The following is a 227,281-nucleotide window of genomic DNA, read 5'->3' on the forward strand; positions in this document are numbered from 1 at the left end:
GTCCGGGGGGGCTCCCGCCCCGTTGTCCCCCCCGGGCCGGCCCCCGCCCAACCCCGCCCCCCCCCGCGCCCCCGGGGGGGGGGGGGGGGGGGGGGGGGGCCCCCCCCCCCCCCCCCGCCGTCGCCGCGCCGGTCCGTCGGGCCGCTCAGGTCGCGGTGTTCATCGCCCGTTCACCCCGTCGCGATCGCCGGGTCGCTGACGCCGGGCAGCCCGTTCTCCACGTGCCCGGCGAAGCCGCGCAGGAACGCCGGGTCGGTGTCGCAGGTGACGGTCAGGTCGTACCAGCGCTTGCTCGCGGTGAGGTCGAAGGTCTTCCGCACGGTGGCGCCCGAGCGCACGTCGATCGTGACGGCGCCGCCGCCGTAACCGTCGACGACCTTCAGCCGCAGCGTGCCGGAAGCCTTGTTGGTGAAGGTGAGTTCCACGCGCTCGCCGGCGTACCGGGCGGTGACCTCGGGTCCCGCGACCTTGTTGCGGCCCTTGAAAAGGCGCAGGAAGCCGTTCGGGCCGTGCACGGCCAGGTCATAGGAGCCGCCCGAGTAGGCCGAGTTCCAGGTGTCGGTCAGGCTCTTGCCGGCCTCGGTGGTGTAGGTCCAGGGGCCGTCGGTGCGGTTGTTCGAGGTGACGAGGAAGACCGCGCCCGCCCGCGCGCCGGAGGCGAAGCCGAGCGTGAACTTCCCGGCCGCGGTGTCCGCCGAACCGTCCACGACGGGGGCGTACTTCAGCGGGCGGGTGGGCCGGCTGCCGCGTTCCTGCTTGGGCAGGGACGGACTGGCGGGCGGGGTGGGCACGTAATCGGGGTGCCGGTCGTGGTCCGGCGGCTGGTAGCCGGACGTGGACGGCAGCGGGACCGGGGCGCCGTCCTTGCGGGAGAAGTCGAACGCCGAGGTCAGATCGCCGCAGACCGCGCGCCGCCAGGGCGAGATGTTCGGCTCCCGGACACCGAAGCGTCCCTCGATGAACCGGATGATCGAGGTGTGGTCGAGGGTCTCGGAGCAGACGTACCCGCCCTTGCTCCAGGGGGAGACGACCAGCATCGGCACCCGCTGGCCGAGCCCGTAGGGACCGGCGGTGTGGCCGGCGTCGCCCTTGAACAGGTCCAACGCCGGGTCAACGGTCGAGCGGCCCTGGGCGGCGGAGGCCGGCGGGTAGGGCGGGATGACGTGGTCGAAGAAGCCGTCGTTCTCGTCGTAGGTGACGAACAGCGCGGTCCTGCCCCACACCTCGGGGTCGGAGGTGAGCGCGTCCAGGACCTGGGAGACGTACCAGGCCCCGTAGTTGGCGGGCCAGTTGGGGTGCTCGGTGAAGGCCTCGGGGGCGACGATCCAGGACACCTGGGGCAGGTTGCCGGACTTCACGTCGGCCTTCAGCTGGTCGAAGTAGCCCTGGCCCTTCCTGGCGTCGGTGCCGGTGCGGGCCTTGTCGTACAGCGGGTCGCCGGGTCGGGCGTTGCGGTACTGATCGAAGTAGAGCAGGGAGTTGTCGCCGTAGTTGCCCCGGTAGGCGTCACCGATCCAGCCCCAGGAGCCGTTCGCGTCGAGGCCGTCGCCGACGTCCTGATAGATCTTCCAGGAGACGCCGGCCTGCTCCAGGCGTTCGGGGTACGTCGTCCAGCCGTAGCCCGCCTCGTCGTTGCCGAGGACCGGACCGCCGCCCTTGCCGTCGTTGCCGGTGTACCCCGTCCACATGTAGTAGCGGTTGGGGTCGGTGGAGCCTATGAGCGAGCAGTGGTAGGCGTCGCAGACGGTGAAGGCGTCGGCGAGGGCGTAGTGGAACGGGATGTCGTTCCGGGTCAGGTACGCCATCGTCGTCGACGACTTGGCGGGCACCCACTTGTCGTACCTGCCTTGGTTGAAGGCGGTGTGGCCGTCGTTCCAGCCGTGCGGCAGGTCCTGGATGAAGGCCATGCCCAGGTCGTCGGCGTCCGGGTGGAAGGGCAGGATGTCCTTCGTGCCGTCCGACTGCTTCCAGACGGACCTTCCGTTCTGGGTGACGGAACGCGGGTCGCCGAAGCCCCGGACTCCTCGGAGCGAGCCGAAGTAGTGATCGAAGGAACGGTTCTCCTGCATCAGCACGACGATGTGCTCGACGTCGGCCACCGACCCGGTGCGGTAGTGGGCGGGCAGGGCTGCCGCGCGCTGGATACTGCCGGACAGCGCCGTGAAGGCGGTGGTGGCGCCGGCGAGTTGCAGGAAACGCCGCCGATTGACTTCGGACATGAGTGAGGATTCTCCCATCCTGACGTGCGTGACGCCGTCAGTTGACGGAATCTGCGCGGAGCGAGTGTTCCAAGAGCAGCAAACGTCAGGGAAGGGTCGGATGGCGCCGATGTGAAACTCGGCGGTCCGTGCGGTGTCCTCGGTCGGCGCGATGTCGTCGGTCCGCGCGGCGGCGTGCGCCCATGCCCTGTGCCAATGCCACGACCTGAGCCGATGCCAACGCCTGCGCCGGCCACGGTCGGTGCGGACCGTGGCCGGCGGAGGTGGTGCGGCCGGTGGGCGAGCAGCTCGCCCCGGCAGTCGGCGTCCCGTCAGGCACGCACGTTGCCGTCGCGGCCCGGCCACTGCGCGTTGCAGCCGCTGACGGCGTGGACGGAGGCGGGGAGGGCGATACCGAGGGCCGCGAGGCCCACGGGTCCGACAGGCCACCGCCTCGCCGAGCCGTGCCGCGGGCCGGCCCGTGTTGGCGCCGACGCTCAGCCCGAGACAGCGCGGGGGATGTGTGCGGACAGCCGTGCGTGGTCTCCTCAGGCGCTCAGCCAGACCGCCGTGTCCTCGGGCAGTCGGCCCGTGTCGTCCAGCGGGCCACTGCCGAGCAGGAGCCGGGAGTGCGCGGGGAGGTCGGCGGGTGTGGGCGCGAGGTTGACCACGCACAGCGCGCCCGGGGCGCGGAAGAAGGCGAGGACGCCGTCGGGCGCGGGCAGCCAGGTCAGGGGGGCGTCACCGAAGACCGGGCGGGCGGCGATGGCCTGGCGGTAGAGGGAGAGCATGGAGCGTGGGTCGTCCCGCTGCCGGTCGACCGCGTACGACGGCCAGTCGGCGGGCTGCGGCAGCCAGGGCCGCTCATGGGAGCCGAAGCCCGCGTGGGGCAGGCCGGCGGCCCACGGCAGCGGCACCCGGCAGCCGTCGCGGCCCGGGTCGGTCCCCCCCGACCGGAAGTACATGGGGTCCTGGATGCGGTCGAGCGGGATCTCGGCCTCCGGCAGCCCCAGTTCCTCGCCCTGATAGAGGTAGACGGAGCCGGGCAGTGCCAGCGACAGCAGGGCGGCGGCGCGGGCCCTGCGGGTGCCGAGGGCGAGGTCCGTCGGGGTACCGAAGGCCTTGGTGGCGAAGTCGAAGCCGGTGTCCGCGCGACCGTACCGGGTGACCGTGCGGGTGACGTCGTGGTTGCACAGCACCCAGGTGGCCGGGGCGCCGACCGGGGCGTGCTCGGCGAGGGTGGTGTCGATGGAGTCGCGCAGCCGCTCGGCGTCCCAGGGGCAGGACAGGAAGGAGAAGTTGAAGGCGGTGTGGAGTTCGTCCGGGCGCAGGTAGCGGGCGAAGCGCTCGGCGTCCGGGAGCCAGACCTCGCCGACGAACACACCGCCGTAGGCGTCGGCGACCGACCGCCAGGAGCGGTAGATGTCGTGGAGTTCGTCGCGGTCGACGAACGGGTGCGGTCTCGGCCGCGAGGCGAGGTCGGGCAGGTCGGGATCCTTGGCGAGCAGGGCGGCGGAGTCGATGCGGACTCCGGCGACGCCCCGCTCGAACCAGAACCGCAGGATGTCCTCGTGTTCCTGGCGGACCACGGGGTGCGCCCAGTTGAGGTCCGGCTGCTCGGGGGTGAACAGGTGCAGGTACCACTCCCCGTCGGGCAGCCGGGTCCACACCGGCTCGGTGGAGCCGACGAACTGCGACGGCCAGTCGTTGGGCGGGAGTTCGCCGTCGGCGCCGCGCCCGGGGCGGAAGTGGAACAGCTCGCGTTCCGGGCTGCCGGGACCGGCGGCGACCGCGGCCCTGAACCAGGAGTGCTGGTCGGAGACGTGGTTGGGCACGATATCGACGATGGTACGGATGCCCAGCTCGCCGGCCTCGGCGATGAGTTTCTCCGCCTCGGCGAGGGTGCCGAAGGCCGGGTCGATGGCCCGGTAGTCGGCGACGTCGTATCCGCCGTCCTTCAGCGGCGAGAGATACCAGGGGGTGAACCACAGTGCGTCCACGCCGAGTTCGGCGAGGTACGGCAGCCGGGCGCGGACGCCCGCGAGGTCGCCGGTGCCGTCGCCGTCGCCGTCCGCGAAGCTGCGTACGTACACCTGGTAGATGACGGCGGAGCGCCACCAGTGCTGTTGCGGGCGGGAGTTGCGGGCGGGGGTGGGCTGTCCCACGGTGCGTCCCTTTCTGTCGACGGCGGGGTTCCGGGCGGCTCAGCCCTTGGTGCTGCCCGCGCTGATCCCGGCGATGATGTGCCGCTGGAAGACGAGGAACAGGGCCACCATCGGGATGCTGGCGATGACCATCGCGGCGATGAGCACGGTGAGCTGGATGTTCTGCGACAGCTGGACGAGCGCGACGCTGATCGGTTGCTTCCCGGTGTCGGAGAAGACCATCAGCGGCCACAGGAAGTCCTGCCAGACGGCGACCAGGGCGAAGATGGACACCACGCCGAGGACCGGCCGGGACATGGGCAGTACGACCGACCACAGGGTGCGCAGTCTGCCGGCGCCGTCGATCTCGGCGGCTTCCAGCACGTCGCGCGGCAGCTGGTCGAAGAACCGCTTGAGCAGATACAGGTTGAAGGCGTTGGCGACGGCCGGCAGCCAGATGGCGAGGGGGTCGTTCAGCAGGCTGGTGTGCAGGATCGGCAGATCGGCGACGGTGAGGTACTTGGGGACGACGAGGGCCTGTGCCGGGACCATGAGGGTGGCGAGGATGCCGCCCAGGATCACCTTGCCGAAGGCCGGTCTCAGCTTGGACAGGGCGTAGGCGGCGGCCGTGCAGAACACCAGCTGGAACAGCCAGGCCCCGGCGGCCTGCACGACGGTGTTCCACAGGTGCTGCGGCAGCTGCATCAGGTCCCAGGCGTCCGTGTAACCGCCGGTGTGCCAGTGCTTCGGTATCAGCGTGGGCGGGGTCCGCGCCACCTCGTCCGGGGACTTCATCGCCCCGGTCACCATCCAGTAGACCGGGAAGAGGAAGGCGAGCGTGAAGAGCAGGACGACGCCGGTGAACACCGTCCAGTAGATCGCTCTGCCGCGGGGGCGGGCGAGGGTGGCCGGGGAGATCAGGGTGCGGACGGCGCTCATGCGTCCCCCTCGGTCCGGGTGAGCCGCAGATAGACGGCGGAGAAGGCGCCGAGCAGCACGAGAAGCAGCACGCTCAGCGCGCAGGCGCCGCCGAAGTCGTTGTAGAGGAAGGCGTACTTGTAGATGAGGTAGAGGACGGTGACCGTGGCGTTCTCCGGTCCGCCGCCGGTGATGACGAAGGGCTCGGTGAACACCTGCATCGTCGCGATGATCTGGAGCAGCATCAGCATGAGGATGACGAAGCGGGTCTGCGGGATCGTCACGTGCCGGATGCGCTGGAGCAGGTTCGCGCCGTCCAGCTCGGCGGCCTCGTACAGCTCGCCGGGGATGGACTGGAGGGCGGCCAGGTAGATCAGGACGGTGCCGCCCAGGTTGGCCCAGGTGGCGACGATCACCAGGGAGACCAGTGCCGTGTCGGTGCCGTTGGACCAGTTGGAGGTGGGCAGATGCGCGAAGCGCAGCGCCTCGTTGGCGAGGCCGGCTCCGGGGTCGTAGAACCACTTCCACAGCAGGGCGCTGACCACCGGCGGGATCATCACCGGGAGATAGACGACGACGCGGAAGAAGGCTTTGGCGTGCCGCAGTTCGTTCAGCACCAGGGCGAGCGCGAAGGGGACGGCGAAGCCGATCAGCAGGGCCAGCAGGGTGAAGGTGAAGGTGTTGCGCCAGGCCGCCGCGAACTCCGGGTCGTGCCATACGCGGGTGAAGTTGGCGGTGCCGACCCACTCGGGCGGGGAGCCGGGTGTGTACTTCTGGAAGGCGATGACGACCGCGCGGATCGCCGGATACCAGGAGAACAGGGCGAAGCAGAGGAGGCCGCCTAGGAGGAAGCCGTAGGCGCGGGCCTGGTCGACGAGGCGGCGCCGCCTGCGGTCCCCTGCCGGGGGCGGCGCCGGGACCGGGTGGGCGGCTGCCTTCGACGCCGGCCGTCGCTCGGCCGTCTTCGTCATGGCGGTCAGCTCCGGGCCAGGATGCCGTCGATCTTGCCGGACGCGTCCTCGAGGAGCTGGTCGATGTCCGCGTCCTTCTTGGTGAGGACGGCGGAGACCACGCTGTCGAGGACGGAGTAGATCTGCTGGGCGTCCGGCGGCTCGATCTTCATCCGCAGCCGCTGGTTGCCGTCCAGGAAGGCCTGGTAGTTCTCCACCGGCACATTGGCGTTGGCCTTTTTGACCCGCTGGTCCTCGGCGTCGGCGGCGCCGGTGAACAGGCGGGGCTCGGGCAGGCCGACGGGCGCGTTGTTCCTCTTGGCGCGGGCGTAGTCGCCGAGGAAGCCCGATCCGGGGGTGAGGAACATGTGGTCGAGCCACTTCAGGCCGGCGCGGATCTGGGCCGGGGTGTCCTTCTTGTTGAACATGTAGCCGTCGCCGCCGATGAGGGTGCCCTGGCCGCCGGGCATGGGGGCGAGGGCGAGGTCCTTGTAGTCGCCGCCCTTCTCCTTGACCAGGATCGGGATGTTGTCGGGGGCGCTGAGGTACATGCCGAGCTTGCCCGAACCCATCATCTGCTGCACGTCGTTGATGATGAGGAGCTGCTTGCTGCCCATGGAGTCGTCCGTCCACCGCATGTCGTGGAGGTTTCGCAGCACGGCGTGGCCCTGGGGCGTGTCGACCGTGGCCTTCTTGCCGTCGGCGCTGACGACGTCGCCGCCCTGGGAGTACAGCTCGGCGGTGAAGTGCCAGCCGCCCTGGTTCTGGGCGCTGTAGTCGGCGTATCCGACGGTTCCGCCGCCGAGGGCCGCGATCCTCTTGGCGTCGGCGCGGACTTCTTCCCAGGTCGTGGGGGGCTTGTCGGGGTCGAGTCCGGCCTTCGTGAAGAGTGCGCGGTTGTAGATCAGTCCCATGGAGTAGCCGGTGCGCGGGATGCCGTAGACCTTTCCGTCCACGGTGTAGATGTCCCGCAGCTGCTGCTGGAGGGTGTCGTAGCTCTTGAGTTCCTTGAGGTACGGCGTGAGGTCGGCGGCCTGGTTGATGTCGACGACGTGCCTGGCGTCGGTGAAGTACGTGTAGAAGACGTCCTCCATCTGGCCGCCGGCGAGCTTGGCGTCGAAGGTCTTGGGGTCTTGGCAGGGGAAGGCGTCGTGGGCGACGACGTCGATGTCCGGGTTCTTCTTCTCGAAGGCGGCGACGTCCGCGTCGAAGAACTTCCGGTCGACCTTGGCGCTCTTCGGCGGCTCGCAGTTGACGGTGATGCGCGTCTTGCCGTTCGCCGCGTCGTCGCCACCCGACCCGCAGGCGGTCGCGGCCAGCGCGAGCGAGGAACAGACGCCGATCGTGGCGAAGGTGCGGCGGAACCCGGTGCGTCTCATCGGTGGACCCCTCAAGGCAGGAGCGGTGGGCGCCGCACACTCAAGCACCGACGACATCGGTTCGCAAGATGTCGCGCAGAATCTGTAATTATTCGACAGCCGGATGGAAGGAGTCCGGCGGACCGCGAGGCCGCTTTCGCGGCTCAGTCGCGCGGCGCCTGCGCGGTCGACCCGCGCACCACCAGCTCGGGCTCGAAGAGCAGTTCCTCCGCGGGTACGGCGGTGCCGCCGATCTGCGCGTTCAGCAGCTCGACGGCCGCACGGCCCATGGCCTCGATGGGCTGGCGGACGGTGGTCAGCGGGGGCTCGGTGCAGTTCATGAAGGCGGAGTCGTCGTAACCGACGACGGAGATCCGGCCGGGCACGTCGTACCCCTTGCGGCGGGCCGCCCGCACGGCACCGAGCGCCAGGGGGTCGCTGGCGCAGATGATGCCGGTGACGCCGCGGTCGATGAGCCGGGAGGCGGCGGCGTGTCCGCCCTCGATGGAGAAGATGGCCCGCGCCGTGAATTCCTCCGGCAGGTCGCCCGCGATGGCCCGCGCGGCGGCCAGCTTGCGCGCCGAGGGCACGTGGTCGCCGGGGCCGAGGACCAGGCCGATGCGCTCGTGGCCGAGGGAGGCCAGGTGGCGCCAGGCCTGTTCCACGGCGACGGCGTCGTCACAGGACACGCGCGGGAAGCCGAGATCCTCTATGGCCGCGTTGACCAGGACGACGGGGATGTTGCGGTCGGCGAGCAGCCGGTAGTGGTCGTGGGGCGCGTCGGCCTGGGCGTACAGCCCGCCGGCGAAGACGACTCCGGACACCTGCTGCTGGAGCAGCAGTTCGACGTAGTCCGCCTCCGAGACGCCGCCCTTGGTCTGGGTGCACAGCACCGGGGTGAGGCCGAGCTGGGCCAGCGCGCCGCCGATGACCTCGGCGAACGCCGGGAAGATGGGGTTCTGCAGCTCCGGCAGGACCAGGCCGACGAGGCGGGCTCGTTCGCCGCGCAGCTGGGTGGGGCGCTCGTAGCCGAGGACGTCGAGGGCGGACAGCACCGCCTGCCGGGTGGCTTGGGAGACTCCGGGTTTGCCGTTGAGCACCCGGCTGACCGTGGCCTCGCTGACCCCGACCTTCTTCGCCACTTCCGCAAGTCGTCGCGTCATGGACGCAAGAGTAGCGCAACTTACGCAAGCGGCTTGCGTAAAGGTTGGCCGGTTTCGCGAGGACGCGCGTGAGGGTCGGCTCGCGGCGGGCCGCCGAGCACTCGGTGGCGTGATGTCCCCGTTGGGTCCGTGCCGTGGACCCGGCGCCGCCGATGACCTGAACACCGGCGGTGCCGGGTCAGTCCCCGGGGGCCGGGACGACCGCCAGATGGGCGGCCGCGGCTCGGGCCCGGCGCGCCCGGCGCACCGGTGCGGGCGCCCGCCGGGGATCGCGTAGGACCATCGTCAGACGGCGGTAGCCGAGAGCGCGCAGGGTCTGCGGGGTCTCCTCGACGACGCGGCACTCGACGGTCCCGCGGCGCGGGTCGGGGTGGAGCAGCAGGCGTACGGCCCCGTCCAGCCGTGTCGCGGCCTCGCCGACGGCCCGGATCCAGTGCGGCAGGCCCTGCCGGTAGGCGGCCTCCATCAGCGGGTCCCGGGCGATGTCCCGGCGTGTGGCCTGGAGTTCGGGGTCGTGGCCGCAGGTCTCCAGCGCGGCGCGCAGCTGGGCCAGCATCGGCAGGCACCAGCTCGCCTCGTGTTCGCCGAGGACCTCGCCGGCGTCGGGGTGGAACAGGACGAACCGCAGGAAGTTGTCGCCGGGCATGTCCGTGGGGTGCGGGCGCACACCGCGGAAGAGCGCCTCGAACGCCCCGTTGGCCATGACCACGTTCCAGCGGTGGTCGACCACCAGGGACGGAAAGGGCAGGGATTCCAGCAGGGTGGCGTAGTCCTGTAGGTAGGTCTGGGTCTCGCAGGTCTCGGGGACGGGCCGCGGTGCCGGTCGCTGCCCTCCTGCCTGATGTGCCATCGGGAGGTCACCCCTCATTGCCTCTGCGGCCTTCACGCGGCGATGCGATCCTGCTGCCCCGTCACGATCGGTGTCAACTATCGTGGCATTTCCTGCCGGTTGACGGCTGAAATTCGCCACAGTTGTGGCGAGACCTGGATGTGAGTTCGACCCACGGGCTAATCTCCGGGAAGTTCACGGCGACCGCTTGCGAGAAGCAAACCCACGTCTGCAACCCTCGAGAAACGTAGGAGTTCTGTCGGTGACGGATGGCTACGAGGATCCGGGCGCCGTGGCGACCGCCCAGCTGCCGGCCGTCGTCGCCCGCGTCACACACCTCGCCGACCGGCTCGGTGTGCCGCATGCCGAGGTCTTCTGCATCGGGCGGCTCTCCGTCGCCTGTGGCGTGCCCGAGCCGGTGGTCAAGGCCCTGCTCAGCGGACGCCCGGCGGGCGAACCGGACGTCCAGGCGCGCTTCCTGCAGCGCCTGGACCTGTTGCGCCGCACCCGGCTGAAGCCCAACTCCCGCAAATACACACAGCAGGAGATCGCGGACGGGGCCGGCATGTCCCGGCAGCAGGCCGGCGCCCTCATCAACGGCGACCGGCGGCCCACGATGGAGCACTGCGACGCGCTCCAGCGCTTCTTCCGGGTGCACGCCGGATTCCTCACCGCGGAGGACCCCGAGGCGCTGGCGGGCGCGTTGCAGCGCACCGAGCAGGAACTGCTGCAGAAGCTCGCCGACCGGGAACGGGCCGCGGCTCAGGTCGGCGAGGACCCGCTGGAGCGGCTGCTTCAGGACCACGGCGTGCGCGGTATCGCCTGGCGGGCCGCCCAGTTGCCGACCGACCAGCACCGGGACAAGGTCGCGGAGTGGCTCGACATGCTCCTGGAAAGCGTCAAACGGCCCGAGTCCTGAAGCCGGGCCCGGCGAGCGGGCGTGACCGGATCCCGCCGGCCGTGCTCACCGTCGCCGGCCGCCCTCGCCGTCACGGGGCGGCGCGTCGTCGCCGGTGACGCGGCGTCCGGCTGCGCTGAGCGGGCGAACCGGGGCGGAGCGGGGCGGCGTTGTCAGTGGTGGGCGGCAAGCTGGAACCGTGCGCCGTAGAACCGGGCGCACGGCGCCGCAGGGCGCGTGACCGTGACGCCTGACCGGGGAGAGCCGACCGATGCCCACCGCCGTACTGACCGACCGTGAGCGCACCGCCGTACAGGCCTATCTGCGGCTGCTGCACACCGTACGCGCCGCCTTCGACGGGCCGGCGGGCGGCGAGCGGCCCGTCGTCGTCCCGCCCGTCGTGCTCGCCGAGGCGGAGGCGGCCCTCGCCCGGGCGGGACTCGCGGGCAACGAGGAGCGGCTCTTCCGGCTGCTGCGCGCATGGTGTCCGACCGCTTGACCGGCCCGCCGCCGTACGCGCGCGGTGCGGGAGCGGCGCCCCGTCAGGCGTGCGGCACGACGACGGTGGTGACGACCACTCCGGCGCGTACGGCCCAGCGACCGTCGAAGGAGCTCAGCGTGCGCTCGCCGACCCGGGGCCCCGGGACGAGCAGTTCGGCTCGCAGGGCGCCGGTCGGCGTGCCGTCGGGATCCGGGCGCAGGGTGATGTCGGCCTCGGAGAAGTCCAGCCACTTGTGGGTGAGGGGGTACCAGGCCTTGTAGACGGACTCCTTGGCGCTGAACAGGATCCGGTCCCAGTGCACGTCGGGCCGCTCACCGGCGAGGCCGGCGAGCCGTTGGGCCTCCGCGGGCAGGAAGACGGTCGCGCCCACGCCGTCCGGGAGTGCCCCGTGCGGTTCGGCGTCGATCCCGAGGGAGGCCAGCTCGGTGGCGCGGACCAGGGCGGCGGCGCAGTAGCCGTCGCAGTGGGTCATGCTGCCGATCAGGCCGGCCGGCCAGCGCGGTGCGCCCCGCTCGCCGCTGAGCACGGCCTGCGCGGGCACGCCGAGCTTCTCCATGGCACGCCGGGCGCAGCCGCGCACGGCCGCGTACTCACGGCGGCGCTTGGCCACCGCCCGCGCGACGAACCCCTCCTCCTCCGGATGGAGCGGGGCCTCCCACAGCGGGTCGTCACGCAGTGCCTCCACGGCCACGACCGACTCCGGGAGCAGCTCCTCGATCACCGGCTTCGACCTCCATCGGCAGGATGCGGCGCAGTGTTCCCGGACGCCCGGAGCGCTTGCGCCATTCGCGGGGGTAGCCCACGGAGACCTCTTCGAAGCGGACTCCGTCGTGCCAGGTGGTACGGGGGATGTGCAGATGGCCGTAGACCATCGTGGCGACCCGGAACCGCTGGTGCCAGTCGGCGGTCAGCTCGGTTCCGCACCACATGGCGAACTCGGGGTGCCACAGGACCTCCATGGGGTGGCGGTCCAGCGGATAGTGGTTGGCGAGCACGGTCGGCAGGTCCGCGGGCAGCTCGGCGAGCCGGCGCTCCGTCTCGGCCACCCGGGCCCGGCACCAGTCCTCGCGGGTCGGGTAGGGGTCGGGGTGCAGCACGAACTCGTCGTTGCAGACGATGCCCGTGCTCTCCGCGTAGGCCAGGCCCTCGGCCTTGGTGGCACAGCCGGCCGGCAGGAACGAGTAGTCGTACAGCAGGAACAGCGGGGCGACGGCGACCGGACCGCCGGCGCCGCGCCAGACGGGGTAGGGGTCCTCGGGGGTGACCACGCCCAGCTCCCGGCACACCTCGACCAGGTGCTCGTAGCGGGCGACACCGCGCAGGGTGACGGGGTCCTTGGGGTGGGTCCACAGCTCGTGGTTGCCGGGCGCCCACAGCACCTTGCGGAAGCGGCCCGCGAGCGTGGCGAGGGCCCAGCGGATGTCGGCGACGGTCTCCGCGACGTCACCGGCGACGATCAGCCAGTCGTCCTCGCTTTCGGGCCGCATCCGCTCGACCAGGGCGCGGTTCTCCGGGTAGCCGATGTGCAGGTCGCTGATGGCCAGCAGCTGTCCGTCCCCGGCCGTCGACTCCACCGCACACCCCTTTCGATCACCGCTCGCGGACACCACCAGAACACATTCCCGGACGACGGACAAGAGGTACCCGATCACGCGCCGGACCACGTGCCGGATCATGTCCGGATCCTGTCCGATGACGTGCCGGATCACGCCTGGATCACACCTGGATCCTGGCTGGATCCGGTCTGGATCCCGTCTGGATCCGGTCTGGATCCCGTCCCGCTGACGTGTCGGCTCCTGTCCGGATCATGTGCCGGGGTCATGGCCGGATCGCATGCCCTCCCCCGGCCGGTGGCGGCCGGGGAATCCGTAACCCACGCGTTGCATCCGGAGCCTGGGAAAGCCGTATGATCGCGCCAACGCCAGCGCCCTTCACGCCCTTCGCACAGGGCCGTTCGGTGTCCCTTCCTCTCTCCTGCCCGGGCACGGGCCGCGCAGCCCTGCCCGCACACCCCGAACGGCGGACTGCATGCTCTCTCGCGTACGCGTCTGGCTCAACCGCACGTACGCGGAGAACGTGTTCTTCATGGATCAGCTGCGGAGGAATCCCGGTGACCGCGCGGTGGAGATCCACGCCACGCACACCGACCCCGACTCCCCGGTGCTGGCCGGCGCCGACACCGCCGAGCTGGAGCCGGAGGGCCTGTCCCCGGCCGGCTACGTCGAGTACGCCCTCGACCAGTGCGCCCGGCGCGGCATCGATGTCTTCGTGCCCCGGTTGCACCAGGCGGCGATCGTGGCGCAGCGCGCCGAGTTCGCGGCGGTGGGCACCGCGCTGCTGGCGCCGACACCCGAGGCGGTGGCCGTGTTCGAGGACAAGGCGGTCGCGTACGAGGCGGTCGGCTCCGTCGGCGTCCCGGTGCCGCCCTGGTGGCGCGTGCGTACGGCCGACGAACTCGCGGCGGCGGTGGAGGAGTTGGAGTCGGCCGGACACAGCGCCTGTTTCAAGCCGGCCGTCGGCGCCGGCGGAGTCGGCTTCCGGATGATCACACGCGCCCCCTTCTCACTGTCCCAGCTGGCGGGCTTCCCCGGCCCGTACGTCCATCTGGACCTGGTGCTCGAGGCGCTGGCGCGGGCCGGGGAGCCGGTGGACTGGCTGGTGATGCCACGGCTGGAACAGCCCGAGGTGTCCGTCGACTGTCTCACCGGACGGGACAACCGGGTGCGGCTCGCCGTGGGCCGCACGAAGAACGGCCGCCGCCGGGGCTTCACCCTGGACGAGCGGTGGCTGGAGCCCGCGCGGCTGATAGCCGGGGGGTTCGGGCTGCACCACCTGTCCAACATCCAGTTCCGTATGCTCGGCGACCGCCCGGTGCTGCTCGACGTCAACACCCGCCCCGCCGGGGGCCTGCACCAGCTCTCGCTCTGCGGGGTGAACGCCCCCTGGGCGGCGGTGCGGCTGGCGTTGGGCGAGGACCCGGGGTTCATCGAGCCGCCGTTCCTCGGACAGGACTACACCGTGGTCTCGGGGGCGCGCCCGCTCCTGCCCTCGGTGCCGGCTCCGCAACGGGCCGAACCGGCCGGAGTGTTGCTGTCCGCGGTGCCGGCTCCGGTACGTCCGGGCGCGGCGGCCGCCGCGGTGCTGCCGCGGTAGAGACGTGCCCGTGGGGCCTCCGGCCGGGGCGTTACCGCCGGTCTCGGGGCAGGGCGTTCCCGCCGGTCTCGGGGCAGGGGTGACCGCCTGCCTCCGCTACTTCAGGTACCGCAGGCCCGGGTGGACCCCGGCGTAGCCCTCGACCAGTCTGCGGGCCACGTTCACCGAGTCGACCAGGGGATGCAGCGCGAAGGCCTTCACGGCCGTCGTACGGGAGCCGGACTCGGCGGCGGCGAGCACCTCGCGCTCGACCGCCTTGACCGAGCAGACGAGTCCGGTGGCGTGTCCGGGCAGGGGGCCGGCGGCCAGGGGGTGGGCACCGCCCGCGTCGACCAGGCAGGGGACCTCGATGACCGCGTCGGTGTCGAGGACGGACAGCGTGGAGGCGTTGCGGACGTTGAGGATCAGGGTGGTGCGCTCGTCGCGGGCGATGGCCCGCATCAGCGCCAGCGCGACCTTCTCGTAGCCGCCGGAGAGGTCGTCGGCCTCGCGTTCGCCCGCTCCGGCGCTCTCCCGGTTCTCGGCCATGTACGTCGCCTCGCGCTCGGCCCGGGTGCGGTTCCAGGCGTCCAGCGCGCGGACGCCGGGGTCGGCCGCCTCGGCGTAGAACCGGGCCTGCTGGTCGCGCAGGAAGGCGCCGCGGGTCTGCTCCGACTCCTGGTAGGCGCGGACGGTCTCCCGGTTGAAGTAGTAGTAGTGCAGGTACTCGTTGGGGATCGCGCCGAGCGACCGCAGCCAGTCGGTGCCGAAGAGCCTGCCCTCCTCGAACGACCCGAGCAGCTCCGGGTCCGCGAGCAGCCGCGGCAACTGGTCGCGTCCGGCGACGCGCAGGCCGCGTACCCAGCCGAGGTGGTTGAGGCCGACGTAGTCGACGAAGGCCTCGTTCGGGTCGGCGCCCAGCACGCGCGCGATGCGGCGGCCGAGTCCGACCGGTGAGTCGCAGATGCCGATGACGCGGTCGCCGAGGTGGCGGGACATGGCCTCGGTGACCAGGCCGGCCGGGTTGGTGAAGTTGATGACCCAGGCGTCGGGGGCGAGACGGGCCACCCGCCGGGCGATGTCGACGGCGACGGGCACGGTGCGCAGACCGTAGGCGATCCCGCCCGCGCCGACGGTCTCCTGGCCGAGGACGCCCTCGGCGAGGGCCACCCGCTCGTCGTCCGCCCGTCCTTCGAGGCCGCCGACACGGATCGCCGAGAAGACGAAGTCGGCGCCGCGCAGGGCCTCGTCGAGATCGGTGGTGGCGTGCACCGGGGGGGCGTCCGGGACGTCCGCGCCCTGTTCGGCCAGTACCCGGGTCACCGCGCGCAGCCGGCGGTCGTCCAGGTCGTGCAGGACGACCTCGGTGACCCGCCCCTCGGCGTGGTCGCCCAGCAGCGCCCCGTACACCAGCGGCACCCGGAATCCGCCACCGCCCAGAATCGTCAGCTTCACGCCCGCACCTTTCCGAGACCGCCGCCATGACCTGCCCGGCATCCTTCCACCCTCCCGCCGGTGGCCTCCGCCCCGCCCGGCCGGGAGGGGCCCCGGTGTCAGCGGGCGCCCACCAGGCCGGGGCGGGCCGCGGCGAGGCCGACCAGGAGTTCCGGGACGCCGAGCGCGATCAGGAGCAGAAGGGGGGCGTGCCAGGTGCCGGTGAGGGTGTGCAGGACGCCGATGGCCACCGGGCCGCAGCCGGCGAGAAGGTAGCCGCCGGTCTGGGCCATGGCGGACAGGCGTGCGGCGGCGCGCGGGTCGGCCGAGCGCAGACCGAGCAGGGTCATGGCGAGGGGGAAGGCGGCGCCGATGGCGACACCGAGCACGCCCGTCCACGCCCACGCGTACCCGGGGGCGAGGAGAATCCCGCCGAGACCGGCCGCCTTGAGGAGGACCACCGCGGTGACGAGCGGCCGCTGGTCGGCGAGGCGGGCGGCGGCGACGGGGACGGCGAGGCCCAGCGGGATGCCGAGGGTGAGCATGACGGAGGTCATCACGCCCGCCTCGGCCGCGGGGTAGCCCTGGTCGCGCAGGATCTGGGGCGTCCACGCCACCAGGACGTAGAAGACCAGCGAGACGATGCCGAGGAGGGCGGCGACGGCCCAGGCGAGCGGGGAGCGCAGGACGGACGGGGCCTGGGCCGGGGGAACCGGCGCCGGAACGTGCGCGGGAGGGGTGGCCCGGCGAGCGGTGAGGGTGCCGGGCCAGTCGCCTCGGCCGCGCCGGTGGCGGCGGGTGGCGAGAAGGGTCCAGACGGTGGCGGCGGCCAGCGCCGGTACCGCCCAGACGGCGAGGGCCATCCGCCACCCGGCGGCGTGCGTGAGGGGGACGGCGAGCCCCGCGGCGAGCGCGCCGCCGGCCGCCATCAGGGTCATCGCGAGGCCGGTCATGGCGCCGATGCGGTCGGGGAAGTCCCGTTTGACGACGGCGGGCATCAGCACGTTGCCGACGGCGATCCCGGCGCCGGCGAGGACGGTGCCGGTGAACAGCGCGGCCGGGCCGGGGAGGGTACGGGCGAGGGCACCGGCGAGCGTGAGGGTGAGGGCGGCGGCGAGGGCGGCCTCGGTGCCGGTGCGGCGCACCAGCAGGGGCGTGAGGGGAGCGAAGACGCCGAGGCACAGGACCGGCAGGGTGGTGAGCACGCTGACCTGCGTGCCGGTCAGATGGAACGCGCCGCGGAGGGTGTCGAGGACGGGCGGTACGCCGGTGATCGCCGCGCGCAGGTTCAGGGCCAGGAGGACGAGGCCGAGGAGCGTCAGGGCGCCGGCGGGACGATCGGTGCGCGGCGCGGGGCCGGTGCCGGGGCGGATGCGGGTTCGGGTGGGCCGGGTGATGGACGGCAAGGGGTGTTCCCTGGGGTGCGGGTCGGGCGTGGGCATGGGAACGGCTCCCTCCGGGGCGCCGGTCGCGGGGTGTCGGGTTCCGCGTCGGTGTCCGGAGGGAGCCGTGGTGGGACGGGGCCGTGGGGTCAGGCGCTGATCCGGTCGGCCTTGCGGGCCTGGTGCCAGGGGCAGGCGTCCTTGCCGGCGGCAGTGGCGCCGGCGATGCCGGTGTAGGCGGCCGGGTCGGCCGTGCCGTTGGTGCCGAGCTGGTTGAGGATCTCTTCGGAGAGGAGGTCCTGGCGCCCCTTGAGAGCGGTGGCGATCTCGGCGTCGGCGGCGAAGACCATCTCGGCGGCGACGTTGTCCTGCACGATGCGGGCGAGGTTGTCGCGGGCGACGGCGATGGGGTCGCTGAGGATCTCGGCGGTGGGGACGTCGATCAGGTGGGAGTCGACCTTGGCCTGGTTCATGCACCGCTTGATGATGATCGAGGCCTGGTTGAGCACGGACGTCGTCCAGATGGAGAACACGACCACGTAGAGGTCGTTCCACGCGGCGTCGCCGAGCTTGGTGCGCCACTTCTGCAACTGGCCCTCGATACCGCTGATCTGCGCCTGCGAGGCGAACACCATGTTGGTGCGGATCCTCGGGTAGACCCTGCTCGAGAAGACGTCGAAGGACGCGATGTCGAACGCCTGGTCGTGCAGGGTGGCGTCGATGTAGTGGACCGCCTCGTCCAGGATGAACTTGCAGGAGTCCTGGAGGTCCTTGGGGAGGTTCGCGGCGGTCAGCTTGTTGCGTGCCGTGGTGAGCGTCGTCTGGAAGTTGGTGAGCGGCGTGGTCCAGGAGTGGTCGGCCTGCCCCTTGGCGGCGACCATCTCCAGGTCGTGGGCGTCGATCCGGGCCGCGTTGGGGACGTTGGGCACCTTGTTGGCGAGGTACTGGGCGAGGATCGAGTAGATGCCCAGCGGGACGTGGGCGATCGACTTGGCCAGTTCGAAGTATTCGGGGACCGGCTGAACGGTCTCGAGCGTGCCGTTGTGCACGAGGGTGAACTGACCGCCGGTGGCCGTGTTCGTGACGACGATCATCGGGGAGAGCCGCTGGGCCAAGTCGGCCTTGAGCGCGGCGTAGTTGCCGCGCATGTCGGCGTTGACCTTGCGTATCGCGTCGCGCGCGTCCTTCTGGGCGGCGGACGAGGTCGCGGGAGTGCCCGTACCGGTCGTTGTGCCGGTGCCGGTGCCGGTGCCGTCGGCCGCCGCGGCCCGGGGTGCCGCGCCGAGGAGGGTCGCTGCGCTGACGGCGGTGGCACCGGCGAGCACGGTTCTTCGCTTGGTCACGTGGTGTTCCTTCTGTTCCAGGAGGCACAGACCGGTCTGCGCCCTGACACCAAGTGACCGTATTTGTGTGAGAGTTGACGAGGGAACTAGTGGATCACACCGTAGTTTTGGCCTCAGGCTGTGCGATCAACGGCCATTCTCCATGAACGGAAGTTCCGCTTACGTTACCGGCAAACGGAACATTAAGTACCGGTGACCTCCAGGGCTTCTGTTCAGCCGAGGGTGAGCAGCTCCTCGTGGAAGCCGCCGAAGCCCCGTTCGAGGTCGACGAGGTGGATCTCGAGGATCCAGTGGCAGCGGCGGCCGGCCTTGTCGGTGCGACGCAGCGGGGTGTCGTTGGCGGGCAGGATGTACGACTCGGTGTCCGCGCCGTCGATCTTCTCGTGCGGGAACTCGCCGACCAGGTGACCGGCGTGCCAGCCGCCCAGTGTCCAGCCGGCCTCGGCGGCCAGCCGCTCCACCTCCGCGTACAGCCGCTCGCCGGTGATGTCGGGGGTGTCGGTGAAGTAACGCTTGCCGGCGGCAAAGATCCTGGGCAGGTCGTCGCGCAGCCGCAGTTTGACCGGGTCGTCGCCCAGGACGAAGGTCCGGCCGAAGTCGGCCTCGTACTCCTCGAAGATCGGCCCGAAGTCGGCGAACACGATGTCGTCCGCGCCGATCACCCGGTCCGGCGGGTTCTCCCGGCACGGCGCGAGCGTGTTCGGACCGGAGCGCACGATCCGCTTGTGCCAGTGCCGGGTCGTGCCGAACAGCTCGTTGGCGAGGTCCCGGATCCGGTCGCTGACCGCCCGCTCCCCCTCCCCCGGGGCCACCAGCCCCCGCGTCTCGATCGCGGCGAACAGCCGTTCCGCCTTGAGCTGGGCGTCCAACAGGCTCGCGGCACGCGTGGATTCGTCATCTGCCATGGAGGCGAACGTACGGTCGCCCGCCCTGCCCACGCAAACCCGTTCGGCCCGGCGGGGGGCCAGGTTCACGAGCCACGGAGCCGGGCGGACCGGGAGGCCGCGGGAGTGGCCGCGGGCACCGGAGGTGTTCACCGGCCCGCTCGGAGTACGGCCACTGCGCCCACCCGCGCCCGACGCCGTCGAGGCCGCCGGACACGCCAGGCCGCACCTCGGTGCCCGCGCCGAGGTACGACCCGTACGCTCGTGTGCATGGTTGAGCATCGGATGGTCGACACGAACGGGGTACGGCTGCACATCGCGGAGGAGGGCGAGGGCCCCCTGGTGGTGCTTCTGCACGGCTTCCCCGAGTCATGGCACTCCTGGCACCACCAGTTCGCCCCGCTGGCCGCCGCGGGCTTCCGGGTCGTCGCCCCCGACCAGCGGGGATACGGAAGCAGCGACCACCCCGACGACGTCGACGCGTACAGCATCCTCCACCTGGTCGGCGATGTCGTCGGCCTGATCCACGCGCTGGGCGAGGAGAAGGCCTATGTCGTCGGGCACGACTGGGGGGCGCCGGTCGCCTGGCACACCGCCCTGCTGCGACCGGACATGGTGCGGGGTGTGGCCGGCCTGAGCGTGCCGCCTCCCTTCCGGGGCGCGGAGCCCCCGCTGGCCGCCATGGACAAGAGGTTCGGTGGCCGCTTCTACTGGAACTACTTCGCCCGCCCCGGTGTCGCCGACGCCGAGTTCGCCGCGGATCCGCGGACCACGCTGCGCAAGTTCTTCCACTCGGCCTCCGGGGACGCCGCCGTCGGCGCCTCGGGCGCGGTGTCGCAGCCGCTGGTCGACCCCGAGCGGGGCTGGCTGGCGGACATGCCGGACCCCGAGGTGCTGCCGGAGTGGTTCACCGAGGAGGATCTGGACGCGCTCACCGAGAGCTTCTCCCGGGGCTTCACCGGGGCGCTGAACTGGTACCGCAACCTGGACCGCAACTGGGAGCTGACCGCCCCGTGGCAGGGCGCCGTCGTCACGCCGCCCGCCTTGTACATCTACGGCGACCGCGACCTCGTCCCCGCCTTCCCCGGCACGCCCGAACTCATCCAGAAGCTCCCGGCCCTGATGCCCAATCTGTGGCGCGAGCCCATCGAGCTGGCGGGCTGCGGGCACTGGACCCAGCAGGAACGCCCGGCCGAGGTGAACGCGGCGCTCGTCGACTTCCTCACGAACTGCTCCTGAGCCGAGCGCGCGGGTCGGCGCCCGGGGGGGGGTCAGAACACCCGGATCGGGATCTCCGCCGGATCGGTGAGCAGTTCGGAGATCTCGTCGTCCAGCCGGACCAGGGTCACGGAGGCGCCGGCCATGTCGAGCGAGGTGCAGTACTCGCCGACATAGCTGCGCCCGACGTCGATGCCGCGCTCGGCCAGCTGCTTGTGGGCCAGCCCGTAGACCAGGTACAGCTCACCGATCGGTGTGCCGCCGAGGCCGTTGACCATCAGGGCGACGCGGTCACCGGAGGTGAACGGCAGGTCGTCCACGACCGCGGCGACGAGTTCGCGCACCATCGCGTCCGCCGACCGCAGCTGTTCCCGCTTGCGGCCCGGCTCACCGTGGATGCCCACGCCCATCTCCACGGCGTCGTCGGGCAGTTCGAACAGCGGTGAGCCCTTCGCCGGCGGGGTGCAGGCGGTGAGCGCCATGCCCATGGTGCGGGTGACGGAGTTGACCTTCTCCCCGATCCGGTACACCTCGTCCAGGTCGGCGCCGCGTTCGGCGGCAGCGCCGACGGCCTTCATCACGAAGAAGTTGCCGGCCACCCCGCGCCTGCCGACGGTGTACGTCGAGTCCTGTACGGCCACGTCGTCGTCGATGAAGAGGGTCCGGACGCTCACCCCGTCGGCCTGGGACAGCTCCTCGGCCATCTCGAACGCCATCCGGTCCCCGGTGTAGTTGTTGACCAGGAGCAGCACGCCCTTGGGGGAGGTGACCAGTTTGACCGTCTCGTAGACGAAGTCGGCGGGTGGTGCGGCGAACACGTCGCCGGGGCAGGCGGCGTCGAGCATGCCCTTGCCGACGGTCATCACGTGTGCCGGCTCGTGCCCGGAACCGGAGCCCTGCACGATGGAGACCTTGTCCTGGCGCGGGGCGTCGGCGCGCATGATCAGGTTGTACTCGGGCACGTACCTCAGCGTGTCGGGGTTGGCCAGGGCGAGTCCCTCCAGCATTTCCGCGACGTAGTCCTTGGGGTCGTTGACGAACTTCTTCATGAGGTGACTCCTCCTGCTCTGCCGGTCCCGGGGCGGTCCGGGGGCGGCCCGGCGCGGTGACGGCCGTCAGCCGCGCGCCTCCCACTCGGCGGCGACGCGTTCCGCCATGACCGCCACCGCCACCGCGCCCGGATCCGGCGAGCCGATGCTGCGCTCCCCGGTGTAGCTCTGGCGGCCGCGCCTGGCCTGCATCGGGGTCGTCGCGTCGGCGGCGGCCCGGGCGGTCGTGGCGGCCAGGTCGGCCAGCTCGGCGCCACCGGCCGCCTCTTCCCCGTCGGCAAGCCGGCGTTCCAGCGCGTCGGTCATCGGTACCAGCGCGTCCAGCAGCGTCTTGTCGCCGACGTCGGACTTGCCGCGCGCCTTGATGCCCTCCGCGGCGGCCCGCAGCATGGCCACCGCGTCCGCGGCGGTCAGGTCGGACCGGTCCTTCACGGCTGCGGCGGCCCGCAGGAAGGCGGTCCCCCAGAGCGGCCCCGAGGTGCCACCGACCCGCTTGGAGATCACCATCGCGATCTTCTTGAGGAAGTCGGCGGGCGTGTCCGAGGCGAGGTTGTCCCAGTCGGCGAGCACGATCTCGAAACCGCGGGCGAGCGAGTACCCGAAGTCCCCGTCCCCGGCGACCGCGTCGAGGTCGCTGAACGTCCGCTCGTTGTCGACCGCGGTCCGGGCGATGGTCCGGACGACGAAGGCGAGGTCCTCGGGGGGCGTCGATGACATGGCTCTCCTGACTGCCGCGACGTCAGTGCGGCCGGGGATCGGGGCCGCGTGTGCCCTCCGCGGCCGGGTCGGATGCGGCGCCCCCCGAGTCGCGGTCGCCTTGTGGGCGCTGGGCAGCCCCGCCGCGGGCACCCCCGCCGTCCGCATCCGCCGCATCCGCATCGGCTTCGACCCCATCCGATTCGGCCGCGTCGACGGCGTCGGCGGCGAGGAGGGCCGCCAGGTCCGCCGGCACCACATACGGCCCCGGTCGCACACCGAACGGATCGCTCAGCACCCGGGCGATGACCTCCCGGGGTGGCGGATCGCCGAGCGAGGTGACCACCAGGCCCGCCCCGGTGAAGTCCTCCTCACCGGTGTAGGCGCTGGTCGTGATCGCGCAGACCAGTCCGGCGCCGAGCGCGGACAGCATCCCGTTGCGGCTGTCCTCGATCGCGACGGCGTCGGCGGGGTCCACGCCGAGCCGGTCGACGGCGTACGCGTAGATGTCCGGGGCCGGCTTCTTGCGCGGGACCACGTCACCGGCGAAGACGCTGAAGTGGGCGGCCAGTTCGGGGCCCATGGCGAGTTCGAGCACGCTGCGGACGGAGGCCTCCGCGGAGGTGGAGGCGACCGCGAGCACCCAGCCGTCCTCGTGCGCCGCCGCCGCGACCCGCCGCACACCGGGCCGGGGCGGGATGCTGCCGCCGCGGATGATCCCGGTGTAGATCTCGGTCTTGCGGCGGTGCCAGGCGGCGACCCGCTCGGCGAGAGCGTCCGGGTCCGAGGGCAGGCCCGCGGCCGCGATGAAGTCCGGGGTCAGCAGGGTCCGCATCCGTTCCTTGCCGCCGCCGACCTTGATCTTCTGCGCGTACTCCTCGTCGCTCCACCGCACCGGCAGACCGAACTCCTCGAACGTCGCGTTGAACGCGGGCAGATGGCCGTCGCGTTCGGTGTCGGCGAGGACGCCGTCGCAGTCGAAGACGAGCGCGGGCACGGCTAGCCCGCCCGCCCGGCGCTGCCGAAGAGCCTCATCAGCGAACCGGCCAGCTCGACGACGTCCTGGCGGACGGCCCGGAAGAGCGACGGCGGATCCCACTTCTGCCGTTCGGCCGCCGCCCGGAGGAAGTCCAGGTTCGACTTCATGTACGTCTCCTTGAGCGCCGTCGAGATGTTGACCTTCGCGCAGCCCCGGGAGATCAGATCGCGGAACTGCTCCTCCGACAGGCCGCTGCCTCCGTGCAGCGCGATCGGCACCGGGTACTGCGCGACGATGTCGGAGACGCGCTGGGCGTCGAGCACCGGCGCCTGCCGGTACGACCCGTGGGCGTTGCCGATGGCCGGCGCGAAGACGTCGACCCGTGTCGTGCGCAGGAAGTCCAGCGCGACCGCGAGGTCCTGCCGCTCGGCGGCGGTGTCGCTGCCGACCCCGTCCTCCACCCCGGTGATGGACTCGATCTCGCCCTCGACCGCGGCACCGAAGGAACGGGCCTCCGCGACGACCTCGACCGTCTGCCGCTTGTTCTCCTCGACCGGCATCGTGGAGGCGTCGAAGAGCACCGAGTTCCAGCCCCGCCGCAGGCATTCGGTGATGACCTCGCGCTCCGGGCAGTGGTCCAGATGCAGGGTGACCGGCACCTCGATGCCGGCGGTCATCGACGTCCACATGGCATAGAGCACGTCGCTGCCGATGGACCTGACCGTCTTCACCGACGTCTGCACGATCAGTGGTGAGGAGTTCTCCACCGCGGCGGCCAGCACGGCCTCCAGCGTGAGGTCGTTGAACACGTTGATGGCCGGTACGGCGTAACGCTCCTCGAAAGGCTTCGCGAGGATCTCGGTCAGCGGTGTCACACCCACGACGCCTCCACGTCTTCGCCCCCGCCCTTCCATTCCACGCCCGCGGCCCACACGCCGCCACTTGTGACCCGGCCGGCGGCACACGACCCGCGTCGCCACCGCCGCGACCTCGTGTCCCACCCTGACGACCGTGCCCTCACCCGTCGCGGACCGGGCCGCCGAAGAAGACCCGCACCTCCCGGATGAGGCCGTCCCGCACGGTGATCGCCTCGACGTTGCGGTACCGTCCGCCGGTGGTCGGCTCGTACTCGTAGTGGACGAGGACGACCTCCGCGTCCGCGGCGACGAGGTGCAGGATCCGCTGCTCGGTGAACCGGTCGGCGGTGGGGAAGCAGCGCTCGAAGAAGGCCGCCTTGTCGATGTGGTCGTCCTGGGGGCTGGTGAAGGTGAAGTCGTCGGCGTAGAGGGGAAGGGCCGCCGCCCGGTCCTGTGACCGGTAGTGACGAAACGCCGCCTCGACGACGCCGGCCGGAGAGCCGTTCATACGCTGTCCTCGGTCGGAGGGGGCCGTACCCCGTCACGATAGCCAAGATGTCCACGCCGGGGCGCGCGCAGCGGCTTCGGCCGGTGAACTCGTCTGAGCCCAGGGGACTTTGTTCGCTTCAAGGGTTGACGACCCAGGGGCCGGGGAGCACATTGTCCGCACTGTGAGAGCGCTCTCAAAAATCCATGGGAGCGCTTCCACGGCGTTGTGTCCCGCACCCCCTCCGATCCGAAAGGCTCCCCCCATGAGCGCATCCTCCGGTAGGGCCAGACCCCGGCCGCTACGGCGCGCGCTGGTCGCCGTCGCCGCCGCGGTGGGCCTGGCCGCCGCCCTCGCCACGGCCGCCACGGCGCCCGCCGACGCCTCCGCGCCCACGCCTGACTCCGGCTGGACACAGGTCTTCGCCGACGACTTCGACGGCGCCGCCGGCACCGGCGTCAACACCGCCGACTGGCGCTACGACACCGGGACTTCGTATCCGGGAGGCGCCGGCGGCTGGGGTACCGGCGAGGTCGAGACGATGACGTCGAGCACCGACAACGTGGCACTGGACGGCCACGGGAACCTGCTGATCACCCCGCGCCGTGACGCCTCCGGCAACTGGACCTCCGGCCGGATCGAGACCAACCGCACCGACTTCCAGCCCCCCGCCGGCGGCAGACTGCGCGTCCAGGCCCGGATCCAGATGCCCAACGTCACCGGGGACGCGGCCAAGGGCTACTGGCCGGCGTTCTGGATGCTCGGAGCGCCGTTCCGCGGCAACTACTGGAACTGGCCGGGCGTCGGCGAGCTGGACATCATGGAGAACGTCCAGGGCCTGAACACCGACTGGGCCACGATGCACTGCGGCACCAACCCCGGCGGCCCCTGCAACGAGACCTCGGGCATCGGCAACACCACCTCCTGCACCGGCACCACCTGCCAGGCCGGCTTCCACACCTACGCGATGGAGTGGGACCGCTCGACCAGTCCCGAGGAGATCCGCTTCTCCCTCGACGGCGTCGTCTTCCACACCGTGCGGGCGAACCAGGTCGACGCGACCACCTGGGCCGACGCCACGAACCACGGCTACTTCCTCATCCTCAACGTGGCGATGGGCGGCGGCTTCCCGGGTGCGTTCGGCGGCGGCCCGGACAGCGGCACCGAGCCGAACCACCCGATGGCCGTGGACTATGTGCAGGTGCTCCAGTCCTCCGGCGGTGGCGGCACCACTCCCCCGCCCTCCGGTGGCCGCGACGCCTACAGCGCCGTCCAAGCGGAGTCCTACGACGGCCAGTCCGGCGTGATCCCGGAGACCACCACGGACACCGGCGGCGGCCAGGACATCGGCTCGCTGGCGAACGGGGACTGGGCGCTCTACAAGGGCGTCGCCTTCGGCTCCACGCCGGCCACCCAGTTCCACGCGCGGGTGGCGAGCGGCGCGGCGTCCGGGGTGAGCGGCCTGGTCGAGGTACGCCTCGACAGCCGCGGCAACGCCCCGATCGGCAGCTTCGCCCTGGCGAGCACGGGTGGTTGGCAGAGCTGGCGGACGGTCCCGGCCAACATCGGCCCGGTGACCGGCACCCATGACGTGTACCTCACCTTCACCAGCGGCCAGCCGGCCGACTTCGTGAACGTCAACTGGTTCGACTTCGGCCACTGACACGGGCGGCCCCGGCGCCCCCGCCCCGGCGGGGGCGCCGGGCGTCAACGGGTGCGGCCGGTGTGGTGCGCGCCCTGGATCGTGGAGGCGACGCCCAGCCACGACCTTCCCGGGCCTCGTGAAGGCGGGAGGAAGGAACGGACGGCTGCCGCCGGGAAAGGCCGCCGCTGCCCGGCGGATCGCACGCCCATGATCGGGCCCCTTGGCCCGCCGTCCGCCCCTCCACCACCCGCTGTCACCCGTCGGATCGTTCCGTCTGCACGCCGTCCGGGTCACCCGTCCGGGCGGCATGGTCAGCGCAGTTCGGCGCGGAACGTCGCCGGTGTGCGACCGGTGTGGAGGTGGAAGAACTTGGAGAAGTTCGCCGCGTCCGCGAAGCCGACGGCCGCCCCGACGCGGCTGATCGGGAGGTCGGTGTGGGCGAGGAGGCGTTTGGCCTCCAGGACGACGCGTTTGTCGATGAAGCCCTTGGGCGTCTCGCCGGTGGCCGCGCGGACGGCGCGGACGAGGGTGCGGCGGGAGTAACCGAGCGCGTCGGCATAGCCGCTGACGCCGTGCTGGGTGGGGAAGTCCCGCTCGACGGCGTCCCGGAAGCGGGTGAAGGTGTCGCCCAGGGTGCTGTCGGCGCGCTGCCGGGAGGCCTCGGCGGAGCCGGCGGCGAGGTGGGCGAGGCGCAGCAGGAACGCGGTCAGGGTGTGCCGCAGGACGGCCGTGTGCAGGCTGAGCGGGAGGGTCGCGGTGTCCTCGTACTCGCGGCGCAGCTGGTCGAGGGCCGCCTGGAGCGCGGTGAGTTGCGCCGGGCCGGGGCGCAGCAGCGGCGGAAGGTCGTAGCGGTAGAGACCGGTTGCCTCGACCGTGGCGCGCGGCAGGAAGCCGGGCTGCATGGTCAGGACGGTTCCGCGGTACCCGGACTTCCGGGAGAACCGGTGGACCTGCCCCGGGCGGATCCACAGCAGTTCGCCCGGGTGGGCCTCGTACTCGGTGAAGTCGATCATGTGCCGGACGGGCCCGCCGGTGAAGAGCATGACCACGTGGAAGTCGATGCGGTGGACGCGATGCAGGGGGGCGTCGGTGTGCCAGGTGCGATCGCCGCCCATGGGGCCGATCTGTATGCCGACGCCGCCGACCGCCAGGTCGGCCGGAAAGGGGAAGGTCCTGATCCCGCCGCCGTCCACGCCGTGCGTGCCGCCCGCGCCCGCCCCGTCACCGGCGGATTGGCCTGTTCTGTCAGCCATGTCCTGTTCGTGCCGTCCCTGTCGCATGATCGCTGTCCCAGATTCACCACAGGCTGACACACCCCGCCCTATCCGCGAAAAAGTCAGACTTTTAAGTTTGAACGCGTCCGGCAAGCGAACCGCACTGAACGAGGACTTCTTGAAGATGACTGATCAGACTTCCGACAGCTTCGAGTGGACCGAGCTCGACCGGCGTGCCGTGGACACGGCCCGGCTGCTGGCGGCCGACGCGGTGCAGAAGGTAGGCAACGGCCACCCCGGGACGGCGATGAGCCTGGCGCCTGCCGCGTACACGATCTTTCAGAAGGTGATGCGTCACGACCCCGCCGATCCCGAGTGGGCCGGCCGTGACCGCTTCGTGCTGTCCCCGGGGCACACGTCGCTGACCCTGTACACCCAGCTGTTCCTCGCCGGGTACGAGGTGGAGCTGGACGATCTCAAGGCGTTCCGCACCCACGGTTCGAAGACCCCCGGCCATCCGGAGTACGGGCACACCGCCGGAGTGGAGACCACCACCGGCCCGCTCGGCCAGGGCGCCGCGAACGCCGTGGGCATGGCGATGGCCGCCCGCTACGAGCGCGGACTGTTCGACCCGGAGGCCCCCGAGGGCACCTCCCCCTTCGACCACACCATCTGGACGATCGTCTCCGACGGCGACCTGGAGGAGGGCGTCTCCGCCGAGGCCTCCTCCTTCGCCGGTCACCAGAAGCTCGGCAACCTGGTCTTCCTCTACGACGACAACCACATCTCCATCGAGGGCGACACCGCGACCGCCTTCTCCGAGGACGTGCTCAAGCGGTACGAGGCCTACGGCTGGCACACCCAGCGCGTCGAGCCCACCGCCGACGGCGACATCGACGTGCCCGCCCTGTACGCGGCGCTCAAGGCCGCCCAGGCGGAGACCGGGCGGCCCTCGATCATCTCGATGCGCACGATCATCGCCTGGCCCGCCCCCAACGCCCGGGACACCGAGGCCTCGCACGGCTCGGCGCTCGGCGAGGAGGAGATCGCCGCCACCAAGCGCCTCCTCGGCTTCGATCCGGACCGCGCCTTCGAGGTCGCCGACGAGGTTCTGGCCCACACCCGCCGGGCCCTGGACCGGGGCGCCGAGGCGCACGCGGCCTGGGACAAGCGGATCGCCGAGTGGCGCACCGCCGACCCGGAGCGGGCCGGCCTCCTCGACCGTGTCGCCAAGGGCGCCCTGCCCGACGGCTGGCAGGGCGCCGTGCCCGTGTTCGAGGAGGGCAAGCCGGTCGCGACCCGGGCCGCCTCCGGCAAGGTGCTGCAGGCGCTCGGCGCGGTCATCCCCGAGCTGTGGGGCGGCTCCGCCGACCTCGCCGGGTCCAACAACACCACCATCGACAAGACCAGCTCCTTCCTGCCGAAGGGCAACCCGCTGCCCGAGGCCGACCCGTACGGCCGAACCGTGCACTTCGGGATCCGCGAGTTCTCGATGGCGGCGCTGATGAACGGGATCGCCCTGCACGGCAACACCCGGATCTACGGCGGCACCTTCCTGGTGTTCTCCGACTACATGCGCAACGCCGTACGCATGTCGGCGCTGATGCAGCTGCCGGTGACATACGTGTGGACGCACGACTCCATCGGTCTCGGCGAGGACGGCCCCACCCACCAGCCGGTCGAGCACCTCGCCTCGCTGCGCGCCATCCCCGGCCTCAACGTCGTCCGCCCGGCGGACGCCAACGAGACCGCGATCGCCTGGACCGAGATCCTGAAGAGGCACGCCACCGACCCCGCCCCGCACGGGCTCGCGCTCACCCGCCAGGGCGTGCCGACGTACGCGCCGGACGAGGACGCGGCCAAGGGCGGTTACGTACTGCGCGAGTCCTCGACGCAGGTCCCGGAGGTGATCATCATCGCGACGGGCTCCGAGGTGCAGTTGGCCGTGTCCGCCCGGGAGCGGCTGGAGGCCGAGGGCATCGGTACCCGGGTGGTCTCGATGCCGTGCGTGGAGTGGTTCGAGGAGCAGCCGCGCGCCTACCGCGAGCGGGTGCTGCCCCCGGCCGTGAGGGCCCGGGTCGCCGTCGAGGCCGGCATCGGTCTGACCTGGTACCGGTTCGTGGGCGACGCGGGACGGATCGTCTCGCTGGAGCACTTCGGTGCCTCGGCGGACGCCGGGACCCTGTTCGCCGAGTTCGGCTTCACCCCTGAGAACGTCGCCGCCGCGGTTCGCGAGTCGCTCGCCGCCGCGCGCGCCTGATACCGACGCAACGAGAAAGATGAGCATTGTGACCGAAGCAATCGCGACCCCCGGAGCCCTCAAGCGCCTCGCCGACGAGGGGGTGTCGATCTGGCTGGACGACCTGTCGCGCGAGCGGATCACCTCGGGCAGCCTGGCCGAGCTGGTGGCGGGCGGCATCGCCGTCGGTGTCACGACGAATCCGTCGATCTTCCAGGCCGCCATAGGCAGCGGCAAGGGCTATGAGGAGCAGCTCGCCGATCTCGCCGTACGGGGTGTCACGGTCGACGAGGCCGTACGGATGATGACGACCGCCGACGTGCGCGCCGCGGCCGACATCCTGCGCCCCGTGTACGACGCCTCGGGCGGCCGGGACGGCCGGGTCTCCATCGAGGTCGACCCCCGGCTCGCCCACGACACCGCGGCCACCGTCGCCGAGGCCGGGCAGCTGGCCTGGCTGGTCGACCGGCCCAACGTGATGATCAAGATTCCGGCGACGAAGGCGGGTCTCCCGGCGATCACCGAGGTCGTCGGCGCGGGTATCAGCGTCAACGTGACGCTGATCTTCTCGCTGGAGCGCTACCGCGAGGTCATGGCCGCCTACCTGGCCGGTCTGGAGAAGGCCCGGGAGCGCGGCGCCGACCTGTCGACGATCCACTCGGTGGCGTCCTTCTTCGTCTCGCGCGTGGACAGCGAGATCGACAAGCGCCTGACCGCCCTCGGCACCGAGGAGGCCCTCGGGCTCAAGGGCCGCGCGGCCCTCGCCAACGCCCGCCTCGCCTACGAGGCCTACGAGGACGTCTTCGCCTCCGACCGCTGGTCGGCGCTGGCCGGGGGCGGGGCGAACAAGCAGCGTCCGCTGTGGGCGTCCACCGGGGTGAAGGATCCCGCGTACAAGGACACCCTGTACGTGGACGAGCTGGTCGCGCCCGACACCGTGAACACCATGCCGGAGGCCACCTTGAACGCCGTCGCCGACCACGGCGAGATCACCGGCGACACGGTCACCGGCGGGTACGCGCGGGCCCGTGCCGACCTGGCCGCCCTGGAGCGGCTCGGCATCTCCTACGACGAGGTCGTCCAGCAGCTGGAGGACGAGGGCGTCGCCAAGTTCGAGGCGGCCTGGCAGGACCTGCTGGACGCCGTCGCCACGTCCCTCGACAGCAAGGGAGTTGACGCGTAATGACGAACCAGTCCCCCGAGGCCCCGGCCGGGCAGGCAGAGGTGCGCGTGCCGGTGTCCCCGGCCGCCGACTGGGTGAACCCGCTCCGGGACCCCCGCGACCGCCGGCTCCCCCGCGTCGCGGGCCCTTCCGGCCTGGTCATCTTCGGCGTGACCGGCGACCTGTCCCGCAAGAAGCTGATGCCGGCCGTGTACGACCTGGCCAACCGCGGCCTGCTGCCGCCGGGCTTCTCCCTCGTCGGGTTCGCCCGGCGCGACTGGGCGGACCAGGACTTCGCCGAGGTCGTGCACGACGCCGTCCGCGAGCACTCCCGCACGCCCTTCCGCGAGGAGGTGTGGCAGCAGCTCGCCGAGGGCATGCGGTTCATCCCCGGCGACTTCGACGACGACACCGCGTTCAAGCAGCTCAAGGACGCCGTCGACGAGCTGGACGCCTCCCGCGGCACCGGCGGCAACTTCGCGTTCTACCTCTCGGTGCCGCCCAAGTTCTTCCCGAAGGTCGTCCAGCAGCTGAAGAAGGTCGGCCTGGCGACCCCGCCCCAGGGCGCCTGGCGCCGCGCGGTCATCGAGAAGCCGTTCGGCCACGACCTGAAGTCGGCCCAGGAGCTGAACAAGGTCGTGCACGACGTGTTCGATCCGGAGCAGGTGTTCCGGATCGACCACTACCTCGGCAAGGAGACGGTCCAGAACATCCTGGCGCTGCGCTTCGCCAACCAGATGTACGAACCGATCTGGAACCGCAGTTACGTCGACCACGTGCAGATCACCATGGCCGAGGACATCGGCATCGGCGGCCGGGCCGGCTACTACGACGGCATCGGCTCGGCCCGTGACGTCATCCAGAACCACCTGTTGCAGCTGATGGCGCTGACCGCCATGGAGGAGCCGATCGCGTTCGACGCGGAGGTGCTGCTCACCGAGAAGCTGAAGGTGCTGAAGTCGGTGCGGCTGCCCGACGAGCTGGGCCTGCACACCGTGCGCGGCCAGTACGCGGCCGGTTGGCAGGGCGGCGAGAAGGTCGTGGGCTATCTGGAGGAGGAGGGTATCGACCCCGGGTCGAAGACCGACACCTTCGCCGCGGTGAAGCTGGGCATCGACAACCGCCGCTGGGCGGGCGTGCCCTTCTATCTGCGCACGGGCAAGCGGCTGGGCCGCCGGGTCACCGAGATCGCGGTGGTCTTCACACGGGCGCCGCACTCCCCGTTCGACTCCACCGCCACCGAGGAGCTGGGCTCCAACGCCATCGTCATCCGCGTCCAGCCGGACGAGGGCATGACCGTGCGGTTCGGATCGAAGGTGCCGGGCACCTCGATGGAGATCCGGGACGTCTCGATGGACTTCGCCTACGGCGAGTCGTTCACCGAGTCGAGCCCGGAGGCGTACGAGCGGCTCATCCTGGACGTGCTGCTCGGCGACGCCAACCTGTTCCCCCGTCACCAGGAAGTGGAAGAGTCCTGGAAGATCCTCGACCCGATCGAGGAGTACTGGGCGGCGCACGGCAGGCCGGCCCAGTACCCGGCGGGGACCTGGGGTCCGCAGGAAGCACACGAGATGCTCGCACGAGACGGACGGAGCTGGCGCAGGCCATGAAGATCGACCTGACCGACACCACGGCAAGCAAGATCAACAAGGCGCTGGTGCAGGGCCGCCGCGCCATCGGCACACCGGCTGTGGGCATGGTCCTGACGATGGTCATCGTCACGGACGAGGAGAACGCCTACGACTCGCTCAAGGCGGCCGAGGAGGCCTCGCACGAGCACCCCTCGCGCACCCTGGTCGTCATCAAGCGGCACGCCCGCACCCTGCGCGACCGCACCGCCTCCCGGCTCGACGCCGAGGTCCGGGTCGGCTCGGAGGCCGGCACCGGCGAGACGGTCGTGCTGCGCACCTACGGCGAGGTGTCCGACCACGCCGACTCCGTCGTCCTGCCGCTGCTGCTGCCGGACGCCCCGGTGGTCGTGTGGTGGCCGGTGGAGGCGCCGGACGCCCCGGCGAAGGACCCGCTGGGCGCGCTGGCCCAGCGCCGGATCACCGACCTGTACGCGATGGAGCGGCCGATGGAGGTCCTGGAGACCCGCGGCCGCAACTACGCGCCCGGCGACACCGACCTCGCCTGGACCCGGCTCACACTGTGGCGGTCCATGCTGGCGGCCGCCCTGGACCAGGCCCGGACGAAGGTGACGTCGGCGACGGTCGAGGCGGAGCAGGACAACCCCAGCGCCGAACTCCTCTCGCGCTGGCTGGAGGCCCGCCTCGGCGTCCGGGTGGACCGGGTGGTCAGCGCCGGGCCGGTGGTCACGGCCGTACGTCTGGGCACCGCCGCCGGCGAGATCGTCATCGACCGCCCCGAGGGCCCGCTGGCGACCCTGACCCTGCCGGGCCAGCCGCCGCGCACGCTCGCCCTGAAGGTCCGTCCCACCTCCGAACTCATCGCCGAGGAGCTGCGCCGCCTCGACGCCGACGAGATGTACGCCATCGCCCTCAAGGGCGAGGCCGGCAAGGAGAACGCCTGATATGTCCGAGGCCCCATCAGACACCCCCGAACTCACCCGCAGGCCCGAGTGGACGGCGCTGGCCGACCACCGCGCCCAGGGGCAGCCGCGGCTGCGCGAGCTGTTCGACACCGACCCCGGCCGGGCCGAGCGGTACGTCGTCGAGGTCGGCGACCTGCGCATCGACTACAGCAAGCACCTGATCACCGACGAGACCCTGACCCTGCTGCGCGAACTGGCGGCCGCGACCGGTGTGTTCGAGCTGCGGGACGCCATGTTCCGCGGTGAGAGGATCAACGTCACCGAGGACCGGGCGGTGCTGCACACCGCGCTGCGCGCCCCACGGGACGCGGTGATCGAGGTCGACGGCGAGAACGTCGTGCCGAAGGTGCACGCGGTCCTGGACAAGATGTCCTCCTTCGCCGAGCGGGTCCGCTCCGGCGAGTGGACCGGGCACACCGGCAAGCGGATCCGGAACGTCGTCAACATCGGCATCGGCGGCTCCGACCTCGGCCCCGCCATGGCCTACGAGGCGCTGCGCCCCTACACGGCACGGGAGTTGACCTTCCGGTTCGTGTCGAACGTGGACGGCGCCGACCTGCACGAGGCGACCCGCGACCTGGACCCGGCGGAGACGCTGTTCATCGTCGCGTCCAAGACCTTCACCACGATCGAGACGATCACCAACGCCACCTCGGCCCGTTCCTGGCTCCTTGGGGCCTTCGACGGCGACGACAAGGCCGTCGCCCGGCACTTCGTGGCCCTGTCCACGAACGCGGAGAAGGTCACCGGATTCGGTATCGACCCGGACAACATGTTCGAGTTCTGGGACTGGGTCGGCGGCCGGTACTCCTTCGACTCCGCGATCGGCCTCTCCCTGATGATCGCGATCGGGCCGGACCGGTTCCGGGAGATGCTGGCCGGGTTCCGTCTGGTCGACGAGCACTTCCGCACCGCTCCCGCCGAGGACAACGCGCCGCTGCTGCTGGGCCTGCTGGGCATCTGGTACGACAACTTCCACGACGCCCAGTCGCACGCCGTCCTGCCCTACAGCCACTACCTGTCCAAGTTCACCGCCTACCTCCAGCAGCTGGACATGGAGTCCAACGGCAAGTCGGTGCAGCGCGACGGCCGGCCGGTCGACTGGCAGACCGGACCCGTCGTGTGGGGCACGCCCGGCACCAACGGGCAGCACGCCTACTACCAGCTGATCCACCAGGGCACCAAGCTGATCCCGGCGGACTTCATCGGCTTCGCCCGGCCCGTGGCCGAGCTGAGCGGTGAACTCAAGGCGCAGCACGACCTGTTGATGGCGAACTTCTTCGCCCAGACGCAGGCCCTCGCCTTCGGCAAGACCGCCGAGGAGGTCCGCGCGGAGGGCGTGCCCGAGGAGCAGGTCGCGCACCGCACCTTCCAGGGCGACCACCCCACCACGACGATCCTCGCCGCCGAGCTGACCCCGTCCGTGCTCGGCCAGCTGATCGCCCTGTACGAGCACAAGGTGTTCACGCAGGGCGCGGTGTGGAACATCGACTCCTTCGACCAGTGGGGAGTGGAGCTCGGCAAGGTCCTCGCCAAGCGGGTCGAGCCCGCCCTCACCGAGGGAGCCGACGTGCCCGGTCTCGATCCGTCCACCAGGGCCCTCGTCGCCGCCTACCGCACTCTCAAGAACGCCTAGGAAGTGAAGTGACATGCAGCTTGGTCTGATCGGTCTCGGCAAGATGGGCGGCAACATGCGCGAGCGGATCCGCCGCGCCGGCCACACCGTCATCGGCTACGACCGCAACCCCGAGGTCTCCGACGTCAAGAGCCTCGCCGAACTGGTGGAGAAGCTGGACGCGCCCCGCCAGGTGTGGGTGATGGTCCCGGCGGGCACCGCCACGCAGACCGTCGTCGACGAGCTGGGCGACCTGCTGGAGGCCGGCGACACGGTCATCGACGGCGGCAACTCCCGCTGGACGGACGACGAGAAGCACGCCGCGGCGCTGGGCATCAAGGGCATCGGCTTCGTCGACGCCGGTGTCTCCGGCGGCGTGTGGGGCCTGAAGAACGGCTACGCGCTCATGGTCGGCGGCGACAAGGAGCACGTGGACCGGCTGCAGCCGATCTTCGACGCCCTCAAGCCGGAGGGCCCGTACGGCTATGTGCACGCGGGCCGGGTCGGCGCCGGGCACTTCTCGAAGATGGTCCACAACGGCATCGAGTACGCCATGATGCAGGCCTACGCCGAGGGCTGGGAGCTGCTGGAGAAGGTGCACTCGGTGGAGAACGTCCGCGAGGTGTTCCGCTCCTGGCAGGAAGGCACCGTCATCCGCTCCTGGCTGCTGGACCTCGCGGTCAACGCCCTGGACGAGGACGAGCACCTGCAGCAGCTGCGCGGCTACGCGGAGGACTCCGGCGAGGGCCGCTGGACCGTCGAGGCGGCCATCGACAACGCGGTGCCGCTGCCGGCGATCACCGCCTCCCTGTTCGCCCGGTTCGCCTCCCGGCAGGACGACTCGCCGCAGATGAAGATGGTCGCGGCGCTGCGCAACCAGTTCGGCGGCCACGCGGTCGAGAAGCGGGACTGAGCCGCCGTGGGGGACCTTTTGCTGGTCCGCCACGGTGAGACGGAGTGGAGCCGGTCGGGCCAGCACACCAGCTGGACCGACCTGCCCCTGACCGAGCACGGCGAGGAACAGGCCAAGTCCCTCGCCCCGCTCCTCACCGGCCGGACCTACGCGCACGTGCTGGCCAGCCCGCTGGGACGCGCGATACGCACCGCCGAACTCGCGGGCCTCGCCGGGGTCGTAACGGACCCCGACCTGCACGAATGGGACTACGGCGGCTACGAGGGCATCACCACCGCCGAGATCCACGGCACCCGGCCCGACTGGGACCTGTGGACCGACGGCGTACCGCCCGGCCCGGTGGACCGCTCCGGCGAGCGACACCCGGGCGAGTCGCCCGAGGAGGTGGGCGCCCGCGCCGACCGGGTCCTGGCCCGCGTCGGTGCCGCCCTCGACGCGGACGCCGGTGACGTCGTACTCGTCGCGCACGCCCACTTCCTGCGGGTGCTCACCGCCCGCCGGCTGGGGCTGCCGCCGGCCGAGGGCCGCCTCTTCCAACTGGCCACGGGCACGGTCGGCCGGCTCTCCACGGAGCACGGGCGACCCGTGATCGCGGAGTGGAACCGACGCCCCTGACCGCCACACCGACGGCCCGGGTCACCGCGTGTGACCCGGGCCGCGCCCGTACCCGCCCCTTCGCGCCGGACCCGGCCGGCACACGCTGCTTCTACAATCACGGCACGCGAACGCGCGTGACCCAGGCGTGACACGGCCCGAAGGAAACCGATGACGAGCGTCGAAGAACCGCCGCGCCCGGGGAGTCCGGCGCGCGACGCGGCCCGCACCCGGGCCGAGATACTCGACGTGGCTACGCGGGAGTTCGCGCGGGCCGGTTACGACGGCGCCCGGGTCGACGAGATCGCGGCCCTGACCCGCACCACCAAGCGGATGATCTACTACTACTTCGGCGGCAAGGAACAGCTGTTCACGGCCGTGCTGGAACGGGCGTACGGGGTGGTCCGGGAGGTCGGCCGGCAGCTGGACGTGGAGCATCTGCATCCGACCGCGGCGATCCGGCGGCTGGCGGAGCTGGCCTTCGACCAGTACGAGCGCCACCCCGACCTCGTGCGCCTGGTCAGCATCGAGAACATCCACGGCGCCGAGCACATCGCGGCCTCCCGGAAACTCGGCGGGACCGCCTCCCCGGCGCTGGAGGTGATCGGCCGGATCCTCGCCGCAGGGAGGGCCGAGGGAGTGTTCACGGCCGACGTGGACGCGGTCGACCTGCACGCCGTGATCAGCTCGTTCTGCTTCTTCCGGGTCGCCAACCGGCAGACCTTCCGCACCCTGTTCGGCCGGGACCTGGTGGCCCCGGCGCGCCGGGAGCACTACCGGACCATGCTGGGCGACCTGGTGATCGCGTACCTGACGGCGGAGGCTCCCACCGGCTGACCCGCACGCGTCCGCCTCCGCGCCGGGCGCCACCCGAGCGCGCTCAGGCGGAGTGGTCCACCGCCGCGTCGAGCAGCGGCCCGAGTTCCCGTACGACGGTGGTCAGGGGCCGTACGTCCTGTTCGGCGCGGGCCATCAGAATCGCCCCCTCCAGTGCGCCGATCATCAGCGTGGCGAGGGAGTCGGCGCGGACGGTGGGGACGCCCATGCCGGTCAGGGCCTCGGCGACCGGGCCGCGCCAGGCCGCGAACGCGGCGGCCGCCGCCTCCCGCCCGGCGGTGCCGGACGCGGCGCGGTCCACGGTCGCCGCGGCGACCGGACAGCCCGCGGCGAACCCGTGCGTGTCGTACTCGTCCGTCCACTGGGCGGCCATCGCCGCGAACAGCCCGCTCGGCGTCGGCTCGTCCAGGGCGGCGAGGAAGCGGGCGACCCGCTTGCCCGCGTACCGGCCGGCCCAGGCCACCGCCTCGCCGACCAGCTGCTCCTTGCCGCCCGGGAAGTAGTGCTGGAGGGACCCGCGTGGCGCCCCGGCGTGCGCGGCGACCTCCCGCATCCCGGTCGCCGCGACTCCCTCGCGGCGGATGAGCTGGGCGGCGCTGAACACCATCCGCTCACGCGGCCCGTACCGCGACTCGGCCATGAACGACCTCCGATCACCCGGCTCCACTCTATGACCGGCGTCATAACGGCCGCTACTATGACCACTGTCATAGTCGCTCGGAGCGGAGGCCCTCATGCGCGTCGGATTCATCGGTCTCGGGGTGATGGGCCGGCCCATGGCACTGCGCCTGGCCTCCGCCGGCGTGCCCCTGGTGGTGTGGAACCGGACCCCGGAACGCGCCGAACCGCTGCGGGCGGCCGGGGCGGACGTGGCCGCCGGTGCCGAGGAGGTGTTCGCGCGGGCGGAGACGGTGCTGCTGATGCTCGCCGACGAGGCCGCCGTCGACGCGGTCCTCGGCCGGGGCACCCCCCGGCTGGCCGCCCGGGTGGCGGGGCGGACCGTCGTCCACATGGGCACGACCTCGCCCGAGTACTCCGACGCCCTGCGGAGCGACATCCGGGCCGCCGGCGGCCGGTACGTCGAGGCACCCGTCTCCGGATCGCGGGTCCCGGCGGAGCAGGGGCAGCTGGTGGCCATGCTCGCCGGCGAGGAGGCGGACGTCGAGGCCGTACGGCCGCTGCTCGCCCCGATGTGCCGGGAGACGTTCGCGTGCGGTGCGGTGCCCGGCGCCCTGCTGATGAAGCTGTCGGTGAACCTCTTCCTGATCACCCTGGTGACCGGACTGTCGGAGGCGTTCCACTTCGCCGAGCGGCAGGGACTGGACCGGGGGCTGCTCCTCCGGGTGCTGGACGCGGGCCCCATGGCCAGCGCGGTCTCCCGGATGAAGGCACCGAAGCTGCTGGAGCGGGACTTCGCGGTGCAGGCGGCCGCCCTGGACGTACTGAAGAACAACCGGCTCATCGCGGAGGCCGCCCGCAAGGCCCGCCTCGCCTCGCCGGTACTCGACGTGTGCCACACGCTGTTCGAGGAGACCGTGGAGCGGGGGCACGGCGACGAGGACATGGTCGCCGTGGTGCGCGCGATCGAGGCGCGGACCGCCGGGGCGTCGTGGACGGCCGAGGCGGGTCAGCGCTTCGGGGCGCCGTAGACCCGGTCGACGCGCAGCCGCACCACGAGGCGTCGGTCGCGGACCATCGCGGCCCGGTACTCGTCCCAGTCCGGGTGTTCGCCGAGCACGTCCCGGTAGAGGCGGATCAGTTCCTCGACGGTCTCGTCGTGCGGGTCCCGGGCGACCGGGGACAGCTCGGCCGTGCCCTCCGCGACGGCGTACGCCCAGCGGTCGGCGCTGGTCACGTGGTACGAGGCGCGCGGGTCGCGGCGCAGATTGCGGGTCTTGGCCCGGTCGTCGGTGACCGAGATCCGGATGGTCCGCTCGTCCGGGTCGTAGGCGTGGCTGACGTTGGACAGCTGCGGACGGCCGTCGCGCTTGAGGGTGACGAGCACCCCGCCATGACCGTCGGAGAACAGTTCGAGCAGCGCGTCCCGCGTCGAGTCCGGTGTCGCTTGCGGAGTCGAGTCCTGTGCCGAGTCCTGAGTCATGACGGGGACAACCCCGCGCGGCCGGTCCGGCATTCCCGCGCCTCGGCGTCCGAGTTCCCGTCCGGGACCACCGGCCGTCCGGGGCCTGAGGGAGCCACGCCCCGCTCTCCCGGTCCGCCCTCAGACGGGTCCCCCCACGGCGCTTCCTGGGCGACGATGAGGCACGGGCGCCTTCCGGCGGAACACGGTCGGGACGCGCCGGGTCCGAGGCGAGCCAAAGGAGAACGATGGGACAGCTGCGGCAGGAGACCGACCCGGGCGAGGCCGGGCTGGACACGGCGGCGCTGCACCGCCTGGACCCGGCTTCCTGCTGTCCGTGGCCCGCGGCGGCCGGGTCGCGCATCTCGCCGCGTACGGTCTGCGCGACATCGCGGCCGGGTTGCCGGTCGAGCCGGACACGCTGTGGCGGATCTACTCGATGACCAAGCCGGTGACCGCGGTCGCCGTCCTGATGCTGGTGGAGGAGGGCGGGCTGGCCCTGGACGACCCGCTGGAGCGGCATCTGCCCGCGTTCGCCGCACCCCGGGTGTACGAGAGCGGTTCGGGCGCCGACGTCCGCACCCGGCCCGCCGCCGGACCGATCCTGATCCGGCACCTGCTCAGCCACACCGCGGGCCTGACCTTCGGCTTCTACCACCGGCACCCGGTCGACGCCCTGTACCGCGAGGCCGGCCTCGAGTACTCGGTGCCACCGGGCGCCGCTCTGGCCGAGACCGTCGACCTGTACGCCCGGATGCCGCTGCAGTTCGACCCGGGCACCCGGTGGAACTACTCGGTCGCCTCCAACGTGCTGGGCCGCATCGTGGAGGTGGTCTCCGGCCGGCCACTGGACGCGTTCTTCGCCACCCGGATCCTCGGCCCGCTCGGCATGACCGACACCGGATTCCACATCGGGCCCGAACAGGCGCCCAGGCTGGCCGAGTTGTACGGCGAGAGGGAGGACGGCGGGGTGGAGCCGGTGCCGGGGCTGCCGGTGCACGGCCGCCCGCGGTTCCTGTCCGGCAGCGGCGGCCTGGTCTCCTCGGCGTTCGACTTCCACCGGTTCATGGAACTGCTGCGCCGGGGCGGCGAACTGGACGGCACCCGCCTGCTGTCCCCCGGCACGGTCGCCGAGATGACCCGCAACCAGCTGCCCGGCTCCGCGATCCTGCGGGACTTCGGCACCGCCGTCCACCAGGAGCCCGGCAACGACGGCCTCGGCTTCGGCTACAACGTGTCCGTGGTGGTGGACCCGTCCCGCACCGCGGCCCCCTCCAGCCAGGGCACCTACGGCTGGACCGGCGCGGCCACGACGGCGTTCTGGGTCGATCCGCGCCACGACCTCACCGTGCAGTTCATGAGCCAGGTCCGCCCCAGGACCCTGAAGGTCTTCCCGGAGCTACGACGCCTGGTGCACGCGGCCCTGCGGGCCTGACGTTGCCGTCCCGCCGGGCCTGATGCCCGGCGGGAGCGTGGCGGCGACGGCCGGTGTCAGGAGCCGTGGCCGACGGCGTCCAGGTGGGGCAGATGGTGGTCCATCCGCTCCCGCTTGGTGCGCAGATAGGTGATGTTGGACTCGCACGGCTCGATCAGCAGCGGCACCTGCTCGGTGACCTGGATGCCGTGCCGCACCAACGCCTCACGCTTGCGCGGGTTGTTGGACATCAGCCGCACCGAGCGCACCCCGAGGTCGTGCAGGATCTGGGCGGCGACACCGTAGTCGCGGGCGTCCACGGGCAGGCCGAGCGCCAGGTTCGCCTCGACCGTGTCCAGGCCCTCCGCCTGCAGGGCCATCGCGCGCAGCTTGCCGAGCAGTCCGATGCCGCGGCCCTCGTGGCCCCGCAAGTAGACGACGACTCCGCTGCCTTCGGCGACCACCGCGCGCATCGCGGAGGCCAGCTGGTCCCCGCACTCGCAGTGCTGCGAGCCGAACGCGTCCCCGGTCAGGCATTCCGAGTGCAACCGGACCAGGACGTCGTCGGTGCCGATCTCGCCGTGCACGAGGGCGACTTGCTCGTCACCGCGGTCGTGGTCCAGGTAGCCGATCGCCTGGAATTTCCCGTACACGGTGGGCAGCGGCGCATTCACGACGCGTTCCGCGCCCGAGCGCCGCTGGGACTTCTTGCCGAGGACGCCGATGTTTTCTGTCATGATCTGATTCCTAAACAGAGTCGAAAGGCCGTGAAAAGATGAGTGATTCGGGCGCGCGGACGGTGGCATACGGGGTGGTGCCGACGGACACCACGGAGGATGTACGGACACGGGGGGCGGACGTTTCAGCACAGGTCGCCGTTCTTCCGGTGGGCAGCTTCGAACAGCACGGTCCCTGCCTGCCGTTGGCGACCGACACGCTCATCGCCTGTGCCGTCGCGCGGGAGATCGCCGCCGCCTACCCGGTCCACCTCCTCCCTCCGGTGACGGTCTCCTGCTCGCACGAGCACGCGGCCTGGCCGGGAACCGTCAGCATCTCCGCCGTGACCCTCCACGCGGTGGTCCGTGACATCGCTGCGTCGCTGCGCCGCTCGGGGGTGGAAGCGCTCGTGGTGGTGAACGGGCACGGCGGCAACTACGTGCTCGGCAACGTCGTCCAGGAGGCCTCCGCGCGCGGGGAGCGGATGGCGCTGTTCCCGGCCGCCGAGGACTGGGAAGAGGCGCGGGAACGGGCCGGGGTGGTGACCTCGCTGCTCACCGACATGCACGCGGGAGAAATCGAGACGTCGATTCTGCTGCACGCTCACCCCGAATTCATCCGACCCGGTCACGAGTCCACCGATTTCACCGCCGACGACCGCCGGCATCTGCTCACCGTGGGAATGTCCGCCTATACCGAATCGGGTGTCATCGGCCGTCCTTCCCTGGGTTCGGCGGAAAAGGGGAAGGAACTGCTGGCGAGCCTCGCCGAGTCCTTCGCGCCGTATTTCGCGTCGGTCACCTCGTCCGACGGACGGTAGCCCTCGGCGGGTGCGCGGCCGGGGTCCGTCGGGGCGGCTCCGGCCCGCAGGCCCCCGTACCAGCGGGCGACGAGGACGACGGCACCGGGCAGGCTCGCCACGAGACTGAGCACGCCGTACACCACGGCGACGGCCACCCCGGTACTCGCGCCCAGGCCGGCGGCGCCGAACGCCCAGGCGGTGGCGCCCTCGCGGGGACCGAAGCCGCCGACGTTCAGCGGCAGCCCCATCGCGACCAGGGCGAGGACGGCCAGCGGGACCAGCACGGCGACCGACGCGCCGGAGCCGGCGAGCCGGGCCGCTACCACGAACATCGCCAGGTGCCCGGCGAGGACGACGGCCGAGGACAGCGCGATGCCCGGGCCGCCCCGCCGGGACAGCAGACCCTGGCGGATCTCGCGCAGGGCGGCGCGGACGGCGCCGTGGCGGCGGCCGGGCGCGCGGTTCATCCGGACCGCGAGGACCACGGCGAGCGTGCCGACGGCGGCGAGGGCCACCAGGGGGACGAGGCCACGGGCCTGCGCACGGACCGGGGACGGCAGGGTGAGCAGCACGGCCACGCCGAAGACCGTCAGCGCGAGCTGTCCGGCGACCCGCTCCAGCACCACCGCCTTCACCCCGCGCCGGAGGTCACCGGCGCTCTGTCCGTGCCGCACCGCCCGGTGCACGTCGCCGAGGATCCCGCCGGGCAGGGCCGCGTTGAGGAACAGCGCCCGGTAGTAGTCGGCGACGGCGGACCCCAGCGGCAGCCGGAGGCTCAGCCCCTGGGCCACCAACTGCCAGCGCCACGCGCTGAACACGGTGGTGACGGCGCCGATTCCCAGTGCGTCCAGCACCGTCACGGTGTCGATGCGCCGCAGCCCGTCGAGCAGTGCTCCGGTGCCGAGCCGCCACAGCAGGGCGGTGAGGATCAGCACCCCCACGGCGGTGCCGAGGTGGGTGCGCAGGGCGCGGGAGCCGAGGCGGCGCCGGGCGGAAGGGGCGGCGCACTCCGGCGCCGGACCGGTTCCGTCCTGCGGCGAGGGCGCGGGCGCGGCCGCGGGCACCGCCGTCTGCCGTGACACCGTCCGTAGTGGCACGGTCCGTCGTGCGCCCGTCCGTCGTGGTGCGGCGACGGCGCCGGGGGCCGGCCCGGCACCGGCCACCGCGATCCCGCTCTCCGCCACCGCGCCCGTCGCCACCCGCGCGCTCATGACGCGCTCCCGGCCGGCCCGGGCACGGCCAGCAGGTCGCTGTGGTGGACGACGGCCCGCAGCTCACCGGCCGCGCAGGCGGCGAGCCGGTCGTCGAGATAGCGGGCGGCACGCTCGCGCAGCTCCGGCCGCTGTTCGACGGCCGCGCCCACCCAGCCCCGCAGCCACTGCTCGGTCAGCGCGGCCTCGTCCGGGCCGAGCCGCCACGGGCTCGGACACACCCGTACCGTCGCCCCGCGCTCGGTGAACGCCTCGCAGGTCACGGTGACCGCGTCCGGGCCGAGCATCCCGGTGCGCCGCTGGTGGGCGTTGAACGCCTCGGTGATCTCCGCGTCCAGCGGGTCGGCCGGGTCGAGTTCGACCCGGCCGGCGACGGACAGGGTCAGCAGCGCGGGGCAGCCGGCCCCGGTGCAGGCCTCGGCGAGGGCGACGACGTCGTCCTGGGTGAGGACGTCGAGCAGCGCGGACGCGGTCACCAGCGAGGCACCGGCGAGCGCGTCCGGGGTGAGGCGGGCCACGTCGCCGCGGCGGGTCTCGACCGTGACCCGGCTGCCGTCGGCGGCCGAGCGCGGGCAGGCCGCCGCCGCGAAGTGCAGCAGGTACGGGTCGCGGTCGTGCAGCACCCAGTGCTGGGGGCCCTCCAGGCGGGGCGCCAGCCAGCGGCCCATCGACCCGGTGCCGCAGCCCAGGTCGTGCACGACCAGTCCGCCCGGCCGGCCCGGCAGGGTCGGCAGGTCGGCCAGGTGGACGCGCAGCGGGTCCAGCAACTCCCCGGCCCGGCCCGCCGCGTCGGCGCCCTCCCGCAGCCGCAGCCACTCGGGCGCGTAGCGCGGCGCCTCGTCGGCGCCGCCGTCCCGCAGCCGTACGGTGGCCCGCTCGCCGGGCCGTACGACGGGACCGGCACCGGCGATGACCGGGGCGGAGGCGAGGTCGGCGCCGCTTGCGGACGTTCCCGGGGCGCCGGTGGCGAAAGCCGGTCCGGTCGCCGTGGTCCTGGGGGTGCTCATGCCGCACTCCTCGGTGCTTCGGGGAGCCGTTGGAGGACTCCGGCCAGGCTGCGGGCGGTGGCCGCCCAGCCGTCGAGTGCCGCGCGGCGCCCGCGCGCGGCGGATTTGAGCCGGCGGCGTACGTCCGGCTCGCCGAACCAGCCGCGCAGTTCCGAGGCGAGCGCCGCGGGGTCCTCCGGCGGGACCAGGATGCCGGGTACCCCGCCGTCGGGGGCGCGGCCGACCGCCTCGGGCAGCCCGCCCACGTCGGTGGCGAGGACGGGGATGCCCCGGGCGAGGGCCTCGGTGACCGCCATGCCGTAGGTCTCGGCGTAGGAGGTGAGGACCATCAGGTCGGCGGACGCGTAGGCGGCGTCCAGCTCGGCCCCGGAACGCGGTCCGGTCAGCCGCAGCCGGTCGGTGAGGCCGTACCGGTCGATGAGGGCACGCAGGTCGGCGACGTAGCCGGGGTCGTGACCGAGGCCGCCGACGCACTCGCAGGTCCACGGCAGGTCCCGTACCGTCGCGAGCGCCTCCACGAGCCGGTGCTGGCCCTTGCGGGGGGTCACGGCGGCCACGCACAGCAGACGGGAGACGCCGTCGGTGCCGGGCGCGAGGGGGGCGATGTCGGCGCCCGGGGCGGCGACGCTCACCCGGTCGGGGGCGAGTCCGTGGTGGGAGACCAGGCGGCGGACCGCCCAGTCGCTGGTGGCGATCACCGCGGGCACCGCCCGCAGTACGGCGCGCTCGCGGGCGTCGAGGTCGGCGGCGAGGGTCGCGTCCAGGCCGGTCTCGGCGCCGAGCGGCAGATGGACGAGCACCGCCAGCCGCAGCCGGGCGGCCTCGGGGACGATGATCTCCGGGACCCCGCAGGCGACCAGTCCGTCGACCAGGACGACCGTGTCGTCCGGCAGGTCGGCGAGGGTGCGGGCGAGGCCGTCGCGGGCGGCCCGGTCCGGGCACGGCCAGTCGCCGGGCGCGGTGTGCCGGGTGACCTGCCAGCCGAAGCCGGGCAGGTCGAGGCAGATCCGGCGGTCGTAGGCGTTGCCGCCGCTGGGCGCGGCCGGGTCGTCGACACCGCCCGGCATGACGAAGTGCACGGTGCGCAGGGACATGGCGATGATTCCGGCGTTCTCGGCGGTGCTGGACTGCGCGGGGACGTAGGCGAGACGGGCGCTCACGACGGTGTCCCGGCCGGACACGGCGTCCCGGCCGGACACGGTGGGCCGCTCGCCGCCCAGGGTCAGTTCGGTCACAGGTCACGCTCGTAACTCGCCCAGGCGATGTGCGACTCGTGCAGGGTGACCGCGATCTTGCCGAGGCCCCGGGCACCCTCGCCGAGGGCGCCCTTGTGGACGCGTTCGGCGAGCCGGTCGGCGATGACCTTGGCGAGGAACTCGGTGGAGGTGTTGATCCCGGCGAACTCCGGCTCGTCGTCGAGGTTGCGGTAGTTCAGCTCGCCGGTGACGGCGCCCAGCTCCCGCGTGGCCAGGCCGATGTCGACCACGATGTTGTCGTCGTCCAGCTGCTCGCGGCGGAACGTCGCGTCCACGAGGAACGTGGCGCCGTGCAGTCGCTGCGCGGGCCCGAACACGTCGCCGCGGAAGCTGTGGGCGATCATGATGTGATCGCGGACGGTGATGCTGAACAACGGACGACCCTCCAGGTGCGGCGCGTCTGGTCTCCCCCCGCCCTTGCCCGCCGGGGGGTGCCGTGTAGTACGGCTCTTCGCTTCCCCGCGTTCAGCCCCCTCTCACTCTTTTCTCAGGTCAGACCCGTCTCGGCGTACCGCACCCGGTGGCACAGGGCGGGGATCTCGCCCGAGGCGAGTCTCGGCATGACGTCCGGGAGTTCCTCGAAGGCGCTCTCGCCCGTGACCAGCGCGTCCAGCGCCGGGTCGGTGAGCAGGTCGAGGGCGAGGGCCATGCGCTGCGCGTAGGAGCGTCCGGCGCGGGCGGCCGGGGAGACGGTGCCGACCTGGCTGCTGCGCAGGCTGAGCCGGCGGGAGTGGAAGGCCTCCCCCAGCGGCAGGCTGATCCGCCGGTCGCCGTACCAGCTCAGTTCCACGACCGTGCCCTCCGGGGCGAGCAGCCCGAGGGCGCCGGTCAGGCCCTGCTCGGTGGCGCTGGCGTGGACGACCAGGTCGCAGTCGCCGAGGGCTTCGTCGGGGGCGGCGAAGTCGACGCCGAGTGCCTCGGCGGTGGCGGCGCGGGCCGGATCGGCGTCGACGAGTTGCAGCCGGACGCCGGGGAAGCGGGCGAGCAGCGCGGCCACCGAGCAGCCGACCATGCCGCCGCCGACCACCGCGATCCGGTCGCCGACGAGCGGCGCCGCGTCCCACAGCGCGTTGACGGCGGTCTCCACGGTCCCGGCGAGTACGGCCCGTGCGGCGGGCACCCGCTCGGGCACCACGGTCACGGCGCTCACCGGAACGACGTAACGGCTCTGGTGCGGGTACAGACAGAAGACGGTACGACCGAGCAGCCCCGCCGGGCCCTCCTCGACCACACCGACGCTCAGGTAGCCGTACTTGACCGGGCCGGGGAAGTCACCCTCCTGGAACGGCGCCCGCATCACGGCGTGTTGGCTCTCGGGGACGCCGCCGCGGAAGACGAGCGTCTCCGTGCCCCGGCTGACCCCCGAGTACAGCGCGCGCACCACGACCTCGTCCTCGGCGGGCTCCGCGAGGGTGAGGTCGCGCAGCTCCCCACGGCCGGGTGAGCTGAGCCAGAACGCGCGGGCCGACCTGTTCATCGGCATCCTCCTGAACGATCGGGAAGTTGTTCACGTACCGAGAAGTGCACAGGCCGCGCAGAGTACGCGGCGTTGATCGACTCTGTCACTCGGCCGGAGGGTGTGCGGTGGCCCTGAACAACACATATGACGCGAGGCTCCAGCAGGAGACCGCTGTGGGAGCGGGCGTGCAAGTCCTGCTGCTGGCCCTGCTCGGCTCGGCGATCGGCCTGGGGCCGGTCGGCTGGCTGACGGGGCTGGCCTTCGCGTTCGCCACCTGGGCGGTCCTGGCCCGCGCGCTGCACCGCTCCCGGCTCAGCTCCTTCGGGCCGGCGAACCGGGTCACGCTCGGCCGGGCGACCCTGGTGGGCGGGGTGACCGCGCTGGTCGCGGACTCCTTCCAGAGCGCGCCGCCGGTGACGCTGCTGGTGGGGCTGACGGCGGTGGCCCTGCTGCTGGACGGGGTGGACGGCAAGGTGGCCCGCCGCACCGGCACCTGTTCCGCGCTGGGCGCCCGCTTCGACATGGAGGTCGACGCGTTCCTGATCCTGGTGCTGAGCGTGTACGTGTCGATGCGGCTCGGCCCATGGGTGCTGCTGATCGGCGGTATGCGGTACGCGTTCGTCGCGGCGGCCCGGGTGGCCCCCTGGCTCAACGCCCCGCTGCCGCCGTCCTTCGCCCGCAAGACCGTGGCCGCCGTGCAGGGCGTCTGTCTGCTGCTGGCGGGCTCCGAGCTGCTGCCGCAGCCGGCGAACCTCGCGATCGTGCTGTCGGCGCTGGGCTCGCTGACCTGGTCCTTCGGCCGCGACACGCTGTGGCTGCGCCGCACCTTCCGCACACCGGCGTCCGCTCCCGCGCCCGCCTCCGTACCGGTCGGACCCAGGCTGCTGGAGCCGGCGGCGCGCTGAACGGCCGGACACACAGGGAAGGGCCCGGACCGTCGACCGGTCCGGGCCCTTCCCTGTGCCGTAGGCCAGGTGTTACGACCGCGCGCCCCGGCTCCGTACGATCGCGAAGGCGGCGGCCGCGAGGCCGAGGACGCCGACGACGAGACCGGCGACACCGAGCCCGCGCGCGGTGGAGTCGCTGGTGTCGCCCGCCTCGGTGCCGGCGGAGGCGTTCTCGGCGGGGGCCAGGGTGGCGGCCGGGTCCCCGGCCGTCAGCTTCAGCACCGGCGCGGGGTTCTCCGGCTCGTCACCGCCCGTGGACTCCTCGATCCAGCGGACGACCTTGCCGTCGGAGTAGGTCTGCAGGGTCTTGAAGCTCAACTGGCCTGCGCTGTCGGGGAGTTGACCGAAGGCGACGTCGAAGTCCTCGTACTGCCCGGCGCCGATCCTCCCGCCGCTGAAGGTGATCTCGGAGGCCGCCTCGGTGATGGTGCCGTCGTCGGTCTTCACCGGCGTCTTGAGCTTGGTGGTGGTGACCTTGGCGGTCCAGCCGTCCTTGGGGTGGACCAGCACGCCGAGGACGGGGTGGTCGGTGGGCAGGAAGACCTGGACCTTGGTGGTGGAGGCCTTGTCCTCCTCGTTCGGGACACGGAAGGTCAGCACGCCGTCGGTGGCGCCCTTGGCGTAGCTCTCCGGGTGGACGGTGACGTGCGCGGAGGCGGCGCCGGCCGCGGCGAGGACCGCGACTGCGGCGAGGGTGGTGGCGGCCGCGGTGCGGCGCAGGGTGTGCTGGGACATGGTGAGCGGATCTCCGTACGAGTGACGTGGTGGAAGGCCGGACCGGGTACGGGATCGGGACGGGGGCCCACGCCGGCTCACCGGGTGGCGCGGCGGGACCCGGTGGAGCGGTTCGGTACCCGTCGGGGCGCACGGCGCGGGGCCGGCCGGATCGGGCACCGGAGCCGGGCGCCACCGGGAGACGAGCCCCGGCACCCACGCGACCGCCCGGCGCAGCAGCGCCCACAGCGCGGCCTCGCCCCGCCGCAGCCACCAGGAGGCGGCCAGCGCGGCGAGCAGATGCGCTGCGGTGGCGTGGGCATGGGCGGTGAGGGCGGGGTGGGCGAGGGAGTGCGCGTGGGCCGTGTGCGTCTGCATCGCCGCCATGGCCGGCATGCGCGCCCGGTCCGGTCCCCCGCCGCCGGTGCGGTGGGCCGCGTCGAAGGCCAGGTGCAGTGCCGCCTGGGTGAGCAGCATGGCGGCGCCGATGCCCGGAAGCGACCGCTCCCGCCCCCCGAGCGCCCAGCCGAGCGCCGACACGGCGAGGAAACCGCCCGCGTCGGCCCACGACGGCGGCATGTCGCCCATGGCCAGCCCGTGCCCCGCGGCGGCGAGCAGCACGCACACCGCGGCGAACACCGCGGCACGCAGGCCTCTCACCGCCGGGGACGCGCTCATGGTGAGGGATCCTCCCACGGTGGGGGGATACGCGGGGCACGCCTTGCCTGTTCACCACCGATCGGGGGACGGAGCGCCGGTGGTCAGCCCTTCTGCTCCACCCGTACCCAGTCCACCTGCGCCTGGACTCCGCCGGCGGCGATCTTGTCGACGCTGGGCTGGGGCAGGCCCCAGTAGGGGGTGGTGGCCTTGTTCCAGCCGGCCGGGTAGGCGCCGCCGAGGGCGAGGTTGAGGATGATGTACTGGTTGTGGTCGTAGACCCACTGCCCCCGGGTGGACTCGAGCTTGTTGCGGGTCGTCTCCTGGACCAGGCGGTCGTCGACGTAGAACCGCATCGCCGTCGGGGTCCATTCCACGGCGTAGGTGTGCCACTGGTCGGCGGTGCCGCCGTTCGGGTAGGTCTGGCGGGCGCCGATGTTGCCGTCCGCGGAGTAGCCGGGGCCGTGCAGGGCGGAGCTGGTCCAGTCGGCGTAGCCGATGTTCTCCATGATGTCGCTCTCGCCGGAGGCGGGCCAGGAGACGGCGGGGTCGTCGACGTTGCTGCCGAGCAGCCAGAAGGCGGGCCAGAAGCCGTCGCCGACCGGCAGCTTCATCCGGGCGCTGACCTTGCCGTAGGTGAAGTCGTAGTGGGTGTGGGTGTCGACGCGGCCCGAGGTGAAGTCGTACCGGCCGCCCCCCGCCTGTGTGCAGCCCTTGCAGTACTTGGCCTTCAGGATCAGGCTGCCGTCCTGGGTGCGGATGTTGTCCGTGGAGTCGACGTAGGCCTGCGACTCGCCGTTGACCGGCCCCATCTCCGTGCCGGTGCGCACGACCCGCCACTTGGAGCGGTCGAGCGCGGCTCCGGTGAAGTCGTCGAAGAACGTGGTGCGGTAGGTGCCCTGCTGGTCGGCGGGCAGCGCCGGGTAGGCGGCGGACGCGGCGCCGCCGGTGCCCCAGACCTGGAACTCGTAGAGGGAGTAGCCGAACTGGGCCGTCGCGGGGGCCGGGTTGTAGAAGGAGCGGCGTTCCTTGCCGAGCATGCGGACGTACCGGCCCGTCGCGGGCGAGGGCAGTCTGACCGTGTCGTGCACGCCGGCCGCGTCGGCCGGTGACTTGACGTCGGCGCGGCGGGCGGCGATCTCGGCGGCCGACGGCTCGTACACCGTGCGCCAGGTGCGGTTGTCGTCGGACACCTGGACGAGGTAGTCCACGGCGTAGGCCGACTCCCAGTACAGGTCCACCGTGTCGACGCTCGACTGCGCGCCGAGGTCCACCGACACCCAGCGGTCGGCGTTCCAGTCGCTCGACCAGCGGCTCTGGTCGCCCCGGAGATCCCCGGGCAGGCCGCCGTCGGTGACGTACGCGGGTGAATGCCCGGCGTCCTGGTAGGAGTTGGAGTAGGCGGGGTGGTTGAGGGCCAGGTTGGTGCGGGGCGTGGACGCGGGGGCCGGTTCGCCGCCGTAGACCTTGAGGTTCCACAGGGAGTAGCCGTAGGGGGTGGCGCGTTCCAGGCCGCGCAGCCGGACGTAGCGGCCGGTGGCCTCCTGTGGGTAGGTGTGCGCGGTGACCGAGCCGCCGGTGCCGGCGGTCTCGGTGTAGAAGGGGGTCCAGTCGGTGCCGTTCTTCGAGACCTCCAGGACGTATCTCTTGCCGTAGGCGGCCTCCCAGTCCAGGACGACCCGGTCGACGCGGATCACGGAGCCGAGGTCGACGCGGATCCAGGCGCCGTCGGCGAAGTCGCTCGACCAGCGGGTCGCGCCGTCGCCGTCGAAGGCGCGTCCGGGCGCGGTGCCCGCGTTCTCGCTGCCGGACGCGGTGACGGCGGCCGGGTTCACCGCGTAGGCGGCGGCAGCGCGGTCGGTGTCCCAGGTGGCGGCGGTGGGGGCCGCGGAGGCGGGGGCGGCCAGCAGTGAGCCGGAGCACAGCAGGGCCGTGGCGGCCAGGGCGGCGAGCAGGGTGCGGGAAGTGCGGGTGCGGGTGCGGATGGACATGCGGCTCTCCTGGTGGGGTGGAGGTGCGCTTTCCGGTCTGCGAGGGGTGCGCGTACACGCGCCGATCAATCAGGTACATGACATGTGCAGAGATGTGCCGACCGGGGGGCCCGGGCCCCCCGGCCCGCGCCCACCGGTGATCCGGACCGGCTCAGGCGGCCCGGAGCGAGTGGCCGGCTCAGGCGGCCCGGCGGGTCTGGCCGCGGTGTACGCGGACGATGTCCGCGTAGCGGTGACCGCTGCCCTTGATCGTGCGCACCTGGGTGCGGTAGTCGACGTGGACCAGGCCGAAGCGCTTGTCGTAGCCGTACGCCCACTCGAAGTTGTCCAGCAGCGACCAGGCGAAGTAGCCGGCCAGCGGGGCGCCCTTGCGGACGGCCGAGGCACACGCGGCGAGATGGCGCTCCAGGTAGTCCTGGCGTTCGGGGTCGTCGACGCTGCCGTCGGGGCGGACCACGTCCGGGAAGGCCGAGCCGTTCTCGGTGACGTAGATCTGCCGGGCGCCGTACTCCTCGGTGAGCCGGAGCAGCAGCGTCTCGATGCCGGACGCGTCGATCTCCCAGTCCATGCCGGTGCGCGGAACGCCCTCGCGGCGGACCGAACGGACGCGGGGAGCCGGGCCGTCGGGGTCGTCGCTCACGTACGCCGGGAAGTAGTAGTTCAGGCCCAGCCAGTCCAGGGGCGCGGCGATGGTCTCCAAGTCGCCTGGCTGTTCGGGGAGTTCGACGCCGTACACCTCCCGCATGTCGGCGGGGAAGCCACGGCCGTGCACCGGGTCGAGCCACCAGCGGTTCACATGGCCGTCGTGCCGGCGGGCCGCGGCCAGGTCCTCGGGGCGGTCGCCGGCCGCGTACACGGTCGAGAGGTTGTTGACGATGCCCACCCGGGCTCCGGGGGCGGCGGCGCGGATCGCCTGGGTGGCCAGGCCGTGACCGAGGAGCAGATGGTAGGAGCTGCGAACGGCGGCGGTCAGATCGGTCCAGCCGGGGGCCATCTTGCCCTCCAGATGCCCGATCCAGGCCGAGCAGGAGGGCTCGTTGAGGGTCGCCCAGAGCCCCACCCGGTCGCCGAGGCGTTCGGCGACGACCGAGGCGTACTCGGCGAAGGCGAGCGAGGTGTCCCGCTCGGGCCAGCCGCCGCGGTCCTGCAGCGCCTGCGGCAGGTCCCAGTGGTACAGGGTGACGGACGGGGTGATGTCCGCCTCCAGCAGGGCGTCCACCAACTCGTCGTAGAACGCGAGCCCCGCCGCGTTCACCGGGCCCGTCCCGCCGGGCACCACCCGGGGCCACGCCACCGACAACCGGTATGCGTTGACACCCAGTTGCCGCATCAGCCCGATGTCCTCGCGCCAGCGGTGGTAGTGGTCGCACGCGACGTCGCCGTTGTCGTCGTTGGCGATCTTCCCCGGGGTGTGGGAGAAGGTGTCCCAGATCGAGGGCGTACGGCCGTCCTCGGCGACGGCCCCCTCGATCTGGTACGCCGCCGTGGCCGTGCCCCACAGGAAGTCGTGCGGGAGTGCGGCGAGGTCGATGGGTTCGGACACGGGAGTCCCTTCGGAGTGCGGGAGGTGGGTCACTTGACGGCGCCCGCCGTCAGACCGGCGACGAGATAGCGCTGCAGGAGCAGGAAGCCCGCGACCACGGGCACGCTCACGACGAGCGAGGCGGCCATGATCTGGTTCCAGTAGACGTCGTTGAGGGTGGAGTAGCCCTGGAGCCCGACGGCGAGCGTGCGGGTGGCGTCGTTGGTCATGACGGAGGCGAAGAGCACTTCTCCCCACGCGGTCATGAAGGCGTAGACGGCGACCGCGACGATGCCGGGGATCGCGGCCGGTACGACGATCCGCAGCAGTGCCCCCAGCGGGCCGCAGCCGTCCACCAGCGCCGCCTCGTCCAGGTCGCGCGGCACCGAGTCGAAGTATCCGATCAGCATCCAGATCGAGAACGGCAGCGAGAAGGTCAGGTACGTCAGGATCAGACCGCCGCGCGATCCGAACAGCGCGATGCCGGTGGCGTTGCCGATGTTGACGTAGATGAGGAACAGCGGGAGGAGGAAGAGGATGCCCGGGAACATCTGCGTGGACAGGACGGTGACGGTGAAGACCCGTTTGCCGCGGAACTCGTAGCGGCTGACCGCGTACGCGGCGAACACCGCGATGACGACCGAGCAGACGGTCGCGGCGCCGGCCACGATCAGCGAGTTGGCGAAGTACCTGGCGAGCGGGATCGTCGACCAGATGTCGATGTACGGCCGGATGGTCAGCCCGCTGGGCAGCCAGCGGAACTTGCCGCTGACGTCGGCGAGCGGCTTCAGCGAGCTGGAGATCATCACGTACACCGGGATCAGTACGAAGCCGGTGAGCAGGGTGAGGAAGATCCGCCGTGACCACCGGAACGAGCGAGGTGGTGCCATCGGGGAGGCGGGGCTAGACATCGGCGGCCCTCCGTCCGCGCGAGGTGAGCAGCAGGTACGCCCCGGTCACGACCAGCAGGAAGAGCAGCAGCAGCACGGACATGGCGGAGCCGGTGCCGAAGTTCCAGGTGACGAAGGAGGCTTGGTAGATGTGGACCGAGATGAGGTCGGCGGCCTCGGGGGCGGCCTTGCCGAACAGCACGTAGGGGGTGTTGAAGTCGTTGAACGTCCATAGGAACAACACCAGGACCAGCACCTGGTTGACAGGGCGCAGCGACGGCAGGGTGATCCGGCGGATCTGCTGCCACATTCCGGCGCCGTCCAGCGCGGCGGCCTCGTACAGCTCCCTGGGGATGTTCTGCAGTCCGGCCATCACGATGAGGAAGGCGAACGGCCAGCCCTTCCACACCGACACGGTCAGCAGGGCGTAGAAGCTGTTGTCGCCGATGAGCCAGAAGGAGGGCTTGTCGGTGAGGTGCAGCTGGTCGTGCAGGACGTGGTTCACCAGGCCGTTGTCGTGCTGGAACATGAACGCCCAGGTGATCACGGCCGTGTAGACGGGCAGCGCGTACGGCACCAGGAACAGCGCGCGCAGCAGCCCGCGGCCGCGGAAGGTGTCCTGCATGTAGATCGCGGCGGCCGTGCCGATGATCCAGCACAGGCCGACCGAGAGCAGGGTGAAGCCGACGGTGACGAGGAACGAGTGCAGCAGGGCCTCGCCGACCGGGGCGTCGAAGTCCACCGACATCGTGTAGTTGCCGAGGCCGGACCACGGGGCGGTGCCCCAGTCGCGGATGTAGAACTGGGTGAGTTCCTTGAAGCTCATCACGATGCCGATGACCATCGGCACCAGATGGACGAGGAGTTCGAGGAGCAGGGCGGGCAGGAGCAGCAGGTAGGGCAGTCCGACGCGGCGGATCCGCCCGGTGCGGCGGCGGGAAGCGCTCGCCGCACCGGGGGACGTCCCGCGCACCGGCTCCTTCAGAGCGGTGGTGGTCATCGTCGTGCTCACGCCTTCGGCATCTGCTGCTGGGCCTTCTCCAGCTTGGCCTTCACCGAGTCGGTGGTCACCGCGCGCCCGGCGGCGGCGTCGGCGAACAACTCCTTGACCGCCGTACCGACCGCCGTCTCGAACTGCGACTCGGCGGCCACCTGCGGCAGCGCGGCCGCGCTGGTGGCCAGGGTGTTCTTCAGCACGGAGGTGGCGGGCGCGTTGAACGCGGCGTCGCTCTGCGCGGACTTGACCGGCGGGATGGAGGTGTAGGCCTTGTTGAGGATCTTCTGTTCCTCGTCGCTGGTCATGAACTTCACGAACTTCGCGGCGCCATCGAGGTTGTGGCTGTTCTTGAAGACCGCGATGTTGATGCCGGCGACCATCGAGTTGGTCTGGGCGCCGGTGCCGGGCGTGCCGGACCGCACGGGTACGGGGGCGACGCCGTAGGAGTCCTCGCTCATGCCCTGGGACTTGAGGTTGGCGGCGGCGGACTGCCACAGCAGCATGGCCTGCCTGCCCTTGGCGAAGTCGCTGACGGACTGGTTCTGCGCGTACTCGGCGTCGCCCGTCGGGATGACCTTGTCCTTGGCCATGAGGTCGACGTACTGCTTCACGGCGTCGACGATCTTGGGGTTGGTGAAGTCGGGCTTGCCGTCGGCGGTGAAGAAGTCGGCGCCGTGCTGCTTGGCGAAGACGAAGACGTGGTGGATGTTCTCCGACACGTTCGCGCCCTCGGCGCCGAGCACGGACTTGCCCTTGGCCTTGATCTTCCTGCCGTCGGCGACCAGTTCGTCCCAGGTGGAGGGCGGCTTCGTGATACCGGCGTCGGCGAAGATCTTCTTGTTGTAGTAGAGCGCGTAGGCCATCGAGTACAGCGGTATCGCCGCCGGGTCCTTGCCCTCGGCGCCGGTCGAGCCGAGCGCGGAGTCCACGAACCGGTCCCTGCCGCCGATCTTCGCGAAGTTCTTCGCGTCCCACGCCTGAAGGGCGCCGGTCGCCTGCAGCGAGGCACTCCAGGTGTTGCCGATGTTCAGCACGTCCGGGCCCTGACCGGAGGTGGTCGCCGTGAGGATGCGGTTGAGCAGGTCGGACCAGGGCACGACCTCCAGCTTGACCGTGATGCCGGTCTGCTGGTGGAACTTGTCGAGCTCGGGCTGGAGGACCTGCTTGTCGACGGCGATGCTGGCGCCCTGGTTGGACGCCCAGTAGGTCAGCGTCTTCGGCGAGTCGTTGGACCCGCTGCCGCCCGACGACCCGCCTCCGCAGGCCGTGGCCGCGAGGGCGAGAGACATGGTCACGGCGCCTACGGCCGCGGCTCGGATGCTGCGCATGGCTCCTGGTGTCCCTTTCCGGGAGTCGAGACCCCTGAGGGCCACTCACGCGAACCGACACCCCGTGCGGTCCGCGAAGCCCCCTCATGGCTTAATTTAGGACGTGAGTTAAACCTCATGAGAAACGAACGTCAAGGGATCCGGCAGCGGTGAACGGCCTTCGGGGCCGGAAAAACCGCCGGGAACTGGGAGGCCAGGTGGCAGGGTTGAGCGGCCGCACGGTGCGTGACCTGCGGCGGGAGAGCCGGAGCGCCGTTCTACAACGGTTGTATGTCGATGGGCCGATGAGCCGGCACGCACTGGGCCCGGCGACGGGCCTGAGTTCGGGTTCCGTCAGCAACGTCGTGGCCGAACTCCTCACCGACGGCCTGCTGGAGGAGGCGGGCGTGATCGGCGCGGACGTCGGCCGCCCGCGTCGGCTACTGCGGGTACGCCGGGACAGCGGGCGGCTGATCGGGGTGGACGTGGGCGAGACCCGGGTGCGGGTGGAGCTGTTCGACCTGGGCCTGAGCGAACTGGCGCGCGCCGAGAGACCGTTGGGACCGCGTGGCTACGACGTCGAGGCCGTCGTCGGCCATGTCGTGGACGGTGTCGCCGAGGTTCTGCGGGCGGCCGGCCTCGCCCCGGGCGAGCTGCTCGGCGTCGGCATCGGCGTACCCGGCATCATCGAGGACACCGGCGAGGGCGGGGCCGTCGTCCACGGGCAGACCATCGGCTGGGAGGCGGTACCCCTGGAGCGCCTGCTCCGGCGCTCCGGCCAACTCCCGCCGCACGTGCCGTACTTCATCGACAACGGCGCCAAGGCACTGGGGCAGGCGGAGATGTGGTTCGGCGCGGGGCGCGGGGCCCGCAACGCCGTGGTGGTGCTGTTCGGTTCGGGGGTGGGCGCCTGTGTGGTCACCGAGGAGGCGGCTCAGGGGCGGGCGGTGGAGTGGGGGCACCTGACCGTACGGGTCGGAGGGCGCCGGTGCCGGTGCGGCGCGCGCGGCTGTCTGGAGGCGTACGCGGGCGCGGAGGCGCTGGTGGCGCGCTGGCGGGACACGGGCGGGCGGCCGTCGGCGGGGGCCGGCGAGGAGCGGGCGCTGACCGAGCTGCTCGCCGCGGCCCGGCCCGCCGACGGCGGGGCACCCGACCCGGTGGCCGCGGCCGTCCTCGCCGAGACCGCCGTCTACCTCGGCGCCGGTCTCTCCGACCTGATCAACCTCTTCCAGCCGGAACGCGTACTGATCGGCGGCTGGGCGGGTCTTCAGCTCGGCGGCGACTTCCTGGAGCAGGTCCGCGAACACGCCCTCGCCCAGGCCCTGCGCCACCCGGCGTCCCGGGTCGGCATCGAACTGGGCCTGCTGGGCCCGGACGCGGTGACGGTGGGCGCGGCGGTCCTCCCCCTGGCCGCGTTCTTCGCCACGGGCGGCCGCCGGCCCCGCCCGGCCCCCGACCACACCAGATCACCCGCGTGGCGCGCGGCGGTGGAGGGGCGGTTGGCCTGAGGAGGGCCGGCGAGCGGGGGCTCTGACGGGCAGGCATCGGGCCGGCGAGCGGGGGCTCTGACGGGCAGGCATCGGGCCGGCGACGGTCTCGCGGTAGGCGCCCCTCGGGAGGCGCATGGCGGCATCCGGACCGCCATCGCGGCGGATCCGCTCCCCCGCCACCTCCGGGCCGAGTTCACCCATCCCGACAGCACGGGACTGACCGGTCTCGGCATCGGGGCGCACGACCAGGGAGGGATACGCCTCCGCGAGCCTCGACAAAGCGGTGTCGAGTCGGCCGATGTCGGTGCCGCGCCGCACCCCGACCGCCACGGACACCGCGGCACCACGGGTTCGGCGTCCACCGGTTCTCCCTCGACTCCCGCCGGATGCGACAACTCTCGATGATCTTGGGCATTCGTAGGGCAGGTGATCTTCGTCGTCGGTGTCCGGGAGGCAGACCAGCATGACCATACCCATACGCCCCGTGCGGCATCGGGAGCGCGAGCGGCGCTTCGATCTGCGTACAACCGCCCTGTTCTTCGTCCTGCTCGCGATCATCCTGTGCCTCCTCGGCTGGCTGGCGCGCCTCGCGGCGGGCGTCGCCGAACGCCGCCCGCTGTGGGCCGGCGTGCTGGTGGTCCTCTGCGCGGCGTCCGCCATGACGCTCCGGTCGAGATGGCGCCGCTTCTCCGCCGCACGGGTCGCGGGCCGGGCCGCCCGGGCGCTGGAGGAGGCGGCCGAGAAGGCGGCCGACAGCCTCCACCTCGCTGCCCCCGACCTCACCGTCCCGCCGGTCCCGGCCGAAGCGGACAGGCCGGCCCCCTGCGACGAGTTGGCCGAGTACGTGGAGGTGACCGAGTACACGGAACTCGACCCCGACGGATTCGAGGAGGCCATAGCCGACCTGTGCGCCCGCGACGACTGCCGGGACGTGCAAGTCGTGGGAGGGGCGAACGACTTGGGCGCCGACGTCATCGCGGTCACCCCGGACGGACGGCGTATGGTCGTCCAGTGCAAGCGCTACGCCGAGGACAACAAGGTCGGCTCGCAGGACCTGCAGCGCTTCGGGGGGACCTGCTTCACCGTTCACAAGGCCGACGTCGCGGCGCTGGTCACGACGAGCGACTTCACCGCACCCGCCCTCGCGTACGCGCAAGCGACCGGCATCGTATGCGTGAACGGCGAGGACCTGCGGGCCTGGTGCGACGGCACCGGACCGAGCCCCTGGGCCGATATCCCGTTGCGGGAGCCGGAACCCCGACCGTAGGGTCCCGCCATGTCCCTCCGCGTTCGTATGCGCCAAGCCCTCCCGGAAGCGATGCGGGCCCGCGACAAGGTCGCGGTGAGCGCCCTGCGCGCGACGCTCGCCGCGCTGGACAACGCGGAGGCGATCCCGGTGGGCAACGCCGTGACGCGGGGGCCGGCCCTCGAGGAGTCACCGGTCGGCGTCGGTGTCACGGAGGCGGCGCGACGTGAGCTGAGCGAGCGCGCGGTGATGGACATCGTGCGCGCCGAGGCGGCCGAGCGACTGGACGCGGCGGCACAGCTGACCTCTCCCGCGCACGCCGACCGCGTCGACCGACTCCGCGCCGAGGCCGCCGTACTGCTCCACTTCCTCGACGCCCCCGGCCACCGCGGCTCCGACTCCGGTTCCGGCTCCGGCGAGCAGCCGCCCGAGTAGCCGCCCCGGTTCGTTTCCGGTCGAACGCCGGTCCGGACACGGCCCCGGACGCGTCGGACGCCACGTACAGCACGTCTCCCGGTGCGCTGATGAAGCATCAGACAAAGCCGACCGCGAGTTGTAACCTGTCGACACACCAGGTGCCAACCATCAGTGGACGCTACTCGGGGGAGAGCAGGATGGCGTTGCAGGTGCGGCCCACCAGCCGCCGGCCGAAGGAGTCCCTCCCGTCCGACGAAGCGCGCCGGCTCTCGCTGTTCCAACTCTTCGGACTCGCCGCCGGGGGGACGATCGGCTCCGGTTGGCTGCTGGGCGCGGCCGACGCCTATGACAAGGCCGGCGTCGATGCTCCGTGGGCCTGGCTGATCGGCGGGCTGGTGATGCTGGTCGTGGCCGGTGTCATGGTGGAGTTGGGTACGGCCGCGCCCAAAACCGGAGGGCTCATCTTCCTTCCGCTGCAGAGCAGTGGGCCGCTGGTGGCGATCGTGGCCGCGGCGGGGCTGTGGATCTTCTACGCGATAAACGCCGCCAGTGAGTCCGTGGCGATGACCAAGGGACTCTCGTCCATACTGCCCACGTTCCTGATAGGGCCCCATACCACCCTGACCGCCTGGGGCTGGGTCTGCTCGCTGGCGTTGATGGCGGTGATATCGGCGACCAATCTGCTCGTCCCGCGGCTGGTGCGGATCGGCAACTCCTGGCTGACCTTGGTGAAGGTCGTGGTCCCGCTGCTCACCGTCGTCCTGTTCATCCTGTCCGGATTCGATCACCCGCACGGAGGCGGGGGCGAAGCCGAGGACGGGGCCGGTGGCGCCGGAGGGTTCGGCGCGGTCCTGGCCGCCGTGGTGGACAGCGGGGTGATCTACGCCTATGTGGGGTTCCAGGGCCCACTGGACTTCGCCGGAAACGTCAAGGCCGAGGGGCGGCTGACCGAGTCCGCCCGGCTGCGTTGGGCGGTCTACGGCACGATCATCGGCACGACCGTGCTCTACATCCTCCTCCAGGTCGTCTTCAGCTCTCGCCAGGGGCAGTGGCATCCGGGCCGCCCGGACTCCCCCTACACCCAGTTCGCCTTCGCCTCCTCATTGGCCTGGCTCGGGTGGTGTCTGCGGATCAACTCGGTACTCTCCCCCATGGGCGCCGGGCTGGTCTTCACCCATGCCCTGACCCGCGAGGTCGCCACGCTCAGCCGCGCCCATCTCACCCACCGGGGTCTGCAGACCATGCGCACGACCACCCTGCGCGGCAGGGACGTCTACTGGCTGGTGCTGGCGGTGGACTTCGTCGTCGGGGTGGTCGTGCTCCTCGCGATGGGCGGGCGATGGCACACGCTGGTCGCGGCCGACGGGGTGCTGACCCTCGTCGTGTACGCCGTTCCCGGCGTAGCCCTGGTCTCCTTGCGCGACAAGCTGCCGCCGGTCTCGCCGAGCCGCGACCGGGTCCGCCGGCACGCGGCCTGCGTCAGCTTCGTCCTCATCGCACTGATCCTGTACGGAGCCGGATGGACGGACCTGTGGCACGGGATGGCCGTGCTCGCCGTCGGCTGCGTTCTGCTGCTCGGATTGCCGGTACTGGCACGGCAGTTCCCCACGCTGGGACGGTTCTACGACGCCCGGGAGCATGTGACACGCTTTCGCCGGCTGGGCTCCGACCCGGCCGCCCAAGCCGGGGCATACCTTCTCGGCATGCTGGCGTTGCTGCTGGTTTGTACCCTGTTCGGCAACCCCGAGCCCGGTGCCCCCCACCATCACGCGTTCTATCTGTGGGGAGGGGGTGTGGGGGTCATGGCCCTGGCAGTGTTCCGCGGCATGGTGTGGGCCTCGAAGCGTCACATCGGGCGGGTGGAGCCGCTACTGCCGCCACCGACCTCCCTGCTCCGCGAACAGGGGCAGGGACGCTCCCGGGAACCGCGGCAGCGCACGGGGGGCTAGGACCTTGTCGTCACATTCCCGTCTGCCCCCCGGGCGACGACGTGAATGCGACGACGTGACGACGGGCCCTAGCGCACCGACTCCACGACCTGCTCGGCCTCCTCCTCGAAGCCCCAGCTCCGCAACAGCTCCACTGCCTCCTGGCGGCGCACCGCGTCCGCCCACCGGCCGACCGTTCCGCGGTAGAGCAAACGCCGGCGCTGTCCGTCCATCCGGCTGGCGCGCAACTGCTCGGTGACCGCCAGCACGTCCGCCGGGGCGATCCGCTGCTCGTTCTCCAGGCAGCGTTCCAGCAAGTCCCAGGCCCTCTCCTGCCTCCAGGCCCGACCCGTCCCGTTGCCGTAGAGGCGGCCGGCTGTCTCGGCGACGACACGGCCCATCGACACCCCGGCCAACTCGGGATCGGAGGGATCCGACAACTCCCTGCAGGCGAGGTCCGCGGCGATCCTGCCGCGGTTGCCCTGCGCCTGCTGTGCCGTGACGTAGTCGGCGAACACCCCGGGGTCGACATTCCCGCTCAGCAGTCCGGCGGTGAGCCGGCGGGCGACGGTACGCGCCACCCGGTATATGTCCCTGGAGCGCTCGATCTTCGTCTGCAGCAGCACGAGTTCGCCACCCGTTCGGCCGTCGACGTGCTCCGCCGCGGCTATGTACAACAGGCGCCAGCACTCCGGGTCGGCGTCGATGTTCCGCAACTCTTTGACGAGGGTGTCGATCTCGGCTGGGGAGCGCGGTCCGGTGGCGCACGCCACGCCACGGGCCACGACTTTGGGATACAGGTCGACCCTGGTCCTCGCCGCGGTCTCGAACCGCTGCCAGCGGCTGATGATCTCGGCGAGATCATGCAGCTCCTCGCGTGCCGCGGCCTGATTCTGGATCGCCTCGCATCGCTCGGGGTCGCTCTCCGCCAACGTCCGGCAGACAGCGGCCACGTTGTGGTACTGCAACCGCCTGCCGACATGTTCGATGAGGGCGTCCGGGCTGTGTTCCGAGCCCGAGATCAGCTTGGCGACGGTATCCCTGGTGGGCCCCACCAGGTCCGTGTCGCCCAGCCGCGTGTCGATCCAGTTCTCCAGCACCGGCTCGACCGGGCTGAGCATGCGCAGGGCCGCGACCAGGTCGTTGAGCCCGGCAGGGGTCGTCGTGTCGGATTGTCGGGCACCGGACGTGTTGATCCTCTGCACGGCACGTCCCAGAAGGTCCACCGCCGCCTCCGCGCATCCTTCGTCGCGCAGCCCGAGATAGAGCAGTGCAGTGTCGAGCAGGGTTCGCTTCTCGCTGAAGGTGTTCAGCGTGGCGTCGACGAGGTCCTGCTTGCCCCGGTCGCGCAACTCCCGTACGAACCTGGCCACATCGAGCGCGGTGCGCTGACGAGCCACGTCGTGCACGATGCCCTTGCTCAGCGCGGAGGGCCGGTACTCGGCGATCTCGGGTTCCGGCTGCTGCCGCTCCCCCTGCCCGGCCGCGCCCGCGCAGACGGCGCCGTCGATCTCCGACTGACGGCACGCCAGGTCCGCCGCATCGCAGATGCTTCGCCACAGAGCCGCCGTCGCCAGTACGTTCACCGCGTCGTAGAAATGGAACTTGGCCGCCGCTTCGATCAATTGGTCGGTCGACCGCTGGATCGCGAAGGCGTACAGCACCCGGACCGCGACGGCAGGACGAGGCGGCTCACCCCGGCTCTCGTTGCCCTTTCGCAGGGCCTGCACGCGCGCCGCGACTTCCTCGGTGCTGCTCCGGGTCACCCAGGAGTAGCGGACGCTCCAGGTCCGATCGTCGTCCAGCCAGCCCTCGGCTCCGGGTCGTGCCCTACTCATGCGTGACGCTCAAGCTGCCCGACGCTCCATCCGGCTGAAGTACCTGGCGAAGGTGTCCGGGGATCGGTAAGCCTCGTTCGCCCGTATATCGATGTGCTCGGCCAGCTTCAGGCTGTCGTCATCCCCTCTGTCGCACAGGGTGGAGACGATGTCGGCGGTGGTGCACTCGTCCTTCAGCAGATAAGGGATACGCGCGTCCGGGTCGCCCTTCAACCAGTCTATCCAGGCGTGCCGATCGGTGGGCAGCGACGGATCCACACGCTGGTCGGCGGCCATCCGGTTGGTGAAGATCTGCGTTCCGTCGGGAGCGTCCCTGAGCACCATCCGCGGCTGCGGGTGTCCTGCGGTGCACTTCTCCATCTCGGCCTTGATGGCCTCCCGGAGCAGTCCGAAGGTGAGCTGGTCCTTGCGGTCCCGAATGCCTCGCGAGAGGACGTTGAGCAAGTGTCCACTGAAGGGGGTGCACTGGTCGAACGGTGCCGGGAGACCGGGACACCCCGCGGCGGAGGCGAGCGGACCGGCGAGCGCGGCATCCTGGCCGAGAGCGCTGAGGACGCAGGTTCCCTCGAACTGGCGGCCCATCACCCCCGGCAGCTTCGGCTCCTCCCCGGCCGGGCCCAGGTCTCCCAGCCGGTGCGAGTAGCAGCAGTCGGCGATGAGGACCTTCAGCCCGGCCGCGGACCCTCGCATGGCGCGGTACACGTACCAGCTGTTCAACCACGTCCACGGAGCCCGGTCCTGGGAGGTGCCCACCGAGAAGTGCACCTGGTCCCCGGCGGGGACGTCGCCCCAGCAGGCTCCGTGGCCGACGTAGACGACGAGCAGGGTGTCCGAAGGGCCCACCTCGGCGGCCGTCTCCTCCAAAGCCCGCATGACCCCGTCGATCGTCCCCGCCTCGTCCGGGCCGAGCACCCGGCAGCCGTCGGCACCCCAGAGCTCGTCGCCCGCGAGGACCTCTCTGTACATACGTCCGCTCGCGGCGATGGTGGGCCAGCCGGGGACGTTCGATCCCGGCTGGTACTCCCAAGGCGCGATCACCAGTGCGCGTGAAGCCATCTCAGCCGTTCACTCCCTCGGATCCCCCCGGCCGACCCTCGTCCGCGGTATCTGCCGGAGCGTCAGTGGGCGGCGGCACCTGCCTTACCTCGACCTCGGCCTGCGGCGGATCCAACCGGCCGGCCCGCCACCGCTCGACGGCCCGCTTCGTGGCGTCCAGGGCCGCGCCGAGGGACTCCTCGGTGAGTTTGGAGACAGCGGCCACCAGCAGGATCTCGACGATGCCGCCGGTCAGTACCCACCCCTGGTCGACCTCCTCGCGGCACCACTTCAGACCAGTCTCCGCCTCGAGTTGGCCCCGTATCCGCTCCGGATCGTCCAAGCCGAGTAACGCGCCCCTCACGGACACCGAGATCACCGCTGCCACTTACCGGCCCCCATGTCGTCGAGCTCTGGTCCCAGCCCCAACCCGTCCAGGGTAACGGGCCTGACGGAGCAGGCACAGACGGTTCACGACTCCATCGGCGACGGCTTACGCTCACCTCCCCAAGGGCAACAGGCCCTGGCGCGTGGGGTGCCGCTGCTCAGCGCCTCGTCTCGTACCTCGTCAGGACCACGCCGCCGGGAAACGTCCGCGTCTGCACCAGGTTCAGGTTCACCCAGCCGTCCAGCGCGGTGAAGAAGGGCGTGCCGCCGCCCACCAGGACCGGATGGGTGGCGATCACGTACTCGTCGACCAACCCGGCGCGCATGGCCGCCCCGGCGAGCGTCGCGCCGCCGATGTTCATCGGGCCGCCGTCCTCGGCCTTGAGCCGGGTGATCTCGGCGATCGCGTCGCCGGTGACCAGGCGGGTGTTCCAGTCGACCTTGTCGATCGTGGAGGAGAACACCACCTTCGGGGTGTCCCGCCAGTTCCGCGCGAACTCGATCTCCGCCGGGGTGGCGCCCGGCTGCTGGTCGCCGGTCGGCCAGTAGGAGCTCATCGTCTCCCACAGCTTGCGCCCGTACAGCGACAGGCCACCCGCCTGCTCGTGGTCGAGCCACCACTGGAACAACTCGTGGCTCGGCGGTCCGCTCCAGCCGATGTCGTCACCGGCCGCGGCGATGTAGCCGTCCAGGGTCAGGTTCATGCCGTAGATCAGTTTTCGCATGGCCGGCCTTCCGTCCGTGGGTGCCCGGCGTACAGACCGGCGGGACGCGGGAAACTCATCGGCCTGGAACGGGGGACTCTTCGAATTTCGGCCTGGAAAAGCAGAAAACCCCTGATCAACAGGGGTCTCAGCTGGTGTCCGAGGGGGGACTTGAACCCCCACGCCCGATAAAGGGCACTAGCACCTCAAGCTAGCGCGTCTGCCATTCCGCCACCCGGACTAGGTGTCTGCCGCCCGGCCGGGGTCCTCCCCGCGGCGACGAGACAACAATACCAAGCTTTCGGAGTGCGTTTCACCTGCGTATCCGTCCGCTGGGAGCGGCTCGCGTCACTCTCCGGCGCCGGATCACCGGCCGTACGCGGTGGGCGGGGATCCGCTCACCGTGCGTGGCCGGGGATTCACGGTGGCGTCAGGGGCAGCGGACGACCTGGCCCGCGTACGACAGGTTGCCGCCGAAGCCGAACAGCAGAGCCGCGTCTCCGCTGCGCACCGCGCCCTGCTCGATCAGCTTGGACAGCGCGAGCGGGATGCTGGCGGCGGAGGTGTTGCCGGACTCGGTGACATCGCGTGCGATCACGGCGTTGACCGCGCCGATCTTCTGGGCGAGCGGCTCGATGATGCGCAGGTTCGCCTGGTGCAGGACGACCGCGGCCAGGTCGGCGGGGTCGAGGCCGGCCTTCTCGCAGGCGCGCCGGGCGATGGCCGGCAGCCGGGTGGTGGCCCAGCGGTAGACGCTCTGCCCCTCCTGTGCGAACCGGGGCGGGGTGCCCTCGATGCGCACGGCGTTGCCCATCTCCGGCACCGATCCCCACAGCACCGGCCCGATCCCGGGCTCCTGCCCCGGCAGGCAGGCCTCGACCACCGCGGCCCCGGCGCCGTCCCCGACCAGGACGCAGGTGGTGCGGTCGGTCCAGTCGGTGACCTCGGACATCTTGTCCGCGCCGATCACCAGCGCCCGGGTCGACGCGCCTGCCCGGACGGTGTGATCGGCGGTGGCCAGGGCGTGGGTGAAGCCGGCGCAGACGACGTTCACGTCCATGGCGGCGGGCTGCGGGATGCCGAGGCGGGCGGCCACCCGGGCGGCGGTGTTCGGGGAGCGGTCGATAGCGGTCGAGGTGGCGACGAGGACCAGGTCGATGTCGGCCGGTGTGAGGCCGGCGGCGGCGAGGGCCTTGGCGGCGGCGTGCGCGGCGAGTTCGTCGACCGGTTCGTCCGGGCCCGCGAGGTGCCGGGTGCGGATCCCCACGCGGCTGCGGATCCACTCGTCACTGGTGTCGACCATGCCGGCCAGGTCGTCGTTGGTGAGCACCCGGGCGGGCTGGTAGTGGCCGACGGCGACGATGCGTGAGCCGTTCATGTCGTGGGTCCCCTCGTTGCCGTGGGTGGCGGGTCCCCAGTCTGTTCAGTGACCGACGGGTACGAGGACAGGTGATGCCACAGGAAACGGCCGTCCGAGTTGTCGGCTTCCACAGAGCCCCGGGCACGTTCACCCTCCCTGTGCAGGACAATGAGACCGTCGAGGTCATCTCGCCGCACGGCGGCCGGGTGGCCCACGGCACACTCCGTATCAACACGGCACACTCCGTATCAAGGGGCGCGCTTCGGCCGCCCGCACGTACAGAACCGGGGCTGATCAGACAATGGGACGAGTCACGGAACGACGCAAGGTCCTCCGGATCCGGGACGGGGCGCTCTCCACCCGGCCGGACACGCTCGTCGCCGAGGAGCCCCTGGAGATCCGGCTCAACGGCAAGCCGCTCGCGATCACCATGCGCACGCCGGGCGACGACTTCGCACTGGCGGCCGGCTTCCTGGTGAGCGAGGGCGTGCTGGCCACCGCGTCCGACCTGCGGAACATCGTCTACTGCGCCGGGGCCACCGGCGAGGGCGGCGCGAACACCTACAACGTGGTCGACGTGCGGACCGCGCCCGGCCTGGACCTGCCGGACTTCACCCTGGAGCGGAACGTGTACACGTCCTCCTCCTGCGGGCTGTGCGGCAAGGCGAGCCTGGACGCCGTCCGGACGACCGCCCGGTGGCCGATCGCCGACGCCCCGACCGTCCAGGTCACCCCCGAACTGCTGGCGAGCCTGCCTGATCGCCTGCGGGCGGCCCAACAGGTGTTCGACCGGACCGGCGGCCTGCACGCGGCGGCCCTGTTCACCGAGGACGGGGAGCTGCTGGACATCAAGGAGGACGTGGGCCGGCACAACGCGGTCGACAAACTGGTGGGCCGGGCGCTCCAGAACGGCGACCTGCCGCTGTCCCGGACCCTCCTGCTCGTCTCCGGCCGGGCCTCGTTCGAGCTGGCGCAGAAAGCGGTGATGGCGGGCCTTCCGCTGCTGGCGGCGGTGTCGGCGCCGTCGTCGCTGGCGGTGGACCTGGCGGCGGAGACAGGGCTGACCCTGGTGGGCTTCCTGCGGGGCAGCTCGATGAACGTGTACGCGGGCGAGGAGCGGATCGCCCTGCGGGAGGCAGCCGCCCAGGGCTGACCACTTCCGCCCGATTCGGCACGGCGGCAGCGAGCAGCGGCCGCCCCGCCAGTCCCGCCCCGCGCCCGCCGGGCCGAATCCGCGCCCGCCTCAGCCGGGTCCCGGACGGCCGGGCCCCTCCGGCGGGCCCACCGCCGCCGCGGCCTCGGCGAACGCGGTGATCAGCGGAGAGCGCCGGCCCGCCGCCCAGGCCAGCAGCACCTCGTCGGGCGCGGCGTCGACGACCGGGACGTAGCTGATGTCGGGCCGGGAGTACTGCAAGGCCACCGAGCGCGGGACGAGGGTGATCCCGGTTCCCGCCGCGACACACTCGAACTTCTCCTCGATGGTGCGGATCGGCAGGTCTCCGGGCCGGGGGTCGGAGTATCTCAGCCAGGTCTCGCCGTCGAGGTCCGCCAGCGTCAACTCGCTCTTCCCGGCGAGCCGGTGGTCCTCCGGGAGCATCGCGACGCGCGGCTCGCCGTACAGGAGCCGCAGCTCCAGTCCGTCCTCGTGGACCGGGCGTCGTACGTAGGCGACGTCCACGGTGCCGTCGAGGATCAGCCTCTCCTGGTCGTCCCACTCGATGCGGCGGGCGTTGCCCTCCACGTCCGGGTGGGCCGCGGCGAACGCGCGCAGGGCGGGGGTGACGACGACGCCGGCGCGGAAGCCGACGAGGAGCCGCCGTGGCCCGCGCGCGGCACGCAGGACACGGCGGCGCGTCCCGTCGGCGGAGGCGAGCAACGCGCGCCCCTCGTCCAGGAGTTGACGGCCGGCATCGGTCAACGACACGCCGTGGCTGTCGCGTACGAACAGTTCGGCGCCCAAGTCTTTCTCCAGCGCGCGGATCTGACGGCTGAGCACCGGTTGGGCGATGTGCAGCCGCTCGGCGGCGCGGCCGAAGTGCAGCAGCTCGGCGACCGCCACGAAGTAGCGCACCTTCCGCAGGTCCAGATCCATGGCCGCCCCTTCCCTCGCGCGGGTGGCGATACCTCGAGGGTATCGCCACCGGCAGAAGAGGTCTTGGACGGCCGCGCCCGGGCGGCCGCACGCTGGAAACCGTCAGAACGAGGTGGAACACCGGCCGGAAGGGGCTTCTCATGAGTCCGCGAGGACAGCAGGGCGCGTGGGGACAGCAGAGTGCGCAGGAAGAGCAGGGAGAGCAGGGCGCGTGGGGGCGGCACGGGCTACCCGCACAGGGCGGGCCATCGGGTCGGCCGGGCCTGGAGGGACGGCGTGTCGTCGTCATCGGCGGCACGTCGGGCATCGGGCTCGCGGTCGCCGAGGGCGCCGCGAGGGAGGGTGCCGCGGTCGTGGTCGCCTCGCGCCGCCAGGAGAGCGTGGACGCGGCGCTGAAGCGGTTGCCGTCCGGCGCCGAGGGCCTGGTACTGGACGCGACGGACGAGAGCGCGGTGCGCGGATTCTTCGACCGGATCGGCGACTTCGACCACCTGGTGTACACGGCCGGTGAGTCGCTGATGCTGCGGAGTCTGGCCGAGACGGATCCGGCGGAGGCCCGACGGTTCCTGGACACCCGGCTGTGGGGGGCGTACATGGCGGTGAAGTACGGGGCCGGGTCGATCCGGGCGGGCGGTTCGGTGGTGCTGACCACCGGTACGGCGGGGCAGCGGCCGCTGCCCGGTTCGAGTGCCGCGTCGGCGCTGTGCGGGGCCATGGAGTCCCTGACCCGGGCGCTCGCGGTGGAGCTGGCGCCACTGCGGGTGAACGTGGTCTCGCCGGGGCTGGTCCGCACCGAGCTGTGGCGGGAGCTGCCGGAGGCCGAGCGGCAGGGACTGTTCTCCTCGTCCGCCGAGGCGCTGCCGGTGGGGCGGATCGGAGAGCCGGCCGAGGTGGCGGAGGCATATCTCTATCTGATGCGCGGCACCTACAGCAACGGCTCCGTCGTGGTCGTAGACGGTGGTGGGGTACTGGTCTGAGGCAGGGCGCCCGTTCCGAGGCGGGACGCCGGCCTGAAACAGGGCGCCGGGGCGAGGGCGCTGCTCCCAGGCGGGACGCCGGCCTGAACAGGGCGCCGAGGCGGGGGGCGCTATTCCGAGGCGGGACGCCGGCCTGAACAGGGCGCCGAGGCGGGGGGCGCTGCTCCCAGGCGGGACGCCGGCCTGAAACAGGGCGCCGGGGCGAGGGCGCTGCTCCCAGGCGGAGCGCCGGCCCGAAACAGGGCGGCGGGGCGGGGGCGCCGTACCGAGGCGGGTCGCCGGGGCGGGTTGCCCGCCCAGGTCGGCCGCCGGTGTACCGCGTACGGCGGCCGGAGACCGGCCCGCGTCAGCCGTCGGTGCCGGAGATCCGGATCAGCGACGCCAGGAACTGTTCGCGTTCGGCGCTCGACAGCGGTGCGAGCAGCTCGTCGTTGGCGTCCCGGGCCGCCGCCTCGCAGCGGACGAGGAGGCGGGCGCCCTCGTCGGTGAGACAGACGGCGTTCTTCCGCCGGTCCCGGGGGTCGGGGGCGCGGACCACGAGCGCGGCGGACTGCAGGTCGTTGAGGACGCCGACGACGTCCTTGGGGTCGAGGCCCACGCTGCGGCCGAGGTCGGCCTGGGCGACCGGGGCGAGGTCGCGGACGGCGGAGAGGACCACGTGGTGCCACATCTTGAGCCCCTCGACCGCGAGCGCGTCGGCGACCAGGGCCCGGCCCCGGGCGGCGGCCCGGCCCAGGAGCCAGCTGGGGAGGGAGCGGATCGCGGGCAGGGGTGCTTCGGCCATGGCGGCACTCTAACCCGCAATTCATTGGACTTCCCAACGAAGCTTCCCTATCGTTGGGACTCCCAACGAATTCATTCGGGTGTCCCCGCGTTCACGGGTCTTCCCGACGACGGAGGCCGGGTTCTCCGGCCCGGGAGGTAAGCGTTGCGTCGCGTTCGCTACGAGTCCACCGGCGGTCCGCTGTTCCTGGAGGAGGCGCCCGTCCCCGAGCCCGGCCCCGGCGAGGTGCTGGTGCGCGTAGAGGCGGTCGGGGTGACCCTGCCCGTCGTCCGCAAGGTCACCGAGAGCGCCGAGCCGATCCCGCTCGGCGGTGAGATCGCCGGTGAGGTGGCGGCGGTGGGAGCGGGCGTGACCCGCTTCCGGTCCGGTGAGCGGGTGACCGGGCTGTGCTTCGGACACGGGTACGCCGACTTCGCCGTGCTGCACGAGTCCATGGCCTCCCCGATACCGCCGGGGGCGACCGCCGTCGACGCGGTCGCGCTGGTGCGCGGCGGGCTGGTGGCGTTCGGTGCGCTGGAGGCGGCCCGGTCCGCCCCGGGCGAGGCGGTACTCGTCACGGCGGCGGCAAGCGGTGCGGGGCACCTGGCCGTGCAGCTGGCCCGGGCTCGGGGCGCGGGGCGGGTGGTGGGCGCCGTGTCCGATGCGGGGAAGGCGGATTTCGTCCGCTCGCTCGGCGCGGACGACTGTGTTCGCTACGGCGACGCCGACTGGGGCGACCCCGTCGACTGCGTCCTGGACGCCGTCGGCGGTGAGTTGCTCACCCCGGCCCTCGCCGCTCTGGCCCCACACGGCCGTTTGGTGGCCTACAGCTCGGGAGGCGGCACGATCCAGGCGTACGACCTGCTGGTGGACGCCAAGTCGGTGATCGGCTTCCAGATGGCGCTGATCGCCCGCGGCCGACCGGAGTTGTACGAGGAGTGGCGGCGCGAGCTGTGGCGGATGCTCGCCGACGGCACGCTGCGGCCCGCCGTGCACGAGGAGTTCGCGCTGGAGGACGCGGCGAAGGCCCACGCGACGATCGAGACCCGGACCAACCTCGGCAAGGTCGTCCTGCGTCCGTGAGGGGCGGTGGGCCGGGCACCCGTTCGCGGACGGATGTCCTACCGGCACGGCTGCGCGTGCTCCGCCGGGAGCGAATCCGGCCGCGAGAATCCTGCCGGCGGCCATGCGCTGCACGGAAGGCGTGCGGGCGTGCCCTGCCGGCGGATGCCCGGCGGACACCTCCGGCCGGGACCCGGCCGTGAGAATCCCGCCAACAGGCATGCGCTGCACGGCAGGCGTGCGGGCGTGCCCTGCCCGGCGGATGCCCGGCGGACATGTCCGACCGGGACCCGGCCGTGAGAGTTCCGCCCGCCGGGGACGCTTCCGGGAGCACCCCGCCCGACGGGGACCTGCCCGCAAGCTTCCCGGGCCAGGCATCCGCCCGCGCCAATGCCCCGCCCGGCAAGCGTCCGCCCACCCCTGCCCGCACACACCGACGCCCGCACGCTCCTTGTGGCGTACCCGAGCCGCAACTACCGTCATGGAAGCGCACGTTGGACATGGGATGTGCGGATGTCCGAATATCCGGATGTTCGGATTCGGGTGTTCGGATGCGGATGTTCGGCCACCCGGCCAGACGAAAGGCAGGTCGCACCGTGCCGTCAGGTCTTCGCCTCCGTCCCGGATTCGCACTGGTCGTGGCCGCCCTCACGGCGGCGGCCCTGCTCCTGTCCTTGGCTCCCGCCCCGTCGGCCGAGGCCCGACAGGCGGCCGGAGAAGGCAGGTTCGAGCAGCGGATCCTCTTCCGCGCGTCCCAGGATCCCGGTTACGCCTGCTTCCGCATCCCGGCGATCGTCCGGACCACCGACGGCACGCTGCTGGCCTTCGCCGAGGGCCGGGTGCTCAACTGCGGTGACGCGGCGGACATCGACATCGTCCTCAAGCGCTCCACCGACGGCGGCCGCAGCTGGGGGCAGCTACAGGTGGTGGACGAGGGCGGTGGCGACACGCACGGCAATCCCGCGCCGGTCGTGGACCGCGACACCGGCCGCGTCTGGCTCGCGGAGACGTACAACACGGGCCGTACCGACAGCGCCGGTTGCTCGGTGCCCTGCGACCGCAGCCCGCGTCTGCGCTACAGCGACGACGACGGACTGACCTGGTCCGGGCCGCGCGACCTGAGCCCGGAGATCCTGCCCGCCGACTGGAACTCCTGGTACGCGACCGGGCCGGTGCACGGCATCCAGCTCACCCACGGCCGGTACGCGGGACGGCTCGTGTTCGGGGTCAACGCCGAGACGTGGGACGGCGGTCGGGTCACGGCCAACCACGCGGCGCTCGTCGTCAGCGACGACCACGGCGGCCACTGGCGCCTCGGCGCCACCGACACCTGGCCCGTCGGCCCCGACGGCACCTTCCGGCAGAAGCCCAGCGAACTCGCCCTGGCCGAACGCGCCGACGGCTCGGTGCTGGTCAGCGGGCGGGAGCAGGACGGCACCGATCTCGGCCACCGCACCCAGGCCGTCAGCCGCGACGGCGGTGGCGGCTTCACCGGCCCGTTCCAGGCACTGCCCGGCCTGTACGCCCCGCAGGTGCAGGGTTCACTGCTACGCCTCGGCGACCGCCTCCTGCTGGCCTGCCCCGGCGACCCCGACCGGCGCCGCACGATGATGATCCGGTCCTCCTACGACGGCGGCCGCACCTGGGACAGCGTGGACCGCGGCACGGTCGTCACCACGGACTGGTCCGGCTACTCCGACCTGACCCGCCTCGGCCGCGACGAGGTGGGCCTGGTGTACGAGGGTGGCGCGGTGGACGCGCGCGACGAGATCCGCTTCGCCCGGTTCACCGAGGACTGGCTCGCGCCCCGCCGGGGTCCCGACCCGGTCACCGCCGACCTGGCCCCGCACGCCCGCCCGGCCGCGGTGCTCGGCGGCGCGACGGAGACGGATGGCGTCCTCGGCGGCGCACTGGAGTTCGACGGCACCGACGACGCCGTACGCCTGCCGTACAGCGGCCGGCTGCCCCTGGGGACGCGTGACTTCACCGTCTCCCTGTGGTTCCGGTACACGGCCGTCGGCGGGGAGCGGCCGTTGCTGTGGATGGGGGGCATCGGCACCACCCAGCCGCAGGTGTGGGTGCGCGGCGAGCCGGCGGAGAACCGGATGCAGGCCCTGATCACCGTACGGGACGGTGCGGCGGCCCCGCGGACGGCGTCGGTGCGCACGGACCGCGCGTACAACGACGGACAGTGGCACCACCTGGTGTTCCGCCGAGGTGGGCAGGGTGGCCTGACGCTGTTCGTCGACGGCGCGCGGTCCTCCGTCGCCGACGTGCCGGGCTCCGTCAGCCGCACCTCCCCCTTCGGCGTGCACATCGGTCAGCGCATGGACGGCCGCGCCTTCTTCGCCGGCGCGATCGACGAGGTGCGTGTGTGGGACCGCGCGCTCACCGACGGGGAGCTGTCGGATCCGGCGGCGATGAGGTCAGCGCAGGACACGGTCCTGTGGCTGCCCCTGGACCGCGTGCGCGGCTGACCCGGGTACGGCGTCCCGGGACTCCTCGGGGTCGCGGGCCCGGCGCTTGGCGATGACCGCGCACACCATCAGCTGCATCTGGTGGAAGAGCATCAGCGGCAGCACGGCCAGCGAGGCATGGGCGCCGAACAGGACGCTCGCCATGGGCAACCCCGAGGCGAGGGACTTCTTCGAACCGGCGAACTGGATGGCGATCCGGTCCTCCCTGCCGAAGCCGAGCGCCCGGCCGCCGTACCAGGTCAGCACCAGCATGGCGGCGAGCAGCACCGCCTCGACGGCGAGCAGCGCGGCCAGCCGGACGGGGCTGACCTGGTGCCAGATGCCCTGGGCCATGCCTTCGCTGAAGGCGGTGTAGACGACGAGCAGGATCGAGCCGCGGTCGACCAGTCCGAGGATCTTCTTGTGCCGGGCGATGAACGCGCCGAGCCAGCGGCGCAGCAGCTGCCCGGCGAGGAACGGCACCAGCAGCTGCAGCACGATCTTCACCAGCGAGTCCCCCGAGAACCCGCCCCCGCTGTTGCCGAGCAGGGCCGCCGCGAGCAGCGGGGTCAGGATGATGCCGGCCAGGGAGGAGAAGGAGCCGGCGCAGATCGCCGCGGGCACGTTCCCGCGGGCGATCGAGGTGAACGCGATGGACGACTGGATGGTGGAGGGCACCAGGGTCAGGAACAGCAGGCCCTGGTAGAGGGGCTGGGTCAGCAGGACCGGCACGGTACCTCGCAGGGCGAGCCCGAACACCGGGAAGAGGACGAACGTGCAGATCAGGACCGTGAGGTGCAGTCGCCAGTGCTTGAGTCCGTCCAGGGCCTCCCGGGTGGACAGGCGGGCGCCGTAGAGGAAGAAGAGGAAGGCGATCGCGGCCGTGGAGGCGCCCGAGGCCACGTCGGCGGCGGCCCCCCGGGCGGGGAGCAGCGCCGCCAGGCCCACCGTGCCGAGCAGCAGCACGATATACGGGTCGATCGGCATCCAACTCGGCCAGCGCAGGCGTGTCACGGTGCTCCGATTGCTGTGTGTGTCGTGCGTGTGAGGTCCGGGCTCGCCGGTGGCGTCGAGCGGTTCGACGCGGCCGCGGCGCGCCCCTCTCCCATCGTCCTCCACCGCCCGTCGATCGGGAATCCCACATACCACTCTCACTGTCATCACGGATCCCGATAACGGAGTAGGCTGCGCGACCGTGTACGACCCGACGCAGCTGCGTACGTTCCTCGCGGTGGCCCAGACGCTCAGTTTCACGCAGGCCGCCCGGCGGCTGGGGCTGCGCCAGTCCACCGTCAGCCAGCATGTGCGCCGGCTGGAGGACGCGGCCGGCCGGCAGTTGTTCTCCCGGGACACCCATTCGGTGGAGCTGACCGAGGACGGGGAGGCGATGCTGGGCTTCGCCCGCCGGATCCTGGAGGTGCACGAGCAGGCGACGGCGTTCTTCACCCGGACGCGGGTGCGCGGCCGGCTGCGGTTCGGTGCCTCGGAGGACTTCGTCCTCACCCGGCTGCCGGAGATCCTGGAGAGCTTCCGCTACGACCACCCGGAGGTCGACCTGGAGCTGACGGTGGAGCTGTCGGGAACCCTGTACGAGCGGCTGGCCGCCGGAAAGCTCGACCTGGTCCTGGCCAAGCGGCGTCCGGAGGATCCCCGGGGCGCCCTGGTCTGGCGCGACGAGCTGGTGTGGATCGGCGCCGAACGGCTGCGTCTGGACGCCGGCCGGCCCGTGCCGCTGATCGTGTACCCACCGCCCGGGATCACCCGGGCGCGCGCGCTGGAGGTCCTGGAGCGCCAGGGCCGCCCCTGGCGGATCGTGTGTACGAGCGGCAGCCTCAACGGGCTGATCGCGGCGGCCCGCGCGGGTCTCGGTGTGATGGCGCACTCCCGGCGTCTGATCCCGCCCGGCCTGTTCCGGCTGCCGGACCGGGCCGGCCTGCCCGAGCTGGGCGGGATCGACTTCGTCCTCGTCCACGGCCGTCGCCGCGCCCCGGCGGAGGAGGCGGCGAACGCCCTGGCCACGGCCATCCTGGCAGGCGGCGAACGGCTGCGCCGCCGCGGCGACTGACCCACCGGAGAGCGGCTACGGCGGCACACGGCCGACGGGCGCGCAGATGGCGCCCCGCCCGGAGACCCCGCCTGGCCTGGCCAGGACGGCGCTCCTGCCGGACCGGGCACGGGGACACGGGCTGACACCGACCGCCGGTCCCTCGCCGCCTCCCGCGCCGGCCAGGCGGCAATCCGGCACCAGAGCGCGGCCAAGGCCCGGGCGACAGTGGTGGGCCTGGAGGAGTTCGAGGTCGTTCACCCCGGGAAGCGCTCCCCCCGCGCAGGCGCGCCGGGAAGCGCTCCTCCCGCGCCGGCATGGCGGACGGGGCGGCGAACCGGCGAGCACACGGTGAAGGCGCACGCCGCTCCCAGCCACCGGACGGCCTTCGGACACGGTGGCGCGCGGCTGGACGCGCTTCGTGGCGCGACAGGACGGTGGGAACGGTCGGCGCCCTGGTGAGGCGGTGCGGCGGCCCTCGGAGCGGCGGTCCGCGGACGGCTCGGCGCGCACGGTGGCGCCGTACACCGTGCCGGGCGCGTACAGATTCGGTGGAGATTACGGCGCCAGAAACTTACTGACCCGTCAGTATTGTGTCCGGCCCTTACCCATGTGGGGGTATTTTCGGGTTGGCGTGCCGGAAAAACGTCAGGTTTGCTCGGTTTCCGACCCCCTCCCGCCGGGCGGAGCCGTGGGGTAGCTTTCACCGCGCTGTGCCGAGCATCAGGGGCGTCCGAGCAAGCAGCGAGGATCGGGGAGCGAGGTTTTGCGCGAGTTCACCAACCCGCCGTTGGCATCGGCGCCGCCGGTGGGCGGTCTGGCCGACGTCGTCTTCGAGTATGCCGCCGCGGACCCGTCGCGCATCGCCTTCGGCCGCAAGGACGCCTCCGGGCAGTGGCGGGACGTGACCGCCGCCGAGTTCCGCGACGAGGTCCTCGCCCTGGCCAAGGGCCTGCTCGCCCGCGGCATCCGGTTCGGCGACCGGGTCGCCATCATGTCCCGCACCCGCTACGAGTGGACCCTGTTCGACTTCGCCCTGTGGACGATCGGCGCCCAGGTGGTGCCGGTCTATCCCACGTCCTCGGCCGAGCAGTGCTTCTGGATGCTCTACGACGCCGAGGTGGTGGCGGCGATCGTGGAGCACGAGGACCACGCCATGACCATCGCCACGGTCATCGACCGGCTGCCGCGGCTGCGCCAGTTGTGGCAGCTTGACTCGGGCTGTGTGCAGGAGCTGTACGACGCCGGGGCCCCGGTCGACGACGAGGTGGTGCACCGGCACCGGCAGGCGGTCACCCCGGACTCGGTCGCCACGATCATCTACACCTCCGGCACCACCGGACGCCCCAAGGGCTGCGTCCTGTCGCACGCGAACTTCATGTTCGAGGCGGACACCATGATCGAGCGCTGGACGCCGGTGTTCCACACGAAGAGGGACGACGAGGCCTCCACGCTGCTGTTCCTGCCGCTGGCCCACGTCTTCGGGCGGATGGTGGAGGTCGCCGCGGTGCGCGGCCGGGTCCGCTTCGGTCACCAGCCACAGCTGCACGCGGCCGCCCTGCTGCCCGACCTGGCCGCGTTCCGGCCGACGTTCATCCTGGCGGTGCCGTACATCTTCGAGAAGGTGTTCAACGCGGCCCGGCGCAAGGCGGAGAAGGAAGGCAGATCCGGGCCGTTCGAGAAGGCGGTCGACATCGCGGTGAAGTACGCCGAGGCCATCGAGGCGAAGGCGTGGGGCACCGGACCCGGCCCGTCGGCGGCGCTGCGCATGCAGCACCAGCTCTTCGACAAGCTCGTCTACTCCAAGGTGCGGGCGGCGATGGGCGGCCGCATCCGCAACGCCATGTCCGGCGGTTCCGGGATGGACCGCCGGCTGGGACTGTTCTTCGCGGGCGCGGGCGTGCAGATCTACGAGGGCTACGGTCTGACCGAGTCGACGGCCGCGGCCACCGCCAACCCGCCCGAGCGCACCCGGTACGGCACCGTCGGCCAGGCCATCCCGGGCGTGACCGTGCACATCGCGGACGACGGGGAGATCTGGCTGCGCGGCGGCAACGTCTTCCAGGGGTACCTGAACAACCAGAAGGCCACCGACGGGACGCTGCACGACGGCTGGCTGGCCACCGGCGACCTCGGCTCGCTGGACGAGGACGGCTACCTGACCATCACCGGCCGCAAGAAGGAGATCCTGGTCACCTCCGGCGGCAAGAGCGTCTCCCCCGGTGTGCTGGAGGAACGGGTCCGCGAGCACCCGCTGGTCAACCAGTGCATCGTCGTCGGCAACGACCGCCCCTACATCGCCGCGCTGGTCACCCTCGACCAGGAGGCCGTCGAGCACTGGCTGCAGATGCGCGGGAAGCCGGGGATGCCCGCGGCCAAGCTGGTGCGCGACGCCGATCTGGAGACGGAGGTGCGGCGCGCGGTGGTCGCCGCCAACACCCTCGTCTCCCAGGCCGAGTCCATTCGCACCTTCCGCATCCTGGCCCAGCCCTTCACCGAGGAACACGGTCTGCTGACACCGTCGCTGAAGCTGAAGCGCAAGGCGATCGAGAAGGCGTACACGAACGAGGTCGACGCCCTCTACGGGAGCTGAGGTACTGACCTGCCGGTCAGTCGCGTTCGATCTCGCGATCCGGAATGCATCGGGGCCCGTGATCGTTGACCATGGGTGTACCACCTGTCGACAACCGAAGGATCACTAAGCTCGTGAGCAGCCAGGTCCCCCCGATCATCCTCAACAACGGCGTCGAGATGCCCCAGCTGGGCTTCGGCGTATGGCAGGTGCCGGACGACGAGGCCGAGCGGGCCGTCGCCACGGCACTGGAGGCCGGGTACCGCAGCATCGACACAGCGGCGATCTACGGCAACGAAGAGGGCACCGGCAAGGCCATCGCCGCCTCCGGCCTGCCCCGCGAGGACATCTTCGTCACCACCAAGCTCTGGAACAGCGACCAGGGATACGACTCCACGCTGCGCGCGTTCGACACGTCGCTGGAGAAGCTGGGCCTGGACTATCTCGACCTGTACCTGATCCACTGGCCGCTGCCCTCCCGGGACGCCTACCTCGACACCTACCGGGCGTTCGAAAAGCTGTACGCCGACAACCGGGTGCGTGCCATCGGCGTGTCCAACTTCCTTCCCGAGCACCTGCGGCGGCTGCTCTCCGAGACCTCCGTCGTCCCGGCGGTCAACCAGATCGAGCTGCACCCGCATCTGCAGCAGCAGGCCTCCCGCGAGTTCCACGCCGAGCACGGCATCGCCACGGAGGCCTGGTCACCGCTCGGCCAGGGCAAGGGCCTGCTGGAGGTGCCGGCGATCGTCGCGATCGCGCGCAAGCACGACCGCACCCCGGCGCAGGTCGTGCTGCGCTGGCACGTACAGCTCGGCAACATCGTGATCCCGAAGTCCGTCACGCCGTCCCGGATCAAGGAGAACATCGAGGTGTTCGACTTCAGCCTGGACGACGAGGACCTCGCGGCGATCAGCGCGCTCGACGAGGACCGGCGGCTGGGCCCCGACCCGGCCACGTTCGACCTGGGCTGAGCCCCGCCCCCCGGCCGGACCGGGGGGCGACAGCCGTCCTGGCCGTACACGTGCGCCCCGCCGGTCCGGCGGGGCGCACCGCTGTGCCAACCGGTCAGTCGGCCCGCGCGTCCGCGTGCACGACCTCGAACTCCTCCAGGCCCGCCACTGTCGCCCGGGCCTTGGCCGCGCCCTGGTGCCGGATCGCCGCCTGGCCGGCGCGGGAGGCGGCGAGGGACCGGCGGTCGGTGAAGAGCGCCCCGGTCAGCCCGAGTCCCCGTGCCCGGTCCAGCAGGAGCGCCGTCCTGGCCAGGCCAGGCAGGGTCTCCAGGCGGGGCACCACGTGCGCGTGGAACGTGTCGGCCAGCAGGTCCGCGTCGGCCGGGTCGAACTCCAGCCGGGTGAGGCGCAGTCCGCCGCCCGCGGCCGGGCGCTGGAGGGTGTGGAAGACGGCGACCTCCCAGTTCGCCACGGCGACGGTCGCCGCGAAGGGGGCCAGCAGCGCGGGCCGGTGTTCGCGCATCACCTCGTCGCTGTTGCGCCGGGCCTCCTCCGACTCCCACCAGCTGACCGTGAGCAGTTTGCCGACATCGCGGTCCACGAAGACGCCGGCGCCCCGGTAGCCGGGCCGCTCCTCCAGCAGGTCGTGCCCCTCGGCGTCCAGGGCCCGCAGCGCCGGGCCGAGTCCGGCCGGATCGCCGGTCGCGTACACCGTGCGGACGAACATGAGACCTCGCCTTCCGGCGCGCCGTCCGGGGACAGGGCCGGACAGGACCGAACGTTTCAGGAATGCCGTCGCGATGTCCCCCGCGTCCAGTTTTGCCCGTGCCGCAAACCACCGCAATGCGCGCGGCTTTCCTGACGCGGTGACCGCAGGGTTGACGAGGACATGCAAGGAGGGCACCTTGTACGACACCCGGTAAGGAAACTTTCCTAACAGAAGGGTCCCCCACAGTGCGCCTTCGAACACTGACCCTCGCCGCGGCCTCCGGGGCCGCCCTGCTCGCCGCCGGCGTCCTCCCGGCGGACGCGTCCACGGCACCGGCGTCCCAGGCGGCTCCCAGGTCCGCCCAGGAGGGTTCGGTCAGCGCGGCCGACCTGCTCGCCAAGGTGACGTCCTGTTCGCAGATCTCCAACGGCAAGTACAAGACCGACGACGAGACCTCGGCCACGGTCCCCGTCTGCGGCAAGAACGGCGCGGTCTTCTGGAAGGCCGACATGGACATCGACTGCGACGGCCAGCGCACCACCAACTGCAACGAGGACCGCGACCCCTGGTACCAGGACGACACCGCGTTCCACCAGTCCGACGGCAAGCCGCTGAAGGCCGAGTCCCTGCCGTACGTCGTCGTGCCCAGCTCCAGCAGCATCTGGAACTACTCCGGCGCCGGCATCAAGGGCGGCGGTGTGGTCGCCGTCATCTACAACAACAAGGTGAAGTACGCCGTCGTCGGCGACACCGGCCCCACGAAGATCATCGGTGAGGCGTCGTACGCCACCGCCAAGGCGCTCGGCATCGACCCTGACCCCGAGACCGGCGGCGCCGACTCGGGCGTGACCTACATCCTGTTCAAGAACTCCAAGGCCTCCCCCATCGAGAGCCACAGCGCGGCGGTGACACTCGGGGACCAGCTGGCCAAGCAGTTCCTTCAGAGCAACTGAGACACCGACCCGCCCCGGCCGGGGGGGCCCCCCCCCCCCCGCGCGGGGCGGCGCCCCCCCCCCCGGCGCCCCCCCCCCCCCCCCCCCCCCCCCCCCCCCCCCCCCCCCCCCCCCCCCCCCCCCCCCACACCCCCCCCCCCCCCCCCCCCCCCCCCCCCCCCCCCCCCCCCCCCCGGCGGGGCGCCCCGGCCCAGCAGGCGTCACCCGGCGACACTACCGACGAGGACGATCCGGCCGCGGGCCTCCCTCAGCGCCTCCACGGAGGCCGGCCGGCTCGGCGAAGGACTTGGCGACCTCCCGCGACCGCGGCCCGCGAACGGCCTGTGACGGTCATCCGGTGCCCGCGTCCAGCAGCCGCCGCCCCCACGGCCCAGCCCCGGTCACCGCTCCGCGGCCGGCCCGGAGATCGTGGGCTTGCGGAACGCGCGCAGGCTGAACGTCGGGTCCCGGCGGGGCCGTTCCTGGTCCGGGAGGCGGGCCAGGCGGGTGACGAACTCCTCGGTGCGCGGCTCTCCCGGCGGCAGCATGGTGAACCAGCCGCGACGCAGGTCGGCGATGGTGGCGCGCGGGCTGCGGCCCTGTCCGACACCGCGGAACGCGCCGCGCCCGGCGGGCAGCAGTCCGTGCCGGGCGGCGTGCGCCGCGACCGTGTCGGCGGCATCCGCGGCGGGGCGGCGCGGGCGGGAGGCGAGGACGGCGTCGATGTCGCTGCCCACGTCGTGCGCGGCGGCCTTGTCGACAGTGGTGACGTAGACCCCGCCGGGGCGCAGCACCCGGGCGCACTCGGCGACGACGGCGCGGACGTCGTCGGTGTCGTGCAGCAGGTGCAGCAGCCAGACGGTGGTGACGGCGTCGGCGCTGCCGGTGCGGAACGGCAGCCGGCGGCTGTCGGCCCGTACGACGGTGCCGGGCAGCCGGGCAGCGGCCGTCCGCGCCATGGCGGGGGTGAGGTCGGCTCCCGCCACCCGCAGCCCCGGACGGGCGGCGGCCAGCCGCCGGGTGACGATCCCGGTGCCGCAGGCGATGTCGAGGAGGCGGCCCGGGGTGTCGGGTATCAGGGCGAGCAGGGCCTGGGTGGCCGCGGCGGCGCGGGCCTCGCCACCGCGGGAGGCGTCGTAGTGGCCGGCTTCCTCGTCGTAGTCGAGCACATCGCTCAGTGTGCGCCGTGGCCTGGGGCGATGTCCTCCACCCTGCGGGCGAGAGCGAAGTCCTTCCCGGTGACGGCGCCACCGGCGCTGTGGGTGTTCACGGCGAGCGAGACGGTGTTGTAGCCGAGGGTGAGGTCGGAGTGGTGGTCCAGCTCGTCCTGGATGCCGGCGACGTGCACGACCAGCGCCGCCGCCGCGAAGTGCGAGCCGAGGCGGTAGGAGCGGGTGAGCCGGTCGCCCTCCAGCGACCAGCCGGGCAGCTCGGCCAGCCGGTCCTCGATCTCCTTCTGCGACAGCGGTTCGACGGCCATGGCCGGTCTCCCTTCGTGGCGGCGGGGAACGTCCCCGGGGCGGGCGGTACGTGCTCAGCCTGCCATGTCGGGTGCCGTCTCGATTAGGGTCGCCGTATGAGCAGTGTCGCGTCCGGCGCCCCCCTCTCTCCCGCCCCTCTTGCTCCTCCCGCCCCTCCCCCCGACAAGGGGGTCGGCCCGCTGCTGCGCCTCTGGCGGGAGCGGCGGCGGGTCTCCCAGCTGGAACTGGCACTGCGTGCCGACTCCTCCGCCCGGCACGTCAGCTTCATCGAGACCGGCCGGTCCCGGCCCAGCGAGGAGATGGTGCTGCGGCTGGCCGAGCGGCTGGACGTGCCGGTGCGGGAGCGCAACGCCCTGCTGGTGGCGGCCGGTTACGCCCCGCACTACCCGGAGACCCCGCTGGACGACCCGGCGCTGGACGCGCTGCGCGACGGCATGGAACGCCTCATCCAGGGTTACGAGCCCTACCCCGCGCTGGTGGTCGACGCCTGCTACACGGTCCTCGCGGCGAACCGGGGCATCGCGATGCTGCTGGACGGGGTACCGGAGGCGCTGATGGCGCCGGCGCCGAACGCCATGCGGCTGACCCTGCATCCGCGGGGACTGGCACCGCGCATCCTGAACCTGCCGGAGTGGCGCGGACATCTGCTGGCGCAGATGGAGCGGGAGATCGCCCTGCACCGCTCGGACCGGCTGCGCGACCTGTACGAGGAGGTGTCGGCGTACCCGATTCCCGAGCACGCCTCCGGCGCGGAACCGGCCGAGCCCGTACCGTACTTCGCGCTGCCGATGCGCATCGAGCACGAGGGCCGGGTCCTGTCCTTCGTGTCCTCGATCTCCACGTTCAACACGCCGATGGACGTCACGGTCGCCGAGATCGCCATCGAGACGTTCCTGCCCGCGGACCAGGCGACCGTCAAGTTCCTGCGCACGCGCCTGGGTTGAGGGCGGCTCGACGGCCCGGCGGAATCCCGTTCCGTCGACCGCGTGTGCGAGACGGCATCGCGTGACACACTGCCCGCATGCTTCGGCGCGTAGGGGAGGACGTGGCGTGAGTGAGCGGCGGGCCGCGCCCACCGTGGGGCAGGTGGTGCTCGGCAAGCGATTGCAGGAGCTGCGGGAGGCGGCCGGGCTGAGCCGTGACGAGGCCGCCCGGGTGCTGAGGGTGGCGTCGGCGACCGTGCGGCGCATGGAGATGGCCGAGGTCGCGCTCAAAATCCCCTACGTGCAGGTGCTGCTGTCCACCTACGGAGTGGCCCTGGAGGAGGCGGTCGCCTTCGTGCGGCTGGCCGAGGAGGCCAACCAGCCGGGCTGGTGGCAGCGGTTCCACGACGTGCTGCCGGACTGGTTCAGTCTGTACGTCAGCCTGGAGGGCGCCGCCCGGGTCATCCGCTCCTACGAGCCGCACTTCGTGCCCGGACTGCTGCAGACCGAGGAGTACGCGCGCGCCGTGATGGAGGCCGGGACGATCGGGCAGAGCGAGCCGGCGTCGGTCGAACGGCATGTGTCGCTGCGGATGGAGCGGCAGCGGCTGCTGGAGCGGGACGATCCACCCCACCTGTGGGTGATCATGGACGAGACGGTGCTCAGACGACCGGTGAGCGCACGGCCCGAGGTGCTGCGGGACCAGCTGGACCGCCTGCTGGAGTACGCCGAACGGGACCGGGTCACCCTCCAGATCGCCGAGTTCGCGGCGGGCCCGCACCCGGGGACGTACGCGCCGTTCACACTGTTCCGGTTCGCCGAGCCGGAGTTGCCGGACATGGTGTTCACCGAGTACCTGACCGGCGCGCTCTATCTGGACTCGCGCCGGGAGGTCGCCGCGCATCTGGAGGTGCTGGACCACATGACGGCCCTGGCCGCCTCCGCCCAGCACACGAAGAAGGTCCTGCGGAGGTACCGCGAGCGGCTCTGAGCCCGCTCGCCCGGCCGGGCCGCGCGTCCGCCGGATGACCCGTACGGGTCTGTGAACGGGTGTGCTCCCGCGCCCGCCCCTAGGTTCGGAGCAGGGGGCGAGCCCAGGGAGCGCACGTGAGCGACACCCGCAGCACCCACAGCACGGCCCCGACACCGGCGATCCCCCGCAGCCGGCGCCGGGCACGGCACGCGGGCCGGTGCGTCCACGACGGCGGGGAGGCGTGATGCCCTCGGACGCGGTGCTGTACCAGGCGGCGGCGCTCTGTCTGACCCACCCCGACGACGACTTCGTCGCCCGGCTGCCGCTGCTGCTCCAAGCCGCCCCGCAGCTGCGGGCGTTCACCGACCACGCGGCCGTGACCCCGCTGCCGGAGCTGGCCGCGCACTATGTGCGGGTCTTCGACTCCGGCGACCGGCACAGCCTGTACCTGAGCCGGTGGTACGACGGCGGTACCCGGCGCGGCGGCATGTCCCCGGCCCGGTTCAAGGACGTCTACCGGGAGCACGGGCTGGAGTTCAGCGGCGAGGAGGTGCCGGACTTCCTGCCGGCGGTGCTGGAGTTCACCGCGCGGACCGGCGACACCCTGATGCTGACCGAGTACCGCGAGGGCCTGGAACGGCTGCGTGCGCGGCTGACCGACCACGGCACGCCGTACGCCGGTGTCCTGGACGCGGTGTGCGCGGCACTGCCGGCCGCCGCTCCCCCCGGGCCGCGCCCGTGACGGCGTCGTACCGGGCGTTCGGGCCGCAGGTGCCCGGGAGAGGGTCGGCGCCGCGCCCCGCGGCGGGGCGCGGCGGCCATGGGTGGTCGGGCGTCAGGCCAGCTCGGCCGTCAGGGTGATCGTGGTGCCGGTCAGGGCCTGGCTGACCGGGCAGTTCTTCTTGGCGTCCTCGGCGGCCGCGGCGAACCTGTCGGCGTCCAGTCCGGGCACCGAGCCGCGCACGGTCAGGTGGATGCCGGTGATGCCCTCGCCGGGCTGGAAGGAGACGTCGGCGTTGGTCTCCAGCCGGGTGGGCGGGGTGCCGGCGCCGGCCAGGGCGTGCGAGAGAGCCATGGAGAAGCAGCTGGAGTGGGCGGCGGCGATCAGCTCCTCGGGGCTGGTCTTGCCGTTCGCCTCCTCGGCGCGCGACGCCCAGGTGACCGGCTGCTCGCCGATACCGGAGGAGTCGAAGGTGACGACGCCGTGCCCCTGGACGAGGTTGCCTTCCCAGACGGTGTGCGCGGTGCGCGTGGTGGCCACGATGGTTCCTTTCGCAAGTGGTCCCGTTTCCGGATTCCCTGCCCCTATCCGATCACATCCGGGCTCGTCGCACGCCGAGGACCGGCCCACGCGGGGTGAACGGAAGGGGCCGGCTCTCAGGCGGCCCGTTCTTCGGCCACGACCGTGGTGAGCGGCACTTCCGGTCCGTTCAGCTCGGCCAGCCAGCGGCGCAGGACGCGGTGCACCTGTTCGGCGCCGGTCAGCCGCTCCCCCGGCGCGACGGGTGCGGACAGGTCCAGCGGGGAGAGCAGGAAGGGGCGGGCCTGCGCTCCGCCGAGGCCGCCGTGGGAGCCGATCTGCTCCTCGAAGGCGAGGACCTCGCCGTCGGCGGGGTCGTGCGCGGAGTTCACCATGATGTCGGCGGTGTGCGGGAACGAGTGGGTGCGGCGGACCGCGTCCGCGGCGCCGGGGCCGAAGTGGGCCAGCGGGCCGACGTCGTCGGCCAGTTCGGCCAGGGGGACGGCGGCGCCGTGGGCGCCCAGCACCACCCCGCCGTGCTCCTCGCTGCGCACCAGCAGGAAGCCGATGCCGGGGTGGTCGGCGAGGGTGCCGAGCAGCGCGGGGTGGCGGGCGTCGATCTCCTCCTTGGTCATGCGGTGCGGCACGTCCGGGAAGGAGACCAGGCCGAGGTTGCCGGAGGCCAGCACGATCGGTTCCAAGGCGCGGGACGGGCGGTGCCGCCCGGCGGTCTCCTCGACGGGCCGGCGCAGGGCCGCGCGGACGGCGGCCCGGGCCTCGGTACCGCTGCGGGTGCGTTCGGCGCGGCGTGGGACGGGCAGTCCGCAGCCGGCTCGGACGAGGTCGCCGAGGCTGAGGCCGTAGCGGGCGCGGAAGGTCTCGCCGGGGCTCTGTCCGTGGTCGGAGAGGATGACGATCCGGTAGGGGCGGGGGGCCTGTTCGGCGACCCGCTGGAGGAGGGCGAGGGAGCGGTCGAGTCGCCGCAGCACCTGCTCGGCGTCCCGGCTGCGCGGCCCGGAGTGGTGGGCGACCTCGTCGTAGGCGACCAGGTCGGCGTAGACGACGGTGCGGCCGGCGAGCAGGTCGCCCATCACCGCGGCGACGACGACGTCCCGTTCCACCACGGTGGCGAAGGCACGGACCAGGGGGTAGAGGCCGCCGCGGCCGACGCGCGGGCGCTGCCCGCGGGCCCGGGCGCGGGTGGACTGGCCGATCTCGCGCCCGACCTCGGCGACGAAGGACAGGGCGGTGCGGACGGCGTTGGCCGGGTCGGAGAAGTAGGCGAAGTAGCCGGCGCGGGAACGGTTCTCCCGGCTGCGGCGACGGGCGGCTATGGACAGGACGAGGGCCTGCTCGCCGGCGCCGCCGCTGAACAGGTTGCCGCGGCTGGCGCCGTCGACGGCGAGCAGTCCGTCGTCGCCCGTGTGCCGGATGGCGCGGCGCTGCAACTCGGCGGCGCTCGTCGGTCTGTTGCTCACCATCACCTCCCCCCGGTCCTTCTCGTACCAGCGGAAGGCCGGCACGTCGAAGGTGCTGCCGTGCAGGATGCCGAGCTGGCTGGCGCCGGTCTGGCTGGACCAGTCGGTGCGCCAGGGGGTGAGCCGGTGGGTGGGTCGCACGGGGCCGGTCGCCGGGCGGCTGCCGTCGTCCGGCAGGCCGTCCGCCGTGCCCAGCCAGCGGGCGACGGTCGGCATCAGGCCCTTGCCGACCGCGTCCGTGAGCACGTCGTGGCCCACGCCGTCGAGCTGGACGCACAGCAGGCCGGGGGCGGATCCGCAGGGTTGCTGGTCCCGGCGGCCGCGGGTGGCGAGCCGGTGCAGACGGCGCCGGTAGGCCTCGTCGTCGCGTACGGCGAGGGCCGCGCCGGTGGCCGAGGCGACGGCGGACATCACGGCGGCGACGATGACGGCGGTCTCGGGGGCGGCCTCGCCGTGGCCGGACGGGTTGACGCGCAGCGCGAGCAGCAGCAGGGAGCCGTTGAGGAAGAAGACCAGCAGACCGAGTACCAGGGCGGGGACGAGCAGCAGCAGCCGCACCAGCAGCGGCCAGACGACGGCCGAGAGCAACCCGAAGGCGCCGGCACCGCAGGCGCCGGTGATGGCGATGCGGGTGGCGCTGTCGCCGTCGTCGGACTGGAGCCGGAAATCGGGCAGGAGCCCGGCGAGCGCCAGCATGGTGACCGTGGACACCGCCCATACGGCGACGCTCCGCCCGATCTGACTGGCGATCCGCCGCCACCGTACGCCCCGCACGCCCCGCACACCTCACGTCCCGCCCCGCTCGACCGGCCGGGCCGGGCTCCACCCTGTCATACCGCAAGGGGGCCGCCTGGAGCCGCCGGCGGGCGGCGAGGGCTCGCTCCGGGCCCGCGGTCCGGCGCGTCAGCGTCCGTCGTAGCCGGCCGTCGGCATCGACAGCCGCCGGTGCACGCGGGCCTTCATCTGGGCGTCGTACGACGGTTCGGCCCGGCCCACCGTCTCCACGCGTACGCCCCGGCGCGCGCATTCGGCGGTGAACTCCTCCACCGACGACAGGGCCCGTTCGAGCACGCGCAGACTGGGCGCGACGAACACGTCCTGGCCGGGCCGTATCCCGTCCCACAGGGCGCAGTGGTCGAAGCGCAGGCCACCGACGAGGAGTTCCCGGGCGATCACATAGCCCTGTTCGGCCGCCCAGCGGGCGCACATCGCGTGCTGGCTGCGCGAGTCCACCAGGAAGGGGTCGGCCTCCAGCTCCTCCAGGGGTGTCAGACTCGCGATCGCGGTCACCCGCACCGGCATGATCACGCCGAAGACACCCCGCGGCTTTCCCATGGCGTCCCCCTCACCTCCGGGTTTCGCCGCCGACCCTACTCCTGCCCGTAGGCTTCGGGGAGTCGCGTGAAGGAGGCGAAGAAGGTGCCGGTGGAGATCACCTGGTGGGGTCACGCCACCTGCACGGTGGAGGATTCGAACACACGGGTGCTCACCGATCCCCTGTTCGCTCGTCGGCTGGCGCATCTGCGGCGCCGCCGGGGTGCCGTACCGCCCGCCGAGGCGCGCCGCGCCGACGTCGTGCTCGTCAGCCATCTGCACGCCGATCATCTGCATCCGCGCTCGCTGGCGGCTCTCGCCCCGGGCACGCGCCTGCTCGTGCCCCGGGGCGCACCACGGGCGGTACCCGGGTTGCGCCGGCTGCGGCGGCTGCGGATCACCGAGGTCGTGCCGGGGGACGAGGTGCGGATAGGCGAACTGCTGGTGCGGGTGGTGCCCGCGCTGCACGACGGGCGGCGGCTGCCGGTGGGCCCGCACCGCTCGCCCGCGCTCGGCTACGTCGTGACGGGCGAGGCGCGCACCTACTTCGCCGGGGACACCGGGCTGTTCGACGACATGGCCGAGCAGGTCGGGCCGGTGGACGTGGCGCTGCTGCCGGTGGGCGGCTGGGGGCCGTACCTCGGCGAAGGGCATCTGGACGCGGGGCGGGCGGCGCGGGCGCTGGCCCGGCTGGCGCCGCGCGTCGCCGTGCCGGTGCACTACGGCACGTACTGGCCGCTGGGGATGGACGCGGTGCGCCCGCACGAGTTCCACACGCCGGGCGACGAGTTCGTCCGGCTGGCGGCCGTGGCCGCCCCGGGGGTGGCGGTGCACAAGCTGGGGCACGGGGAGAGCGTCCGGCTGGAGGCCGTGCGGTGATACGGCCGCTCTCGGCCGTGGTCCTCGCGGCCGCCGCCACCTCGACCGTGCCGCTGGAGTCGACGCAGCGGGCCCTCGGCTATCCGTCGTTGTTCCTGCTGATCCTGATCGGCGCTCTGGTGCCGGTGGTGCCGACCGGGGCGCTGGTGAGTTCGGCGGCGGTGGTGGCTCTGCATCGCGCGGCGCCGTTCCCGCTGGCCCTGGTGTTCGTCACGGCCTCGCTGGCCGCGTTCCTCGGGGACGCGGCGCTGTACTGGCTGGGGCGGCGCGGGATGCGGTCGAAGAACGGCTCGCGGTGGCTGGAGGCGATCCGCTCGCGGGCACCGGAGGAACGGCTGGCGCAGGCGCGGGAGAAGCTCGCCTCGCACGGGGTGGCGGTGCTGGTGCTGTCCCGGCTGGTGCCCGCCGGCCGGATACCGGTGATGCTGGCCTGTCTGATGGCCGAGTGGCCGCTCAGGCGGTTCGCGCGGGGCAATCTGCCGGCCTGTCTGGCGTGGGCGGTGACCTATCAGGTGATCGGGATCCTGGGCGGGTCCCTCTTCAAGGAGCCCTGGGAAGGCGTGGTGGTGGCGGTCGCGCTGACCGTGCTGGTCAGTGTGACGCCGGGTCTGGTGCGGCGGGTCCGCTAGGTCCTGTCTGACAATTCGCGTCGTCGCCCCAAGGGCGGCCGCGCGGCGTCAGGTGCGTGCTCTGGGGGTTCCCCCGGCCGGAGGCTGGGGGAGTGCCGGCCCCAGGCCCTCGTACCGGACGTACTCGGGTCTGGGGCCGGTGCGGCGAGTGGGGGTCCCCCCGGCCGAAGGCTGGGGGAGCGTGCATGGCGTCGCGCGGCAGACGCGAATTGTCAGACAGGGCCTAGGGCGCTCGGGTCGCGTGGCATGGTCGTGCCGTCGGGCTGCCTGGCCCGGTGTCGTGCCCTCCGGTGGCTCAGGGGGCGTCTCGCTCCAGCGTTCTCGACGCTCCCACCGGCAGGTCCCACAGGTCCTGGCGCGCCAGCCCCGCCGTCTGCCAGGCCGCCCGCACCCGGGTGAGCGGTTCCAGGACCGGTTCGGCCGAGAGCACGAAGGTGCCCCAGTGCATGGGGGCCATACGGCGGGCGCCCAGGTCGAGGGTGGCCCGCACCGCCTCTTCGGGGTCGCAGTGGACGTCGCTGAGCCACCAGCGGGGATCGTAGGCGCCGATGGGCATCAGGGCGAGGTCGATGTCCGGGTAGCGGCGGCCGATACGGGAGAACCAGTGGCCGTAGCCGGTGTCGCCGGCGAAGTACAGGCGCTGTCCCGCGGACGAGGTCAGGACCCAGCCGCCCCACAGGCTGTGGCAGGTGTCCGTGAGGGTGCGCTTGGACCAGTGGTGGGCGGGCACGAAGTCGAAGCGGACACCGGAGAGTTCGGCGCCCTCCCACCAGTCCAGCTCGGTGATACAGGTGAACCGGCGGCGACGGAACCAGCCGCCGAGCCCGGCGGGCACGAACACCGGGGTGTCACGCGGCAGTCGGCGCAGGGTGGGGGCGTCGAGGTGGTCGTAGTGGTTGTGGCTGATCACGACGGCGTCGACGCGGGGCAGCGTGTCCCAGGCGACGCCGACGGGGGTGACACGCGCCGGGGTACCAAGGATCCGGCGGGACCAGACGGGGTCGGTGAGGACGGTCAGTCCACCGATCCGCACGACCCAACTGGCGTGCCCCGCCCAGGTGACGGCGAGGTCGTCGGGGTCGACGCGGGGCAGCGGGGCGGGTTCGTACGGGAGCCGGGAGATGTCGGCGAGGCCTTCCGGGCCGGGGCGTACGGCGCCTTCGCGGGCGAACCGGGCGAGGGCCTTGAGGCCGGGCAGCGGTGCGGTGAGCCGGTCGTGGAACGTACGCGGCCAGACCCGGGGTTCGCCGAGCGGGCGGGGGTCGGCCAGCGGCGGAGAGGGGGGCGCGTGCGGGGCCAAAGAGGCGCCGCCCGGGGCGGTCGCGGCGGGCCTCGTCGTGACGGCGGATGTCGTGGGGGCGGCGGGCGGCGGCGCGACGGCACTCGTGGCGGTGGCGGTGGCGGCGCTCGTCATGACCGTGGGGGTGGCGGCACTCGTGGTGGCCGTCGTGGCCGGTCCGGGCCCATGCGTCTGCTGCGTCATCGAGGAGGCTCCCATCGCTGAGCGTCGTCGCGGAGATCGTCGAAGACCGACCTCAAGGACATCAACGCGCGTTGCACCTGTGGCAGTTCCAACGGCGCGGGTGACGTGAGGCATTCCGTGCGCTCCTCGTCGGTACCGCCCAGCAGGGGCCCGGTCGCGAGCCGGACGCGCAGGGCCCCGAGGTCGTCGCCGAAGCGGTGGCCGCCGGGCGCCGGCATGCCGAGCCGGTCGGTCAGGAAGTCCTCCAGTTCCTGCGCGTCGCCCACGCCTTGAGCCGCGAGGGGCTCGCGCAGCGGGCCGAGGTCGGCGTAGAGGTGACGGCCGGCCTGCGGCGGGCGGGCGAGCGCGCCGGTCGCGACGACCGCCGTGTGCGCGGCGGCGGCCACGCGCGCGTGCAGCCGTACCGTGGCGTCGCGGCGCTCGGTGACGGGCGGGGGCTCGTCGAGCGCGTAACCGGCGGCCGCCGCGACCGGGACGGCGATCCGGGCGCCGAGCGCCGTGAGGACGTCGAGCACGCGCGCGTGAAGGCGACGTCCGTCGTCGGTGGCCGGGAACCGGGCGACGGCGGCGGGCCACCCGGGGGGCAGCAGGGCGCCCGCCAGGTCGGTGACGACGGTGACCCGGTCGGGCCGCATCTCGGCGGGGCTGAGCAGCACGGCCGCCTGCGGGGCGTGCAGCGTGTCGCGCCAGGTCTCGTCGCTGACGAGGTGCAGTCCCTCGGCCGTGGCGGCCTCGACCGTCTCGTGCAGCAGCTCGGGCGGGGAGACGGTGGCGGTGGGGTCGTCGGCGACGGACAGCACCAGCAGCCGCGGGTCGCCGCCTTCGGCGCGGACCCGGCGGATGGTCTCCAGCAAGGCGTACGGGTCGGGCACGCCACCGCTCTCGGCGGGCGTGGGCACATGGAAGACGGGCCGGCCGAGCAGCCGGGCGTAGGGCGCCCACCAGGCGGCACACGGGCGGGGTACGAGGACGTCGCCGCCGTCGCCGGCGAGGGCGGCGGTGACGGCGAGCAGCAGCGCGGGGGCCCCGGGGCCGGCGGCCATCTGCTCGGGGACGCAGGGCAGTCCGCGGCGCGTCCAGTAGCCGCAGGCCGCTTCCAGCAGGGCGGGCGCCCCGCCGACGGGCTGGGCGTCGGCGCGGTGCGCGGCGGCGGCGAGTACGGCGGACAGTTCGGGGAGGACGGGCAGGCCGTCGGCGGGCAGGGGCGGGCCGTAGCGGACGGGGCCGTGGCCCTCCGGGTCCGTCCGCCGCATGTCCGCCTCCGCGTCCGTGGTGCGTGTGGTGCTCGTTGCCGGTGTGTCCCCGGGAGGGTGTGTACCCGCCGAACGGTCGTCCAAGGCCGGTGCCGAAGTCGTCCGTCGTCCGGGTCACGTGGCCGTGGGCGTCCCTCCCGCCGACCGCCTGCGACCCTGGAGCCGGTAGACGGCTCCTCCGCAGGCGGCGGCGATGAGCGTGCCGCCGGCGGCGAGCGCCGGAACCGAGTCGTCGAAGGTGCCGCCCGCCCCGGCCTGCACTGCGCCCCGCCCGGGTGCCTGGGCGCATCCGTCCGTGCCGTGGGGCTCGCGACAGGTCTGTCCGTCCGGGCACGGCGCGCCTCGCCCGGCCTCCTCGCAGCGGCCGTCGCCACCGGTGCCCCCGAGGTCCCCGTTTCCTGCGGTTGCTCCGGTTCCCCCGTTTCCCCCGGTGTCCTCGGCGCAGGACGCGCCACGGGCCGCGTCGCACCGGCCGCCGTCGCCGCACTGCCCGGACTCGCCGCACGAGCCGTCGTCGCCCTCGTGGGCGGTCGGCCGGTCCGCGCTCCAGGGCGCACCCGGCCCGTCGACGTCGAGGTCGCCCGGACAGGCGCCGGGGACGTCCGCGGGCTTGTCGCGAGGAGGGTCCGCGGGCTTGTCACGAGGAGGGTCCGCGGGGTTCTCGCGAGAGGGGTCCGCGGCTCCGTCGCCGGGGGCGTGGGTGGCCTGGGCTGCGGGAGCGGTCACGGCCCGGGCACCGACTATGGCCCGGCCGGTGCTCCCGCTGGTGCTCCGATCGGCCCCACCGTTGGCGCGGTCCGTGCCACCGGCGGTCCGGTCCGTGCCGCCGGCGGTCCAGGCCGTAGCCGGGGCCCGGTCCGCGCCCGGGGACCGATCCGTGCCCGGGGCCCGGTCCGTGCCCGGATGGGTGGTGTCCCCCTCGAAGGCCGGTGACGTGGCGCCCTGGGGATCCGGCATCCCGCCGCTGCCGGTGTCGCAGTTCAGGGGCGCGGCGGCGGGCTCCGCGACGGCGGCCGGACCGGCCAGGGCGAGCGCGGCACCGGCGGCGAGGGCGACGGACAGGGCACGGACGGTGCGGCGCATGGGGTGGGCTCCTCGACGGCTGCGGCACGGGGGCGGGCGGTGGTGCACCAGGGCACCGTGGGCACCGGTACGGAAGTACGGCCGTGCGGCGCCGCGGTGCGGGGCACGTCGTGCCCTCGCTGCCATCACAGCCCCCGCCGCCCCGTACCGCGCGCGGCCGGGCCCCATTCGCGGGACACGGACGGCCAGCCGGGTGAGAGCCGGACTCCTGGGCGTGCGGGCGCGGCGCCGGTGTGTACCGGGGCGCGAGGCGAAGACGCGGGAGTTCCTGCCCGGCCGGCGGAAGCGGAAGCGGAAGCGAGGCCGTGTTGCTTCCCCGCAGACGGGTACGCGACCCGGACCTTCGACTCCCTGGAGGGAGACATGCAGCGAGGCAGTGACCGGATGAGCGTCCACCGGGACGACGAGATGAAGCACGAGCTGGAGGGTCTGCTGAGGTCGGGGCACCCCACGCGGGTCGAGGAGTGGAACGATCCGGAACCGGCGGCGGACGACGACCCCGAGGTGTGGAGCGGGCCGGTGGGCGGCCGGGGCTCGCCCGCGTCGCTGGAGCGGACGCGGCTGGAACTGGCCCGGCACCTGAGCCGACACTCGTTCCCCGCGAACCCGGACGAGCTGGCCCGGGCGCTACGCCGGGGCAACGCGCCCGACGCCCTGATCGACGCGGTGGCGGCCCTGCCGGGCGAGGACCGCTACGCCAACGTGCAGCAGCTGGCCGAGGCGCTGGCGGACGGCGGATGAGCCGGAGTCATCAGGCGGCGGAGATCGCGCGGGGCGCCACCGTGGACGTCGGGGACGCCACGACGCGATTTCTGCTCTACGGGCTGCTGCCCGGCTGGTTCGTGCCGGGGCTCGCCGACTGGGTGATGCACCGGCGCACCGGCATCGAGGACACGGCGGGGACCAAGGAGTCCCTGATCCACTCCCTGATGATGGCCGAGGTGGGTCTGCCGATCGCGCTGACCCTGCGCTACGAGGTCAATCCGCTGCTGCTGTCCGTGCAGCTGGGCGCGGCGGCGGTGCACGAGGCGACGGCGCTGTGGGACGTGCGCACGGCCGTCGACAGCGATCGCGAGGTCAAGCCGATCGAGCAGCACATCCACAGTTTTCTGGAGTCGCTGCCGTTCGGCGGACTGGTGTCACTGATGTGCCTGCACTCCGACCAGGTGCGGTCGCTGTTGCGGGGCGGACGCGGCGATCCGGACGCGTGGCGTCTGGTGCCGCGCCGGCGCCCGCTGTCGCCCGGCTATCTGGCGGGCATCGGACTGGCGATCGGGGCGTGTGTGCTCGCTCCGTACGGCGAGGAACTACTGCGCTGCCGACGAGCGGCAGGCGACGGGAAACGGCGCGCGCGGGCCGCTCGGTCCGCGGTGCGCGCCGGGAAAGGAAGCTGAAGATCATGCGTATCGCGTTTCTGGTGGCGCCCGAGGGCGTCGAGCAGGTCGAACTGACCGAGCCGTGGAAGGCGGCCAAGGACGGCGGTCACGAGCCGGTGCTGGTCTCGACGGAGTCGGGACGGATCCAGGCGTTCAACCATCTCGACAAGGCGGACACCTTCCCCGTGGACGAGGTGGTGGGCGAGACGTCGGCCGATTCGTTCGGCGCCCTGGTGCTGCCGGGCGGGGTGGCCAACCCGGACTTCCTTCGGATGGACGACGGGGCCGTCTCGTTCATCAAGGGCTTCTTCGAAGGGGGACGGCCGGTCGCGGCGATCTGTCACGCGCCGTGGACGCTGGTCGAGGCGGATGTGGTGCGGGGGCGGGTGCTGACGTCCTGGCCGAGTCTGCGGACGGACATCCGCAACGCCGGCGGCACCTGGGTGGACGAGCAGGTGAAGATCTGCGACCACGGCTCCAACCTGCTCGTGACCAGCCGCAAGCCGGACGACCTGAAGGCGTTCTGCGACGCGTTCCTGCACGTGTTCGCCGGAGAGGCCGGCTGACCCGCCGGCGGCACCCGAACCGACGAAGGGCCGGCTCCTGCCGGCCCTTCGTCGGTTCGGTTTCCGTCAGGTCGCGGAGGTGTCCGGGGTCGCCGACTCGCCGCAGGCGCGCTCCCGGGCGCCCTCGCGGGTGCGGCTCGCGCTGACCAGGCGGCGCGGGTTGCGGCGCAGGTATTCGCCCTCCAGCTGCGCCATGCGCTCGTTGTGGGCACGCAGCGCGTCGTTCGAGCCGTACAGGAGGGTGTCGTGGCGCGTGCGGTGGATCGTCTCCAGCTCCTTCATGAGCTGCTGGTCGTCCAGTCGGCTGGGGTCGACTCCGGTCATGGTGGTTCCCCGCTCCTCGCTGGTTCGTGTCCGCGGTCCGGGTACCCGCCCGGCATGGCCTGCCCCCGAGCGGTTCCCGGGAGGAGTCCATGGAGCTCGCTTGCTGAGTCCACTGTACGAACATCCGGGCGGCCGGGCCTCCGCATGGGGCCCGGCCCCGGAGACGGCCGGGCGGCCGGGGTCAGCGGGCCCGTTCCACCCGGCGTTCGTCCCAGACCGGCTCCGGGGTCTCACGGACGCGGCCGTCGCTGCCGAAGACGAGGAAGCGGTCGAAGGAGCGGGCGAACCAGCGGTCGTGGGTGACCGCGAGGACCGTGCCGTCGAAGGCCTCCAGCCCCTCCTGGAGGGCCTCCGCCGACTCCAGGTCGAGGTTGTCGGTGGGCTCGTCCAGCAGCAGCGCGGTGGCACCCGCGAGTTCCAGCAGCAGGATCTGGAAGCGGGCCTGCTGGCCGCCGGAGAGCCGGTCGAAGGCCTGTTCGGCCTGCTGGGTCAGCTCGTAGCGGCGCAGCCGGGACATGGCCGCCCCCCGGTCCTGGGAGTGCTCCTTCCACAGGATGTCCAGCAGCGTGCGGCCCTGGAGTTCGGGGTGGGCGTGGGTCTGCGCGAAGTGCCCGGGCACGACCCGCGCGCCCAGCCTGAACTCGCCCGTGTGCGCCACGTCCTCGCCGGCCAGGAGGCGCAGGAAGTGCGACTTGCCCGAGCCGTTGGAGCCGAGGACGGCGACCCGTTCGCCGTAGAAGACCTCCAGGTCGAAGGGGTTCATCAGGCCGGTCAGTTCGAGCCCCGCGCAGGTGACGGCTCGTACGCCGGTGCGGCCGCCCTTGAGGCGCATGGTGATGTCCTGCTCGCGCGGGGGCTCGGGGGGCGGGCCGACCTCCTCGAACTTGCGCAGTCGGGTCTGCGCCGCGTGGTAGCGGGAGGCCATCTCATGGCTGACGGCGGCGGCCTGGCGGAGGTTGAGGACCAGTTTCCTCAGCTGGGCGTGCTTCTCGTCCCAGCGGCGGCGCAGCTCCTCGAAGCGGGCGAAGCGTTCGCGGCGGGCCTCGTGGTAGGTGGCGAAACCGGCGCCGTGCACCCAGGCGTCGGCTCCGGCCGGTCCCGGCTCGACGGAGACGATCTTCTCGGCGGAGCGGGCGAGGAGTTCCCGGTCGTGGGAGACGAAGAGGACCGTCTTGCGGGTCTCCTCGAGCTGCTCCTCCAGCCAGCGCTTGCCGGGCACGTCGAGGTAGTTGTCCGGCTCGTCGAGCAGCAGCACCTCGTCGGTGCCGCGCAGCAGTGCCTCCAGGACTAGGCGTTTCTGCTCGCCGCCGGAGAGGGTGCGCACCTGTCGCCACTGGGCGCGCTCGTAGGGCACGCCCAGCGCGGCGGTGGTGCACACGTCCCAAAGGGTCTCGGACTCGTAGCCGCGGACCTCGGCCCAGTCGGCGAGGGCCTGGGCGTAGCGCAGCTGGGCCGCCTCGTCGTCGACGGTCATCAGGGCGTGCTCGGCCTCGTCGACCGCCTTCGCCGCCTCACGGATGCGGGGCGGGGCGACGGACACGAGGAGGTCCCGTACGGTCGTCTCGTCGCGTACGGAGCCCACGAACTGGCGCATCACGCCGAGGCCGCCGCTGACGGTGACCGTGCCGCCGTGCGGCTTCAGCTCGCCGGAGATCAGCCGGAGCAGGGTGGTCTTGCCGGCGCCGTTCGGGCCGACCAGGGCGACGACGGCGCCTTCGCCGACCCGGAAGGAGACGTCCCCGAGCAGGGTCCTCCCGTCGGGGAGGTGGTACTCGAGGTGCGCGGCTTCCAGATGTCCCATGGGCAGGCATTCTCCGGGGCGCCCGGCGTCCGGGGCAAACGCATATCGGCCGCGACGCCAAAGCCCCGGCCGGATACGGCCGACCGCCCCGGCCGACCGCCCGGGCCCCGCGCCGGAGGGGCCGCCCGGCGCGCCCACCCGGGGCACGGCTCCCGCCCCGAGGCTCCCAGGCGGCTTACTCCTGGCCCGCGGTGTCCAGGGGTTCTCCCGTCGGGCCGGCCTCTCCCGCGGGTTCCACCGTGGCGCCCTCCCAGGCCAGGGCCTTCCAGCCGTCGGCCGGGCAGCCCTCCAGGACGACCACGCCGGTGTTGCGCAGCGGGCGGGCCGCGGCGAAGGACACGTCGACGTTGGCGGCGCGGGCGGCGACCCATACGCGGATCGCGGCGCCGTGGCTGATCATGGCGACGGTCCGGGCGCCGCTCGCCGCGGCCTCGGCGACCACCGCGTCGTACCGGGCGAGGGCCTCCCGCCCGCTCTCCCCGCCGGGGACGCGCAGGGCGGTGTCGCCGGCCGCCCACGCGAACACCGTGCGCAGATACCGCTCGCCCTCGGGCGAGTGTCCGGGCCGCATCTCCAGTTCGCCGGCGGACAGCTCGCGGATGCCGTCCCGGACGATCACCTCGAGCCCGCGGGCGGCGGCCAGCGGGGCGGCCGTGAGCCGGGTACGGGTCAGGTTGGAGGCGTACAGGGCCTCGATGTCCTCGTCGGCGAGCGCCTCCGGCAGGGCGGCGGCCTGGGCCTCGCCGAGCGCGGTCAGCCCCGGGCCCGGTACGGCCGTGTCCAGCAGGTGGTCCACATTGGACGGGGTCTGACCGTGACGGACCAGGAGCAGGCGCATCCGGAGGATCTCCTTCCGCACCGGTGGGACGCCCGGCGCAGCGGGCACAAGAAAAGGGCACTTCAGGGTAACCGCACCCCATGAGCCCAGACCTGGACCTGACCCCCCTCCAGACCGGCCGGAACGCACTGTGCCGGCTGCTCGGTCTCGACGCGCGCGTGTTCGAGGCGGCCGCAGCGTGGCACTGGCCCGGCGCCGAGCACGTACTGCCCCGGCTGAGCCGGAGCGCGAACCACGGCGTGCTGTGGTTCGCGACGGCCGCCGCGATGGCCGCGAGCCGCACCCCCCGTTCCCGCCGAGCCGCCGTGCGGGGCCTGGCCTCCCTCGGTCTGGCCTCGCTGACGATCAACACCATCGGCAAGCGTTCGGTCCGCCGCGCGCGGCCGGTGCTGGACCCGGTGCCGCTGGTGCGGCAGCTGAAGAGGCAGCCGATCACCACCTCGTTCCCGTCCGGGCACGCCGCTTCGGCGGCCGCGTTCGCGGCCGGGGTCGCGCTGGAGTCGCCCGCGTGGGGCGCGGCGGTGGCGCCGGTGGCGGCCTCGGTGGCGGCCTCCCGCGTGTACACCGGGGTGCACTTCCCGAGTGACGTGCTGGCCGGTGCCGCCCTCGGGGTGGGGGCCGCGTTCCTGGTCCGGCGCCTGGTGCCGACCCGGGCGCAGCTGTGGCAGACCGCCCGGCCGCGGGCCGACGCACCGGCGCTGCACGAGGGCGACGGTCTGGTGATGGTCGCCAACCGGGCCTCGGGCACCGCCGACCGGGTGCGCGCGTTGCGCGACGCGCTGCCGAAGGCCGAGGTCGTCGAATGCGAGCCGGAGGAGGTCGGGGACGCGCTGGCGAAGGCCGCGGCCCGGGCTCGGGTGCTCGGGGTGTGCGGCGGCGACGGCACCGTGAACGCGGCCGCCCGCGTCGCCCTGCGCCACGATTTGCCGCTGGCGGTGCTGCCCGGCGGGACCCTCAACCACTTCGCCTACGACCTGGGGGTGGAGGACGAACGCGATCTGGCCCAGGCGATCCGGCACGGCGAGGCGGTCCGGGTGGACGCGGGCCGGTTCGTCACCGCCGACGGCGAGGGGCTGTTCCTGAACACGCTGAGCCTCGGCGTCTACCCGGAGCTGGTGCGTGTGCGGGAGCGCTGGTCCCCCCGGATCGGCGGCTGGCCGGCCGGGGTGCTCGGCGCGCTGCGTGTGCTGCGCGCGGACCGGCATCCGCTGGAGGTGGAGCTGGGCGGTGAACGGCGGCCCCTGTGGCTGCTGTTCGTCGGCAGCGGCGTCTACCACCGCATGGGGCTCGCGCCCGGCCGGCGCACCGATCTGGCGGACGGGCTGCTGGACGTGCGGGTGGTGCACGGCAGTCGCAGGCCCGCGCTCAGGCTGCTCGCCGCGGCCGTGGCGGGCCCGCTGACCCGGTCCCCGGCGCACGCGGCGGTCCAGGTGAACCGGCTGCGGCTGACGGACGTCGCCCCCGGCACCCCGCTGGCCTACGACGGCGAGGTCACGACGGTGTCGGGCGAGGTGCGCCTGGAGAAGCTGCCGGAGGCGCTGACCGTCTACCGCCCGCTGCGCACGACTCCCTGACCTTCCGTCAGTCCATATCGCGAAACGCGGGTCTCATCATGCGGCACGCGCGCGTACCGTGACACCTACCGCCGGGGACGGTGTCACGTGGCCCCGGGCCGGTCCGACGAGAAGGGGCAGAGCCATGGCGAACGCACGGGAGACCGCCGTCTACACACACGGGCACCACGAGTCGGTGCTGCGTTCGCACACCTGGCGCACCGCGGCCAACTCCGCGGGGTATCTGCTCGGTTCACTCCGTCCCCAAATGAGGATCCTGGACATCGGCTGCGGTCCGGGCACCATCACCGCCGATCTCGCGGAGCTGGTCCCGGACGGCCGTGTCACCGGCGTCGACCACGCCCCGGGCATCCTGGAGCAGGCGCGCGCCACCGCCGCCGCGCGCGGCCTGGACAACATCGACTTCGCGGTCGCGGACGTCCACGCCCTGGACTACCCGGACGACACGTTCTGCGTGGTCCACGCCCATCAGGTGCTCCAGCACGTCGGCGACCCGGTGCGGGCGCTGCGCGAGATGCACCGGGTGACGAAACCGGGCGGCTTCATCGCCGTACGCGACGCGGACTACGCGGCGATGACCTGGTACCCGGCGGCCGACGGTCTGACCGACTGGCTGGACCTGTACGAGCGGGTGGCCCGCGCCAACGGCGGCGAGCCCGACGCCGGGCGCCGGCTGAAGGCGTGGGCGCTGGCCGCCGGACTCCGTGACATCACCGCCACCTCCAGCACCTGGACGTTCGCCACGGCCGAGGAACGTGCCTGGTGGAGCGGTCTGTGGGCGGATCGGACGGTGGCCTCCGCCTATGCCGACCGGGCTGTCCAGGGTGGTCACGCGACCGCCGGGGAACGGCGGGCGGTGGCGCGGGCCTGGCGGGAGTGGGGCGGGCGGGAGGACGCCTGGTTCGCCGTCCTGCACGGGGAGATCCTGTGCCGCAAGGACGCGTGATCCGGGCGGGTGATCCGGGCGGGTGAGTCGCGCGGGTGATCCGGAGGTGACCCCGGCGTGTCATTCGCCGGGGCCTTGGCCCGCCGCCCCGGATCAGTCGCGGGGAAGCAGCGGGCCGAGCGGTCCGAGGTCCAGGTTCAGATCCTCGGGCCGCAGGCCGTACCGGTCCCGCAGTTCGGCCATCCGGTCCTCCAGGAGCATCAGGGTGAGCCCGATGCGCTCCTCCTGCTCCTCGGACAGCTCTCCGGTGTCGAAGCGGCGCACCGCCTGCCGTTCCATCAGCTGGCGCAGCAGCTCCACCACGGTGAGCACGAGCTTCACCAGGTCGCGCTCGACCGTGTCGGGTTCGAGGTCGAGCCGCTTGCGGCGGCCGCCGTCCGCGCTCATGTGAGCCCCTCGAAGGGCGAGGGGACGTTCTCGTTGACCGAGCTGATCAGCGCGTTCAGGTCGATACGTACGAGGTCGACGTCCGCGATCCGCAGGGTCAGGTCGCCGGTGATGACGACACCCCCCGCCAGCAGCCGGTCGAGCAGATCGACGAGCGCGATCTCCCGGCGTTCCACCACGGTCACCGCTCGGCCCCCCTCATGACCCCTCCCCCGTGAACGAGTAGGCGGCCCAGGGCCCGGTGAGTTCCACCCGGAGGCCGGGCACCTCGTCCTTGGTGCGGTCGACCAGTTCCACAAACTCCTCGGAGTGTGCCCGGGGCACCAGATAGGCGCCGTTGAGCACGTTCTGCCCGGACGCCGTGGACAGCGCGGACTTCTGCGGGGCGTGCAACCGGGCGTCTTCGGCGTACTGGGAGAGCCGCTCGTGCAGCGACCGCGCGAACCCCTCGGCCCGCTGCCATTTCTCCTCGTGCGCGTGGCTGCGCTCACGCCGCCGGCGCAGATAGTCCCGCCCGCTGGCCGGCTTCGCCGCGGCGGCGGGCTCGGCCCGCTCCGGCTCCGGCTCGGGCTCCAGATAGACCTTCACACCCCACTCCACCCGGCCCTGCAGCCGGTCCAGGGCGCGCCGGAAGTCGTCCTCGCGTTCCTCGATCATCGCGCGCACCCCGCTGCAGTCGCGGAACACGGTCGCGAGCCGCAGCGGCAGCGGGGTGGTGACCGTGGTGAGCGCGTCGATCACGCCCTGGTGGGCGCGCGCGGTCGCGGCCAGCCAGTCCAGGTCCTCCAGCCGCGCCTTGAGCGCCTCCTCGGAGAAGTCGCTCTCGGAGACGCCGCTGACGACGGCGACCAGGCCGTGGTGGTGCAGCAGTCCGGGCGGGGCGCCCCCGATCCCGGTGAGCTGGGACTGCAAGGGCGTGTCGAAGGGACGGCAGACGGCGTACACGTAGCGCAGTCCGGTCATGATGCCTCCCTCGGCGTGCGGCCCGACTCCAGCTCCTCCAGTTCCTCCAGCCGGGCCAGCCGTTCGCGCAACTCGGCGTTCTCCCGCGCCAGCTCGTCCCGGCGGGCCCCGGAGGAGAGCGCCGGATCGGTCTCCCACCAGTCGATGCCCATCTCCTTGGCCTTGTCGACCGAGGCGACGATGAGCCTCAGCTTGATGGTGAGCAGTTCGATGTCAAGCAGGTTGATCTTGATGTCACCCGCGATGACGATCCCCTTGTCGAGCACGCGCTCGAGGATGTCGGCGAGGTTGGCCCCCGAGCCCTGTCCGTAGGGCTCGGGGAACCGGGCGGCCGTCGTCATCGACGGCTCCCGCCCTCGGCGTACTCGGGTTCGTCCGCCTCTTCCTCTTCCTCTTCCTCGTCCTCGTACTCACCCTCGGGTTCGTCTTCTTCCTCGTATTCGCCCTCGGGCTCCTCGCCCTCCTCGTACTCCTCCTCGGGCTCGCCCTCCTCCTCGTCCTCGTACTCCTCGGCCTCGCCCTCGGGAGCCTCGTCCTCGGCGTCCTCGTCCTCGGCGTCCTGGTCCTCGGTCTCCTCGGATTCCTCGTCCTCGGTTCCCTCGGCGTCCTGGTCCTGCTCCTGCTGCTCCTCTTCCTCGGCGACGGCGTCCTCGTGGCTGCGGACCACCTCGCCGTCGCGGATCTCGCCGCGCCAGCCGTCCTCCGCCTCGCCCTTCATGGTGATGAAGCGCGCGAAGTGCTTGAGGTCCAGCCTGACCCGGCGGCCCTGGGCACGCCAGATGTTGCCGGTCTTCTCGAACAGGCCGCTCGGGTAGTACTCGATGACCAGCAGCACCCGGGTGAGGTTCTCCTCCAGCTTGTGGAAGGAGACCACGCCCTTGGTGGTGCCCTTGGCGCCTTCCGACGTCCACTGGATGCGGTAGTCGGGTATCTGCTCGGTGGTCTGCGCCTTCCAGCTGCGGCTGGACAAGAAGATCTTCGCCTGCCAGTCGGAGTGGGTGTCGTCGGCGCGGCTCGCGCTCTTGACGCCCTTGGCGAAGCTGCTGAAGTCCTTGTACTGCGTCCACTGGTCGTAGGCGGTCCGCTGCGGCACGCCGACGTCGATGGACTCCAGGATGACGGTCGGCTTGTTACCCGCCCCGCCCTTCTTGCCCTTGCCACCCCCCAGATTCTTGACCGCGTTCATCACGTTCTCCTTGACGCGGGAACCGCCGACTTCCAGCGCGGAGCGCAGGGGGCCCTTGCCCTCGGCGAGCTTGCGGCCGCCGTCGAGCGCGAGCTTGGCGAAGCCAGGGCTGTTGCCGTCGGCGATGTCGTTGAGCTTGAGGGTGGTCTGGCCCAGTTTCCGGCCGAGACCGGTGAGCATCTTCGTGGCCTGCGCGGCCAGGTACTCCTGCGCCTCGGCCTTCAGCCGGTCGGCGGCCTCGCTGTGCGCGAGTTCGCTGAGCGGGTTGCTCTTGGCCGCACCCGCGGCCTGGCCGGCCCCGGAAGTGGCCGATCCGACGGACTCGGTCATCGGTCATCGCCGCCCTTCGGCCTCCGGGACGCGGCCCCGCGGGCGGCGCCACCGGATGCGGCCGTCTTCTTCGCGGCCGTCTTGCGGGCCGCGGTGGTCTTCTTGGCCGCCGCCTTCTTGGCCGGAGCGCCCTCGGCCGCCTTCTTCGCGGGGGCCTTCTTCGCCGGGGCCTTCTTGGCGGCCTTCTTACGGGGCGCGCCCTCGCCGCGGGACGCCCGGCCGGAGTCCTCCCGGCGCCGGTTCCGGCCGCCGTCGTCGCCTCCGTCGTCCCGGTCGTCCGGTTCCTCGCGGGCGTCCTCGTCGTCGGCCTCGTCGCGCGACTCGTCCTCGTCGCGCGGCTCGTCCTCGTCCTCGTCCTGGTCGTCGGAGCCGCCTTGCGACGCCACACCCGACAGTTGATCGCGTACGTCGGCGGTACGGCCGTGCAGCCGGTCGGCGAGCGCGCTCATCTGCCGCTCGACCATGGCCCCGGAGGCGGCCTTGCCGACGCCCCGGAGATCCTCGCGCAGCTGGTCGCCGATCTCCTTGAACTGCGGGTTGTTCTTCAGCTGCTGGCTCACCACGTCCGCGATCATCTTGGGACTGAGGTTGAGCTTCTTGCCGGCGACCACGGAGCCGACGGCGAGAGCCATTTTCAGTTTCTTGGTACGTCCCAGCAGGTATCCGGCCCCTATGGCGAGGCCCAGCGTCGTTCGGTTCATCGTCCCGTCCCGTTGCCTGTGGTGTCGCCGGAGTGCAAGGCGGTCTCCAGCCGGTCCAGCAGTTCGTCCTCGCGCTGGTCGAACTCTTCCTCGCTGATCTCGCCCGCCTCCAACTGCTCTTCGAGACGGGCGAGTTCGGCCCGGACGGTGGCGGGATCGTAGTAGATCCGTTCCGCCTCCTGGAGCACCTGCCTGATGGCCCACGCGCTGCCGCGCACGGGGGCGAACGGCAGCATCAGCACCTCGCCGATCAGTCCCACGGTGTTCTCCTTCCGTTTCCGTCCGGGCCCGGAGGGCTACTGCGCGCCGAAGTCCGCGCCTGCCGTACTGCCGGCGGGCTCGGCGGGCCCGGGTTCGACGAAGCTGTAGGGCGGCAGCGGCCCGTTGACCCGCAGCTCCAGATGGGGGTGGCTCTTGCGGATCTCCTCGACCGCGGCGAGGAAACGCTCGGCCGAGTCCCTGGCCACCAGGAACGACACGTTGAGCAGCCAGCCGGTGGACTCGGGACCCACGCTGACCGCGGCGGCGGTCGGGGTGAGCAGGCCGCGCACCTCGGCGGCGTCCTCGGTCTCCTTGGCCTTGACGCTGGCCGCGACCATCTCGCCGAGGCGGATCTTGTCGTCGTAACCACCGCCGCCGGAGCGTCGGTTGGCCTCGGCGAGGCCGCGCACCTCGGCGTTCTCCGCCATCACCAGATGCAGGACGGCCTCCTCGACATGGGTGGCCTTGACGTTGTACTCGACCTTGCCGTCCAGTTCCCGCAGTCGTTCCAGGTAGTGGTCCGCGCGGTCCACGAGCACCTGGGTGACGGAGTCGTCGTCGGGGCCGACGCTGCCGAAGCGCATCGGCAGCACGCAGCCGGCCGCGCCGACCTCGGCGAGCACGTTCTGGTGTGCGAGCAGGTCCCGGCGCTTGGGGCGCAGGCCCTCGGGAGCGTCGCTGACCACGGCGGTCAGCTCACCGGCCGTGAGCAGGCGCACCGGAAGCGGCGGCTCGCCCACACCGGTCATGCCCTCGGGGAGCGCGGGGTGCGAACGGGCGGTGATCCCGTAGACGTACGTGCTCACTCCTGCTCCTCCTTCCGGCGCGCCGTAGCCTTGCGGGCACGCGGCCTGGACTCGCTCTGGCCTTCCTTCCGGGCCTGGCTGAAGGCGTCGGATATGGTCTCGGCGGCGCCGGACAGCGCGCCCTTGCTCTTGCCGCGGGCGCCGGACTCGGTGACCTCGCCGACGATCTCGGGCAGGCCCGGGCTCTTGTTCGGGCCGGACTCCAGGTCGAGGCGGTTACAGGCCTCGGCGAAACGCAGATAGGTGTCGACGCTGGCCACGACGACCCGGACGTCGATCTTCAGGATCTCGATGCCGACCAGGGAGACTCGTACGAACGCGTCGATGACGAGCCCCCGGTCGAGGACCAGCTCAAGTACGTCGTAGAGGCCGCTGCTGCCGCCTCCGCCTCCGGTCTGCTGTGCCGGTACAACAGTCATTCCGGCGATTCCTCCTCGTATCTAGTCGGTCGCATGGTCTTCACGGGGGGGGGTCACGCAAGGTGACCTAGCGGCCACTGCGCGGGTCCGCCCGGCCGCGTTCGTAGCGGCGGACGCGCCGGTAGCCGGTCAGCTGGCCCTCCGGGTCGAGTTCGACCTGGTAGCCGGCCATCAGGCTCATCGTGTCGGGGACCCTCGTCAGTTCGAGGACCTCGACCTCCAGCGACCACCCGTCCTCCGTCTGCTCGAACGAGGACACCGACTCCGGTGTGAGGCCGGTGAGTTCGGCGAGCTGGGCGCGCGCGTGGCGCAGCACCTCCATGGGATTCGGACGGCGGCCGCCCGTCTCATGCCTTTCCGTGTCGCCCGGCGACTCCTGGGATTCCTGGGATTCCTGGGAGCCCTCGGAATCCTGCGTCTTGCGGGTCTCCCGTGAACTCTGTGATGGGGATGTGTTCTTTGCGTTCGTCATGGCCACCTCTCCCCTGCGTGTGGCCGCCACATCCATGGCCAAACCTTCAGGAGCGGATGCGTGCCCGTGGCCGGACGTCGTACCTGGTCAGCGGGTACCTGTGTCAGCCACGCAGTGCCGCGAGGCGCCTCCGGGCGGCCTTCAGGGAGCGGCCGCGGCCCGGCAGACCGGCCCAGGGGTCCGTCCGCGCCTGGTCCACCGCGTCGGCGATCGTCCAGTGCCGGGCGTCGACACCGGGATCGTCCACCTGTTCCCAGGCTAGGGGCACCGCGACGGGCGCGCCTGGCAGGGGACGGACGGTGTAGGGGGCGACGGCGGTCTGCGCGTAGGCGTTGCGCTGCACGTCGAGGTAGAGCCGGTCGCCGCGTTCACTCTTGCGGGCGGCGGTGGTGAGCTCGTCCGGGTGCCGGGCGGCGACGTACTCGGCGACGTCGTGGGCGAATCGCCGCACCTCGTCGAAGTTCTCGCGGCCGTCGAGGGGGATGACGAGGTGCAGTCCGCGCGAGCCCGTGGTCATGGGGGCGGCGGGCAGGTCCAGCTCGTCCAGCACCTCGCGGAGCCGGCCGGCGGCCCGCCGGACCGCGGGGAAGTCGTCGCCTGCGGGATCGAGGTCGAACACCAGCCGGTCGGGATGGTCGAGGCCGGCCGCGCGGTCGGCACGGGAGAGCCAGCGGTGCAGCGTGAGGCAGGCCTGGTCGGCGAGGTAGAGGAGGGTGGCGGTGTCGTCGCACACCACGTGTGTGACCGTGCCGCCCTCCTTGGCGACCTCGACCCGGGTGATCCAGTCCGGATAGTGCTCGGGGGTGTTCTTCTGCATGAACCGCGGGCCGCCGAGGCCGTCCGGATACCTCTCCAGCATCAGCGGACGGCCCCGCAGGTGCGGCAGCATGTACGACGCGACGGACCGGTAGTAGTCGGCGAGGTCACCCTTGGTGTACTGCTCGGCGCCTCCGCCGCCGGGGAAGAGCACCTTCCCCGGCCGCTGGATCCGCACCGTGCGACGACCCGCGCGCAGGGTGCGCGCGTCGTCGGGGCTCATCGCACGACCGCCTCCTCCACCAGCAGCTTGGCGGCCGCCGTGATCCCCGCGGCGTCGATGCCGGCCGCGTGCAGCTGCTCGTCGGGCGCCGCCGAACCCGGCATGGTGCGCACCGCGAGCCGGACCAGGCGCGGCACGGGCCGCCCGTCGCCGAACGCCTCGGCGACCGCGTCGCCGAGGCCGCCCTCCGCGTGATGGTCCTCGACGGTGAGCAGGCAGCCGGTCTCCTCGGCGGCCCGCCGCAGGGTCTCGGTGTCGACGGGCTTGACGGAGTACAGGTCGACGACCCGCACCCGGATGCCGTCCTCGGCGAGCCGGTCGGCGGCGGTCAGCGCCTCGTGCACGGTCACCCCGGCGGCGACGACGGTCAGCCGGTCGTCCTCGCTGGAGCGCAGCGTCTTGCTGCCGCCCACCGGGAACTCCTCCTCGGGGCCGTAGATCACCGGTGACTTGCCGCGCGAGGTGCGCAGGTAGCGGATGCCGTCGAGACCGGCCATGGTCGCGATCAGCCGGGCGGTCTGGTTGGCGTCGCACGGGTAGAGCACGGTCGAGCCGTACACGGCACGGAACATCGCCAGGTCCTCCAGCCCCATCTGCGAGGGCCCGTCCTCCCCGATGGCGACGCCCGCGTGGGAGCCCACCAGGTTGATCCCGGAGCCGCTGACGGCGGCCATGCGCACGAAGTCGTAGGCGCGGCTGAAGAAGGCGGCGAAGGTGGACGCGTACGGCACCCAGTTGCGCGAGGCCATGCCGACGGCCGAGGCGACGAGCTGCTGCTCGGCGATGTAGCACTCGAAGAACCGGTCGGGGTGGGCCTTGGCGAACTCCTCGGTGCGGGTGGAGTCGCCGACCTCGCCGTCCAGCGCGACGATGTCGCCGCGGGCGCTGCCGAGGGCGGCGAGGGCCTTGCCGAAGGCGTCCCGGGTGGCGACCTCGTCGCCCAGGTCGTAGTGCGGGAGCTGGAGGGCCTCGGTGGTGACCGAGCGCAGCGCGGCGGCGGCCGGCGGCTCGCTGACCCGGACGTGCAGGTCACGTGGTCCGCCGAGTTCGCCGATGGCCTCCTCGGCGTCGGGCAGCGGCTTGCCGTGCAGCCCCTCGCGGTCCTCCACGGCGGCCACGCCCTTGCCCTTGAGGGTGCGGGCGAGGATCGCGGTGGGCTGTCCGGTGGTGGACAGCGCCTCCCCGTACGCCCGGTCGATCTTGTCGACGTCGTGGCCGTCGATCTCGACGGTGTGCCAGCCGAAGGCCTGGAAACGGCGTGCGTAGGCGTCCAGGTCGTGGCCGTGCCGGGTGGGTCCGCGCTGCCCGAGCCGGTTGACGTCGACGATCACGGTCAGGTTGTCCAGGTTCTCGTGGCCGGCGTGTTCGGCGGCCTCCCACACCGAGCCCTCCGCCAGCTCGCTGTCCCCGCACAGCACCCACACCCGGTAGTCGACACGGTCCAGCCGCTTTCCGGCCAGGGCGATGCCGACGCCGACGGGCAGGCCCTGGCCGAGGGAGCCGGTGGCCGTCTCCACCCAGGGCAGGCGCCGGGGCGTCGGGTGGCCCTCCAGCCGGCTGCCGAGCTTGCGGAAGGTGAGCAGCTCGCCGTCCTCGATGGCGCCGGCCGCCTTGTAGGCGGCGTACAGCAGCGGCGAGGCGTGCCCCTTGGAGAGCACGAGACGGTCGTTCGCGGGGTGCTCGGGTCGTTCGAAGTCGTAGCGCAGATGGTTCGCCAGCAGCACGGCCATCAGGTCGGCCGCGGACATCGAGGACGTGGGATGCCCGGACCCCGCGGCAGCCGCCGCGCGGACGCTGTCCACGCGCAACTGCTGTCCCAGTTCGGCGAGTTCGGCAGTGTTCATGAGTTTCCTCGGTCTCCTTGCTCAGAGTCGGTGGAGCGGGGTCGGTCGGTGGTTCGGTCCTCGGGGTCCGGAGGATCTGGGGGTTCTGGGGGTTCCGGGGGGTCGGTGCGCCGGACGGGACCGGGGGCGGGGTGCCCGGGGGCGGGGCGTCCGGTGCCGGGCTGCGCGTGTTCGCTCTTCGTCGGCTGTCCGCCGGGCCGGTTGCGCGCGGGGCGCGCGTCGCGATCGTTCGGCTGCTTCGTCATGTGCTCGTCTCCTCGCTGTCGGGGCCGGCGCCGGGTGCCCGGCCGGGTCCGCCCGGTACCCGTGCCAGTTCCGGGGATGCCGTGTCCAGGGGCACCGACCACGCTCGTACGAGGCCCAACTGCACGCCTTGGCGGGGCAGTACGGAGTCCAGCAGCCAGTCGGCGGCCACCCGGAGCCGGTTGCCCGGCAGCGCGGCCAGGTGGTAGCCGCGGGTGACCACGCCGGCCGCCGGACCGGACAGCGGGACGCCGAGCGGGTTGGCGGCGGCCCGGAGCCCGCCGAGGTCGACGGCGAAGCCCAGGTCGCGGTGGCGGTAGGGGCGCCGGCGCCGGCCGAGGCCGAGCGAGGCGGCCACGTTCTCCCCGGCCACCCGGCCCTGCCGCCAGGCGTGCTGCGCCGTCATCGCGGTGAACTCCCCGGGGCGCCCGAGGTCCGGTACGGCGGCCGCGTCCCCGCAGGCGAAGACGTCCGAGCGGCCCGGCACCCCCAGATACGGGTCGACGATCAGCCGGCCTTGCTCCAACGGCTGCCCGACCGCCTCCACCAGCGGATCCGGCCGGACGCCCACGCACCACACCAGGGTCCGCGTCGCGACGAACTCGCCGTCGCTGAGCAGCACCCCCTCTTGGGTGGCCTCCTTCACCGAGGTGCCCGTCCGCACGTCCACGCCGCGCGCCCGCAGCACCCGCTCGGCCGTGCGGGAGAGCCGCTCGTCCATCTCCGGCAGCACGCGGGGCGCCACGTCCAGCAGAATCCAGCGCGGACGCGGACCGGGAGGCAGCGAGGTGCGGCGGGCCAGCCCGTCGGTGAGCATCCGCAGCTGTGCGGCCACCTCGGTGCCGGTGTAGCCGGCACCGACCACGACGAAGGTGCGCCGGGCCGCCCGGGTCCCGGGGTCGTCGTCCGCCGCGGCGAGTTCCACCTGGCGGGTCACGTGGTCCCGCAGGTACAGCGCCTCCGGCAGACCGCGGAACCCGTGGGCGTGCTCGGCCACGCCCGGGATCGGCAGCAGCTTGTTGACGCTGCCCACGGCCAGCACCAGCCGATCGTAGCGCAGGGCGCCCGGGGCGCCCTCGGGGTCGGTGTAGTGGACCGTGCGGCCGTCGAGGTCGACGCGGTCCGCCTCGCCGAGCGCCAGACGCACCCCGCGCAGGGTGCCGGGCAGCGACACGGTGACCCTGCGGGCCTCCAGGACGCCGGCGGCGACCTGGGGCAGCAGGGGGAGGTACAGGAAGTAGTCGGTCGGGTTCAGCAGCGTGATGTCGGCCCGGTTCCGGGTGAGACGGGCCAGGGTGCGGGCGGCCCGGTACCCGGCGAACCCGGCACCGACGATCACCACGTGAGGTCGGCTCACGGTGGGCCTCCGGCGTTGTGGCTCGTCCGAGGTTTTCCGCGTAACCGGGGCAGGGGCACCCAAACGCCGCGCGGGTCACCCGTACGCCGGTCGCGGCACCCGAACGCCGGTCGCCCGGCGCCCCGCCCGGTCGGCGTTTCGCCGAGTCGCCGCCGGTTACCCGGCCGCGGACCGGTGCACACCCGGCCCGGCGGCCACGCGCGGAGGTGCCTTCCATGCCCGAGTACGGCTATTTCCTGGCGAGCGAGGAACACGCCCCAGCCGACCTGATCGAGCAGGCCCGGATGGCCGAACAGGCCGGCTTCCAGGCGCTGTGGATCTCGGACCACTACCATCCGTGGAACGACGCGCAGGGCGAGAGCTCGTTCGTGTGGTCGGTGATCGGCGCTCTCTCGGAGGCCGTGTCGCTGCCCATCGAGACGGCGGTGACCTGCCCGACCGTGCGGATGCACCCGGCGGTGGTGGCGCAGGCCGCGGCGACGAGCGCCGTGCTGACCGAGGGCCGCTTCCGGCTCGGCGTGGGCACCGGCGAGGCGCTGAACGAGCACATCCTCGGTGACCGGTGGCCTCCGTTGCATGTGCGCCTGGAGATGCTGGAGGAGGCCGTGCAGGTGATGCGCCGGCTGTTCACCGGCGAGGAGGTCAACCACCACGGCGCGCACTACACCGTGGAGAACGCCCGCCTCTACACCGTCCCCGACGAGCCGGTCCCGATCGACATCTCCGGCTTCGGCCCCAAGGCCACCGCGCTCGCGGCCCGGGTGGGCGACGGCTACATCACGATGATGCCGCAGGAGGAGATGGTCACGCGGTTCCGCAAGGGCGGGGGCGGCGCGAAACCGGTCAGCGGCGGCACCAAGGTCTGTTACGGCAGCGACCGCGAGGAGTGCGTCCGTACGGTGCACAAGCTCTGGTACAACGAGCTGCTGCCCGGCGAGATGGGCCAGGTCCTGCCCTCACCGCGCCACTTCGAGCAGCTGCATCCGCTGGTCGGCGAGGACATGGTGCGGGAGAAGTCGGTGTGCGGGGACGACGTGGACGAGCATGTCTCGGCGCTCGCCGCGTTCGCCGACGCCGGGTTCGACCGGGTCTACGTCAACCAGATCGGGCCCGATCAGCGCGGCTTCTTCGACTTCTACCGCACGAAGGTACTACCGCAGCTGGGCCGTTGAGGTCCGAGACGGGACACGGACCGACACGGACCGGCCCCGGCCACGCGGTGTGGCCGGGGCCGGAGGGTCAACGGCTGCTGTCCGTCACGTTGTTCGTCCGTCAGGCCCGGTGGTCCGGTACGTCGGGGTTGAGTTCCGGGCCGGTGGGGTCGTGGTGCGGCATCGGCGGGTAGGGCAGGCCGAGTCCGCTCGGCGGGCCGGCGGGCGCGGTGCCGCCGACGACATGGCCCGGCGCCGACGGGTGGCCGCGCTTGGGGTGGGCGGCGCCGCGCAGCAGATAGGCCGCGGCGCCGAGGAGGGCCGCGGTGATCAGCGCGGCCGCCCAGCCGGGCAGGCCGATCGCCAGTGCCAGGCCGACGGCGAGCGCCACCGCGCCGCCCGCGTAGAGAGCGGCGGCACCGGAGGCGGCGTACAGCATGGCGGTGCGACGCTGTTTGCGGCTCTGTTCCCGCAGTTCGTCGCGTACCGTCTCGCGTGCCACCTGTGCCAGCTCTTCGACAAGGTGCTTGTCCAGGTGTTCCAGGTGATCCAAACGGTCCATACGGTGCGGGTACCCGCTGGGCACGGTCGGTAACGCCGGGGCGCTGCGCCACCGTGGGCGGCCCAACTAGGCTCGCCCGCATGGAGATTCTGGGCGCCTCGCTGCGCATCTGCGTCGATGACCTCGAAACCGCCGTCCCCTTCTACGAACGGCTGGCGGGAGCCAGGGCACTCCGCTTCGACCGCGGTGGGGTGCGCGTCGCCGCGGTGGGCTCCTTCCTGTTGATGAGTGGTCCCGAGGCGGAGCTGGAGATCCTGCGCAAGGTGGCGGCCACGATCGCCGTGCGGGACGTGGAGGAGGCCCACCGGCTGCTGACGGAGCTGGGCGCCCGCGTCGTCGCGGGGCCGGTGCCGACGCCGGCGGGCCGCAATCTGATCGCGATGCACCCGGACGGCTCGGTCTTCGAGTACGTGGACCAGCGGGGCTGAGCCGGTCGCTCGCGGTCGTGCTCAGGCCGGGTCCGGCCGCATCCGGAAGTCGTGGCGGGCCGGCAGCGGCTCGTCGGTGAGGCGGGCCCACAGCCGGTCGATCTCGTCCGCGCCCTCCCTGAGGTCGGCGACCTCGAAGCCCTCGTCGAAGACGGCCCTGGCCTGCGCCGGCCGTCCCTCGGCGAGCAGCAGCCCGGCTCCCAGCAGCCGGAACCTGCCGCGCTCGCGGACGGTCGGCAGCAGCCGGTCCCACACGGCCCGCGCCTGCGCCGTGCGCCGGACGCGCAGCAGCGCCTCGAGGGTCTCCCGGCCGAGCGCGGCGACCGCCGCCGTCCAGGCCTCGCCGGTGTCGCGGCGTTCCCGGCACAGATCGTCGAAGGCGTCCGTGTACCGGTCGGCGGCCCGCTCGTGGTGGCCCGCCTCCTGGTCGGCGACGGCCAGGCAGCGCAGCAGCGGCCACAGGGAGGGGGCCAGCGGCAGGGCTCGTTCCCAGCTGCGGACGGCCTGGGCGCGGTCACCGGCGTGCCACTGGGCGACGCCGAGGTGGTACTCGGTGTGCGGGGTGGCCGGGGCGGTCTCCAGCATGTCCCGCCAGTGCGGGGCGACCAGGGTCTCGCCGGGCGGCCGTACCCGGCGCGGCTCGGGCAGCGCGCCGGTGCGCAGCAGTTCCCGCCAGGGCTGCTGCGCCTCACCGAGGGTGGACTCGGGAAACGGGGTGCCCGGCAGTTTCCAGTCGGCGCGCAGGACTTCGAGCGCGCCCCAGCCGGAGCCGGCGGCCAGGGGTTCGCCGGGTTCGGTGTCGGCGCTCGGCCGCCAGGCGGCGTAGGCGTCCTCGACCCGGGCGCGCGGCAGGGCCGACTCCAGCCGGTCCTCCGTCGCCCGGACGGCTTCGGACCAGTCACCGTCGGGCGGCGGCGCGTCCAGCGGGCCGTACGCCTCCAGCCAGGACACCTCGGCGCGCGCCTCCAGCGGGACGTGTTCGAGCTGGGTGCGGGCGAGCCCGGCCTGGATCTCGCAGTAGCCACCGGTACCGGGCTCGGTCAGCCACTCCTGCCAGCGCCGGGCGCCGGGTCCGCTGCCCCAGACGAAGAGTTTGCGGCCGCGCAGCACGTCGGTGGAGGTCTGCACCAGGCCGTGGCCGTCCGCGTCCAGTGCGGCGATCCAGCGGCGTCGGCCGCCCGGGACCTCGTAGAAGTAGTCGGCGGCATACCGGCTGTTGCGCGGGTAGGTGTGGTCGACCCCGTCGTGGGAGGGGACGGGGACCCGGCGCAGCCGGCGTTCGTAGCCGAAGGCCCAGGCCTCCTCGGCGGGCGCCAGGATCCGGCGGTCCTCGGGTACGGCGGTGTTGGTCCACCAGTAGGTCGGCACGGGCCGCTCGTGCGGGTTGCGGATCCGGACGCCGGCGTAGAGGAAGTCGGAACCCTCCGGCAGCCACAGGTCGACCTGGAAGGGCAGGTCGCGCAGCCGCTCCCACTCCCACAGCCGCAGCATCTCGCCGCCGTCCGGCGCCGGGACGCGGGCCGCGTGCAGCGGGGCGCAGGCCAGGGTGGTGTGGCCGGTGGCGCCGATGTTCCACTCGATGCCGCCGGAGTACCAGGCGCCGTTGAGGGCGAAGTTGGCGGGCTGGAACACCGGGTTGCGGTAGAGGAGTTCGCGACCGGTGGGCAGGTGGAGCAGGGAGACGACGCGGCCGCCGAGGCCGGGCAGGACGGTGGCGCGCAGCCGGTCGTTCTCGATCACGAGGGCGTCGAGGGAGCGGGGCTCGCGGGTTCTGCCGTACCCGTCCCGGACGCGCACCGGCAGCAGGCCGCGCAGTGGTCCGTGGCCGAGCTGGCGGGCCATGTCCCGGGGCAGTTCCGCGCGTTCGCGCTCGTCGACATGGTGCACCTCGTCGAGCGGGCGCAGTGGGGGCAGCGGGTTGTCGGGCCCCACCTCCGCGGCGGGCAGGGTCAGTACCTCACGTCGGATCCTCGTCACGATGACCATGGAACCCGGCGCGGCGGGAGTCGGCCAGGGGAGCTGCCGGTCAGGATTGCGCAAAGGTGTCCGCGGGCGGCGTGGGCTCAATCCGTCGCCGGTGGTCGGCCGCCGGGCCGCATCTCGGCGGTGAGCGCCCAGCGTTCGTGGTCGCGCCAGGCTCCGTCGATGTGGATCATGGCGGGCGAGAAGCCCTCCCGCCGGAAGCCTGCACCCCGGGCGAGGGCGAGGGAGGCGGCGTTCCCGGGCTGTGCGTTGATCTCCAGCCGGTGCAGCCCGAGCGGCCCGAACGCGTACGAGATCACCAGGGCGAGGCCCTCGCGCATCAGCCCACGCCCGGCGGCGTGGGCGAAGGCGCCGTAGCCGAGGGCTCCGCACTGGAAGCCGCCCCGGACGATGTTGTTGATGTTGATGAACCCGGCGATGTCCCCGCTGTCCTTCTCGCACACCAGGAAGCCGGCCCTGGCCGGGTCCTCGAGCAGCCGGGCGGCGTAGCCGGCGTAGGCGTCCTCGGTGTCCGGCGGGAACAGCCACGGCCGGTGCAGGTCCTTGCTCTCCCGGGCCCGTGCGGTGAACTCGGGGCCGTCCTCGGGGGCGAAGTGGCGGATGGCCACCCGGGGGCCCTCGGCGAGATAGCGGGGGGTGGAGTGCGGCATCCGGCCAGCCTACGGTGTCCCCGCCTGCCGCGTCGCGCGGTATCCGCCCGGTCGCGGGCGCCGGTCAGCGCAGCGCCGGCCGGTCCAGCGTCAGGGTGCCCGCGTCGGCGTCGAGCTCGGCGGCGACCCCGAAGGGGATCGTGAGGGCGCCGTCGCAGTGGCCGAAACCGAAGTCCTGCGCCACCGGCACGCCCAGCGCACCCAGCCGGTCGGCCAGCAGCGCGCGCACCTCCTCCCGGCCGGCGCAGCCCTCCCAGGAGCCGAGCAGGACCCCTTGGACGCCGTCCAGCCAGCCCGCGCGCCGGAGTTGGGTGAGATACCGGTCCAGTCGGTAGGTCTCCTCGCCCACGTCCTCCAGGCACAGCAGCCCGCCGCTGGCGGAGGGCCGGGCGTGCGGGGTGCCGAGTTCCGCGGCCAGCAGGCACAGACAGCCGCCGAGGGTGACGCCCCGGGCCCGCCCGGGTACCAGCGGCGTGCCGCCGGAGGCGAGGGTGCGGACCGTCTCCGGGGCGAAGAGCGTGGCCCGCAGCCCCTCCTGGGCCCGGCCGTTCTTGATGAAGTCGACGCCGGCCGCCATCGGCCCGTACAGCGTGGCGAGGCCGAGTCGGTTGGCGAAGGCCTCGTGCAGGACGGTGATGTCGCTGAAGCCGACGAAGACCTTCGGGCCGGCGGCCCGCAAGGCCTCCCAGTCGAGCAGATCGATCATCCGCTGCACGCCGTACCCGCCCCGGGCGCACAGCACCGCGTCCACGGCCGGGTCGCACCAGGCCCGCTGGAAGTCGGCGGCACGGTCGGCGTCGGTGCCGGCCAGATAACCGAACTCGTCGTGCCGGTCCAGGACATGGGCCCCGACGACCGGATCGAGGTCCCAGCCGCGCAGCACGTCGAGTCCTGCCTGCAGACGCTCCTCGGGCACCGGCCCGCTGGGGGCGACGACGGCCACCCGGGCGCCGGGGGCCAGCCGGGCCGGACGCCTCAGCTCTTTCACGTGACCAGCTCCACCTCGGGCACCTCCGATGCCGGGCGCAACCCGAACACCTGTGTGTACAGGGACAGTTCCGCCTCCAGCGCGCGGATCATCGTCTCGGCCCGGCGGAACCCGTGACCCTCTCCGGCGAAGGTGAGGTAGGCGTGCGGCACGCCCCGGCCCGCGATCCGGGCGAGGAAGCGTTCGCACTGGGCGGGCGGGCAGATGACGTCGTCCAGGCCCTGGAGCAGCAGGAAGGGCACGGTGAGCCGGTCGGCGTGCGCGGTCGGCGACCGCTCGGCGTAGCGGGCCGGCACCTCGGCGAGCGGTCCGATCAGCGACTCCAGGTAGTGCGACTCGAAGTCGTGGGTCTCCCCCGGGCCCCAGGCGGTCAGGTCCAGAACCGGGTAGATGATGGTGCCGCAGGCGTAGAGGTCGGTCGTGGTCAGGGAGGCGGCGGTGGTCCAGCCGCCCGCGCTGCCGCCCCGGATCGCGAGCCGGCCGGGGTCGGCGGTGCCCTCGTCGGCCAGGGCGCGGGCGACGGCCGCGCAGTCCTCGACGTCGACCACGCCCCACTGTTCGCGCAGCCGCTCCCGGTAGGCCCGCCCGTATCCGGTGGAGCCGCCGTAGTCGACCTCGGCCACACCGATGCCCCGGGAGGTGAAGTAGGCGATTCCCAGGTCCAGCACGAGCGGTGCCCGGCTGGTGGGGCCGCCGTGCGCCCAGATGACGTAGGGCGGCAACTCGCCGTCGTCCGCGGTCCGTTCGGGGTGGTGCGGGGGGTAGACGTGGGCGTGCACCTCGCGGCCGTCGGGGCCGGTGAAGACGCGGCTCTGCGGCTCGGGGTAGTAGGCGGGGTCGACGGGGTCCCGGTGCCGGGCGCCGATCGCCCGGGCCCGTCCGCCGCGGGCGTCCAGCTCGACCACCTCGTACCCCGTGCGCGGGCTGGCGCCGACCGCGACGATCCGTTCGCCGTGCACCGCGAGCGTGGACCCGAACTCGGTCCACGGTCCGGCGGCGTCGACCAGCTCACCGGTCTCCGGGTCCAGTATGCCGAGCAGCGTCGACCCGCGCCCGTGCACGACCGCGATCAGCCCGTTGTCCAGCGGGGCGAACCAGCGCAGGCCGAGCTTCCACAGCGGGCCGGCGAACTCCTCCTCGCGCGGGCACAGCGGGGTCCCGTCCCGGTACAGGTTCCACCAGCCGGAGCGGTCGCCGGCGTACAGCAGACGGCCGTCCGCGGACCATTCGACCTGGGCGACGGCCTCGTCCGGGCCGCCCGCGACCGTGCGGACGCTGTGCAGGGTGCCGTCGGCGCCGATGTCGCCGACGAGCAGTTCCGTACCGTCCCACGGCATCCGCGGATGGTCCCAGGCGAGCCAGGCGGCCCGGCGGCCGTCGGGCGAGACGCGGGCGCCGGTGACGAACCGGTGCCGGTCGTCGGTGAGTTCGCGTATCGCGGCCCGGTCCTCGGCGGCCGAGCCGTCCAGCGGTACGGCGGCCAGCACGCGCCGCACATCGCCCGGGGCGTCCCCGGTGAACTCCTCCAGCACGCACCACACCTCGCCCCGGGCGAGGTCGATCCGCGGCTCCGCCCAGCGCAGCCCGCCGTCCACCGGCGACAGGGGGGTCAGCGGGCGCGGCTCGCCGTCGGGCTCGAACCGGTACAGCCGCTGGTCGACGAAGTGCGCGAACACCACCAGAGGGCCGCCGTCACGGACCACGCCGGTCCAGGGCCGGCCGCCGTACTCGATGACGCGGCTGCGCACGTTCCACGGCGGCGGCAGCACCGACTCCTCGGTGCCCTCGGCGGTCCGGCGCACCAGCGCCCGCCGGCCGCCCTCGGCCGGGCGCGGCTCGGTCCACCACACCTCGTCCCCGACGTGCCCCACCCACTCCGGATACCCGTCGTGCGCGGCGGCCAGCGCCGCGTCGATGGGCGAGGGCCAGGAACCGTACGCCGACTTATCCACTTCGTCCCCCATCGTCTAGGCCGTCCGCAGGAAGCGGTCGAGGACCCGCACACCGAAGTGCAGCGCGTCCACGGGCACGCGCTCGTCCACACCGTGGAACAGCGCCTGATAGTCGAGTCCTTCGGGCAGCCGCAGCGGGGCGAACCCGTAGCCGGTGATACCGAGCCGGGAGAACTGCTTGGCGTCCGTGCCCCCCGACATGCAGTACGGCACCACCTCCCCCTCGGGTGCGAACTCCCGCACGGCGTCCCGCATCCTCGCGAACGTGGGCGAGTCGACCGGCGCCTGCAGGGCCACCTCGCGGTGCGCGAACTCCCAGGACACATCCGGGCCGGTCAGCCGGTCCAGGGTGGCGCGGAACTCCTCCTCGCCGCCCGCGAGGAAGCGACCGTCGACGTAGGCGACGGCCTCGCCCGGGATGACGTTCACCTTGTAACCGGCGTCCAGCATCGTCGGGTTGGCGCTGTTGCGGACAGTCGACTCGACCAGCTGGGCGGCCGGACCGAGCTTCTCCAGCAGCGGTTGCACATCGTCGAGGTCGGCGTCGACGCCGTACAGGGCGGCGAGTTCGGTGAGCGCGGCCCGCACGGTCGGGGTGATTCTGAGCGGCCACTCGTGCTCGCCGATGCGGGTGACGGCGGCGGCGAGCCGGGTCACCGCGTTCTCCTCGTTCACCTTGGAGCCGTGTCCGGCCCGGCCGCGCGCGGTGAGTCTGACCCAGCCGGTGCCGCGCTCGCCCGCCGCGATCGGGTACAGCTGCCGGCCCATCCCGTCGTGGAAGGTGAAGCCGCCGGACTCGCTGACGCCCTCGGTGCAACCCTCGAACAGCTCGGGGTGCCGGTCGGCGAGGAATCCCGAACCGTCCTCGGCGCTGGCCTCCTCGTCCGCGGTGAACGCGATGACGAGGTCGCGGCGGGGCCGTACGCCCTGCCGGGCCCAGGACCGCACGACCGCCAGGATCATCGCGTCCATGTTCTTCATGTCGACGGCGCCCCGCCCCCACACGACGCCGTCGCGAACCTCACCGGAGAACGGGTGCACGCTCCAGTCGGCGGCCTCGGCGGGCACCACGTCGAGGTGGCCGTGGACGAGCAGCGCGTCGGCGGACGGGTCGGTGCCCTCGATCCGGGCGACGACGTTGGTCCGGCCCGCGGTGCGCTCCAGCAGCAGCGGGTCCAGGCCCGCCCCGGACAGCCGCTCGGCCGCGTACTCGGCGGCGGGCCGCTCCCGGCAGTCACCGCCGCCGCGGTTGGTGGTGTCGATGCGGATCAGGCCGGCGGTGAAGTCCACCACCTCGTCCAGGGCCTGCTGGTCAGCCATACTGCTCCTCCACGGCGGCAGAGACGATCGTGGTGACCGCCTTGAACGTCCTGATCCCCTCGAACATGGTGGCGCTGGTGTACGCCACCTTCCGCTCCCCGATCCGCGTCACCCCGGGGACGACCGTCGCCGCGAGCGCCAGATGCTCGGCGTCGAACTCCACGGCGATCGTGAACGGCCCGGCCTGCGCCGGTTCGTGACGGACCGCCAGTTCGGCGGCCTGCCGGGCGGCGGCGCGGATCTCGGCCGCGGTGCGGGCCGGGGTGCGGCACACCGCCGCGTAGCGCGACACATGGTCCTTCACGGCGACCTTCAGCGCCTCGGGCGCGTAGCCGAGGGCGTCCTCACAGGCCAGGTCGTCGCCGGTGACGAGCACGACCGGGACGCCGTACTCGGCGACTACGCGCGCGTTGAGCAGACCCTCGCTGGCGCGCTCGTCGTCCAGCCAGACCCCGGTGATCTGGTTGGCGAGGTAGGTGTGGGCGAGGACGCCCTCCATGCCGGCGCCGGTGTGGTAGCCGACGAACGCGATGCCGTCGACGTCGCCGTGCTGTACGCCCTCCACCATGGACAGGGCCTTGTGCCGACCGGTGAGCATCTCGACCCGGTCGTCGAGCCGCTCCAGGAGCAGATTGCGCATGGTCCAGTGCGCCTCGTTGACGAGCACCTGGTCGGCGCCGCCGTCGAAGAAGCCCTCCGCGGCGGCGTTCACGTCGGAGGTGAACATCACCCGGCACCGCTCCCACTGCGGCGTCCCCGGCAGCACGTCGGCCGGCCAGGTGACGCCCGTGGCCCCCTCCATGTCGGCACTGATGAGGATCTTCATGCTGCGTCACGTTACGCGCCGAGGGGCGGACAGGCTACGACCCCGACCTCGCGAAACGACCCGTCGGCGGCGCGTGTGGCGCTTGCGGCCGGTGGTGCGCCGCTGCGGACGGGCGGGGCGGGGACGGGAGCGCGGGGCGGAGGCCTGCGGCCGCCCCGCGCTCACCGGCCGGTGCGCGGTCCCGGGCTCGGTCACTTGCCGGCCGGCCGGTCGCCAGGCGGTCGGCCGGTCGCCTCCCGGTCGGCCCGTTACTTCCCGGCCAGGACGAACCAGCGGGCCGGCAGGTCTATGCGGGTGCCGTCGGCCAGGTGCTCGGTCTGCGGCAGGGCCGTGTCACCCTCGGCGAGGATCTCCAGGCCGGCCTCGGTGAGCAGGCGCGGTATTTCCTCGTCGTCGGCGTCGGCGGGCTTGAGCCCGTGGTGGTAGATGCGCTGGAGCTTGGGCGGCGGCCCGGCCGGCTCGGCCGCCGCCCGCCCCAGGACATCCCGGGAGGCGGAGGTGAGTTCGACGACGAAGGCGCGCCCCTCGGTCCCGATGATGGCGGCGACGGCGGCGGCCACGGCGGGACGCGCGGCCGGCTCGCTCTGGTGGATGACGGCCCGCATGTACACGTTGCTGTCACCGAGCCGGTCGTGCAGGGCGTCCACGGCCTCGGCGTCGGTGAGGTCGAGCTGCTGGAACTCGACTCCGTCCCCGCTTCCGGCGCGGCGGGCGTGCTCGACGGCGGCGTGCGAGAGGTCGACGCCGACGGCGCGGGCGAACCGGGTGGCGAGGTAGCGGGTCTGGGTGCCGTTGCCGCAGCCGAGGTCGACGATGGCGCGCGCCGGGTCCGCGTACGGCAGGAGCAGGTCGCTGTGCGGTTTCGCGGTGAGGGAGGGATCGGAGTCCCAGATCGCCTCGCCCCGGGCGTCGGAGGTCCCGCTCCAGAAACTTTCCCAGTTCTGCCGGTAGTTGTCCGAGACGTTCATACGATCTCCCCACGGTCGGTTGCGTGATCGGGATATCGCGTCGGTCCGCGGCGGGGCAAGGGGTGGGCGGCCTTCTTCATGAGAAGTACGGACGTCGGACACGCCGGGGGCGCGCGGCGCAGGGGCGTGCGCCCGCGTGCGGAGGTGGCGGCGCTATGCGGTGACGGCCTGCTCGAACCAGACCGTCTTGCGGTGCCCGGCGGCGCTGGCGCCCCACTCCCGGGCCAGTCGGCTGACCACGCGCAGGCCTCGGCCCGACTCGTCGTAGGGGCCGGCCTGGAGCATCGCGGGCAGGGCGGGTTCGTCGTCGGTGACCTCGAACAGCAGGGCCTCGGTGCGGACCACCCGCAGTCCGACCTGTTCGCTCCGACCGTGCCGGACGGCGTTGGTGACGACCTCGCTGACCAGTAGCTCGGCCGTCTCCACCGTCTGCGGCAGGCCCCATCGCCGGAGCTGTTCGCGGATCAGCCGGCGGGCCCGGCCCACCTCGCGCGGGTCGGCGTCGAGCCGCCACTGGGCGACGTGCTCGTCGGGGATGCCGTTGAGGCGGGCCATGAGCAGGGCGACGTCGTCCTTGCGGCCGCCGTGTGTGTTCAGGGCGCGGATGATGGTGTCGCAGGCGGCGTCCATCGAGGCGGCGGGGTGCGCCGCGGACTCGCAGAGCGCGGCGAGGCCCTCGCCGATGTCGGTGCCGCGCACCTCGACCAGGCCGTCGGTGCACAGCACCAGCCGGTCGCCGGGCGCCACCTTGACGCGGACGGCCTCGAAGGGCACCCCGCCGACCCCGATCGGGGCGCCGGTGGGCAGTTCGAGGAGTTCGCTGCTGCCGTCCTCGGCGCGGACCAGCACCGGCGGGATGTGTCCGGCGTTGGCGAGGGTCACCGCGCCACCGATCGGGTCGTAGACCGCGTACAGGCAGGTGGCGAGGTAGTTGTCGCCGAGCCGGCGGGCCAGGTCGTCCAGATTGCGCAGCAGTTGGGCGGGCGGCGTCTCCATGGCGGCCATGGTCTGTACGGCCGTGCGCAACTGGCCCATCATGGCAGCCGAGTTGAGGCCGTGACCCATGACGTCGCCGACCACCAGGGCGGTACGTGAGCCGGACAGTTTGATGGTGTCGAACCAGTCGCCGCCGATGCGGCCGAGGCGGGTGCCGGGCAGATAGCGGGTGGCGACGTCGCACCCGGGCATCCGCGGGCTCACCTGCGGCAGCATGCTGTCCTGGAGGGTGTCGGCGACGTTCTCCTGGTAGGTGTACATACGGGCGTTGTCGAGCACGAGGCCCGCGCGGGCGGCGAGTTCGGCGCCGGTGGTGCGGTCCATGTCGTCGAACGCGGGGCGGTCGGGGCGGCGCATCAGCACCATGAAGCCGAGGACGACGTTGCGTGCCTTGAGCGGCACGATCAGCAGGGACCGGCCGCTGATGAGCGGCCTGAGGTCGCGCTTCTCGAACTCGCCGGAGATGCGCTCGGACAGCTCCTCGGTGACCCGCGGGACGAGGACCGGTTCCCCGGTGACCATGCACTGGTAGAACGGGGTGTGCTCGGGGAAGGCGAACGCCTCGCCCACCGGTGTGGTGTCGTCCCAGCGGCCAGGTTCGTCGTTGTGCTCGACCCATACGCGGAACATCACGGTGCTGGCGTCCGGCGGGCCGTCCGGGAAGCCCTCGCCGGCCAGCACGGCCGCGCGCAGATGGGTGCCGGCGAAGTCCGCGAACCGGGGTACGGCGGCGCTGGTCACCTCGCGGATGGTCTCGCCGAGGTCCAGGGAGGAGCCGATGCGGGAGCTGACCTCGTTGAGGAATTCGAGCCGTTCGCGGACGGCGGCGTACTCGAGGTCCTCCTCGGCGCCGGCCGGGACGACGGCGGCCGTGACCCGCCGGCGCGGTGCGACGACCTCGGTGGGCGTCCGTCCGGCACGGCGGGGCACGCCCCAGTACGGCGTCACGGGCACCCGGTCGAACTGACTGAACTCCAGCACCGGGTAGCCCAGTTCGAGGACCTGGGAAACTATGCGGCCACTGACTCCCGGGCTCATGCTGGGCAGGATCTCGGGCAGGCGCCGTTCGAGTTCGCCGGGCGCGGGCAGTTCGGTGTGGCGGGCGAAGCCGGGCGAGATGCGCTCGGCGGTCTCGTCGTCGTGTCCGCGCTCGGCGTGCAGCCGGGCGGCGTCGGCGGCCAGTACGAGCAGCCGGGAGGGGCCGGGACCGACGAGCGGATAGGCCCACCAGAGCACGTCGAGGCGCTCGCCGTCGGCGGGCCGCCCGTGCGGGTGGAGGCGGGCGCGGCCGGCGGTGGGGTAGGAGGTGTGGCCGCCGAGCGAGACCTCCAGGTCGGGGCCGAGTTCGTCACCCCGCACACAGGCGTCGGGCATCGGCTCGCCCGGGTCCTCGGGGAGGGCGCCGGTGACCGGCAGCAGATCGGCCGCCGGGCGCCCGACGGCGTCCTCCCTGACGACGCCGAACAGGCGCCGCGCGCCGCTGCTCCAGTGGGACACCAGACCGTCACGGTCGACGACGACCACGGCCAGCGGAATCCGGCCCGCCGCGGTGTCGCCGGCCTCGCGCCCGGGAGGCGTGTCCCGCTCGCTGCCACGATCCATGGCCCAGGCCCTCTCTCCCCCACGGCTGTTCGAAAACGATCTGTGCCGCTCGCCACTACGGTACGGGGGCGGCCGGTGGCGATGTGCGGCAATCCTGGAATTGACTCCACCCGCTCGCACCGGCGCGCGGAGCGGCGCCCCGCGAGCGCCCCCGCCGGCCGCACCCCTCAGTCCTCGTGGCCCAGTTGCAGGTCCCGCTCGGTGCGGCCACCGCCCGCGACCTGCAACACCGTGGCGACCGGCGGGTAACCTGCGGCGATGACGGTGTACTCGCCGGAGGACAGATCCACGAACCGGAACGTTCCGTCGGCCCCGGTGGTGAGGGTGTCGACGACGTTGCCGGCCGCGTCGAGGAGCGTGACCCGCGCGTCCTCCACCGGGCGGCCGCCGCTCGCCCGGACCGTCCCCCTGAGCACGGCCCCGCCCGCGAGTTCGACGTCCTGCCGGGTCTCCCGGGAGGCCTGCACGGTGACGGGCAGCGCGGCGGGCCTGAAGGCGGGGGCGCTGGCGGCGAGGGTGTACTCGCCGGCGACCAGCTCGGTGATGACGTAACCGCCCTCGCGGCCGCTGCGGGTGCTGGCGACGACCTCGCCGTGCACGTTGGTGAGGGTGACGGCGGCGTCCCGTACGGGGCTGCCGTCGGCGGTCAGGACGCTGCCGGCGAGGCGCCCGGCGCCGCCGAGGACGACGTCGAGTTCGACGGGCCGCTCCCCGACGGTCACGGAGACGGCCTGCGGCTGGTGGCCGCCGGCCGCGGCGATGAGCACGTAGGCGCCGGCGCCGGGGGTGCTGAGCGCGTACCGTCCGTCCTCACCGCTGGCGCCCCGGCCGATCTGCTGTCCGGCGACGTCGATGAGGGTGAGCGCCGCGCGGGGCACCACGGTGCCGTCGGGGTGCTGCACCGTGCCGCACACGGGGATCCCGGCGGCGTAGGGCGAACGGGCGCCCGGGATCGGGGTGTTCACGGTCTCGGACGCGGTTTCGGCGGTGTGGTGGGACACCAGTGGTTTCTCCTTGAGGAAGAAGGCGATGAGCAGGCCGAGGGCGAGCACCGGTACCAGGTAGAGGAAGATCCGGGGCATCGCGTCGGCGTAGGCACGGATGTAGGCGTCACGCAGCGCCGTGGGCAGCGCGTGGACGAGCTGCGGGGTGATGGAGTCGGCGTCGGGCAGCCCGGCGCCCGCGCCGGGCGGCAGTTCCTCGCGCAGGGAGTGGGCGAGCCGGTCGGCGAAGAGGGTGCCGAAGATCGCTGCGCCGACACTGCCGCCGATCTGCCGGAAGTAGTTGTTGGCACTGGTGGCGGTGCCGAGGTCGGCGGGGCGCACGGAGTTCTGCACGGCGAGGACGAGGACGGGCATCACCAGGCCGATGCCGGCGCCGAAGACGGCCATCCAGACGCTGTAGTGCAGCCGGGGCGTGTCGGTCTCCAGGCGGGACAGCAGCCACATGCCGACGGTGGAGACGGCGCAGCCGAGCACCGGGAAGACCTTGTAGCGGCCGGTGCGGCTGATGAGCTGGCCGCCGACGATGGAGGCGACGACGATCCCGGCCATCATGGGCAGCATCAGCAGCCCGGACTCGGTGGCGCTGGCCCCGTCGACCATCTGCAGGAAGGTCGGCAGATAGCTGGCCGCGCCGAACAGGGCGACGCCGATCACGAGCCCCATCAGGGCGCTGACGTCGAAGACGGAGTCGCGGAACAGGCGCAGCGGGATGAGGGGCTCGCCGGCGAAGTGCTCGGCGACCAGGAAGAGGGCGACGGCGGCGACCGCTCCGGCGCCGAGGCCCAGGATCTGCCGCGAGCCCCACGCGTATTCGGTGCCGCCCCAGCTGGTGAGCAGCACCAGACAGGTGGAGGCGGCGGCGAGCAGGAGCGCGCCCGGCACGTCGAGACGGCCGCGGGCGCTGGGCCTGGGGAGCTTCAGCACGACGGTGACGACGGCGAAGGTGACCACGCCGAAGGGGACGTTGATGTAGAAGCACCAGCGCCAGGAGAGGTGGTCGGTGAAGTAGCCGCCGAGCAGGGGGCCCGCGACGGAGGCGAGGCCGAAGGCGGCGCCGATCAGGCCCATGTAGCGGCCGCGTTCCCGGGGCGGCACGATGTCGGCGATGATCGCCTGCACGCCGATCATGAGCCCGCCCGCGCCGACGCCCTGGACCGCGCGGAAGGCGATCAGCTGGTCCATGGTCTGCGCCCGGCCGGCGAGCGCGGAGCCGATGACGAAGACGGCGATGGCGAACAGGAAGACGCTCTTGCGGCCGACCAGGTCCCCGAGCTTGCCGTACAGGGGCAGGCCGATGGTGGAGGTCAGCAGATAGGCGGTGATCGCCCAGGACATCTTGTCCAGGCCGTGCAGCTCGCCGACGATCCTCGGCAGCGCGGTGGCGACGATCATCTGGTCCAGCGCCGCGAGGAGCAGGGCCAGCATCAGTCCGATGAACACCAACCGCACACGGCGCGGGTCGAGTTCGCCGGCGGACACGGACGGCGGCGGTGGTGGGGGTGCCGCCGTGGCGGTCCCCTCGGCTTCCTGCGCCGCGGCCGGTGCCACGACCGGCTCGTGCTGCACCAGAGTCGTCCCGCGCACGTACCGCTCCCCTCGTCGCACCTGTCACAATTCCCGCGTAAGGCGAAAACTGCCGACAACTGCCGCGAGTTACGGCACCGCGGGGCGCGCGGCGGAGATCCACTCGAACCGGTGAAGGGACCAACGCCCCTTCACCGGTGGGAGCTTGGCGTTACTTCTCGACCTCGGCGGCGAGGTTGGCGAGCAGGGCGTCGTAGATCCGGCCGAGGCCCTTGGGCGCGAAGGTCCTCTCGAAGAAGCCGCCGATGCCGCCGGCGCCGGTCCAGGTGGTGGTGACGACGACCCGGGAGCTGCCCTCGCCGGCCGGGGTGACGCGCCAGGTGGTGACCATGGAGGAGTTGCGGTCCTTCTCCACGAGCTCGCCGTCGGTCGGCTCGCCGACCTCCAGCAGGCAGTCGCGTACCCGCTTGCTGGTGGCCTGGAGCTTCCAGTGGACGAGGGTGCCCTCGCCGTCGCCGCCCTCGCGCACCTCGTACTCGCTGAAGTGCTCGGGGAGCAGCTTGCGCCGGGTGCCGCGGTAGTCGGCGAGGGCGTCGAACACCTTCTCCGCGTCCGCCGCGACGACCCGCTCGGTAGTGGCCTCGACCTGCGCCATTGCGTTCCTCCAGGACCTGTGTGCTCTTGGCTGGAGGAAAGCCAACCACCCCGGCACCCGGCCGCCCAAATCGGGGGTCGCACGATCATGGGAACACATGTTCTATTCTGGGCGCAGTCCTACCGAGGAGGCGTCATGCGCTGGGAGAACCTCACCGTGGAATCCGGGGAGCCCGCCCGACCGGGGGTGCCCGGCGAGTCCGGGGAACCCGAGCACGGCCGGGCCGCCGACGCCGCCCTGTTCGGGGTGGACGCCGTGACGACCCGGACGTTCGACACGCCCGAATTCCGCGGGATCACCTTCCACGAGGTGCGGGCGCGCTCGGTGCTGAACCGGGTGCCGGGCGCCTCGCGCATGCCGTTCGAATGGACGGTCAACCCCTATCGGGGCTGCTCGCACGCGTGCGTGTACTGCTTCGCGCGGAAGACGCACAGCTATCTGGACCTGGACACCGGCATCGGCTTCGACAGCCAGATCGTGGTCAAGGTGAACGCCCCGGAGGTGCTGCGCCGCCAGCTGGCCTCCCGCCGCTGGCAGGGCGATCACGTGGCGATGGGCACGAACGTCGACTGCTACCAGCGCGCCGAGGGCCGCTACCGGCTGATGCCGGGCATCATCTCCGCCCTCACCGACCACGCGAACCCGTTCTCCATCCTCACCAAGGGCACCCTGATCCTGCGCGACCTGGACCTGCTTGTCCGGGCGGCGCAGGTGACGGACATCGGCATCTCGGTCTCCGTCGGCTTCCTCGACACCGAGCTGTGGCGCACGGTGGAGCCGGGCACCCCGGCACCCGAGCGCCGGCTGGACGTCGTACGGATCCTGGGCGAGCACGGCATCGGCTGCGGGGTGCTGATGGCGCCGGTGATCCCGTTCCTGAGCGACGAGCCGGCCCAACTGCGCGCCACGGTAAAGGCGATCGCGGCATCCGGGGCGTCCTCCGTCACCCCGTTGGTGCTGCATCTGCGGCCCGGCGCCCGGGAGTGGTTCATGGCCTGGCTCGGCCGGCACCACCCGCATCTGGTGCGCCGCTACGAGCGGCTGTACGCCGAGGGTGCCTACGCCCCCAAGTGGTACCAGCGCCGGATCACCCGTCAGGTGCACGAGCTGGCCCGGGAGTACGGAATCGGGCCCACCCGCGCGAGCGCGGTCCGCCGGATCCGGCCGACCCGGCCCGAACCTCCCGCGCCCGCCGAACCGACCCAGCTCACCCTCATCTGAGCGCGTCCGAGGGATCCCACGGCCCAATCGGGTCAAGTATGGGGGGAACGCGTTCCGCCGGTCGCCGTTCCCGGGACGATGCGGCGAGGACCGTGATCATCACGGTCCGTCGCCCTCTGCGTCCCGGGAGCATGCATGAGAACACGCGCAGCCGTGCTGTGCGCGGCCGCGGCCGTGATCGCGGGTTCGGTCACGGCCGCCCCCGCGCGGGCGGCCCGGCCCGCCGCCCCGGTGCCGTCCGCCGCGGTGGCGGGGCTCGCCTGGAAGGACTGCGGCACGAGCGACTATCCGACGCTCCAGTGCGCCTCCCTGCCGGTCCCGCTGGACCACGCGCGGCCGTCGGGCCGGCGGATCACGCTCGCCCTGTCCCGCGTCCCGCACACCGCGCCGGTCTCCCAGGGCCCGCTGCTGGTCAATCCCGGCGGTCCCGGCGGCAGCGGACTGACCCTCGCCGGGTTCGTCGCCTCGGCGCTGCCCCGCGACGTGGTGGCACGGTACGACGTCATCGGCTTCGACCCGCGCGGGGTCGGCCAAAGCACCCCCGCGCTGGACTGCGTGCCGGGCCACTTCGGACCCGTCCGCCCGGACAGCGTGCCGGCCACGCCCGCGCTGGAGCGGGCGAACCTCGAACGGGCGAGGTCCTTCGCCGCGGCCTGCGGCCGCAAGTACGCCGACGTGCTGCCGTACATCGACACCGTCAGCACCGCCCGGGACATGGACCTGGTCCGCCAGGCGCTCGGCGCGCAGCGGATCAGCTACTTCGGCTACTCCTACGGCACCTACCTCGGCGCGGTCTACGCGAAGTTGTACCCCGAGCGGGTCCACCGCCTGGTCCTGGACTCGATCGTCGACCCGACCGGCGTCTGGTACGGGGACAACCTGGGCCAAGACCACGCCTTCGACGACCGTCACCGCGCGCTGATGGCGTGGATCGCCGAGTACGACGGCGTGTACGGGCTCGGCAAGGACCCCGCGAGGATCGAGGCCGCCTGGTACGCGATGCGGGCCGCGCTGGCGAAGGACCCGGCCGGGGGCAAGGTCGGCGCCTCGGAGCTGGAGGACACCTTCATCCCGGGCGGTTACTACGACGGCTACTGGCCCTACCTCGCCGAGGCGTTCGCCGCCTACGTCCACCACCGGGACACCGGGCCCCTGGTGAAGGCGTACGAGACCTTCGCCGCCGTGGACTCCGCGGGCGACAACGGCTACAGCGTCTACGCGTCCGTGCAGTGCCGGGACGCCTCCTGGCGGCGTTCGTGGAACCGGTGGAGCACGGACGCCTGGGCGGTGTACGGCAAGGCGCCCTTCATGGTCTGGAACAACACCTGGTACAACGCGCCGTGCGCGTTCTGGCCGACCGGCGCGCTGCGGCCGGTGGACGTGGCCAACCGCGAGCTGCCGCCTGCGCTGCTCTTCCAGGCGACCGACGACGCGGCCACCCCGTACCAGGGCGGCGTGACGGCCCACCGGCTGCTGGCCGACTCCAGCCTGGTGGTCGAGGAGGGCGGCGGCAACCACGGCATCACACTGAGCGGCAACGCCTGTCTGGACGGCTACCTCTCGGCGTATCTGGCCGACGGCACGGTGCCGCGCGGCACCGGGACGGCCGACGCGGTCTGCGCCAAGTCGCCCGCCCCGAGGCCGCTGAAGGCGAAGACGGCCTCCACGGCGTCCCGCGGCTCCACCCTGCACGGCCTGCTCGGCTTCCGCGGCTAGGCCCTGTCCTACGGATCCTGCCGGGGCCCCGGGGCGCTGTCGGTGGCGTGGTCCAGGATGGGGTCATGAGCGAACCGATCCGGATCCCCGCCCCCGACGGGGTCGCCCCCGCCGCCCAGTACAGCCACGTGGTCTCGGCGACGGGCCGTCTGATCGCCGTCTCCGGCCAGCTCGCCCTGGACGAGGACGGCGGCCTGGTCGGACCGGACGATCCGGCGGCCCAGGCCCGGCAGGTGTTCGAGAACCTGAGGCGCTGTCTGGCCGCCGCGGGGGCCGGTTTCGAGCACGTCGTGAAGCTGACGTACTTCGTCACGGACATGGCCCACATGCCGGCGATCCGCGCGGCCCGTGCCGCCCACATACCCGACGACCGCCTTCCGGCGTCCTCAGCCGTGCGGGTGGCGGGGCTGGTGGCACCCGAGTTCCTGCTGGAGGTCGAGGCGATGGCGGTGGTGGGCGAGTAAGTCCGGCGCCAGGGCGCGCTGTTGTGCGGGGCCTGCCTCTCGGATCGGGCCGGCGGGATCGGGGGCGCCGCGTGGACCGGCGCGACCCCGGCAGGATGCGCAGGAGAGGACCTAGGGTGTCGGCATGGACGAACGGCTCACCCGCATCCGCCCGATGACCGTCGCCGACTGCGACCGCGTCGCCGAGATCCGCACCGGCGGCTGGCGCCACGCCTACCGGGGGCTGATACCCCAGCCGTTCCTGGACGGCCTCAGCGCCCGGGCGGACGCCGAGCGGCGCCGGGCCGGGTTCGGGCGGGGGGACGGCTCGGTGGTCAACCTGGTCGCCGAGCGGGCCGGCGAGGTGGTCGGCTGGGCGGCGCACGGGCCGAGCCGGGACGGTGAAGAGCACGCCGGGGAGGCCGAGTTGTACGCGATCTACGTCGACCCCGCCCGCCTCGGCCACGGGATCGGGCGGGCCCTGCTGGCCGAGACGACGAAGCGCTGCGCGCCCTGTCCGCGTCTGCGCCTGTGGGTGGTGCGGGACAACGCACCCGCGCGCCGCTTCTACGAGCGTGCCGGGTTCCGGCCGGACGGCGCCGAGGAGCCCTTCGAGGCGGGCGGCGCTCTGGTGCCGGAGGTGCGCTACGTCAAGGAGCTGCGGGTCTGACCGCCCGTCATCTCGCCTCGCGCTGCCGCGGGATCCTGGCCAGCGCGTGCACAGCGGCCTCCGCGAGCGCCGGATGCGCCAGCGCCTCGTTGAGCACCCGGCGGGCGCGGGCGTCACCGAGCGCGCCCAGCCCCTCCACGCAGGCGAGGGCCACGCGCCGGTAGGGGTCGTGCGGGCGCAGTCGCCGCTCCAGCGTGGTGATCAGCGCGGGCACCGACTCCGGGGCGCGCAGGGCGATCAGCAGCCTGACCGGGTGCAGGGCGTAGGCGACCCGCAGTTCGTTGGTGGCGAGGGCGGCGGCCGCCCGGGCCGTGCGCGGGTCGCCCAGCCGGGCGAGGGCGTGGGCGGCGGAGGCGCAGCGCGGCGGGTCACGGTGGTTGAGCAGCAGCACCAGGGACTCGAAGGCACGCCGGTCGCCCGCGCGGCCGAGCCGGAACGCGGCCAGTTCCCGGGCCCAGAGCGGCTGTCCGGGCGCGGTGAGCACCTCCGCCAGTTCGCCGTGGTCCTCGGTGAGCAGCAGGTGCTCGAAAGCGGCCGAGCCGTGCGCCTCCTGCCGTAAGCGTTCCGTGAGCGATCGCAACTCTTCGTCCACGAGCACCAGCGTAGAGGGGTGGCGCCGCCAAAGGGACCCACATCACAAACTCCGGGGACTAGCGCGCTCGTTACCCGCCGGTTAAGCTCATACGAGCGAGTAACCCTCTCGCGTTTTTCGCTGGCGACGGTTTGGTGACGCGGCCGTCGCGAGTTCGGTCGGTTCGGCGCATCAGGTGCGCCGCGGTCACGACCCGGCTCCGGGACAGAGCCGGTCGGAGATCCGCTGCCCGTGGGCGTGTGCACGCCCGCGGTACCGGCGACACCCGGGCGTGTGCGCTCGCAGCCCGGCAACACCCGCATCCCTCCTCCGCCCCGCGGTGCGCCCTTCGGCGCACCCGGCGCGCCCTTCGTCGTCACCCTCGTCTGGAGTCCCGCGATGGCCACTCCCCTGTCCCACCCCTCCGGCACCCCGCTGTCCCCGTTCCGGAAGATCGCCGTGATCGGCCTCGGCACCATGGGCACCGGCATCACCGAGGTCCTGGCGAAAGCCGGCCGCGAGGTGATCGGCATCGACGTCACCGAGGCCCAGGCCGCCGCCGCCCTCGCGACCCTGGAGACCTCCACCGCCCGCGCCGTGGCGCGCGGCCGGCTCACCGAGGAGGAGCGCGCCGGAACACTGGCCCGGGTCCGCACCTCCACCGACCTGCGCGCGGCGGCCGACGCCGACCTCGTCATCGAGGTGGTCCCGGAGTCGTACGACATCAAGCAGCAGGTCTTCCGCGCGCTGGACGGCATCGTCCGCCCGGAGACCATCCTCGCCACCGGCACCAACGCCCTGTCCGTGACCCGGCTGGCCGCCGACTCCGCGCACCCCGAGCGCGTGCTCGGCCTGCACTTCTTCAACCCGGCACCGGCGATGAAGCTCGTCGAGGTCGTCTCCTCGGTGCTGACCGGGCCGCAGGCCGTCGCCGCCGTCACGGACCTGGCGCTGGAGCTGGGCAAGGAGCCGGTCGCGGTCGGCGACCGCCCCGGGTTCGTCGCGGACGGGCTGCTGTTCGGCTACCTCAACCAGGCCGCCGCGATGTACGAGGCCCGGTACGCCTCCCGCGAGGACATCGACGCGGCGATGCGGCTCGGCTGCGGTCTGCCGATGGGTCCGCTCGCCCTGCTGGACCTGATCGGCGTCGACACCGCCCGTACGGTCCTGGAGGCCATGTACGCCGAGTCCCGCGACCGGCTGCACGCTCCCGCGCCGATCCTCAAGCAGCTCAGCGAGGCGGGCCTGACCGGCCGCAAGTCCGGGCGCGGCTTCTACACCTACGAGGCGCCGGGCAGCGCCACCGTCGTGCCGGACGCGCTGACCCCGGCGGGGGGCGACTCGGCCGCCACGGGGCGCGAGGTCCGCTCGGTCGGTGTCGCGGGCTCGGGCACCATGGCCTCCGGCATCGCCGAGGTGTTCGCCAAGTCGGGCTTCGACGTCGTCCTGGCCGCCCGTAGCGAGGAGAAGGCGCACATTGCCAAGGCCCGGATCGGCAAGTCCCTCGCGCGCTCGGTGGACAAGGGCCGGCTGACCGCGGAGGCCGCCGCGCAGGTCCTGGACCGGATCACCCCGGCCGGGTCCTACGACTCCTTCGCCGAGGTGGACCTGGCCGTCGAGGCGGTCGCCGAGGACCTGGAGATCAAGCGGCAGCTCTTCCAGACGCTGGACAAGGTCTGCAAGCCCGGCGCGGTCCTGGCCACCACCACCTCCTCGCTGCCCGTCGTCGCCTGCGCCCGCGCCACCTCGCGCCCGCAGGACGTGATCGGCATGCACTTCTTCAACCCCGCCCCGGCCATGAAGCTGGTGGAGGTGGTCCGCACGGTGCTGACCGGGGACGACGTCCACGCGACGGTCCGCGCGGTCTGCGGGCGGATCAGGAAGCACGCCGTCGACTGCGGTGACCGCGCCGGCTTCATCGTCAACGCGCTGCTGTTCCCGTACCTCAACAACGCGATCAAGATGGTGGAGGAGCACTACGCGTCGCTGGACGACATCGACGCGGCGATGAAGCTCGGCGGCGGCTACCCGATGGGCCCCTTCGAGCTGCTGGACGTCGTCGGCCTGGACGTCTCGCTGGCCATCGAGAAGGTGCTGCACCGCGAGTTCCGCGACCCGGGCCTCGCCCCGGCGCCGCTGCTGGAGCATCTGGTGGCCGCCGGCTGCCTCGGCCGCAAGACCGGCCGCGGCTTCCGTGAGTATGCCCGCCGCTGACGACGTCGGCGACCGGTGCGCAAGCACCCCCGAGGACGCGGACTGGGGCGGCCTGCTCGACCCGAGGGTGTTTCCCCCGCCCGCGGTGCCCGGCCCTCCCCCGCCCCACGTGGGCGGGGGAAACCGCACACCTGCGCATACAGCTGCGCACATGCAGTACTTTCAGGTCATGTCCCAGCCCGCCAAGTCCTCCCGTACACCCGCTACGCCCGACGCGCCGGAGAGTGCCGCGGGCAGCCGCGCCGCCGCCCAGCGGCTCAAGATGCGCCGAGAACTGGCGGCCGCGGCCATGGAGCTGTTCGCGACCAAGGGGTACGAAGCCACCACCGTCGACGAGATCGCGGCCGCGGCCGGCGTCGCCCGCCGCACCTTCTTCCGCCACTTCCGCTCCAAGGAAGAGGCGATCTTCCCGGACCACGACGACACCCTGATCCGCGCCGAGGCGGTGCTCAACGCCGCCCCCGCCCACGAGCACCCGCTCGACACCGTGTGCCGCGGCATCAAGGAAGTCATGAGGATGTACGCGGCCCGGCCGGAGATCTCGGTCGCCCGCTACAAGCTCACGCGGGAGGTGCCCACCCTGCGCGAGGCCGAGATCGCCTCGGTGGCCCGCTACGAGCGCCTGTTCACCCGGTATCTGCTCGGCCACTTCGACGAGCACGCGCACGCCGACGACGCCAACGACGACCCGCTGCTCGCCGAGGTCGCCGCCTCCGCCGTCGTCACCGCCCACAACCACGTCCTGCGGCGCTGGCTGCGGGCCGGCGGTCAGGGGGACGTGGAGAACCAGCTGGACCACGCCTTCGCCATCGTGCGCAGGACGTTCGGCTCGGGGATCGGGGCCGGGCGCGGCCCGGCCGGCCGGTCCTCCGCCGCCCCGGCGACGGTCTCCGCGCACGGCGAGGTGCTGGTGACGGTGGCCCGCACGGACGCCCCGCTGGACGAGGTCATGCGGACCATCGAGGAGGCGCTCAAGGAGCGCTGAGGGCCCTCGCGCCCGCTGTGACGACGGCCACCCTTCGGGGTGGCCGTTTTGGCGTTTCCTGGACCGTTTTCAGGCACCTTCGCAGACCCGTTCGATCGATCATCGCTCATTTGTTACGTAAAGATTTCATCTGAGAGCGATTCATGGCACTCAGTGCCTTGCAGGCTGACACGCCGTGTCATACGTTGAGGGAGTCCGAGCTGTCCCGGCAGGCCCGATCGCCTGTGTGCCCGGACGCCTGCGTCACAGGCAACCTCCCGCGCCACAAAGCGCTGCCGAAGCACCACCGAGCCGAACCGACGGCACCGTTCCACCACCCTCAGCAGCACTCAGCACAGCCCGACGAACCCTCAGCGCCCCTCCCTCAAGGACGCTCACCGCCGGAGGCAATACCGTGACCGTGAAGGACATCCTGGACGCGATCCAGTCGAAGGACGCCGCGTCCGCCGACTTCGCCGCCCTGCCGCTGCCCGAGTCGTACCGCGCGATCACCGTGCACAAGGACGAGACGGAGATGTTCGCGGGGCTCGAGACCCGCGACAAGGACCCGCGCAAGTCGATCCACCTCGACGAGGTGCCGGTGCCCGAACTGGGTCCCGGCGAGGCCCTGGTGGCCGTCATGGCCTCCTCGGTCAACTACAACTCGGTGTGGACCTCGATCTTCGAGCCGCTGTCCACGTTCGGGTTCCTGGAGCGCTACGGCAAGGTCAGCGAGCTGACGAAGCGGCACGACCTGCCGTACCACATCATCGGTTCCGACCTCGCGGGCGTCGTCCTGCGCACCGGCCCGGGCGTCAACGCCTGGAAGCCCGGCGACGAGGTCGTCGCGCACTGTCTGTCGGTCGAGCTGGAGTCCTCCGACGGCCACAACGACACCATGCTCGACCCCGAGCAGCGCATCTGGGGCTTCGAGACCAACTTCGGCGGCCTCGCCGAGATCGCCCTGGTGAAGTCCAACCAGCTGATGCCCAAGCCGGCCCACCTCAGCTGGGAGGAGGCCGCCGCCCCGGGCCTGGTCAACTCCACCGCCTACCGCCAGCTGGTCTCCCGCAACGGCGCCGGCATGAAGCAGGGCGACAACGTGCTCATCTGGGGCGCGAGCGGCGGCCTCGGCTCCTACGCCACGCAGTTCGCCCTGGCCGGCGGCGCCAACCCGATCTGCGTCGTCTCCTCGCCGCAGAAGGCGGACATCTGCCGGGCGATGGGCGCCGAGGCGATCATCGACCGCAACGCCGAGGGCTACAAGTTCTGGAAGGACGAGCAGACCCAGGACCCGAAGGAGTGGAAGCGCTTCGGCAAGCGCATCCGCGAATTCACCGGTGGCGAGGACATCGACATCGTCTTCGAGCACCCCGGCCGCGAGACCTTCGGCGCCAGCGTCTTCGTCACCCGCAAGGGCGGCACCATCACCACCTGCGCGTCGACCTCGGGCTACATGCACGAGTACGACAACCGCTACCTCTGGATGTCCCTGAAGCGGATCATCGGCTCGCACTTCGCCAACTACCGCGAGGCCTGGGAGGCCAACCGCCTCATCGCCAAGGGCAAGATCCACCCGACCCTGTCGAAGGTGTACTCCCTGGAGGACACCGGCCAGGCGGCCTACGACGTCCACCGCAACCTGCACCAGGGCAAGGTCGGCGTGCTGTGCCTGGCGCCCGAGGAGGGGCTGGGCGTGCGCGACGAGGAGATGCGCGCCAAGCACCTCGACGCCATCAACCGCTTCCGCGACATCTGAGGACTCCGAGGTCATAGATGACTGAGCGTCAGCCCGCCGAGGTCAAGCGGGAGAAGGACCGGCCGTGGCTCATGCGCACGTACGCCGGTCACTCCACGGCCGAGGCGTCCAACGAGCTGTACCGGCGCAACCTCGCCAAGGGCCAGACCGGTCTGTCGGTGGCGTTCGACCTGCCGACACAGACCGGCTACGACTCCGACCACATCCTCGCCCGCGGCGAGGTCGGCCGGGTCGGCGTGCCCGTCGCGCACCTCGGTGACATGCGCCGGCTGTTCCAGGACATCCCCCTGGAGCAGATGAACACCTCGATGACGATCAACGCCACGGCCATGTGGCTGCTGGCGCTCTATCAGGTGGTGGCCGAGGAGCAGGGTGTGGACATCACCCAGCTCCAGGGCACGACCCAGAACGACATCGTCAAGGAGTACCTGTCCCGCGGGACCCATGTCTTCCCGCCGGGCCCCTCGCTCCGGCTGACGACGGACATGATCGCGTACACGGTCTCGCACATGCCGAAGTGGAACCCGATCAACATCTGCAGCTACCACCTGCAGGAGGCCGGGGCCACGCCGGTGCAGGAGGTCGCGTACGCGATGTCCACCGCGATCGCCGTCCTGGACGCCGTCCGCGACTCCGGCCAGGTGCCGCAGGAGCGCATGGGCGACGTGGTCGCGCGGATCTCCTTCTTCGTGAACGCGGGCGTCCGCTTCATCGAGGAGATGTGCAAGATGCGGGCGTTCGGCCGCATCTGGGACAAGATCACGCGGGAGCGGTACGGCATCGAGAACCCCAAGCAGCGCCGCTTCCGCTACGGCGTCCAGGTCAACTCCCTCGGCCTGACCGAGGCCCAGCCGGAGAACAACGTCCAGCGGATCGTGCTGGAGATGCTGGCCGTGACCCTCTCCAAGGACGCCCGGGCGCGTGCCGTGCAGCTGCCCGCCTGGAACGAGGCCCTCGGCCTGCCCCGCCCCTGGGACCAGCAGTGGTCGCTGCGCATCCAGCAGGTGCTCGCCTACGAGAGCGACCTGCTGGAGTACGAGGACATCTTCGAGGGCTCGAAGGTGATCGAGACGAAGGTGGAGCAGCTGGTCGAGGACGCGTTCGCGGAGATCGACCGCATCCAGGAGATGGGCGGCGCGATGGCCGCCGTGGAGTCGGGCTATCTGAAGTCGCAGCTGGTCGCCTCGCACGCCGAGCGCCGGGCCCGGATCGAGTCCGGCCGGGAGAAGATCATCGGTGTCAACGCCTTCCAGGCCACCGAGCCCAACCCGCTCACCGCCGACCTGGACACCGCGATCATGACGGTCGACCCGCGGGTGGAGGCGCGCGTCGTCAAGGCCGTCGAGGAGTGGCGCACCACGCGCCAGGAGTCCTCGGACCGCCAGGGCATGGGCGACCCGTTCCACCACCCGACCGTCCAGCAGGCGCTCGACCGCCTCAAGGAAGCCGCGGCGGGCACGGACAACCTCATGGAGGCCACCCTGGAGTGCGCCCGCGCCGGCATCACGACCGGCGAGTGGGCGGGCGCGCTGCGCGAGGTGTTCGGCGAGTACCGGGCGCCCACCGGGGTCTCCTCCGCACCGGTGGCGGTCATGGCCGAGGCCGGCTCCGCGCTCGCGGAGGTGCGGGCCAAGGTGGACGCCACCGCCCGTGAACTGGGGGTGGGCAAACTCCGCTTCCTGGTCGGCAAGCCCGGCCTGGACGGGCACTCCAACGGCGCCGAGCAGATCGCCGTCCGCGCGCGCGACGCCGGCTTCGAGGTGGTCTACCAGGGCATCCGGCTGACGCCCGAGCAGATCGTGGACGCCTCCCTGGCGGAGGACGTGCACGCCGTCGGCCTGTCGATCCTCTCCGGCTCGCACGCCCAACTGGTGCCGGACGTGCTGGAGCGGCTGCGCGAGGCCGGCGCGACCGACATCCCGGTGATCGCCGGCGGGATCATCCCGAACGCCGACGCCGAACAGCTGAAGTCCGCCGGAGTGGCCGCGGTCTTCACACCCAAGGACTTCGACATCACGGGAATCATCGGCCGTATCGTCGACGAGATCCGGAAAGCGAACAAGCTCGACCCCCTGGAGGTCCCCGCATGACTGTCAACCGTCTTCGTCCACGGCGCTCCTGCCTCGCCGTGCCCGGAAGCAATCCCCGCTTCCTGGAGAAGGCGCAGGGCCTCCCGGCGGACCAGGTCTTCCTGGACCTGGAGGACGCGTGCGCGCCGCTCGCCAAGCCGGAGGCGCGGCACACCATCGTCAAGTTCCTCAACGAGGGCGACTGGACCGGCAAGACCCGGGTCGTGCGCGTCAACGACTGGACGACGGAGTGGACGTACCGCGACGTCGTGACCGTCGTCGAGGGGGCGGGCCCGAACCTCGACTGCATCATGCTGCCGAAGGTGCAGAACGCCCAGCAGGTCGTCGCGCTCGACCTGCTGCTGACCCAGATCGAGAAGACGATGGGCTTCGAGGTCGGCCGGATCGGCATCGAGGCGCAGATCGAGAACGCGCAGGGCCTGAACAACGTCAACGAGATCGCGCAGGCGTCCCCGCGCATCGAGACGATCATCTTCGGCCCGGCCGACTTCATGGCCTCCATCAACATGAAGTCGCTCGTCGTGGGCGAGCAGCCGCCCGGCTACCCGGCGGACGCCTACCACTACATCCTGATGAAGATCCTGATGGCCGCCCGCGCCAACGACCTCCAGGCGATCGACGGTCCCTACCTGCAGATCCGCAACGTCGACGGCTACCGCGAGGTCGCCCGGCGCGCCGCAGCGCTCGGCTTCGACGGCAAGTGGGTGCTGCACCCGGGCCAGGTCGAGGCCTCGAACGAGATCTTCTCGCCCTCCCAGGAGGACTACGACCACGCCGAGCTGATCCTGGACGCGTACGACTACTACACGTCCGAGGCGGGCGGCAAGAAGGGCTCGGCGATGCTCGGCGACGAGATGATCGACGAGGCCAGCCGCAAGATGGCCCTGGTCATCTCCGGCAAGGGCCGCGCCGCCGGCATGCGGCGCACCACCAGCTTCGAGATCCCGGAGGCGTGACATGCAGTTCGGGCGCACCTACGAGGAGTTCGAGGTCGGGGCGACGTACAAGCACTGGCCGGGCAAGACGGTCACGGAGTACGACGACCACCTGTTCTGTCTCCTCACCATGAACCACCACCCGCTCCACATGGACACCAACTATGCGGAGAAGACGACGGACTTCGGCAAGAACGTCGTCGTGGGGAACTACATCTACTCCCTCCTGCTCGGCATGTCCGTCCCGGACGTCTCCGGCAAGGCGATCGCCAACCTGGAGATCGAGTCGCTGAAGCACGTGGCGCCGACATTCCACGGCGACACGATCTACGGCGAGACGACCGTGCTCGACAAGTGGCCGTCGAAGTCGAAGAACGACCGCGGCATCGTCCACGTCGAGACCAAGGGCTACAAGCAGGACGGCACCCTGGTGTGCGTCTTCCGCCGCAAGGTCATGGTGCCGACCGAGACGTACATCAAGGAGCGCGGCGGCGAGCAGCCGGGCCGCCCGGAGCTGAACGCACCCACGGAAAAGACGGAGAAGTGATGGCGCGCCTCGCCCAGACCGCCGGTCTGACCGACGTCCAGCAGGAGATCCTCTCCACCGTCCGGGACTTCGTCGACAAAGAGATCATCCCGGTCGCGACCGAGCTGGAGCACCGCGACGAGTACCCGCAGGCGATCGTCGACGGGCTGACCGAACTCGGCCTGTTCGGCCTGATGATTCCCGAGGAGTACGGCGGCCTGGGCGAGTCGCTGCTCACCTACGCGCTGTGCGTGGAGGAGATCGCCCGCGGCTGGATGTCCGTGTCCGGCATCATCAACACGCACTTCATCGTGGCGTACATGCTCAAGCAGCACGGCACGCAGGAGCAGAAGGACCACTTCCTGCCGCGCATGGCGGCCGGCGAGATCCGCGGCGCGTTCTCCATGTCGGAGCCGGGGCTGGGATCCGACGTATCGGCGATCACGTCGAAGGCGGTCAAGGACGGCGACGAGTACGTCCTCAACGGTCAGAAGATGTGGCTCACGAACGGTGGTACGTCCTCGCTCGTGGCCGTTCTGGTCCGCAGTGACGAAGGACACCCCGAGGGCACCGCTCCGCACAAGTCGATGACGACCTTCCTGGTCGAGAAGGAGCCCGGGTTCGGCGAGGTGCGCCCCGGCCTCACCATTCCCGGCAAGATCGACAAGATGGGGTACAAGGGCGTCGACACCACCGAGCTGATCATGGACGGCCTGCGCGTTCCGGCCGATCGGGTGCTCGGCGGCGTCACCGGCCGAGGTTTTTACCAAATGATGGACGGCGTGGAGGTGGGCCGGGTCAATGTGGCGGCCCGTGGCTGCGGTGTCGCGCAGCGTGCGTTCGAACTCGGCGTCCACTACGCCCAGCAGCGTCACACTTTCGGCAAGCCGATCGCCCAGCACCAGGCCATCCAGTTCAAGCTGGCGGAGATGGCCACCAAGGTCGAGGCCGCGCATGCCATGATGGTCAACGCGGCACGCAAAAAGGATTCCGGGGAACGAAACGACCTCGAAGCGGGGATGGCGAAGTACCTCGCCTCCGAGTACTGCAAAGAGGTCGTGGAGGATGCCTTCCGGATCCACGGCGGCTACGGCTTCTCCAAGGAGTACGAGATCGAGCGCCTCTACCGGGAGGCCCCGATGCTGCTCATCGGCGAGGGTACCGCCGAGATCCAGAAAATGATCATCGGACGCAGGTTGCTCGAAGAGTATCGGTTCCAGGGCTGATTGTCCGGATACGGGGTGTTTTGTTCGAGAAGAAGATCACACCCCGTAGACACTCTTCTGCCGCCGACTCGGCTTCCTGGCTTGCCCAGTTGCGGCCTGCGCCCGGTACGATCCGGGAAAGCCGCCGTCCCCCGTCACCGCGCGGCATCATCCGCTACGAAGGTCATCCATGCCCCACAGCCAAACCTCTGCACACCGCGACAGCCTGGTAGGCGCACGCCTCGCGCGCGGAGCATCGCCGTGGCTCCTCCCGACCGTCGCCACCGCAGCCCTCAGCCTGGCTCGCGCCCGCCGCTCGGGCGCCGCCAAGGCCGTCGCCGTACCCGCCACCGCGCTCGCGGCGGGCATGCTGTGGTTCTTCCGCGACCCCGAGCGCGAGATCGCCACGGGCCGCGTCATCTCCCCCGCCGACGGTGTGGTGCAGAGCATCATGCCGTGGAAGGACGGGCGCACACGCGTCGCCATCTTCATGAGCCCGCTCAATGTCCACGTCAACCGCGCGCCCCTCGCGGGCACGGTGACATCGGTCGAGCACATCCCCGGCGGCTTTGTTCCCGCGTTCAACAAGGAGAGCGAGAACAACGAGCGCGTAGTCTGGCATTTCGACACCGAACTCGGCGACATCGAGATGATCCAGATCGCCGGCGCGGTGGCCCGCCGCATCGTGCCCTACATCCCCGAGGGCACGAAGGTCGAGCAGGGCGACCGCATCGGTCTGATCCGCTTCGGCTCGCGTGTCGACCTCTACCTGCCCGAGGGTGTGGAGGTCGCGGTCGAGGTCGGCCAGAAGACCGTGGCTGGGGTGACTCGCATTGACCGTGATTGATCCGGAGACCCAGGCAGGCTGGGTGCCCGAGGCCGACGTCGTGGACGACGAGGAGGAGATGCCTCTTTCTCTCCGCCTGTCGATAGCGGACACCCTCACCCTGGGCAACGCCACGTGCGGCTTCATGGCGGTGTACTTCACCACCACCGGCATCCTGATCCCGCACCTCACCGGCAGCCAGGAGTCCGGCATGGCCCGCCACAGCGCGGCCACGGCGGTCATCCTGATGCTCTGCGCGGCGGTCTTCGACCTGTTCGACGGCCTCGTGGCGAGGAAGCTGCGCTCCTCCCCCATGGGCGCCGAGCTGGACAACCTGTCCGACCTGATCAGCTTCGGCCTGGCCCCCGCGTATTTCGTCCTCGTCTACGGCATGGTCGCGGACGACGCGCACCAGAGAGTGGCGGCGCTCGGGGCAATCGTGGTGCTCCTGGCCGTCGTCCTGCGACTGGCGCGCTTCTCCTGCGTGACGATGAAGGACGGCGTGTTCCAGGGCATGCCCTCGCCATTCGGCGCGCTGACGGTCGTCTCGATCGTGCTGCTGGAGCTGCCCTTCGTGGCGACGCTGCTGGCGATCATCGGCACGGCGTGGCTGATGGTGAGCCGGGTGGAGTACCCCAAGCCGCGGGGCCGCCTCGCCGGCGCGATGCTCTCCTGGATCGTGCTGTCCATGGGCCTGCTGGCCGCCTGGGCCTTCGACGCCCCCAGCGGTCAGCTCCTGCTCCAGACCGGCTGCGCGCTGCAGCTGGTCATGGGCGCGGTGATCCCCCTGTTCGCCACGGCCCGCCGGGTGAACAACTTCCGTGACAACCGCCGCGAGGCACGGGCGCAGCTACCGTAACGACAGCCACGGCCCCGAACGCCGAGGGCCCCGAACCCACCCGGGTTCGGGGCCCTCGGCGTTTCGCGCCCCCCGGCGCCACGGGGGTGGGTCGGGTCAGATGGGTCAGGGCACCAGGTGGGTCTTGGCCAGGTGGGTCGCGAGGCGTTCCAGGATCGGGCCCGCTTCCGCGATGCACCTGGCCACGTCGGGCTCGATCGAGGTCAGCGGGTAGGCCTGGTCGATACCGGCGCGCCGCAGCGCCTCCTCCTCCAGCGCCAGCCGTCCGCACACGGCCACCACCGGCTTGCCCGCCGCCCGAGCCGCCGAGGCGACTCCCGCCGGCGCCTTCCCGTGCAGCGTCTGCTCGTCCAGCGACCCCTCACCGGTGATCACCAGATCGGCCCGCTCCAAGGCCGGCGCGAATCCGAGCACGTCCAGCATGACCTCGATACCGGCCCGGAACCGGGCACCCAGGAGCAGCGCCCCGTACCCGATACCGCCGGCGGCACCCGCCCCCGGCGCAGCCGCGTACTCGGCGGCCCGCGGCCCGACCGCCGCCTCCAGCACCTCGGCGAAGTGGGCCAGCGCCGCGTCCAGGGTCCGCACGTCGTCCGGAGAGGCCCCCTTCTGCGGGCCGTACACCGCGGGGGCGCCCTTCGGCCCGGTCAGCGGATTGTCGACGTCACTGGCGAGCACCAGCTCCACCGACGACAGCCGCGCGTCGAGCCCGGAGAGGTCCGCACGGGCCAGCGCGGCCAGCCCGCCGCCGCCCGGCGGCACCGGCTCGCCGTCCTCGTCCAGGAACCGGGCGCCCAGCGCCGCCAGCATCCCGGCACCGCCGTCGGTCGTGGCGCTGCCGCCGACACCGAACACGATCGTCCGCGCACCCGCGTCCAGCGCGGCGCGCAGCAGCTCGCCGGATCCGTACGTGGACGCGGTCAGCGGTGCGAAGACACCGGCCGGCAGACGCTGGAGTCCGCTCGCCTCGGCCATCTCCACGACCGCGGTCCCGTCGCGCAGCGCGAACGCGGCGGTGACCTCCTCGCCCAGCGGCCCGGCGACACGGACCTCCCGGCGTTCGAAGCCGGCCGCGATCGCCGCGTCCACCGTGCCGTCGCCGCCGTCGGCCACGGGCAGCGCCTCGACCCGCAGCTCGGGCACGACCCGGCGCAGCCCGGCCGTCACCCGCTCGGCGACCTGCACGGCCGTCAGCGAGCCCTTGAACTTGTCCGCGGCGATGAGCACCCGACGGGTCTCGTCCACTGCAGCGTCCGCCACCTTGCATTCCCCTTGCTCTCCGGGCCCCGCGCACGTCGGGGCCAGTCGCGCCGCTGTGACCATAACCTCGATGCGCCCTCTCCGTCATGCCCCGACCGAACCCTGGGCGGCCCGGCGGCGGCCGCCGTGCCGCCGTGGGAAGGCGCCCGGGAAAACGGGTAGACCCCAGCCATGACCACCCGGCCCATGACCACCCGGCGCACCGTGCCCGACCTCGCCGACCGCGTTCACGGCGGCTGGCTCGGCCGGATCGCGGGCAACATGCTCGGCAAGCCGGTCGAGCAGGGGGAGGTGTGGACCCGCGACCGCATCGACCGCTATCTGCGGCGGGCCGCGGCCCTACCACTCACCGACTACCTCCCCGAGCCCTCCGACCCGGCCGAGACCGCCGCGCTGCGCCCCGAATGGCGGGCGTGTGTGCGCGGCCGTGTCCACGGCAGCTGCCGGGACGACGACGTGGACTACGCCATCCTCGGGCTGCACCTGCTGGAGACGCACGGCTTCGGCTTCAGCACCGAGCAGGTCGGCGACCTGTGGCTGCTGCGGCTGCCGTATCTGCAGACCTTCACGGCGGAGCGGGCGGCGTACCGCAACCTCGCCAATGGTCTGAGGCCGCCGCTGACGGCGACGTACGACAACCCCTACCAGGAGTGGATCGGCGCCCTCATCCGCGCCGACGTCTACGGCTGGACCCGTCCCGGCGACCCCGCCCGCGCCGCCGGTCTGGCCCGCCGGGACGCGGTACTGTCGCACAGTGGCAACGGCGTCTACGGCGCGATGTTCGCGGCCGCGCTGATCTCGGCGGCCTTCACCTCCCCGACCGTACGGGACGCGCTGGAGCGGGCGCTCGGCGTGATCCCGGCCGGCAGCCGCCTCGCGCGTACCGTCCGGCGGGTCGTGAGCCTGCACGAGGCGCGGCTGTCCTGGGAGCAGACCCTGGCGACGCTGTCCGCGGAGACGGCCGGCCTCGGCTGGATCCACACCGTGCCGAACGCGGCCGTCCTCACCGCCGGGCTGCTGTACGGCGAGGGCGACTTCACCCGGACCATCGCCCTGACCGTGCGCGGCGGCCTGGACACCGACTCCAACGGGGCGACGGCCGGTTCGGTGGCCGGGGTCCTCACCGGTGCGGCCGCGATCCCGGACCGGTGGAAGGACCCCCTGGAGGACACCGTCCGCAGCGCGGTGTTCGGCTTCGACGGCGTACGGATCAGTGCGCTCGCCGAACGCACCCTGCGCCTGGCGACGAGCGTGCCATAGCCGGGCGGCGGCTGGTTACCCTGCCTGGATGACCACCACTCCTGACTTCGCCACGTACATCGCGAGCCTGCCCCGCGTTCTCGCCGGTGCCGCCGCGCTCTTCCGCGACAGCGCGGGACGGGTGCTGCTCGTCGAGCCCAACTACCGTGAGGGCTGGGCCCTTCCGGGCGGCACCATCGAGTCCGACGACGGGGAGACGCCCCGCCAGGGCGCCCGCAGGGAGACACTGGAGGAGATCGGTCTCGACCGGGAGCTCGGCCGTCTGCTGGCCGTGGACTGGGTGCACGGCTCCGGCCGGCCGCCGCTGGTGGCGTACCTGTACGACGGCGGAGTGCTCCCGGAGGCCGACTTCAAGGCCATCCGGCTGCAGGAGGAGGAACTGCTCTCCTGGCGGCTGGTCCCGGCCGAGGAGATCCCCGACCATCTGCCCGGTGCCCTCGGTCGCCGCGTCCTGGCCGCCCTGGACGTCCTCGCGTCCGGCTCCGGCACGGCGGAACTGGAAAACGGCCACCGGGCAGTCTGACCGGCCGGCCCTTCCGGCCCCGCGCCGCACGACGTACGGTTATCCGTTCGCGGGACCCGAACGGCTCGGCCTACCCTCGGGGCATGACCAAGCCGCTCGTCGCCGTGCTCAGCGGGGCCGGTATCTCCACGGACACGAGGATTCCGTCAACGTATCCCGCAGGCTGAGTAGCGCTGGGCTGATGTCCGACGACCCGGCTCACGCCCAGCACACTCGGCGAGGCCGGGCAGCGGGCCATCCACGCCCGGCCGAAGGGCACTGTTCCCCGTATCACGGCCCAGTGACATGATCGTCTGGCCGTCCGAGGGTGGAACTGATGTCCAGTACGAGGGGGAACGGGGTTGTCTTTCGAAGAGGAGTGGGCGCAGTTGAAGGCTGACGCCCTGGCGCGGCGGTCGACGGGCATGCAGATCGACCAGCTTCCGGCAGATGCGGGCGGTGGCACAGTCCCACCAGTCACCGGGAGTCTGGTGGCTAAGGCCGACTCGATCAACGGCAACGCGAATCTGCTGATCGAGATAGCGGGCTTCCTCCACGAGGGCCGGCCGGACGCGGAACTCACCACCATGGCCCGGGATCCCCGGGCGCACGAGGACGTGGCCAAGCAGGTGGCCCGGTTCGCTCAATTCGCCGATGACCAGTACCTGGATGCGGTCGCCCTGTTCGCGGCACTCTCCACCCGTCTACGCACCGCCGGCAGCGACTTCGTGAAGGTCGATGACGACACCGCGCAGCGCTTCCTCGACGACGTCCTGCGCTACGGCCAGTACGTCGCCCCGGAGGCACGATGAGCAGCGGCATCAGCCACCGCAAGGACGTCGAGTTCCTCGAGAGTTGTAGCCCTCCCCTCGTCGAGCGCAACGCGGAGGAGTTCAAGCGCCTGCACAACATGCTCGTGGCGGTTGACCCGTCCGCCGAGCGAGCCGAGAAGCACACGGAGTGGAAGAGCGAAGGCAGCCAGCGCTATGAGGCCCGGCTCGCCGAATCGCGCAAACTGCTCACACAGCTCGCCGAGGGCTACGACAAGGCCGCCGGCGCCCTGAGCGACTATGCGTCCGCGCTGGAGGTCGCCAAGGCCCACTACGCCAACGGCAAGGCGAACGAGCAGGCCCTCGCGAAGCTGATCCACACCAAGGGCACCGCGATCACCCGCGAGGCCCAGGAGGCGGAGCCGATGCGCCAGTGGGAGGACATGCGGGCCACCACCGGTGTCATGGACTTCTTCGCCGAACTGACCATGGACGTCGACGACATACGCGACGACGCTAACCGGCTTCACGACGCCGCTGGCGGCGCTTTCCACCTGGCCAAGACCACCGAGCAGGAGGCACGCGATCTCTGCGTACACCAGCTCAAGCAGGCGTATGACTTGTTACCGGACTTCCGCATGGGCTTCATCAACCGCGTCGACATCGTCTCGGCGATCGCTGAGTTGCGGCGAGAGGCGGCAGAAGCGAGTACGAACCCGCTGACGCGGCTGCCCGGTAGCGGCCCCAAGCAGGATTACTACCCCACTGCCGGGAACGACATCGTCTCCCCTACCCTGCGTGACATCCGCCTCCAGGTCGCCAGCCTTCCCGGGGCAAAGGACAGTTACTGGGACCCGCCCGCCAACGCTCAGGAGCGCGCCGACTGGATCGCGGCGAACAAGGAGATCATCAAGGCGGCGGCACGCAACTCGGGACTGCCGCCGGACATGGTCGCAGGGATCGCCTGGCAGGAGATCGGCGGACAGCCCGGCATCCTCGATGACATCACCGACACCATCCGCGAACAGGCCGACTCCCCGCTCAGTCCGATCGCCCCGGGGAGCCTGCCCTGGCGCCTCGGTGGCGACCCCGACAACACATCCATGGGACCCATCGCCATCCAGGTCCGACGCGGCGCCGAAGTCCTCGGGTACGACCCCGACCACCTCACCGATCAGCAGCGCAGCATGGTGGAGGAGTCCCTTCAAGATCCTGGACAGAACATTTTCATCGCCTCGGAGTACCTGGCCCAGCTCAAGGCGGAAAGTGAATTCGCCAACGTGCCGGCGGAGGAGATGACTCCAGCCCAATATCAGGAGCTCGCCGCGCGCTACAACGGCGGTCCGTACTGGCAGACCGACGACGCCCAAGCGTATGGGCGTGGCTTTGCTAACAACCTGGACGACGCAAGGAACGCACTGCGCTGATGACCAGCTCTTCCCACGTGAACGACGACCGCGGCTGCCTCCGCCTGGTCCTCGCCGTACCACTCGCTCTGCTGACCCTCATCGCTGGGTACTTCTGTTGGACGGCACTGTCCATCCGGCCGTCAGGACCCTGGGATGACGACGCGTCCGCAGGCATCGTTCTGTCATGCGTTCTCACCATCGGGGCTGCCGGTGCAGCGGGGGCGTTGTGGCTGCTGCCGTCGGTGCGACGGGTCATGGGGTGGTGGTGGGTGGCCCCAGCTCTGCTGCTGGGAGTGGTCGCAGGAGCGCGATGGGTCATGGGCAGTTAGTCCACTACCGCCATCACGGAGTCCACCTGCAATTCGTTTCTCCGGCAGCCGCTGCGGACGCCCCCGTACCGGCACGATTGCCCGTGTTACATCCAACGATGCCTTGCGACTCGGGGATCCCCGACTACCGGGGGCCGAACGGGCTGTGGCGGCGCGATCCCGAGGCCGAGAAGCTCGTGACGTACGAGTTCTACATGAGCGACCCCGAGATCCGGCGCCGGTCGTGGCAGATGCGGCGCGAGAACCGCGCGCTGTGCGCCGGGCCGAACGCGGCGCACCGGGCGGTCGCCGAGCTGGAGCGGTCCGGCACGCCGGTGCGGGTGATCACGCAGAACGTGGACGGCCTGCACCAACTGGCCGGGATGCCCGCCCGCAAGGTGCTCGAACTCCACGGCAGCGCACGCGACGTGGTGCGCACCGGCTGCGGGGAGCGCGGGCCGATGGAGGACGCCCTCGCGCGCGTCGACGCCGGTGAACCGGACCCGGCGTGCCTGGTCTGCGGCGGCATCCTGAAGTCGGCGACGGTGATGTTCGGCGAGCGACTGGACCCGGTGGTCCTCGGCGAGGCCCTCGCGATCAGCAAGGCATGCACCGTCTTCGTCGCCGTCGGCAGCAGCCTCCAGGTGCACCCGGCGGCCGGCCTGGCGGACGTCGCCGCCGACCACGGCGCCCGCCTCGTCATCGTCAACGCCGAACCCACGCCGTACGACGCCCGAGCCGACGAGGTCGTGCGCGAGCCCATCGGCACGGCACTGCCCGAACTCCTGCGCCGGCTCGGCACCGGGGACGCCCCTTAGGACCGCCTCAGGGCGGCTTCAGGGCGGCTTCAAGGCAGTGGAAGCGTGCCCGTTCCGCGTTCGAAGTCCAGGAGTCGGCGCTTGCGGTTCAGTCCGCCGCCGTAGCCGGTGAGGCTGCCGTCGGCGCCGATCACGCGGTGGCAGGGCACGATGATGCCGATGGGGTTGCGGCCGTTGGCGAGCCCGACCGCGCGGGAGGCCTGGGGACTGCCGAGGATGCCGGCGAGTTGCCCGTAGGTGCGGGTCTCGCCGTAGGGGATGCGGCTCAGCTGGGCCCACACGCCGCGCTGGAACGGCGTGCCGCGCGGCGCGAGTCGCACGGTGAACTCGGTCAGTTCGCCCGCGAAGTAGGCCGACAGCTGCTCCCTCGTCTCGGCGAAGCAGCGCAGGCCGGCCGCCGGCTGCCCGAAGCTCTCCTCGGGCGGACGGTGTCGCTGGCCGACCATGTACAGGCCGCACAGGGTGCCGTCCTGGTCGGCGACGAGGGTGAGCGGGCCGTACGGGCTGTCGATCACGGTATGGCGCTTCACTGCTGAACCTTCTTACACGGGGAGGAAGTTGATCGGGTGGCTGTCGGTCGCCCACAGGTACTGCACCGCGTACGCCCGCCACGGCCGCCAGGCCTCGGCGCGTGCGGTGAGCGCGGCCGGAGTGGACGGCAGGCCCAGCTCCCGCGCGGCCCGGCGTATTCCGAGGTCGGTGGGGAGGAAGGCGTCGGGGTCGCCGAGCGCCCGCATGCCGATGACGTCGACCGTCCACGGACCGAAGCCCGGCAGGGCGAGGAGCCGGGCCCGAGTCTGCGCCCAGTCGGAGTCGACACCCAAGTGCAGCGTGCCGTCGGCCAGTTGCCGGACGAGGGTGGTGAGGGTGGTGCGCCGGGTGCGGGGCATGGCCAGGGTCTCGGGGTCCACGGCGGCCAGCGACTCGGGAGACGGGAAGAGGTGGGTGAGTCCGCCCTCGGGGTCGTCCAGGGGCTTGCCGTAGGCGGTGACCAGACGGGCGGCATGGGTGCGGGCGGCGGCCGTGGACACCTGCTGTCCCAGGACGGCGCGGACGGCGAACTCGGCCTCGTCGACCGTACGGGGCACCCGGCGGCCCGGCGCCCGGTCGACCAGGGGCGCCAGCAGCGGGTCGACGCGCAGCCGGCCGTCCACGGCGACCGGATCGGCGTCCAGGTCCAGCAGACGGCGGCAGCGGCTGATGGCCACGGTCAGGTCGCGCAGGTCGCCCAGGGTGAGGCGGCAGGCGATGTGGTCGGGGCGCGGGGCAAGGGCGACGATGCCGTGCCCGTAGGGCAGTCGGAGCGTGCGCCGGTAGGCCCCGTCGCGCCACTCCTCGACGCCGGGTACGGCCGTCGCGGCGAGGTGGCCGAAGAGGTTGTCGGGGTTGAGCGGGGCGCGGAACGGCAGGCGCAGGGAGAGGGTGCCCGGGGTGGTGGGGGCGGCGGCCGGGCCGCTCCGGGGGGCCGGGGCTCCCGGCCTTCCCGGTGCGCGGTCGCCGGGGATCCGGGCCCGCAGCTCGCTCGGGGACAGGGCGTAGACCTCGCGCACGGTGTCGTTGAAGCTGCGGATGGAGGAGAAACCGGCCGCGAAGGCGATCTCCGCCATGGGCAGCGCGCTGGTCTCGATCAGCAGGCGCGCGGTCTGCGCGCGCTGGGCGCGGGCCAGCGCGAGGGGGCCCGCGCCCAGCTCGGCGAGGAGCTGTCGCTCCACCTGCCGGGTGCTGTAGCCGAGCCGGGTGGCGAGCCCGGGTACGCCCTCGCGGTCCACGACGCCGTCGGCGACGAGCCGCATCGCCCGCGCCACGAGGTCGGCGCGCTGGTTCCACTCCGGCGAACCGGGGCTGGTGTCGGGACGGCAGCGCTTGCAGGCCCGGAAGCCGGCCTGCTGGCAGGCGGCCGCGCTCGGGTAGAACGTCATGTTCCCGGGTTTGGGCGGCACCACCGGACAGCTCGGCCGACAGTAGATCCCGGTCGTCAGCACGGCCGTGTAGAACCATCCGTCGAACCGCGCGTCCTTGGACTGCACGGCGCGTACGCAGTGCTCCCTGTCCAGGTTCATCGCTGTCTGCATACGTCCAGCATCGGCCCCGCCACAGCTCGGTGGCTGGCGGAAATCCGACACGTACGTGGGCGTGACCAGGGCCGCGGTCCGGGCCGAGGTCTCAGGCGGCGCTCTCCCGCCGGAACCGGGCGGCCCACTCGGCGGTGGTCCGCAGCCCGCCGAACGTATAGAAGTGCACCTTCACCCGGCCGTGCCGCGCGGGGTCGTACCGCTCGGCCAGCGCGTGCAGGAAGCGGTCGGGGCCCGTGGTCCCCATCAGGTTGGTCAGCGAGAAGCCGTACTTACGGGCGACGGACGCGCTGGTGGCGACGCCGAAGCGAGTGGCGTAGCCGACCAGCCGGCGTACGCCCGCGGGGCCCGGGACGCCGATCCGGACCGGCAGGTGCACGCCACGTGCGCGGACGGCCTCCAGCCAACCGAGGACCGGGTCCACGTCGAAGCCGAACTGGGTGATGACGTCACCGCCGAACCGGTCGGCGCCGATGGCCGCCGCCTTGTCGGTGAGCGCCGACCACAGTGTCGGGCCGGATATCGCCGGGTGGCCCTCCGGATAGCCGCAGATGCCGACGTGCCGGACGCCGTGGCGCCGCAGCAGGCCGGAGCGCAGGAGGGCGAGGGCGTCCTCGTAGGGACCCTCCGGGCGGGCGGGGTCGCCGCCGACGAGGAAGACGTTCTCGGCGGTGCCGTCCGCCGCCAGCCCGGACAGGAACTCCTCCAGGGCGGTACGGGAGGGCAGGCGGCGCGCGGAGATGTGGGGTACGGGGACGAAGCCGAGCCGCTTGACGGCACGGGCGGCCGTCAGTCGCGTACCGAGGTCCTCACCGGCGAGGAAGGTGATGTTGATCCGGGTCCCGGGCGGGATGCTGTCGCTCGCCTCCTCCAGCCGGGACACGTCCTTGCCGGTCATCTCCAGCGAGAAGTCGTCCAGCAGGGAGGCCGAGGTGTCCTCCGGGAGGGCCGCGGGCTGCCGGTGGCCCCGAGGCGCGTTCGGGTCGGGAGCGCCGCCGTCGGGCGGGGCGGTGAGAGCGGGGTTCATCGTGCTCCTCGTGCGGCGGTGGTCCTGACCCCGGCCGATGATGCCACGCGAGCCACGGGAACCACGGGCCAGGGCCCACCCCGGCCTCCGCCCCCGAGCCCCCGAGCCCCCGGCGCGTCTCGGGCCGACGAGCACGCGGCCGACGGCACGCGGCAGGTGGGGGGCAGGGGCCCCAGGAGAGTGGTCCTTTCGCATGCCGGTTATCGGCCGGTCGATCGTGCGGAAAACCTGCCGTATCAGCGACTTGACGCACACTTCCCAGTGCCGCTCCCGTCGCACTGCATTCGGCAAACAGAGAGTGAAGAAATGAACGAGTCGCACACTAACGAGTCGCACACTGTCGACGGCCCCGGGGTGAGCGGGATGGGAACGGGTTCGTTCGCGAGCCCCGACGACATCCCTGACAGCGGCCTCCGGTACGCGGTTGCCCTGCCGTTCTACCAGAAGCACGGCATTTACGTCGAGAATGCGGGTAAAATCCTCGAGGTGAAAGGAGCGGCCCATGAGCTGAAGATCGCAGAGGAGCGATCCACCACTCAAACGATCCCCGCGGGTGGCGGTGGCGACGACGACTGGCGCAGCACGCTCAAATCCGTAGTGGGAATCGCCGTAAAGACGGCGGAGAATGCCCTGCGAAAGAAGTATCCCGTCCTTCCTGACGGCGCGATTTCCGGGCTGCTCGGGTTTGGTGCAAGCAGTGCCGATTCGGTCAGCAAGAAAGAGACGATTACCTTCGGCGTCAGCGACACGGTCAAAATTATTCCTCTCATCGGAAAGACCATCCTCGCCCGACCCGTATATTTCAAGGTGAAATCCGTCTCCGACGAGTGGGTGAAAGAGCGCGGGGGGAGCCTGAAGCTGGTGAGGGGAAGCGTCGTATCGGATGTCGTGGTGAAGATGGGTTGGATCCTGGAATGCCCCACCCCCGGGGGAGGGATGAGGCTCGCCCGACAGATGCCGAGCAAGCCAAAGGAGGGGGTGGAGTACGATTTCCAGGCCGACACGCTGCTCACCATCCCTACGCCCGTTTTCCCTGAAGTGGATGAATACGCTCCTCCCACAGGGCCGCCCGACCGAATGGCGACAAGCGAGGGAAAAAGCGGTGTTCGGTGGTATTTCTCCGGACCACAGGAAAGCAGGGTGAAATCGCTGGGCAGCGGGCTCCGCAAAGAATCGGACTGGCCATGGGACCGCACCTGGAATACGGGGATCTCGGTGCAATGTCCGCCTCCGGAGCACCAAGGAGACTCCAGGACGTACGAATGCTATCGAGTCAAGTACCGCGTGGAGGCGACGAGCCCAACTGTTGGCAACTGGGATTGGGAGACCCGGTCGCAGGGAACGGTGTCCTTCACCCGAGGGATGAGGACCATCGAGGAGGACGAGTCCGACCCCAGGACCATGGCTCAACACAACGGAATTCCTGCCGATGGCAGCGAATACAAATATGACTTGCAGTTCGGCGCGTACCTCGATGGCGCAGCGGCCAGCCCGAAAGTGCACGTAGACATCATTCCGGTCAGATAGCATCCCACGGAGAGCGCCACACGTCGCCTAGGGGCGACGGCACGCCTTGGCCCCCTCCAGACCCCGTCAGCCGGACTGCGACCCCGCCTCCGCCTCCCGGGCGAACGCCTCGTAGGCCCGCGAGTCGAAGAGGACGAAGCGTGCCTCTTCGACGTGCGTCGGCGTGCCCCGGACCGTGGTCAACGCGATGCGTGCCGCGTCGTCCATGGGCCACCGGTACACGCCGGTGGAGATCGCCGGGAACGCGACCGTGCGGGCGCCCAGTTCGTCGGCGACTCGCAGTGACTCGCGGTAGCAGGAGGCCAGCAGCTCCGAGCGGTCCTCGCGGGCGGACCAGACGGGGCCGACCGTGTGGATCACCCAGCGGGCGTCCAGTTCACCCGCCGTGGTGGCGACCGCGAGGCCGGTGGCCAGGCCCTTGCCGTAGCGGGAGGCGCGCAGCGCGCGGCACTCCTCCAGAATGGCGGGGCCGCCACGGCGGTGGATCGCGCCGTCCACTCCCCCGCCGCCGAGGAGGGAGGAGTTGGCCGCGTTGACGATCGCGTCGGCGCGCTGCCCGGTGATGTCGCCCTGTACGAGCGTGATGGCGGGGGTCATGTCTGTCTCAGTCTCCGCCACACGGCCTTGGCCGCGTTGTGCCCCGACATTCCGTGCACCCCCGGCCCCGGAGGGGTGGCCGAGGAGCAGATGAACACCGCCGGGTGGGGGGTGTGGTAGGGGAAGAGGGACGGCTTGGGGCGCAGTAGCAGCTGGAGTCCGGAGGCCGCGCCGCAGGCGATGTCGCCGCCGACGTAGTTGGCGTTGCGCGCGGCCATCTCGGCGGGCCCGGCGACCGCGCGGGCGAGCACCCGGTCGCGGAACCCGGGGGCGAAGCGCTCCAGTTGCCGTTCCATGGTGTCGGTGAGGTCGCCGGACCAGCCGTTGGGGACGTGCCCGTAGGCCCAGAAGACGTGCTTGCCCTCGGGGGCCCGGGTGGGGTCGGCCACGCTGGGCTGGACGGTGATCATGAACGGCCGGTCGGGGGCGCGGTTCTCGCGGGAGGCGGCGCGCAGGGCGGTGCCGATCTCCGCGCTGCTCGCGCCGATCTGGACGGTCCCGGCTCGGCGCGGTTCGGGGGCGGTCCAGGGCACCGGGCCGTCCAGCGCGTAGTCGATCTTGAAGACGCTGGGGCCGTAGCGGTAGTTCGCGTAGTAGTCGCCGAAGCCGGCGATGCGGGCGAGCGCGGTGGGCGAGGTGTCGAAGACGTACGCGCGCGCGGGCGGCAGGTCGTCCAGGCGCTTGACCTCGTAGTCGGTGTGCACGGCGCCGCCGAGGTCCTTCAGATAGGCGGCGAGGGCGTCGGAGATCGCCTGGGAGCCGCCGCGGGGCACCGGCCAGCCGCGGGCGTGGGCGGAGAGGGCGAAGACGAGTCCGATGGCGCTGGTGGCCAGTCCGCCGAGCGGGGCCATGACGTGGGCGACCAGGCCCGCGAAGAGGGCCTTGACCCGGTCGTCCTTGAAGCGGCGCATCAGCCAGGTGGACGGGGGCAGCCCGGCGAGGCCGAAGCGGGCGAGGGTGACGGGGTCGCGCGGGAGGGCGGTGAGCGGCAGGGACATGAAGTCGCGTACGAGGGTGTCCCAGTGGGCGAGGAACGGCTCGACCAGTCTGCGGTAGGCGCCCGCGTCGCGTGGCCCGAAGGAGGCGGCGGTCTCGGCCACCGACCGGGACAGGACGGCCGCGCTGCCGTCGAGGAAGGGGTGCGCCATCGGCAGGTCGGCGTGCAGCCACTCCAGGCCGTAGCGGTCGAGGGGCAGGGCGCGGAACGCGGGCGAGTTGATGCCGAGGGGGTGGGCGGCCGAGCACGGGTCGTGCCGGAAGCCGGGGAGGGTCAGCTCCTCGGTGCGGGCGCCACCGCCCACGGTGGACCGCGCCTCGAACAGGGCGACGGAGAGGCCGCGGCGAGCCAGCTCCACCGCGGCGGTCAGTCCGTTCGGTCCCGCACCCACCACGACCGCATCGAGCATCGACGGCACCTTCGGACCCCTTCGTCAGGCGATGACCACCGCGCGTCAGCCGATGGCCACTGGAAATCAGGATATGCCGGGGGCCGGCACTTCCCCGGGCCGGGTGGCCCACGCGCCCGGCCGGCGGCCGTGGGCCCGGCAAGCGGAACGGCCGCCCGGATCGCCGGGCCCCGACCGGGCGTGGTGCGGGAGGGGTGTGCGCGCCGTCAGACCGCCGTGCGCAGCAGGTCGGCCAGTCGGCGGGCGGTGGCGGCGTCGCGGGCGGCAATGAAGGGCAGCGCGTTGCCGCCGGTCACCCGGAACGGCTCGCCGCCGAGGGTGATGTGCGCGCCGCCCGCCTCCTCGACCAGGAGCAGACCGGCCGCGTGGTCCCAGGCGGCCTCCCAGGAGAACGCCACGGCGTCCACCTCGCCCCGGGCGACCGCGAGGTACTCCAGTCCGGCGGAGCCGCAGGGGCGGGGGGCGACACCGTCGGTCCACAGGGCGCGCAGGGCACGCTTCTGGTCGTCGGTGGTGTAGTCGGGGTGGGAGGTGGCGACGACGAGGTCCCGGCCCGGCGTGGGCGGGCCGGCGAACAGCCGCTCGCCGTCGAGGAAGGCGCCCCGGCCCCGGACGGCGGTGGCGAACTGGTCGCGTGCCGCGGCGTAGGTCCACGAGGCGATGACGACGCCGCGGTGGGCGAGCGCGACGAGGGTGCAGAAGCCGTCGTCGCCGTGGACGAACTGGCGGGTGCCGTCGACCGGGTCGACGATCCACACCGGGGTGTCGCCCTGGATCGCGTCGTAGGTGGCGGGGTTGGCGTGCACCGCTTCCTCGCCGACCACCAGGGAGCCGGGCAGGAGGGTGGCGAGGTCGGCGGTGAGCCGCAGCTCGGCGAGCCGGTCGGCGTCCGTCACCAGGTCGTGCGGTCCGCTCTTCTGGTCCACCTCGTGCTCGGCGAGGCGGCGGAAGCGGGGCAGGATCTCGGCCTCGGCCGCCTTGCGGACCGCTTCTTCCACGTCGGCCGAGCAACGGGCGAGAAACTCGTCGATGGTTTCCGTCTCTTCGATCATGTCTCCATGAGAACATGCCCCACTGACAATCCCCGCCCGCCCGATGGCCGCCGGGTGGAATCGGGATGAAGAGCCGGGGCCGCGCGGAGCCGCCGACCGCCGAAGCCTGTCACCGCTGCCGGTCGGCGCGGCGGTCACCGGCCCACCGCGTACCCCTGCATCCCTCGCGGGTTCGCCGCCGCCGACAGGATCCCGCTCTCCGGGTCCCGCGCGACCGCGCACAGGCGGCCCTCGGACCAGGCGGGGCCCACGGTCACGTCGTGCTCGCGCCGCCGCAGCTCCTCGATCACCTCGGCGTCCATGCGGGACTCGACGGTCACGCTGCCCGGTCGGCGGCCGCGCGGGTGGAAGGAGCCGGGGAAGCTGTCGTTGTGCCAGTTCGGGGCGTCGATGGCGCCTTGCAGGTCGAGGCCGCCGCGGATGGGCGCGCCCAGGGCGGCGGCGAGGAAGAAGTGCAGCTGCCACTGGTCCTGCTGGTCGCCGCCGGGCGTGCCGAACGCCAGCACCGGCACCCCGCCACGCAGCGCGAGCGAGGGGGTGAGGGTGGTGCGCGGTCGGCGGCCCGGGGTGAGGGTGTTCGGCAGGCCCTCCTCCAGCCAGGTCATCTGCAGCCGGGTGCCGAGCGGGAACCCCAGTTCGGGCATGACGGGGTTGGACTGCAGCCAGCCGCCGCTGGGCGTGGCCGCGATCATGTTGCCCCAGCGGTCGACGACGTCGAGATGGCAGGTGTCGCCCCGGGTGGTGCCGTCGACGGCGACGTACGGCTCGCCGGGGATCTCGGCGACCGTCGGCTCACCCGCGCCCATCGGGTCGAAACCGGGCCCGGCGCCGGGCTCCACGCGCGCGTGCGCCCACTCGGGCAGGCGCGGGGTGCGGCCGCCGGGGCTGCCGGGACGCAGCTCGTAGGAGGCCCGTGGGCCGACCAGGGTCCGCCGCCCGGCATTGTAGCCGTCCGACAGCAGGTCGGCGAGAGGCACCTCGGCGGCGTCGCCGTACCAGGCCTCGCGGTCGGCCATGGCGAGCTTGCAGCCCTCGACGAGGAGGTGGACGTAGTCGGCGGAGCCGTGGGCGGGCAGTTCGGGCGGGAGCAGGGCGAGCTGCTGCAACAGGGCGGGGCCCTGGCTCCAGGCGCCCGCCTTGCACACCGTCCAGCCGTTCCAGTCGTAGGTCACCGGGCTCTCGTAGGACGCCGACCAGCCGGCGAGGTCGGACTCGGTGAGGGTGCCGGTGTGCCGTGCGCCGCTGGTGTCCAGGGTGGGCCGGCGGGACTGGCGCAGCAGGGCCTCGGCGATGAAGCCGGAGCGCCAGACCTCGCGGGCGGCGTCGATGCGGGCCTCCCGGTCGCCGGCTCCGGCGCTCTCGCCGAGCAGCCGCTTCCAGGTGGCGGCGAGGGCGGGGTTGCGCAGCAGCTCGCCGGGGCGGGGCGCCCTGCCGCCGGGCAGGTAGAGCCGCGCCGACGACGTCCACTCCGTCTCGAACAGCTCGCGCACGGCCTCCACGGTGGCGCCGACCTTCTCCACGGGCGGGTGCCCGTGCTCGGCGTAGCCGATGGCGTACTTCAGGACGTCGTCGAGGGACTTGGTGCCGTGGTCGCGCAGGAGCAGCAGCCAGGCGTCGAAGGCGCCGGGCACGGCGGCCGCGAGCGGTCCGGTGCCGGGGACGAGGTCGAGTCCGAGTCCGCGGTAGTGCGCGGCCGTGGCGCCCGCCGGGGCGACGCCCTGTCCGCACAGCACGCGCACCGCGCCGCCCGCGGGGGCGAGCAGGGCGGGCACCTCGCCGGCGGGCCCGTTCAGATGCGGCTCCACCACGTGCAGCACGAACGCCCCGGCCACCGCGGCGTCGAAGGCGTTGCCGCCGTCCTCCAGGACCGCCATCGCCGACTGCGAGGCGAGCCAGTGGGTGGAGGAGACCATGCCGAAGGTTCCCTGGAGCGTGGGTCGGGTGGTGAACCGCATGCCTCACCTCTGGTGTTCGCGTGCGTCGGCCGGGCCCCCCGGCACTTCTGACCGCTCTATGGGGGTCCGGCGAGTCGAGCAGGGCTCCGGTCCCCTCGATCAGGCAGCACACTACCGAGGCACTGCCTGTCGGCAAGCCGTTCCCGTTGCTCCGGGGCGCGTTCCCGGTCTCGGGCCGGCGCGGCCGGCGTAGCGGACCTGCCCCGGCCGGCGCTCAGCGGTAGCGTGCCCGGCCCATCGCCGCGGCCACCGTCAGGGGCACGGTCAGGAGCGCCGCCAGCCAGAACAGGGGGCGGTAGTCGTGCGCCTGAGCGGTGGAGGCCGCCAGCCCGCTGGCCACGGCGCTGCCCACGTACAGGGCGACACCGAACATGGCCACGCCCGTTGCGCGGGCCGTCGGGGACAGCGCCGTGGCCCACGACTGGATCGTGGAGTGCATGAAGGACCAACCACCCCCGAGGAGCAGGGCGACCACGACGAGCGCCCCGGTGGACTGGCTGTACCCGGCGAGCAGATACGCCACGGCCATCTGTGCCCCGCCGGCCACGATCAGGCCCACCGCGGACCACTGCCCGACGAGCCGCTTGACCATCTGCGCCGCCGCCATGGAACCGACCCCGTACAGGGCGGCGACCGCGCCGGCCAGGGTGGTGGGGACTCCCCGCGCCTCCAGGGCCGGGGCGAGGTAGGTCAGGAAGCCGAGGAGCACCGCCCCCTCCAGCATCGCCACCGCCATCACGTACCACTGCCACGGCGAGGACAGGACCACGCGGAAGGGCGCCAGCAGTGATCCGGAGGGGGACCGCTCGGGCTCGGGCAGGCGGCGCAGGGCCACCGCCAGGTAGGCGGCGAGGACACCGGGCAGCACGAACACCAGCCGCCAGGTGAGGTAGTGGGCCAGCGCCCCGGCGACGACCGTGGCCACGGCGGTGCCCAGCGCGAACGCGGTCATCAGCTCGCTGAGGGGGCGCTGCCGTATCGCGGCGGGCACCGTGTCACCCACGTACGTCAGGGAGGCGGCGATGGACGCGGCGAAGAACGCGCCGGCCAGGGCGCGGGCCCCGATCAGCACGGGGGCGTCGGGAGCGAGAGCGGAGGCCAGTGCGGCCAGTGCCGCGCCGGTCAGCGACACCCGCATCACCCACACGCGGCCCCATCGGTCGCTGGCCGCCCCCCACACCGGCTGCATCAGCCCGTAGGTGAGGTAGTAGCCGCTCGCGGCCAGCACGACGGTGGGGAGCGGGGCGCCGAGCCCGGGGCCGATGAGAACCAGCATGGGCGCGATGCAGAAGCGGTCGAAGTTGCTGACGAATCCAGCGGTGCGCAACAGGCGCAAGGAGGAGGCGGGCAAGGTCGCCACCGGTGTCGACGCGGTGGTGGTCACGGGGTGGACACTCCCTTCCGAGAGGGTTCGACGAGAACGGGTGACACCAGTTCAGCACCGGGCCCCTCGGGGCGGAGACCGCTGGCTATTACCATCACTCACAGCCTGCCGGTTCGGCATCGCGCCTGGTGGCGGCAGCATCACAACAGGGCGTTCGCGGCCGGGCGGAGGCCCGTCATCCGGAGGAGAGGCACCATGACGCGCGGCGGGCTGTCCCTGGACACCTGCGCACCGCCCACCGTGGACCACGGTTCCTCGCCGGCCACGGCCGACCGCCGGCGCGGTGGCCGGTGAGCAACGCACCCACACCGCCGGGCGAGTCCCCCCGCCGTGAACTGGGCGCCTTCCTGCGGTCGCGGCGTGAACGGCTGACGCCGAAGGAGGTGGGCCTGCCGGACGCCCCGGGCCGCCGGACGCCGGGGTTGCGGCGGGCCGAGGTCGCGGAACTCGCCGGCATCAGCGTCTCCTGGTACACGTGGCTGGAGCAGGGCCGGGTGCGCACCTCGGAGCAGGTACTGCGCGCGGTGTCGCGGGTGTTGCGGCTGGACGCGGCGGAAACCGCGCACGTCCTGTCGTTCGTGGAGGAGAGCCGACCGCCCGCCGCCGCCCCCACCTGGGTGTCACCCAACCTGCTCACCCTGGTGCAGTCCATGACACCCAACCCCGCGGTGGTGCTCGACCCGTACTGGGACCTGCTGGCATGGAACGCCGGGTACGCGGCGCTGCTGACCGATCCGGCACGGCTGCACCCCAAGCAGCGCAACCTCCTGTGGCTGGTGTTCCGCTGGCCGCCGGCCCGCACCCTGCTCGCCGACTGGGAACACGAGGCCCGCGCCCTGCTCGGCCAGTTCCGGTCCCGGGCGGCCCGCCGGCCGAACGATCCGCGGTTCACCGAACTCGTCGGCGAGCTGCTGTCCGACGGTGACGCGGCCCGCTGGTACGAGCGCCGGGAGACGGCCGGATTCCAGCCCTCGGTCCGCCGCTTCCGGCACCCGGCCGTGGGCGAACTGCGCCTGCGTTATGTGAAGCTGGCCGCCGTGGACGAGCCCGGTCACCACTTCCTGGCCTACCTGCCCGACGACCGCGAATCCGAGGACGCCCTGCGCCGCCTGCGGGCAGGCGGATGAGCCCCGTGGGCCCGGTCGGTCCGGGACACGGGCCCGCGGGGCTCACCTCGGCGGGCCGGCGGCGCGTCGGGCACGTACGGGAGCCGTGCCTTTCAGCGCCCGGTGAGCGGGGGTTCTCACCGCACGGCCGGTCAGCCGGTCAGTACGGCCTTCAGGACGGCGCCCGCCGCCACGTCGGCCAGGGCTTCGGCATGGTTGTCCAACGGGTAGGCCGTCACCATGCTCTCCAGGTCGAAGCGCGCGGCGAGGGCGGGCAACAGCCGCACGTACTCGACCAGGTGCGCGCCGGTGAAGGCCCACGACCCGATCACGTCGAGCTGCCGGTACACGATCTGGTGCGGATTGAGCTCGGTGTCACCGGCGTCGGTGTACTGGCCGATGACCAGGTACGACCCGCCCCTGCGGGCGAGGGTGAGGCCCTGGGCCACCGCGGCGGGGACTCCGGCGCACTCGATGACGAGGTCGGCGCCGTCCGGTCCGGCCGCGGCCCGTGCCTCGCTGAGCACCGCCTCGGGGTCCGTAGCGCCCACGATGTCCAGGTGCAGGTCGCCGATGCCGGCGGCGGCCGCCGCGGCCAGCCGTCCTTCGGGTCCGCCGACGATGATGACGCGTGCCGCCCCGGCGAGTCGGGCGAAGGCCGCCGCGGCGAGTCCGACCGGGCCGCTGCCCTGGACGATGACGGTCTCTCCCAGCCGCACGGGCCGCCGCTCGTACAGGGCGTGCACGACCGTGGGGCCGGCACAGGCCAGGGCCATCGCCGCCGTGGCGGACACGCCCGGAGCCGCGCGCACCACGGTGGTGCCCGGCTGGAGGACGATGTGGTCGGCCCAGGAGCCCGAGAGGGCCACGCCGTCGGCGAGGGCGCGGTTGACGCCGTAGGTGCGCCGGTTTTGGCACAGGGTGGGTTCGCGGTGCAGCCGGCACGGCGGACACAGGCCGCAGGCGATGGACGAGGCCCACATCACCGGGTCGCCCACCGACAGCGGCTCGCCCAGGGCGTCCCGGCCGCCGCCCGCGCCGAGTTCGACGACGGTGCCGTACCCCTCGTGGCCGAGGACCAGCGGTGTCGGTATGGGCAGATGGCCCTGCTGGAGGTGCAGGTCCGTCCCGCAGATCCCGCCGTACAGACGGTCGAGGACCATCCCTTCGGCGGGCGCCGACGGCACGGGGAACTCGCGCAGCACGGGCGGTGCGCCGAACTCCTCAAGCACCACGGCCCGTCCGGTGCGTCCGGTGCGTCCGGTCATGAGGTCACCATCCCGAGGGCTTCGGAGAAGCGGTGCTTCAGGGGCCGCAGGGGTGCGGTGTCGCGGCACACCACGTAGTCGGGTCGCGGCTCGCCCTGCGGACGGGGCGGGTTGGAGCAGGCGTTGTACGTGGCGATGAGCAGCCTACGCGCCCACGGCGACATGTTGGGCGCGGAGCCGTGCACGATCTCGGGCGAGAAGAACACCACCGAACCGGCGGGTCCCTTCGGGCTGGTCATGCCGTGCCGGTCCACGAGGGTGGCGAGTTGCTCCGGGCTCAGGGAGATGTCGTCGGGATCGAGGTGCTGCGCCGACCTCGCGTCGGCCTTGCGCTCCTTGTGCGCCAGTCCGGCGCGGTGGGAACCGGGCAGGAAGATGACGGGCCCGTTGAACTCGGTCACGTCGTCCAGGAAGACCCCGATGTTCACCTGGAGCGGGGCCGGCAGGCCGTCGGCGATCCGCCAGGCGAGGTAGTCCTGGTGCCAGGCCCACTTGTCGCCGCCGAACGCCGGCTTGGCGTTGATCTTGAACTGGTAGACGTAGACGTCCTCGGGGAGCAGTTGCCGGACCGCCGGGAGGATCCGCGGATCGCGGACCAGGTCTCGGTACTCCGGCTGCCGGCGGTGCGAGGCGTAGACGGCTCGCACCTGGCTGCCGCCGTCCTCGGTGACGAGGTGCGGGCCGGGCACGTCGCAGTCGCGCTGGAAGGCGTCGGTCAACTGCCGTGTCTCGTCGGGGTCGAGAAGCGATTCCATGAGCAGGAATCCGTTGGCGTGGTACTCGTCCACCTGCTGCTGGGTCAAACGCATGGCGTGTTCCTTGTTCCTTCGTCCGAGGGGCGTGTGGGGCGCGGTCAGCCCATGAAATGGCCGCCGTCGACCACGAGTTGCTGGCCGGTGACGTACCGGCTGCGGTCGCTGACGAGGTATTCCAGGGCGTCGGCGATGTCCTCCGGAGTGCCGGTGCGGCCCTGGGGAATGGTGGCCAGCACCTCCTGGAGTCGTCGCGGATCGTCGAGGCCGTAGCGTTCGACGACCTCGCGGGTGTCGGTGAATCCGGGCAACAGCGCGTTGACCCGCACGTGGGGGGCGAGTTCGAGCGCCAGGCACTTGGTGAACTGCAGCAGGCCGGCTTTGGCCGCGCAGTAGTTCGCGCCCGACGTGCGCGGTCTGATGGCCGTGGTGGCCGCGATGTTGACGATGGTGCCTTGCCGGGTCTTCACCATGGCCGGGGCCAGCGCGCGGGTGAGGTGGAACGGGCCGGAGAGGTTGGTGGCCAGCACCTCGTCCCAGTCCTGTTCGGTCATGGACAGGAAGGGCCGGTCCCGGTTGATGCCGGCGTTGTTGACCAGCACGGCGGGCGGTCCGTACCGGTGGAGGATGCGGGCCGCGGCCGTGCGGATCTCGCTGGGGCGGGACAGATCGGCGCGCAGGGCGACGAGATCGCCGCGGCCGGCGTGTTCGGCCTCGGCGGCCGCCTTCCCGTCGCCCCGGTACAGGGCGATCACCCGGTGTCCCAGGGCGATGAGACGTCGGCTGAAGGCCGCGCCGATGCCCCGGGTCCCGCCGGTCACCACGGCGAGCGGCCTGGCCTGTGCCGCGGCTGTCACACCCGGGTCCCCTCGGCCGGTACGTCGCCGCGCAGCAGTCCGAATCCGTCGGGTACGTCGGCCGGGTCGTCGCCGCGCCGCACGATGCGGTTGTCGGCGTCGACGAAGACGACGCTCGGGCTGAACGAACGCGCCTGGGCGTCGGCCATGTCCGCGTAGGAGATGACGATGACCAGGTCACCGGGGCTGATCAGCCGGGCGGCGGCACCGTTGATGCCGATGACACCCGAACCGGCGGGGCCCTCGATGACGTACGTGGACAGCCGGTTGCCGTTGTCGATGTCCACGATGTCGACCTTCTCGCCGGGCAGCAGATCGGCGGCCGCCATCAGCTCCTTGTCGATGGTCAGGGACCCCACGTAGTGCAGGTCCGCCTGGGTCACGGTGGCCCGGTGGATCTTGGACTTCATCATGGTGCGCTGCATCGGCGTGTCGCTTTCTCGTAGGTGTTGAAGGCTCGTGGGTGTTGAAGGGGGGAACCGTGTGGGCGCGGTCAGGTCTCGGACGGCCAGGTGGCGAACCGGCGCCGGCCGTACAGCAGGGGGGCGGGAGTCGCGGTCCGTACCTCGCTGCGCAGGACGTCACCGACGACGATGGTGTGGTCACCGCACGGGTGCAGGTCGGTGACCCGGCACTCGGCGACGGCGTGCGCGTCGTCGGCGAGGACCGGCAGTCCGGTGGCCGGCCCCGATCGCCAGGACACCTCTGCGAACCGGTCCGCGGTGCGGCTGGTGAACACCTCCGCCGCGCCGCGGCCGGCCGCGTGCAGCAGGTTGACGACGAAGGCGCCGCGCGCGGTGAGCACCGGGAGCGTGCGGCCGCCGTGGGCCGCGCACACCAGCAGCCGGGGCGGCTCCAGCGACACCGAGCACAGCGCGGTACAGGTGAACCCGTACGGCACCCCCTGCTCGTCGGCGGTGGTGATCACGGCCACCCCGCCGGGATGGGCGGCCATCAGCGCGCGGAAGGCGGTCGCGGCGGTCTCCTCCGCCACCGGCGTCACCACGCGAAGGCCCGGGCGTCGTAGAGGTTGACGCCGACGGCGGCCTTGCCGAGGTATTCCAGGCAGTCGTGCGGTTTGGCCGGCATCACGGAGGCGAAGGAGGCCTCCCTGATCAGCCGCTCCAGGGGCTGGGAGCGGCTGACCGCGGCGGAGCCGCACAGCCGTGTCGCGTCCTGGGCCAGCTGCGGCCCGAACTCTCCGACCAGGTACTTGGCCGCGTGGACCAGGGCGTTGGCCTCCAGGCTGCCGCGCTCGCGGTCCACGGCGTCACCGGCCTCGTGGACGAGTGCGCGGGCGGCCCGCAACCGCGCCGACATCCGGCCCAGTTCCTGCTGGACCACGGGCGACTCGGCGCGGGACGGCGTCGCCGTCACACAGCGGACGGTGTACTCGAAGATGGCCTCGGCGATGCCGAGGTAGGCGGCGGTGTAGCCGGCCACCATCCAGTGCGGCTCGCGCACCACCTTGAACAGGGACATGCCCTCGACGCCCAGATACAGCCGGGAGCGCGGGAGGACGACGTCGGTGAGGGTCATCGGCGCGGTGCTCGTCCCGTACATCGCGGACAGGCTGTGCACCTGCCCGAAGGTGACGCCCGGGTCGTCGGCGGCGACGACGAAGTGGGACACCTCCGCCGTGTCCTCGCGCCCCTCGGCCGCGGCGGCCACCACGTAGTAGTCGGCGACGCCGGCGAGCGAGACGAACGACTTCGCCCCGTCGAGGACGTAGTGCTCGCCGTCGTCCGCGAGCCGGTACCGCGTGGTCATTCCGCGCAGCCGGGCGCCGCGGCCGGTCTCGGAGGTGGCGGAGGCGAAGAGTTTCCGGCCGTGCACCACCTCGTTCTGCATCCAGGTGCGGAACTTCTCGGCGGCCGGAGGCAGCGGGGTGCCGGCCGAGTCGGCGAGCGCGCCCAGCACCACGTGGTGCATGTTGAACCCGACGGCGGCGGCACCGTTGTAGGAGCCCAGCGTGGCCAGCATCTTCCAGTACTCGCCGAAGCTCAGGCCCAGGCCGCCGGCGTCCCGTGGGACCAGGGCGCCGAGCAGGCCCGACTCGCGCAGGACGGCGTAGGGGCGGTCCAGGTCGACGCGTCCGGCGTCGACGTCGGCGGCCAGCGGCGCCAGCGCCTCGCCGGCTTCCGTGGCCCGCTTGAGGACGTCGTCGGGATGGATCGGTGTCATCGTTCTCCTCGGATCAGTTCTCGACGGGGAGGCCGAGCTGGCGCGCGACGCCCACCCTCAGCAGGTCGTTGGGTCCCGCGTAGGTGAGGGCCGCCAGCGGGCTGAGGGGGTCGGCCGCGAGGTCGGTGTCCGGCAGGAAGGCGCGCACGCCCGCCAGCGCGGTGGCGTGTTCGGTCATCCGCAGGTAGTCCTCGGAGACCGAGATCTTCGTCAGGGCCGCCTCGGCGGCGAGCCGACGCGCGCCGGTGCCCGTGTCGAGGGCGGCGGCCAGCGTGTAGAGCTGGATCCGCGAGCGGTGCAGTGCCATCGCCATGTCGCTGATGCGGGCGGCCACCTGGTGACTGGCGCCCATCCGGCGGCCGAAGTGCTCCCGCTCGCGGGCCCACCGCGCCGTCCGGTCCAGCAGCCTTCGCATCGGTCCCAGCGCGTAGCCGAGGATCAGGGCGCGTTCCCAGGCGGTCGTGACCGACATGATGCCCAGCCCGGAGCCCTCCCGGCCGATGACGGCCGTGGCGGGGAGCCGGGCGCCGTCGAACAGCAGCTCCCCCATGGGTGCCGAGCGCAGGGCGGTCTTGTCGAAGGTCTCGCCGCGTGAGACGCCCGGGGTGTCCAGCGGGACCAGGAAGGCGGTCAGGGCGAACGGCGTACGTCCCGCCTCCGTACGGGCGAAGACGATGGCGAGGTCGGCGACCGGCGCGGCCGTGACGAAGGTCTTCGCCCCGGTGAGGACGTAGCCGTCCCCGTCCCGTTCGGCGTGGCTGGCCATGGACAGCGGGTCGCTGCCTCCCAGGCGCTCGGTCAGCGCGTGGCACAGCAGCGTCCGGCCCTCCTCGACGGACTCCGTGATGTCCTGGCCGGGTCCCGAGAGGGTGGTGTGCAACGGGTGCTGCATGCCGAACAGTTGGGACGTCAGCGAGTAGCACAACCCGGGGTCGACCCCGGCGAGACCGATCCCCTCGATCGCCGCGAGGCCGCGGGTGACCGGTCCGGGCCCGTCCGGGCCGCCGCCGGTGCGGCGCAGCACCCCGAGCGCGGCCAGCGAGCGCCACTGCGCGCGGAAGTCGTCTCCGGCCGTCTTGTCCGCGACCTCCGCCGCGCGTTCACGGAACTCGTCGACGACGCGCTCGGCCGGTGCCGGGGCGCAGCGCAGCATCCGGGTCAGGGTGTCGTTCATGCCTGCGCCCCGCGTGGTACGCCGTGGACCACGTTCCAGAGGGCCAGCGGGGTACGGAAGTTGGCGGCGACGATCTCGGTCTCGGGCAGTGCGATGCCGGCCTGCTTGTCCAGCGCGGCGACGATCTCCATGATCGCCAGGGAGTCGAGCAGCCCGCTCTCCAGCAGTGGTGTGTCGGGGGCCAGGGTCTGCGGCTCCTCGCCGCGCGCCCACGTGATCCGGCTCTGGATGAGGGCGCAGAGGTCTTCGACGCTGTTGATCGCGTTCATGCGGGGTTCTCCTGAAGGGTGGTGAGAGGGGTGTTCGCGGCCGGGGTGGCGTAGGGAGCCGAAGTGGCCGCAATGTCGTCGGCGAGGGCGCGACGGTCGACCTTGCCGCTGATGGTGACGGGCAGGGACGCCACCGGGACGATCCGGTCGGGAAGCATGCGGTGCGGCAGGACGGTACGCAGCTCCGCGAGCAACTCCCGTTCCGTGGCGACCGTCTGGGCGTAGACCCAGATCTGCCCGGCGTGGGCGCCGGCCTTGGCCACGGCCGCGGCGGTCGTGACCTGCGGAAGGTCGAGAGCGGCGCTCTCGATGTCGAGCAGGTCGATGCGATGGCCCCGGCGCTTGACCTGGAAGTCCCGGCGGCCGCGCAGGAAGACGCGGCCGTCGCCGGTGATGCGGCCCAGGTCGCCGCTGGCGTAGGCGCGGCGCACGACTCCGTCACGGAACGGCACCCGCACGGTCGGGTCGGTGAGCCGGCCGTCGCGCAGATAGCCCTGGAAGACGGTCGGCCCGGCGATGTGGATCTCGCCCTCGCCGTCGGTGGGGCGGCCGTCGGCGTCCAGCACCTCGATGTGCACGCCTGCGATGCCCCGCCCGATGGTCAGTTCCCGCTCGGCCGTCCAGTCAGGCGGCACCCGGTAGTAGGTGCACGCGTTGGTCTCGGTGGGGCCGTACAGGTTGTAGAAGGGCCGGTCGCCCAGCAGCCGGAGGTAGCGCTCCAGCAGATGCGGGGCGAAGGCCTCCCCGCCGAAGGCCGCGATCCGCAGGGAGGGGGGCAGCGCGTCGGCGATACCGCCCTGCTCGAGCAGATGGTGGTAGAGGGAGGGCACGGCCACGAACGCGGTGATCCGCTGCTCGTTCAGCCAGCCGACCACGTCCCGGGGGAAGGCGCGCAGCATGTCGGGCAGCAGCACGGCACACGCTCCGGCCGCGGCGGCGCTGTACAGGTCGAAGGTGGTCAGGTCGAAGGTGAGCGCGGCCTGCGACCCGATGCGGTCCTCGGGCGTGAGCCCGAACTCGTCGGCCGCCCACAGCGCGTAGTGCGCGACGTTCTCGTGGGACAGCAGGACGCCCTTCGGCCAGCCCGTGCTGCCGGACGTGAAGAGGATGTAGCCGCCGCGGTCGACCGGCGCCGGCAGGGTGGCCGGCTGCTCGTCGGGCCCGAGGACCTCCAGGGCGGTGAGCCCGTGGCCGAACTCGCGCTCGGCGGGCGTGTACCGGTCGCCGCCGGGTACGGTCTCGCGCGCCCCGGCCGCGGCGTCTCGGGCGGCGGTCCGGAACCGTTCCGTGGTGAGCAGCAGGGAGATACCGGCGTTGCGCAGCATGCGGGCCGTACGCAGTGGGGGATCCGCGACGTCCATCGGGGCGACCACGGCGCCGGCGCGCAGAGCCGAGTACAGCGCGATGACGGTCGCCGGGGTCTTCGGCGCGTAGACGCCGACGCGTTGTCCCGGGTGGACGCCGGTGGCCGTGAGTTCGGCGGCGAGCGCGGCTACGGCTCGTTCCAGCTCGGCGTATGTCCAGGTGGCGCCCTGGCCGGCGAGGGCGGGGCGGTCGGGGTGGCGCCGGGCGGCGTCGGCGAGCAGGCCGTCCAGCCGTGGTGTGGTGGTCCGCGTCGTCATCGGGTCCCTCCGGTGGCGGGCAGGCCGCTCGCGTGCTCGGCGAGGAACGTGGTGATGGCGTCGATGACGAGGTCGGGGCAGACGAGGTGCGGGTAGTGGTCGACTCCTTCGGGCACCAGGCGTCGCACCGGGCCGCGCAGCACCCGCTGGAGGGCGTCGAGTTGGCCGAGCGTGCCGTACTCGTCACGGTCGCCCTGGACCATGAGGACCGGCGCGGTGACGTCCAGGTCGTTCTCGATGGACCAGGTCTGGAACTCGTCGGAGAGCCACAGCTCGCTCCAGTTCGTGAACACGCCGTGCGGGTCGTCGTGGACCAGGGCGAGCTTGCGGCGCAACGGTCCGGCCGCGTAGGCGGCGCGCGCGGCCTCGATACCGGTGCGGTTGGCCTCCTCGAAGTACAGGTGCGGTCCGATGACGACCACGGCCTCGGCCGGCCTGACCGACGCGTAGAGCAGTGCCGTGGAGGCGCCGTCGCTGTGTCCGATCAGGACCGGGTCGTGGATGCCGAGCAGGTCGAGCAGTTCGGGCAGGAACCGCTGCCCCTGTTCGTGCATGTAGCGCGGGGTGTGGGGTGAAGTGGCGGGACCGGAGCCACCGTTGCCGGGACGTGAGTAGACCAGGGCCCGGCGCCCGGTCGCTGCGGCGACCGCGGCGGGGAAGCGCCCCCAGGAGGCGACACAGCCGAGGCCGCCGTGCAGGAAGACCAGCGGAGAACGGGACGGGTCGCCGTCGATAACAACGTGTTCGATCGGTCCGTGTCGGGTGTCTGCTACCGGCACATCAATTCCTTCGAGAAGAGGTTGCCTGCCCGGTTTTCGGCAGGCTGAATTGCCCGGATCACGTTCCCCAATAAATAGGGCACACCGGATCACCGGGAAGGGAGTCGCCGAATCGAAGGCAGGTCGATTCAGTGTTCAACCAATTAGTGGCGCGGAATTATGACGGCTCGTACGAGAACGGCGGCAAAGTCGGCTCGGCCCGTCGCGGCACATGCCGTACCGGCCAGGCTCATGGGCGCCGGAGCACCGTCGAGTACCGCGGCCGTACACCGCGCGGCGTGCGCGGTGACCTCGGCCGGTTCGCCATAGGTCGGGCTCTACCTGCGCATTTGTCTATTCGGGGCAGCCTCGCCCGACGGTCGGTCGCGATCCACGCGGTCGGCCCCACACGGGCCGACGGCGGCTGCACCGCACGCCGTCGGCAACCCGCGCAACGACGCCAATAGGTAAGGAATAGACAAAATCTGGACCCCCGTCTCAGCACTTCGAATGCCGACGCCAATGCCCGGACGGACGATTGAAGGGGCTGCGGATGCGATCTCCGCCGCCATATCGTCCGGCCGGCCGTGGCGTCGTTGAAAACACTAGATGTGGCACGCATGGAGGAGAAATAGCTATGCCGGATCACCTATGCTCTGGAAGTATGGATGTAGATCTTCGCCACCTGAGGTACTTCCTCGCCGTCGCCGAGGACGGCGGATTCAGCGCGGCGGGCCGCAGACTCCATGTGGCCCAGCCGACGCTGACCCGCTGCATCCGATCCCTGGAGGACGCCCTGGGCGTCCGGCTCTTCGACCGCACGACGCGAAGAACCCAGCTGACGCCCAAGGGCCAACGGCTCCACGACGAACTGGTCCCGGTGCTCAGGACGTTGCAGGCGACCCTGGACGGCATACGGGTGGGCGAGCAGCTGAGGCTGGGCTTCAGTTGGGGGCTGCCCGACGGCCTGTCCCTGATGGCGGCCGCCTTCGCCGAGGAGGGCGACGTCCGGGTGGAGTACGTCCGTTGCGACACACCGCTCGCCGGACTGGACACCGGGGCGGCGGACCTCGCCCTGCTGCGCGGCGACTCCCTGCCCAAGCATCTGCGCGGTGTCTTCCTCTACGAGGAGAGGCGGGTCGCGGCGGTTCCCAGGCACTGGACGCTGGCCGAGCGGGACGAACTCGCCTGGGAGGAACTGGCCGAGTGGCCGCTGATCGTCAACACCGTCAGCGGAGTGACGTTCCCGCACATGTGGCCCGCCGACCGGCGACCGGTGGTGGGAGCGGAATGCTCCAACTACGACGAATGGCTCGAGAAGGTGGCGGCGGGCCTGGGCGTGGGAACCGCGCCGGAGGACTCCACACGCCGCTACCACCATCCCGCCGTGCGGTTCGTCCCGCTGCGGGACGCCCCCACCGTCCGTCTGCACCTGGCCTATCCGTCGCATGGCTCGCACCCGCAGGCGGCCCGGTTCGCCGAGACCGTGTGGCGCGACGTGAGCGGCGGCCAACTCCCCGCTGCGGACTCCAGAGTCGCGGCGTACGGTGGCGGCCGCGCGACGGCGGACGGCGGCACCCGGCCCTGACCTCCGCGCAGCCGTCGGTGTCGCCCGGCTGGGCGGGCGCCCATCGGGTCCCGGCCGGTGGGGCTGCCGGCGCACGCTCATGGCGCGGGTGACGCGCGCCGACCTCGCAAGTGCCGCGCGCCGCCCGGTCGCTCCCGTCAAGGCGACCGGACGGCGTGCGGCATCGGCCCGCGATGGCGTCAGCTCTTCGGCATCAGGACGGTGTCGATGATGTACACGTTGGCGTTGGCGGTCTTGACGTTGCCGCAGACCACCTTCGCGGAGTCGTCGACGATGTAGGACTCGCCGGAACCGGAGGTCGTCACCTTCGACTTCTCCAGCGTGTCGAAGGAGCCGTTCCGCAGGTCGTTCGGCGCCAGCTTCCGGCCGACCACGTGGTAGGTGAGGATCTTCGTCAACTGGGCCTTGTCGGCGAGGACCTTGTCCAGGGTGGCCTTGGGGAGCTTCTTGAAGGCGTCGTTGGTGGGCGCGAACACGGTGATGTCCCGGGCGTTGTCGAGGGTGTCGACCAGGCCGGCCTTCTTCACCGCGGTCACGAGCGTGGACAGGGCGGGGTTGTTGGACGCGGCGATGGCGACCGGGTCCTTGGACATGCCGTCGAAGGACCCGGCACCGTTCTTCGGCACGGAGGAACAGGCCGGCCCGAAGGGCTGGTCCATGCTGACCGCACTGTCGCTGGAGCCGCCCATGCCGTCACTGTTCGCCGAGGCGGAGGACTTGTCGGAGGACGCGGACTTCCCGGAGTCGCCGCTGTCGCCGGAACAGGCGGTCAGGGCCAGGGGCAGCACGGCGGCGGCGGCGAGGAGGCCGGCGGTACGACGGATACGGGTGTTCATGGTGTTCTCCTGATGACTGGCGCAGCGAGGTGCTGCTGTCGGGGTGGTGCGGGAGGTCGGTGGTGCGGGAGGTTGGTGGTGCGGGAGGTTGGTGGTGCGGGAGGTTGGTCCGGGGAGGGCGAAGGGCCCTGGGGCGGGTGGCGGCGCGGGAAGGGCCGTCGTCGCGGGTTCACTCGACGGTGACGACCACCGAGTGCCATCCGGTGGTGCCGTCGGGGATGGTGCGGGCGCGTCTGTCCGTCTGCACCGTCCCGGTCCGGTCGGTGGCGCGCACCGTGAGGGTGTGGCTGCCCGCCGTTGCCTGCCAGGGAACGGACCACTGGCGCCAGGTGTCGCTGGTGTCCTCGGCGGCGAGGTCCGCTGCCCGCCACGGGCCGTCGTCGACACGGACCTCGACCTTGTCGATGCCGCGGCGCTGGGCCCACGCGACGCCGGCGACCATGACGGTGCCCGCCTTGGGCCGGGCGAACGGCTTGGGGGTGTCGATCCGTGACTCGGTCTTGATCGGGGCCTTGCGGGCCCAGCCACGCCTGACCCAGTAGGGGTCGTAGGCGTCGAAGGTGGTGAGTTCGATGTCCTCGATCCACTTGCAGGCCGATACGAAGCCGTACAGGCCCGGCACGACCATCCGGGCGGGAAAGCCGTGCTCGAACGGCAGCGGCTCACCGTTCATGCCGAGGGCGAGCAGCGCGTCGCGGCCGTCCATGACGTCCTCGACGGGAGTGCCGATCGTCATGCCGTCCACGGAGCGGGACACCAACTGGTCGGCCGGGCCGCCCTGGGACGGCGTCCGCACGCCGCACTCGGCGAGCAGGTCGGCCAGTCGCACGCCTACCCAGCGGGCGTTGCCCACATAGGAGCCGCCGACCCCGTTCGACACACAGGTCAGGGTGATGTCCCGCTCGATCAGCTCCCTGCGCAGCAGGTCGTCGTAGGAGTAACCGCGCGGTCGGCGCACACCGTTGCCGTGGATGCGCAGCCGCCAGCTCGTGGCGTCTACCTTGGGCACGATCAGCGCGGTGTCGACACGGTAGAAGTCCCGGTTGGGGGTCACGAAGGGGCTGATGCCCGCGACTCGCGGCGCGGCTCTCGGGGGGACGGGCCGCGCGGGTGAACCCGGCAGCGGCAGGACGACCTGCTCGCGCGAGACGATCGCGCCCCCGGCCCGGGACGCGTTCAGGGATCTGCCGAGCACACCCACGGCGGCGGACGCGGTTGCCGCCGTGGCGGCGGCGATCACAAAACCCCTGCGGTCCCATCCTCCCGCGGCGGCGGGCACCGATGCGGACTCCGGGGCGGGTGCGGGTGCGGCGGCGGGTGCGAGGCCGGGCACGGGTCCGGGCACGGGTTCGGGTCCGGGCACGGGTTCGGGTCCGGGCATGGGTTCGGGTCCGGGTGCGGGCACGGGTTCGGCGGCCGGCGCGGCCTCGGCGGTCGGCATGGCCCCGGGTGCGGGCGAGGACGGTCGCCCTCCTGGTCGTCCGGGCCTGGTGAGACGTCCCGCCAGGAAATACAGGAGCAACGCTCCGACCACGGCTCCCGCTGCGGAGGGCAGCGCGTCGGCGGGGCCGTCGGAGTCGGGGCGGGTGACGGCCGCCCACGCCCCGACCACCCCGAAGAGCAGTACTCCGGCCGCCCCGGCCCGTCGGTGCCGTACCGCCAACGCGCCCAGTGCCAGGGCCAGCACGGTCAGCACGGTCAGGATCCCGAGTTGCAGGACCAGCTTGTCGTCGGTGCCGAAGTGACGGATCGCCCAGTCCTTGACCGCTGCCGGTGTGCGGTCGATGGACGCGCCTCCCACCGCGATGACGGGACTGGATGGCGGGCGTACCGCTGCCGCGGCCAGGTCCGCGACGCACAGCGACGCGAATCCGGCCAGCAGTCCGCCCAGCGCGCCCCACGCACCCGGCGCACCCGGCGCACCCGGCGCCGGACGCGGCTGCCCTGGCCTCGGCCGTGGATCCCTCTCTTCATCCCTCACACGGGGAATCCGGTTCTCTCACCGGGGGCGGATTGGTGACACCCCCCGATCAGGTGAAAGTGGATCTCGGACCAATCCGACTGCCTCCACGGCACGGATTACCCGCTTGGCGCGCGTGCGGGGAGCCCGACGCACCCGGGTCGCCCGGTAGGCCCGGGTGTTCCGGCACGACGAGGACGGGCCCGTCGTCCGCCCCGGGAGCGGGGGCGGACGACGGGCCCGTCCGGTACGTGCCGGTCTCGGACGCCTTCTGCGGGTCAGACGTTGGCGCAGGTGTTGCCGAACGCCGGGTTCAGCAGACCGACGACGTCGACGGTGTTGCCGCACACGTTGACCGGGATGTGCACGGGAACCTGGATCACATTGCCCGACAGCACACCCGGCGAACCGACGGCGGCGCCCTGGGCGCCGCTGTCGGCCGAAGCGGCGGCGCCTGCGAGCACCACCGCGCCCACGGCGGCCATCAGCACAGCGGTCCTCGTCGTCCGAGACCCCAGGTAGGTCATGGCGGATTCCCTTCCACGTCTTTCGCGGCGGCGGTCGCCGCCGGCCCGTCGCATGCCGCGGCCGAGCAACGGTGATCCGCCGCGGGGCGGCACACGGATTGCCCGGAGCCGTGGAGTTCACCCGATCGCGTCACCACGCGCCGCGTACGGACTCCATGAGGTGCGCGGAACCAGGCGGTGCGTGCGTCCCAGCGGGAGGTCAAGGAATGCCCCAGCCTCGGCCAAGGAGGTGTATGAGTTCCGTGTGCGCCCGGATCACCACCCCGACATAGCGGGATTCGCCCCGTCGGCCGCTGGCTAACGTGGTCGGGAACCAGCCTCGCGAGCGCGGGCGGGACACGGGGAAGAGGTGACAGCGGTGGCGGCGCCGATACGTTCGCGTCTGCTCGATCTCATGGAGCCGGATCCGCCGGGAGGGTCGACGGGACCCGGCGCCGAGCGGGCGGCGGGCCCGCGGCGTTCCCCGCTGCTGGACTTCGTCGCGCAGGCCCCGCCGCCGGCTGCGGCCGCGGACGACCGGGCCCGCCCCAAGCCGGGCGTGCCCGCCTACCACACACCGGTGTGCGTGCCGGCCCATCCGAGGTCCGTCGCGTCGACCGGCCGGGACGGCCGTCCCGCGCGCGTGCCGTTCGTCGTCTTCGAGCTGTTCGAGCACGCCGCGCACGGCACCGTGGCCTTCGCGTTCACCACGCCCCGGAAACTGGCGGACGTGCTGGGCGAGGCGCAGCCGTGGGTCGCCGCCTCGCTCGGCCCGCTGGCCGAGGGCGTGGCCGAACAGGGGATCACCGTGCTGCTCGACCCCCACCCGACACCCCTGGAACCCACCTGGCGGCCGGCGGACCTGGCCGCGTACGCCCGGGAGGTCCGCCGGTGAGCGACTTCAAAGCGGTCTATGACGATCTCTCCACGATGGCGCGGACGTTCCACCAGCAGGCCGGCGACTACCGCAGGCTGCACCCCGACGTGGCACCACCGGTGGCCGACGGCGGCGACCCGGGGCTGGACTCGGCCATCAAGGAGGTCGCGGACCTCATCGTCTCCCTGCACATCGGCATGGCCGACCGGATGGACGACCACGGCGACAAGGTCGCGTACGCGCGGGACTCCTTCCACCGCCACGACGTCGACGTGCACGGCGTCTTCGAGGACCTGATGACGGGTGAGGGCTGATGGGCGACAGCTGGGTCGGCGGTGACATCGGCGGACTGCGCACGATGGCCGACACGTACAAGAACGCCAAGGACAAGCTGGACGGCGTGGTCAAGCCGCTGAGCGGCGCCGTGGACGCTCTGGTCGGGGACGCGGGCTGGAAGGGCGAGGCGGCCGAGAGCTTCCGCGCCCGCTGGAGCGAGGACGCGCTGGCCGCGGGCGGTTTCGCCGAACTGGTCCACGCGGCCGGCGATATCCTCGGGACGCTCGCCGACGCCCTGTCCACGTGCGAGACCTCGCTGCAGAACGCGCAGCACATCGCGGCCCGCAAGGGCGTGGCGACGGACGCCAGGGGCACTCCGCAGCCGATCATGACGGCCGACCCGCCGAGCGCGGACGACCAGAAGACCATCTCCGCGATGAACGAGTACGCCCAGGCGCGCACCGAGATCCTGCGCACCGCCCAGCACGCGCGGCTGGTGGCCGCCGAGCACTTGCAGGGGCTGTACGACAAGGTGACGTCGAAGGACGGCTCGGTGTCGCCGGGCGACAAGGTCACCCTCTACGACGCGCTGCGCGGCCTGTACGCGTACGACGCAGAGGACGCCCGCGCGGGCGGCATCGAGGCCCGCTCGCACATCGACGCGGCCAAGGCGGAGGCGCAGGCCGCAAAGAAGCAACTGCGCGCCGAACGCAAGGTGTTCCAGCAGCAGGGCCGCAAGATGCCCGCCGACCTGCCGGCCAAGAGCGCCTACCGTGACGCGGTCACCAAGGTCGACGCGCTGGAGGAGGACATCGCGCGCGCCGACCACGGCAGCGGCGCGCTGCCCTACGACCGCGCCCTGAACGTCAAACTGGCCGACGCCGCCGATGCGTTGCGGCTGGGCAAGGGGCTCGAGGTGCTGCCGGACGTCCTGAAGGAGGTCCCGGTGCTGGACGTCGCGGCGGCGGCCGCCTGCGGCGTGCTGGAGGCGAAGGACGACCATGACAAGGGCTGGTCCTGGCAGCACTCGGTCACCGTCGACGTCGGCGCCGCCGTGGGCGGCCTGGCCGCCGGAGCGGTGATCACGGCGGCCCTGCCGGTCGAGGGTGCCGTGGCCGTGGCCGCGGTCGGTGTCGGCACGGTGGTCGCCGCGACGTCCGTCCTCGATCACGCCTTCCACGAGCACTGGAGCGAGGACATCCACGACCACGGGGTGGTCGGTGGCGTGCTGACCGGGTCGAAGCACGTCGCCACGGAGACCGTCGATGACGGAAAGCGACTGGTGAAGGATGTCTGGCATGGCGTCACGAGTATCTTCTGAGGCCCCCGCCCCCGGATTCTCCGTCCCCGTCCCCGCCCTGCCGAAGCTGGGGCGCACGTGGTACCGGCGGGGCGCGGCCTACTGGCTGTGCCGCGCCCGTACGACCGTGTTCGTCGTGCTGGCCCTGGCCCTGTTCTCCCTCTTCGCCGTGGGCCTGTACGCGGGGGTGCGCGACCTGCTGCCGGCGACCGCGCGGACCGTGTGGGACGGCGTGCAGGTGGTCGCGTCCGTCGTGGCGTCGGTGTGGGGGTGGGTGACACAGCGTCGGGGCCATCGCGAGGCGTTGCTGGATCCCCCCGGTCCCGACCGGACCCTGCGGGCCAAACGGGACCACGACCGGCGTGTCCCGGGCCGGATCGCCGCGGGCCGCGGGCTGGTGCTGCTCGCCGCTCCGGTGATGCCCGCGATCGTCGCGTATCTCGTCGGCTGGTCGGCCGCCTGGCTGACCGTCCGGGAGTACCCGAGCGAGGTCGGTGCCCGCCGCTGGCTCGAGGAGCGCCGCTCCTCTTCGGGCACATAACAGACAGAGCGGTACGTCGCGCGCCCGCTCTCGTGACCGTCCGGCCACGCTGCGAGTTCCCGCTTCCGCCGCACAGGCAGTCGTGTGACACTGTCGTCCCCGTCCACGCTGCGGAACCCCCGATTCCGCGCCCCTCCCCCATGAGAAGTGCGCCGTGCGTTCTCTGCCTCTGCCGCTCGCCCTCACCGCGCGTCTGACGCCGGTCGCGGTCCTCGCCTGCGCCGGCTGGGCCATGACGTCCGGGCCGACCGCGCCGTCCCCCGCCGCGCCCCTGCCGGCCGGCCGGCAGGCGCCCGCGCAGTCTCCTTCCGCGTCGGAGTCCGCCACGGCGGCCAAGGCGTACACCGGTGCGCCCGCTCCCTGCTCCAGCGTGCCCGTAGCCATCGTCAAGTCGCTGGTGCCCGGGGCGAAGACGGCCGGCAAGGAGATCCCGTCCACGGACGACAAGCTGCGCCGCACCTGTTCCTGGAACGCGCTCGAGGGCTACGACTACCGTTGGCTCGACGTCTCCTTCGAGATCACTGCCTCCGACGACGCGGCGCGCAAGGAGTACCAGCAGCGGGTCGGCGAGAAGAGCGGTGGCGGCTCCGTTCCGGGGCTCGGGGACTCCGCGTACTCCGTCGTGAACCTCACCACGGAGGACAAGCAGCAGACCCGGGAGGGCGTGGTGATGGCCCGTGTCTCCAACGCCCTGGTGATCGTCACGTACAACGGCAGCGACTTCGAGACGAAGAAGGCGCCGGGCACCGACGAGATCAACAAGGGGGCCATCAAGGCGGCGAAGGCCGCGGTCGCCGCGCTGGGGAGCGGCCGGTCCGGCTGACCGCTCCCCCGAGTCGGCTACGCCGTCGCCTCCTTGCCACGGGCCTCTCGTACCTCCCGGGTGTCACCGGTGAGGAGGGTGAGGGCCAGATACAGGGCCAGGGAGGTGCCGAGGCCCACCGCCCAGCCGTAGTCGGCCAGTGGGGACAGGGCGGGGATGGGGCGGCCGTCGATCAGGGGGCGGAAGTCGGCGCCCCCGACCGCGAGGACACCGCCCACCACGAAGGCCGCCACCGCCCGCCAGTTCCAGCCGCCCGTGTACCAGTAGCGGCCGCCCGTGCGGTACAGGTCGGCGAGGTCGAGGCGGGTGCGGCGCAGCAGCCAGTAGTCGGCGACGAGGATGCCCGCGACCGTGCCGAGCAGCCCGCCGACCAGGCCGAGCCAGGTGAAGATGTAGCCCTGCGGGTCGGAGTACAGCTTCCAGGGACAGATCAGCACGGCGAGGACGGCGGTGATCAGCGCGCCGGAGCGGAAACTGACCTTACGCGGGGCGACGTTGGAGAAGTCGAAGGCCGGGGAGACGAGATTGGCGGCGATGTTCACGGACAGGGTCGCCACCAGCACGGTGACCAGGGCGTACAGCAGGCCGACGGCGTTGTCCGTCTTGGCGGCGAGCTGGACCGGGTCCCAGACCGGCGTACCGTATACGGCTTGGGAACCGGAGGTGACGAGCACGGAGAGGAACGCGAACAGGGTCATCGTGGTCGGCAGGCCGAGTGCCTGGCCGCGGGTCTGCGCCTTCTGGCTTCTGCCGTAGCGGGTGAAGTCGGGGATGTTGAGCGACAGCGTGGACCAGAAGCCGATCATGCCCATGAGGGAGGGCCAGAACAGTTTCCAGAACGCACCGCCCCAGCCCAGTCTGGACGGCTGGTCGAAGAGCGGTCCGACGCCGCCGGCCTTGGCGCTCATCCACCACAGCATCACGAGCGCGCCGACGATGACGAAGGGCGCGGCCCAGTTCTCGAAGCGGCGGATCGTCTCCATGCCCCGGTGGATGATGGCGACCTGGATGGCCCAGAAGAGCGCGAAGGACAGCCACATGGTCCATGCGTGGCCGCCGATGTGCGAGGCACCGGACCAGCTGTCGCCGATCAGTTTGCCGGCGAGGAAGTAGATCGCCTCGCCGCCGATCCAGGTCTGGATGCCGAACCAGCCGCAGGCCACCAACGCCCGTACCACGGCGGGCAGGTTGGCGCCGCGCACTCCGAAGGAGGCGCGGGCGAACACCGGGAAGGGAATGCCGTACTTGGGTCCCGCGTGCCCGGTCAGCAGCATGGGCGCCAGCACGACCAGGTTGGCGAGGGCGATGGTGAACACGGCCTGCTTCCAGTCCATGCCGACCGCGATGAGCCCGGAGGCCAGGGTCCAGGAGGCGGTGTTGTGGGCCATGCCGACCCACAGGGCCGAGAAGTTGTACGTCGTCCAGGTGCGCTGGGCGATGGGGACGGGGAGCAGGTCGTCGTTGGCGTAGGGGCCGCTGGGCGGTGGTGTGCCGGGGGCGAGTTCCACGCGCCCGTCGGGCAGGGTGACTTGGCCGGACGTGGGTATGGCCGTGGGAGCGGTGTCGGTCATGGGCTGGCCAATCGGGGAGAGAGGTGGGAGACGGCCGTGCGGGCACCAGCCCCCTCCCCGGGACGGCGGGGAGGGGAGACCAAGGGGGCGTGGGGGAACTCGGAGGGGCGGAACGGGAGTCGGGACGGGAGGGGCCGGGCAGGTCAGGCGTTGACCGCGGGGATGATCCGGCTGCCGTAGGCGTCGATCGTGGCCTCCTGCGCGTCGTGCATGTCGTACACCGCGAACTGGTCGACGCCCAGGGCGCGCAGGGCCTTGAGCTTCTCGATGTGCCGGGCGGCGGGGCCGATGAGGCAGAACCGGTCCACGATCTCGTCGGGTACGAATTGGGTGTCGGGGTTTCCGCTGCGCCCGTGGTGGGCGTAGTCGTAACCCTGCCGGGCGCGGATGTAGTCGGTGAGTTCGTCCGGGACCTGGGTGGAGTGCTCTCCGTACTTGGCGACCAGGTCGGCGACGTGGTTGCCGACCATGCCGCCGAACCAGCGGCACTGCTCCCGGGCGTGGGCGAGGGCCTCGGGCGAGTCGTCCTCGGTGACGTAGGCAGGCGCCGCCACGCAGATCTTGACCTCCGCCGGATCCCGGCCGGCCGCGGCGGCCGCGTCCTTGACCGTCTTCACCATGTACTCGGCCAGATAGAGGTCGGCCAGCTGGAGGATGAACCCGTCGGCCTCCTCGCCGGTCATCTTCAGCGCCTTCGGGCCGTACGCGGCCATCCAGACGGGGAGTTCGGCGTCGTCCTTGATCCAGGGGAAGCGGATCTTCGTGCCGCCGAGGTCTGCCTCCTCGCCCCGGCCGAGGGCGCGGATGACCTTCATGGCCTCGCTGATGCGGGCCAGCGTGTTGGGCGTGCGGCCCGCGACGCGCATCGCGGAGTCGCCGCGGCCGATGCCGCACACGGTGCGGTTGCCGAACATGTCGTTGAGGGTGGCGAAGGTGGAGGCGGTGACCTCCCAGGTGCGGGTGCCCGGGTTGGTGACCATCGGGCCGACCTTCAGCCGTGTGGTGTTGGCGAGGATCTGGCTGTAGATCACGAACGGTTCCTGCCACAGCACGGCGGAGTCGAAGGTCCAGCCGTAGCCGAAGCCGTTGCGCTCGGCCCGCTTCATCAGGCTGATGACCCGGGAGGCGGGCGGGTCGGTCTGCAGTACGAGTCCGAAGTCCATCGGCACTGCTCCTAGTTGAGGTACTGACAGGTGGAGCGGGGGGTGAAGACGCCGTGGCCCGCGCGGCCGGTGTACTCCCGGCGGTCGACGACGAGTTCGCCGCGCGAGAGGACGGTCTCGACCCGGCCGGTGACGCGCCTGCCCTCGTAGGCCGAGTAGTCGACGTTCATGTGGTGGGTCTCGGCGGACATCACCTGCTCGGCGTGCGGGTCGTAGACGACGACGTCAGCGTCGGCGCCCGGGGCGATGGTGCCCTTCTTCGGGTACAGGCCGAACATCCGGGCCGGGGTGGCGCAGGCGATCTCGATCCAGCGCCGGCGGGAGATGTGCCCGTCGAGGACGGCCTGGTGCAGCAGGTCCATCCGGTTCTCCACGCCCGGCAGACCATTGGGGATCTTGGAGAAGTCGCCGCGGCCCAGCTCCTTCTGGCCGGTGAAGCAGAAGGGGCAGTGGTCGGTGGAGACCACCTGAAGGTCGTTGGTGCGCAGGCCCCGCCAGAGGGCGGCCTGGTGCTCCCTGGGCCGAAGGGGCGTGCTGCACACGTACTTGGCGCCCTCGAAGCCGGGCTCGGCGAGGTTGTCGGTGGACAGGAACAGATACTGCGGGCAGGTCTCGCCGAAGACGTTCAGTCCTTCGTCGCGGGCGCGGACCAGCTCGGCCAGCGCCTCCGCCGCCGAGACGTGCACCACGTACAGGGGCGCCCCGGCGACCTGGGCCAGCCGGATGGCGCGGTGGGTGGCCTCGGCCTCCAGCAGGGCCTTGCGGACCTCGCCGTGGAAACGCGGGTCACTCTCGCCGCGGGCCAGCGCCTGCTCCACGAGGACGTCGATCGCGATGCCGTTCTCGGCGTGCATCATGATCAGTCCGCCGTTCTCGGCGGAGCGCTGCATGGCGCGCAGGATCTGTCCGTCGTCGGAGTAGAAGACGCCCGGGTAGGCCATGAACTGCTTGAACGAGGTGACGCCCTCCTCGATGAGCAGGTCCATCTCCTTGAGCGTCTCCTGGTTCACATCGGAGACGATCATGTGGAAGGCGTAGTCGATCGCGCAGTTGCCCTCGGCCTTGGCGTGCCAGGCGTCCAGGCCCTCGCGCAGGGTGTGGCCGACGCTCTGCACCGCGAAGTCGACGATCGTCGTCGTACCGCCCCAGGCGGCGGCCCGGGTGCCGGTCTCGAAGGTGTCGGAGGCGAAGGTGCCGCCGAACGGCAGCTCCATGTGGGTGTGGGCGTCGACGCCGCCCGGGATGACGTACTTGCCGGTGGCGTCGATGCTCCGCTCGGCGGTGAACGCCTCGGCGGCCGGGGTGCCGGAGGCGGCGAGGGCGGCGATGCGGCCGTCCTCGATCAGCACGTCGGCGTGGATCTCGTCGGACGCGGTGATGACGAGACCACCGCGGATGACGGTACGGCTGCTCATGGTCCCTCTCCTGCCAGGGGGTTCGGTGTGCTCAGGGGGCGGTCAGCGGGGTGTAGGCGCCCGGCGCGCGGTCCCGGTAGAACTGCCAGCGGTCGCGCACCTCGCGGAGTTTGGCCAGATCGAGATCGCGGACGACGAGTTCGGTCTCCTTGTCGCTCGCCACCTCGCCGACGAACTGGGCCTCCGGGTCCACGAAGTAGGTGGTGCCGTAGAAGTCGTTGTCGCCGAGGTCCTCCACCCCCACCCGGTTGATCGCGCCGACGAAGTACTCGTTGGCGACGGCCGCCGCCGGCTGCTCCAGCTGCCAGAGATAGCGGGACAGGCCGCGTGAGGTGGCCGAGGGGTTGAAGACGATCTCGGCGCCGGCCAGCCCCAACGCCCGCCAGCCTTCCGGGAAGTGGCGGTCGTAGCAGATGTAGACGCCGATGCGGCCCACGGCCGTGTCGAAGACGGGCCAGCCACTGTTGCCCGGCCGGAAGTAGAACTTCTCCCAGAATCCCCGCACTTGGGGGATGTGGGTCTTGCGGTACTTGCCGAGGTAGCTGCCGTCGGCGTCGATCACCGCCGCGGTGTTGTACAGCACGCCCGGCTGTTCCTCCTCGTACATCGGCAGGACGAGGACGATGCCCAGCTCGCGGGCGAGGGACTGGAAGCGCTGGACGGTCGGCCCCTCGGGGATCCGCTCGGCGTACTCGTAGAACGCCTTGTCCTGCACCTGGCAGAAGTAGGGGCCGTAGAACAGCTCCTGGAAGCAGAGGACTTGGGCGCCCTGTGCGGCGGCGTCGCGGGCCGCCTGCTCGTGCACCTGGATCATGGACTCCTTGTCGCCGGTCCAGGCGGTCTGGAAGAGGGCGGCTCGGATCACTCGGCTCATCGCGGCCTCCGGTAGCTCGGTGTGCCGTGAGCCTAGAAAGGCCGGGCGTGCCCTTTGAGTGGCAGCGTGTCACGTCTGCGGGCCGTGGGCGTGCCACCGTGTCACGTGTGCGCGGGCCCATGTTTCACCGCCGTTTTCCCAGGTCGTCGCTTGTTTCACAGTTGTTGCGCGTCGTGCGCGAGGAGCGCGATGTGGACGGAGGCCGCCTGTTCGAAGTCGTCCAGGTCGACGCCGAGGCGGCCCTGTATGGCCTCCAGGCGGCGGTAGAGGGCCGGCCGGGAGACATGGTGGAGCTGGGCGGTGCGCGACTTGTTGCGGCCGGTGGCGAGATAGGTGCGCAGGACGTTCAGCAGCTCCGGTTCGGCGTCGCCCAGCAGTCCGTCCAGCTCCCGTTCGGCGAAGGACTGCACCTGCGGGTCGTCGCGCAGCAGCCGTATCAGCCCGCGCAGGTGGACGTCCTTGAGCCGGACGACGGCCGGCAGGTCGAGGGTGGCGGCCGAGTCGGCGACGGCCTCGGCGACATGCCGGGCCTCGCGCAGTCCCGCGGGCACCTCGTCCCAGACGGTCCGCGGATCGGCCGCGGCGACCACCGTGGCCGGCTCCCCCGTCTCGCTGCGCAGCCGGGCCGCGAAGTGCGCGGTCAGGGCCTCGGCCCGCTGGTCGCGGGCGAGGCTGAGCAGGACGGCGGTGCCGCCGCCGGACAGCTCGGCGACCAGACCGGGCAGTCCCAGCGTGCGCAGCACCCGGCCGAGCCGGGCCGGATCCGCGCCGGGGACGACGAGCGGGACGAACGTCCTGAGGTTGACCGGCAGTCCGGCCGCCCGGGCCCGCGGCAGCAGCTGCCGGGCCGGTACGACACCGGAGACCAGGTCGGTCAGCAGGCTCTGCGCGGACTGCTCCTCCCAGGTGTGCGCGGAGCCGCCGCCGAGCATGCGGTGCAGGACCAACGCCTCGGCGGCCCGGTCAGCGAGCAGCTGCCCGGTGGCCGTGTCGCCGCGGTGGCCGCAGAGCAGCAGCCGGCCCCAGTTCTCCCCGGGGCCGCCCAGCTCGGCACGGATCCAGCCGTCCCCGGCGCCGGCTCCGGCCTGCCGGGCGATCCGCTCCCAGTCGCGCAGTACGTCGTCCACCGCCGACCGCTCCCCCGCGGTGGCGAGGACGCGGTGGGCGAGGTTGGTGACGACCACCGGGCAGCCGCTGTGCTGGGCGACCTCGTCCAGCAGCCGTTGCAGCGGGGCGCCGCCCGTGATCAGTCCGGTGAGGGCGGTCCGTACGTTCTCCGACAGGCTGACCGCGGCGAACTTGCGTCGCACCAGCCTGCTTTGGACCTCCTCCGTCAACTCGGCGAAGGGGAAGGGACGGTGCAGTACGACCATGGGCAGCCCGCACCGCTCGGCGGCCCGCCGCATCACCTCGGGCGGTGTGGGGAAGGCCCGTCCCAGGCCGAGGACCACGGCCGCCGCCTCGGCCCGGTGCAGCGAGCGGACGTACTCGGCCTGCTTGGCCTCGTCCCCGGTCAGGAGCACCCCGGTGGTGAGCACCATCTCGCCGCCGCTGAGCATCACACCGACGTCGGCCGCCTCGGCGACGTGCACCCAGCGCACCGGCCGGTCCAGCTGTCCGGCCCCCGCCACCACCTCCGGCTCCCCGGCGAGCACCCGCTCCAGGGTGAGCACCTGCCGGACCGAGAGCGCGGGCTGGAGCGGCTGCCACGAGGCGGTCGAGATGGTCGTCATGGCCGTGTCCCTTGCTCGGGTGGTGCCGACTCGGCGAGCCGGCCGGTGCCGGCCCGTGCCGGTCGGGGCGGCCCCGGTCCGGTCCGGCCCGGGGCCGCTCCGGTGGTGCCGGTCCGGGTGGCGCTAGTACGAACTCCGCAGCGCCTGTTCGAGGATGGTCGCGCCCTCCTCCGCCTCCGTGACGGTGAGCGAGAGTGGAGGTGCGATGCGCAGGGCGCTGGTGTTGTGGCCGCCGCCCTTGCCGATGAGCAGTCCGCCCTCGCGGGCCGCTTCCAGCACGGCCGCCGCCGCCCGCGGGTCGGCCTCGTCCGTCCCGGGCTTCACCAGCTCGACACCGATCATCAGTCCACGCCCGCGTACCTCGCGGATGCCGGGCAGCTGGGCGGCGACGGCCCGCAGCCGCTCGATGAGCAGCCCACCGACCCGGCGGGCGTTGCCCTGGAGGTCGTGTTCGAGGAGGTAGGTGAGGTTGGCGAGGCCGGCGGCCATGGTGATCTGGGTGCCGCCGAACGTCGAGATGCTGTTGGCGTCCAGGCAGTTCATGATCTCGGCGCGGGCGACGACTCCGCCGACGGACATGCCGTTGCCGATTCCCTTGGCGAAGGTGAGGATGTCGGGCGGGCCGCTGCGGGCGTGCGCCTGCCAGCCCCAGAAGTGGTCGCCGGTGCGGCCCCAGCCGGTCTGCACCTCGTCGGAGATCCACAGGATCCCGTGTTCGCGCAGGACATCGCGGAAGGCGGCGTAGAGGCCGTCGGGCGGGGAGGTGAACCCGCCGACGCCCTGGACGGGTTCGGCGATCAGCGCGGCGGGCGGCCGGGTGTGGCCGAGGAGGTCCCTGAGGTCGGCGACACAGGCCTCGATGAAGGCACGGTCGTCGAGTGCGGCGTACGGGCCCCGGGTGCGCACGCCGCCGTGCACGTACAGGGTCTGCAGCGGGGACAGCGAGGTCGGGGACCAGCTGCGGTTGCCGGTGATGCCGACGGTGCCGAAGGAGCGGCCGTGGTAGCTGTTGCGCATGGCCAGGATCGTGTTGCCACGCCGGTGGGTGGTGGCCAGCAGCAGGGCGGTGTCGTTGGCCTCGGTGCCGGAGGTGGTGAAGAACACCCTTGCGTCCGGGATGCCGCTCAACTGGGCGATTCGCTCGGCCAGTTCGACCATCGGGCGGTTGAGGTAGAGGGTCGAGGAGTGCAGGATGCGGCCGGCCTGCTCGCTGACCGCCTTGGTCACCTCGGGCAGCGCGTGCGCGGTCATCGTCGTCAGGATGCCGCCGAAGAAGTCCAGGTACCGGTTGCCGGCGGAGTCCCAGACGTGCCGCCCCTCGCCGTGCGTGATCTCCAGCGGGTCGTCGTAGTAGAGGGCGAGCCAGTCGGGCAGGACGCCCCGGTGCCGGGAGTAGAGGTCGTTCACGGCTGTACCAGCCCTTCGTAGGCGTCGGGGCGGCGGTCGCGGTAGAAGGCCCACTGCTGCCGCACCTCCTCGATGAGGTCGAAGTCGAGGTCGCGGACCAGGAGTTCCTCGCCCTTGTCGCTCCCCGTCTCACCGACGAACCGTCCGCGCGGGTCGACGAAGTAGCTCGTGCCGTAGAAGTCGTTGTCGCCGTACTCCTCCTGTCCGACCCGGTTGATGGCGGCGACGAAGTACTCGTTGGCGACGGCCGCGGCCGGCTGCTCCAACTGCCAGAGGTGGGCGGAGAGTCCGCGGTGCGTGGCGGAGGGGTTGTAGACCAGCTGCGCCCCGTTCAGCCCCAGCTGACGCCAGCCCTCGGGGAAGTGGCGGTCGTAGCAGATGTAGACGCCGACCTTGCCGACGGCGGTGTCGAAGACGGGCCAGCCCAGGTTGCCGGGTTTGAAGTAGTACTTCTCCCAGAACCCCTTGACCTGCGGGATGTGGTGCTTGCGGTATTTGCCGAGGTAGGCCCCGTCGGCGTCGATCACGGCGGCGGTGTTGTAGTAGAAGCCGGACTGCTCCACCTCGAAGACCGGGACGACGATCACCATGCCGGTCTCACGGGCCAGGTCCCGCATACGGCGCACGGTCGGGCCGTCGGGCACGGGTTCGGCCCAGCGGTAGTGCTCCGGTTCCTGGACCTGGCAGAAGTAGGGGGCGTTGAAGACTTCCTGGAATCCGATGATCTTCGCGCCCCGGCGGGCCGCCTCGCGGGCGTGCTCCTCGTGTTTCGCCACCATGGACTCGGTGTCGCCGGTCCAGGTGGCCTGGACCAGCGCGGCACGGACGACGTTGGCCATGAGCTGCTCCTTCGACGCGACCTCAGAGCCTCTACGCCCGTAGAGCAGGTCGTAGAGGGACGAAAGTAAGCCTCCGCGCGGCCCTTGCCAAGACCATCGCCGCCAACCCGGCGGAGTCGATCACGATTCACACTCCGGTGGGTGAGCGGCACGGCCGGGGTCACCCGGGGTCACGGGGCGTGTCCCGCGACACGCAAGGCGTGTACGAGGTCGCGGTGCCGTTCCCCGGAGAGCGCGTGCGCGGCTCGCAGGAGCAGGGGCACGAGCCGGCCGGGGTCGGCGGCGGCGCTGCGGACCGCCTCTTCCGGGGTGCGGACCCGGACGTACGCGTCCAGCAGCGCCCGTGCCTCGCGGGCACGGCCCTCGTCGTCCAGCCGCAGCACGGCCGCGCCGATCTGTTCCGGCGGGCGCGCCACGCCCTGGCGCAGCATCCGCTGCCCGTCGGTGTCCCGGCCCGCCGCGGCCAGCGCGTCGGCGACGGCCACCAGTCGTTCGGCGGGCAGCGAGGCGGCCTCCCACAGCAGGGTGTCCCAGTCGGCGCCGAGCCCGGCGCGGTGCAGGGCCTCCGCGAGCAGTGGGAGTCGGGCCGGGGGCCACCCCGCGGCCTCCACCAGCAGCACGTGCGCCTCACCGCTGCGGCCCTCGCCCCGCAGCCACCCCAGCCGCGCGACGACCCCGGCGACCGCCTCGGCCGCCTCGTCGTCCACCGTCGCGACCGACGCGGGCTCCGGTTCGCCTCCCACGGCCCCGGCGAACCGAGCCCCCCGCGGCACTCGCGCCCCACCCGTCGGCGCGCCCCCCGCCCCCTGGGGCCCACCCCCGAGGACCCCGTCCTCCTCCATCCCGGCAAACCGCGCACTACCCCGACGGCGCTTACGGGGCTTGGAGGGGGTGAGGGTGGGCTCCTCGGAGGAGGTGAGGGCGGGGTCCTCGGAGGGGGTGGCGGGGAGTTGCTCGGAGGGGGTGGGGAGCGGGTGCGCGGAGGGGTGGCGAGGCGTGGGCGTGGGGGTGTGCTGGGGCTGCTCTGCGGTGGGGTGGGCGGAGGAGTGGTCGGGGCGGTTGGGCGTGGGGGGTGGTGCGGTTCGCCCGGTCGGGGCGTTGGCAGGGCGAGACGGCGGCGCCTCCGCAGCCGGCGGCCAGGGGTGGCGGGCAGAGGCATCCGCGGCCAGCGGAGCGGCCGGCCCCATCGGCGCGTTGGCAGGATGAGACGGCGGCGCCTCCGCAGCCGGCGGCGCAGGGATGCTGGTCGGAGCTTCCGCGCCGCCGGCCGGGTGCAACGGCGACGCCTGTGCGACGGGCGGCCACGAGTGGCGGCCCGGGGCTTCCCCGGCCAGCGGAGCAGCCGGCCCCATCGGCGCGTTGGCAGGATGGGACGGCGGCGCCTCCGCAGCCGGCGGCCAGGGGTGGCGGGCAGAGGCTTGCGCGGAGTTGGCCGGGTGCAGCGACGGCGCCTTTGCAGCGGGCGGCCTCGGGTGGTCGGCCCGGGCATCCGCGGCCGGGGGTGCGGGCCGGGCCGTCAGGGCGTCGGTGGTGTGACGCGCCGGAACGGTCGGGGCTCCGGAGGCCGGTGTCGCCCTCTGGGAGTCTGCGGCTCCGCCCGTCTCATCGGCTCGCGGGGCGTACGGCGCCGGGGTCGCCCGGTGACGGTCATCCGCGTCCTCGGGGCTCGCATCCCGGGGGCTGCCGCCGTCGCGGTGCCATGCCGTCGGCGCCTCTCCCCCGGCGGGGGCCGGCTCGTGCGGATGTGCCGCTGTCCATGGGCCGCTCGTCCGGACGTACCGTGCCTGCGCAGTCGGGCTCCCGGCCGTCGACCACCGGTCCAACTCGGTCATGCGGGCACGGAGTTCGGCGCAGCGGGCCGTGGCTCTGTGATGGGTGTCCCGGGTCCAGGCGAGGTCCAGGCCGAGGGCGGCGGCCTCTTCGGGGGTGGCCGACACCGAGAGCAGGCGGGTCAGTTCGGTCAGGCGGGCGACGGCGTGTCGCTGGTCGCGCAGTGTGCTGTCGAGACGTTCGGCGAGGGCGTCCCGGGCACCGGGCCGGGCGTCGTACGCCGTCAGCGCGGCCGCGTGCAGTATGCGGGCCCGGTGCCGTTCGGCGGCCGCGACGGTCGCGCCGTAAGCCTCGCCGAGGTCTCGCAGGAGCGCTTCCACGACGTCCCACGGTGGCACCTCGCGCCCGTCCAGACAGGCCCGCATGCCCGCGGGGTCGCGCTGCCAGAAGACGGCGCACCAGCCGCCGCCGGGGTCGAGCCGCGCCAGGAGGGCGTTCAGGTAGCTCGCGAACTCCCTTAACCCGTCGGGTAGTTGTTCCTCCGCCATCGCCCAGCTCCCGCCCGACCGCCAGCACTCCGGTGGGTAGAGGCAACACCAGCGGTGTTACGGCGCCGCTACGCGGAGTTTTCCGGGGGATGCCGTCGACGCGGGCGCGTCAGGCCGGAACCAGGGCGCACCACACGACCAGCTCGTCCATCGAGAGCCCGAGCACACCGGCCAGCGCCGCCACGGTGAAGAACGCCGGGGTCGGCGCCCGCCCTGTCTCGATCTTGCGCAGGGTCTCCGCGGAGAGACCGGCCGCCGCGGCGACCTCGGCCATGCTCCGGTCGCCACGCGCCTCGCGCAGCAGCCGGCCGAGCCGCTCGCCACGTTCGCGCTCTTCAGGGGTGAGGGGGGTGCGCACCATGGCGCCCATTCTAATACCGCCCCCGAGACGGGGACCCCATTTAAATACCGGTATAGTAATTGGCATGGTGGAACTGAAGACGGACGCGTCCATCGACGCGATGCATGCGGCGGGCCAGGTCGTCGCACGGGCCCTGACGGCCGCACGGAAGGCCGCGCGCGTCGGTGTCTCACTGCTGGAGCTGGACGAGGTGGCCCGGGAGGTGTTGCGCGAGGCCGGGGCGTCCTCGCCGTTCCTCGGCTACCGTCCCGCCTTCGCCCCGACCCCCTTCCCGGCGGTCCTGTGCACCTCGGTCAACGACGCGATCGTGCACGGCGTCCCGACCGGCTACCGGCTGCGCGACGGCGACCTGGTCTCCCTCGACTGCGGGGCCACGCTGGACGGCTGGGCCGGCGACTCGGCGCTGAGCTTCGTGGTGGGCCGCCCCCGCCCGGCGGACCTCCGGCTGATCGACACCGCCGAACGGGCGCTGGCGGCGGGGATCGAGGCGGCGGTGGTCGGCCACCGCGTCGGGGACATCGCGCACGCCATCGGCCGGGTGTGCCGGGCGGCCGGCTACGGCATCCCGGAGGACTTCGGCGGGCACGGCATCGGCCGCCGTATGCACGAGGACCCCGGGGTCCCGAACGAGGGCCGCCCCGGCCGCGGCCTTCCACTGCGCCCCGGCCTGGTCATCGCCATCGAGCCCATGCTGATCGCGGGCGGCACGGACTCGTACCACGCGGCGGCCGACGGCTGGACCCTGCGCACGAACGACGGCTCCCGGGCGGCCCACGTGGAACACACGGTGGCGATCACGGCGAGCGGCCCGCGGATCCTGACGGCACGAGCGACAGCCTGACGGGGCGCGCCCGCTCTGACGGCACGAGCGACGCCCTGACGTGGCGCGCACGGCCTCACGGGGCGCGCGGGCGACCGCGACCGGCGCGGTCCCGCGAGGGCGCCGCGAGCGCGCGCGGCACCCCCGGCAGACACCGCTCGAGCGGCCTGCGCGGCGCCGGCGGCCACCGTCCGAGCGGCCGGGGCGTCCTCGCGGGCGCCGGCGGACCGGCCCGGTGCCCTCCGCCCGGCGAACATGCCCACCCCCACGGATCGTGACATCGTGGGCATGAGCCACCCACCGCCGGGATACCCGGCCGCTCCGCTGCCGTCAGCGAAGGACCCCACGCCATGACCAACGGCTACCCTCCTGACCCCTTCGGTGAATTCCTGGGCCGCTTCTTCGGCGGTGCCCCCGGCGGAGCCGATCGCTCCCGCCACATCGATATCGGCCGGCTGCTCAGCCAGCCGGCCCGCGAGCTGGTCAGAGGGGCCGCCCAGTACGCCGCCGAGCACGGCAGCCGGGATCTGGACACCCAGCACCTGCTGCGCGCGGCACTGTCCAGCGAGCCGACCCGGAGCCTGCTGAGCCGAGCGGGCGCGGACCCCGACTCGCTCGCGACGCAGATCGACGACCGCTCCGGACCGGTCCGGCATCCGCCCGGCGAGGTGCCGCCGCCGACCTCGCTGTCCCTGACCCCGGCCGTGAAGCGGGCGCTGCTGGACGCGCACGACATGGCGCGCGCGAGCGGCGCCGGGTACATCGGCCCGGAGCACGTGCTGAGCGCGCTGGCCTCGAACCCGGACTCGGCGGCGGGACACATCCTCCACGCGGTCCGCTACTCCGGCGCCGCCATGCCGCCCGAGGCCCCGGAAGGCACCCAGATCCGCCCGGAGCGGCAGCGGTCCACGGGGACGCCCACCCTGGACAAGTACGGCCGCGATCTGACCGAGCTGGCCCGGCAGGACCGGGTCGACCCGGTCATCGGGCGGGACTCGGAGATCGAGCAGACCATCGAGGTGCTCTCACGGCGCGGCAAGAACAACCCGGTGCTGATCGGTGACGCGGGCGTCGGCAAGACAGCCGTCGTGGAGGGCCTCGCGCAGCGGATCGCCGACGGGGACGTGCCGGACGTGCTCTCGGGGCGGCGGGTGGTCGCCCTGGACCTGACCGGGGTGGTGGCCGGCACCCGCTACCGGGGCGACTTCGAGGAGCGGCTGAACAACATCGTGGAGGAGATCCGCGCCCACTCCGACCGCCTGGTCGTCTTCATCGACGAGCTGCACACGGTGGTGGGCGCCGGCTCCGGCGGCGAGGGCGGCACCATGGACGCCGGCAACATCCTCAAGCCAGCGCTCGCCCGGGGCGAGCTGCACATCGTGGGCGCGACCACGCTGGAGGAGTACCGCCGGATCGAGAAGGACGCGGCGCTGGCCCGCCGCTTCCAGCCGATCCTGGTGCCCGAGCCGACCGTCCTGGACACGATCGAGATCCTGCGCGGGCTGCGCGACCGGTACGAGGCCCACCACCAGGTGCGCTACACCGACGAGGCGCTGGTGGCCGCCGTGGAGCTGTCGGACCGGTACCTCACCGACCGGCGGCTGCCGGACAAGGCGATCGACCTGATCGACCAGGCGGGCGCCCGGGTCCGGCTGGGTGCCGGGACGAAGGGCACGGATGTGCGCGCGATGGAGCGCGAGGTCGACCAACTGGTGCGGGACAAGGGCCAGGCGGTCGCGGACGAGGACTACGAACAGGCCAAGCAGCTGCGCGACCGGATCGGTGAGCTGAAGCGGCGGATCGCGGAGACCAGCGACGACGGCAAGGCCGACGAAGGGCAGCTGGAGGTGACGACGGAGGCCATCGCCGAGGTGGTGTCCCGGCAGACCGGCATCCCGGTCAGCCGGCTGACCCAGGAGGAGAAGGAACGGCTGCTGGGCCTGGAGAGCCACCTGCACCAGCGCGTGGTCGGCCAGGAGGAGGCGGTCGCCGTGGTCGCCGAGGCGGTACTGCGCTCCCGCGCGGGGCTCGCCAGCCCGCGCCGGCCGATCGGCAGCTTCCTCTTCCTCGGTCCGACCGGCGTCGGCAAGACGGAGCTGGCGCGGGCCCTCGCCGAGGCCCTGTTCGGCAGCGAGGACCGCATGGTCCGCCTGGACATGAGCGAGTACCAGGAACGGCACACGGTCTCCCGGCTGATCGGCGCCCCGCCCGGGTACGTCGGGCACGAGGAGGCCGGGCAACTCACCGAGACGGTGCGCAGGCACCCGTACTCGCTGCTCCTGCTCGACGAGGTGGAGAAGGCCCACCCCGACGTCTTCAACATCCTGCTCCAGGTGCTCGACGACGGGCGGCTGACCGACTCCCAGGGCCGCACCGTGGACTTCACCAACACGGTGATCGTGATGACCAGCAACCTCGGTTCCGAGGCGATCACCCGGCGCGGGGCCGGGATCGGCTTCGGTCCGGGTGGTGCGGACGCCGACGAGGAGGCGCGGCGCGAGCAGATCCTGCGGCCGCTGCGCGAGCACTTCCGGCCGGAGTTCCTCAACCGCATCGACGAGATCGTGGTCTTCCGGCAGCTGACCGGTGAGCAACTGCGCAAGATCACCGACCTGTTGCTGGAGGGCACCCGGCGGCTGCTGGACGGGCAGGGTGTCCGCGTCGAGTTCACCCAGGCGGCCGTCGACTGGCTCGCCGAGCGCGGCTACCAGCCGGAGTACGGTGCCCGGCCGCTGCGCCGCACCATCCAGCGGGAGGTGGACAACCAGCTCTCCCGGCTGCTGCTGAACGGCACGATCACCGAGGGCGACCGGGTCACGGTGGACGTCCGGGACGGGCGGCTGGACTTCCGTACGGAGAAGGCGCCGGGCCGGGCGGCCGCCGACCAGCAGCCGCCCGCCGAACCACAGCCGCCTTCCTCGGGGCCGGATTCCTAGGGGGCCGGATCCACCACCATCGCCGAGCCCCCTCCGCGTCGTACCTTCTCGGCGGCGGCCAGCCACTTTCCGTTCGGCAGGCGTTGCACGCCGGTCGCCGCGCCGATCTCGGGGTTGAGCGAGAAGGAGTGGCCGATGGCCTCCAGTTTCCCGCGCAGTTCGCTGTCGTAGAGAGCCGGTTCGAGTTCCGTCTTGGCCGCGTTGCGCTGGCTGGCGCGGGGCGCGGCGATCGCGTCGACCAGCGGCAGGTGCCGGTCGAGGAACCCGGTGAGCGTCTGCAAGACGGTGGTGATGATGGTCGCGCCGCCGGGCGAGCCGAGGGCCACCACGGGCCGCTCGTCACGGTCCAGGACGATGGTCGGCGAGATCGACGAGCGCGGCCGCTTGCCCGGGCCGGGCAGATTCGGGTCGTGGACGGCGGGGTTGGCCGGGGCGAAGGAGAAGTCGGTCAGCTCGTTGTTGAGCAGGAAGCCCCGGCCGGGCACGGTGATGCCGCTGCCGCCGGTCTGCTCGATGGTGAGCGTGTAGGCCACCACGTTGCCCCACTTGTCGGCCACCGTCAGATGGGTGGTGTTCTCACCCTCGTAGGTCGTCGGGGCCGCCGTACCGCCCTTGCCGCAGGCCGCCGGCCGGCGCGGGTCGCCCGGGGCGAGCGGGCTTGCGAGCACCGCGTCGTCCTTGACGAGACAGGCACGGGAGTCGGCGAACCGCTGCGACAGCAGCTGCCTGGTCGGTACGTCCTCGAAGGCGGGGTCGCCGACCCAGCGCCCCCGGTCGGCGAAGGCGATGCGGCTGGCCTCGATGTAGTGGTGCAGGTACTGCACCTCGCTGGCCTTCGAGAGGTTCGTGCGCTCCAGGATGTTGAGGGCCTCGCCCACCGTCGTGCCGCCCGAGGAGGAGGGCGCGATGGAGTACACGTTCAGGCCGCGGTAGGAGGTCCTGGTGGGTGCCTGGAGTTTGGCGCGGTAGACGGCGAGGTCCTTCTCGGCGAGCTTGCCGGGCCGGGCCTTCCAGCCGGACGCGGGGTCCACGGGCGGGTGTTCGACCGTCTTGACGATGTCGTCGCCGATGTCGCCGCGGTAGATCGCGCCGACGCCCTCCCGGCCCAGCTCCTGGTAGGTGCGGGCCAGTTCGGGGTTCTTGAAGTTCGAGCCGACGGCCGGGAGCCGTCCGTTCGGCAGGAACAGCTTGGCGGTGTCCGGGAAGTAGCGGAACCGGGTCTCGTTGTCGGCCGTCTGCCGGCGGAAGGTGTCGTCCACCGTGAAGCCGTCGCGGGCGATCCGCTCGGCCGGCTTCAGGACGCTGGCGAGCCGCCGGCTGCCCCACTCGTGCAGCGCCTTCTCCCAGGTGGCGGGGGTGCCGGGGGTGCCCACGCTCAGGCCGCTGCTGACCGCGTCGGCGAAGGCGAGCGGTTTGCCGTTCTCCGTGAACAGGTCGGAGTCGGCGGACAGCGGTGCGGTCTCGCGGCCGTCGATGGTGTGCACCGTGCGGGTTCTGGCGTCGTAGTAGACGAAGTAACCGCCTCCGCCGACACCGGCGGAGTAGGGCTCGGTCACGCCGAGCGCGGCGGCGGTGGCGACGGCCGCGTCCACGGCGTTGCCGCCGTGCTTGAGCACCTCTATGCCGGCGGCCGAGGCGTCCGCGTCGACGCTGGCCACGGCGCCGCCGTAGCCGACGGCCACGGGAACCTTGGGGACCGTGCGGCTCGTTGCCGGGGCGGGGGGCGCGGCGGCCCCCACCGACACCACGGCGGCCGAGACCGCCAGAACCGCCAGTTTCCGTGTACCTGGGCGACCCATCCGTACCTCCCGTCGGGACAGTCCGCGCAGCGTAACCAGATCGCCGTAGTACCGACAGTACGCCTCGGTGACCTGCCACACGACCGTCACATACCGAACACGGGTACGGCGATGCCGCGGGCTTCGTGCGGAGCGCCGGCGCGCATCGTCGAGCGGGGGCCGCCCGGGGTCGGTGGGGTCCGAGCCGGGCGGCCGCCCGTCAGCCGTGGCTCACATCTTCGCGGTCGGCGGCTCGTAGCTGGAGCCGGTGTTGTTGACCTCGGGGTCGGACAGGTGTCCGGTGCCGATGCCGGCCTGTACGGCGGTGTGCGGGGCCGTCGGCGTGTGGGTGTGCGGCAGGCCGGTGGTGGCGCCGAGGGCGGTCGCGGCGAGCAGCGCCAGACCGAGTGCCGTACAGACACGGGGCAGCTTCGACATGGGTGGTCCTCCTTGAGTGTCGCCACCGGTGGTCTACCGGTGGCCGGTTGAGCGGGTGGGGCGCGGCTGCCGGCGGGTTGTCGTCAGCAGCAGAGGGGGATGTCGTGGGCGGGCGAGGCACTCGTGGTCCCCGTCAGCAGCTCGCGGAACTCCGTCGGCCCGGTGGCGAGTTGGAGGGGGAGGACCACCAGCAGCAGGGCCAGTGCCGGCACCCGGGCAAAACGGTGGGAGAGCGACCCGGCGACGGTCCCGCCGGACGGAGGGGCACCGGCGGGACGGCTGGAGGCGTGCGGCATGCGGATCGTCTGCTTTCGTCGGGGAGGGGAAGGCGGTGAGCGGTGTCAGGAGTACGGCGCTGCTGCCCTCCTGCGCTGTCTCCACCGACGTTAGGCGCCCGCGATCAACAACCGATTGATCGATCGATCTACGGCTGCGTCGATCGCCCGGCGAGCGACGGGCCTGGCGACCCGCTACGGCCGGTCGCGCTCCCCCGGGCCGCGCACGGCGGCCGCCCGGGTGGCGGACGGCGCGTCGGTGGCCGGAAGCAGGCTGCCGCGCTGGCCGAGGCAGCGCAGGCTCTCCCGGTAGGCCCACAGGGCCCGTTCGGTGCGCCCGGAGCGCTCCAGCAGTTCACCGAGGTCGTTCCAGGCCGAGGCCGCCTGCCGGTCCGCCTCGGAGGCCTCCAGCAGCAGCGCGGCCCGCTCGCAGCCGGCCTCGGCGGCCGCGTCGTCGCCGAGTTGCAGTTGGGCGCCCGCCAGCACCAGCAGGGTGCGCGCGGTCTCCAACCGGTGGCCGGTGCCGAGGAGTTCGAGGGCCCGCCGGGCGTGCCGCTCGGCCTGGCGGGGGTCGGACTCCAGCAGACAGGCCCGGGCCAGCGCCGTCTCGCAGTACGCCATGTCCACCGTGCTGCCGTGGTCGGCCAGGGTCTCGGCACTGCGCGTCAGCTGCGACTTGGCCTCGGCGAGGTCGCCGGTGTCCGACTGCATCAGCACCGACGCGTAGGCGTTGCGCAGCCGGGACAGCGCGCGGGCGTCGTCGCCCTCGGAGTAGATGGCCAGGGCGCGTTCCAGCAGCAGCAGGGCGTCGGCGGTGGCGCCGTCGCGGTGCGCGACCACCCCGGCGTTCCAGTAGGCGGCTCCCAGGGCCTTGCGGTCCTTGATGCCCTCGGCCTCGGCGATGGCGGTCCGGGCCAGGGCGGCCGCGCGGTGCAGGTCGCCGCGCTCGCAGTGCAGTCCGACGAGCGTGGCGAGCAGTTCGACGCCCAGCACCGTCGGGGTCAGCCGCAGCCGGCGGGCTTCCTCCAGGGTGGTGGTGGCCAGGTCGATCGCGTGGGCCAGATCGCCCGTCTCGCGGTAGCAGCGGCACAGTGCCACGGCCACCGCCAGTCGCGGGATCAGGGACTGTCCGTAGCCGGCGTGGTCCAGCAGGGCCTGGTAGTGGTCGGCGGCCTCCTCCAGCCGGCCGGCGTGCTCCAGGGCCTGGGCCACCCCGTACTCGGCGGTCAGCCGGACGCCGTCCTGTCCGGCAGCGGCGGCCTTGTCGCGGACGGCGGTGTAGGTCGCCAGCGCGGTCTCGGGGTCTCCGTTGCGCAGAGTGATCTCCGCGTAGCGCAGCTCCGTCTGCGGGGTGTCGTGCCGTTCGGGCTCCAGCAGCTCCAGCAGGTACTCGGAGCCGCAGCCGAGCCGGGCGGCGATCTGCTCCAGAACCTCCGGGGAGGGGGTGCGCTTGCCTGCCTCCAGGAGCGAGATATAGCTCGGGGAGAGGTTCTCGCCGGCCAGGTCCATCTGGGACAGACCCGCCTCGCGCCGCAGTCGGCGGATCCGTGACCCCAGAGCCTGCGATTCCGCCATGAAGGCTTCTCCTTATTGTGACCGACGGCACGACAACCCGAGTGAATATGCGGTGAATATACTCGGTCAAGGCCGGGCCGGGCCAGGCCTCACCGGCACGGGCGAAGTCGGTCGGGCGGGTCGGCGGGCTCAGCGGGCGGAGAGCAGTCCCCCGATTCCATGGGCGCGTTCCACCACCAGGCCCTCGGCGCGCTCGCTTCCGCTCAGGGTCCCGTAGAAGCGGTCCGCGGCCTCCACCGCCGCCAGGTCCAGCGGGCGGAAGCCCGGACGGGCGGTGCCGAACGGTTCCAGGGCGCGCGCCTTGGCGGCGTGGTGCGCGCTGATGTCCACGAACACCTGCGGGGCGAAGCGGGAGAACGCGGGGGTGCGGGTCTCGCCCGGCCGCATGCCGTAGAGGTCGACGCGGCAGGTGCGGGTCGCGGCGGCGGCCGCCCGGGCGGCGAGGCGGTGGTCGGCGTGGCCGTCGCCGCTCCAGTGGGTGAGCACCGCCTGGGGGGCGATCTCGGCGATCAGCCGGTCCACCGCGGCGACCAGGGCGATCTCGCCGATGTCGGTGACCTGGCGGTTTCCGCCGTCCGTCGGCCAGCGCAGTTCGTAGCCGAGGACCGCGGCCGCCCGCTCGGTGAACCGGGTGCGCTGCCGGGCTCCCGCACCGGACTCCGGCTGCGAGAGGACGGCGGTGACCACCCGGACCCCGCGTGCGGTGAGGTGGGCGATGGTGCCGCCGACGGCGATCTCCGCGTCGTCGGGATGGGCGACGACCACCAGCACGGCCGGGCGCCGGCCGGCGCCCGGCGCGGTGCCGGGTGCGCCGGCGGGGGTCACATCTGCCATCCGTAGAAGGCCACCGTCTTGTCGATCTCCTCGTCGGGCAGACGGGCGTACCAGTCCAGGGTGTCGGCCAGGGAGTCGGCGTAGTCGCTCAGCTTCGGGTCGCCGAGTACGTCGCGCAGCTCGGTCATGTCGGCGGTGAGGACGGTGCGCGGCACCTCACCCGGGCGCATCGGCAGGTGGTTGATGCCCGCGCGGTTGCCGAAGTGCTCGTTGACCGCGGTGGCCACCTCGTTGACGCTGACGCTGATCCCGCTGCCGCAGTCCGGGATCACGTCGGTGCGCTCGGTGCGGGTGAAGCGGATGGTCATGTCGGCGAGGTCGTGGGAGTACACCATGTCGACGATCTGCTCGCCGTCGCCGTACACCTGGATCGGCAGGCCGCGGATGGCCTGGGCCGCGAAGGCGGGGACGATCTTGCGGATGGGGAGCAGGGCCTGGCCTGGGCCGTAGGCGTTGTAGTAGCGCAGGGAGCAGATGCGGCTGGGGCCGGAGGAGTTGGCCATCTGGGCGAAGGACTCGGCGGCCGCCTTGGTGATGGTGTAGGTGTTCAGCCAGACGTTGGGTTTGCCGGGGTAGAAGACCCGGGGCACTCCGCAGGTGCCGGCGGCCTCGAAGACCTTGACCGTGCCGCCTATGTTGATGTCGATGGCCTCCTGCGGGGTCTCCTGCAGCTCGGAGGTGCCGAGGACGCCGGCCAGGTGGTAGACCTCCTCGGCGCCCTGGAAGGTCTTCGCCAGCAGTTCGAGGTCGCGGACGTCTCCCCGCACGAAGCGGGCGTCGGAGCGCAGGCCCTTGGTGCCGATGGGCACCCGGTCCAGCACGGTGACGTCGTGCCCCTCCTCGATCAGGCGGCAGGCGATGGTGCTGCCGAGGAATCCGCTTCCGCCTGTGACGACGGCTTTCATGGGGGTCTCCTAGATGCTGGCGCGAGGGCGCGGGTGGGTGGGGTGCGTGCGGGGAGGTCCGCCGGGGGCGGCCTGGCGCCGGGTCAGGACCGGGGCGCGGCGGAGGGGCGGGCGGCGGGGGTGCCCCATTCCGCGTAGCGGACGGCGGTGTCGCGCAGCGCGGTGCCGTAGCCGCCGAGGTTGTCCACCACCGTCGGCGGGTCGTCCAGTGCGGTGAGGCGGTCGGGCAGGTCGGCGTAGAGGTCGTGCGGGGTGGCGGCGATCAGCGTGGCGAGGCCGCCCAGGTCGTCGGGCCACTTCAGCGGCCGGGCGCCGGTGAGGGTGGTGATCTCCTCGGGGGTGAAGTAGGGGTCGTGCAGCCGTACGTCGGCGCCGCGGGCCAGCAGGTGCTCGGTGAGCCGGCGGGTGGGCGAGCCCTCGACGATCCTGGCGTTGGCCGCGTAGCTGAGGCCGAGGATGCCGATGGGACCGTCGGTGATCGCCAGGATCGATTCGGCGACCCGGGCCGGGTGGTCCGTGTCCCAGGCCATGGCCGAGTCGACCAGGGGCAGCGGGATGTCTCGCGCCGTCCCGTCGGTGGCGAAGTGGGGGCTGAGCGGGATGCAGTAGCCGCCGATGCCGATGGAGGGGTGGAAGGTGGGCACGTTCCACTTGGTGCCGGCCAGCCGGAGCACTTCGGGTACGTCCAGGCCCGGGTACGCCTGCGCGAGCTGGTTGGTCAGCACCAGGTCGACGTAGCGGTAGAGGTTCTCCACCGGCTTGGTCAGTCCGGCATGCCGCCAGTCCGGCGCGGGATGGACGACGTCGCTGATCGCGTCGTACAACTCCCGGGCCACGGGCAGGGATTCGGGGCGGGCGGTGCCCAGCACGCGGGGCAGGGTCCGCAGGTTCATCTGCGGGGAGAGCATCCAGTCCCGGCGGGGTGCGGCCGCCAGGTGCAGCGTCGTCTCGGTCGCGGGGTCCGTGTCGAGCGCGGCGGGCACCAGCTCGTCGAGCCAGCGCAGACTGATCGTGCTCTCCAGGGCGATCAGGGTCTCGTCGCCGGTGCGGGCCCGGCCGATGGCGCTCAGCACCGCGGTCAGCGGCCCGGTCACCGGTTGGCCGTCGCGGTCGGTGTTGACGCACACCAGGTGTGCCCGGGCCGCGACCGCCGCGGTGTCGTCGGGGGTCGCGGCCCGCAGCCGTCCGCCGGATCGGGCGTCGGCGAGGGGGATGACGTCCTCGAAGCCCGGCAGCGGCACGACCCCGGCGTTGATCTCGCCGACCCGGTGCTCGTCGATGTCGAGCACCGTGCAGGGGAACCCGGCCTGGGCCAGCGCGCACGCGGCGGACAGGCCGATGAAGCCCGCCCCCCACACCGTGACGGGCTCCGTGCGGTCCTGGAGCGCCGCCAGGAGCGGGCGCGGGAACGGCGAGGGCTTCATCGGCCCCATCCCTTCGTCGAGTTTACTTGACTGAATGATATGAACCTCGTGTCAAGCCAGTCAATATTGCTTGTCACAAAGCTCTGTCACAAACTCCGGAGGGGAGTCACGGGAGCAGTCGGGTTCCGGCGAGGGGAGCCGTCAGACCTGGTGGCCGGCCTCGGCCGGCTCCGGCACCGCTCCCAGGTCGACGGTTTTGGTGACCCCGACGGCCGCCGCGTTCTGCAGGGTCAGCCGCCCGGTGGCGGCCTCCTTCTCCCCCACCAGCGCGAACCACTGGCTGGGCTGGGCCGGCACCCGGCGCAGCTGGCGCCCGAGCCGCCGGGGACGCCAGTGCTCCAGCACGTCGTACCCGGCCGCGCGCAGCCGCCGGGCGGCGGCCATGAAGGTGCGCAGGTCCGCCGAGGGCATACGCATCAGATGCACGCACTCCGTCTCGGGGACCGGGCCCAGCTCGGCCAGCAGATTGACCGAGGCGCTGGTGCTCCAGCACCTGCTCAGCCCGATGTCCAGGGTGCGCACCATGTGGTGGTAACCACCGCCGTCCCCCAGCGTCCGGCCGTCGCCGGTGCGGGCGCGGAAACACAACCCCGCCTGGTACTCGGGCGCGTGCTCCCAGTCCAGGCCGAACTCCACGCTCACCTCCATTTCGTGAGCGATCGTCAGCACGGTGCGCAGATGGGCCATCCGCTCCCCGGTGACCGGTTCCGCCTCCGCCACCCGGTCCGGCGCCTCCTCCAGGGGCAGTCCACGGCAGAGCGCGGAGACGCGGTCCAGCCGCCGCAGGAAGCGGTCGGCGTTCGGCGCCGTGGCGTCCGGCTCCCCGCCCTCGGCGATGTCCCCGGTATCCGCGGCATCCCCGGGATCCCGGGCATCGTCGGTGCCCCGGGCCTCTTCGGTATCCCGGGCATCGTCGGTGCCCCGGGCATCGTCGGTGCCCCGGGCCTCTTCGGTGTCCCGGGCGTCCCCGGCTTCTCCGGACGGCGGCTTGGCCAGACCGCGGCGACGGCGGTGGAGCGCCGTACGGGCGGCGGCCGGGCTCAGGCCCTCGTCGGTGGCGATCGCGTCGAGGACTCCGTAGTCGCAGTACTCCAGCCTGCCCCCGGCGGTCGGGCCGAGGATCTCGAAGAGTGCGGCCCAGAGCCGCAACAGGGTGAGATCGGCCGCGAGTTCGTCGGACTCGTTGCATATCACCGCCACCGCCTGGCTCCAGCCCCGGTGCCGTTTGCGCCGGTAGCGCGCGATGGGCACGCAGGCCGCGCCCAGGACGCTGGCGTCGCCCGTCAACCGCCCCGACCCGGCCAGCGCCCGCAACACGGCCACCAGCGAGTCCGCGGTCAGGGCGAGCCGCCGCCCGGAGAGGTCCTCGAAGGTGAAGATGCGTCCGGTGGCCGCGGAGCCGAACCGCTCGAAGGTCTCCGCGTACCCGACCGGCGCCACCGTGACGGGCGCGAAACCGAAACTGCCCGTCACCGACCGGAACATCGACTCGGCCCACACCCCCCGGGCGGCCTCCGTGCCCACCAGGTCGCTGAACCCGCGGGGCAGCGCCTCGAACGCGTAACTCATCTGTCCCTCCTCCACGGCGCTCAGCTCAGCGAGAGCGATCCGGTGCGGACGGTGTGCCGCAACGCCCTGGTCAACAGCAGCCAGGCCAGCAGCCCCCAGCCCGCCGCGACGGCGGCCTCGCCGGCCACCGCGCCGAGGTCGAGCGAGCCGCCCGCGGCGAGCGTCCGCGCCGCCGCCAGCCCGTGGGTGAGCGGCAGGACCCGGGCCAGCAGACCGGCGGCACCCGACCGGGGCACCGCCGTGGTGACCCCGGCGAGCAGCATCAGCACGATCGTGGTGCCGGCGGTCAGGTACATGCGTGCGCCGGGCCTGCGCACACTGATGCTGGTCATACACAGCGCCAGGCAGTAGCAGGAGACCGTACTGAGGCAGAGCACGGCGAGGATCACCGGCAACGCCGCCCAGCTCAGCGGCACCCCCAGCAGCGGGGAGACGACGCACAGCGCGATGGTCGAGGTCAGCAGCCCGTCGGCCATCCAGTGCAGGCCCCGCGACGCCAGCACCAGGAAGGTGCTCCCCCGGCTGAGCAGCAGGAACTGCAGGGTGCCTGAGACGCGTTCGCCGACGGTGGAGGAGACCACGCCCAGGGAGCCCAGCGGTCCGAGGATCGCGGCGTTGCCGAACACGAGGTAGCCCTCGGCGGAGGAGGAGCCCACCAGCCGGCCCAGGCCGGCGAAGAACACCACCTGGCAGATCAGCCGCACGGTCCAGCCGAACAGCCAGGTCCGCAGGGTGAACATCGCGCGGTAGTCCTGATAGCTCGCCAGCGCGCCGTAGGCGGTCTGCCGTGCGGCGACGCGCAGGCGGGCGAGCGGTGAAGGGCGCCCGTCCCGGCCCGGCTCCAGGGCCGGGTCGTCGGCCGGTCCGCCGGACAGTCCGCCGGACCGGTGTGGGGAAGCGAACTCAGCCATTGAGGACCACCCGTCCACTGCGTACGAAGGTCAGCACCCGCCGGACGGTCCACAGCCCGAGGGCCGCCTGGAGCCCGACCAGAGCGCACAGCACGCCGAGCCGGGCTCCCGGATCGGGCACCTGTCCCGCGGCCGCGTCCCGCAGCAGTTGCGCTCCCCAGGAGAGGAAGAAGGCCCGGGAGACCCAGCGCAGCGGTTCGGGGAGCGTCGTGATCGGCAGGATCAGCCCGCCCAGCAGATAGAAGGGGTAGGTGAGGGCGTTCTGCAGGCTGCGGGCGGCCCGGACCAGGATCATCAGACCGCTCATCAGCAGTGCGGTGGCCGCGACCCCGGTCGTCACGAGCACCGCGACGAGCACGGTGAGCCCCGGCCGGTCCACCCGGATCGGCAGCCCGAACACCCAGCGGCCGACGAGGAACATCTCGCCCAGCACCGGTAGTGCGAGCGAGCAGGTCACCAGGGTCCGCGTCGCCAGCGCCAGCAGATAGCGGGAGGGGGTCAGCAGGGACAGGTTCAAGGTGCCCTGGACCCGGTCGTCGTCCACCGCCTGCGAGGCCACGAACACCGCGTGGGACCAGCTTCCCATCAGGAACGCGGTGATCGCGGTGGTGGTGGCCAGGCCGCCCTGGTGGTGGCTCTTGAGGAAGTGGAAGAAGACCAGCGAGTAGAACGGGATCACCAGCAGCGTGGCGAAGAGCTGAGGCGAGCGGAACAGCATCTGCGCCTGTGCGCGCATGAAATGGAACATCAGAGGGCGAACTCCCGGTCGGCGATGACCGTGCGGTACAGCTCGGTGAGTCCCGGCGGCGCCACCGCGATCTCGGTGGCCCGGGCCTCCACCAGCAGGGCCAGTGCCGCGGACTGGGCCTCCGCGCCCTCCAGCCGCGCGGTCAGGCTGCCCTGCTCGGTCACCTCGACGGTGCCGGGCAGCTCCGCGATCCGCGCGGCGGCCGCCGCGGGGACCCCCTCGGCGCGGATGGTGCGGGGTGCGCCGATCCGGGCCAGCAGTTCTCCGGCGGCGCCCATGTGCAGGATGCGGCCGTGGTCGATGAGGGCTATGCGGGTGCAGACGTCCTGGGCCTCGTGCATGTCGTGGGTGGTCAGGACGACCGTGCGGCCGTCTTCGCGCAGTTCGTGGACGAGGTGCCGGAAGCCGGCCGCGGCATGCGGGTCCAGGCCGTTGGTGGGCTCGTCCATGATGAGCAGCGGGGGGCGGCTCAGCAGGGCCCGGGCGAGGTGGACGCGCTGCACCATGCCGCGGGAGAAGAGCTCGACGCGGTCGTCGGCGCGCGGGCCCAGCCCGAAGCGCTCCAGCATCTCCTCGGTGCGCCGGCGGGCGGTCTGTCCGCCGAGGCCCTGGAGGGCGGCCCAGTACAACAGGTTCTGCCGTACCGTCAGCCGTCCGTAGAGGCCTCGGTCGCCGCCCAGGACCAGGCCGACCAGGCGGCGCACCTCCTTGGCCTGGCGCACCACGTCGTAGCCGCCGATCCGGGCCGTGCCGGAGGTGGGCAGCAGCAGGGTGGTCAGGATGCGGGAGAGGGTGGTCTTGCCGGCGCCGTTCGGGCCGAGCAGTCCGAGGACCTCGCCCTGCCCGATGCTGAAGGTCACCTCGTCCAGCGCGGTGACCTCGGCGCCTCGGCGGGGGGTGAACACCCGGCCGAGGTCCTGTACGTCGACGATGCTCATGGCTCAGCTCCCGTTTCCGGCAGGCAGGGGACTCTCGGCCGTCGAACCCCGCGCGGCACCGTGCGACACGTCCCGCGCCAGGTCCCGCGCCAGCCCCTCCGCCGGGTTCTTCACCTGGTCCTCCGCAGGGTCGTTCGCCGGGTCCTTCGCCGGGTGCCGGAGCGCGCGGGGGGACGGTGCCGGGACGGGGGCGACGGCCGGGGCCGGACGTTCGGGCCACGGGGCGAGCGCGGACAGCGCGGCCAGCGCCGCCTCGTGGTCGGCCGGGTCGACGAGTTCGCCGTCGACCAGCAGGAAGTCGGCCACCGGGGTGCGGCGGAGCAGCACCCCGCCGAAGTCGTGGTCCCGCGCCGCGTCGCCGGCGCCGCGCCGCAGGGGTTCGGTGAGCTGGAAGCCGTAGTGGCGCGGCTGTTGGGCGAGGGGGCCCCGGGCCGTCCGGCGGGCCTCTTCGAGGCGGGCGGGCTCACGCAGTCCGTCCAGCAGTTCCGCCGGCACCGCGGCGGCGAGCGCCGGATGGGCGGTGGCCTTGCCGCACAGCTCCCGAAGCTCCGGTGCCAGCGCGTAGTCGGCGGCGACACGGGCCAGGGCGGCCGGGTCGGGAGCCGCGGGCGAGGTGAGGACGCAGACCAGGTCCAGTACGTCCTTGAGGGTGAAGTCGCGCTGGAAGCGCTCCTCCGCGATCGCGAGGACATCGGCGTACACCTGCTCGACGGGCAGTTCGGGCCGCAGCGGCACGGCCCGCTCGGCCAGGCCGCCGTAGGCGAAGGTGGTCACCTCGACGCCGCGGTCGAGGTCGAGCATCGGATCCTCGCCGAGCCACCACACCGAGACCAGCAGATCCCGTCGGCCGTCCTCGCGCAGCTCCGTCATCAGGGCCTCCCCCGCCTCGCGGCGGTCCAGCACCTCGCCCAACACCCGCCACAGCGTGACCTCGTCGGGGACGACCACGTCGAGGTCGCCGATCGCACGCAGCAGGCCGGCCGGGTAATACCGGGCGAGGGAAGGGCCCTTGACGGTGCGTGCGCCGGGCACCGCGCGGACCACCGCGTCCAGCTCCCGGTAGAGATCGGACCGCCGGGTCATCCGGGCCAGTTCACCGCGCGCGCCCTCGCCCAGGGCCAGCCCCTCGCGCTCGGCCAGGGAGAGCACCAGGGTCGACACGACGGCGCCCTCCTGCCTCGCCCGCCGCAGCAGATAGCGGGGCGGCAGATCTCGCTCGACCTCCAGCAGCTCGTACAGCAGGTCGAGATCGAGGGCGAAGGGGGAATGGGTCGGTGGATTCACGGCGTCTCTTCCTGATCCTGATCCTGGGATGCGCGCACGGCCCCGGCGCTCCGACGGGGCGCCTGGCGGTACTGATGTGTGCGGCGCCAACCGCGTGCCTCCAGGGCCGCGGTCACGGCCCCACTGCGCCCGGCCTCGTCGAGGCCGTGGCAGACGTTGCCCACGAGGGGCAGCCCGAGGCCGTTCGCCAGGCGGGCGGAGGCCCGCACCAGGGCCGCGGTCGAGGTGGACCGCAGGACGGGGTCGTCGACGAGGATGTCCACGAGGTCCACGAAGTCGGTCCCGCTGGGGCCGTCATGGGCGTCGACGCAGAGTGTGGCGTGACCGAACGGCTGGTCGTGGCCTTCGGCGAACACCACGAAGGTGCGCCGGCCGGGAGAGTCCATCAGGTCGTCCACCGCTGCGCGCACCGCCTCCGGTCGCGTGGTCAGGCCGCGGCCGGCGGCGGCGGTGACCATGGCCCGGCACAACCAGCCGTGTACGGCGGTGTCGTGCTCGCGGGCCTCGTCCAGGACGATCCTCGGCTCGTCGGCCCGCGTGCCGTCGCAAGCGCGGACCGCTTCCACGGGCAGCGCCAGGTAGCTCAGGTACGGGGTGAGCGCGGGGTGTGGGTCATCGGCGCCGGCCACCCGGACGATCGCCTCGGCGCACGCCGGGAAGCGGGCGAAGAGCGCTTCGAGGAAGGCGGGTGCCGCGCGGAGCAGACGCGGGTCGGCGTACTCCACCAGGCACTGGTCGACCCCGGTGAGCGGCTCGCGGTACTCGCCGGCCACGTACACGAGTCCGTCGAGCCGGTGCAGCAGTCCCGCCTCGTCGGCGGCGGCCAGATAGTCCTCGCCAACGGCCGGATCGGCACCGGCGGTAGAGGGCGAGACGGAACCGGCCAGCGCCGGTGGCGCCGCGGTATCGGCCGCCGAAGGCGAGGCGGAACCCGCGGGTACACGCGGGGCGCCGTCGCCTGTCGAGGGCAGGGCGGAACCTGCCGCTACGCGCCGGGCGCCGGCGGCCGTCGAGGGCTGGGCCGCTTCGGTGCTCGCAGGCATCGCGTCGTCAGCCGTCGGCGGCAGTGCGGTGCCGGTGGCCGAGGGCCGCGCGGTGACCGGCGTCGCCGATGGTGCGGTGACCGGGGGCGGGAGGGCGGTGGGGTTCTCGGTCATGGGGCTCAGCCCGCCTCGGGGCGCACCACGGCGACCAGGTCGCGGGCCACCTCGGCCGCCGCCGCGGCGACCTCCTCGGCGGTGACCCGGCCGAGTGCCTCGATCTCCTGTTCGGGCAGGGTGACCTCGGCGGCCAGCGCCCGGTCGGTGGCCAGCGCGATGGCGGCGTCCTGCTGGGACTCCGCGCGCAGCACGACCTCCATCACGGCCTGCCGGACGGCTGCCGGGAAGGCCTCCTCGCCCGGCCCCTCGGATGCGACCTCGGCGAGCAGCGAGCGGAAGGAGTCCAGGAGGCGCGGGGCGTTGGCGGGTTCGGCGCCGGCCAGCATCCGCCAGGCGCCGGTGTCGCTGTAGGCCCGGGACCAGGACTGGAAGGAGTAGGCGAGCGCCTCGTCGTTGCGGATGCGCGCGTAGAGCAGGGACGCGGGGCTCGCTCCCATGAGGTGGGCCAGCACGGTGTAGGCGTGCCGGCGCGGATCACCCAGGTGCGGTGCCCGGCTGCCGGCCAACAGCCAGCAGAAGTCGTCGGGCCATCGCTCGGGTGTTCCGGCGGGCACCGCAGGCGGGTCGTGCCGCGGGCGGGCGCCGAGTGGTGCCGCGGCCGGCAGAGTGCCGAGGCCCGCTTCGGCGAGGGCGTCGAGCAGTTCACCGGCGGGCAGCCCGCCGACGGCGCTCACCGCGACCGGTGCGCCGGCCAGGGCCTGGCGGTGGGCGTCGCGCATGCCGTCGACGGTGATGCGCGCGACGCTCTCGGGGTCGCCGCCCACCGGTGAGCCGAGAGGATGCCCCGCGAACAGCCGGGTCAGGAAGGCGTCTTGCACCGCGTCGGAGGGATCGGAGGCGGCGGCGCTCAGTTCCTGGAGGACGACCTGGCGTTCCCGGTCGAGGGTGGCGGCCGTCAGTTCGGGGCGGAGCAGGGAGGTGCCGATCCAGCCGATGACCCGGGCCGCGTCCTCGTTGAGCATCTGGGCGTGGATCACCAGGAGTTCGGGGCTGGTGAGGGCGTTGCAGTTGCCGCCGAGCCGCTCGGTCCGCTCGCTCAGCGACGGGCCGCCGTCCAACGGGGCCGACATGACGAGGTGTTCGAGCATGTGCGTGGCGCCGGCGACGTTCTCGGGGTCGTGCCGGGCACCCGATCCGACGGCGACGCACACGGTGGTGGTGCGGCTGCCGGGGGTGCGGTCCACCAGTACGGGGACGTTGTTCATCAGGAGCTGTTCGGTCACGGGAGGTCTTTCGTCGCTGCGACGGTGCGGGCGGGGTGGGCCGCGTCGGGATCCGTCCGGCGAGCCGCCGGGACACGGCCGGTGCCGGGCCCGTCGCACACCGCCGGGAACGCCGCCGGGGCGAACCCGGAACCCGGCCGGGAGGTGGGCGCGGCCGGGAGCGGGACGGGCTTGCGGGCCCGGGAATGCGGCGGCCGGGCTGCCGCCGGTACGAGGACCGACGGCAACCCGGCACTGGGCCTGCTTACTTACCGGCGCGGACCTTGACCTTGTCGAGGCGGGGACGCAGGCCGACGGCGTGGTTACGGGTCATGACGACTCTCCTTTTTGATGGGTAATTCCGCGAGGACTCGTTCCCTTGCGGCAAATCCATATGACCATGATCGAGACTAGAGAGTCAAGAGACTCAGTCAATAAGTTCCGGCGAACGGACACCCCGACCGCCATTCCCGAACTTGCCCTGCTTACGCAGGCCTTGGCGTTACCCGCCGCCCACACCGGCTCCACCGCCATGCCAACTTGACTCTTGTTATTGACTCTCCATGAGTCGCTGTGTCAATCTCACGACGACAAGCACGCGGACGTAGAGGGGAAGCAGTTGGGACGCCAGCCTGAGAGCCAGTACTCCTTGCTCTTGATCAAGCCGGACGGGGTCTCGCGCCGCCTCCAGCCCTTCATCCTCGACACGGTGCGCGACGCCGGGCTGACCGTTCTGTGCCATCACCGGCTTCTCCTGGACGAGGACGACATCGGGCGCGCCTTCGCCGACATGCGGCGCGCCGAGAACCCGCTGGAGCACCTCACCCTCGATCTCTGGTACGCGCACCAGCCCATGGAGGTGATCGTCGTCCGTGGGGGCGAGGACACGGTGGAGGTGGCCGCCGCGGTCAAGCGCAAGGCACGCGCCGCCTACCGCCTGGGAGTGTGGGCCAACGTGGTCCACACCCCGGACCACTGGGAGGAGTTCGCGCTCCAGCTCTCCGTCTTCGGACAGGACTGCGCGGACTGCCGGGCCCTGCTGAGCGGCACCGACTTCGGGGACTACAGGGACGTCGCGCAGGCCTACCCGCCCGGGATCCTGCTGCCGGCGCGCTGGCGTGATCCCGGGACGCTGCGCGCGATCGTCGAGCCGATGTGGCGTGACCCGTACTCCTGCGTCTGGCGCCCCACCTACCCCCGCCTGTACGAGGCGCCGCACCGCGCCGACGGCCCGCGGGACCACGTCGTCTGCGTCACCCGCTCGCCCAACCAGCTCTCGTTCGACAACCTGGTCGCCGCCGTGATGGCCGCCCTGCCCGGCATGGACTTCCCGCAGGCCTTCGAGGTGATCTTCTCCTCGCTGCACCACGCCGAGTTCCCGCTGGCCGCCGGCACCCTCGCGGAATGCCGGGACTACGGGGCGTCGCTGTGGGACCTCGGGCTCGGTACCGTCGTCCGCCCGCTGGACGACGACTTCCCCTACCCCGCCGAGGACGAATCCGCGCGGTGGCACCCGGCGGTCCGGAAGGTTCCGGCGTGACGGCCCCCGCCGCCTGGAGCGGCGTCCCCGAGCGGCTCGACGCGCTCCTCGATGCCGCTTGCGCGCGCTTCGCGGACCGTACCGCCCTGGACGACGGTGAGAACGTCCTCGGCTACCGGGCTCTCGGCAAGCGGGGCCGCGCCCTCGCCGCGGCCCTGGTGGCGGCCGGGCACCGGCGCGGCGAACCCGTTCTCGTCGCCGTGGACAACCGATGCGGCGATGTCGTGTGCGAACTGGGCGCCTGGTCCGCGGGAGCGGTCGTGGTCCCGGTGCACCGGGACTCCCCCGCCCTGGTGCTGCGTTCCACCGCGGCACGCGTCGGCGCCCGGCTGCTGCTCGGCGACCCGCGTCACCACCCCCCGGCCTGGGCGGGCGTCACCGGTCCGGCCGGCCACCCGTGGCTCGGCGAGATCGTCGGCGACCCCGCCGGCGGCGCGTCGCGTCCGCCGGCCGAACTGGACGAGGAGGAGGCCCTGGTGGTCTTCACCTCCGGTTCGACCGGCCGCCCCAAGGGCGTGGTGCTCTCCCACCGCGCCCTGCACACCAAACTCCGCGCGATCAACGAGGTGCTGCCGTTCGGCGAGGGACAGACCGCGCTGCACGTGCTGCACCTGAATTTCAGCTTCGGCCAGTGGACGTCCCTGCTCACCCTCGCCACCGGCGGCACCCTCCTGCTCACCCCGCGCTTCCGGGCCCGCCAGGTGCTGGAGCGGCTCGCCCGGCGGACCGTGGACCGCACCGCCGTCGTCCCCAGCATGCTGCGTCTGATCCACCGCGAACTCGACACCGCCCCGGACGGCACCGGACTGCTGCGCCGCCTCGCCGAGTCGGGCTCCCCGGGCACCTGGATCTGCGGCGGTGAACCCCTGCCCGCCGGACTGGGCCGCAAGGTCAGGGGCCTGCTGCCGCACGCCGGGATCGCCGACGTCTTCGGGCTGAGCGAGAGTGCCACCTCCGACTTCATCCTCACCCCGGACCGCTACGACGACGAGGCGGGCACCATCGGCAGCCCCTCCCCCGGCGTGGAGTACCGCATCGTGACCGTGGATGGTGCCGCCGGTGCCGCCGGTGCCGCCGGTGCCGAGGCCGACGCCGACCCCCCGCCCGCGGCCCCCGGTACGGCCGGTGAACTCTGGTTGCGTACACCGCACTTGATGACCGGCTATCTCGACGACCCCGCCGCCACCGCCGCCACCATGACCGGCCCCTGGCTGCGCACCGGCGACCTCGCCCGGCACCGGCGGCGGGACGGCCGGGTGGAACTCGTCGGCCGGGCCAAGCAGCTCATCGTGCGCGGCGGCGCCAAGATCTCCCCGCTGGAGGTGGAGGCCGCCTACGCCGACCACCCCGACTGTGCCGCCTGCGTCGCCGTCGGCGTCCCCGACGCCCTGCTGGGCGAGCGGCTCCATCTGCTCTTCGTGCCGCGCGCGGGCCGTATGCCCTCCGAGGAGGAACTGCGGGCTCACGGGCGGCACCGGCTGGAGGCGCACAAGGTGCCCGAGCGGGTGCACCGCGTCGAGCAGCCCCCGTTGGGCCGCACCGGCAAGACCGACCGGGCCGCGGCCGCGCGCATCGCCGCCGGCGCCGTCCCGGGAGGTGCCGTATGACTTTGCTGGGCGTCTCCACCGGTGTGCTGGCCGACCGCACCGATCTGCCGGGGCTGCTCGCCTATGAACCCGAGGTCGTCGAGTTCTACAACTATCCGCGCTCGATGCTCTCCACGATCGGCGCGTTCTGCGACCGCCACGGCATCCGGCCGGCGCTGCACACGCCCGTCCCCTACGACGAGCCGCGCCCGTTGCGGCGGTTCGCGCCCACCGGTCCCGACCCGGACGAGGCGGCGGCCGCGCTGCGGATGACCGAGGACACCGTCCGCTGCGCCGCCGACCTCGGCGCGCTCCACGTGGTCGTGCACTTCCCGAGCCCCTATCCGCCCTACCCGGTCGCGGCGTTCGGCACCTGGTGCCGTGACTTCCTGGACGCCGTCTGCGCACTGGCCCGTGAACACGCGGTGCCCGTGCTGGTGGAGAACCTCTCCGCGCACCCGCTGCTGCACACCGCGGCGCACTATCGCGACGTCCTCGCCGGCCGTCCGGAGCTGGGGCTCTGCCTCGACCTCGGCCACGCCCACCTGCTCGGCCCGGAGCGGGGGCCGCTCTCCTACGCCGCTGCCCTGGGCCCCAGGGTGCGCAGCATGCACGTCTACAACACCACCGCCGCGCGCTACCCCGAACACGGCCACGAACCCGCCCATGCCGGCCAGTCGGCCGCCGACGGCTACCTCCCGCTGGCCGAGGTGCTGCCCGCGCTGCTCGACCTCACCGGCGCGCCGGCCGTCGTACTGGAACACCGGCCCCCGGCGCCCGGCGATCCGGACCCCGAACAGCTCAGCCGATGGATCCGCGCGGTGATCGGCCACCGGCGGCCGGCCCGCCCCGGGCCCACCGAACCCATCCGTCCCGCCCGCACCTGAGGAACCCCGATGCCCGACACCACTCCGCTGGAACTGCTGCGGCGCCTGGCCGCCGCCAACGACGAACTACGCCCCGTGCTGCTCAAGCGCGTGACCGAGACGACGCAACATCTGATCGACACCACCGGCCGCGGCATGGACCTCACCGAGGCCGATCTGACCGGCCTCGACCTGAGCGGCGTCGACCTGCGCCGCGCCACCCTCAACCGGGCCCTGCTGCACAGCACCCGGCTGCGGGAGGCGGACCTCTCCGAGGTCACCATGGTCTGCCCGGGCATGGAGCGCACCGACCTCACCGGGGCCAGCCTGCGCTCCGCCTATGTCCACGCCCTCGCCGCACAGACCTGTGTCTTCGACGGCGCCGACCTGACCGGGCTGCGGGACGCCACCGGCACGCTCTTCCACGGGTGCGGCATGCGGGGCGCCCACCTGGACGACGGCCATCTGTCCGGCTCGTCGTTCTACCAGTGCGACCTGTCCGACGCCTCGATGCGCAACATGAACCTCCAGGGCGCCCTGATCAGCGAGTGCCTCCTGGACGGCGCCGCCCTGGACGGCAGCTGCGTCGACCAGCTCTCGGTCACCAAGTCCAGCCTGCGCGACACCTCGCTGCGGTCGGTGGCCGGTCACGGGCTGGTCCTCCAGCGGCTCACCGCCGCCGACGGTCTGGTGCTCGCCGACGCCGGGCTGCCGCAGCTGCGGATCACCGGCGTCCAGGCACACGGCTGGCAGGCGGCCGGACTCAAGGCCCCCGACGCCGACTTCACCGACCTCGCCGTCACCGACGCCGACCTCGGCGGCGCCCAGCTCACCGGCGCCCGCTGGCTGCGCTGCACCCTGCCGCGGGTCCGCCTCGGCGGCGCGTCGCTGAACAACGGCAGCATCGTGGAGAGCAGCCTGCGCGGCGCCGTCCTGACCGCGGCCCGCGGCGAGAACCTCCACATCGTGGAGAGCGACCTGTCCGACGCCGAGATGAGCACCTTCCTGGGCCGCTGCCTCACCGTGCGCGACTCCAGCCTCGCCCGGGCCGGCCTGCGCCACGCCAACCTGTACCGCGCCATGATCACCGGCGATCCGCCGCGCGGCATGAGCCTGCGCCACGCCGTCCTGGACGGCGCCACCCTCGTCCAGGCCTACATCGCCGCCGACCTGCGCGGAGCCAGCCTGGTCGGCGCCAACTGCGCCTACAGCCGGTTCAGCCAGTCCGACCTGTCCGGCGCCCGGCTCGACGGCGCCGGCATGTACCAGTCCACCTGGGTGAAGACCGTCGTCACCGGCGCGAACCTGACGGGGGTGAAGGCACCGGTGTTCACCGACCGCTGCCCGGGTCTGGCCGAAGCCCTCGAACGCGACGGCGGACCGGCCGCGACCGGGTTCGCCGCCTTCGTCGACAGCCTGGGCGCCGCCCTGGCGAAGGGCCGCAAGGGATCGACGTGACCATCGACCAGACCCCCGACGACGGCTCGGCCGGCCGGCGCCGGCTGATCGAGGCCGGAGTGAGGCTCGGGCCGGGTGTGCGCGCCTGGCTCGGCGCCGACGTCCGCGTCGGCCGCGACGTGACCATCGGCGCAGGCACCGTCCTGGCCGCCGACACCCTGACCCTGGGCGACGGCGTCACCATCGGGGAGAACTGCGACCTGCGGGCCGGAACCCTCTTCCTGGGCGACGCCACCGAGATCCAGTCCTCGGTCACGGTGCTCGTCGCCGACGCCTTCGAGGTCGAGGGCGGCGGGCGCATCGAGTCCCTGGCCCAGGTGACCTGCCGGTCCTTCCAGGCCGACCGGCTGCTCTACCTCGGCCGGGAGACCAGCATCGGCTACGGCGGCACCACCGCCTCCACCTCGCACGTCGTCCTGGGCGCCCGGGTGGCGATCGGACCGCACAGCATCCTCAACGCCAACCAGCCCATCATCCTGGGCGACGAGGTCGGTTCGGGTTCCCATCTGACCATCTGGACCCATGGATTCCACTTCGGTCACCGGCTGCTGGACGGCTACCCCGCGACCTTCGCGCCCGTGCGCGTCGAGCGGAACGTCTGGCTCGCCTACCACGCCACGGTGCTCCCCGGGGTGACCATCGGCGCCGGCACCATCGTCGCCGCGGGCAGCGTCGTCAGCCGTGACCTGCCCGCCGGCGTACTGGCCGGCGGCGTGCCCGCGGCCGTCAAGCGCACCCTGGCCCCCCGGCCGCCCCAGGGCGACGAGGCCCACCGGCGCGTCGACGCCCTGCTCGACGAATGGGTCGCCGAGCTGCACTGGAAGGGCCTGCCCGCCAAGCGTGCCCTCGACGGCCCGATCGACGTGGGGGACGGCCACCGCGTGCTGCTCGTCACCGGGACCACCGGCCTCGACACCGTCAACGCCCACGCCGACGCGGCCGGCGGGCGCGGCTTCCATCTGCTCACCGTGGACGACCGCCCCGACCTGCGGCCCTGGACCGGGCGGACCCGCGCCCTGTTCGAACTGCGCTCGGGGCGGCTCACCGGCTGCCTGGACGACGTCGGCCACGACCTGCGGGACTTCCTGCGCCGCAACGCCCTGCCCTGCGGCGACCAACTGCCCTTCCGCAGCCTGCCGGTCGAGGGTTTCGCCCGGCTGGCGGCACTCACCCGAAAGCCCACCACCACCGGGAACGGCCGATGACCACCACCCCCCGTCCAGCACCCCGGACCACCACCCCCGGGCCCCCGGCCGAGCACCCGGCCCTCCCCGGACCCGCCGGCGGCCCCCGCAACCTGGACCTGCGCTACGCCGAGCGTCCCGTGGACAGCGAGCACCCGCACTACTTCCCCTTCGTCGTCGACCACGCCGACTCCTGGCTGGGCACCCGCCCCGGCGGGCAGGTGTGCGAAGTGGGCTGCGCGGCGGGGGCGTTCGCCCACTACCTCCTTGGCCGCCATCCCGGCATCGACCTGACCTGCGTGGACATCCAGCCGACGCTGATCGAGGCGGCCCGGCGCCGGGTACCGGGCGCCCGCTTCGCCACCGGCGACGTGCTGCGGCCCGATACCCTGCCCGCCGGGCCGTTCGACACCGTCTTCATGGTCGCCCTGCACAGCCACTTCGACGACCCCCGGCACTGGATCGACGCGCTGCTGAGACTGACCGCGCCCGGCGGACGCGCCTACGTCTTCGGTCTGTTCAACCCCGAACCGGTGGACGTCGTGGTCCGGCTGCGCCATCCGGACGGCGACCCCGAGTGGCTGCCGGGATGGAACCAGTTCTCCGTGCGGACCGTCGGCCGGCTGCTGGAGCGGGCCAAACTGCGCCACACCTTCCACCGCTACCTTCCCGCCGCACCCCGCGAGCGACGCCCGGAAGACCCCCTGCGCTCGCACACCGTGCCCGACCCCGAGGCCACCGGGGACCCGGCGCTGGTGTACCTCAACGGCAGCCAACTGCTGCACCGCTTCGCCCTGCTGGAGATCCACCGGCCGGAGCCCGAAGCGTCCGGTCCCGGCGGCCGGCCGTGACCGGCCCGCGCCACGGTTGCGACGGCGGCCCCGGCACCGTGCCGCGCCGCGGCCGCCTCGCCGCGCACGGGCACAGCGTCTTCGCCGAGATGTCGGCCCTGGCCGAACGGCACGACGCGATCAACCTCGGCCAGGGTTTCCCCGACACCGCGGGCCCCGACACCGTCGTCGAGAGCGCCGTCCGCGCCCTGCGCGCCGGCCACCACCAGTACCCGCCGGTCCCCGGGCTGCCCGCGCTGCGCCACGCCGTCGCCGGCCACCAACGGCGGCGCTACGGACTGGACATCGATCCGGACCGGGAGGTCGTCGTCACCACCGGCGCCTCCGAGGCCCTGGCCGCCGCGGTGCTCGCGCTGGCCGCGCCCGGCGACGAGATCGTGGCCCTGGAACCCTTCTACGACTCCTACGCCGCCTGCGCCACCCTGGCCGGAGCGACCCTGGTGCCGGTCCGGCTGCACGCCCCCGGCTTCACCCTGGACACCCGGGAACTGGCCGCCGCGATCACCGGACGCACCCGGATCCTGCTGCTCAACTCGCCCCACAACCCGACCGGCGCGGTCCTTCCCCCCGAGCAGCTGGACGAAGTGGCCGCGCTGGCCCGGGCGCACGATCTGCTGGTGATCTCCGACGAGGTCTACGAGCACCTCGTGTTCGAGGGCACCCACCGGCCCATCGCCGCCCTGCCCGGCATGTTCGAACGCACCGTCACCGTCTCCTCGGCCGGCAAGTCCTTCTCCTTCACCGGCTGGAAGGTCGGCTGGGCGACCGGCCCCGCGGACCTCGTCACCGCCGTGCGCGAGGTCAAGCAGCACCTGTCCTTCGCCGGCGGCACCCCCTTCCAGCACGCGGTCGCCGAGGCCCTCCGCCTCCCCGAGGAGTACTTCACCGCCGCCGCGGCATCCCTGCGGCGACGCCGGGACCTGATGACCGACGGACTGCGCGCGCTCGGCTTCGCCGTACGGCCGCCGCGGGGCACCTACTTCGTCACCGCCGACATCACCCCCCTCGGCGAACGGGACGGGATGGAGTTCTGCCGTGAGCTGCCCCGCCGGTGCGGCGTCGCCGCCATCCCCCACCAGGTCTTCTACGCCGACCCCGACGCCGGGCGCCGCCATGTCCGCTTCGCCTTCTGCAAACGCGACAGCGTGCTGCGCCAGGCACTGGAAAGGCTGGAGAAGGGCCTGACATGACATCGCAGCACACCCGTCCGGCCGCCCCCGACGCGACCGCGCCCCACGAGCCGGTGATCCCGCACAACGGGCCGCTGGTCACCGAGGACGACGTCGCCGCGGTGAGCGAGGCCCTGCGCTCGGGATGGCTCGCCTCCGGCCCCCGGACCGCGGCGCTGGAGGAGGCGTTCGCCGAGCGCTTCCACCCCCGGCACGCCACCGCGGTCTCCTCCGGTACCGCCGGACTGACGCTGGCGCTGCGCGGCGCCGGGATCGGGGACACCGGCGCCACCGTCGCCGTCCCCACCTACGGCTGCTCGGCCCTGCTGGACGCCGTGCTGGCCGCCGGCTGCACCCCGCTGGTCGTGGACATCACCGAGCGGACGCTGAACCTCGATCCCGGACGGCTCGACGGGGCGGGCCGCGTCGACGCCGTCATCGCCGTGCACACCCACGGCAACGCCGCCGACCTGGACGCCCTGCGCGCGAGGACCGCGCTGCTCGTGGAGGACTGCTGCCAGAGCCTGGGCGGCCACGACGAGCGGGGCCGCCCTCTCGGCGGCATCGGGGACGCGGCCGTGTTCTCCTTCTACGCCACCAAGACGATCGCGGCGGGCGAGGGCGGCGTACTGCTGCAGTCCGACCCGGCCGCCTTCGAACGCGTCCGCGTCTACCAGGACCCGGCCGCCCGTGAGCGCTACGCCCCGCGCTTCAACTACCGCCTCGCCGACCCCGCGGCCGCCCTGGCGCTCAGCCAGTTCCGGCGCCTGGACCGCATCACCGCGCACCGGCGCGCCCTCGCCGCCGGCTACACCGCCGCCCTCCCGCCGCATGTCGCGCCCCCGCCCGGAGCGGCTGACGGCCGGGTGCCCTACCGCTACTGCCTGCGGGCCGCCGACCGCGCCCAGCAGCGGCGGTGGATCGGCCATCTGCGCGCTGCGGGCATCCGCGCCGACCCCCTGATCCCCGCCCGGCACCTGCTGCACCGGCAACTGGGCCTCGAACCGGGCGGGTTCCCGGTAGCCGAACGCGTCGTGGACAGCACCGTCTCGGTACCGCTGTTCGCCGCGCTCACCGAGCGGCAGGCCGACCGGGTGACCGCGGCCCTGGCCGGTCTGCCGGCCTAGAGAACGAGAAGGACGACCGTGACGACACCTCCGCACCCCGCCCCCGAGGCCGTTCGCGCTCCCGATGCGCTTCAGGCCCGACGGGCCTTCCTCGCCGACCGGCTGGCAGCCGTCCGCGCCCGGATCGCCGAGGCCGCCCGGGCGGCCGGGCGCGACCACACCGGGATCACCCTCATCACCGTCACCAAGACCCGGCCCGCCGAGGACGTCCGCCTGCTGGCCGCGCTCGGCGTGCGCGACATGGGGGAGAACCAGGACCAGCAGGCGTCCGTGAAGGCGGCGGCCTGTGCCGACCTCTCACCGGCCCTGTCCTGGCACTTCGTCGGACGGCTCCAGACCAACAAGGCCGCCTCGGTGGCCCGTTACGCCGACATGGTGCACTCCGTGGACCGCGTCTGTCTGGTGACCGCGCTCGGCCGGGCCGCCGACCGGGCGGAGCGGGAGCTGCGCTGCCTGGTCCAGGTGAGCCTGGACGACGACCCGGGCCGCGGCGGAGCCCACCCCGACGAGGTGAGCCGGATCGCCGACCTCCTCGCCGGCTCGCCGCTGCTCACGGTCGCCGGTGTGATGGCGGTGGCCCCGCCGCGGGAGCCGGCCGACCGGGCCTTCGCCCGTCTGCGCGAGGTCCGGGAGCGGCTGCTCGGCGACCATCCGGACGCCACGGTGATGTCGGCCGGGATGAGCGGCGACCTGGAGGCCGCCATCACCGCGGGCGCGACCCACGTCAGAGTGGGCTCGGCCGTCCTGGGCGCCCGTACACCCGCGCCCCCGTCCCCGTGAGCCCCGGCGCCGCGGGCGCTGACTCGACGTCAGCAATGCCGTCTAGAATGTCGTTTCTCGCTTTCGTACACGTCAGAGGAGCCCTTCCGTGAGTCGTCTCCTGCCCACCGCTCCCTACCGAGGCACCAGGGACTTCCTGCCCGCCGAGATGTCCGTCCGGCAGCAGGTGTTCCGGCATCTGTACGAGACGGTGGAGCGCTACGGCTACGGGCGGTACGACGGGCCGATCCTTGAGTCCGCGGAGATCTACGAGGCGAAGTCCGGGCAGGAGATCGCGGACCAGCAGCTGTACTCCCTGACCGACCGGGGCGGCCGCCGGCTCGCGCTGCGTCCGGAGATGACGCCCTCGGTCGCCCGGATGATCGCCGGCAACGCCGGCAGCCTCCAGTTCCCGGTGCGCTGGTACAGCCACGTCAACTGCCACCGCTACGAGCGCCCGCAGCGCGGCCGCACCCGTGAGCACTGGCAGCTCAACGTCGACATCTTCGGTTCCGACAGCCCGAACTGCGAGATCGAGATCTTCGAACTCGTCCACGACGTGATGGGCTCCCTCGGGGCGACCCGCGACATGTGGCTGCTGCGGGTGGGCGACCGGGCGATCCTGAACAGCATCCTGCGCGATGTGGTGAAGGTGCCGGAGAGCGCGCACCAGCAGACCATGGCCCTCATCGACCGCTGGGAGAAGGTGCCGACCGAGAAACTGCGGGAGGACGCGGCGGAGTTCGGTCTCGACGGCCGCCTGTTCGACCTGCTGGAGTCCACCCTCCGCTCCGGCGCCGAGGTGCTGCCCGACCTCCCCGAAGAGGTCCGGGAGACCTCCGCGCTGGCCCGGGTGATGAAGAGCGAGGCGAAGGACCTCTTCGTCTTCGACCCCTTCATCGTGCGCGGTCTGCAGTACTACACCTCCACCGTCTTCGAGGTCTTCGACCGCTCTCCGGCGAACAACCGCTCCCTCTTCGGCGGCGGCCGCTACGGCGATCTCGCCGGCCTCTTCACCACCCAGCGCATCCCGGGCATCGGCTTCGGGATGGGCGACGTCACCCTGCACGACTTCCTCGACACCCACGGCCTGCTGCCCGAGGCACGTAACGAGGTGGACGTCACCGTGATCCCCGTCGACGACGATCTGGTCCCCGCCTCCCGCGAGGTCGCCCGGCTGCTGCGGCAGGCGGGCATCCGCACGTCGACCACCCTGGAACCGCGCAAGCTGGGCAAGGAACTCGCCCGCGCCGACCGCGGCGGCGCCCGATTCGCGGTCATCGTCGGCCGCGACGAGCGGCAGCGGCAGGCCGTGGTCCTCAGGGACCTGGAGGGCAAGGCCCAGCACGAGATCCAGCAGGCCGACCTGGTCGCCCATCTCCTGCCGCGTCTGACGGCCACGGGCGCCTGACCCCCGCCCGCACCGGGGAGCCCGGCCCCACCGGGCCCGGGCTCCCCGGCTCGCACCTTCACCGACCGACCAACGCCGCTCCCTCGCACGGCCGTTCACGGAAGGCCGCCGTCCCGGCCCCGTGACGGCTCCGTCAGCCCAGCCCGACCAGCAGCTGCGACACATCGGCCGCGTCGGGCAGTCCCAGGCGCGTGAAGACACCGTGGGCCCGCTCCAGGTGGTCCCTGGCCCGGACCGTCTCCCCCAGGTCGGCCAGCGCCCGCCCCATGACGACCAGGGCCTGCCCCCGGTCCCGCTCCGAGCCCGCCTCCTCGCACCGGGCGACCGCCGAGGCCGCGTGTTCCACCGCCTCCCGCTCCCGTCCCGTGGTGCGCAGGGTCTCGGCCAGCCGGTAGAGCACCTGCGCCTCCCGCTCCCGCAGCCCGGCCGCCCGGCACACCGTCAGGGCCTCCCCGTAGTGGGCCGCCGCCTCCTCGTAGCGGCCCAGTTCGTGCAAGGCCAGGGCGAGGACGTACAGGGCGTAGGCCACACCGACGTTGTCCTCCAGCTCGCGCATCAGCGTCAGCGCGGACTCGCAGGAGGCGAGGGCCTCCTCCGGCCGTCCGCTGCGCACGCGGGCCAGAGCCGCGTTGATGGTGGTCGCCGCCGCACCCGAGCGGTGACCCAGGGTGTGTGCCAGGGCGATCGCCTCGTCGTAGCAGGCCGCCGCCTCCTCGAAGCGGCGCAGGAACTGTGCGACCAGGCCTCGGTCGTTGAGGGCCTGGCGCAGGGCGTAGACGTCGCCGGCGGCGCGGGCCGCCGCGACGGCCAGTCCGGCGTGCCGCCCCGCGTCGGCGACCCTGCCCGCGCGCAGCGCGATGCCGCCGCAGAGCACCCGGGCCCGTCCGACGATCCGCTGACAGCCGGTCAGTTCCGCGGTCTCGGCCAGCGCCAGTGCCACCGGGGTCATCCGGTCGTACCAGATGGCGTGGGTGAAGGGGCTGACCGCGAGCAGCAGGTCCACCGCGCTGCCGAGCCGGTCCTGTGCGCTGTCCGGCAGGCGTAGGGTGACGGCGCTGAGCGCGGCGGCGACCAGGCCGTCGATCTCCGCCGTCACCCAGGCGCGGGCGGCGTGCACGTCCCGGAACGAGCGTCCCGGCGATCTCAGGGGGCCGAAAGCGTCGGCCACCGGGTCTCCGGGGACCAGGTGCACGAACGCGCTGGCGGCCGTCGCCAGCAGGAAGTCCAGCAGCCCGCCGAGGGCCGTCGCCGCCTCCGCGGGGTCATGCGACACCGCGCGCTGCCGGGCGAAGACCCGCACGAGGTCGTGGTAGCCGTAGCGTCCGGGCTTGGCCGACTCCAGCATCGCGGCGTCGGTCAGGGACTCCAGCACGCTCTCCGCCGTGGCCTCGTCGGTACCGATCGCGGCGGCGGCCGCCGGCACCCCGATGTCGGCAGCGCCGGCCAGGGCCACCAGCCGGAACACCCGCGCCTGCTCGACCGTGAGCTGCTGGTAGCCGAGTTCGAAGGCGGCGTCGATGGCCAGCGCTCCGATCCGCAGTTCGGAGATGCGCCGCTGCTCGTCGGCCAGCCGCGCGGTGAGCGTCGCCACCGTCCAGGCGGGCCGCGCCGCCAGCCGTGTCGCCACGATCCGTACCGCGAGCGGCAGATGGCCGCAGGCCTCGACCAGTTCCAGGGCGTCCTCGTGCTGTGCGGCCAGCCGCTCCGGGCCGATGATCGAGCCGAGCAGGGCCAGCGCCTCGTCGGTGCGGAACGGCCCCAGCAGCAGCTGGGCCGTCAACGGCAGGTCGAACATGGGCGATCTGCTGGTGAGGATGACGGCGCAGCTGGACGATCCCGGGATGAGTTCCCGGACCTGGGCGGCGTCCCGGGCGTTGTCCAGGACGATCAGCAGCCGCCACCCGTCCACCAGCGACCGGAAGAGCCGGCAGCGGTCCTCGACGCCGTCGGGTACCTCGTCCTCGGGCACGCCCAGCGCGGCCAGGAATCCGGCCAGCACGAAGCCGGGTTCCGCCGGGTCGGTCCCGCCACCGCGCAGATCGACGTAGAGCTGGCCGTCCGGGTAGTGGGCGCGGGCCCGGTGGGCGATGTGCAGGGCGACGCAGGTCTTGCCGACGCCCCCCATCCCGGCGGCGGCCAGCACGACGGGCGCCAGCGCTCCGGGGGCCCTGCGCACGGGTTCGGTGAGCAGCGCGTACCAGGCGTCGACCTGTTCGCCGCGTCCGACGAAGTCCGGTGCGTCGTAGGGGAGCTGGGCGGGCACCGGCCGTGCGGGGGCGGGTGCCGCCGCGGCCGGCCGGGGCTGGGCGGGGGGCCGCGGTTCGGGCCCGGTCCCGGTGTCCTGCCCGCGCGGCGCCGGGGGGCCGGCGGCGTCGGAGCCGCGTCCCGGCGGCGCGGCGGACCGCGCCGGGCCGGGCCCGGTCAGCGCGGGGTCGGCGGTGAGGATCCGCCGGTGCACGTCGGTCAGTTCCGGGCCGGGCTCGATGCCCTGCTCCTCGACGAGCAGGTCCCGCACCCGGCTGAACACCGCGAGGGCGTCGGCCTGGCGGCCGGCCCCGTACAGCGCGCGCATCAGCAGCCCGTAGGGGCGTTCCCGTAGCGGATGCGCCTCGGTCAGTTCGACCAGGTCCGGTATGGCGGAGCGGTGCAGGCCGAGGGCCAGGGCCACCTCGAAGTGCTCCTCGAGCAGGGCCAGCCGCAGCTCCTCCAGCCGGGCCCGCTGCCGTTCCGCGAACGGCCCGGGCACCCCGGCCAGCGGCTCCCCCTCCCACAGGCCCAGGGCGTCGGCCAGCAACCCCGCGGCCTGGGGCGCCCGGTCGTCGGCCACGGCGCGCGCGGCCCGGGCGGCCAGTTCCTCGGCCCGGCGCAGATCCAGCGCCCCCTCGGACACGGTCAGCCGGTAGCCGTCGCCGGCCAGTTCCAGAACGGACGGCGAGGCACCCTCCGGCTCCAGCAGTTTGCGCAGCCGCCATACGTAGGTCCGGATGGTGGTCACCGCCCGGGTCGGCGGGGTGTCCGCCCAGAGCGCGTCGACGATCTGCGCCATCGAGACGGGCTGGTTGGCGCGCAGCAGCAGCAGGCACAGCAGAGCCTGCTGCTGCGGCGGACCCACGCGCAGTTCGACGTCCCCCCGGTAGGCGCGCACTCTGCCGAGCACCTCGAAACGGAATCCTTCGGCCATCCTGTGTCTCCCCTCCCAACGGCCGGCACCCGAACAGCTCGCCGTTCGCGGATACCTCACAAGACGGTAAACGCCGCGTCGGGGATCCATCCCGCGGCGCCCGCGCACCAGCGGCGTGCGCTGCGCGGGGCGCACGGGGAACGGGGTGTGCCGCGCGCGGTCGGCGAGCGAATGGTCAACAACCTTTACCGGTACGTAACTTACCGACGGGTTACTTGCGGTAAGGAAGGCCGGTTACCGTCGGGTCACTTTGCACTCAACCAAGTGAAGGAGTGACCCGTGGGACGAGGTCGCACCGCCCCCCGCACCGCCCCCCGCACCGCCGCGGCGGCAGCCGTGTCGGCGGCGCTGATCGCCGGCACCGTCGTCGGCCTGGCCCCGGCCGCGCAGGCCACGCCGTCCGTCCGTTTCGTCGACATCGTGGGCGACGGCGGCACCGTGCTGAAGGCGAACGTCGTGACCCCCGCGGGTGCCGACGGCTCGCACAGCTATCCGCTCGTCGTGCTGCCCACCAGCTGGAGCCTGCCCCAGATCGAGTACCTCGCGCAGGCGCGGAAGCTCGCCGACTCCGGCTATGTGGTGCTCACCTACAACGTGCGCGGGTTCTGGCAGTCCGGCGGGCAGATAGAAGTGGCCGGTCCGCCCGACATAGCGGACGCCTCCAAGGTCATCGACTGGGCCCTCGCGAACACCCCGGCCGATCCGCGCCACATCGGCATGGGCGGGGTGTCCTACGGGGCCGGGATCAGCCTGCTCGCCGCCGCCCACGACAAGCGCATCAAGGCCGTGGCGGCGCTCAGCGGCTGGGCGGACCTGGTCGCCTCGATCTACTCGGGCCGCACCCAGCACGTCCAGGCACTCGGTTTCCTGGACGGCGCGGCCACCCTCACCGGCCGCGAGAGCCCGGAACTGCGGGAGATCCTCGACAACGTGTACTCCTCGGACCTGTCGAAGGAACAGGCCATGATCGACTGGGGGAAGAAGCGTTCCGCCCTGACCTATGTCGACCAGCTCAACAGCAACGGCGCCGCCGTCCTGCTCGCCAACGCCTGGGGCGACACGGTCTTCCCCGTCAACCAGTACGCCGACTTCTACCAGAAGCTGACCGGGCCCAAGCGGCTGGAGCTGCGCCCCGGCGACCACGCGACCGCCGAGCTGACCGGCCTGTTCGGGCTGCCCAACGACGTGTGGACGGACACCCAGCGCTGGTTCGACCACTACCTCAAGGGCTCCGACAACGGCATCGACCGGGAGCAGCCGGTCCAGCTGAAGCCCCGTAGCACGGGGGGATACGAGGGCTATCCGGACTGGAAGTCGGCCACCGCCACCCGGCGGAAGATCGCGCTCGGCGGGACGACCACGCTGCACGCCAACGTCGACTCCGGCGCGGACGGCGGGATCGTCTTCCTCTCCAGCATCCTCGACCAGTTCGCCCAGCTGCCGCCGATCGCCTCGATACCGCTGCTGCCGCGCCGCTGGGCGGCCGTGTGGCAGTCGGAGCACTACGGCGCCGACCAGCGGGTGCGTGGCACGGCGACGCTGCACACCACCCTCACCCCGACCGACGAGAGCGGCACCTTGGTCGCCTACCTGTACGACGTGGGTCCGCTCGGCTTCGGCAGGCTGGTCACCCACGCGCCCTACACCTGGCACGGGCGGACGCCCGGCGAGCCGTTCGGCGTGGACCTGGACCTGTTCTCCACGGCCTACGACGTCCCCGCGG

The 227,281-nt window shown here is 72.4% G+C and carries 203 protein-coding genes, 1 tRNA gene and 2 pseudogenes (1 of these 206 cut by a window edge); 80 read left to right on the forward strand and 126 right to left on the reverse strand.

Features of this window, described 5'->3' with window-relative positions; translation table 11 throughout:
- Positions 1–170: 170 nt before the first annotated feature.
- From ACIBA9_RS18615 to ACIBA9_RS18645, 7 genes are all read right to left on the reverse strand, one after another.
- Positions 171–2,219: a phosphocholine-specific phospholipase C gene (locus ACIBA9_RS18615; RefSeq protein WP_399364221.1), complete on the reverse strand. Its 2,049-nt coding sequence runs from the start codon at positions 2,217–2,219 to the stop codon at positions 171–173.
- Between the two features lie 527 nt (positions 2,220–2,746).
- Positions 2,747–4,363, reverse strand: coding sequence for a glycoside hydrolase family 13 protein (locus ACIBA9_RS18620; protein WP_399364224.1), 1,617 nt, complete (start codon positions 4,361–4,363; stop codon positions 2,747–2,749).
- A gap of 39 nt (positions 4,364–4,402) precedes the next feature.
- A complete protein-coding gene (locus ACIBA9_RS18625) occupies positions 4,403–5,281 on the reverse strand; it encodes a carbohydrate ABC transporter permease (protein ID WP_399364226.1) in 879 nt (292 codons plus the stop codon).
- Complete coding sequence (locus ACIBA9_RS18630) at positions 5,278–6,231, reverse strand: carbohydrate ABC transporter permease (RefSeq protein ID WP_399364228.1); 954 nt, start codon at positions 6,229–6,231, stop codon at positions 5,278–5,280. Before ACIBA9_RS18630 ends, ACIBA9_RS18625 begins: the two co-directional genes overlap by 4 nt.
- 5 nt (positions 6,232–6,236) lie before the next feature.
- A complete protein-coding gene (locus tag ACIBA9_RS18635; protein ID WP_399364230.1) occupies positions 6,237–7,589 on the reverse strand; it encodes an ABC transporter substrate-binding protein in 1,353 nt (450 codons plus the stop codon).
- A 143-nt stretch (positions 7,590–7,732) separates the two neighbouring features.
- Positions 7,733–8,731 (reverse strand): LacI family DNA-binding transcriptional regulator, encoded by a 999-nt coding sequence (locus ACIBA9_RS18640; protein ID WP_399364232.1) that lies wholly within the window; start codon positions 8,729–8,731, stop codon positions 7,733–7,735.
- 178 nt (positions 8,732–8,909) lie between these two features.
- On the reverse strand, positions 8,910–9,581 hold the full coding sequence (locus ACIBA9_RS18645; protein ID WP_399364233.1) for a hypothetical protein: 672 nt from the start codon (positions 9,579–9,581) through the stop codon (positions 8,910–8,912).
- 241 nt (positions 9,582–9,822) lie between these two features.
- Between ACIBA9_RS18645 and ACIBA9_RS18650 the strand changes: the two genes are divergently transcribed.
- Both ACIBA9_RS18650 and ACIBA9_RS18655 read left to right on the forward strand, forming a co-directional pair.
- Positions 9,823–10,479, forward strand: coding sequence for a helix-turn-helix transcriptional regulator (locus ACIBA9_RS18650; RefSeq protein ID WP_362162662.1), 657 nt, complete (start codon positions 9,823–9,825; stop codon positions 10,477–10,479).
- 250 nt (positions 10,480–10,729) lie between these two features.
- Positions 10,730–10,957, forward strand: a complete 228-nt coding sequence (locus ACIBA9_RS18655; RefSeq protein WP_399364236.1) for a hypothetical protein — start codon at positions 10,730–10,732, stop codon at positions 10,955–10,957.
- Positions 10,958–11,000: 43 nt separating this feature from the next.
- Here ACIBA9_RS18655 and ACIBA9_RS18660 read toward each other — a convergent pair whose 3' ends face one another.
- Both ACIBA9_RS18660 and ACIBA9_RS18665 read right to left on the reverse strand, forming a co-directional pair.
- Entirely contained in the window at positions 11,001–11,681 is a 681-nt protein-coding gene (locus tag ACIBA9_RS18660; RefSeq protein ID WP_399364238.1) for a 4'-phosphopantetheinyl transferase, read from the reverse strand.
- Entirely contained in the window at positions 11,629–12,534 is a 906-nt protein-coding gene (locus tag ACIBA9_RS18665; protein WP_399364239.1) for a metallophosphoesterase family protein, read from the reverse strand. Before ACIBA9_RS18665 ends, ACIBA9_RS18660 begins: the two co-directional genes overlap by 53 nt.
- A gap of 454 nt (positions 12,535–12,988) precedes the next feature.
- Here ACIBA9_RS18665 and ACIBA9_RS18670 point away from each other — a divergent pair, with 454 nt between their 5' ends.
- The gene (locus tag ACIBA9_RS18670) at positions 12,989–14,113 is read left to right on the forward strand and encodes an ATP-grasp domain-containing protein (RefSeq protein WP_399364241.1); all 1,125 of its coding nucleotides are present in this window, start codon (positions 12,989–12,991) and stop codon (positions 14,111–14,113) included.
- 96 nt (positions 14,114–14,209) lie between these two features.
- Here ACIBA9_RS18670 and ACIBA9_RS18675 read toward each other — a convergent pair whose 3' ends face one another.
- The 4 genes from ACIBA9_RS18675 to ACIBA9_RS18690 form a co-directional block, all read right to left on the reverse strand.
- Positions 14,210–15,547, reverse strand: coding sequence for a 6-phospho-beta-glucosidase (locus tag ACIBA9_RS18675; RefSeq protein WP_399364243.1), 1,338 nt, complete (start codon positions 15,545–15,547; stop codon positions 14,210–14,212).
- Positions 15,548–15,645: 98 nt separating this feature from the next.
- The gene (locus tag ACIBA9_RS18680; RefSeq protein ID WP_399364245.1) at positions 15,646–16,968 is read right to left on the reverse strand and encodes a CynX/NimT family MFS transporter; all 1,323 of its coding nucleotides are present in this window, start codon (positions 16,966–16,968) and stop codon (positions 15,646–15,648) included.
- A gap of 89 nt (positions 16,969–17,057) precedes the next feature.
- Positions 17,058–18,251, reverse strand: a complete 1,194-nt coding sequence (locus tag ACIBA9_RS18685; RefSeq protein ID WP_399364247.1) for a hypothetical protein — start codon at positions 18,249–18,251, stop codon at positions 17,058–17,060.
- A gap of 212 nt (positions 18,252–18,463) precedes the next feature.
- Entirely contained in the window at positions 18,464–19,156 is a 693-nt protein-coding gene (locus tag ACIBA9_RS18690) for a M24 family metallopeptidase (protein WP_399364249.1), read from the reverse strand.
- A gap of 249 nt (positions 19,157–19,405) precedes the next feature.
- Between ACIBA9_RS18690 and ACIBA9_RS18695 the strand changes: the two genes are divergently transcribed.
- Complete coding sequence (locus tag ACIBA9_RS18695) at positions 19,406–20,374, forward strand: alpha/beta fold hydrolase (protein WP_399364251.1); 969 nt, start codon at positions 19,406–19,408, stop codon at positions 20,372–20,374.
- A 32-nt stretch (positions 20,375–20,406) separates the two neighbouring features.
- Here ACIBA9_RS18695 and dhaK read toward each other — a convergent pair whose 3' ends face one another.
- From dhaK to ACIBA9_RS18720, 5 genes are all read right to left on the reverse strand, one after another.
- The gene (gene dhaK / locus ACIBA9_RS18700; protein WP_362162643.1) at positions 20,407–21,402 is read right to left on the reverse strand and encodes a dihydroxyacetone kinase subunit DhaK; all 996 of its coding nucleotides are present in this window, start codon (positions 21,400–21,402) and stop codon (positions 20,407–20,409) included.
- A 66-nt stretch (positions 21,403–21,468) separates the two neighbouring features.
- Complete coding sequence (gene dhaL / locus ACIBA9_RS18705) at positions 21,469–22,119, reverse strand: dihydroxyacetone kinase subunit DhaL (RefSeq protein ID WP_362162641.1); 651 nt, start codon at positions 22,117–22,119, stop codon at positions 21,469–21,471.
- 22 nt (positions 22,120–22,141) lie between these two features.
- Entirely contained in the window at positions 22,142–23,095 is a 954-nt protein-coding gene (locus ACIBA9_RS18710) for an HAD-IA family hydrolase (RefSeq protein WP_399364254.1), read from the reverse strand.
- Positions 23,096–23,097: 2 nt separating this feature from the next.
- Positions 23,098–23,958: a class II fructose-bisphosphate aldolase gene (locus ACIBA9_RS18715; protein WP_399364256.1), complete on the reverse strand. Its 861-nt coding sequence runs from the start codon at positions 23,956–23,958 to the stop codon at positions 23,098–23,100.
- Between the two features lie 136 nt (positions 23,959–24,094).
- Positions 24,095–24,442, reverse strand: coding sequence for a nuclear transport factor 2 family protein (locus ACIBA9_RS18720; protein WP_399364258.1), 348 nt, complete (start codon positions 24,440–24,442; stop codon positions 24,095–24,097).
- Between the two features lie 244 nt (positions 24,443–24,686).
- Between ACIBA9_RS18720 and ACIBA9_RS18725 the strand changes: the two genes are divergently transcribed.
- On the forward strand, positions 24,687–26,084 hold the full coding sequence (locus ACIBA9_RS18725; RefSeq protein ID WP_399364260.1) for a glycoside hydrolase family 16 protein: 1,398 nt from the start codon (positions 24,687–24,689) through the stop codon (positions 26,082–26,084).
- Positions 26,085–26,377: 293 nt separating this feature from the next.
- On the opposite strand, the gene ACIBA9_RS18730 is transcribed toward ACIBA9_RS18725, so the two are convergent.
- Positions 26,378–27,319 carry a helix-turn-helix domain-containing protein gene (locus ACIBA9_RS18730; RefSeq protein ID WP_399364262.1) on the reverse strand — a complete coding sequence of 314 codons (942 nt, stop codon included), beginning with the start codon at positions 27,317–27,319 and terminating at the stop codon, positions 26,378–26,380.
- 145 nt (positions 27,320–27,464) lie between these two features.
- Between ACIBA9_RS18730 and tkt the strand changes: the two genes are divergently transcribed.
- From tkt to ACIBA9_RS18770, 8 genes are all read left to right on the forward strand, one after another.
- Complete coding sequence (gene tkt / locus ACIBA9_RS18735) at positions 27,465–29,540, forward strand: transketolase (RefSeq protein WP_399364263.1); 2,076 nt, start codon at positions 27,465–27,467, stop codon at positions 29,538–29,540.
- Between the two features lie 19 nt (positions 29,541–29,559).
- Positions 29,560–30,702 (forward strand): transaldolase, encoded by a 1,143-nt coding sequence (tal, locus tag ACIBA9_RS18740; RefSeq protein ID WP_399364265.1) that lies wholly within the window; start codon positions 29,560–29,562, stop codon positions 30,700–30,702.
- A complete protein-coding gene (zwf, locus tag ACIBA9_RS18745; protein WP_399364267.1) occupies positions 30,702–32,291 on the forward strand; it encodes a glucose-6-phosphate dehydrogenase in 1,590 nt (529 codons plus the stop codon). Before tal ends, zwf begins: the two co-directional genes overlap by 1 nt.
- Entirely contained in the window at positions 32,288–33,214 is a 927-nt protein-coding gene (opcA, locus tag ACIBA9_RS18750; RefSeq protein WP_399364269.1) for a glucose-6-phosphate dehydrogenase assembly protein OpcA, read from the forward strand. The genes zwf and opcA overlap by 4 nt, the downstream gene beginning before the upstream one ends.
- A 1-nt stretch (position 33,215) precedes the next feature.
- Positions 33,216–34,871 (forward strand): glucose-6-phosphate isomerase, encoded by a 1,656-nt coding sequence (gene pgi / locus ACIBA9_RS18755; RefSeq protein WP_399364271.1) that lies wholly within the window; start codon positions 33,216–33,218, stop codon positions 34,869–34,871.
- Between the two features lie 13 nt (positions 34,872–34,884).
- On the forward strand, positions 34,885–35,763 hold the full coding sequence (gnd, locus tag ACIBA9_RS18760; protein ID WP_399364273.1) for a phosphogluconate dehydrogenase (NAD(+)-dependent, decarboxylating): 879 nt from the start codon (positions 34,885–34,887) through the stop codon (positions 35,761–35,763).
- A gap of 6 nt (positions 35,764–35,769) precedes the next feature.
- Positions 35,770–36,378, forward strand: a complete 609-nt coding sequence (locus ACIBA9_RS18765; protein ID WP_399364275.1) for a histidine phosphatase family protein — start codon at positions 35,770–35,772, stop codon at positions 36,376–36,378.
- A 150-nt stretch (positions 36,379–36,528) separates the two neighbouring features.
- Positions 36,529–37,194 carry a TetR/AcrR family transcriptional regulator gene (locus tag ACIBA9_RS18770; RefSeq protein WP_399364277.1) on the forward strand — a complete coding sequence of 222 codons (666 nt, stop codon included), beginning with the start codon at positions 36,529–36,531 and terminating at the stop codon, positions 37,192–37,194.
- A gap of 43 nt (positions 37,195–37,237) precedes the next feature.
- Here the strand turns inward: ACIBA9_RS18770 and ACIBA9_RS18775 are convergent, their stop codons facing one another.
- Positions 37,238–37,834 carry a TetR/AcrR family transcriptional regulator gene (locus ACIBA9_RS18775; protein ID WP_399364279.1) on the reverse strand — a complete coding sequence of 199 codons (597 nt, stop codon included), beginning with the start codon at positions 37,832–37,834 and terminating at the stop codon, positions 37,238–37,240.
- Positions 37,835–37,928: 94 nt separating this feature from the next.
- Here ACIBA9_RS18775 and ACIBA9_RS18780 point away from each other — a divergent pair, with 94 nt between their 5' ends.
- Positions 37,929–38,843, forward strand: a complete 915-nt coding sequence (locus ACIBA9_RS18780) for an NAD(P)-dependent oxidoreductase (protein WP_399364281.1) — start codon at positions 37,929–37,931, stop codon at positions 38,841–38,843.
- On the opposite strand, the gene ACIBA9_RS18785 is transcribed toward ACIBA9_RS18780, so the two are convergent.
- A complete protein-coding gene (locus ACIBA9_RS18785) occupies positions 38,822–39,295 on the reverse strand; it encodes a PPOX class F420-dependent oxidoreductase (RefSeq protein WP_399364283.1) in 474 nt (157 codons plus the stop codon). The two genes, ACIBA9_RS18780 and ACIBA9_RS18785, sit on opposite strands and share 22 nt — an antisense overlap.
- Before the next feature lie 227 nt (positions 39,296–39,522).
- Between ACIBA9_RS18785 and ACIBA9_RS18790 the strand changes: the two are divergent.
- Positions 39,523–40,709 (forward strand): annotated as a pseudogene (locus tag ACIBA9_RS18790) (serine hydrolase domain-containing protein).
- A gap of 56 nt (positions 40,710–40,765) precedes the next feature.
- On the opposite strand, the gene ribA reads toward ACIBA9_RS18790, so the two are convergent.
- On the reverse strand, positions 40,766–41,425 hold the full coding sequence (ribA, locus tag ACIBA9_RS18795; protein WP_399364285.1) for a GTP cyclohydrolase II: 660 nt from the start codon (positions 41,423–41,425) through the stop codon (positions 40,766–40,768).
- 38 nt (positions 41,426–41,463) lie between these two features.
- Between ribA and ACIBA9_RS18800 the strand changes: the two are divergent.
- Positions 41,464–42,210: pseudogene (locus tag ACIBA9_RS18800) on the forward strand (creatininase family protein); the annotation flags it as partial.
- Here ACIBA9_RS18800 and ACIBA9_RS18805 read toward each other — a convergent pair.
- From ACIBA9_RS18805 to ACIBA9_RS18825, 5 genes are all read right to left on the reverse strand, one after another.
- Positions 42,096–43,304, reverse strand: coding sequence for a YbhN family protein (locus ACIBA9_RS18805; RefSeq protein WP_399364609.1), 1,209 nt, complete (start codon positions 43,302–43,304; stop codon positions 42,096–42,098). The pseudogene ACIBA9_RS18800 and the gene ACIBA9_RS18805 overlap by 115 nt on opposite strands.
- 110 nt (positions 43,305–43,414) lie before the next feature.
- Positions 43,415–44,425, reverse strand: coding sequence for a methyltransferase domain-containing protein (locus ACIBA9_RS18810; protein ID WP_399364287.1), 1,011 nt, complete (start codon positions 44,423–44,425; stop codon positions 43,415–43,417).
- The gene (locus tag ACIBA9_RS18815; protein WP_399364611.1) at positions 44,422–45,585 is read right to left on the reverse strand and encodes a glycosyltransferase family 4 protein; all 1,164 of its coding nucleotides are present in this window, start codon (positions 45,583–45,585) and stop codon (positions 44,422–44,424) included. Before ACIBA9_RS18815 ends, ACIBA9_RS18810 begins: the two co-directional genes overlap by 4 nt.
- A 71-nt stretch (positions 45,586–45,656) precedes the next feature.
- Positions 45,657–46,055 (reverse strand): 6-pyruvoyl trahydropterin synthase family protein, encoded by a 399-nt coding sequence (locus tag ACIBA9_RS18820; protein WP_399364289.1) that lies wholly within the window; start codon positions 46,053–46,055, stop codon positions 45,657–45,659.
- 113 nt (positions 46,056–46,168) lie between these two features.
- Entirely contained in the window at positions 46,169–47,158 is a 990-nt protein-coding gene (locus ACIBA9_RS18825) for a zinc-binding alcohol dehydrogenase (RefSeq protein WP_399364291.1), read from the reverse strand.
- 107 nt (positions 47,159–47,265) lie between these two features.
- On the opposite strand from ACIBA9_RS18825, the gene ACIBA9_RS18830 reads away from it, so the two are divergent.
- Positions 47,266–48,045: a CDP-alcohol phosphatidyltransferase family protein gene (locus tag ACIBA9_RS18830; RefSeq protein ID WP_399364293.1), complete on the forward strand. Its 780-nt coding sequence runs from the start codon at positions 47,266–47,268 to the stop codon at positions 48,043–48,045.
- Between the two features lie 72 nt (positions 48,046–48,117).
- Here ACIBA9_RS18830 and ACIBA9_RS18835 read toward each other — a convergent pair whose 3' ends face one another.
- The 6 genes from ACIBA9_RS18835 to ACIBA9_RS18860 all read right to left on the reverse strand — a co-directional run bounded on the left by ACIBA9_RS18835 (position 48,118) and on the right by ACIBA9_RS18860 (position 56,186).
- The gene (locus tag ACIBA9_RS18835) at positions 48,118–48,822 is read right to left on the reverse strand and encodes a YcnI family protein (RefSeq protein ID WP_399364613.1); all 705 of its coding nucleotides are present in this window, start codon (positions 48,820–48,822) and stop codon (positions 48,118–48,120) included.
- A 740-nt stretch (positions 48,823–49,562) separates the two neighbouring features.
- Positions 49,563–51,449 (reverse strand): discoidin domain-containing protein, encoded by a 1,887-nt coding sequence (locus tag ACIBA9_RS18840; protein WP_399364295.1) that lies wholly within the window; start codon positions 51,447–51,449, stop codon positions 49,563–49,565.
- A gap of 178 nt (positions 51,450–51,627) precedes the next feature.
- The gene (locus ACIBA9_RS18845) at positions 51,628–52,992 is read right to left on the reverse strand and encodes a GH1 family beta-glucosidase (RefSeq protein WP_399364297.1); all 1,365 of its coding nucleotides are present in this window, start codon (positions 52,990–52,992) and stop codon (positions 51,628–51,630) included.
- 29 nt (positions 52,993–53,021) lie between these two features.
- The gene (locus ACIBA9_RS18850) at positions 53,022–53,861 is read right to left on the reverse strand and encodes a carbohydrate ABC transporter permease (protein WP_399364615.1); all 840 of its coding nucleotides are present in this window, start codon (positions 53,859–53,861) and stop codon (positions 53,022–53,024) included.
- A gap of 13 nt (positions 53,862–53,874) precedes the next feature.
- The gene (locus tag ACIBA9_RS18855; RefSeq protein WP_399364617.1) at positions 53,875–54,861 is read right to left on the reverse strand and encodes a carbohydrate ABC transporter permease; all 987 of its coding nucleotides are present in this window, start codon (positions 54,859–54,861) and stop codon (positions 53,875–53,877) included.
- 8 nt (positions 54,862–54,869) lie between these two features.
- Positions 54,870–56,186, reverse strand: a complete 1,317-nt coding sequence (locus ACIBA9_RS18860; RefSeq protein ID WP_399364299.1) for an ABC transporter substrate-binding protein — start codon at positions 56,184–56,186, stop codon at positions 54,870–54,872.
- A 197-nt stretch (positions 56,187–56,383) separates the two neighbouring features.
- Between ACIBA9_RS18860 and ACIBA9_RS18865 the strand changes: the two genes are divergently transcribed.
- Complete coding sequence (locus ACIBA9_RS18865; protein ID WP_399364301.1) at positions 56,384–57,673, forward strand: ROK family protein; 1,290 nt, start codon at positions 56,384–56,386, stop codon at positions 57,671–57,673.
- Here ACIBA9_RS18865 and ACIBA9_RS18870 read toward each other — a convergent pair.
- Positions 57,632–58,213 carry a hypothetical protein gene (locus tag ACIBA9_RS18870; RefSeq protein ID WP_399364303.1) on the reverse strand — a complete coding sequence of 194 codons (582 nt, stop codon included), beginning with the start codon at positions 58,211–58,213 and terminating at the stop codon, positions 57,632–57,634. The genes ACIBA9_RS18865 and ACIBA9_RS18870 overlap by 42 nt on opposite strands.
- Between ACIBA9_RS18870 and ACIBA9_RS18875 the strand changes: the two genes are divergently transcribed.
- The 3 genes from ACIBA9_RS18875 to ACIBA9_RS18885 all read left to right on the forward strand — a co-directional run bounded on the left by ACIBA9_RS18875 (position 58,119) and on the right by ACIBA9_RS18885 (position 61,267).
- Positions 58,119–58,922 (forward strand): restriction endonuclease, encoded by an 804-nt coding sequence (locus ACIBA9_RS18875; RefSeq protein ID WP_399364305.1) that lies wholly within the window; start codon positions 58,119–58,121, stop codon positions 58,920–58,922. The genes ACIBA9_RS18870 and ACIBA9_RS18875 overlap by 95 nt on opposite strands.
- A gap of 51 nt (positions 58,923–58,973) precedes the next feature.
- Complete coding sequence (locus ACIBA9_RS18880; RefSeq protein ID WP_399364619.1) at positions 58,974–59,336, forward strand: hypothetical protein; 363 nt, start codon at positions 58,974–58,976, stop codon at positions 59,334–59,336.
- Positions 59,337–59,515: 179 nt separating this feature from the next.
- Positions 59,516–61,267 (forward strand): APC family permease, encoded by a 1,752-nt coding sequence (locus ACIBA9_RS18885; protein WP_399364307.1) that lies wholly within the window; start codon positions 59,516–59,518, stop codon positions 61,265–61,267.
- Between the two features lie 68 nt (positions 61,268–61,335).
- Here ACIBA9_RS18885 and ACIBA9_RS18890 read toward each other — a convergent pair whose 3' ends face one another.
- The 6 genes from ACIBA9_RS18890 to ACIBA9_RS18915 all read right to left on the reverse strand — a co-directional run bounded on the left by ACIBA9_RS18890 (position 61,336) and on the right by ACIBA9_RS18915 (position 66,588).
- Positions 61,336–63,084 carry a hypothetical protein gene (locus ACIBA9_RS18890; protein ID WP_399364310.1) on the reverse strand — a complete coding sequence of 583 codons (1,749 nt, stop codon included), beginning with the start codon at positions 63,082–63,084 and terminating at the stop codon, positions 61,336–61,338.
- A 9-nt stretch (positions 63,085–63,093) separates the two neighbouring features.
- Positions 63,094–64,140: a hypothetical protein gene (locus ACIBA9_RS18895; protein WP_393901542.1), complete on the reverse strand. Its 1,047-nt coding sequence runs from the start codon at positions 64,138–64,140 to the stop codon at positions 63,094–63,096.
- Position 64,141: 1 nt separating this feature from the next.
- Positions 64,142–64,462, reverse strand: a complete 321-nt coding sequence (locus ACIBA9_RS18900) for a hypothetical protein (protein WP_399364312.1) — start codon at positions 64,460–64,462, stop codon at positions 64,142–64,144.
- A 202-nt stretch (positions 64,463–64,664) separates the two neighbouring features.
- Complete coding sequence (locus ACIBA9_RS18905; protein ID WP_399364314.1) at positions 64,665–65,231, reverse strand: dihydrofolate reductase family protein; 567 nt, start codon at positions 65,229–65,231, stop codon at positions 64,665–64,667.
- Positions 65,232–65,363: 132 nt separating this feature from the next.
- Positions 65,364–65,451: transfer RNA gene (locus ACIBA9_RS18910), tRNA-Leu, on the reverse strand.
- Positions 65,452–65,640: 189 nt separating this feature from the next.
- Positions 65,641–66,588 (reverse strand): beta-ketoacyl-ACP synthase III, encoded by a 948-nt coding sequence (locus ACIBA9_RS18915; RefSeq protein WP_399364316.1) that lies wholly within the window; start codon positions 66,586–66,588, stop codon positions 65,641–65,643.
- Between the two features lie 283 nt (positions 66,589–66,871).
- Here ACIBA9_RS18915 and fdhD point away from each other — a divergent pair, with 283 nt between their 5' ends.
- Positions 66,872–67,723 (forward strand): formate dehydrogenase accessory sulfurtransferase FdhD, encoded by an 852-nt coding sequence (gene fdhD / locus ACIBA9_RS18920; RefSeq protein WP_362162849.1) that lies wholly within the window; start codon positions 66,872–66,874, stop codon positions 67,721–67,723.
- Positions 67,724–67,813: 90 nt separating this feature from the next.
- Here fdhD and ACIBA9_RS18925 read toward each other — a convergent pair whose 3' ends face one another.
- Positions 67,814–68,662, reverse strand: a complete 849-nt coding sequence (locus ACIBA9_RS18925) for a LysR family transcriptional regulator (protein WP_399364318.1) — start codon at positions 68,660–68,662, stop codon at positions 67,814–67,816.
- Between the two features lie 140 nt (positions 68,663–68,802).
- On the opposite strand from ACIBA9_RS18925, the gene ACIBA9_RS18930 reads away from it, so the two are divergent.
- A complete protein-coding gene (locus ACIBA9_RS18930) occupies positions 68,803–69,639 on the forward strand; it encodes an SDR family oxidoreductase (RefSeq protein ID WP_399364320.1) in 837 nt (278 codons plus the stop codon).
- Positions 69,640–69,985: 346 nt separating this feature from the next.
- Here ACIBA9_RS18930 and ACIBA9_RS18935 read toward each other — a convergent pair whose 3' ends face one another.
- Entirely contained in the window at positions 69,986–70,423 is a 438-nt protein-coding gene (locus ACIBA9_RS18935) for a MarR family winged helix-turn-helix transcriptional regulator (RefSeq protein WP_399364322.1), read from the reverse strand.
- 144 nt (positions 70,424–70,567) lie between these two features.
- On the opposite strand from ACIBA9_RS18935, the gene ACIBA9_RS18940 reads away from it, so the two are divergent.
- Both ACIBA9_RS18940 and ACIBA9_RS18945 read left to right on the forward strand, forming a co-directional pair.
- On the forward strand, positions 70,568–71,485 hold the full coding sequence (locus tag ACIBA9_RS18940; RefSeq protein WP_399364324.1) for a zinc-binding alcohol dehydrogenase family protein: 918 nt from the start codon (positions 70,568–70,570) through the stop codon (positions 71,483–71,485).
- A 575-nt stretch (positions 71,486–72,060) separates the two neighbouring features.
- The gene (locus tag ACIBA9_RS18945; protein WP_399364326.1) at positions 72,061–73,941 is read left to right on the forward strand and encodes an exo-alpha-sialidase; all 1,881 of its coding nucleotides are present in this window, start codon (positions 72,061–72,063) and stop codon (positions 73,939–73,941) included.
- On the opposite strand, the gene ACIBA9_RS18950 is transcribed toward ACIBA9_RS18945, so the two are convergent.
- A complete protein-coding gene (locus ACIBA9_RS18950) occupies positions 73,891–74,907 on the reverse strand; it encodes a bile acid:sodium symporter family protein (RefSeq protein WP_399364622.1) in 1,017 nt (338 codons plus the stop codon). The two genes, ACIBA9_RS18945 and ACIBA9_RS18950, sit on opposite strands and share 51 nt — an antisense overlap.
- A gap of 208 nt (positions 74,908–75,115) precedes the next feature.
- On the opposite strand from ACIBA9_RS18950, the gene ACIBA9_RS18955 reads away from it, so the two are divergent.
- From ACIBA9_RS18955 to ACIBA9_RS18965, 3 genes are all read left to right on the forward strand, one after another.
- A complete protein-coding gene (locus ACIBA9_RS18955) occupies positions 75,116–75,985 on the forward strand; it encodes a LysR substrate-binding domain-containing protein (protein WP_399364328.1) in 870 nt (289 codons plus the stop codon).
- Between the two features lie 745 nt (positions 75,986–76,730).
- A complete protein-coding gene (locus tag ACIBA9_RS18960) occupies positions 76,731–78,557 on the forward strand; it encodes an AMP-dependent synthetase/ligase (RefSeq protein WP_399364330.1) in 1,827 nt (608 codons plus the stop codon).
- Between the two features lie 113 nt (positions 78,558–78,670).
- Complete coding sequence (locus tag ACIBA9_RS18965) at positions 78,671–79,507, forward strand: aldo/keto reductase (RefSeq protein WP_399364332.1); 837 nt, start codon at positions 78,671–78,673, stop codon at positions 79,505–79,507.
- 94 nt (positions 79,508–79,601) lie between these two features.
- Here ACIBA9_RS18965 and ACIBA9_RS18970 read toward each other — a convergent pair whose 3' ends face one another.
- Entirely contained in the window at positions 79,602–80,213 is a 612-nt protein-coding gene (locus ACIBA9_RS18970) for a hypothetical protein (protein WP_399364334.1), read from the reverse strand.
- A 227-nt stretch (positions 80,214–80,440) separates the two neighbouring features.
- Between ACIBA9_RS18970 and ACIBA9_RS18975 the strand changes: the two genes are divergently transcribed.
- On the forward strand, positions 80,441–81,148 hold the full coding sequence (locus tag ACIBA9_RS18975; protein WP_399364336.1) for a glycoside hydrolase family 75 protein: 708 nt from the start codon (positions 80,441–80,443) through the stop codon (positions 81,146–81,148).
- A 380-nt stretch (positions 81,149–81,528) separates the two neighbouring features.
- Here the strand turns inward: ACIBA9_RS18975 and ACIBA9_RS18980 are convergent, their stop codons facing one another.
- Both ACIBA9_RS18980 and ACIBA9_RS18985 read right to left on the reverse strand, forming a co-directional pair.
- Positions 81,529–82,296: a class I SAM-dependent methyltransferase gene (locus tag ACIBA9_RS18980; RefSeq protein ID WP_399364338.1), complete on the reverse strand. Its 768-nt coding sequence runs from the start codon at positions 82,294–82,296 to the stop codon at positions 81,529–81,531.
- Between the two features lie 5 nt (positions 82,297–82,301).
- Positions 82,302–82,607, reverse strand: a complete 306-nt coding sequence (locus ACIBA9_RS18985) for a 4a-hydroxytetrahydrobiopterin dehydratase (protein WP_362162877.1) — start codon at positions 82,605–82,607, stop codon at positions 82,302–82,304.
- A gap of 96 nt (positions 82,608–82,703) precedes the next feature.
- On the opposite strand from ACIBA9_RS18985, the gene ACIBA9_RS18990 reads away from it, so the two are divergent.
- The 3 genes from ACIBA9_RS18990 to narJ all read left to right on the forward strand — a co-directional run bounded on the left by ACIBA9_RS18990 (position 82,704) and on the right by narJ (position 85,246).
- Positions 82,704–83,552, forward strand: a complete 849-nt coding sequence (locus ACIBA9_RS18990; RefSeq protein ID WP_399364340.1) for a helix-turn-helix domain-containing protein — start codon at positions 82,704–82,706, stop codon at positions 83,550–83,552.
- Positions 83,553–83,658: 106 nt separating this feature from the next.
- The gene (locus ACIBA9_RS18995; protein WP_399364342.1) at positions 83,659–84,522 is read left to right on the forward strand and encodes a helix-turn-helix domain-containing protein; all 864 of its coding nucleotides are present in this window, start codon (positions 83,659–83,661) and stop codon (positions 84,520–84,522) included.
- A 226-nt stretch (positions 84,523–84,748) separates the two neighbouring features.
- A complete protein-coding gene (gene narJ, locus ACIBA9_RS19000; protein ID WP_399364344.1) occupies positions 84,749–85,246 on the forward strand; it encodes a nitrate reductase molybdenum cofactor assembly chaperone in 498 nt (165 codons plus the stop codon).
- A 93-nt stretch (positions 85,247–85,339) separates the two neighbouring features.
- Here the strand turns inward: narJ and ACIBA9_RS19005 are convergent, their stop codons facing one another.
- The 3 genes from ACIBA9_RS19005 to ACIBA9_RS19015 form a co-directional block, all read right to left on the reverse strand.
- Positions 85,340–85,765 (reverse strand): OsmC family protein, encoded by a 426-nt coding sequence (locus ACIBA9_RS19005; RefSeq protein WP_399364346.1) that lies wholly within the window; start codon positions 85,763–85,765, stop codon positions 85,340–85,342.
- A gap of 116 nt (positions 85,766–85,881) precedes the next feature.
- Positions 85,882–87,996 (reverse strand): phage holin family protein, encoded by a 2,115-nt coding sequence (locus ACIBA9_RS19010; RefSeq protein ID WP_399364348.1) that lies wholly within the window; start codon positions 87,994–87,996, stop codon positions 85,882–85,884.
- A gap of 129 nt (positions 87,997–88,125) precedes the next feature.
- Positions 88,126–88,527 (reverse strand): hypothetical protein, encoded by a 402-nt coding sequence (locus ACIBA9_RS19015; RefSeq protein WP_362162968.1) that lies wholly within the window; start codon positions 88,525–88,527, stop codon positions 88,126–88,128.
- 114 nt (positions 88,528–88,641) lie between these two features.
- On the opposite strand from ACIBA9_RS19015, the gene ACIBA9_RS19020 reads away from it, so the two are divergent.
- Together ACIBA9_RS19020 and ACIBA9_RS19025 are read left to right on the forward strand one after the other, a co-directional pair.
- Positions 88,642–89,415, forward strand: a complete 774-nt coding sequence (locus ACIBA9_RS19020) for an MBL fold metallo-hydrolase (protein WP_399364624.1) — start codon at positions 88,642–88,644, stop codon at positions 89,413–89,415.
- Positions 89,416–89,432: 17 nt separating this feature from the next.
- The gene (locus ACIBA9_RS19025; RefSeq protein WP_399364626.1) at positions 89,433–90,044 is read left to right on the forward strand and encodes a DedA family protein; all 612 of its coding nucleotides are present in this window, start codon (positions 89,433–89,435) and stop codon (positions 90,042–90,044) included.
- Between the two features lie 295 nt (positions 90,045–90,339).
- On the opposite strand, the gene ACIBA9_RS19030 is transcribed toward ACIBA9_RS19025, so the two are convergent.
- From ACIBA9_RS19030 to ACIBA9_RS19040, 3 genes are all read right to left on the reverse strand, one after another.
- Positions 90,340–91,641, reverse strand: coding sequence for an MBL fold metallo-hydrolase (locus tag ACIBA9_RS19030; RefSeq protein ID WP_399364350.1), 1,302 nt, complete (start codon positions 91,639–91,641; stop codon positions 90,340–90,342).
- Positions 91,524–92,780 (reverse strand): aminotransferase class I/II-fold pyridoxal phosphate-dependent enzyme, encoded by a 1,257-nt coding sequence (locus ACIBA9_RS19035; protein ID WP_399364352.1) that lies wholly within the window; start codon positions 92,778–92,780, stop codon positions 91,524–91,526. Before ACIBA9_RS19035 ends, ACIBA9_RS19030 begins: the two co-directional genes overlap by 118 nt.
- Before the next feature lie 114 nt (positions 92,781–92,894).
- Positions 92,895–93,863 carry a hypothetical protein gene (locus tag ACIBA9_RS19040; RefSeq protein WP_399364354.1) on the reverse strand — a complete coding sequence of 323 codons (969 nt, stop codon included), beginning with the start codon at positions 93,861–93,863 and terminating at the stop codon, positions 92,895–92,897.
- Between the two features lie 363 nt (positions 93,864–94,226).
- Between ACIBA9_RS19040 and ACIBA9_RS19045 the strand changes: the two genes are divergently transcribed.
- Genes ACIBA9_RS19045 through ACIBA9_RS19055 form a run of 3 tightly spaced genes read left to right on the forward strand, consistent with a single transcriptional unit; the run spans position 94,227 to position 95,805 of the window.
- Positions 94,227–94,604 (forward strand): DUF2795 domain-containing protein, encoded by a 378-nt coding sequence (locus ACIBA9_RS19045; RefSeq protein WP_399364356.1) that lies wholly within the window; start codon positions 94,227–94,229, stop codon positions 94,602–94,604.
- Positions 94,601–95,257 carry a diguanylate cyclase gene (locus ACIBA9_RS19050; RefSeq protein ID WP_399364358.1) on the forward strand — a complete coding sequence of 219 codons (657 nt, stop codon included), beginning with the start codon at positions 94,601–94,603 and terminating at the stop codon, positions 95,255–95,257. Before ACIBA9_RS19045 ends, ACIBA9_RS19050 begins: the two co-directional genes overlap by 4 nt.
- A gap of 5 nt (positions 95,258–95,262) precedes the next feature.
- Positions 95,263–95,805, forward strand: a complete 543-nt coding sequence (locus ACIBA9_RS19055; RefSeq protein ID WP_399364360.1) for a type 1 glutamine amidotransferase domain-containing protein — start codon at positions 95,263–95,265, stop codon at positions 95,803–95,805.
- Positions 95,806–95,871: 66 nt separating this feature from the next.
- Here ACIBA9_RS19055 and ACIBA9_RS19060 read toward each other — a convergent pair whose 3' ends face one another.
- The 3 genes from ACIBA9_RS19060 to ACIBA9_RS19070 form a co-directional block, all read right to left on the reverse strand.
- Positions 95,872–96,129: a DUF6158 family protein gene (locus ACIBA9_RS19060; protein ID WP_362162897.1), complete on the reverse strand. Its 258-nt coding sequence runs from the start codon at positions 96,127–96,129 to the stop codon at positions 95,872–95,874.
- Between the two features lie 181 nt (positions 96,130–96,310).
- Positions 96,311–97,930: an ABC-F family ATP-binding cassette domain-containing protein gene (locus ACIBA9_RS19065; RefSeq protein WP_399364362.1), complete on the reverse strand. Its 1,620-nt coding sequence runs from the start codon at positions 97,928–97,930 to the stop codon at positions 96,311–96,313.
- 175 nt (positions 97,931–98,105) lie between these two features.
- Entirely contained in the window at positions 98,106–98,768 is a 663-nt protein-coding gene (locus ACIBA9_RS19070) for a histidine phosphatase family protein (protein WP_399364364.1), read from the reverse strand.
- Between the two features lie 80 nt (positions 98,769–98,848).
- Between ACIBA9_RS19070 and ACIBA9_RS19075 the strand changes: the two genes are divergently transcribed.
- A complete protein-coding gene (locus ACIBA9_RS19075) occupies positions 98,849–100,342 on the forward strand; it encodes a phosphatase PAP2 family protein (RefSeq protein WP_399364366.1) in 1,494 nt (497 codons plus the stop codon).
- 124 nt (positions 100,343–100,466) lie between these two features.
- Entirely contained in the window at positions 100,467–101,288 is an 822-nt protein-coding gene (locus tag ACIBA9_RS19080; RefSeq protein WP_399364368.1) for a class I SAM-dependent methyltransferase, read from the forward strand.
- Positions 101,289–101,381: 93 nt separating this feature from the next.
- On the opposite strand, the gene ACIBA9_RS19085 is transcribed toward ACIBA9_RS19080, so the two are convergent.
- The 13 genes from ACIBA9_RS19085 to ACIBA9_RS19145 form a co-directional block, all read right to left on the reverse strand.
- Positions 101,382–101,675, reverse strand: a complete 294-nt coding sequence (locus tag ACIBA9_RS19085; protein ID WP_362162907.1) for a gas vesicle protein K — start codon at positions 101,673–101,675, stop codon at positions 101,382–101,384.
- Positions 101,672–101,860 carry a gas vesicle protein gene (locus ACIBA9_RS19090; protein ID WP_399364371.1) on the reverse strand — a complete coding sequence of 63 codons (189 nt, stop codon included), beginning with the start codon at positions 101,858–101,860 and terminating at the stop codon, positions 101,672–101,674. The genes ACIBA9_RS19085 and ACIBA9_RS19090 overlap by 4 nt, the downstream gene beginning before the upstream one ends.
- A gap of 13 nt (positions 101,861–101,873) precedes the next feature.
- Positions 101,874–102,638 (reverse strand): GvpL/GvpF family gas vesicle protein, encoded by a 765-nt coding sequence (locus ACIBA9_RS19095; RefSeq protein ID WP_399364373.1) that lies wholly within the window; start codon positions 102,636–102,638, stop codon positions 101,874–101,876.
- On the reverse strand, positions 102,635–102,979 hold the full coding sequence (locus ACIBA9_RS19100; RefSeq protein WP_362162913.1) for a gas vesicle protein: 345 nt from the start codon (positions 102,977–102,979) through the stop codon (positions 102,635–102,637). Before ACIBA9_RS19100 ends, ACIBA9_RS19095 begins: the two co-directional genes overlap by 4 nt.
- On the reverse strand, positions 102,976–104,154 hold the full coding sequence (locus tag ACIBA9_RS19105) for an SRPBCC family protein (protein WP_399364376.1): 1,179 nt from the start codon (positions 104,152–104,154) through the stop codon (positions 102,976–102,978). Before ACIBA9_RS19105 ends, ACIBA9_RS19100 begins: the two co-directional genes overlap by 4 nt.
- On the reverse strand, positions 104,151–104,855 hold the full coding sequence (locus tag ACIBA9_RS19110; RefSeq protein ID WP_399364377.1) for a DNA primase: 705 nt from the start codon (positions 104,853–104,855) through the stop codon (positions 104,151–104,153). Before ACIBA9_RS19110 ends, ACIBA9_RS19105 begins: the two co-directional genes overlap by 4 nt.
- On the reverse strand, positions 104,852–105,115 hold the full coding sequence (locus ACIBA9_RS19115; RefSeq protein ID WP_399364379.1) for a gas vesicle protein GvpG: 264 nt from the start codon (positions 105,113–105,115) through the stop codon (positions 104,852–104,854). Before ACIBA9_RS19115 ends, ACIBA9_RS19110 begins: the two co-directional genes overlap by 4 nt.
- 36 nt (positions 105,116–105,151) lie before the next feature.
- Positions 105,152–105,922: a GvpL/GvpF family gas vesicle protein gene (locus ACIBA9_RS19120; RefSeq protein WP_362162921.1), complete on the reverse strand. Its 771-nt coding sequence runs from the start codon at positions 105,920–105,922 to the stop codon at positions 105,152–105,154.
- A complete protein-coding gene (locus ACIBA9_RS19125) occupies positions 105,919–106,341 on the reverse strand; it encodes a gas vesicle structural protein GvpA (RefSeq protein WP_399364381.1) in 423 nt (140 codons plus the stop codon). The genes ACIBA9_RS19120 and ACIBA9_RS19125 overlap by 4 nt, the downstream gene beginning before the upstream one ends.
- Before the next feature lie 67 nt (positions 106,342–106,408).
- Positions 106,409–106,813, reverse strand: a complete 405-nt coding sequence (locus ACIBA9_RS19130) for a gas vesicle protein (RefSeq protein WP_399364383.1) — start codon at positions 106,811–106,813, stop codon at positions 106,409–106,411.
- 103 nt (positions 106,814–106,916) lie between these two features.
- A complete protein-coding gene (ligD, locus tag ACIBA9_RS19135) occupies positions 106,917–107,852 on the reverse strand; it encodes a non-homologous end-joining DNA ligase (protein ID WP_399364385.1) in 936 nt (311 codons plus the stop codon).
- Positions 107,849–109,696 (reverse strand): transketolase, encoded by a 1,848-nt coding sequence (locus ACIBA9_RS19140; RefSeq protein WP_399364387.1) that lies wholly within the window; start codon positions 109,694–109,696, stop codon positions 107,849–107,851. The genes ligD and ACIBA9_RS19140 overlap by 4 nt, the downstream gene beginning before the upstream one ends.
- Before the next feature lie 241 nt (positions 109,697–109,937).
- Entirely contained in the window at positions 109,938–111,296 is a 1,359-nt protein-coding gene (locus ACIBA9_RS19145; RefSeq protein WP_399364389.1) for an NAD(P)/FAD-dependent oxidoreductase, read from the reverse strand.
- A 215-nt stretch (positions 111,297–111,511) separates the two neighbouring features.
- Between ACIBA9_RS19145 and ACIBA9_RS19150 the strand changes: the two genes are divergently transcribed.
- On the forward strand, positions 111,512–112,468 hold the full coding sequence (locus ACIBA9_RS19150; protein ID WP_399364391.1) for an LLM class F420-dependent oxidoreductase: 957 nt from the start codon (positions 111,512–111,514) through the stop codon (positions 112,466–112,468).
- Between the two features lie 100 nt (positions 112,469–112,568).
- On the opposite strand, the gene ACIBA9_RS19155 is transcribed toward ACIBA9_RS19150, so the two are convergent.
- Positions 112,569–113,009 carry a phage holin family protein gene (locus ACIBA9_RS19155; protein ID WP_399364393.1) on the reverse strand — a complete coding sequence of 147 codons (441 nt, stop codon included), beginning with the start codon at positions 113,007–113,009 and terminating at the stop codon, positions 112,569–112,571.
- A gap of 80 nt (positions 113,010–113,089) precedes the next feature.
- Here ACIBA9_RS19155 and ACIBA9_RS19160 point away from each other — a divergent pair, with 80 nt between their 5' ends.
- Positions 113,090–113,437 (forward strand): VOC family protein, encoded by a 348-nt coding sequence (locus ACIBA9_RS19160; protein ID WP_362162937.1) that lies wholly within the window; start codon positions 113,090–113,092, stop codon positions 113,435–113,437.
- A 21-nt stretch (positions 113,438–113,458) separates the two neighbouring features.
- Here ACIBA9_RS19160 and ACIBA9_RS19165 read toward each other — a convergent pair whose 3' ends face one another.
- The 10 genes from ACIBA9_RS19165 to ACIBA9_RS19210 form a co-directional block, all read right to left on the reverse strand.
- Entirely contained in the window at positions 113,459–115,423 is a 1,965-nt protein-coding gene (locus ACIBA9_RS19165; RefSeq protein ID WP_399364395.1) for a DUF5107 domain-containing protein, read from the reverse strand.
- A 77-nt stretch (positions 115,424–115,500) separates the two neighbouring features.
- On the reverse strand, positions 115,501–116,070 hold the full coding sequence (locus ACIBA9_RS19170; protein ID WP_399364397.1) for a GNAT family N-acetyltransferase: 570 nt from the start codon (positions 116,068–116,070) through the stop codon (positions 115,501–115,503).
- Between the two features lie 64 nt (positions 116,071–116,134).
- Positions 116,135–117,058, reverse strand: a complete 924-nt coding sequence (locus ACIBA9_RS19175) for an LD-carboxypeptidase (protein WP_399364399.1) — start codon at positions 117,056–117,058, stop codon at positions 116,135–116,137.
- On the reverse strand, positions 117,055–119,022 hold the full coding sequence (locus ACIBA9_RS19180; RefSeq protein ID WP_399364401.1) for a prolyl oligopeptidase family serine peptidase: 1,968 nt from the start codon (positions 119,020–119,022) through the stop codon (positions 117,055–117,057). The genes ACIBA9_RS19175 and ACIBA9_RS19180 overlap by 4 nt, the downstream gene beginning before the upstream one ends.
- A gap of 3 nt (positions 119,023–119,025) precedes the next feature.
- The gene (locus ACIBA9_RS19185; protein WP_399364403.1) at positions 119,026–120,330 is read right to left on the reverse strand and encodes a M20/M25/M40 family metallo-hydrolase; all 1,305 of its coding nucleotides are present in this window, start codon (positions 120,328–120,330) and stop codon (positions 119,026–119,028) included.
- Positions 120,323–121,156 (reverse strand): M55 family metallopeptidase, encoded by an 834-nt coding sequence (locus ACIBA9_RS19190; RefSeq protein WP_399364405.1) that lies wholly within the window; start codon positions 121,154–121,156, stop codon positions 120,323–120,325. The genes ACIBA9_RS19185 and ACIBA9_RS19190 overlap by 8 nt, the downstream gene beginning before the upstream one ends.
- 248 nt (positions 121,157–121,404) lie before the next feature.
- Positions 121,405–122,124, reverse strand: coding sequence for a class I SAM-dependent methyltransferase (locus ACIBA9_RS19195; protein ID WP_399364407.1), 720 nt, complete (start codon positions 122,122–122,124; stop codon positions 121,405–121,407).
- A gap of 153 nt (positions 122,125–122,277) precedes the next feature.
- Positions 122,278–124,722 (reverse strand): SpoIIE family protein phosphatase, encoded by a 2,445-nt coding sequence (locus tag ACIBA9_RS19200; protein WP_399364408.1) that lies wholly within the window; start codon positions 124,720–124,722, stop codon positions 122,278–122,280.
- A gap of 167 nt (positions 124,723–124,889) precedes the next feature.
- Positions 124,890–127,310, reverse strand: coding sequence for an MFS transporter (locus ACIBA9_RS19205; protein ID WP_399364410.1), 2,421 nt, complete (start codon positions 127,308–127,310; stop codon positions 124,890–124,892).
- A 151-nt stretch (positions 127,311–127,461) separates the two neighbouring features.
- Positions 127,462–127,905, reverse strand: coding sequence for an SRPBCC family protein (locus ACIBA9_RS19210; protein WP_393901758.1), 444 nt, complete (start codon positions 127,903–127,905; stop codon positions 127,462–127,464).
- 135 nt (positions 127,906–128,040) lie between these two features.
- On the opposite strand from ACIBA9_RS19210, the gene ACIBA9_RS19215 reads away from it, so the two are divergent.
- The 4 genes from ACIBA9_RS19215 to ACIBA9_RS19230 all read left to right on the forward strand — a co-directional run bounded on the left by ACIBA9_RS19215 (position 128,041) and on the right by ACIBA9_RS19230 (position 131,955).
- Positions 128,041–129,126: an Rv2578c family radical SAM protein gene (locus ACIBA9_RS19215; protein WP_393901759.1), complete on the forward strand. Its 1,086-nt coding sequence runs from the start codon at positions 128,041–128,043 to the stop codon at positions 129,124–129,126.
- Between the two features lie 135 nt (positions 129,127–129,261).
- Positions 129,262–130,842 (forward strand): alpha/beta hydrolase, encoded by a 1,581-nt coding sequence (locus tag ACIBA9_RS19220; RefSeq protein ID WP_399364413.1) that lies wholly within the window; start codon positions 129,262–129,264, stop codon positions 130,840–130,842.
- 65 nt (positions 130,843–130,907) lie between these two features.
- The gene (locus ACIBA9_RS19225) at positions 130,908–131,306 is read left to right on the forward strand and encodes a RidA family protein (protein ID WP_399364415.1); all 399 of its coding nucleotides are present in this window, start codon (positions 130,908–130,910) and stop codon (positions 131,304–131,306) included.
- A gap of 124 nt (positions 131,307–131,430) precedes the next feature.
- Positions 131,431–131,955 carry a GNAT family N-acetyltransferase gene (locus ACIBA9_RS19230; RefSeq protein ID WP_399364417.1) on the forward strand — a complete coding sequence of 175 codons (525 nt, stop codon included), beginning with the start codon at positions 131,431–131,433 and terminating at the stop codon, positions 131,953–131,955.
- Between the two features lie 7 nt (positions 131,956–131,962).
- On the opposite strand, the gene ACIBA9_RS19235 is transcribed toward ACIBA9_RS19230, so the two are convergent.
- Complete coding sequence (locus ACIBA9_RS19235; protein WP_399364419.1) at positions 131,963–132,547, reverse strand: adenylosuccinate lyase; 585 nt, start codon at positions 132,545–132,547, stop codon at positions 131,963–131,965.
- A gap of 378 nt (positions 132,548–132,925) precedes the next feature.
- On the opposite strand from ACIBA9_RS19235, the gene ACIBA9_RS19240 reads away from it, so the two are divergent.
- The 9 genes from ACIBA9_RS19240 (at position 132,926) to pssA (ending at position 143,904) form a co-directional block, all read left to right on the forward strand.
- On the forward strand, positions 132,926–134,740 hold the full coding sequence (locus tag ACIBA9_RS19240) for a 3-hydroxyacyl-CoA dehydrogenase family protein (RefSeq protein WP_399364421.1): 1,815 nt from the start codon (positions 132,926–132,928) through the stop codon (positions 134,738–134,740).
- 151 nt (positions 134,741–134,891) lie between these two features.
- Positions 134,892–135,725 carry a TetR family transcriptional regulator gene (locus tag ACIBA9_RS19245; protein WP_362161196.1) on the forward strand — a complete coding sequence of 278 codons (834 nt, stop codon included), beginning with the start codon at positions 134,892–134,894 and terminating at the stop codon, positions 135,723–135,725.
- A gap of 400 nt (positions 135,726–136,125) precedes the next feature.
- Positions 136,126–137,463 (forward strand): crotonyl-CoA carboxylase/reductase, encoded by a 1,338-nt coding sequence (ccrA, locus tag ACIBA9_RS19250; protein ID WP_399364628.1) that lies wholly within the window; start codon positions 136,126–136,128, stop codon positions 137,461–137,463.
- A gap of 17 nt (positions 137,464–137,480) precedes the next feature.
- Positions 137,481–139,553, forward strand: coding sequence for a protein meaA (locus tag ACIBA9_RS19255; protein WP_399364423.1), 2,073 nt, complete (start codon positions 137,481–137,483; stop codon positions 139,551–139,553).
- Positions 139,550–140,509, forward strand: coding sequence for an HpcH/HpaI aldolase/citrate lyase family protein (locus ACIBA9_RS19260; RefSeq protein WP_399364425.1), 960 nt, complete (start codon positions 139,550–139,552; stop codon positions 140,507–140,509). Before ACIBA9_RS19255 ends, ACIBA9_RS19260 begins: the two co-directional genes overlap by 4 nt.
- A 1-nt stretch (position 140,510) precedes the next feature.
- Positions 140,511–141,035: a MaoC family dehydratase gene (locus ACIBA9_RS19265; RefSeq protein WP_362161203.1), complete on the forward strand. Its 525-nt coding sequence runs from the start codon at positions 140,511–140,513 to the stop codon at positions 141,033–141,035.
- Entirely contained in the window at positions 141,035–142,240 is a 1,206-nt protein-coding gene (locus ACIBA9_RS19270) for an acyl-CoA dehydrogenase family protein (RefSeq protein ID WP_399364428.1), read from the forward strand. The genes ACIBA9_RS19265 and ACIBA9_RS19270 overlap by 1 nt, the downstream gene beginning before the upstream one ends.
- 169 nt (positions 142,241–142,409) lie before the next feature.
- Positions 142,410–143,066 (forward strand): phosphatidylserine decarboxylase, encoded by a 657-nt coding sequence (locus tag ACIBA9_RS19275; protein ID WP_053709479.1) that lies wholly within the window; start codon positions 142,410–142,412, stop codon positions 143,064–143,066.
- A gap of 22 nt (positions 143,067–143,088) precedes the next feature.
- Positions 143,089–143,904, forward strand: coding sequence for a CDP-diacylglycerol--serine O-phosphatidyltransferase (gene pssA / locus ACIBA9_RS19280; protein ID WP_399364630.1), 816 nt, complete (start codon positions 143,089–143,091; stop codon positions 143,902–143,904).
- Between the two features lie 105 nt (positions 143,905–144,009).
- On the opposite strand, the gene ACIBA9_RS19285 is transcribed toward pssA, so the two are convergent.
- Entirely contained in the window at positions 144,010–145,149 is a 1,140-nt protein-coding gene (locus ACIBA9_RS19285) for a glycerate kinase (RefSeq protein WP_399364430.1), read from the reverse strand.
- Between the two features lie 201 nt (positions 145,150–145,350).
- Between ACIBA9_RS19285 and ACIBA9_RS19290 the strand changes: the two genes are divergently transcribed.
- The 5 genes from ACIBA9_RS19290 to ACIBA9_RS19310 all read left to right on the forward strand — a co-directional run bounded on the left by ACIBA9_RS19290 (position 145,351) and on the right by ACIBA9_RS19310 (position 150,231).
- Positions 145,351–146,424: an ADP-ribosylglycohydrolase family protein gene (locus tag ACIBA9_RS19290; RefSeq protein WP_362161447.1), complete on the forward strand. Its 1,074-nt coding sequence runs from the start codon at positions 145,351–145,353 to the stop codon at positions 146,422–146,424.
- Between the two features lie 28 nt (positions 146,425–146,452).
- Entirely contained in the window at positions 146,453–146,947 is a 495-nt protein-coding gene (locus tag ACIBA9_RS19295) for an NUDIX domain-containing protein (RefSeq protein ID WP_399364432.1), read from the forward strand.
- 368 nt (positions 146,948–147,315) lie between these two features.
- Entirely contained in the window at positions 147,316–147,738 is a 423-nt protein-coding gene (locus ACIBA9_RS19300) for a hypothetical protein (RefSeq protein WP_399364434.1), read from the forward strand.
- Positions 147,735–149,123 (forward strand): hypothetical protein, encoded by a 1,389-nt coding sequence (locus ACIBA9_RS19305; RefSeq protein WP_399364436.1) that lies wholly within the window; start codon positions 147,735–147,737, stop codon positions 149,121–149,123. Before ACIBA9_RS19300 ends, ACIBA9_RS19305 begins: the two co-directional genes overlap by 4 nt.
- Before the next feature lie 409 nt (positions 149,124–149,532).
- Positions 149,533–150,231: an SIR2 family NAD-dependent protein deacylase gene (locus tag ACIBA9_RS19310; protein ID WP_399364438.1), complete on the forward strand. Its 699-nt coding sequence runs from the start codon at positions 149,533–149,535 to the stop codon at positions 150,229–150,231.
- A 29-nt stretch (positions 150,232–150,260) separates the two neighbouring features.
- Here the strand turns inward: ACIBA9_RS19310 and ACIBA9_RS19315 are convergent, their stop codons facing one another.
- The 3 genes from ACIBA9_RS19315 to ACIBA9_RS19325 all read right to left on the reverse strand — a co-directional run bounded on the left by ACIBA9_RS19315 (position 150,261) and on the right by ACIBA9_RS19325 (position 153,201).
- Entirely contained in the window at positions 150,261–150,761 is a 501-nt protein-coding gene (locus tag ACIBA9_RS19315) for a methylated-DNA--[protein]-cysteine S-methyltransferase (protein WP_399364441.1), read from the reverse strand.
- A 12-nt stretch (positions 150,762–150,773) separates the two neighbouring features.
- A complete protein-coding gene (locus ACIBA9_RS19320; RefSeq protein WP_399364633.1) occupies positions 150,774–152,291 on the reverse strand; it encodes an AlkA N-terminal domain-containing protein in 1,518 nt (505 codons plus the stop codon).
- A 103-nt stretch (positions 152,292–152,394) separates the two neighbouring features.
- The gene (locus tag ACIBA9_RS19325; protein WP_399364635.1) at positions 152,395–153,201 is read right to left on the reverse strand and encodes a methylenetetrahydrofolate reductase; all 807 of its coding nucleotides are present in this window, start codon (positions 153,199–153,201) and stop codon (positions 152,395–152,397) included.
- Positions 153,202–153,636: 435 nt separating this feature from the next.
- Here ACIBA9_RS19325 and ACIBA9_RS19330 point away from each other — a divergent pair, with 435 nt between their 5' ends.
- On the forward strand, positions 153,637–154,857 hold the full coding sequence (locus tag ACIBA9_RS19330) for a hypothetical protein (protein WP_399364443.1): 1,221 nt from the start codon (positions 153,637–153,639) through the stop codon (positions 154,855–154,857).
- A gap of 66 nt (positions 154,858–154,923) precedes the next feature.
- On the opposite strand, the gene ACIBA9_RS19335 is transcribed toward ACIBA9_RS19330, so the two are convergent.
- From ACIBA9_RS19335 to ACIBA9_RS19355, 5 genes are all read right to left on the reverse strand, one after another.
- The gene (locus ACIBA9_RS19335; RefSeq protein ID WP_399364445.1) at positions 154,924–155,454 is read right to left on the reverse strand and encodes an O-acetyl-ADP-ribose deacetylase; all 531 of its coding nucleotides are present in this window, start codon (positions 155,452–155,454) and stop codon (positions 154,924–154,926) included.
- Positions 155,451–156,869, reverse strand: a complete 1,419-nt coding sequence (locus ACIBA9_RS19340; protein WP_399364447.1) for a phytoene desaturase family protein — start codon at positions 156,867–156,869, stop codon at positions 155,451–155,453. Before ACIBA9_RS19340 ends, ACIBA9_RS19335 begins: the two co-directional genes overlap by 4 nt.
- A gap of 197 nt (positions 156,870–157,066) precedes the next feature.
- Positions 157,067–157,912 carry an inositol monophosphatase family protein gene (locus ACIBA9_RS19345; protein ID WP_399364449.1) on the reverse strand — a complete coding sequence of 282 codons (846 nt, stop codon included), beginning with the start codon at positions 157,910–157,912 and terminating at the stop codon, positions 157,067–157,069.
- 134 nt (positions 157,913–158,046) lie between these two features.
- Positions 158,047–159,867 carry a gamma-glutamyltransferase family protein gene (locus ACIBA9_RS19350; protein ID WP_399364451.1) on the reverse strand — a complete coding sequence of 607 codons (1,821 nt, stop codon included), beginning with the start codon at positions 159,865–159,867 and terminating at the stop codon, positions 158,047–158,049.
- Between the two features lie 214 nt (positions 159,868–160,081).
- A complete protein-coding gene (locus ACIBA9_RS19355) occupies positions 160,082–161,251 on the reverse strand; it encodes an MFS transporter (RefSeq protein ID WP_399364453.1) in 1,170 nt (389 codons plus the stop codon).
- Positions 161,252–161,541: 290 nt separating this feature from the next.
- Here ACIBA9_RS19355 and ACIBA9_RS19360 point away from each other — a divergent pair, with 290 nt between their 5' ends.
- The gene (locus ACIBA9_RS19360; protein ID WP_399364455.1) at positions 161,542–162,378 is read left to right on the forward strand and encodes a helix-turn-helix domain-containing protein; all 837 of its coding nucleotides are present in this window, start codon (positions 161,542–161,544) and stop codon (positions 162,376–162,378) included.
- 131 nt (positions 162,379–162,509) lie between these two features.
- Here ACIBA9_RS19360 and ACIBA9_RS19365 read toward each other — a convergent pair whose 3' ends face one another.
- The 10 genes from ACIBA9_RS19365 to ACIBA9_RS19410 all read right to left on the reverse strand — a co-directional run bounded on the left by ACIBA9_RS19365 (position 162,510) and on the right by ACIBA9_RS19410 (position 171,262).
- The gene (locus ACIBA9_RS19365; protein ID WP_399364457.1) at positions 162,510–163,625 is read right to left on the reverse strand and encodes a zinc-binding dehydrogenase; all 1,116 of its coding nucleotides are present in this window, start codon (positions 163,623–163,625) and stop codon (positions 162,510–162,512) included.
- Positions 163,622–164,434: a phytanoyl-CoA dioxygenase family protein gene (locus ACIBA9_RS19370; protein WP_399364459.1), complete on the reverse strand. Its 813-nt coding sequence runs from the start codon at positions 164,432–164,434 to the stop codon at positions 163,622–163,624. The genes ACIBA9_RS19365 and ACIBA9_RS19370 overlap by 4 nt, the downstream gene beginning before the upstream one ends.
- Before the next feature lie 44 nt (positions 164,435–164,478).
- The gene (locus ACIBA9_RS19375) at positions 164,479–165,234 is read right to left on the reverse strand and encodes an SDR family NAD(P)-dependent oxidoreductase (RefSeq protein WP_399364461.1); all 756 of its coding nucleotides are present in this window, start codon (positions 165,232–165,234) and stop codon (positions 164,479–164,481) included.
- Positions 165,231–165,659 (reverse strand): aspartate 1-decarboxylase, encoded by a 429-nt coding sequence (gene panD, locus ACIBA9_RS19380; protein ID WP_399364463.1) that lies wholly within the window; start codon positions 165,657–165,659, stop codon positions 165,231–165,233. The genes ACIBA9_RS19375 and panD overlap by 4 nt, the downstream gene beginning before the upstream one ends.
- 68 nt (positions 165,660–165,727) lie before the next feature.
- Positions 165,728–166,228, reverse strand: a complete 501-nt coding sequence (locus ACIBA9_RS19385; RefSeq protein WP_362161244.1) for a flavin reductase family protein — start codon at positions 166,226–166,228, stop codon at positions 165,728–165,730.
- Positions 166,229–166,233: 5 nt separating this feature from the next.
- Positions 166,234–167,418: an acyl-CoA dehydrogenase family protein gene (locus ACIBA9_RS19390; RefSeq protein ID WP_399364466.1), complete on the reverse strand. Its 1,185-nt coding sequence runs from the start codon at positions 167,416–167,418 to the stop codon at positions 166,234–166,236.
- Between the two features lie 13 nt (positions 167,419–167,431).
- Positions 167,432–168,592: an acyl-CoA dehydrogenase family protein gene (locus ACIBA9_RS19395; protein ID WP_399364468.1), complete on the reverse strand. Its 1,161-nt coding sequence runs from the start codon at positions 168,590–168,592 to the stop codon at positions 167,432–167,434.
- The gene (locus tag ACIBA9_RS19400; RefSeq protein ID WP_399364470.1) at positions 168,589–168,861 is read right to left on the reverse strand and encodes an acyl carrier protein; all 273 of its coding nucleotides are present in this window, start codon (positions 168,859–168,861) and stop codon (positions 168,589–168,591) included. The genes ACIBA9_RS19395 and ACIBA9_RS19400 overlap by 4 nt, the downstream gene beginning before the upstream one ends.
- Positions 168,858–170,483, reverse strand: coding sequence for an AMP-binding protein (locus ACIBA9_RS19405; RefSeq protein WP_399364472.1), 1,626 nt, complete (start codon positions 170,481–170,483; stop codon positions 168,858–168,860). Before ACIBA9_RS19405 ends, ACIBA9_RS19400 begins: the two co-directional genes overlap by 4 nt.
- Positions 170,480–171,262, reverse strand: a complete 783-nt coding sequence (locus ACIBA9_RS19410; RefSeq protein WP_399364474.1) for an alpha/beta fold hydrolase — start codon at positions 171,260–171,262, stop codon at positions 170,480–170,482. Before ACIBA9_RS19410 ends, ACIBA9_RS19405 begins: the two co-directional genes overlap by 4 nt.
- A gap of 643 nt (positions 171,263–171,905) precedes the next feature.
- On the opposite strand from ACIBA9_RS19410, the gene ACIBA9_RS19415 reads away from it, so the two are divergent.
- Positions 171,906–172,829, forward strand: a complete 924-nt coding sequence (locus tag ACIBA9_RS19415) for a LysR family transcriptional regulator (protein WP_399364476.1) — start codon at positions 171,906–171,908, stop codon at positions 172,827–172,829.
- A 179-nt stretch (positions 172,830–173,008) separates the two neighbouring features.
- Here ACIBA9_RS19415 and ACIBA9_RS19420 read toward each other — a convergent pair whose 3' ends face one another.
- From ACIBA9_RS19420 to ACIBA9_RS19430, 3 genes are all read right to left on the reverse strand, one after another.
- Positions 173,009–173,665 (reverse strand): fasciclin domain-containing protein, encoded by a 657-nt coding sequence (locus tag ACIBA9_RS19420; protein WP_399364478.1) that lies wholly within the window; start codon positions 173,663–173,665, stop codon positions 173,009–173,011.
- A gap of 169 nt (positions 173,666–173,834) precedes the next feature.
- Complete coding sequence (locus ACIBA9_RS19425; protein ID WP_399364637.1) at positions 173,835–175,556, reverse strand: molybdopterin-dependent oxidoreductase; 1,722 nt, start codon at positions 175,554–175,556, stop codon at positions 173,835–173,837.
- Between the two features lie 347 nt (positions 175,557–175,903).
- The gene (locus ACIBA9_RS19430) at positions 175,904–176,110 is read right to left on the reverse strand and encodes a chaplin (protein WP_399364639.1); all 207 of its coding nucleotides are present in this window, start codon (positions 176,108–176,110) and stop codon (positions 175,904–175,906) included.
- 400 nt (positions 176,111–176,510) lie between these two features.
- On the opposite strand from ACIBA9_RS19430, the gene ACIBA9_RS19435 reads away from it, so the two are divergent.
- From ACIBA9_RS19435 to ACIBA9_RS19455, 5 genes are all read left to right on the forward strand, one after another.
- Positions 176,511–177,026 carry an SAV_915 family protein gene (locus tag ACIBA9_RS19435; RefSeq protein WP_399364480.1) on the forward strand — a complete coding sequence of 172 codons (516 nt, stop codon included), beginning with the start codon at positions 176,511–176,513 and terminating at the stop codon, positions 177,024–177,026.
- The gene (locus tag ACIBA9_RS19440; protein WP_362161267.1) at positions 177,023–177,322 is read left to right on the forward strand and encodes a DUF6317 family protein; all 300 of its coding nucleotides are present in this window, start codon (positions 177,023–177,025) and stop codon (positions 177,320–177,322) included. Before ACIBA9_RS19435 ends, ACIBA9_RS19440 begins: the two co-directional genes overlap by 4 nt.
- Positions 177,322–178,605 carry a hypothetical protein gene (locus ACIBA9_RS19445; RefSeq protein WP_362161270.1) on the forward strand — a complete coding sequence of 428 codons (1,284 nt, stop codon included), beginning with the start codon at positions 177,322–177,324 and terminating at the stop codon, positions 178,603–178,605. The genes ACIBA9_RS19440 and ACIBA9_RS19445 overlap by 1 nt, the downstream gene beginning before the upstream one ends.
- Positions 178,583–179,125 (forward strand): hypothetical protein, encoded by a 543-nt coding sequence (locus ACIBA9_RS19450; RefSeq protein WP_399364482.1) that lies wholly within the window; start codon positions 178,583–178,585, stop codon positions 179,123–179,125. The genes ACIBA9_RS19445 and ACIBA9_RS19450 overlap by 23 nt, the downstream gene beginning before the upstream one ends.
- Before the next feature lie 154 nt (positions 179,126–179,279).
- The gene (locus tag ACIBA9_RS19455; protein WP_399364484.1) at positions 179,280–179,948 is read left to right on the forward strand and encodes a hypothetical protein; all 669 of its coding nucleotides are present in this window, start codon (positions 179,280–179,282) and stop codon (positions 179,946–179,948) included.
- Between the two features lie 17 nt (positions 179,949–179,965).
- On the opposite strand, the gene ACIBA9_RS19460 is transcribed toward ACIBA9_RS19455, so the two are convergent.
- The 9 genes from ACIBA9_RS19460 to ACIBA9_RS19500 all read right to left on the reverse strand — a co-directional run bounded on the left by ACIBA9_RS19460 (position 179,966) and on the right by ACIBA9_RS19500 (position 191,629).
- Complete coding sequence (locus tag ACIBA9_RS19460) at positions 179,966–181,519, reverse strand: NCS1 family nucleobase:cation symporter-1 (RefSeq protein WP_399364486.1); 1,554 nt, start codon at positions 181,517–181,519, stop codon at positions 179,966–179,968.
- 143 nt (positions 181,520–181,662) lie between these two features.
- Positions 181,663–182,682 carry a TIGR03842 family LLM class F420-dependent oxidoreductase gene (locus ACIBA9_RS19465; RefSeq protein WP_399364488.1) on the reverse strand — a complete coding sequence of 340 codons (1,020 nt, stop codon included), beginning with the start codon at positions 182,680–182,682 and terminating at the stop codon, positions 181,663–181,665.
- A gap of 11 nt (positions 182,683–182,693) precedes the next feature.
- Positions 182,694–184,097 carry a dihydropyrimidinase gene (gene hydA / locus ACIBA9_RS19470; protein WP_362161281.1) on the reverse strand — a complete coding sequence of 468 codons (1,404 nt, stop codon included), beginning with the start codon at positions 184,095–184,097 and terminating at the stop codon, positions 182,694–182,696.
- A gap of 31 nt (positions 184,098–184,128) precedes the next feature.
- Positions 184,129–184,971 carry a nitrilase-related carbon-nitrogen hydrolase gene (locus tag ACIBA9_RS19475; RefSeq protein ID WP_208897860.1) on the reverse strand — a complete coding sequence of 281 codons (843 nt, stop codon included), beginning with the start codon at positions 184,969–184,971 and terminating at the stop codon, positions 184,129–184,131.
- A 155-nt stretch (positions 184,972–185,126) separates the two neighbouring features.
- Positions 185,127–186,704: a PucR family transcriptional regulator gene (locus ACIBA9_RS19480; protein ID WP_399364491.1), complete on the reverse strand. Its 1,578-nt coding sequence runs from the start codon at positions 186,702–186,704 to the stop codon at positions 185,127–185,129.
- A 123-nt stretch (positions 186,705–186,827) separates the two neighbouring features.
- Positions 186,828–188,111, reverse strand: coding sequence for an aspartate aminotransferase family protein (locus ACIBA9_RS19485; RefSeq protein ID WP_399364493.1), 1,284 nt, complete (start codon positions 188,109–188,111; stop codon positions 186,828–186,830).
- Complete coding sequence (locus ACIBA9_RS19490) at positions 188,108–188,950, reverse strand: nitrilase-related carbon-nitrogen hydrolase (protein WP_399364495.1); 843 nt, start codon at positions 188,948–188,950, stop codon at positions 188,108–188,110. Before ACIBA9_RS19490 ends, ACIBA9_RS19485 begins: the two co-directional genes overlap by 4 nt.
- Before the next feature lie 170 nt (positions 188,951–189,120).
- On the reverse strand, positions 189,121–191,268 hold the full coding sequence (locus ACIBA9_RS19495; protein WP_399364498.1) for a hypothetical protein: 2,148 nt from the start codon (positions 191,266–191,268) through the stop codon (positions 189,121–189,123).
- Between the two features lie 109 nt (positions 191,269–191,377).
- Positions 191,378–191,629 (reverse strand): helix-turn-helix domain-containing protein, encoded by a 252-nt coding sequence (locus ACIBA9_RS19500; protein WP_399364500.1) that lies wholly within the window; start codon positions 191,627–191,629, stop codon positions 191,378–191,380.
- A gap of 64 nt (positions 191,630–191,693) precedes the next feature.
- On the opposite strand from ACIBA9_RS19500, the gene map reads away from it, so the two are divergent.
- Positions 191,694–192,470, forward strand: coding sequence for a type I methionyl aminopeptidase (gene map, locus ACIBA9_RS19505; RefSeq protein WP_399364502.1), 777 nt, complete (start codon positions 191,694–191,696; stop codon positions 192,468–192,470).
- A gap of 329 nt (positions 192,471–192,799) precedes the next feature.
- Positions 192,800–195,385 (forward strand): ATP-dependent Clp protease ATP-binding subunit, encoded by a 2,586-nt coding sequence (locus ACIBA9_RS19510; protein WP_399364504.1) that lies wholly within the window; start codon positions 192,800–192,802, stop codon positions 195,383–195,385.
- On the opposite strand, the gene ggt is transcribed toward ACIBA9_RS19510, so the two are convergent.
- The 14 genes from ggt to ACIBA9_RS19580 all read right to left on the reverse strand — a co-directional run bounded on the left by ggt (position 195,382) and on the right by ACIBA9_RS19580 (position 210,447).
- Positions 195,382–197,184 carry a gamma-glutamyltransferase gene (gene ggt, locus ACIBA9_RS19515; protein ID WP_399364506.1) on the reverse strand — a complete coding sequence of 601 codons (1,803 nt, stop codon included), beginning with the start codon at positions 197,182–197,184 and terminating at the stop codon, positions 195,382–195,384. The genes ACIBA9_RS19510 and ggt overlap by 4 nt on opposite strands.
- Positions 197,185–197,394: 210 nt before the next feature.
- Entirely contained in the window at positions 197,395–197,601 is a 207-nt protein-coding gene (locus tag ACIBA9_RS19520) for a hypothetical protein (protein ID WP_399364508.1), read from the reverse strand.
- A gap of 83 nt (positions 197,602–197,684) precedes the next feature.
- A complete protein-coding gene (locus ACIBA9_RS19525; protein ID WP_399364510.1) occupies positions 197,685–197,897 on the reverse strand; it encodes a hypothetical protein in 213 nt (70 codons plus the stop codon).
- 174 nt (positions 197,898–198,071) lie between these two features.
- A complete protein-coding gene (locus tag ACIBA9_RS19530) occupies positions 198,072–199,451 on the reverse strand; it encodes a helix-turn-helix domain-containing protein (RefSeq protein ID WP_399364512.1) in 1,380 nt (459 codons plus the stop codon).
- 129 nt (positions 199,452–199,580) lie between these two features.
- On the reverse strand, positions 199,581–200,285 hold the full coding sequence (locus ACIBA9_RS19535) for a PIG-L deacetylase family protein (protein WP_399364514.1): 705 nt from the start codon (positions 200,283–200,285) through the stop codon (positions 199,581–199,583).
- A complete protein-coding gene (locus ACIBA9_RS19540) occupies positions 200,273–201,190 on the reverse strand; it encodes an NAD-dependent epimerase/dehydratase family protein (RefSeq protein WP_393901468.1) in 918 nt (305 codons plus the stop codon). Before ACIBA9_RS19540 ends, ACIBA9_RS19535 begins: the two co-directional genes overlap by 13 nt.
- Before the next feature lie 83 nt (positions 201,191–201,273).
- A complete protein-coding gene (locus ACIBA9_RS19545; protein WP_399364516.1) occupies positions 201,274–202,614 on the reverse strand; it encodes a UDP binding domain-containing protein in 1,341 nt (446 codons plus the stop codon).
- A 141-nt stretch (positions 202,615–202,755) separates the two neighbouring features.
- Complete coding sequence (locus ACIBA9_RS19550) at positions 202,756–204,183, reverse strand: ATP phosphoribosyltransferase regulatory subunit (RefSeq protein WP_399364518.1); 1,428 nt, start codon at positions 204,181–204,183, stop codon at positions 202,756–202,758.
- A 20-nt stretch (positions 204,184–204,203) separates the two neighbouring features.
- Positions 204,204–205,094 carry a hypothetical protein gene (locus ACIBA9_RS19555; RefSeq protein WP_399364520.1) on the reverse strand — a complete coding sequence of 297 codons (891 nt, stop codon included), beginning with the start codon at positions 205,092–205,094 and terminating at the stop codon, positions 204,204–204,206.
- Complete coding sequence (locus ACIBA9_RS19560; RefSeq protein WP_399364522.1) at positions 205,087–205,830, reverse strand: ABC transporter permease; 744 nt, start codon at positions 205,828–205,830, stop codon at positions 205,087–205,089. Before ACIBA9_RS19560 ends, ACIBA9_RS19555 begins: the two co-directional genes overlap by 8 nt.
- A gap of 11 nt (positions 205,831–205,841) precedes the next feature.
- A complete protein-coding gene (locus tag ACIBA9_RS19565) occupies positions 205,842–206,780 on the reverse strand; it encodes an ABC transporter ATP-binding protein (protein WP_362161325.1) in 939 nt (312 codons plus the stop codon).
- A gap of 3 nt (positions 206,781–206,783) precedes the next feature.
- On the reverse strand, positions 206,784–208,064 hold the full coding sequence (locus tag ACIBA9_RS19570) for a hypothetical protein (RefSeq protein ID WP_399364525.1): 1,281 nt from the start codon (positions 208,062–208,064) through the stop codon (positions 206,784–206,786).
- Positions 208,061–209,221 carry a hypothetical protein gene (locus ACIBA9_RS19575; RefSeq protein ID WP_399364527.1) on the reverse strand — a complete coding sequence of 387 codons (1,161 nt, stop codon included), beginning with the start codon at positions 209,219–209,221 and terminating at the stop codon, positions 208,061–208,063. Before ACIBA9_RS19575 ends, ACIBA9_RS19570 begins: the two co-directional genes overlap by 4 nt.
- 5 nt (positions 209,222–209,226) lie before the next feature.
- Positions 209,227–210,447, reverse strand: coding sequence for a M16 family metallopeptidase (locus ACIBA9_RS19580; RefSeq protein WP_399364529.1), 1,221 nt, complete (start codon positions 210,445–210,447; stop codon positions 209,227–209,229).
- A 634-nt stretch (positions 210,448–211,081) separates the two neighbouring features.
- On the opposite strand from ACIBA9_RS19580, the gene ACIBA9_RS19585 reads away from it, so the two are divergent.
- From ACIBA9_RS19585 to hisS, 10 genes are all read left to right on the forward strand, one after another.
- The gene (locus ACIBA9_RS19585) at positions 211,082–211,966 is read left to right on the forward strand and encodes a hypothetical protein (protein WP_399364531.1); all 885 of its coding nucleotides are present in this window, start codon (positions 211,082–211,084) and stop codon (positions 211,964–211,966) included.
- Positions 211,963–213,573, forward strand: coding sequence for a class I adenylate-forming enzyme family protein (locus tag ACIBA9_RS19590; RefSeq protein ID WP_399364533.1), 1,611 nt, complete (start codon positions 211,963–211,965; stop codon positions 213,571–213,573). Before ACIBA9_RS19585 ends, ACIBA9_RS19590 begins: the two co-directional genes overlap by 4 nt.
- On the forward strand, positions 213,570–214,439 hold the full coding sequence (locus tag ACIBA9_RS19595) for a sugar phosphate isomerase/epimerase family protein (RefSeq protein ID WP_399364535.1): 870 nt from the start codon (positions 213,570–213,572) through the stop codon (positions 214,437–214,439). Before ACIBA9_RS19590 ends, ACIBA9_RS19595 begins: the two co-directional genes overlap by 4 nt.
- 9 nt (positions 214,440–214,448) lie before the next feature.
- Positions 214,449–215,876 (forward strand): pentapeptide repeat-containing protein, encoded by a 1,428-nt coding sequence (locus ACIBA9_RS19600; RefSeq protein ID WP_399364537.1) that lies wholly within the window; start codon positions 214,449–214,451, stop codon positions 215,874–215,876.
- On the forward strand, positions 215,873–217,081 hold the full coding sequence (locus ACIBA9_RS19605; protein ID WP_399364539.1) for a DapH/DapD/GlmU-related protein: 1,209 nt from the start codon (positions 215,873–215,875) through the stop codon (positions 217,079–217,081). Before ACIBA9_RS19600 ends, ACIBA9_RS19605 begins: the two co-directional genes overlap by 4 nt.
- On the forward strand, positions 217,078–217,911 hold the full coding sequence (locus ACIBA9_RS19610) for a class I SAM-dependent methyltransferase (protein ID WP_399364541.1): 834 nt from the start codon (positions 217,078–217,080) through the stop codon (positions 217,909–217,911). Before ACIBA9_RS19605 ends, ACIBA9_RS19610 begins: the two co-directional genes overlap by 4 nt.
- Positions 217,908–219,101: a pyridoxal phosphate-dependent aminotransferase gene (locus ACIBA9_RS19615; RefSeq protein WP_399364543.1), complete on the forward strand. Its 1,194-nt coding sequence runs from the start codon at positions 217,908–217,910 to the stop codon at positions 219,099–219,101. Before ACIBA9_RS19610 ends, ACIBA9_RS19615 begins: the two co-directional genes overlap by 4 nt.
- Positions 219,098–220,207: a DegT/DnrJ/EryC1/StrS family aminotransferase gene (locus tag ACIBA9_RS19620; protein ID WP_399364545.1), complete on the forward strand. Its 1,110-nt coding sequence runs from the start codon at positions 219,098–219,100 to the stop codon at positions 220,205–220,207. The genes ACIBA9_RS19615 and ACIBA9_RS19620 overlap by 4 nt, the downstream gene beginning before the upstream one ends.
- Before the next feature lie 18 nt (positions 220,208–220,225).
- Complete coding sequence (locus ACIBA9_RS19625; RefSeq protein WP_399364547.1) at positions 220,226–220,987, forward strand: YggS family pyridoxal phosphate-dependent enzyme; 762 nt, start codon at positions 220,226–220,228, stop codon at positions 220,985–220,987.
- Positions 220,988–221,075: 88 nt separating this feature from the next.
- Positions 221,076–222,377, forward strand: coding sequence for a histidine--tRNA ligase (gene hisS / locus ACIBA9_RS19630; RefSeq protein WP_362161356.1), 1,302 nt, complete (start codon positions 221,076–221,078; stop codon positions 222,375–222,377).
- A gap of 133 nt (positions 222,378–222,510) precedes the next feature.
- Here the strand turns inward: hisS and ACIBA9_RS19635 are convergent, their stop codons facing one another.
- Positions 222,511–225,558, reverse strand: coding sequence for a BTAD domain-containing putative transcriptional regulator (locus ACIBA9_RS19635; RefSeq protein WP_399364549.1), 3,048 nt, complete (start codon positions 225,556–225,558; stop codon positions 222,511–222,513).
- Between the two features lie 279 nt (positions 225,559–225,837).
- On the opposite strand from ACIBA9_RS19635, the gene ACIBA9_RS19640 reads away from it, so the two are divergent.
- On the forward strand, positions 225,838–227,281 hold the 5' portion of the coding sequence (locus ACIBA9_RS19640; protein ID WP_399364552.1) for a CocE/NonD family hydrolase. 134 nt of this gene lie beyond the right edge of the window; only the first 1,444 of its 1,578 coding nucleotides appear in the window; the start codon lies at positions 225,838–225,840; its stop codon lies off the right edge, out of view.

It is taken from the genome of Streptomyces sp. NPDC051452, assembly GCF_044454765.1.
In the GTDB taxonomy this organism is placed as follows: domain Bacteria; phylum Actinomycetota; class Actinomycetes; order Streptomycetales; family Streptomycetaceae; genus Streptomyces.

Bases quoted from the DNA above. Each gene is read 5' to 3' on its own strand.
- ACIBA9_RS19045 (WP_399364356.1), top strand. From the start codon at position 94,227: ATGCAGCGAGGCAGTGACCGGATGAGCGTCCACCGGGACGACGAGATG.
- ACIBA9_RS19480 (WP_399364491.1), bottom strand. From the start codon at position 186,704: ATGACGACCATCTCGACCGCCTCGTGGCAGCCGCTCCAGCCCGCGCTC.
- ACIBA9_RS18645 (WP_399364233.1), bottom strand. From the start codon at position 9,581: ATGGCACATCAGGCAGGAGGGCAGCGACCGGCACCGCGGCCCGTCCCC.
- ACIBA9_RS19510 (WP_399364504.1), top strand. From the start codon at position 192,800: ATGACCAACGGCTACCCTCCTGACCCCTTCGGTGAATTCCTGGGCCGC.
- fdhD (WP_362162849.1), top strand. From the start codon at position 66,872: ATGGGACGAGTCACGGAACGACGCAAGGTCCTCCGGATCCGGGACGGG.
- ACIBA9_RS19320 (WP_399364633.1), bottom strand. From the start codon at position 152,291: ATGAACCTGGACAGGGAGCACTGCGTACGCGCCGTGCAGTCCAAGGAC.
- ACIBA9_RS19400 (WP_399364470.1), bottom strand. From the start codon at position 168,861: ATGAACGCGATCAACAGCGTCGAAGACCTCTGCGCCCTCATCCAGAGC.
- ACIBA9_RS19335 (WP_399364445.1), bottom strand. From the start codon at position 155,454: ATGACCCCCGCCATCACGCTCGTACAGGGCGACATCACCGGGCAGCGC.
- ACIBA9_RS19600 (WP_399364537.1), top strand. From the start codon at position 214,449: ATGCCCGACACCACTCCGCTGGAACTGCTGCGGCGCCTGGCCGCCGCC.
- ACIBA9_RS18725 (WP_399364260.1), top strand. From the start codon at position 24,687: ATGAGCGCATCCTCCGGTAGGGCCAGACCCCGGCCGCTACGGCGCGCG.
- ACIBA9_RS18680 (WP_399364245.1), bottom strand. From the start codon at position 16,968: ATGCCCACGCCCGACCCGCACCCCAGGGAACACCCCTTGCCGTCCATC.
- ACIBA9_RS18785 (WP_399364283.1), bottom strand. From the start codon at position 39,295: ATGACTCAGGACTCGGCACAGGACTCGACTCCGCAAGCGACACCGGAC.
- ACIBA9_RS18990 (WP_399364340.1), top strand. From the start codon at position 82,704: ATGAGCAGTGTCGCGTCCGGCGCCCCCCTCTCTCCCGCCCCTCTTGCT.
- pgi (WP_399364271.1), top strand. From the start codon at position 33,216: ATGTCCGAGGCCCCATCAGACACCCCCGAACTCACCCGCAGGCCCGAG.
- ACIBA9_RS19155 (WP_399364393.1), bottom strand. From the start codon at position 113,009: ATGGACCGTTTGGATCACCTGGAACACCTGGACAAGCACCTTGTCGAA.
- ACIBA9_RS18860 (WP_399364299.1), bottom strand. From the start codon at position 56,186: ATGCGCAGCATCCGAGCCGCGGCCGTAGGCGCCGTGACCATGTCTCTC.
- ACIBA9_RS18880 (WP_399364619.1), top strand. From the start codon at position 58,974: ATGCGGGCCCGCGACAAGGTCGCGGTGAGCGCCCTGCGCGCGACGCTC.
- dhaK (WP_362162643.1), bottom strand. From the start codon at position 21,402: ATGAAGAAGTTCGTCAACGACCCCAAGGACTACGTCGCGGAAATGCTG.
- panD (WP_399364463.1), bottom strand. From the start codon at position 165,659: ATGCAGCGCACCATGATGAAGTCCAAGATCCACCGGGCCACCGTGACC.
- ACIBA9_RS19255 (WP_399364423.1), top strand. From the start codon at position 137,481: ATGACTGAGCGTCAGCCCGCCGAGGTCAAGCGGGAGAAGGACCGGCCG.
- ACIBA9_RS19215 (WP_393901759.1), top strand. From the start codon at position 128,041: ATGCGCTGGGAGAACCTCACCGTGGAATCCGGGGAGCCCGCCCGACCG.
- ACIBA9_RS18985 (WP_362162877.1), bottom strand. From the start codon at position 82,607: ATGGCCGTCGAACCGCTGTCGCAGAAGGAGATCGAGGACCGGCTGGCC.
- ACIBA9_RS19390 (WP_399364466.1), bottom strand. From the start codon at position 167,418: ATGACACCGATCCATCCCGACGACGTCCTCAAGCGGGCCACGGAAGCC.
- ACIBA9_RS18625 (WP_399364226.1), bottom strand. From the start codon at position 5,281: ATGAGCGCCGTCCGCACCCTGATCTCCCCGGCCACCCTCGCCCGCCCC.
- ACIBA9_RS19040 (WP_399364354.1), bottom strand. From the start codon at position 93,863: ATGCGCCGCACCGTCCGTGCCCTGTCCGTCGCCCTCGCCGCCGGTGCC.
- ACIBA9_RS18840 (WP_399364295.1), bottom strand. From the start codon at position 51,449: ATGTCCATCCGCACCCGCACCCGCACTTCCCGCACCCTGCTCGCCGCC.
- ACIBA9_RS19290 (WP_362161447.1), top strand. From the start codon at position 145,351: ATGACCACCCGGCGCACCGTGCCCGACCTCGCCGACCGCGTTCACGGC.
- ACIBA9_RS18890 (WP_399364310.1), bottom strand. From the start codon at position 63,084: ATGAGTAGGGCACGACCCGGAGCCGAGGGCTGGCTGGACGACGATCGG.
- ACIBA9_RS18690 (WP_399364249.1), bottom strand. From the start codon at position 19,156: ATGGCAGATGACGAATCCACGCGTGCCGCGAGCCTGTTGGACGCCCAG.
- dhaL (WP_362162641.1), bottom strand. From the start codon at position 22,119: ATGTCATCGACGCCCCCCGAGGACCTCGCCTTCGTCGTCCGGACCATC.
- ACIBA9_RS19310 (WP_399364438.1), top strand. From the start codon at position 149,533: ATGCCTTGCGACTCGGGGATCCCCGACTACCGGGGGCCGAACGGGCTG.
- ACIBA9_RS19610 (WP_399364541.1), top strand. From the start codon at position 217,078: ATGACCACCACCCCCCGTCCAGCACCCCGGACCACCACCCCCGGGCCC.
- ACIBA9_RS18835 (WP_399364613.1), bottom strand. From the start codon at position 48,822: ATGTCCCAGCACACCCTGCGCCGCACCGCGGCCGCCACCACCCTCGCC.
- ggt (WP_399364506.1), bottom strand. From the start codon at position 197,184: ATGGGTCGCCCAGGTACACGGAAACTGGCGGTTCTGGCGGTCTCGGCC.
- ACIBA9_RS19350 (WP_399364451.1), bottom strand. From the start codon at position 159,867: ATGCGGTTCACCACCCGACCCACGCTCCAGGGAACCTTCGGCATGGTC.
- ACIBA9_RS19540 (WP_393901468.1), bottom strand. From the start codon at position 201,190: ATGAAAGCCGTCGTCACAGGCGGAAGCGGATTCCTCGGCAGCACCATC.
- ACIBA9_RS19240 (WP_399364421.1), top strand. From the start codon at position 132,926: ATGGCCACTCCCCTGTCCCACCCCTCCGGCACCCCGCTGTCCCCGTTC.
- ACIBA9_RS19370 (WP_399364459.1), bottom strand. From the start codon at position 164,434: ATGCGTTTGACCCAGCAGCAGGTGGACGAGTACCACGCCAACGGATTC.
- ACIBA9_RS18925 (WP_399364318.1), bottom strand. From the start codon at position 68,662: ATGGATCTGGACCTGCGGAAGGTGCGCTACTTCGTGGCGGTCGCCGAG.
- ACIBA9_RS18825 (WP_399364291.1), bottom strand. From the start codon at position 47,158: ATGAACAGGTCGGCCCGCGCGTTCTGGCTCAGCTCACCCGGCCGTGGG.
- opcA (WP_399364269.1), top strand. From the start codon at position 32,288: ATGAAGATCGACCTGACCGACACCACGGCAAGCAAGATCAACAAGGCG.
- ribA (WP_399364285.1), bottom strand. From the start codon at position 41,425: ATGACAGAAAACATCGGCGTCCTCGGCAAGAAGTCCCAGCGGCGCTCG.
- ACIBA9_RS19525 (WP_399364510.1), bottom strand. From the start codon at position 197,897: ATGCCGCACGCCTCCAGCCGTCCCGCCGGTGCCCCTCCGTCCGGCGGG.
- narJ (WP_399364344.1), top strand. From the start codon at position 84,749: ATGCCCTCGGACGCGGTGCTGTACCAGGCGGCGGCGCTCTGTCTGACC.
- ACIBA9_RS19180 (WP_399364401.1), bottom strand. From the start codon at position 119,022: ATGGGGGACGAAGTGGATAAGTCGGCGTACGGTTCCTGGCCCTCGCCC.
- ACIBA9_RS19095 (WP_399364373.1), bottom strand. From the start codon at position 102,638: ATGACCGGACTGCGCTACGTGTACGCCGTCTGCCGTCCCTTCGACACG.
- ACIBA9_RS19535 (WP_399364514.1), bottom strand. From the start codon at position 200,285: ATGGCAGATGTGACCCCCGCCGGCGCACCCGGCACCGCGCCGGGCGCC.
- ACIBA9_RS19245 (WP_362161196.1), top strand. From the start codon at position 134,892: ATGCAGTACTTTCAGGTCATGTCCCAGCCCGCCAAGTCCTCCCGTACA.
- ACIBA9_RS19330 (WP_399364443.1), top strand. From the start codon at position 153,637: ATGAACGAGTCGCACACTAACGAGTCGCACACTGTCGACGGCCCCGGG.
- ACIBA9_RS19075 (WP_399364366.1), top strand. From the start codon at position 98,849: ATGAGCCCAGACCTGGACCTGACCCCCCTCCAGACCGGCCGGAACGCA.
- ACIBA9_RS19265 (WP_362161203.1), top strand. From the start codon at position 140,511: ATGCAGTTCGGGCGCACCTACGAGGAGTTCGAGGTCGGGGCGACGTAC.
- ACIBA9_RS19415 (WP_399364476.1), top strand. From the start codon at position 171,906: ATGGATGTAGATCTTCGCCACCTGAGGTACTTCCTCGCCGTCGCCGAG.
- ACIBA9_RS19065 (WP_399364362.1), bottom strand. From the start codon at position 97,930: ATGGGACATCTGGAAGCCGCGCACCTCGAGTACCACCTCCCCGACGGG.
- ACIBA9_RS19060 (WP_362162897.1), bottom strand. From the start codon at position 96,129: ATGACCGGAGTCGACCCCAGCCGACTGGACGACCAGCAGCTCATGAAG.
- ACIBA9_RS19445 (WP_362161270.1), top strand. From the start codon at position 177,322: ATGGGCGACAGCTGGGTCGGCGGTGACATCGGCGGACTGCGCACGATG.
- ACIBA9_RS19460 (WP_399364486.1), bottom strand. From the start codon at position 181,519: ATGACCGACACCGCTCCCACGGCCATACCCACGTCCGGCCAAGTCACC.
- ACIBA9_RS19070 (WP_399364364.1), bottom strand. From the start codon at position 98,768: ATGCGCCTGCTCCTGGTCCGTCACGGTCAGACCCCGTCCAATGTGGAC.
- ACIBA9_RS19275 (WP_053709479.1), top strand. From the start codon at position 142,410: ATGCCCCACAGCCAAACCTCTGCACACCGCGACAGCCTGGTAGGCGCA.
- ACIBA9_RS19475 (WP_208897860.1), bottom strand. From the start codon at position 184,971: ATGAGCCGAGTGATCCGAGCCGCCCTCTTCCAGACCGCCTGGACCGGC.
- tkt (WP_399364263.1), top strand. From the start codon at position 27,465: ATGACTGATCAGACTTCCGACAGCTTCGAGTGGACCGAGCTCGACCGG.
- ACIBA9_RS19220 (WP_399364413.1), top strand. From the start codon at position 129,262: ATGAGAACACGCGCAGCCGTGCTGTGCGCGGCCGCGGCCGTGATCGCG.
- ACIBA9_RS18930 (WP_399364320.1), top strand. From the start codon at position 68,803: ATGAGTCCGCGAGGACAGCAGGGCGCGTGGGGACAGCAGAGTGCGCAG.
- ACIBA9_RS18885 (WP_399364307.1), top strand. From the start codon at position 59,516: ATGGCGTTGCAGGTGCGGCCCACCAGCCGCCGGCCGAAGGAGTCCCTC.
- ACIBA9_RS18915 (WP_399364316.1), bottom strand. From the start codon at position 66,588: ATGAACGGCTCACGCATCGTCGCCGTCGGCCACTACCAGCCCGCCCGG.
- ACIBA9_RS19185 (WP_399364403.1), bottom strand. From the start codon at position 120,330: ATGGCTGACCAGCAGGCCCTGGACGAGGTGGTGGACTTCACCGCCGGC.
- ACIBA9_RS18950 (WP_399364622.1), bottom strand. From the start codon at position 74,907: ATGCCGATCGACCCGTATATCGTGCTGCTGCTCGGCACGGTGGGCCTG.
- ACIBA9_RS19295 (WP_399364432.1), top strand. From the start codon at position 146,453: ATGACCACCACTCCTGACTTCGCCACGTACATCGCGAGCCTGCCCCGC.
- ACIBA9_RS18640 (WP_399364232.1), bottom strand. From the start codon at position 8,731: ATGACGCGACGACTTGCGGAAGTGGCGAAGAAGGTCGGGGTCAGCGAG.
- ACIBA9_RS19495 (WP_399364498.1), bottom strand. From the start codon at position 191,268: ATGGCGGAGGAACAACTACCCGACGGGTTAAGGGAGTTCGCGAGCTAC.
- ACIBA9_RS18635 (WP_399364230.1), bottom strand. From the start codon at position 7,589: ATGAGACGCACCGGGTTCCGCCGCACCTTCGCCACGATCGGCGTCTGT.
- ACIBA9_RS18630 (WP_399364228.1), bottom strand. From the start codon at position 6,231: ATGACGAAGACGGCCGAGCGACGGCCGGCGTCGAAGGCAGCCGCCCAC.
- ACIBA9_RS19565 (WP_362161325.1), bottom strand. From the start codon at position 206,780: ATGAGCATCGTCGACGTACAGGACCTCGGCCGGGTGTTCACCCCCCGC.
- ACIBA9_RS18870 (WP_399364303.1), bottom strand. From the start codon at position 58,213: ATGATCGCGAGCAGGACGAAGAACAGGGCGGTTGTACGCAGATCGAAG.
- ACIBA9_RS19530 (WP_399364512.1), bottom strand. From the start codon at position 199,451: ATGGCGGAATCGCAGGCTCTGGGGTCACGGATCCGCCGACTGCGGCGC.
- ACIBA9_RS19465 (WP_399364488.1), bottom strand. From the start codon at position 182,682: ATGGACTTCGGACTCGTACTGCAGACCGACCCGCCCGCCTCCCGGGTC.
- ACIBA9_RS18855 (WP_399364617.1), bottom strand. From the start codon at position 54,861: ATGACCACCACCGCTCTGAAGGAGCCGGTGCGCGGGACGTCCCCCGGT.
- ACIBA9_RS19635 (WP_399364549.1), bottom strand. From the start codon at position 225,558: ATGGCCGAAGGATTCCGTTTCGAGGTGCTCGGCAGAGTGCGCGCCTAC.
- ACIBA9_RS18970 (WP_399364334.1), bottom strand. From the start codon at position 80,213: ATGTTCGTCCGCACGGTGTACGCGACCGGCGATCCGGCCGGACTCGGC.
- ACIBA9_RS19080 (WP_399364368.1), top strand. From the start codon at position 100,467: ATGGCGAACGCACGGGAGACCGCCGTCTACACACACGGGCACCACGAG.
- ACIBA9_RS19620 (WP_399364545.1), top strand. From the start codon at position 219,098: ATGACATCGCAGCACACCCGTCCGGCCGCCCCCGACGCGACCGCGCCC.
- ACIBA9_RS19270 (WP_399364428.1), top strand. From the start codon at position 141,035: ATGGCGCGCCTCGCCCAGACCGCCGGTCTGACCGACGTCCAGCAGGAG.
- ACIBA9_RS19100 (WP_362162913.1), bottom strand. From the start codon at position 102,979: ATGACGACGGCCGCCCGGTTCCCCGAGCCCTACGGACAGGGCTCGGGG.
- ACIBA9_RS19395 (WP_399364468.1), bottom strand. From the start codon at position 168,592: ATGAACGACACCCTGACCCGGATGCTGCGCTGCGCCCCGGCACCGGCC.
- ACIBA9_RS19500 (WP_399364500.1), bottom strand. From the start codon at position 191,629: ATGGTGCGCACCCCCCTCACCCCTGAAGAGCGCGAACGTGGCGAGCGG.
- ACIBA9_RS18810 (WP_399364287.1), bottom strand. From the start codon at position 44,425: ATGAGCACCCCCAGGACCACGGCGACCGGACCGGCTTTCGCCACCGGC.
- ACIBA9_RS19430 (WP_399364639.1), bottom strand. From the start codon at position 176,110: ATGGCCGCCGTGGGCGCGGTGGTGCTCGCAGGCGCCGCCGCTTCGGCC.
- ACIBA9_RS19575 (WP_399364527.1), bottom strand. From the start codon at position 209,221: ATGACCGAGAACCCCACCGCCCTCCCGCCCCCGGTCACCGCACCATCG.
- ACIBA9_RS19595 (WP_399364535.1), top strand. From the start codon at position 213,570: ATGACTTTGCTGGGCGTCTCCACCGGTGTGCTGGCCGACCGCACCGAT.
- ACIBA9_RS19150 (WP_399364391.1), top strand. From the start codon at position 111,512: ATGCCCGAGTACGGCTATTTCCTGGCGAGCGAGGAACACGCCCCAGCC.
- ACIBA9_RS19030 (WP_399364350.1), bottom strand. From the start codon at position 91,641: ATGCCTCACGTCACCCGCGCCGTTGGAACTGCCACAGGTGCAACGCGC.
- ACIBA9_RS19050 (WP_399364358.1), top strand. From the start codon at position 94,601: ATGAGCCGGAGTCATCAGGCGGCGGAGATCGCGCGGGGCGCCACCGTG.
- ACIBA9_RS19200 (WP_399364408.1), bottom strand. From the start codon at position 124,722: ATGGATCGTGGCAGCGAGCGGGACACGCCTCCCGGGCGCGAGGCCGGC.
- ACIBA9_RS19225 (WP_399364415.1), top strand. From the start codon at position 130,908: ATGAGCGAACCGATCCGGATCCCCGCCCCCGACGGGGTCGCCCCCGCC.
- ACIBA9_RS19490 (WP_399364495.1), bottom strand. From the start codon at position 188,950: ATGGCCAACGTCGTCCGTGCCGCGCTGGTCCAGGCCACCTGGACCGGC.
- ACIBA9_RS19365 (WP_399364457.1), bottom strand. From the start codon at position 163,625: ATGACCGGACGCACCGGACGCACCGGACGGGCCGTGGTGCTTGAGGAG.
- ACIBA9_RS18780 (WP_399364281.1), top strand. From the start codon at position 37,929: ATGCGCGTCGGATTCATCGGTCTCGGGGTGATGGGCCGGCCCATGGCA.
- ACIBA9_RS19140 (WP_399364387.1), bottom strand. From the start codon at position 109,696: ATGAACACTGCCGAACTCGCCGAACTGGGACAGCAGTTGCGCGTGGAC.
- ACIBA9_RS18655 (WP_399364236.1), top strand. From the start codon at position 10,730: ATGCCCACCGCCGTACTGACCGACCGTGAGCGCACCGCCGTACAGGCC.
- ACIBA9_RS19450 (WP_399364482.1), top strand. From the start codon at position 178,583: ATGGCGTCACGAGTATCTTCTGAGGCCCCCGCCCCCGGATTCTCCGTC.
- ACIBA9_RS19545 (WP_399364516.1), bottom strand. From the start codon at position 202,614: ATGAAGCCCTCGCCGTTCCCGCGCCCGCTCCTGGCGGCGCTCCAGGAC.
- zwf (WP_399364267.1), top strand. From the start codon at position 30,702: ATGACGAACCAGTCCCCCGAGGCCCCGGCCGGGCAGGCAGAGGTGCGC.
- ACIBA9_RS19345 (WP_399364449.1), bottom strand. From the start codon at position 157,912: ATGATCGAAGAGACGGAAACCATCGACGAGTTTCTCGCCCGTTGCTCG.
- ACIBA9_RS19210 (WP_393901758.1), bottom strand. From the start codon at position 127,905: ATGGCGCAGGTCGAGGCCACTACCGAGCGGGTCGTCGCGGCGGACGCG.
- ACIBA9_RS19305 (WP_399364436.1), top strand. From the start codon at position 147,735: ATGAGCAGCGGCATCAGCCACCGCAAGGACGTCGAGTTCCTCGAGAGT.
- ACIBA9_RS19055 (WP_399364360.1), top strand. From the start codon at position 95,263: ATGCGTATCGCGTTTCTGGTGGCGCCCGAGGGCGTCGAGCAGGTCGAA.
- ACIBA9_RS19325 (WP_399364635.1), bottom strand. From the start codon at position 153,201: ATGACCGGCAAGGACGTGTCCCGGCTGGAGGAGGCGAGCGACAGCATC.
- ACIBA9_RS18615 (WP_399364221.1), bottom strand. From the start codon at position 2,219: ATGTCCGAAGTCAATCGGCGGCGTTTCCTGCAACTCGCCGGCGCCACC.
- ACIBA9_RS19195 (WP_399364407.1), bottom strand. From the start codon at position 122,124: ATGAACGTCTCGGACAACTACCGGCAGAACTGGGAAAGTTTCTGGAGC.
- ACIBA9_RS18670 (WP_399364241.1), top strand. From the start codon at position 12,989: ATGCTCTCTCGCGTACGCGTCTGGCTCAACCGCACGTACGCGGAGAAC.
- ACIBA9_RS19085 (WP_362162907.1), bottom strand. From the start codon at position 101,675: ATGAGCGCGGACGGCGGCCGCCGCAAGCGGCTCGACCTCGAACCCGAC.
- ACIBA9_RS19035 (WP_399364352.1), bottom strand. From the start codon at position 92,780: ATGCGGCGGACGGACCCGGAGGGCCACGGCCCCGTCCGCTACGGCCCG.
- ACIBA9_RS19555 (WP_399364520.1), bottom strand. From the start codon at position 205,094: ATGGCTGAGTTCGCTTCCCCACACCGGTCCGGCGGACTGTCCGGCGGA.
- ACIBA9_RS18770 (WP_399364277.1), top strand. From the start codon at position 36,529: ATGACGAGCGTCGAAGAACCGCCGCGCCCGGGGAGTCCGGCGCGCGAC.
- ACIBA9_RS19230 (WP_399364417.1), top strand. From the start codon at position 131,431: ATGGACGAACGGCTCACCCGCATCCGCCCGATGACCGTCGCCGACTGC.
- ACIBA9_RS19260 (WP_399364425.1), top strand. From the start codon at position 139,550: ATGACTGTCAACCGTCTTCGTCCACGGCGCTCCTGCCTCGCCGTGCCC.
- ACIBA9_RS19420 (WP_399364478.1), bottom strand. From the start codon at position 173,665: ATGAACACCCGTATCCGTCGTACCGCCGGCCTCCTCGCCGCCGCCGCC.
- ACIBA9_RS18850 (WP_399364615.1), bottom strand. From the start codon at position 53,861: ATGGCACCACCTCGCTCGTTCCGGTGGTCACGGCGGATCTTCCTCACC.
- map (WP_399364502.1), top strand. From the start codon at position 191,694: ATGGTGGAACTGAAGACGGACGCGTCCATCGACGCGATGCATGCGGCG.
- ACIBA9_RS18775 (WP_399364279.1), bottom strand. From the start codon at position 37,834: ATGGCCGAGTCGCGGTACGGGCCGCGTGAGCGGATGGTGTTCAGCGCC.
- ACIBA9_RS19170 (WP_399364397.1), bottom strand. From the start codon at position 116,070: ATGCCGCACTCCACCCCCCGCTATCTCGCCGAGGGCCCCCGGGTGGCC.
- ACIBA9_RS19405 (WP_399364472.1), bottom strand. From the start codon at position 170,483: ATGACGACGCGGACCACCACACCACGGCTGGACGGCCTGCTCGCCGAC.
- ACIBA9_RS19110 (WP_399364377.1), bottom strand. From the start codon at position 104,855: ATGAACCGAACGACGCTGGGCCTCGCCATAGGGGCCGGATACCTGCTG.
- ACIBA9_RS19165 (WP_399364395.1), bottom strand. From the start codon at position 115,423: ATGGTCATCGTGACGAGGATCCGACGTGAGGTACTGACCCTGCCCGCC.
- hydA (WP_362161281.1), bottom strand. From the start codon at position 184,097: ATGAGCAGCCGTACCGTCATCCGCGGTGGTCTCGTCATCACCGCGTCC.
- ACIBA9_RS19550 (WP_399364518.1), bottom strand. From the start codon at position 204,183: ATGAGTTACGCGTTCGAGGCGCTGCCCCGCGGGTTCAGCGACCTGGTG.
- ACIBA9_RS18730 (WP_399364262.1), bottom strand. From the start codon at position 27,319: ATGGCTGACAGAACAGGCCAATCCGCCGGTGACGGGGCGGGCGCGGGC.
- ACIBA9_RS19190 (WP_399364405.1), bottom strand. From the start codon at position 121,156: ATGAAGATCCTCATCAGTGCCGACATGGAGGGGGCCACGGGCGTCACC.
- ACIBA9_RS19520 (WP_399364508.1), bottom strand. From the start codon at position 197,601: ATGTCGAAGCTGCCCCGTGTCTGTACGGCACTCGGTCTGGCGCTGCTC.
- ACIBA9_RS18875 (WP_399364305.1), top strand. From the start codon at position 58,119: ATGACCATACCCATACGCCCCGTGCGGCATCGGGAGCGCGAGCGGCGC.
- ACIBA9_RS19560 (WP_399364522.1), bottom strand. From the start codon at position 205,830: ATGCGCGCACAGGCGCAGATGCTGTTCCGCTCGCCTCAGCTCTTCGCC.
- ACIBA9_RS18905 (WP_399364314.1), bottom strand. From the start codon at position 65,231: ATGCGAAAACTGATCTACGGCATGAACCTGACCCTGGACGGCTACATC.
- ACIBA9_RS18935 (WP_399364322.1), bottom strand. From the start codon at position 70,423: ATGGCCGAAGCACCCCTGCCCGCGATCCGCTCCCTCCCCAGCTGGCTC.
- tal (WP_399364265.1), top strand. From the start codon at position 29,560: ATGAGCATTGTGACCGAAGCAATCGCGACCCCCGGAGCCCTCAAGCGC.
- ACIBA9_RS19130 (WP_399364383.1), bottom strand. From the start codon at position 106,813: ATGACGAACGCAAAGAACACATCCCCATCACAGAGTTCACGGGAGACC.
- ACIBA9_RS19105 (WP_399364376.1), bottom strand. From the start codon at position 104,154: ATGACCGAGTCCGTCGGATCGGCCACTTCCGGGGCCGGCCAGGCCGCG.
- ACIBA9_RS18720 (WP_399364258.1), bottom strand. From the start codon at position 24,442: ATGAACGGCTCTCCGGCCGGCGTCGTCGAGGCGGCGTTTCGTCACTAC.
- ligD (WP_399364385.1), bottom strand. From the start codon at position 107,852: ATGAGCCCCGACGACGCGCGCACCCTGCGCGCGGGTCGTCGCACGGTG.
- ACIBA9_RS19125 (WP_399364381.1), bottom strand. From the start codon at position 106,341: ATGACTGTTGTACCGGCACAGCAGACCGGAGGCGGAGGCGGCAGCAGC.
- gnd (WP_399364273.1), top strand. From the start codon at position 34,885: ATGCAGCTTGGTCTGATCGGTCTCGGCAAGATGGGCGGCAACATGCGC.
- ACIBA9_RS18695 (WP_399364251.1), top strand. From the start codon at position 19,406: ATGGTTGAGCATCGGATGGTCGACACGAACGGGGTACGGCTGCACATC.
- ACIBA9_RS19160 (WP_362162937.1), top strand. From the start codon at position 113,090: ATGGAGATTCTGGGCGCCTCGCTGCGCATCTGCGTCGATGACCTCGAA.
- ACIBA9_RS18895 (WP_393901542.1), bottom strand. From the start codon at position 64,140: ATGGCTTCACGCGCACTGGTGATCGCGCCTTGGGAGTACCAGCCGGGA.